The sequence below is a fragment of the Janthinobacterium sp. 13 genome (assembly GCF_002749695.1).
Lineage (GTDB): Bacteria > Pseudomonadota > Gammaproteobacteria > Burkholderiales > Burkholderiaceae_D > Janthinobacterium > Janthinobacterium kumbetense.
Window position 1 is genome coordinate 1,265,684 of record NZ_PEEQ01000001.1, and the last position, 226,608, is coordinate 1,492,291.

Here is a 226,608-nt window from a genome sequence, read left to right on the forward strand (position 1 = left end):
AGGTGAAATTTTTCCGACTGCAGGCGGTCGCGCGTGATCAGCAGCGAACGGGCCAGGCGCGCCTCGAGCACGTGGAAGCGGCTGCACACGGCAATCTGGATGGCTTGCGCCAGCAAGGTGTCCGTGTAGCGGTACAGCAAACGCTGCAGGGATTCGAGCTGGGCGAACTCGGCGCAGAACTCGGCGCGCGCGATGCGGCTGGCCGTACCGGAACGTTGCACCACGGCACGTACTTGCGCCAGGTCATGACCGAGCGCGACGGACGCGCCCAGCACGCCTTCGCGGCCGACGGAGCCCACTTCCAGGGTCATCCGCCCTTCCGCCACGGCCAGCAGCGAGATCAGGCAATCGCCGGGGAAATAGATGTGGCCGATAGGCTGGCCCGGTTCGTACAGCACCTCGCCCACCTCGACCGTGACGGTGTCGAACAGCGCCGTCAGGTGCCGCAAGTCGTGCTCGGGCAGGCTGGCCAGCAAGCGGTTGCCGGCGTCTGGCGCACCCACGGGCGAACCCAGGCCGGATCGGCCTGCATCGCGGGGCAGGGTCATGCTGGCAGTCGTTGGTGGCATTGCTTTTCCTCGGTGTCGTTACAACTCGACATAATTTTTACCTAGCCTACGGTGCAGTACCGGCCCTGTATGTACGGTGACGCACGGAAGCGGAGCAAGCGGCACAGCACACTGGCAACAGACGCACATAACACGCAGAACACGCACTACCCTTTTTACTATTTTAAAAAAACCAAGGAGCCTTCCATGACTACCACCACCAAATCCCTCCATCCGCTGGTGCTTGCCGCCGCCGTCGCCGTCCTGCTGTTTTGCGGCGTGGGCACGGCTGCCCTGATGGGCTGGCTGCCCTCCTCCCAGGGCGACACCCAGCCGCTGGCGGCCAGCACCTCGGCCGAGCAGATGGCCAATCTGCAGGCAAACCAGCCGCCAGCGAACCTGCAGCCTGCCGGCGCCTTGCCGCTGGCCGCCCTGCCACCGCAGCAGCAGCAGCAGCAGCAGCAACCCGTGCGCCAGCCGCAGCCGCAGCCGCAGCCACAATACGCGGCCGCCCCGGCGCCGCAGGTGTGCGCCAATTGCGGTGTGATCGAAGCCATCCATGAAGTCAATACGCGCGCCGAAGGCAGCGGCGTGGGTGCGGCCGGCGGCGCCGTCGTCGGCGGCTTGCTGGGCAACCAAGTGGGCGGCGGCCACGGCAGGCAATTGGCCACCGTGCTGGGCGCCGTCGGCGGCGCCGTGGCCGGCAACCAGATCGAAGGCAGCGTGCGCGCCACGCGCAGCTACAACATCGTCGTGCGCCTCGATACCGGCAAGACGCGCACCGTGCACCAGAGCGCCGCGCCGAACTGGCGCCAGGGCGACCGCGTGCGCGTCGTCAACGGCGGCTTGCGCGCCATGGGCTAAGCGAACCGCGGCGGCGCCGCTGCCGCGATTAGTTGTAAATTAAACACACGCCCGGCTTGTCCGGGCGTTTTCTTTTTAGCAATGTTCGCTGGCGTACAGATGAGCTTGCAGTCCCGCGAGATGATGCATTCAGGAAAGTTCAACGGAATGTCAAAGGAGACGCCATGGAAGACGACAAGACAGGCAGCAACAGGATCTGGCTGGGCTTTATTGGCGGCGGCTTGCTGGCCACCGCGCTGGGCTTTTGCGCGCTGGACCTGGCGCCGCCGGCGGGCAGCCCCGTATTCGGCGTCATGCTGCTGCTCACGGGCGGCATGGTCAGCTGCCTGGCTGGCGCAGTCGGCATGGCCGGCATGCTGGCGTGGGTGCCGGGCATGGCCGATGAACACGCGGACCGCCCCCGATAGTTGAGCCTTGTGTACGACAGCGTACAGAACGCAAGGGAAACAAAGTAGACACTTAGTCATGGCATCAGCGTTCAGCGACCCAGTCGCCGCGCAATGACAAGAATCGATGACGGTGCCACGCGCCAGCGCCTGCAAGGCCACGGCAGTCGCCGTCATCCACACATTACTCTCGGAGGACACATCATGCTGTATACAATCGCCGTCGTACTCATCATTCTTTGGCTGCTGGGCCTGGTAACTTCCTATACCATTGGCGGCTTCATTCACATCCTGCTGGTGGTCGCCGTAATCATGGTGCTGCTGCGCCTGATCAGCGGGCGCGGCTTATAGCCCAGGCCCTTGGCCGGGTCTGACAAGAGCGGCGCGCGTGCAAACGGGCGCCGCCTTTTGCCGTATTTTTCGCACGGTGTGCGCGCACTGGCAAGCGGCGTCGTTTTGCAGTAACGTGTACGGGTAGTCCTGGGTATGTCCCCATAACAAAACAAGGAGAAAATCCATGAAAGAAACATTCAAAAAAGGCCCTGGCGCCAAATCCCTGATCGGCATGCTGGTGATCGCATTGGCCGCCACCGGCTGCGCGGACATGTCCTCGACGCAACGTGGCACGGCCACGGGCGCCGGCATCGGCGCGGGCCTGGGCGCCTTGATCGGCGGCACCACCGGTGGCGGCAGCAGCGGCCGCACGGCCGGCGGCGCCCTGCTGGGTGCGGCAGCTGGCGCCGTGGTCGGCAATATCTGGTCGAACCGCATGGAAAACCAGAAGCGCGCGATGGAACAGGCGACACAGGGTACTGGTGTGCAAGTGTCGCAGACGGCCGATAACCGCCTGAAAATGGAAATTCCAAGCGATATTTCCTTCGACACCAACCGCGCCGACATCAAGGGCAACTTCCGCCCCATCCTCGACCGCTTCGCCGCCACCCTGAATGAAAACCCGAACACGACGGTCAGCATCATCGGCCATACGGACAGCACGGGCAGCGATTCCATCAATGAACCGCTGTCGGTGGAACGCGCGGCCCACACGCGCGACTACCTGTCCATGCGCGGCGTTTCGCCGACCCGCGTCGTCACGGAAGGCCGCGGCGCCCGCGAGCCGATCGCTTCGAATGCGGATGCATCGGGACGCGCACGCAATCGCCGCGTGGAAATCTACGTAGCCGAAATGGCTCCACGGGGGTAACACCGAACCAAACCTACTGCGCGTCGGTATAGGCGGCTTGCGATGCTCACCGTACTTTAGTACGGTTGCGCTTCTCGGCCACCTCTCCCTTCCGCTCGCTACGGTTTTGTTCGGTGTCGGGATGTTGACATCAAAATCAAGATCGTAAAAAAACCCGCTGGCAAGGTCACTTGCCAACGGGTTTTTTCCATTTAAAGCAGCTTATTTTGAAGCAGCTTATTTCGACGTCGTTGCCTTGGCGCCGCTTTCACCCTCTTTCGCCACCTTGGCGAAGTCGCCCGCCGTCACGATCGACACGGCCGAAGGCTTCAGGTAGTCGCGCAAGCCTTGGTTCACCTGCGCCAGGGTCAAGGCGGCCACTTTGGCTTCCAGGTCCTTGTTGTACGCCATGGTACGGTCTTGCGCCAGATAGCCGGCCAGTTCGCGCGCCAGGCCCGCATCCTGCGTGCGCTCCACTTCTTCCGATTGCAGCCAGCCCTTTTTCGCTTCCGTCAATTCATCTTGCGTGAAACCGTCGGCCAGCACCTTGGCGATTTCCTCGCGCAGGGCCGCTTCCACCTTGACCGTGTTTTGCGGCGCACTGATGGCATACGCCATCCAGTAACCGGCCGGTTCGCGCGATGGAATGCTCACTTGCGAGCCGACGCCGTACGACAGGCCTTCCTTCTGGCGGATGCGGTCGGCCAGGCGGCTGCGCAAGGCGCCGCCGCCGAGCATGTGATTGGCGATCAGCAAGGCGGGATAGCTGGCGGCGTCATCCTTGAGGGGAATCGGCTGGATGGCGAACAGCACGCTGTTCGCCTTGTCCGGCGTTTCCAATGTGACTTTCTCGCCGCTGACGGGCTTGACGGTGTCAAGAATGCGCACATACGGCTGCTGCGCCTTCCAGCTGCCGTACAGGCTGGCCACTTGCGCCTTCAGCGCGGCCGGGTCGAAGTCGCCCACGGCAGCGAAAGTCGCGTTCGACGCGCCATAGTAGGCGCCATGGAAGGCTTTCACGTCGGCCACCTGGATGGCTTTCCATTGCGCCAGCTCGGCCGGCAAGGTGGCCACGTGGCGCACATGGCCTTCCGGCGTGGCGTCGAGCAGGCGGCGGAAGGCGTTCACGGCCAGCGGTTGCGGTTCAGGCAATTCCTGCTCCGCGCGGCCGACGCGCTCGCGCTGCAATTCCAGGAATTCCGTCTCGTTCAAGGCCGGCTTTTGCAGCACTTGCGCCAGCAAGTCCATGGCAGCAGGCAAGTTTTCGCGCTTGCCTGTCAGCATGGCGGTGACGCCCTCGGCGCCGCCCGTGATGGCGACCTGCATGCCCAGCTGGTCGAACTTATCCTTCACTTCCTGGCGCGACAGTTTATCCGTGCCGCGCGACAACAGATTCGCCGTGTAGCTGCCCACTTGCCCCTTGCCGCGCAAACTCTCTTCGCTGCCGATCCGCAGTTTCAACACGACGCTGACGGTGCTGCCCTTGGTTTTCTTCGGCAGCAAGGCGCCCTTCAAGCCGTTCGGCAGGGTGAAGCGCGTGGTGCGCGCTTCGATATTGTCGGGGCTTGGGTCGAACGCTTCGCCCTGCGCCACGACGGCGCGGCCCGTGTAGCCGGCCAGTTGCGGCGCCACGTCGGCGTAGGCCGGCACGACGGTGCGGTCCGGCGCATCGGTCGGGATGAAGCGGCCCAGGGTGCGGTTCGAGCTCTTCAGGTATTTCTCGGCCGCCGCCTGCACTTGCGCCGTCGTCAGCTTGTCGAGCTGGTCGCGCTGCAGGAAGAACAGGCGCCAGTCGCCGGCCGCCAGCGATTCCGTCAGGGCGATCGTCAGGCTCGCCGTGTTCGAGGTGGCCAGTTCGATCTGCTTGTTCAGCTGCTGTTTCACGCGCGCCACTTCCGCGTCCGTGACCGGCTGCGATTTCAAGTCTTCCAGCACTTTCAGCATGGCAGCTTGCGCCGCATCAAGGTTGCCATCGACGGGCACCAGCGCGCCAAACAGGTTGTAGCCCGGCTCCAGGTTGCTCACGGAGTTGTATTCGATCTTGCTGGCCAGCTTGGTTTCCACCAGCGCCTTGTGCAGGCGGCCGGCCGGCGCGTCCGTCAGCACGTGGCCCAGCACCTCGATGGCGACGGCGTCCGGGTTGCCGGACGGCGCCACGTGGTAGCCGGCGCCGACGAACTGCGTGCCGCCGCTGCGGCGCACCGTCACGGCGCGCTCGCCATCCTGCACGGGTTCGGCCGTGTAGGTCGGCTCGATCACGCGCGTCGGTTTCGGGATCTTGCCGAACAGCTCATTGATCTGCTTCAAGACCTTGGCTTCGTCGAAGCGGCCTGCCACCATCAGCACGGCGTTATCCGGCTGATAATATTTATGGTAAAACGCGCGCAGGCGGGGAATGTTCACCTGTTCGATGTCGGAACGGGCGCCGATGGTCGACTTGCCATAGTTGTGCCAGTCGTAGGCGACGGCCTGGATGCGTTCGCTCGTCACGCCGATCGGGTCGCTCTCGCCCATCTCGAACTCGTTGCGCACGACGGTCATTTCGCCCTTCTGCGTCTTCGGATTCCACAGGTCGTTCTGGTCGATGGCGGCGTTCACCATGCGGTCCGCTTCCATGGCCAGCATCTGGCGCAGGTTGTCGTCGTTGGCGGGGAAGGTGGCGTAGTAATTGGTGCGGTCGTACCAGGTGGTGCCGTTGAACTGGGCGCCCGTCGAGTTCAGGATCTCGACCGGGGTCTTGCTCCCCTTCTTGACGCCGAAATTGGCGCTGGGCTTGAAGAGCAAGTGCTCGAGCAAGTGGGCCATGCCCGTTTCGCCATAGTTTTCATGGCGCGAACCGACCAGGTAGACGATGTTGGTGGTCAAAGTGGGCTTGCTGGCGTCGGGGAACAGCAGCACGCGCAAGCCGTTGGCCAGGCGGTATTCGGTGATGCCTTCGACGGACGTGACTTTGACGGCGGCGCGGCCGGGCGCAGCCTTGCCGGCTTTCTGGGTCGGCGCCGCTTCCACCGGGGTGGCGGCAAGGATGAACGAAGGCGAGAGGATGCCGGCGGCAAGCAGGAGGGCGGTAATGGGTTTCAAGGCAGAGTCCTGGTAACACTACGTTTTAGACAAGCGCAAAAGCGGCGCCATGGAATGCAAACGCAAGAATTGCCATGGACCCGCGCTGCGTCTTCGCCGCCCAGGGAAATCATTGCTCTCGCAATTTACGGCATACTTATCACTTACGCAAGTCCTGTCATCGAGCTGTTATGTGCCCGTGTTATACTCCATGGTTCCAGAACTATATGCCTGTATATGAGACGAGCTCTCGTCCTGCTCTGCCTTTTTGTTTTCATCGCGTTACCCCAGGCGTTCGCCAGCATGGCCTACGCCAGTCCTTCCCCATTCCAGCATGCAATCGCGGCCGGCGCTGCCGCCACGCCCGCCTTCGGCATCGATTGTGCCGACGCCAGCCTCCATGCGGGCCTGCCTGGCGACAGCTGCGATACTGAAGAATGCGACAACGACCCCATCACGCTGTACCCGACCTCGCGCCAGGGGGCGCCGTTTTGCGCCATCATTTGGCAAGCGGGACCGGGCGCACTTGCCGAAGCGGACGTGCGGCTGGCCACCCGGCCGCCGCGCGTCCGCCCCTGAAGACATGCATGCAGCACCCACGCGCCCGGGGCTTTAGCCACCAGGCACGCTTTACACTGATCGACTTTACAAGGTTATACACATGGAATGGTTATTTGACCCGACAATCTGGGTCGGCCTGCTGACGCTGGTCGTACTGGAAATCGTACTGGGGATCGACAACCTGATTTTCATCGCCATCCTGGCCGAAAAATTGCCGCCGCACCAGCGCGACAAGGCCAGGGTGCTGGGCCTGACCCTGGCCCTCGTCATGCGCCTGGGCCTGCTCTCGCTGATTTCCTGGCTGGTCACCCTGACCACGCCATTGTTTTCCATACTGACATTCTCGTTTTCGGGACGCGACCTGATCCTGCTCGTCGGTGGCCTGTTCCTGCTGTTCAAGGCCACCAGCGAGCTGCACGAGCGCCTCGAAGGGGTCACGCACGCCCAGACAGGCCCGAAAGTCTACGCCGGCTTCGGCCTCGTGGTGGCGCAGATCGTCGTGCTCGACGCCGTCTTTTCGCTCGACGCCGTCATCACGGCCGTCGGCATGGTGGAAAACCTGTACGTGATGATGGCGGCCGTCGTCATTTCCATCGTCGTCATGATGCTGGCGTCGAAAGTGCTGACGCGCTTCGTCAACGCCCACCCCACCGTCGTCGTGCTGTGCCTGAGCTTCCTGCTGATGATCGGCCTGTCGCTGGTGGCCGAAGGCCTGGGCTTCCACATTCCGAAAGGATATTTGTACGCCGCTATCGGTTTCTCGATTGTCATCGAATTCTTCAATCAGCTGGCGCGCCGCAACTTCCTCAAGCTGCAGTCGAACGCCCCGCTGCGCGACCGCACGGCGCAAGCCGTGTTGAGCCTGCTGGGCGGACGCAAGGGCCGCGAAGCCGTGGAAGAGCACGAAGTCAAGGAACTGCCCGACGTTTCCGCCTTCGGCGTGGAAGAGCGCAACATGGTCAGCGGCGTGCTGACCCTGGCCGAACGCTCGATCCGCTCCGTCATGACGCCGCGCGGCGACGTGTCGTGGGTCAACCTGAACGACAGCAGCGAAAAGATGCTGCAATTGCTGCGCGAAACGCCGCACAGCATGATTCCTGTCTGCAATGACGACCTGGATAACGTGGTCGGCATCGCGCGCAGCAAGGACCTGATCGAGGACCTGGTCTCGCGCGCCAAGATCGACCCGGACAGCATGCGCGAAGCCGTCGTCGTGCCGGAAGCAGCCGGCGTGCTGAAAGCCATGGAAACGTTAAAGCGCTCGCGCGGCCAGCTGGTGCTGGTGGTCGACGAGTTCGGCACCGTGCAGGGCGTGCTCACGCCCATCGACATCCTGGAAGCCATCGCCGGCGAATTCCCCGACGAGGACGAGCAGCCGGACGTGGAAGTGCTGGGCCCCGGCCACTGGCGCATCGATGGCGCGACGGACCTGCATTACCTGGAGCAAGTATTCGAGACGGAAACCCTGGTCAGCGAAGATGGCGAATACAACTCGCTGGCCGGCTTCCTGCTGGCGCATTTCGAGAACATGCCGGCCGTGGGCGAAGTGCTGGAACTCGATGATTTGCGTTATGAAATCATCGAGGCCGACGAGCGCCGCATCGCCTGCGTGGACGTGCGCCGCATCGAGCCCGATCACAGTTTGTAACACAATGGCAAGCGTGCCCCGCTTGCCATGCCGTATGCTGGGGTCTGCCCATACCGGAGACCCCACGATGAAAAAATCCCTGCTACGCCTGACCCTGCTGGCTTGCGCCGCCTTAGGCAGCCACGCCAATGCCATGGCCGCCGCGCCATCCGCCAGCATCAAGCCGGGCCTGTGGCAAGTCGACAGCAAGATGGCGTCGCCGGACGCCGCCACCGACAACGCCATGTCCATGGTGCTGCAGCAACTGGGCAACCTTCCTCCCGATCAACGCAAGCAGCTGGAAAGCATGGCGGCCAGCCGCGGCATGGCCATGCCCACCGTGGGCGCCGACGGCGCCGTGCGCGTGACGGCGTGCGTGACGCCGGACATGGCGGCGCGCAAGCAGATTCCCACGGGCCAGCCCGGCGATTGCAAGTCGAAAAACACGGACATCGCGGGCGGCATGCAGGTATCGTTCACTTGCGCCAACCCGAAATCGAGCGGCGAAGGCAAGGTCATGTTCACGGGCGACCAGGCTTTCAGCATGCAGCTGGCCGTGACGACCAGCGCGCGCGGCGCGCCGGAACAGGTGAATGTGACGAGCAGCGGCAAGTGGCTGGGCGCCAGCTGCCCTGCCCCGGCCACGACGGCCGCTCAAAAGCCGTGACGGAAGCCCAGGTTGAAGGCAGCATCGCCGCGGCCGCTGTCGCTGGCATTGCCCACCGTGTAGCGGGCGCCGTTCTTGTTGTGGATCTTCGCGTAGGACGCGTAGAAATCGCTGCGCTTTGACAGGGAATACGTGAGGCCGACGGCCATCTGGCTGGCGTCGCGGTTGGCCAGGTCGCGGTCATCCTTGCGCACCCAGGACGCCAGCAGCTTGAAGCCGCCCACGGGCACGCCCAGCAAGGTGTCGCGGCTGTCCGACGACGACATCGACAGGGCCAGCGCGCTGTAGGCGTTGTTCGGGTCCCACGGCGAGCTGCCATAGCCCTTGTTCACGCCCACGGCGGCAAAGACGGTGGCCACTTTCAGGTCGACATTCGCCGCGATCAGGGTGTTGCGGGCCGACATGTCGATGGCGGGCAAGGTGCCGGATGCGAGAATGAGGTTATTCTTGCGCTGGTGCGACACGCTGACATTCACGGCGCCGGCCGAATAGCCGAGGGTGGCGCCATACGCGCGGTTGCTGGCGTTGCTGTACGGCGACTCGCCAAAGCTGTAGATGGCGCTGGCAGTCACGCCGCGCAAGGCGGGCGTCACGTACTTGACGGTATTGTCGTAGCGTTTCACGCTGTAGCCGGCCAGGTTGCCGGCGCTGCCGGCCATGCCGCCCTTGAACGGGTCGGCCACGTCGGTCAGGGCAAGGTAGTGCGGATTGTACTGGCGCCCCAGGGTCAGCGCGCCCAGGCGGCTGTCGAGGCCCACGTAGGCCTGGCGGCCGAACAAACGGCCCTCTTCCGACTGGCCCGTGTCGTTCTGCACGCCCGCTTCCAGGGTAAATACGGCGGACACGTCATTACCCAGCGCTTCGCGGCCCTGCACGCCCAGCCGCGAGCCGGACGCCACGCCGCCGGACACCTTGGTGTTGGCGCAATTGGCGGCGCAGCCCCGCTCGGCCACGATGCCCGCGTCGAGCACGCCGTACACGGCAACGTTAGTGGATGCGGCACTGCCTGCGCCATCGGCAGCCTGGGCCGGTGCAAAAAGCATCCACGGCCCCATCCCTATCACAGCAAGCGCAAAATACGAGGTCTGCATGATAAATATCTCGGTAACGTGAATTGAAACTTCCCGGTATTGATCAGGACATGCGCTGTGTGTCTGATCTTAGTGTTACCTTATCCTCGCTTTTTGTCCAGCCATCCGTGCGTTGTACAACAGAAACTTCAGCTTAGGCCATGAAACCGCGTCGCGTACTGACAACACGCAAGAGTGAGCATGATTATGGCACTAGCGGCAAAATGGCGTTAAATGCAGGCCCTGCCGTAAAGCAATGTTCGGTGGCGAACGTTGCGAGAATTGACGCAGGCGGTACACTACTGGTTTTACCGACAGCGGCTCGCCCGTTTTTTCTGCATGCTAGCTATCCTCGAACGCATTGACCCCAACTCCAGCAATATCGACTTGCTGGTGGAACTATTCAACTCACTGCGTCCCAAGCGCCCCCACGACAGCGCTACCGCGATTGCCAACGTGCGCACCCTGCGCCAGCTTCTCAAAGGTAACCCCGCGCAAGCGCGCGCCCTGCACGAATACGTGCTGCGCGTGCTGGCCGCGCGCCGCCACGCCAGCCTGTACACGGATATCGGCGTGCTGTCGAACAGCGGCTTTTTCACGGAATTGAAACGCCGCATCGCCTACCGCATGCTGCCGCCTGCCCTCGGCGACGAATACCTGAACGACGCGCTCGACCAGGTGCTGTACCTGAAGACCGATTATTTGTGGATCAGCAACGTGCCCGCCACGGACTGGCTGGAACTGTTCGACGTGCTCACCAGCGACGACATCGAACTGGCCGTCGGCGACGGCAATATCATGTTGCCGGGCATGCTCGACGCCATCCGCACCCTGTCCTACCGCGTCTGCGCCATGGGCCTGGAACCGGAATTGACGCGTTTCCATAGCGAAATTGAAGTGTTCCAGTCGCCGTTCATGGTGCAGAACACGGAAGTGAACGCCTACCTGGACGCCTACACGAATCTGCTGCACGGCGATCTCGAGCACATCGAAGATGCGCGCCATTTGCTGGTGATGCTGGACCAGTGCGACGCCGTCATCGCCAAGATCCGCAAGAAGGCGCTGTACCAGGGCACCAGCATTCCCCTTACGTATTTATTGGTGGCGCTGGCGCAAAGCATCGAGCGCCTGCGCAAGCTGCTGTTCCTCGTCGACACGAGCGGCGAATTGCCGGCCTCGAACAACGTGGACATCGCCGCCATCACGGTGGACGCCACGCAAGACTTGCTGCACCCGCAACCCGTCAGCCGCCGCCGCGCGGGCGCCGTCGGGCTGGCGCTGGAACTGATCCAGGCGCACAACAACAAATACAAGGTCAGCGACCTGTTTTCCGACAATATCAACTTGCTGGCACGCAATGTGACGGAAAACGCCAGCCGCACGGGCGAGCATTACATCGCGGAAAACCGCCGCGAAATGGGCGCCATGTTCCTCTCGTCCGCGGGCGCGGGCGTGATCATAGGCTTCATGGCCCTGTTCAAGATATTGATGTCCTACCTGCGCTCGGCGCCGCTGGTCGAAGCCTTCATGTTCAGCATGAATTACTCGATCGGCTTCATGTTCATCCACTTGCTGCATTTCACGGTGGCCACCAAGCAGCCGGCCATGACGGCGTCGCGCATCGCCGCCGGCCTGCACAGCAAGGATGGGCGGAATATCGACCTCGACAGCATGGCGGAATTGATCAACAAGGTGTTCCGCACGCAAAACATGGCCGTGCTGGGCAACCTGGCCACCGCCATCCCCACGGCGTGGCTGATCGCGCTCGGCTACAAGGCGATTACCGGGCACAACCTGGTGACGCCCGAGAAGGCCATGCATTTGCTGCACGATATCGATCCCATCGGCAGCCCCGCCATCTTTTACGCCATGATCGCCGGCGTGTGCCTGTTCGTGGCCGGCCTGATTTCCGGCTACTACGACAACCAGGCCCTGTACACGCGCTGGGCGCAGCGCATCGCGCAATTGCGCGGCCTGGGCCGCGTCATCGGCCAGGAACGCCTGCAGCGGCTGGGTTTGTACCTGGAAAACAACCTGGGCGGCCTGATGGGTAACTTCTATTTCGGTATCCTGCTCGGTTCCATCGGCACCCTGGGTTTCCTGATCGGCTTGCCGATCGATATCCGCCACATCACCTTCTCGGCCGCCAACTTCGCCACCGCGCTGGTGGGCCTGGACCACAACATGAGCTGGCAACTGGCCATCAAGTCGCTGTCGGGCATCTTCGCCATCGGCACGGCCAACCTGCTGGTGAGCTTCGGCCTGGCCCTGTGGGTGGCCCTGCGTTCGCGCCAGGTGCGCTTCAAGCACGGCATGCAACTGTTGAAGATCCTGGGCAAGCGCTTCCTGCGCTCGCCCATCGTCTTCTTCTTCGGCTCGAAAAACCCGCCACCTTTGGCATTGGCCGATGATACGGCAAACCTGTCACCCACGACCAAGGCTCAAAAATGACCGCCAGGCGCATGCAACCCTGCCTCACCGCCCTACTGCTGTGCTGGACCCTGGCTGCATGCGCCTCGCTGCCCAACGTCAAGAATCTCAACACCACCCTGGAACCGGTGGCCAAGCCCAAGGTGATCACGGGCAAGGGGGCCGTGCTGAACGTCAACAGCCGCGCCGCCCTGCTCAACAAGCGCTGGGCGAAGTCCGGCATGGACTTGAAAGCCCAGGCCGCGCTGGAAGAGGCGGCCACGGGCGTACCTTTAATCAAGGGCAACAAGGTGACCCTGCTGTTTGACGGCCCGCAAACGATGGAAGCCATGTTCCAGGCCATCAGCGAAGCGAAGAACAGCATCAACCTGGAAACGTATATCTTCGACCAGGACCCGCTGGGCCTGAAGTTTGCCGACATGCTCATCGAAAAGCAGCAATCGGGCGTGACGGTCAACGTCATCTACGACAGCGTGGGCACCCTCGGCGTGCCGCAGGCGTTCTTCGAGCGCATGCGCGCGGCCGGCGTGCACCTGGTGGCCTTCAACCCCGTCAATCCCGCCAAGCTCAAGGGCGACGATTGGAAGATCAACAACCGCGACCACCGCAAGGTGCTGATCGTCGACGGCAAGACGGCGTTTACGGGCGGCGTCAACATCAGCGACACCTATGCGAAAAGCTCGCTGTTCCGCTCCAAGAACAAGTCCGCCGACAAGAGCGACGTGGGCTGGCGCGATACCCACGTGAAAGTGGAGGGCCCAGCCGTGGCCGCCTTCCAGTGGCTGTTCATCCGCACCTGGGCCCAGCAAGACCAGGCCGACTTGCCGGACGCGAATTACTTCCCCACCCTGTCGGAAGTGGGCGACAAGCTGGTGCGCGTCGTGGCCAGCGAGCCGGACGGCGGCTTCGAAATCTACAAGGCGTATATCCTGGCCATCCAGGAAGCAAAAAAATCCATCCACATCACGTCCGCCTATTTCGTGCCCGACCAGCAGACGGTCGACGCGCTGGTGGCCGCCGCGAAACGGGGCGTGGACGTGACCGTGGTGCTGCCCGGCGTGTCCGACAGCGGTCTCGTATTCCATGCGGGACACGCGCTGTATGACCAGCTGCTGGCCGGCGGCATCCGCATCTTCCACTTGAAACTGGCCGTGCTGCACGCCAAGACGGCCGTCATCGACGGCGCCTGGTCGACGGTCGGCTCGACCAACATCGACATGCGCAGCTTCCTGCACAACAGCGAACTGAACGTGATCGTGCTGGGCGACAGCTTCGGCCGCGAAATGGAAAACGCCTTCCAGGAAGACTTGCGCGACTCGGAAGAGATCACCAGGGCGAAATGGGAAACGCGGCCGATTGCCGACCGCATGAAGGAGTGGGCGGCCCGCTTCATGAACTACTGGCTGTAGCGGAGTAGCCATCAAAAAGTCCAGGGCGTTGTTGCATTGCCTCGCCGTACTATTCGTACTGTCTTCGGCAACGCGCCTAGCCCTGGCCATTTTGCCGGCCACTCCTGATGCCGGTTGTTGCCTACCCCATTAATTCTGGCTACAGCGGCCGCAAGCTGGCCCACACGCCGCCCTGGCGCGCGAACGCTTCCGTGCTGACTTTTTCAAAGTCGGCGCTGTCTTCATTCCAGCTGTAGCGCTCGACGCGAATGCAACTGTTTTCCACGCGCAGCACGTTGAAGGAATTCGATTCGCCCCTGCCCCGCGTGGACGTGGCCGTGCCCGCCTGCACCATCAGGGCAGCGTAGCCGGCGATCTTGTAGCGCTCGGCCGTGTTGCCCGCCACACTGGCATGCAAGTGCCCGGCCAGCAATAGATCCACGCCGCATTCGGAAAACATTTGCAGCGCCAGCGGCGCGCGGTCGACCAGATCATCGTCGTCGAAGTGCTCGGGCAAGTCAAATGGATGATGCGTAACGATGATGCGCGTCAAACCGGGCGACAAACGGCCCAGGCGTTCGCGCAGGAAATCGATCTGTTCGTGGCTGATGCGGCCATCCTTGAAGGTCAGCGAGCGGGCCGTATTGATGCCCAGCACGGCGATTTCCTCGTCCACATATTCGGGCGACAGATCGTCCGTCACATGGCGCCGGTATTTCACCAGCGGCGTCAGGAAGCGGGAAAAGACGTTATACAGAGGCACGTCATGGTTGCCCGGCACCACGATCTGCGGCCCCGGCAAGCTGTCGAGAAACTGCCGCGCTTGCTGGAACTGGGCGCTGCGGGCCCGTTGCGTCAAATCGCCCGACACCACCACCACGTCCGGTTCCAGGCGTTCGACGAGCGCGCGCAAGGGCGCCAGCAAGTCCGCGTCGACCTTGCCAAAATGCAAGTCGGACAAATGCACGATGGTACGCATGGCCTTACTCCCCGGAAGGTGCCGGCGCAGGCACCAGCACCGTCAGCGCGGCGGGGCGGATGCGGTACTGCAGCGGCGTATTCATGACGGTCACTTCGCCATCCGTGGCCACGCGCAGGCGCCGGTGCTTCGTGGCGATTTCCAGGTCGGTCGCCGTCAGCACGTCGAAATCCTTGGCCTGCGACAACTTGCCGAACAGCGCGTGCAAGGCCAGCTTCAGCAATCCCAGACGGCCCGGACGCTGCGCCACGTACAGGCTCAGCTGGCCGCCATCGAGCCGTTCGCGCTCGCCGATATTCAAGCCTTCCATCAGGTATTCATTGTTACCGATAAAGACAAACGGCGTGCGCCGCGCATGCACGGCGTCCTTGAGTTTCAATTGCACGCTGAGGAAAGGATAGCGGCGCAAGGCGGCCACCAGCGCCCAGCTGAACGCCAGCCACTTGCCCCGTCCCAGCCGGCGCTGCTGCTTTTCGCGGTCGCGCACGATGTCGGGATACAGGCCCAGGCTGGAATTGTTCAGGAAGATGCGGCCATTGACTTCGCCCACGTCGACCTGGTGCGGCACGCCCCGCGCCACGTTGGCGATCGCCGCATCGAGTTCGAGCGGAATGTTCAAATCCTTGGCGAAATGGTTCAGGGTACCCAGCGGCAAGACGCCAAACGGCGTGCCGCTGCCGACAACGACGGACGCGACGGCATTGATGGTGCCGTCGCCGCCACCGGCCACGACGATGGGCGCGCCATCGCGCAGCGCCTGCCCGGCCGTGGCGATCATGTCGGCGCCGCTGGCGGCCAGGGTGATGGCGGCGTCGAGCCCCACGGCGGCGAATTTCGCTTCGAGCTGCTGCGCCCAGTCGGGCGCATAGCCGCAACCGGCGCCCGCATTGATGATGACTGCAATCTTGCTCAGGATGGTTTCCCCTTATCTGGTTTGCCGGATATGCCGGCGGCGGCGCAGGGTCGACACGCCGGCGATGCAGATGGCCAGCCAGCCATAGCTTTCCGCCATGGCCGCCAGCACATCGCTCAGGTAATGCGCGCCCAGGTAAATGCGGCTGAAACCCACGAGTGAGGCCATCAGGAAGGCGCCCAGCGCGATGGCGATGCGCTTGCCCCACGCGCCCGGCGCCGTCTGGCAAATCAGGTAGGCGGCCAGCAAGCCGTACAGGGCCGTCGAGGTGGCCGTATGACCGCTGGGAAAGCTGTACGTGCTCAGGGCCGTCTGCAGGATGGGCTCGTCAAAGCTGGGCCGCGCGCGCACAAAAATGTACTTTAGCAGCAGGTTCAAAAACATGACGCCCGGCATGGTAATGACCAGGGTAAACAGCCAGTAGCTGGCGCCCTTGCGGTGCAGATACCAGCCCAGCAAGACGGCCAGGGTGATGGCGCCGATCACGCCATGCATGTGCGTGACGACCAGCAGGCAACTGGTGATCCACGGCACGGCATGCTGGTTGAACCACTGCGCCACCTGCAAGTCGATCACGGTGATTTGGGCCATGCCCATGACGGCTTCGGCGATCTCGTGGAAGACCACGATGGCGACGAGCATCAGGGCCACGCCCACCGTCATATGCAGGCCCAGTTCGCCTTCGGGCGACAGGCGCGCCTCGACGAAGCGGCGCAGTTTCGTGGTCCAGCCCGTGGTCATGCCCATGTCATTTTTCTCTTGCAAACTCATCTCTCTTTCATGTTCCCGGTACTGATCAAAAAAACCACACCAGTAAAAAAATACTGTTTATTCATACAGTAGCTGTGTATTCATACAGTAGTTATGCTATTCTGATGACTCGTTCAACACATCTCCCTCAAAGGAATTGTCATGGCAACATTGAATAGCGGTTTTGGCTCACGGTTCGGCCTGGAATACGCCCCAAGCTCTTTCCTCGTCCGCATGGGCAAGCGCGAAATCCTCGTCTGCCGCGACTTCCGCAAGCGCTACTACACCGTCAATCCCTTGATCGAGTGCGGTACGGGCATCGAGCCGGGCTATGTTGAAGTGCTGCTGATGCGCCGTTGGTTGCTTATTCTATCCAAGGCACATTAAGAATGACTTGATAACAAGGTGTTCGCACCCTGTTATCAAGTCAGCTCCGTCCGGCCACGCCGGGAACGCCTCAGTACCGGCCAGCAGCACGCTGACCGACCCCTCACTACTGTGTGCGTTCCGGCGCGGCCGGGCTGGCAGGTGTGCTGGAAGGCATGTTGGCCGGCGGTACGCGGTCAGTCGCATTCGCTTCGTACCACAAGGTAACAAATAGCACCATCACGACAGGGCCGATGAACAAGCCCACGAGGCCCAGGGTTTCCACGCCGCCCAGGATGCCGAACAGCACGGCAAGAAAAGGCAAGCGGGTGGCGTTGCCGATCATGCCAGGGCGCACGAAGTGGTCGGCAACAAACAGCACCACGGTGCCCCAGGCGGCCACGCCGATGGCGGCGCCCACATTGCCCTGGAACACCAGCAAGGCAGCTGCGCATCCATACGCGAGCGGCGCGCCAAACGGGATGATGGCCAGGATGCCCGTGGCAAACGCCCACAGGGCCGGTGACGGCAAGCCGGCGATGGCATAGGCGATGCCGATCAGCACGCCTTCGGCCAGGCCCACCAGCACCAGGCCGTTGACGGTGGCGCGGATGGCCGTAGGGATCTTTTGCGCATAGCGGCCCCACCGTTCGGGACGCAAAAAATGGCTGCCGACGGCCGTGATCTGGCGCGTCAGCGCTTCGCCATCCTTGTAAAAGAAAAACAGGCATAAAAACGCCAGGCCGAAGTCGACCAGGCGGTGAAACACGTCCGCGCCCAGCACCTTGAGCATGTCGCGCGCGGAATGAAAGCCGCCCACGGCGCTGCCCGCAAAGAAGTGGCCCAGGCCATGCGGCTGGCTCAGGGTGGCTTGCCACCAGTCGCCGATGGCGCTGCCGGCCAGCGGGACATGCGCCACCCAGTCCGGCACGGGCAAGCCGTCGGCATTCGCATGCACGACGAAATTGGCCAGCACGGGCACTTCACGCGCCGCCTGCGCCACGCCGAACAGCACGGGAATGATGAAGATGCAGGCAAACGCCAGGGTCAGCACGGCTGCCGCGACGATGGTGCGCTGGCCCAGCGCCGCGCGCACGCGCACATACAAAGGCCAGGTGGCCACGCACAGGATGCCGGCCCACACGAGCGGCAAAAAGAAACGCTGCATGACGAAGGCCGTCACGGCGATCAGGGCCAGGGAAAAGCCTGCGCTGACAATGTCGCGCTGGGTATCGTTCATGCTGCTCCATTCGTGCCCGGCGCCATGGGCCGCCAGTATTCGCTATGCGCCACATGCGCAGGCGTAGCGTAACACGGAGATTCGCCGATTTACACGAGGCCCAGTTCCGCCGGTTTCACGCCGGCAAACACGTGGTCGAGTTGCGCCGGCGTCAAGCCGAAGGTGCGGCGCAGCAAACCGCCCAGCACGGCCCGGTATTCATTCAGCACGGGCATGTCGCGGTTCTGGAACAGGTTTGCCTGCGCAATCGCCACTTGCTCGCCCGCCACCTGCTTGCCCTTGATCCCGCCGCCCAGCACCCAGAACACGCTGCCGTGGCCGTGATCCGTGCCGCGGTTGCCGTTTTCGCGGAAGGTGCGGCCAAATTCGCTGACGACGACGACGACGGTATTGCGCCAGGCGCTGCCCATTTCCTGCGAAAACGCGGCCAGTCCCCGTCCCAGTTCATCGAAACGCCCCGCCAGGTAGCCGCTGGCGCCGCCCTGCCCCACGTGCGTATCCCAGCCGCCCACGTCGACGAAGCCGAGGTTGTACTTGTCCTTCATCAAGCGGGCGATGCGCTGCGCTTCCAGTTCAAAGCCCTTGGTACTGATGGCGTTGCGGTTGGCCGCCTGCATTTCCCCCGTCAATTCCTTCGTCACGTCGTCGCGCACGACAAAGCCCGCGCTGACGGGTTGCTGCAGGGGCGTGCCCCGGTACATGGCGGCGATAATCTGGCTTTGACGCGCATCAATGCCGGACTTGCCCACGGAGCGCAGCGCCATGTTCGGCACTTGCACGCCGCCCTGGAAGATCAGCGGCAGCTGGTCGGTGAAAGCGATGGCGGGGCCGGCCTTGCTGCCATTCAAGGTCTGCACGAGGCGGTTCAGGAAACCCGACCGGAAGTCGCGCCGCGTGTTGATCTCTTGTCCCAACTCGATGGTATCCTGCGTCTCGAAATGGCTGCGCGTCAAATCCGTCGTGCCCGCGAACGGGATGAAGGCCGCCTCGCCGCCCGTAAACATGGGATAAATGCTCTCGCGCAAGGCTGGATGCAAGGCCCAGTCGGCGTTCAAGGCCAGCGCGCCGTTTTCCTCGCCCGGTTTCGCGATGGCAATATTCGGCCGCGCCGCGTAGTAAAAATCGCTGCCGACCGGCACCAGCAAGTTATTCGCGTCATAGCCGCCGCGCAGGAAGACGAACAGCAGCTTCGCATCCGTGGCGGGTGCGGCCAGCAGGCTGCCCGCGTGAGTGAACAAGGGTGCGGCGGCCAGGGCTTTCAACAGGTCACGACGATTCATGGCAATCCTCCGATTTCAACTTAACGGTGCATCATTTCCGGCGAGGAAAGAAGAAATGTATTCCACTCCTGCGGCGAAGCGGCCTGATCCAGTGCCTGGCGCGTGGCCGGGCTCAAGCCTGGCTGCAGCGACTGGTAATACAGGGCGCTGGCCAGTTGCGGGAACGCCACTTTTTCCTGCGGCTGCGGGCCATCCGTCTTGAACAGGCCGGCGCTGCCCGAACCGATGGTGCGGGCGATATCGAAGCGCGTCGTCATTTGCCCCGGACTGGCCCAGGAAGCGTCCGTCAGCGGATAGCCATCGGGCGTCTGGCGTCCGTACAGGGGCTGGCCCATGCGCGACAGCCAGTTCAGCATGGGTCCCGCATTCAGGATGGGCTTGTCGTCATAGCTGAGGCGCACGGCCGACACGACATAATGCATGGGGTCCTTGAATTTCTTGCCCAGCGACTGCCTGAATTCGGGGCTGTCGAACATGGTTTGCAGCACGTCGGCGATCAAGCCGTCGCTGCGCTGGAAGGTGACCGCCATGCGCGCCACCAGCGGTGCGGGCGGGTTGTCGCCGACGAAATACTGGGCCAGCTTGCCGCTGATAAAGTGCGCCGTGGCGGGACTGCGGCTCAGGCGGTCCAGCGCTTCATCGAGCTCGGCCAGGCCCCTGCCCTTCACCGTTTGCCCGAGGAATTGCTTGTCGCCGTAATCGTGGCGGTTGGGATTGAACTCGAACAAGCCCCGGCGCACGTATTGCGACTGCAGCGCCGGTTTCACCTTCGGCGTGTCCGCTCCCAGGTTCACGCCCACGCCCGTCAGGATGCGCGCCAGTTCCTGCACGTCCATCTGGCTATAGCCGCCGTTCACGCCCAGCGTATGCAGCTCCATCAGCTCGCGCGCATAGTTTTCATTGATGCGCTTGGCGGCATTGGCTTCATTGTCCAGGTAGCGCAGCATGGCCGGATGGTGGACGGTGGCGCCCAGCAAGTCACGGAATTTCCCCAGTGCATGTGGCGCGATGGCGTTCGCCTCGTAATCGCCCACCATGGCGCGCAAGTTGTGCTTGCCCTGGTGCACGCTGAAATGGTTGAGCCAAAACCAGCTCAGCTGCTGCTGCAACTGGTTCGGCGAATACACGTCCAGCAACAAGGAGCGCGTGGCCGCTTCGCGCGCCAGGCGATTGAGTTCTTGCTGGTAATCCTTTTGCGCCTGCTGCTTCGCCATGTCGTCCATGACGCCGGCCGACTCCTTGCGCTTTTGCTCCATAGAGATCACCAATTGCTCCAGCGGCACCTGGCTGATGGTCATGGCGTCGATTTGCGCGGCGATGGCCGGCGGCAAGGCCGCTTTTCCTGGATGCAACTGCGTCCGCAGCCAGGCGTTCCAGCCTTTGTCCTGCACCTGGCGCACGCTGCCCCCGCTCACGCCCCAGCTGACCCGTTCCAGCATGGCGATGTCTTGTGCGGGACTGCTCTGCGCGCGATGATCGGCCTGGGCGGCCGGTCCTGGTCCGGTCGCGGCGCAGCCGGCCAGCAAGAGCAGGGAAATCAAGGTCGTCGGCAATAGTCGGTGCGGGGTCATGGCGGTCCTTCAAACGGTTTCATGCAGAATGCTTGAGGGTACGCCCAGGTTGACCCGCGCATGATTGCCATTTGCAACGAGTTGTAATCAAGCACGATGGTTTGCCAGCCAAGCTCTCGCCGGCATGGCCACATTATGATGAATCATCTCGGATAAAATGTTATCGGGAGAATTGCGTATTGCAATGGCAGCTGCGTATTTTCTCTCGAACCAGACATTATCCATACAATACGTCCACATTAAAAAGAAATGAAAATATTATTTATCGCTGCATTAGGAACGTTATCGCTCATTCAAGCGCCGTCAGCCTTGGCGGAGAATCTGAATGGGAAAACCCTGTATGTACAGCGCTGTGCCGTGTGCCATGGCGCGGAGATCAAGGGAACGGGGCCATTGGCGAATAAAAGCAATCCGCCCACGCCCGACCTGACCACCGCCGCATTCAAAAAACGCCTGAAGGATTATCCGGGCGTGATCGTATCATCGGTCATCCTTCGTCCGAATGGCGATCTGATTCCCAAGACCTTGAAAGAGAATGGCGTCAAGATTGCGCCATATGCCTGGCGGGTGAAAGACTTTCGCGATTTGAATCAATACATGAGCGATGTGATTTTAAAAAATCGCTGATATCAGATAAGCGATACATACGTCGCGCAGCAACGCTCCCCGGTCAATTCTGCTGTTTTAATAGCTGCGCACATTTGTCGCGCAGGAAATCGCGCAACTGCAGCACCAGCGGCGTCACCTGCGCCCGGTGCGTGCAGACCAGGTGCAAGGGCGTGGCCTCGCCCGCCACGTCGGGCAACAGCGCTTGCAGGCGGCCGGCGTCCAGGTCGCCCGCCACGTCGAGCCGCGACTTATAGGCGATGCCCAGTCCCGCCACGGCCCAGCGGCGCACCAGGTCGGCGTCGTCGGCGCTGCGGTTGCCGCTCACGGACACCGTCACTTGCTCGCGCTGGGGCAGGCGGTAAAAAGTCCAGCGGTCGTGCAAGCCGTCTTCCAGCGCGAAGCGCAGGCAATTGCGCTGCGACAACTCTTCCAGCGCCAGCAAAGGGCCGTATTCGCGCAGGTAGGCGGGCGACGCCACCAGCACCCGGTCGTTGGCGGGCGCGATGGGCATGGCGATCAGGCTCGAATCGTCTTGCTGGCCATAGCGGATGGCCACGTCGACTTGCTGGCGCACCATATCGGCCACCCGGTCGCTGACGCTGAGCTGGTAATGCAGTGTCGGATGGCGCAGCTGGAATTCGTCCAGCCAGCCCAGCATCAGATTGCGGCCCAGGTCGGAGGGCATGGCAATTTTCAAGGTTCCGCCGAAACTGTCCTTGCCGGCCAGCAGGGCATCGTGGCCTGCGCGCAGCAGGCGCAAGGCTTCCCGCGCATGTTCCAGGTATTGCGTGCCTTCCGGCGTCAGGCTCAGCGAGCGCGTCGTGCGGGCCAGCAGGCGCAAGCCCAACACGCCTTCCAGGCGCTTGACGGCGGCGCTGGCCAGCGCGGGCGAGATGCCGATCTCGCGCGCAGCCGCCGACAAACTGCCCCGGTCGGCCGTGCGCACAAATACCTGCAAGTCATCGAGTCGCAGCAATTTTCAATATTCCTTTGAAAGTGTTTCCGTACGCGCCCCCTGTTTCCAGGGCGGCATTGCCACCATCATACGGTATCCACTCAACGAGGAAGCACATGAAAGCCATCGCCTACCACCACAGCCTGCCCATCACGGACGCCGACGCCCTGCTCGACATCGAGCTGCCCGTGCCCGTCGCCACGGGGCGCGACCTGCTCGTCGCCGTCAAGGCCATTTCCGTCAATCCCGTCGACACCAAGGTGCGCAAGAACCGCGCGCCGAAAGAGGGCCAGCCGGAAGTGCTGGGCTGGGATGCGGCCGGCGTCGTCACGGCCGCCGGCCCCGACGCGACCCTGTTCCAGGTGGGCGACAAGGTCTGGTACGCGGGCGCCATCAACCGCCCCGGCAGCAATAGCGAATTCCAGCTGGTCGACGAGCGCATCGTCGGCCACATGCCGGCCAGCCTCGATTTCGCCCCGGCCGCCGCCCTGCCGCTGACGGCCATTACGGCCTGGGAATTGCTGTTCGACCGCTTGCAGCTCAGCCGCGACAAGAGTTTGACGGGCAAATCGCTGCTGGTGATCGGCGCGGCAGGCGGCGTCGGCTCCGTGCTGGTGCAACTGGCGCGGCAATTGACGGGTGTCACCATCATCGGCACGGCCTCGCGCGCGGAAACGGCGGACTGGGTGAAGGAATTGGGCGCGCACCACGTGATCGACCACAGCCTGCCGCTGGCAGGGGAAATCACGCGCCTGGGTTTGCCGCCCGTCGACTATGTGATCAGCCTGAACCAGACCGACCGGCATTTCGAGCAGATCGTGGAATTGATCGCGCCGCAGGGCAAGTTCGCCCTGATCGACGACCCCGAGCACATCGACGTGCGCAAGTTCAAGGGCAAGAGCGTGTCGCTGCACTGGGAACTGATGTTTACCCGTTCGCTGTTCCAGACGCCGGACATGGTCAAACAGCATGCACTGCTGGAAGAGCTGGCGCAGCTGGTGGACGCCGGCGTCATCAGGACGACCCTGGCAGAGCGCTTCGGCACGATCAACGCGCAAAACCTGAAGCGCGCGCATGCCCTGCTGGAAAGCAATACGGCAAAAGGGAAGATCGTGCTGGAAGGGTTCTAAATTCAGGTAATCAGGATGGCCCGGAAATCATTGACATTCGTCAAGGTCGGGCCCGTGACCACGCTGTCTCCCAGCGCCTGGAAGAAGCCGTGGCCATCGTTGTTGTCCAGGCTGTCGCGGGGCTTGATGCCCAGCGCCCAGGCCCGTTGCAGGGTGTCTGGCGCCAGGACCGCGCCGGCGATGTCTTCCTGGCCGTCGACGCCATCCGTGTCGCCGGCCAGCGCGTGGATGCCCGCGTGGCCATCGAGCGCGATGCCCAGCGCCAGCAGGAATTCCACGTTACGCCCGCCGCGCCCGTTGCCGCGCACGGTGACCGTCGTTTCGCCGCCCGACAGCAGCACGCACGGTGCGGGAAACGGCTGGCCCCGCTGCGCCGTTTGCAGCGCGATGCCGGCCATCACCTTGCCCACGTCCCTCGCCTCGCCTTCCAGGCTGTCGCCTAATATATATGGCGTGACGCCGGCCGCGCGCGCCACCTGCGCCGCCGCTTCCAGCGCCATCTGCGGCGTGGCGATCAGGGTCGTGCGCGTGCGCGCCAGGCGGGGATCGTCGGGTTTCACGGATTCGCCGCGCCCGCTTTCCAAGGTGGCGCGTATGCTGTCCGGCAAGTCCATGCCATAGCGGCGCACGATGGCCAGCGCATCCTCGCACGTCGTCGCGTCGCCCACCGTGGGGCCGGACGCGATGTCGCCCAGCTTGTCGCCGGGCACGTCGGAAATGGCCAAAGTGATGACCTGCGCCGGATGGCAGGCGGCCGCCAGGCGCCCGCCCTTGATGGCGGACAAATGGCGGCGCACGCAATTCATTTCGCCGATGGTGGCGCCGGACGCCAGCAGCGCGCGGTTCAAGGCTTGCTTGTCGGCCAAAGTGATGCCATCGAGCGGCAAGGCCAGCAGCGACGAGCCGCCGCCCGAAATCAGGCACAGCACCGTATCGTCCGCCTGCAGGTTGCCGACCAGTTCCAGCATGCGGCGCGCCGCATCCATGCCGGCCTGGTCCGGCACGGGGTGCGACGCTTCGACGATCTCGATGCGTTCGCAGGGCACGGCATAGCCGTAGCGCGTGACGACCAGCCCGGACAGCGGCCCCGGCCAGTGCCGTTCCACGGCGTGCGCCATGGCGGCCGACGCCTTGCCGGCGCCGATGACGATCAAACGGCCCTCGGGCGCCGGCGGCAGATGGGGCGGTATGCAGTGCGATGGCTGGGCCGCTTCGATGGCGGCCTGGAACATGGCTTGCAGCAAGGCGCGCGGCGCCGGGGTGGTCGTCATGGTCAATTCCTCCGGTTCGATGGCAGCTTCGTTCAACGGTTCACGATGCGCGCGGGAACGCGCAGCACCAGTATGGCGCCCAGCAGCATGACTGCGGAAAGAATATACAGGGCCACGTCGGTGCCGCCCGTCGCATCCTTGATCCAGCCGACGAGGAAGGGGCTGACGAAGCCCGCCACCTGGCCCAGCGAATTGATCAGCGCCAAGCCGCCGGCCGCCGCCGCGCTGCCGAGAAACGCCGTCGGCAAGGGCCAGAACATGGGCAGGCCGGACAGCGCGCCCATGGTCGCCAGCGACAGGCCGATGAGGGCGACGACCACGTTGCCGTGCGCCTGGGTGGCCAGCAGCAAGCCGCACAGCGCCATCAGCAGGGGGCCGCTCAAATGCCAGCGGCGTTCCTTGTGCCTGTCGGCCGAACGGCCCACCCAGATCATGAAGATGCTGGCGCACAGGTAGGGAATGGCGCTGACCCAGCCCACGGCCACGGGGCTGGCGAAACCCAGCGACTTGACGATGGTGGGCAGCCAGAAATTGATCGCGTACACGCCCATCTGGATGCAGAAATACACGAGGCCCAGCATCCACACGTGCTTGTTGCGCAGCACGCTGGCGAAGGTGTCGGCCGTATTCGCGCTGTTGCGGCGCTGGCGTTCGTCCTCGTCGAGGTCGGCGCGCAGCAGCTGCTTTTCTTCAGTATTGAGCCACTTTGCCTGGGCGATGCCGTCGTTCAGCAGCACATACACGAGAAAGCCCAGCAGCACGGTGGGAATGCCTTGCAGCAAGAACATCCATTGCCAGCCGGCCAGGCCGCCGTGGCCGGCGAACGATTGCATCATCCAGCCCGACAGGGGGCTGCCCAGCAAGCCGGAAATGGGAATGGCCGACATGAACAGGCCCATGATGCGGCCCCGGCGCGAAGCGGGATACCAGTTCGTAAAGTACAGCACGATGCCGGGGAAGAAACCGGCCTCGAACACGCCCGTGATGAAGCGCAGCGAGTAGAACGCGGCCGGCGTGGTGACGAACATCAGGCAGGCCGAGGCGATGCCCCAGGCGATCATCAGGGTGCCGATGACCTTGCGCGCGCCCAGGCGGTGCAGCAGCAGATTGCTGGGCACGCCGCTGGCCACGTAGCCGATGAAGAAAATGCCGGCGCCCAGGCCGTACACGCTTTCGCTCCACTGCAGCGCATCGAGCATTTGCAGCTTGGCAAAGCCGACATTCACCCGGTCCAGGTAATTGAACAGGTAGCAGATGAAGATGAAGGGGATCAGATGCAAGGTGACCTTGCGGTAGGCGCCTTCGCGCACGCGGTCCTGCGCGGACGCGCCGGCGGACAGGCTGGCGCCTGGATGGGTGGTCATGGGTGTCTCCTGACTATTTTTTTATGGGATGCGACCAGCCCATCGTACAATCGCCCACAGAAACAGTCATCGTGCGGATGCATGAAGAAAATCCGTATTGAATCCGATGATTCCATGCAAATGCACAAAACCAGAAGGTGAACACCATGCCGAGCATCGATCCCCCCCTGGCGCAGGACATCGTCCGGCGCACCATGCACATCATTCCCTTCAGCGTGAACGTGATCGATGCGCGCGGCGTGATCCTGGCCAGCGGCGATCCGCAGCGCGTGGGCGACCTGCATCCGGGCGCGCAACTGGCGCTGGCCCGGCACGCCAGCGTGGAAATCGGCGCGGCCGACATGGCCAGGCTGCCGGGCACGCGGGCCGGCATCAACCTGCCCCTGACGGTGCGCGGCGAGATTTGCGGCGTGCTGGGCCTGACGGGCGAGCCGGACGCCGTGCGCCAGTTCGGCGAACTGGTGCGGGCCATGGCGGAAATGATGCTGGAGCAGGCGCGGCTGGTCAGCGAGTTGCAGCATGAAAAGCGCTACCGCGAGGAATTCGTGTTCCAGCTCGTGTACCGCACGGGCATTTCCGATGCCAGCATGCAAGCGTGGGCGGCGCGCCTGGCGCTGGACTTGCGCGTGCCGCGCGCCATGTTCGTGCTGGAAATACCCGATGCGGGAGACGGTCCGGGCGAGCGGCTGGACCAGGTGCTGACGCAGCTGCAGCAAGTGCAGTCCGACCTGTCGGCGCGCTGGCCCGCCCTGCTGATGGCCGTCGTCTCGCCGGGCGAACTGGTGCTGCTCGACGCCTTTCCCGCCAGCGGCCCGCAGCAGGCGCGCGCGGCGCAGGCAAGGCAGCGCCTGCTCGAACTGCACCAGGTGGCGCAGCAGGCGCTCACCCCGTCCGCCACCCTGTCCATGGGCGTGGCCTTGCCGGGCCTCGATGGCGCGACGGCGTCGTATGAATCGGCGAAGCAGACGGCGCGCGTGGGGCGCGCCCGCGATGGCGCGCAAACCACTTTTTCCTACCTGGAACTGAGCCTGCCCGTGCTGCTGTCCGGCTTGCAAGCCGGTTGGCAGGCGGAGCAATTGCGCCAGACCCTGGCGCGCCTGCAGGCGCACGACCGCAAGTCCGGCACCCTGATGCGCACGCTGGCCGCCTGGTTCCGCCACCACAGCCACCCGATGGCCACGGCCAGGGCACTGCACATCCACCGCAACACGCTCGATTACCGGCTGCAAAAGATCGCCGAACTGACGGGGCTGGACCTGGACGAAACGGATGACCGCCTGCTGCTGTATGTCGCCCTGCAACTGAATTGACACAGGCCCGTCTACAATGGCGGCTGACCGCACAACAGGAATAGCATGAACGACGCCTTCGAATGGACCAGCCTTGCCCGCACTTTCGGGCTGTTTACCGTCACGGCCGTGGCCGAACTGCTGGGTTGCTACCTGCCCATGCTATGGCTGAGCAACAAGGGCAGCGCCTGGCTGCTGTTGCCGGCCGCCGTCAGCCTGCTGATCTTCGTATGGCTGCTGACCCTGCATCCGGCCGCCAGCGGCCGCGTGTACGCCACGTATGGCGCCATCTATATCGCCACGGCGCTGGGATGGCTGTGGCTGGTGGATGGCGTCACGCCCGCCTGGACCGACATCGCCGGCGTGGGCCTGGCCCTGGCCGGCGCCGCCGTCATTGCCATGGGGCACAAGGCGGCTTGATTTACCTCAAGCGGCATGCGCGCGGAAGTTTGTTTCCGCCGACCATGCCGCGCTGGCGCGGGCCAGCAGGACGGCTTCGCCATCGGCCAGCCAGTCGTCCGCATCGGCGATCTTCCACATGGCTTGCAGCAGCTTGCGGCGCAAGTCCGGGTCCGTGATTTCATCGAGCAGGCTGTCGATCACGCCATGGGCCAGCTGCACGGCGCCATGCACGGTCGACGTCAGCATGTCGTCGCACAAGTCTTGCAGCAATTGCTGGAAGGCTGCCGGCTCCAGGTCGATATGCTCGAGGATCTTGCTGCGATGCATGGCTTGCAGCTCGGCGCTGGCCAGGTTGCCGTCAACCACCATCATCAGGGCCAGGATACGTCCCGCTGCCTGGGGACTGTTCGCTTCATAGGTACGCATGATTTTCTACTCTTTCTATTAGTCAATTAAAAGGCACGCCACCGCCAGGCGGGGCGCGCCGTACAGCATTTACTTCTTGTCGCTGCGGGTGATGAACACGCTGGCCACGCAGCTCGACACGATCAGTACCGCCACCACCAGCAAGGACGCTTCCACCGGCACGTGGTACCACGGCATGATCAGCATCTTGGCGCCGATGAACACCAGCACCATCGCCAGGCCATACTTGAGCATGTGGAAGCGGTCAGCCACATCCACCAGCAGGAAATACAGTGCCCGCAAGCCCATGATGGCGAACAGGTTCGACGTGAAGACGATGAACGGGTCCGTCGTGATGGCGAAGATCGCCGGGATCGAATCGACCGCGAACACCAGGTCCGTCACCTCGATCAGGATCAGCACGAGGAACAGCGGCGTGACATAGCGCAAACCGCCCTTTGCCACGAAGAAACGTTCGCCGTGGTCGCCATCGGCCACCCGCAAGTGGCGGCGGGCAAAGCGCAGCACCGGGTTGTTCGCCACGTCCGGCTCCGCATCGGCCGCCACCAGCATGCGCATGCCCGTCACCAGCAGGAAGGCGCCGAACAGGTACAGCACCCAGCTGAACTCGCTCACCACCCATGCACCGGCCATGATCATCACGGCGCGCATGACGATCGCGCCCAGCACGCCATAGATCAACACGCGGCGCTGGTACTGGATCGGCACCTGGAAGGCGCTGAAGATCAGCAGGAAGACGAACACGTTATCGACCGACAGGGCTTTTTCGATCAGGTAGCCGGAGAAAAATTCCAGCGCCTTCTGGTTGGCGATCTCGGGACCGGCCGTGCCGTTCAGATACCACCACAGTCCGCCGTTGAACAGCAGGGCCAGGCTGACCCACACGAGCGACCACGTCGCCGCTTCCTTGACGCCCACCTTGTGCGCCTTGTTGCCGCCGAAGACGAACAAGTCCAGCGCCAGCATCACGAGGACAAAGGCGATGAAACCGGCCCACATGGGTGCCGTTGCAATACTTTCCAGGCCGTTCATCGGCGGCCTCCGCAATGCTCTGTTTGTATTCTGAAGTCCATGGCACTCTCCTTGCATGAATTGAGCAGCCATCATAGCCTTCTTATAAACATCGAACAAATCGAATATAATTTAATAATACATCGAAAAATTCGATGTATTTACTTATCAGGAAACACCATGTCCACACTCAACTTCAAGCACTTGCGCTATTTCTGGATGGTGGCCAAGACGGGCAGCATCGCGCGCGCGGCCGAGCAGTTGCACCTGACGCCGCAATCGATTTCCGGCCAGCTCAGCGAGTTTGCCGACACCCTGGGCGTGGAACTGTTCCGCCGCAGCGGGCGCCAGCTGGAATTGACGGACACGGGCCGGCGCATCCTCAGCCATGCGGAAAGCATCTTCAGCACGGGCGATGAATTGCTGGAAATCGTGCGCGACCAGTCGCGCACGACGACGACGACCTTCCGCGTGGGCTGCGCCGATTCTGTGTCGAAACTGATCGCTTGCCGCCTCGTCGCGCCGGCGCTGGGACTGGCCGAGCCGCTGCGCATCATTTGCCGCGAAGGCCGGCTGGCCAGCCTGCTGGCGGACCTGGCCGTGCACCGGCTGGACCTGATCATGGCGGACCGCCCCATGCCGGCCCACTTGAGCGTGCGCGGCTATAACCACTTGCTGGGCGAAAGCGGCATGACCCTGTTCGGCACGCCAGAACTGGCCGCCACCCTGGCGGGCGGCTTTCCGCAATGCCTCGATGGGGCGCCGCTGCTGCTGCCCGGCGAAGACTTCGCCATCTACGGCCGCCTGCTGCAATGGTTGGGCGACAACAAGCTGCACCCGCGCATCGTCGGCGAGTTCGACGACAGCGCCATGATGAAAGCCTTCGGCCAGTCCGGCGCCGGCCTGTTCTTCGCGCCCACCGTCATCGCGCCCCAGGTCTGCGAGCAATACGCCGTGGTGGCGCTGGGCCGGGTCGACAGCCTCGTCGAGCAAGTGTATGCGATCACCACGGAACGGCGCCTGAGCCACCCGGCCACCATCGCCATCAGCCAGAGCGCGCGGCGCGAGCTGTTCGTGTAAGCCGTGGCCGTCCGGGCCGCACCTGGCGCCAAAAGTGCGGGCGCTCGTCGATTTCCTGGCCGAGGCGCAGCTGTTGTCGTCAATTGCCCACAAATAAGGCAGGGGAAAAACATTCGGACAAATATATCTTTATAATGGCAAGTCTTCCCGACGCCCTGCGCGCCCCTTCCTGGACTTGCCGCAATGAAGCACTTGCACGATATTCCCTCTGCCTTCAAGCATGAATTTGCCAACCCGCGCCTGTGGTGGTCGCGCGCCGTCGTCGTCGGCATGGCTGCCATCGCCGGTCTCGTCGTCGTGGGCTTTACGTGGCTGGCCGAGGAAGCGCTGGACCTGTTTCTCTTTTTCAACGGCAAGGCCTGGTGGTTCGCCCTGCTGTGGACGCCCGTCTGCGCCGCCCTGCTCGTCTGGCTGACGCGCCGCTACGCGATCGGCGCGGCCGGCTCCGGCATCCCGCAAGTGATGGCCACGCTGGACCCGGCCGTGGCGCCCGGACAGCGCTCCTTGTTTGTCTCGTTGAAACTGAGCGCCGCGAAGATCGGCCTGACGGCCGGCGGCTTGCTGGGGGGACTCTCGCTGGGACGCGAAGGCCCGTCCGTGCAGATCGCCGCCGGCGTGATGCTGGCCGCGCGCCGCTGGCTGCCCCGCCACTCGCAGGTGAGCGCCCATTCCCTGCTGGTGGCGGGCGGCGCGGCCGGCATCGCGGCCGCCTTCAATACGCCGCTGGCGGGCGTCATGTTTGCCATCGAGGAACTGTCACGCTCGCCCGAGCAGCGCAACAGCGGCCTCATCGTGGCCGGCATCGTGCTGGCCGGCATGATGGCCGTGTCCATCCACGGCAACGCTACCCACTTCGGCATCATCCATCCCGGCCCCATCGGCCTGGCGCTGGCCTTGCCGGGTTTGCTGGTGACCCTGGTCGCGGGCGTGGCTGGCGGCCTGTTCGCCAGGCTGCTGCTGGCGTCCGCCAGGGGCAATCCGCTGGGCAAGCTGTCCGCATGGAGAAAAGGCCGGCCCGTGCTGTTCGCCGCCGTCTGCGGTGTGCTAGTGGCGGCCATCGGCATCGCCAGCCATGGCGCCACGTTCGGCAGCGGCACCGTGGCCACGCGCGCCATGCTGGAAGGCTCGTCCGACGTGGCGCCCGCCTTCGTTGCCTTCAAATATGTGGCGACGTGGCTGACCGTGTGGTCGGGCGTGCCGGCCGGCATCTTTGCGCCCTCCCTGGCCATCGGCGCCGGCATCGGGCATGACATTGCGCAACTGCTGCACTACCCGCACGCGCCCGCCCTGATCGCGCTGGGCATGGTGGGTTTCCTGGCCGCCGCCACGCAGGCGCCGCTGACGGCTTTCATTATTGTCATGGAAATGGTTGACGGCCACGGCATGGTGCTCAGCCTGATGGCTTGCGCCGTCGTCGCCAGCACCGTGTCGCGCGTGCTCAGCGAACCGCTGTACGGGGCGCTGGCGCAGTTGCAGCTGCAACGGCTGCCCGCGCCACCGCACTAGAAATTGCGGCAGGCGCGCAACAGGCGGCCATCCTGCCACTCGCAGACGGTGCGCGTGCCGTCGCCGGCCCAGGCCCGCTCCAGGCCCTGCTTGCGCCCGCGCGCAAAGTCCACGGCATGGCGGGGCGAGCCGTCCGCATGCCATTCGCGCCACGCGCCATGCGGCTCGCCATCGCGGTAGGAAGCGAGCCGGGCCAGCGTGCCGTTCGCATGCCATTGCCTGTCCTCGCCCTGCGCGCGGCCCTGTTCATCCTGCTGGCGCTGGCGCAGCGGCGTGCCATCGTCGCGCCAGCTTTGCGTGCTCAGCATGACGCCATCCTCGAACAGGTTTTTCTGGTCCAGCTGGCCATTCGCGAAATACAGCAGCGACCAGCCCTGCGGCTTGCCATGCAGGAAATTGAGGCGCGACATTTCTCGGCCGTCCGGCCACCAGGCCTGGTGCAGGCCGTTGCGCTGGCCGTCCAGGTACGGTCCCCGCTCGGCCAGCCGGCCATCCGCATGAAACGCCGTCACTTCACCGGTCAGCACGCCATCGGCGAAATGCGCGCGGTTGCTGACCTGGCCATGCTCGTCAAAGCTCAGGAATTCGCCATCGGCGGGCTGGCCCGCCTGGTACAGCAAGGCATGCCTCAGCTGGCCATTCGCATGAAAGTGGCTGTGCAAGCCGTCGTACTCGCCGTCGCGGTACGCCTTGCGGCTCTTCACCGTCCCGTCTGCATAGTATTCCACGTTCACGCCATTGAAATCGCCCTCCCCGTTGCGCTCTTCCAGCAAGCCCAGCTGGCCATCCGCAAAATACACGCTGCGCCGGCCGGTGTAGCGCGGCGACGCCACGTCGGTGCCCAGCAGCCAGGCATCCATGTGCAGCTTGCCCGGCGGCTGCGCGAAATGCAGCTGCCAATGCCAGGCCTGGCGGGCCGCATCGTGGCGCAGCGGTGCGCGCTGCTCGTACACGGCCGCGGCGGGCGCCACGGGCTGGTAATCCCCGTCAAAATATAGGGACGCCGGCGACGGTTCGGCAGCCACGGCCGGGGTGGCCGGGGCATTGTCCAGGGCGTTGGCCATGGAAACGGGCGGGGAACCGGCCAGGACAGCGGCCAGCAAAACGGAAGTGTATATCTTCAATGCATGCTTTCATCAACGGTGCGACGGCGCCGATGATACGGGCAAGCGGGGCGGTGCGCCACACGCTTGCGCGTGACTACATGGTGAACGGAAACGGCTGCATGCCCGCCTGCCGGTCATCGGGAGCGACGACGGCCAGCAAGGCGTTCAAGCCCTGGTTCAGGTGCGCCAGGCTGTCGGGGTCCAGCTGGGCCAGCGCACTGGGCAGCAAGCCGCGCGCCGGCTGCGGCGCACCGGCGATGACGGCTTGCCCTTCCGCCGTCAGGGTCAGGGTGACCACGCGCTGGTCTGGCTGGTCGCGCGCCTTGCGCACATAGGTTTTTTTGACCAGCGCCTCGACCAGGTTGCTGGCCGTCGTCTGGTGGATCGACATCTTGCTGGCCAGTTCGCCCATGCGCAGGCCTGGCCGTTCCAGCAATTCCTGCATCACCCACAATTGCGCGCCCGACACGCCGCATTGCTTTTCGATTTGCGCCGAGTGGCGCTGCGCCGCGCGCATGACGACGCGCATGTTTTGCAAGGCCATGCCTTGCGCCCTGGCCATCGCCGAAACTTCCGCTTCCACCACCATTGCCTCCAGTTATCCTGCCGGCTTCGCGCCTGCTGGCGGGCCGGAATCCCTGCATGATACCTGCAAAGGCGGACGACTCCTAGCGCATGGAAACTGGCTCTCCGGCTTGCCACGCCTGCTCCAGCACCAGCTTGCCGGCCTGGTCCCAGTGGCGCTCGATGCCGTGCTTCTTGCCGTGTTCGTACGGCACGATCTGGCGCAGGCTGCCGTCGTCGTACCAGGCCTGCAGCAAGCCGTGGCGCTGGCCTTCGACAAACGGGGTCACGCTGGCGCGCGCGCCGTTGGCATGCCAATCCGTCGTGTCGCCGTGGTCACGCCCCTGCGCGTCTTTCTGCCATGCAAAATTGGGCCGGCCATTCGGGGCCCACGTTTGCAAGCTGAGCACGGCACCCTTCTGGTACAGGGTCTTGTTCGACACGACGCCATTGCCATGGCTTTCAAACGACCAGCCGTCGGGTTGGCCGTGCACCCACACGGTCCGGGCCAGCACCTTGCCATCCTGCGCGTACATGACGAACTCGCCCTCGCGCTGGCCATCGACGTAGCGCCCCTTCCGGAACAGCTTGCCATCCGCATAAAACGATTCCTCCACGCCATCCATCTGGCCATGGCGTCGATACGAGCGGCTGCTGACGGCCCCGTTCGCGCCATACGACACATGCTCGCCATCGGCCATCTCGTCGCCGTGATACAGCGTGCGGCTCATCAGCTGGCCATTCTGGTGATACGTTTCCGAAATGCTGTCGCGCCCGTTCGGCAACGCGGTCACCCGCTGCTGGACCTGGCCATTCTCGAAGTACACGCTGCCGCCGAGCAGTTCCTCGCCCTGGGCATCGAAGTAGGTTTCGCGCAGCAGCTGGCCATTTTCATGGTAATACTTGCGAAACTTCACGAACTTGACCTGGCTCAAGTCCAGGTCCGTGGCATAGGTTTCAAAGGCCGGCACGCCCGGCGTGTCGGGAAATTCGAGCCGCACATGCCAGGCGCCCAGCGCCTCGTCGCGCACGGGCGGCGTGCGCAGCGCATACACGGCGCTGCGCTGATTGCTGGGCATGAAATTTTCATCCAAATACATGGTCCGGTCTTCCTCCTGTAGCGTTGACGTCGGCGTTTGCCTTGCGGGCTGTGCCTGTGCCGCCAGCGGCGAGGCCAGGACCATGCCCAGCAACGCGGCCAGGGCCACGCGTGTCTTCTGTCGTGTGTGCATTGTGTTCCGTTGCAATGTTATCGTGCGGCGGCCATCATAATGGAAAGCAACGTTTTTCCCCGTCACGAAAGAAATCCATGCACTTGCCCTCCGCCCCCAGCGACACACAGATACTGGACATCATCGACGCCTGGATCGCCGACCTGGCGCGCGGCGATTACGCGTGCGCCCATGCGCGCACGGCGCACGACGCGTATTACGGCTGGACGCCGGCGCTGCTGCGCGCCGTGATCGAAGGGTATGGTTCGCCGGAGCCGTATGCGGATGGCAGCGTGTATCGCGTCACGCCGGCGGCGCAAGCCAGCGGCGCGCCGCACGAACGCTGCGTCGAGCGCCCGGCAAGCGAGGATGGCGGCGTGGCGATCGCCGAAGCGCGCCACGCGCTGCCACTGAACGGCGCCTGGTCGGACCTGACCGCCACGTTCCGCGTGGAGGGCACGGCGCTGGGCGCCACGCTGGTATTACAGGAAATTCACGTGTTCTAAGGTTCTAGGCCGCACCATCCTTGACGGGCGACAACTGGCTCGCATGCAGGCGCGCATACGCGCCGCCCTGCTGCAGCAAGGTGGCGTGGCTGCCCGATTCCACCAGGCGCCCGCCCTGCATGACGACGATGCGGTCGGCGCTTTCGATGGTCGACAGGCGGTGGGCGATGACGATGGTGGTCCGGTTGCGCATCAGCACTTCCAGCGCCGCCTGCACGGAACGCTCCGACTCCGTGTCCAGCGCGCTGGTCGCTTCGTCCAGCAAGAGAATCGGCGCGTCCTTGTACAGGGCGCGCGCGATGGCCAGGCGCTGGCGTTGCCCGCCCGACAGGCGCGAACCGTTCTGCCCCGCCTGCGTTTCGTAGCCTTGCGGCAACTGCATGATGAAGTCGTGCGCGTAGGCGGCGCGCGCCGACGCTTCGATGCGGGCCTGGTCCGGGGCCGGGTCGCCATACGCGATATTCGCCGCCATCGTGTCGTTGAACAAAATCACATCCTGGCTGACGAGGGCGAACTGGCGCCGCAGGGCCAGCAAGGCGTAATCGCGCAGGTCCACGCCATCGAGCAGGATCTGGCCGCCGCTGACGTCGTAAAAGCGCGGCAGCAAGCCCAGCAAGGTCGTCTTGCCGCCGCCGGAGCCGCCCACCAGGGCCACCGTTTCGCCGGCGCGGATGTCGAGCGTGATATCGCTCAAGGCCGTGGGCGCATCGGGATCGTCGCTGTTGTAGCGGAAGTGGACGTTCTGCAGGGACAAATTGCCTTGCACCGTGACCGGCGCGATGGTGCCCGGGTCCGGTTCCAGCGGCGTGTCGATCAAGCCGAAGACGGACTCGGCCGCCGCCAAGCCCCGCTGCAGCGGCTCATTGATCTTGGTCAAATTCTTGATCGGCGACTGCATCGCCATCAGCGCGCCCATGAAGGCGACGAAGGCGCCCGGCGTGATGGCGCCGCTTTGCGCGCGCAACATGGCGAAATAGATCACGGACGACAGGGTGATGCCGACGAGCATCATGATGAAGCCGGAATTCATGGCCGAGGTAGCGGCATGCTTGACGGCCAGCTGGCGGTTGCGCTTGACGACGTTGACGAAGCGCGCCTGTTCATAATCCTGGCCGCCAAAGATTTTCACCACGCGCTGGCCGCCGATGCTTTCGTCCAGCACGGACGTCAGCTCACCCACGGCTTGCTGCGAACTCTTGCTCAGGTGGCGCATGCGGCGGCCCGCCAGGGTCACGACGATGGCCACGATGGGCATCGACGCCATGCAGAACAGGGCCAGTTTCACGTCGATGCTGAACAATAAAATCAGGTAGCCGACGGTGGCGACGGAATCGCGCACCATCACGTTGAGCACGTTCAAGCCCGCCTGCGACACTTGGCTGGCGTCGAAGGCCACGCGCGACTGCGTCAGGCTGGTGGTGGTGGTGTCGAAAAAGCGGCTGGGCAGGCGCATGATGGTGGCGAACATCTTTTCGCGCAAATCCGCCTGCACCCGGCTCGATAGCCATACGGAACCGTAATCGCCGGCAAAGCTCGACACCATGCGCAGCACGGCCAGGCCCAGGATGGTGGCGGGAATCACCCACAAGTCCACCTGCCCCGCCTGTGCCGGCAAGAAACGGTCGACCCAGCCCTGCAGCATGCCCATCACGCCGGACGCGGGCGCGGCCTGCGTGCTGGCCGTCGCGCGCATGGCGTCGACGACGTTTTGCAATTGCCGTATTAACAACACATCGGTGGCGGACGCCACGCCCACGGCCAGCAAGGTGGCGGCAACGATGGCGCCATAGCGGCGAAACTGGCCGGCCAGGCGGAAGAACAGGAGGCGACTTTGCTGCATGCAGATGGGAAAAAGAAGGTAAAACGTGATTCTAACCGTTGCGGGTGGCTTTCCCCCAAGAAAGTAGAGCAGCATGGCTTGCGCGCCTGGCCATGGTGACAATTGGAGATGGTGATGGTGAAAATACGACCTACACTTGCTGAGCTAGCTTAACGATGCCGAGACATCGGGACTGGCCCTACACGCCGCGGGCCTGGCGGCGCACCCCATCCTTCCTGGAGATACCATGAGCGTTCCCATCTACAAAGTAAAGGCCGTGCACCTCGCCATCGACAAGAGCCTTCCCCCGCATTTGCATGTGAGCGCGATCGGCGAAGTCAGCTCCGGCGGCTGGCAGGCGGTCCCCCTCGCACCGCGCGTCTACCTCAAGCCGCCGCAGGACGGCATCCAGGACCTGGACTTCGAGGCGACGCCGCCCAGGGGCAGCGAGCCCGTGATCCAGGTCATCCTGCCCATCGTGGCGGGCGCCGTCCTTGCCCTGCCGGACTGGCTCAAGGGCGTGCGCGTCCATGCCAGAACCAATGCGGTGGTCACCTTGCTCACCGACGAGGCATGCTTGCACCAGGTGGCAGCCATCAACCACGACTAGGCGCCCACGCGCACGCTGCGGGCAGTCATCGCGACGCCGCCCTTCCGGCAAGGCAGGGCGGCCGCCGGTGCTTATTGTTTTTTCACTTTCCAGGCGGCCGTGCCGGCCTTGCAGACCGTCAGCTTGAGGGTCTGTTCCTGGCCCTTGGCGTTCAAGCCCACCTGTACCTTGCGGCAGGTTTGCTCATCCGTCTTTTGCGTGTCGCTGGCCGTGATGTCGGCGGCGATGCGCACGGAATTGCGCAAGCCTTCATTGCTCCATTGCACGGTTTCGCCATCTTTCTTGTCATTGAGCACGTCGGTGACGGCCTTGACGAAGACGGGCTTGTCGTTCTTGTTCAGGTAAGCCATCGGCGTATCGGCCAGGAAACCCAGGCCGACGGCGGAAGCGGAAGCGCTGAAGACGACGCTGCCGAAGATCAGGGCGGACAGCAGTGTGGCGGGACGTATACGCATGGAAAACTCCTTTAAAGTAAAAATAGGGACCGCCGGGGCGGCCCTCAGCCGGGGTCCGCCGGCGAAATGCCCGCGGCCAGCAAGGCATCGATGCTGGGCACGAAATAGATCGCCGACGACAGCGCCGTGGAAAAATCCAGCAGCCGGTCCGTCTTGGTGACGCCATCATAGCCTACGCCGTACATTTGCCGCAGCATGCCCATGGTCACGGTGATGTCCTTGCAAAAACCGACGAACATGACGCCCGCCTCGGTGGCATTGGCGTAATTGGCGTTGCGGCGCACGATATCGACTTCCTCGCCATCGCGGATGAATTGGTTGCGGCCCACGTGGGAATCGACGGGCAGTGGCGACAATTCATGGCTGCCGGCCTTGGTGCGGCCCCACACCTGCTCCGCCGCGTGCACGGGCAAGGCGCGCAGGCGCTCCACGTCCATGCGCCATTTCTGCAGCAGCACGGTGGAGCCGCCCGCGCCCGCTTCGCCGTCCGGGATGATGGCCACGCCGTTGGCGCGGAACGGATTCGGGTTGGCGACGCCGTCGGCAAAGCCGTCAAACGTCACATTGTTGTGATACGGAAAACACACCTGTTCGCTGGCCAGCTCGGCAAAAGGACTGAGCAAGGTGAGCGTCGTGCGCATGCTGTCGTACAGGGTGGCCGCGTTCGACTGCGTGATCCAGACCCAGAAATCGTGCTGGGTGGCCGGCGCCGTCTTGCCGTTGGCGCCCACCAGGTCGTGCGCGAACGATGCCATATTGTCCGGCACGCAGCCTGGGCACGCGGCGCGCCACAGTTCGGGCTTGAATCCCAGCACCACATTGGCCGTGCCGCCCGTCAACTGATGGTGGCGGTTCAGGGTGGGGTCCAGGATGCCCGTGACTTCGGATTCCCACAGCTTGCCCAGCCGCTGGAACAGCTGCCGCATGTCGACGCCGGCCTTCACCTTGAACTGCAAATGCACTTCGTCGCGCGCGACGACAGACAGCATGCTTTGTGGAATTGCCATGACAGTTGTTCCTCTTTTTCGTTTCTATGTGGATCTTAAACCAGAAGTGCCGGATGGCAGTTTCATTTTGGCAACATGCGATAACTGTAACTATAGGTAGTCATGAATTGGACGATAATGCAATGACGTAGAGCAAGAATAAGAATGGATACCATTGCATGAAATTGTATGAAAAGCTCGTCAGCGACATCGAGCAACTGGTGGCCAAGGGCGTGCTCTTGCCCGGCGAACGCATTCCCTCCGTGCGCCAGACCAGCCAGCAGCACAAGCTGAGCATCACCACGGTGCTGCGCGCCTACGTCAAGCTGGAGGGCATGGGCGTGATCGAAAGCCGGCCCCAGTCCGGCTACTTCGTGCGCCAGCGGGCCGGCGACGCCGCCACGCCGTCCATCTGCATGCAGGCGTCGCACCCCAGCCCCGTGCCGGCGGAAGTGCACGTGAGCCGGCTGGTGCTGTCCACCCTGCGCTCGATCGGCTTGCACGACGCCATCCCGCTGGGCTCGCCCTACCCCGACCCGTCGCTGTTTCCCTGGGAACGCATCAACCAGTATGCGGGCGCGGTGGCGCGCCGCAACCGCGCGTGGAACGTGACGGACGACCTGCCGCCGGGCAACCCGCAGCTGATCCGCGAAATCGCCCGCCGCTACATGGAAAACGGCCTGGCCGTCGATCCCGACGAAATCATCGTCACCGTGGGCGCCACGGAAGCCATCAACCTGTGCCTGCAAGCCGTGGCCAAGCCCGGCGACACCATCGCCGTCGAGTCGCCCACCTTCTACGCCATGCTGATGGCCGTCGAACGGCTGGGCATGAAGGTGGTGGAAGTATCCACCGACCCGTATGAAGGCATCAGCATCGAGGCGCTGGCCGACATCATGGCCCGGCAGCCGATCGCCGCCGTCATGGTGATGCCGAACTTCCAGAATCCGCTGGGATTCCAGATGTCCGACCAGCGCAAGCGGGCCCTGGTCCAGCTGCTGGAGCAGCACGACGTGCCCGCCATCGAAAACGGCGTCTACAACGAGCTGTATTACGGCGACGCCCACCCAACCTCGCTCAAGTCCTACGACCGCAAGGGCCTGGTGCTGCATTGCTCCTCGTTTTCCAAGAGCCTCAGTTCCGCGCAGCGCGTGGGCTGGGCCCTGGCCGGACGCTACCGGGGCAAGGTGGAGGAACTCAAATTCCTCAACACCCTGGCCACGTCCTCGTTTCCCCAGCTGGCCATCGCCGAATACCTGCAAAACGATGGCTACGAACAGCATCTGCGCCGCACCCGCAAGGCGTATGCCCAGCAGGCGCGCATCATGGCGGCAGCCGTGCAGCGTTTCTTTCCTGCTGGCACGAAAATCTCGCACCCGCAGGGCGGCTACGTGCTGTGGGTGGAATTGCCCGGCGACATAGATTCCATGCAGCTGTACCGGCGCGCGCTGGAATGCAAGATCACGGTGGGTCCGGGACGCATGTTTTCCGTCAGCCAGGCTTACAAGCATTGCATCCGCCTCAACTACAGCTATCCGTGGAGCGTGGGCGTCGAGCAAGCCATCATCCTGCTGGGTAAGCTCATCACCGAATTCCTCTAATAACACCTATCAAAACCTACTGCGCGTCGTAATTTGCGGCCTGCGATGCTCACTGTACCTTCGTACAGTTGCGCTTCTTAGCCACAACTTACTTCCGCTCGCTACGGTTTTGCTAGGCGTTGTAAACCAGTTATCCGCCCACCAGCGACATGCGCACGGTGGGATACTGCTTGCGCCCGCCAAGCTGGGCCAGTGCGCCGCGCACTTCCGAATAGCGGTCGCCGCGGCGCTGCCAGTGCTGGCGCAACAGGTTTTCCAGACCTTGCGCGGAATCAAGCCGGGGCCGCAGGTCGAGGCCGTCCTGGGCGAACAAGCACGTAAACAGCTTGCCGTCCGACGACACGCGCACGCGGCTGCAGTCGCCGCAGAACGGCTGCGACACGCTGGAAATGAAGCCCACTTCGCCGCCGCCATCCAGATAACGGTAGCGGCTGGCCGTCTCGTGCGAGACAGGCTTGCCTTCGCCCAGCGACACGAGGGGGAACTCGGCGGCGATCAGCGCGCGCGCCGCCTCGGACGTGACGACATGCGTGCGCGACCAGGCGCCGATGCCGCCCACGTCCATGAATTCGATCAGGCGCAGCACCACGCCCGTGTGGCGGAAATGGCGCGCCAGCGGCACGATCTGGCTGTCGTTGACGCCTTTCTGCACCACCATGTTGACCTTCACGGGAGTCAAGCCCACGGCTTGCGCTACCTCAATGCCGTGCAGCACTTTTTCGACGGGAAAATCGACGCCATTCATGCGCTGGAAAATGCCGTTATCGAGGCTGTCGAGACTGACGGTGACCCGCTCCAGGCCCGCATCCTTGAGCGAGCGCGCCTTGGCCGCCAGCAAGCTGCCATTCGTCGTCAGCGCGATGCTCACGGCGCGCCCGTCCGGCGTGGTCAGTTTCGCCAGCGCCTCGATCAGCTGTTCCAGGTTCTTGCGCAGCAGCGGCTCGCCGCCCGTGATGCGGATTTTATCGACGCCGAGGCGCACGAAGGCGCGCGCCATCGTCTCGATCTGCGCGAAGGACAGGCGCTCGCTCGATGGAAGAAACGGGTAGTCGCTGGGGTACAGCTCGGCCGGCATGCAATAGGTGCAGCGGAAGTTGCACTGGTCGATGACGGAAATGCGCAAATCCGTCAGGGGGCGGCCCAGCATGTCCACGCAGGGTTCGATATGGCTTGGCTGCCGGAGCGCCGGCTGCGGATACAGGATGGTGTTCATGGTGCTTCCCCTCGATAGGCATTCGTCTGGAAGTAGCATAGGACGAATGGGGGCAGGCAAAGAGGTACAGTCCGGCGCCGGCCGATAGAGTACAGACGCGCGGGACTGTACTCCTACTGCGATGGCGGTACGGCAAACACCGTGGCGCACAGTTCCGCGCCCGCCGCGCTGAGCAGCGCGCTGCCGCCGCCGCTCTCCGCCGTCGTCACGTTCACCAGTCCCGCGCTGGACAGCGCATTGAGCTGGCGCAACAAAGTGCTCATCTGTACCCCCGCCCGCTTGGCCAGCTTGGCCAGCGACCACGGTTTCTCCGGCGCCTCCTGCCGCGCCTCCCACAGCAGCGCCAGCAGCGCTATCAGGGCCGCGTCGATGCCGTCTTCCTTGTCTTCCTTGTGCATGTTTTTTCTCCTTGTCCACATCATAGATCACGGCCTGCGCCGGCGCGACCGGCATCGTCACCTTGCCATCTGTACTCTGTTTTTTTGTCCGGAACTGTGCGCCTACGGGGCAAGCCGCCGCCCCTACCATGTGATTGTCCCATCGCATATCACCAGGAGAGTCATCATGAGCAAGCCAAAGTCCGACGCGCGCATCGCGCCCTACACCCATGCCGCGGCCGGTTGGGGTGCCCTCAAGTACGTGGCCATCAACCTGTTCAAGGAGAAAGTCAGCGCGGGCAATTACCGTTCGCTGTTCGAACAAAACCAGCCCGACGGCTTCGACTGTCCCGGCTGCGCCTGGCCCGACCGCGAACATGCGTCGACGTTCGAATTCTGCGAAAACGGCGTCAAGGCCGTGGCCGCCGAATCGACGAGCAAGCGCGTGCGCCCCGAGTTTTTCGAGGAGCACACGGTCACCGCATTGATGGAGCAGTCGGACTATGATCTGGAACAACATGGCCGCCTGACGGACCCCATGGTGTACGACGCGGCCAGCGACAAATACCAGGCCATTTCCTGGGACGACGCCTTCGCCCTCGTGGCGCACCACCTGCACGCGCTGGACGACCCGAACCAGGCCGCCTTCTACACGTCGGGCCGCGCCAGCAACGAAGCGGCCTTCCTGTATCAACTGTTCGTGCGCGCCTACGGCACGAATAACTTCCCCGACTGTTCCAACCTGTGCCACGAGGCGACGAGCCGCGGCTTGCCGGAAACGGTGGGCATCGGCAAGGGCACGGTGCTGCTGGACGACTTCGAGCATGCGGACACCCTGCTGCTGTTCGGCCAGAATCCCGCCACCAACCACCCGCGCATGCTGGGCGAATTGCGCGAAGCGTCGCGCCGCGGCGCCACCATCGTTTCCATCAACCCGCTGCACGAACGGGGCCTGGAGCGCTTCACCAGCCCCCAGCATCCGCTGGAAATGCTGACGGGCGGCAGCACGAACATCTGTTCGCTGTTCATCTGCCCCACGCTGGGCGGCGACTTCGCGCTGATCAAGGCCATGGCCAAGCGCGTCGTCGAACTCGATGACGACGCCGTCGCCCATGGACAGGAGCGCGTGCTCGACTGCGATTTCATCGCCGAACACACGAGCGGCTTCGACGCCTTCGCCGCCGACCTGCGCGCGGAAAGCTGGGACTTGCTGCTGGCCGAATCGGGCGTCGCGCGCGACAAGATCGAAGAATTGACGCAGATCTATGTGAAGGGCAAGGCCGTCATTTCGACCTGGGGCATGGGCGTGACGCAGCACAAGAATTCGCTGGCCACCGTGCAAATCCTGTCGAACTTGATGATGATGCGCGGCAATATCGGCAAGCGGGGCGCGGGCCTGTGCCCCGTGCGCGGCCATTCGAACGTGCAGGGCGACCGCACCATGGGCATAGAAGAACAGCCGACCAAGGAATTCCTCGACCGCCTGGGCCTCGTCTTCAACTTCGAGCCGCCGCGCCACCACGGCTATGACGCCGTCGGCACCATCGAAGCCATGCTGGAGAAGAAGGTGAAAGTGTTCGTCGCCCTGGGCGGCAATTTCTCCATGGCCACGCCGGACACGCCGCGCACCTGGGACGCGCTGCGTTCGTGCGACCTGACCGTGCACATCGCCACCAAGCTCAACCGCAGCCACCTCGTGCACGGCAAGGATGCGCTGATCCTGCCCACCCTGGGACGCACGGAAATCGACGTGCAGTCGGGCGTGGCGCAAGGCGTGACGGTGGAAGACTCGATGAGCATGGTGCATATCTCGTTCGGCATGAACCAGCCCGCCTCGCCCAATCTGCGTTCGGAAATCGCCATCGTGGCCGGCATGGCGCAAGCGACCCTGGGCAGCGAAAAGATCGACTGGCTGCGCTATTCCGGCAACTATGCCTTGCTGCGCGATTCCATCGAGCAAGTGTTCGACGACTTTTTCGACTACAACTTGCGCGTGGCCAAGCCGGGTGGTTTCCATCTGGAAATCGCCTCGCGCGAACGGGTATGGAAGACGGAAAGCGGCAAGGCGCAATTCCTCGTCAACGCCGTGGAACTGGACACGCCGATCCACCGTGCGCGCCAGCAATATGGCGAGCGCCTGATGGTGCTGATGACGACGCGTTCGCACGACCAGTACAACACGACCATCTACGCCATGGACGACCGCTACCGTGGCGTCTTCGGCCAGCGCCGCGTCGTCTTCATCAACAAGGACGACCTGGCCATGCTGGGCTTTGCGGCCGGCGACTGGGTCGACCTGATCGGCGTGTGGCACGACGGCATCGAACGCCGCGCCGACCGCTTCCTGCTGGTCGAGTACGACATTCCCCGCGGCTGCATCGGCGCCTACTACCCGGAAACCAATCCGCTGGTGCCGCTCGACAGCGTCGGCTACGGCTCGCGCACACCGACCTTCAAATCCATCCCCGTGCTGCTGTCGCCTTCGGCCGCAGTCAGCTGAACAGGAGAACGCCATGTTCGGTTTCGATACCCTGGACCTGTCGCGCGCGCAATTTGCGATGACGGCCATCTTCCACATCCTGTGGCCCATATTGACGATCAGCCTGTCGCTGTTCCTGTTTGTTGTCGAGGCGCTGTGGCTGCGCACCAGCGACCCCGTCTACTACCGCCACGCGCGCTTCTGGAGCAAGCTGCTGGTACTGAACTTTGCCGTCGGCGTCGTCAGCGGGATTCCCCTGGAATTCCAGTTCGGCACCAACTGGGCGCCGTTTTCGCACCATTCCGGCCAGTTCATCGGCAACATCCTCGGCTTCGAGGGCGCCATGGCCTTCATGCTGGAAGCGGGCTTCATCGGCATCATGATGTTCGGCTGGGGCCGCGTACCGAAGGGCGTGCACCTGTTTGCCACCGGCATGGTGGCGCTCGGGTCCAGCATCTCCTCGTTCTGGATCATGGTCGCCAATTCCTGGATGCAGACGCCGGCCGGCGTGCGCGTGGCGGACGGCAAGATCATCGTCACCGATTACGTGGCCGCCATCTTCAATCCCGACATGGCCTGGGCCGTGGGCCACATGTGGGTGGCGGCCGTGGAAACGGGCTTGTTCGTCATCGCCGGCATTTCCGCCTGGTATATGTTCAAGCGCCGCGAACCGGCCTTCTTCGCCCGCTCGTTCAAGCTGGCGCTGATGTTGCTGCTGATCATCGCGCCGTTGCAGGTGTGGCTCGGCGATTCCAGCGGCGTCGACGTCTTCAAGACCCAGCCCGCCAAGGGCGCGGCCATCGAAGGCCACTGGCACACGAACCCCGATGGCGAGGGCGCGGCCTGGTCCTTGCTGGCCTGGCCCAACCAGGCGGAGCAAAAGAATGACTGGTCCGTCGAAGTGCCCGGCATGCTCAGCGTGATCGCCACGCATAGCGCCACGGGCAAGATCACGGGCCTGGCCGACATCGCCCGCGCAGACCAGCCGCCCATGCTGCCGCTGCTGTACTACGCGTTCCGCGCCATGGCCGGCATCGGCATGTGGTTCGTGCTGCTGTCGTTCTGGACCTTCGTGGCCTGGCGCAAGGTGGGTGGACGGGTGCAGGAGTTCGTGCGCAACCGCAAGCTGCTGCTGGCCTGGGTGCTGACGATTCCGCTGCCCTACATCGCCGTCGAGTGCGGCTGGATCGTACGCGAAGTGGGACGCCAGCCGTGGGTCGTGTACGGCTTGCTGCGCACGCGCGACGCCGTCTCCGACGTGGCGGCCCACGCCGTGGCCGGCAGCATGCTGATGTTTGCCGTGTTTTACGTCGTGCTGTTCCTCACCTTCTTTGTGTTCGCCAAGAAATGGCTGCAACAAGGCCCGGACGTGGCGCTGCCGCTGCCGGACGCCGCCCATGCCGTGGGGTATTGAAATGCGCCGCCATCTGACTAGGAGTATGTAATGGATATGAATTCGCATGCCATGCTGGGCAATGCCTGGTTCGGCTTGATCGGCCTGATGCTGATCTTCTACGTCGTCACGGACGGCTTCGACCTGGGCGTGGGCATCCTCAGCCTGTTCACCCGCCGCGAGCAGGAACGCAACCTGATCTTCCAATCGATCGCCCACGTGTGGGACGCCAACGAAACCTGGCTGGTGGTGGTGGGCGGCGCCCTGTTCGGCGCCTTTCCCAGCGCCTACGCCACCTTGCTGGAACAGCTGTACATTCCCATCATGCTGCTGATCGCCAGCCTGATCATGCGCGGCGCCTCGATCGAGTTCCGCCATGCTGCCGGCAACAAGCGCCTGTGGGACGTGGTCTTCGGCGTGGGCAGCCTGCTGGCCGCCGTGGCGCAAGGCGTGGTGCTGGGCGAGGTCATCACGGGCTTGCAGCCGGGCTGGCTGAGCGGCATCTTCACGGCCTGCACGGCGCTGGGCGTGGTAGCCGGCTATTGCCTGCTGGGCAGCACGTATCTGATCAAGAAGACGGGCGGCCTGCTGGAAGCGGCGGCGCGCCGCTACGCGACCACCAGCGTGCTGGCGACGGTCGCGGCCGCCATCGTGCTGTCGGCCGGCACCATGGTCTTCAGCGCCATCGGCCACGACCGCTGGGCGCAGCCGGGCGTGTTCGGCGTGCTGCTGGCCCTGGCCGCCATCGCCGCCAGCGCCTTCATCTACATCCTGTGGGCCGTGCACGTGAACGGCGTGCGCGGCCCGTTCCGCGGCGCCATCGTGCTGTTCCTGGCGTCGTTCGCGGGCCTGGCCATCAGCTTCTTCCCGGATCTGGTGCCGGGCAAGCTCAGCATCGCGGCGGCCGCGTCCGATGAACCGACCCTGATCTTCATGCTGATCGGCATGGGCACGATGCTGCCGATCATGATCGGCTACAACCTGTTCCAATATTACGTCTTCGAGGGCAAAGTCGTGCCCCGGAAACATTGATTCACATCACAGCATGCGTATTCCATCATGATCATTCGCCCCACCACCAACTGGTTCCGCATGCTGTTTGTCTGGGATGGCTCGGTGCTGCAAGCCATCATCCCGCAATTGCTGCTGATGCTGGTCGTCAGCTCGCTGGCCTTGCTGACGGATGGCCGTATCTTCGGCGTCAAGATTCCGCTCGATACGGCGCCGTTTCCCATGGTCGGCATCAGCCTGGCGATCTTTCTCGGCTTTCGCAATAACGCCAGCTATGCGCGCTTCGTCGAGGCGCGGCATATCTGGGGGCAATTGCTGATCGCCGCGCGGGCCCTCGCTTCGCAGGCGCTCACGTATCTGCCGCAGGAAACGAGGGGCCTGGACCACCAGTTGCTGCTGCGCCGCCTGGTCGCCTTCGTCTACGCGCTCAAGCACCAGTTGCGCCAGACGGACCCGCAGGAAGACCTGGCGCGCTACCTGCCGGCCGAAGACGTGCAGCGCTTGCAGGGCGTCAACTTCAAGCCCGTCGCCATCCTGCATGCTGTGCGCGCCATGCTGCACGACGCCGTGCAGCGCCAGGGGGGCCAGACGCAGCTGCTGTGGATGCTCGACACCCAGCTCAACGACCTGGCCGCCACCGTTGCCGGCTGCGAGCGCATCAAGAACACGCCGATCCCGTATCCGTACGGCGTGCTGGTGCACCGCACCGTCTACATGTACTGCTTCCTGTTGCCGCTGGGCCTGGTGGACGCCATCGGCGTGGCCACGCCCCTCATTTCCGTCTTCGTCGCCTACACCCTGTTTGCGCTGGAAGCCATCGCGCAACAGATCGCCGAACCGTTCGGCCTGGCGCCCAACTGCCTGGCCCTGAACGCCATGACGCGGGAAACGGAACGCTCGCTGCTGGAATTGCATGGCGACCCGCTGCCGCCGTCGATACGGCCCTGCCCGCGCTATCAGATCGATTAACCGGAGGAAATAATCATGGAATGCGATATCGACATCACCACCATCGAACGCGACGGCTACCTGGACGTTCCCATGGTGCGCCACCAGGGGGGCGTGGCCACGGCGGGCCGCGACATGGTGGCCGAGGAGTATCCCGTGGCCCTCGTCTACAACGGCATCGCCCACGCCGTGATGATGGCCACGCCGCGCGACCTCGAGGAATTCGCCGTCGGCTTTACCTTGACCGAAGGCATCGTCGGCAGCGTGCGCGACATCTACGACCTCGACGTGTGCTGCGGCGAGGATAGCGCCGAAGTGCGGCTGACCATCGCGCAGCCGGATTTGATCAAGCTCAAGGCCCGCCGCCGCGCGCTGACCGGGCGCACGGGCTGCGGCGTGTGCGGCATCGAAAGCCTGGCCCTGCTGGACCTGGTGCCGGAAAAGATCACGCGCCCCCTGCCGCCGCTGGTGGCCAGCAGCGCCATCCTCGGCCGCGCCGCGCGCGAACTGCTGCCCTACCAGGAGCTGATGCACAAGACGGGCGGCGTGCATGCGGCCGCCTGGTGCACGGCCGAGGGCGCCATCGTGAAAGTGTTCGAGGACGTGGGCCGGCATAACGGCCTCGACAAGCTGATCGGCTACCTGGCCCTGCACCGCATCGCCATGCACGACGGCTTCGTCTTCCTGTCCAGCCGCGCCAGCTATGAACTGGTGCGCAAGTCGGCGCGCATGCATATCGGGCTCGTCGCCACCATCTCGGCGCCCACCTCGCTGGCCATCCGCATCGCGCGCCAGGCCGGCATGCAGCTGGCCAGCTTTTGCCGCCGCGACGGCTTTGTCGATTACACGGCGGGCGAAGATAGCGGCCAGCATGCACCTTAGCATGTACCTTGAACGGCAAATGCTGCATTCTTTGCTGTAAAGCAAGTGCACGCTTGACTTGCCATCGCCGCGGGCTTTCAATGGTCATTGTTTCCATTAATTAACTTTGTCCGCGTGCCAGCACACGGCGCGGCAGCGATGAAAGGAAGACGCGATGGCCCTGGCACAGGAGCAGCATCTGATGGATACGTGGCAAACGGGCGGCTTGAAGCCGCGCGCCTGCGACTGCGGCGGCACCGTCTTCACCATCCTGCACCAGCGGGTGATGGCGGACATGCGGCGCCGGCAATTTCTCGGCGGCGCGGCCGCCATGCTGGCGCCCTTCATCGGATTGTCCACCAGCAACGCCATCGCCCAGCAGCCGCAAACGCCCCAGCGCCCCCTGCTGCTGACCAATCTGCGCCTGTTCGACGGCACGGGCAAGGCGCCCCGTTCCGGCATCCACGTGCTGGTGACGGGCCCGACCATTACCGCCCTGTTGCCGGCCGGCGAAAAGGTGGACGGCGCGCAAGTGATCGATTGCCAGGGCAAGCTGGTGATGCCGGGCCTGATCGACGCCCACTGGCACACCATGCTGGCCGCCATCAACCAGGTGACGGCCATGACGTCCGATATCGGCTATCTGTACCTGGTGGCGGCGCAGGAAGCGCAGCGCACCTTGCTGCGGGGCTTTACGTCCGTGCGCGATCCGGGCGGCCCCGCGTTTGCATTGCAGCGCGCCATCGATGAAGGCATCGTCGACGGCCCGCGCATCTTTCCGTCCGGCGCCATGATTTCGCAAACCTCGGGCCATGGCGACTTCCGTTTGCGCTCCGACATCCCCCGCGCGGCGAATGCGCCGCTGGGCATGGCGGAAACGGCGGGCATGGCCATGATCGCCGATGGCGAAGCGGAAGTGCTGCGCCGCGTGCGCGAGCAATTGATGCTGGGCGCGACGCAAATCAAGATGATGGCGGGCGGCGGCGTCGCCTCCATGTACGACCCGCTCGACAGCACGCAGTATTCGGAGCGCGAACTGCGCGCCGGCGTGGAAGCGGCCGCCGACTGGGGCACGTATGTGATGACCCACGTCTACACGCCGAAAGGCATACAGCGGGCCATCCGCGCAGGCGTGCGCAGCATCGAGCACGGCCAGCTGGCGGACGACGACTCCGCGCGCCTGATGCGCGACACGGGCACGTGGTGGAGCCTGCAACCGTTCCTGCAAGACGCGGATGCAAATGTGTATCCCGATGCGGCGCGCAAGGCCAGCCAGAGGATCGTATCAGAAGGCACGGTGAGGGCGTATGCGCTGGCGCAAAAGTACGGCATCAAGACGGGCTGGGGCACGGATATCCTGTTCAACGCAAAAAACACGCCCACGCAAGGCCGCCAGCTGGCCAAGCTCACGCGCTTTTACGATCCCTTGACCTTGCTGGCGCAGGCGACGGGACAGAATGGCGAACTGCTGGCCCTGTCCGGCCAGCGCTCGCCCTACCCTGGCACCTTGGGCAAGCTGGCCACGGGCGCGCTGGCCGACTTGCTGGTGGCCGATGGCGACCCTGCGAAAAACCTCGATTTCCTCGCCCAGCCGGAAGAAAACCTGCTGCTGATTATGAAGAACGGGCGCATCTACAAGGACAAATTGCGCGCGCCATTGGCAAGCTGAAGACTGGCGCGTTGGCAACGGCGTTGGCTTGCCGCATAATGCGCCCATGTTCAAACTGACTTTTCTCGGCACGTCTTCCGGCGTGCCCACGCGCTACCGCAACGTCACGTCGCTGGCCCTGCAAACGACGCACAACCGCGACTGGTGGATGATCGATTGCGGCGAAGCCACGCAGCACCGGCTGCAGCGCCTGCCCCTGTCCGTGCACGACCTGGTGGGCATCTGCATCACCCACGTGCACGGCGACCACAGCTATGGACTGCCGGGCTTGCTGGCCAGCGCTTCGATGACGGGGCGCAAGAAGCCCTTGCTGCTGATCGCCCCGGCCGCCATCAAGGCCTGGCTCGACGCCACCCTGCTGCACACGGAACTGTTCCTGACGTATCCGCTGATCCACATCGACGTGGACAGCGCGCCAGTGGTGTACGAGGAAGCGGGCTTGACCGTCTCGCGCCACGCGCTGTCGCACCGCGCACCGAGCGTCGGCTACCGTTTCGCGCTGGAAACGAGCAGGTGGAAGCTGGACAAGGCGGCCCTGCAGGCGGCCGGCGTGCCGCCCGGTCCCGCCTGGGGACTCTTGCAGGCTGGCCAGGATGCGCTGCTCGACGATGGCACGGTCTTGAGTGCCGCCGCTTTCCGCCAGACGGAAACGCAGCGCACCACGGTGGTGGTCGGCGGCGACAACGACACGCCAGCCTTGCTGGCCGACGCTTGCGCAGATGCGCAATTGCTCGTGCATGAAGCCACCTACACGGAAGCCATGCTGCAAAAGGTGGGGCCCGGCCCCACGCACAGTTCCGTGCAGCGCGTGGCGCAGTTCGCCGAAGCGGTCCGCTTGCCGAACCTGATCCTCACCCACTTCAGCGCCCGCTATCACCATGCGGAAGGCATGGCCGAACTGGAAGCGGAAGCGCGGCTGCATTACTCGGGTGAACTATTCCTCGCGCGCGATTTCGACAGCTATGAACTCGATGCGGCCGGCGTGCTGACCAGGCTGCCGGCAAAATCGTCGCTCAATGGGGATTGACGCCGTACTGCGCCGCATACTCCGCGGCCAGCGCGCGCGCCGCCTGCTGCTGTGACGGCGTGAGAATTTCCAGCAACTGGTCGCGGTTCTTGATCGATTGCGCGCTGCCCGCCTCGGCCGGCATGGCGATCCACGCATACGCCTGCACGTAATCGAGCTCCACGCCCTGCCCTTGCGCGTACAGCAAGCCGTACTCGTTCTGCGCCGACAGGGAGCCGGCTTCGGCCGCCTGCTTGTACCAGAACGCCGCCTCGGCATAGTCTTGCGGTACATCAATCCCCTTGCGGTAAGCCTGCGCCAGGTTGAATTGCGACTGGCCATCGCCCGCCTCGGCCGCCTGGCGGCCATACGCGAGCGATTGCGCCATGTCTTGCGCGACGCCATCGCCGCCCGCATACATCAGGGCAAGATTCGCCAGCGACGGCGGGAAACCCGCTTGCGCGGCTGCCGTGAACAATTCCACCGCTTTCGGCAAATCCTGCGTCACGCCATGGCCCTGGTAATACAGGCTGGCCAATAAATGCTGGCCGGCCGGATCGCCCGTGCGCGCCGCCGCATCGAATTGCTTGAAGGCCTCGGCATAATGACCGTCGTTATAAGCGAGGATGCCCGCTTCATTCAAAGATTCAGGAGAGGAGCTCATAAAGATTCCTTATTCGGGGATTTTTGGGCATTGTACACAGCACTGTTCCGCGCAGAATGCACGATAGGAAATCGTGTGGCGCATTGCCGGATTCATGCAGTATGATGATTCTCCGCCTGATGTAATCCGCGCATTGTGCATTCGTGCCAGCCCAACAATATCGCCATGAAACTGATCGCTCTGCTTTTATCCCTGATTTCCACCTCGGTTTATGCTGGCACCTTGCATCTGGATAAAGCCGCGACAGGCAAAGTGCGGCAAGCCGCCGATATCCGCTATGCGAATCACGATGAAAAACAGACGTATCGGCTGAAAATCGAAAAGCAGTGGATGCATGGCAGTTGCAGCAGCAGCGGCACGGGCAATTTGCACGCGCTGCTGCTGGACATGAATTTCGACGGCCATGCCGACCTGTGGATCACCGGATACACGGATAGCCAGGGACGCATCCGCTGTTCCGATGTATGGTTATGGGATGCGCCAGCGCAGCAATACCGTTTCAATCAACCCTTGTCAGCCATTCCGAATCTGAACATCAACATGGCCGAGCAAAGAATCGAAGGGGGCATTCCCAATTGCGGCTGCGCGGCGCAATGCTTTTATGAAGACAGCTATGCGTGGCGGGACAACACATTGATCGCCGTCGCCCGGCGCGCACAGGATTGCGAGCGTTACCGGGAATACCGCTTGAATGACAAAAACCATTTGATTATCGTCAAGGATGAAATCATCGATAGCGGCAATCCCGGCCAGCAGGCAATCGAGAATCGCAAAATCTTTGACTGGCAGCGCCATGCGCAAACCATGCGCAAACCTTGGGAATGAGGTTTATCCAGCCTCATTTTCGCCACAGACACGACACCAGCGAGTAATGACATGACGACACATCCAGCTTCCATTACCTTCCATCCCGCCAGGGCGGAAGACACCCCGGCCTTTATCGACTTGCGGGGCAGGACGCGGCAAAACGCCGTGCCCGCGGAACGCCTGGCGGAAGTGGGCATCACGGCCGACACCTGGGCGGAAATGATGCTTTCGGGCAGCCTGCCTGGCCACGTCTGCCATCATGACGGCCAGCTGGCCGGCTACTGCTTTGGCGAGCGCGACACGGGCGAAATCATCGTCCTGGCGCTGCTGCCGGAATTCGAAGGCCTCGGCATCGGCAAGACCCTGCTGGAACTGGTGATGACGGAACTGCGCGCGCACGGTCATCAACGGCTGTTCCTCGGCTGCTCCGATGACCCCGCTTCGCGTTCCTACGGCTTTTACCGCTACCTGGGCTGGACCTCGACGGGCGAGACGGACAAGTATGGAGACGACGTGCTGGAGTTTCGCTTTACGGCCTAGCGTCTAGCCTGGCACGCGGTTGGCATCCCACACGCGCAGAATCTGCGTAATGGCGCCGTCCAGCACGGCGTAGCCCACGCCATCGCGGGTCTGGATAGCCACGCCCGACAGAAAGCTATCGAAGACGGACGCCAGCGCCACGGCATCCATATCACCAGGCAATTCACCGCTGGCCATGCCCCGCTCGACGCAGCGTACGAAGCCGGCACGCGTGCGGGCGCGCGATTGCGTGAGGGGCGCGGCCACGGCCGCATGCTCGGCCGTCGGCGCGCTCATGCAGCCGAGCGCCACCATGCAGCCGGGCGGGTGGCCCGGCTCGGACTGCATGCTGGCCGACTGGCGCAAGGCCAGCTCGATGGCCGCGCGCGGCGCCAGGCCATCGTCCCACAGGCATTCCGTCACGCGCGCAAACGTGTCCAGATAGCATTGCGCCGCTTCGCGGAACAACGCTTCCTTCGAGCCGAACGCCGCATAAAAGCTGGGCGCGGAAATGCCGCCGCCCAGGCTCGCCTTGAGCTGACTCAAGGACGTCGATTCATATCCCTGCTGCCAGAATAAAAACATGGCCTGCTCGACCGCCGCTTGCCGGTCGAACGTGCGCGGCCGTCCCATTTGCGCCATCCATCGCTCCTTCTCATCTACCCATATGCCACTTACATACTACTCGATACAGAAGTCGTTGACAACGCGGCGCGCCATCGCCTATATTTATACCGATCGATACATATGTACCGCAACGACGGTCAGGGGCACTCCTGCGCCTGATCACTTGACAAGGATGTTTGCCGTGAATCACGCCACTATCACTACCGGAGCCAGCCCTGCGCTGGCCGACCGCCTCCCCGTCGCCGGCTTGCTGGCCCTGGCCATGACGGGTTTTATTTGCATCGTCACGGAAACCTTGCCCGCCGGCTTGTTGCAGCAGATCAGTACGGGACTCGGCATCAGCGCCGCGCTGGCCGGGCAAATGGTCACGGCCTATGCCCTCGGTTCCCTGCTGGCAGCCATTCCGCTCACCATCGCCACACGCGGCTGGCGCCGCCGCAACGTGCTGTTGCTGACCATCATCGGCTTTCTCGTGTTCAATACCGTCACGGCGCTGTCGTCCCACTACTGGCTGACCCTCGCGGCCCGCTTCTTTGCCGGCATGGCGGCCGGACTGGCGTGGAGCTTGCTGGCAGGCTACGCACGGCGCATGGTGGCGCCGCATCAGCAAGGCCGCGCCCTGGCGCTGGCCATGGTGGGCGCACCGGTCGCCCTGTCCCTGGGCGTGCCGCTGGGCACCTTGCTCGGTTCGCTCGTCGGCTGGCGCGCCGCGTTCTGGATCATTTCCGCGCTAACATTGATCCTGATCGCCTGGGTGCTGGCGAAGGTGCCGGACTACCCGGGCCAGTCCGTCCATGAACGCCTGCCCCTGCGCCGCGTCTTCACGACGCCGGGCGTGCGCCCCGTGCTGGCCGTCGTCATCGCCTGGATGCTGGCGCACAATATCCTCTACACCTACATCGCCCCGTTCGTGGCGCCGGCCGGATTGACGGAACGGGTGGACCTGGTCTTGCTCGTCTTCGGCGCCGCCGCCATGGCCGGCATCTGGATCACGGGCAAGCTGGTCGAGCGCCACCTGCGCGCCACCGTGCTGGCCAGCCTGGGCGCGTTCGCCGCCACGGCCCTCGTGCTGGGCATCGCGTCACAGTTTCCCATTGTCATTTACCTGGGCATGGCCGTCTGGGGCTTGTCTTTTGGCGGCGCGGCAACGCTGTTGCAGACGGCGCTGGCCGACACGGCCGGCAGCGGCGCCGACGTGGCCTTGTCGATGAATGTAGTGGCGTGGAATGGGGCCATCGCGGCAGCGGGCGTGGCAGGCGGCGCCTTGCTGGAAACCTGGGGCGCGGGCGCCTTCCCATGGGCCATGGTCAGCTTGCTGGTGCTGGCCTTTGCCATCGCCTGGTCTACCCGCGCGCATGGTTTCCGGCCGGGACGGCGCAGCGGCGGCGCGCCCGTGGCCGGGCATTGAGCATCAGGGAGCCGCGGGGACACTCATGATGAGGGGCACGTGTCCCGTATGCGCGAGGAAACGGACCAGGGTGGCATGCGACAGCGCCACCGTGGCCGTGTTGCGCAGCGGGTGGGCTTGCACAGAGTCCGCTTCCCACACGGCCTGGTCCAGCACCAGTTCCACCGCCTGCGCACTGTCATACAGCAAGGCAAACAGGCTGACGGAGCCAGGCGTGATGCCCAGGTGCTGCAGCAGGCGTTCGGGCGTAGCCATGCTCAGCTTACTGACTGGTAACAAGCGCCCCAGCGCCGCCAGGTCGATACGCTTGTCGAAAGGCACGATGACGAGGAAATGCCGGCGGCCCTTTGCATCGCGCACGAACAGATTCTTTACCATCAGGCCAGGCATGGCTGGCACGTGAATCAATGCTTCATCGATGGTGTGCACGGCCGGGTGCTCGACGAACTGGACATCGCCGGCGCTGCTTGCCAGCCAGCGGGACAGGGTTTCTTGCATGGAGGCTCCTCAGCGCGGACGCGATGAAGAGATTGTAGCGGCGCGCCGCGTGCTGCGCTTGCCGTCAAGGCGGGTTCTCGTCCTTGTCGGCCTTGTCGGCCGCCGCCAGCCCCCAGTCATTCCAGCCTTCGCCAAACAGCTCGATCGGATGCTGCGTGCGTTCGGAACCATTGCCGCAGCGCATGGCATCCGGCGGACAATACTTGTCGCAACCCCAGCAGATGCGTTCGGGGTTCTTCGGGTTTAAGGGAAAGGGCTTGGCCATGGGAGGCGATCGTGGTCCGTTGAGGGTTCCTTGTCGACTCTAGACCTGGCGCGGGGGGAGGTCAAACCAATTTCAGCTAGAAACTTGTCCAATATCAAGCTTGTGCAGATCGTGGAGCATCGGCATGGCGCCGCCCCCTACTCTTTATCTTTTCTGACGGATATGGCCACTTCCAGCACGATACGCGCCACATTGACGCCGCCGTCGGCGGCCGGCTGTGCCTTCAGTTCATCCAGCGCATAGACCATCGTCACCATGGCGCCAGGCACGAACAGGCTGATGTCTTGCTTGTGGTTTATGTAGATGCTTTCGTCCACTGTCGAGCCATCCGCCAGGCGCAAGGTGACGCTGTTGACCTGATCGCCACGGCGGCTGTCCTGGCCCGCGAAATACGTGCATTCGATGATGCCCGTCACGGTTTGCGTCGGGAGGCGCTTAGCCTCGATGCTTTCCCACCAGGCTACGGAAGCGAACAGGCCATGCCTGCCTTTCAGGCCCATGTGGGGCCTGGCACTGTCGAGGGTGAGGGCCTGGGTTTTGGTGACGCGGCCGGGATCTTTTGCCAGGGCTTCGGCGAGGGTATAGACGGGTTTCATCAGCTGCGGGAATTGTTAAAACGGTCGCTCAATGTTTGCGCCGGATGACGTAGGCATTGCCGGCAGGCTCGAAACCGAGCGTCGGATAGTAGGACATGGCGTCCGGGGCGGAGAGCAGTATCAAGGACACGTCGTCGCCGATGATGGCCTGAGTGCGCTTGACAAGTTCCTTGCCGATACCCAGGCCCTGGTACCGCTGGTCGACGGCCAGGTCCGACAGATAGCAGCAATACGCATAATCGGTCAGCGAGCGGGCCACCCCCACCAGCTCATTATCCACCCAAGCCGACAGCGAGAGGCAAGGTGCGGCGAACATGCGCGCGATTCTCGGGAGATTGTCGGTCGGACGCTTGATGCCGGATTGATCGAAGACACGGACGACATCGAGCGGATCGAGGGGGAAGTTATGGCGATATTCGACGGTGCTGTTTTTCATGGATTTAAAAGTGGAAAGTGATCGCGCATAGGAATAGCTCGTTTCTGCAAACTTTGCTCAGATTCGCATATGCATTGAATAGTATGCCAGTTGCGGGAGAGAAAGGCTGTTCCCGTCCCCACCGCGCATGTGACGCTCATTCCGATGCACGGAACTTCAAAAAGCGTTGGCCTTCATGCTCCACCTCGCGATCAAACAGGAAGCCGATTCTTGCCAGCCCCTTGACCCGAGTGCGGCTGGGTGGCAGCAGGATGCTGACCGGGCCAATGCCCAGTTCCAGCCGGCGGTGCATGAAATGGCGCGCCAACGCTGGCCCATGTCCCCAGAACCCGGGGAGCAATACCAGTGCCAGGTCTGCTTCGCCCCCTTCCTTCTGAAAACCGCCCCAGCCGGCAAACGCGCCATCCACCCGGATAGCCCACGGTCCATAGCCATTCGCTTGCCATTGCGCGTCCTTGCCTTTCGCCCATTCCGCAATAGCGCCATCCGTCCAACGTTCGGTGGCCAGTGGCATATGGCGGATGACATCCGGGTGATTCAACAGAAGGAGCCATTCTTCGTGGGGAATATCGGAAAGCGGGTGAAAAGTAAAAGCCATGTGCGTTCAGTCAGTTGAATGAGTAGCCGATGAACTTGTCATCGTGCCACGAAAAGTACGCACTCGCCAGTGGAGAACAAGAACGGTGGGGCCGGGATTGTTGACTGTAGAATGCAAAACCTTTCATATCTCTATCTGATATCGAACAGACTTGGCAAGGATTGTAAATATGTTGGCACCGTTACGTTTGAATAGACGCATGTACGCTTCCTTGGTCGTCGCCGTTTTTCTTGTTGCTGGCGTCTCATCGGCACTCGCGGCCACGCTTGACGAAGACCGGACACGCGGCGACATCCATGGCTTGTTTGAAATCAGGGAGGCCGCAGTACAGTTCATTGCAGCAGAGAACTCCAAAAATGGCACAAGTTGGCAAGTCCTGGAGCCGAACCGGAAGATTCTGGTGACAAAATGCGCGGCAGCTTTGCGTGTGAAATGGGTTCCGCAAAGCCACGGCCTGTCTGGATTCAATGTTGCCGTGAGTTGCGCCAAAACCGTCAATCCCGCGATACAGCATAAATGGGAAGTGTTTGTGCCGATCACCAAGGGCCAGTCGCGCATAAATGATCAACTCGGGGCATGCTCGAATGAATGCTAAGGGCAGGTACCTATCTGCCCCACGTGCTCAAGGACATTCGACCTGATCAGCATCACTCTGCCTGGCCGCTACCGCGTCCTCATTATCTGACGGAGATGCGGCATGTTCAATATGCGAAGTCTGCCGTTCGGATAGGGACTAAGGTTTTGGACAATGTCGAAGGTTGAACGGGCTACTTGAAAAAATTAGTGAGTCTTGCTACCTTGGTGACAGCTATAATTGAATAACATCCAATTAGAAACATAAAGCAGATTGGACAGTTTCAGCACTGATGTGTAGAGAGGAGGTCGGACTCCGCCTGTACGCTGTGCCTCAATTTTTCTCTTTCAGGCAGTTGGGCCAACATTTTCTTTAGTGAGTAACGCAACATGCGCATTTTTCTGACTAGCTTGGTGGTATTTTTAGTAAATTTTTTAATATTTTTTGTGATTGATGCATGGGCAAACGTAGAACTGGGATTTGGTGAAGCGGTGACAGATACGAATTCATTATTGCGTAACGGCATTGCTGCAATATCTGTTTTTTTCGGGATGTTGTCACAAGTTTTGACGATACAACTACATAATGAGAAAGGAGCTGAAGTAGATATTGTCTTACATCTTGGTAAGGTGTTCAAAAGCCGAGATTTTTGGCTTGCAGCAATTATTAGCCCTATGGTTGTTGCCGTTGCCTTACAGGCAACGGCACAACAATCTAGCCTACTGCTTGTTGGATTAATTGCGTTTCAGAACGGATTTTTCTTTCGATCAATTTTAAAGACCTCGAAGCACTGAAATCGGTTTAGCTGATGATGTTTCGTCTAATATCAGTGCTTCTGGTGCTTGCGCTTGCATTGGGCCCAGCATTCGGAACAGGTTCATTTTCACCAAAACGTGCAGAACACCTGTTTGTAAAAGGACTTGCCTATACTACGCCGGCCGAACCGCTTGCCGATTTTGTTGCTAAAACTGTGACAGACATTGCACGTAGCTCAGGTGATGGACGACAAGTTCAAGTTAATCGATCATTCAATCACCACAATATTAACGTTTTACTACTTGATTTTCGGCGGATTCCCTCGACTCTTATTCCTGCTCCTAGCTCTGGCCTTTACTCGATTCGTCCCAATGTTTTGGTGATCGATGTTAACATGGCTCAATCATTAGTTCTAAACGCGTTCAACGACTCAGTGAGTTTCACGCAAATGCTCATGAGTCTTGATGCGCGTGCAAAGAAAGACATTAAAGAAAGTGATACGTTGCTTGACCCTGCATCGGAAGGAACACTTGCATTTCACCTCAGATTACGAAACCTAAGGTATCAAGATGAGGTAGGAAAACTTGGAGATGCGATTGTTTTACAAAATAATGATTCAAGAATGCAAAGGATATTGGGCCTTGCATTCGTGTTTCCTATCGGACATGAGCTCTTTCATTTGCGCACAACTGCACGATGGCTACCTCGTATCTCATATTTTATTGAACGAGAAGAGGCGCAAGCAGACAACCACGCACGTAAGCTGATCGAACAGCTCGTCTCTAGGAGTTCGAAGCCTGGGTCAGGAGAATTCCTAGATCCCCAGCTAAGCGTACTTTCGATGCGGCATTTTCAAGATATCGTACTTTCTGATTTGTTTCACGGTTTTCGAGGTTTAGACGCCGAAGACTATCTTGCAGTGCTCTTCCACCGTTCATGTAAACTAGCGAAGCGCATTCCTTGGCCGCAAAGGTTTCACAATCCTGATGTCGTCTTTCAAGCTGCAGAACGAGGTTTTCCTATACTAAGTGAAAGGGAATTTGCACAAATTGGCCACCGTCTGAGGCGCTTCAGTAACGAAACTCACGGAGGCTTGCTACAGCGCATACTTCAAATGCGAACTGCCTTCAAGAAAAATGAGAATTGGGTACAGGCCGTTGACTCTGGATTCCAATATGCGGAAATCCTAAACTCAGCTTATTTTTCTCCTGTCGGTCCCAGCGCGTTGACCCAGAAGGATGACGGCGCGGCCATAGCGGGGAATCTTAGCTTGAAAGGTCTTTTGAATCAGCTAGTAGCGCAGCGTGACTGGCAACGTGGCGCTGGTTGTAGCCATGGAGAGTGCGGCTTACTGCTTTGGAGTGATGGCTATATGGAAGCAAACCTTCGTAATGGAATTGTTCTGAACTTGCGTATTGTTGAGCCATTTAACGGAGATGAACTGCCTCGTACCCGCAGCACTGTCGCCTATTTTTTTGGAAATCAAGAAGCCGATCGGCTCCAGCGTGAAATAAGAGGATTGGATGCAACCTGCAAGGTGGGGACCTTTGCACATGAGAATTCTTCTTATATCGTGCTCTCACACGTGCTCAATGAGACGGGTATTATCGAAACTGAAATTCAAATAAAAACATTAAAAACCAATTAAATTATTTAAAATTTCAAAAATAACCAAACAAAGACAGTACATCCTCGTAGTCTTACAGCATTAAAAATTCCTCCTTACATATCAAACAAACCAGTTGCACATTTAACAAAAACATCAAAGACACAAAAAACTCACCCTATCAAAAAAATCCAAATTATTTCACACTATTTTCCAGAATAATTCCCTTTTATATCAGACTCCACTTTCATTCCCATCTCCCAACTCAATAAACCAGAATCGGAATGTTTTTTCATTCTACATTTTATCGAATTTCCAGACCGAAAAATACAAATACTACCGGAAATATTCCTTCAAAAACAATCCGATTAAGTATGCAATATTAGACTCCATTCAATCAAAAAGCCACATAAGAAAAAGCACTGCAACCCCAAATAAAAAAACACAAAATTTTCGGTGATTTTCCCAATAGACATTAACGCTTCCCATCATAGCTGTAGCCTTTAGGCAATCAAGAGTTATCTAGTTTCAAGGTCGATGGCACTCTATTGTCATTAGGAATTATTGCAAATCACCCTCAATTCAACCATGAAATCCATTTCCTTGAAAATCCATCATTTTTTACCTGGGGTAGCAGCTAATTTAATTTCGCCTTTTGTCATCTTTTCTCCTAACGTTAAGTCTCCGACAGATCGTTCCGCCGACTCGTAAAAATAGGCTCATAAATCCAATATTCAAGGGAATGGAATTATTTCATTAATCATATAAATTCATATTTCAAAAATAAATACTTTATAAATACGTTACCAACAAGAGCACGACACGAGATTCAGGTCCACCCTTCATACACAAACTGATGCGTTGGGTGCTGTGAAAACTGGCTCAGTCGAAAAAGCTGATTAGAACCACGAACGCGGCCCCTTCGCGGGCAAGGGTTACGGCAGCGCGCAGCGGCAGCAGGTGAAGGATTTGGGAGGACTGGGCAGATAGACCCAGTCCTTCGAATCTTACACGTCGGGCGCGCAGGCGCCCAACGTGTAATCAGAATAGCTAAGTTTCATGCGGCTCTCACGCCTTTGCAACAACCATACCCACTAAAATACTTGCACGCGAAATCGCTATAAAAAAGCTTTTGAGTATCTGCATCCCGTGCATGCTGACGCCAAGCAGGGACACGCATGAGGAATTGGCGGAACTAGAATGCGAAGGGACTTATGATCGGGTTGCGAAGTTCGGGTCACTCTGAGAGTATCAATCCTGACAGCCAACGAGCATCGACATTCTTTGGAGTGGCAGGAATGCGATAAAAAAGCCAGTCAAATGACTGGCTTTTCTTATTATGTCGGACTTTCTTGAAACTGTTTTGCACTATCACAAATCTCATACCATGCAGGCTTGGAGCCAACATGCACATGGAATTGTATTCTTGCCTCAGGGTCATCATCCAGGCAATTGACTGAGATTGGAAATGAATCATTCTCTGAGCCAATTTCCCCTAAAGAAGTTCCGCATTTTTTGCAAAAAGTTCTTGCATATGTAAACGGAGGCTCCGGCTCATAGCGTTGAATGAATTCCCGTCCCGCCAGCAAGGTAAATGAATTTTTATCAACGAAGGCCAGGGCGCTCGCTCCGGCCTTCCGACAACGGGAACAGTGACACATGCCCATCATGGCCGGGGGAGATGCCAATTCAAACTTTACCGAGCCACAGCAGCAACTGCCTTTGATCATGAGGAGTCCTTTTTGAAAGTTGACACTGTATTTTTACACAGTATTTCCAAAAAGACAAGTCAAGCATGATTCAGAAAGCTCCGTGCGCGCGCGGGACTGCCGCGCAGCGGGGAATTGCTGCCGCATCACCGGATACCGGCAGACTATTCTTGGCCATCAGGGCCAGATCATCTCCAGACCGACCATCTTGACGACGAAGAAGGTGACGAGCCCCAGGCCCAGGAGCGTGAGCACGAAGAGTGCGGCCACCTTGCCGCCCGCCCGCAGCACCGCGCGCGCCTCCTGCTCTTTCCCCTTCTTCCCTTGATCGTAATGCCACTTGATGGCGAAGAACATGCCCGTGCAAAGCACGAGAGCCTTGAACGTAACGAAGACTATAGGGGTCCAATCCATCATTTTGAGTATTTCCAGGTGTTATTACTTGATACTGTCTATCGTGAGGAGCACTTCCCCAAAACGCTGCTTCCGCAACTACGGTTCAAACCATCCCCCAGGGCATCCTGCGCGACTCTTTCATTATAGCCAGCTATGAAATATCAAGAGCACCGAGCGCCGTGATTTGCCGAATGCGGATGAGCGAGGTGAAAACGTCAGCGACGGCCATGCAAGGATGGTGTTGCTGCAGGTTCTGACACATACTACTTTAAAACAATATCCATACATTGAGACAAAATGTCCCAGTTGCAAACCATACAAGATTAAAACCTGACCATCTGCTTGCCGCGCCTGGCCGGAAATGAAGGGCCACGTTTGTTGCGGGTTGCGGAGGCGTTGCAGGCGGCGGTGGCGGAAGGATTGCTGACACCGGGTGACCGCCTGCCTCTGCAGCGCCGGTTGGCGGCACGTGTGCATCCCCCTCGAATTACTCAGGGAAACCATTGCCAACTGCAATAGTCGCCGCCTTCACCGCAATCATTTCGGCCCCCGGGAGGCCCCTGTCAGCATTGGTCAGCACCGCCACATACAGCTGTTTCTCGGGCAGACGCAAAGCGTAGGTGGAAAAGCCGGGAATGCCGCCGCCATGTGACTGCATTGGCATGCCGCGCATCTTGCGCACGCTCCATCCATAGCCATAGGGAACACTTTTGCCGTCGGCCAGGACATGGGCGGTAAACGCTTTCTGCTGGCTGGAAGGCTTAAGCAGTGTGCCGGCGCTGACGGCGGCATCCCAGCGCGCCAGGTCGTCCACCGTGGACACGAGCGCTCCGGCCGCGTACGGCAGCGTCATGCTGACCGCCTTGCCTGGCTCGAAGGCGGAGCCGGTACTGCTGCGCGTATAGCCCCTGGCGCGCATCGCACTGCCACGCTCATGGCCTTCGTACGCGCTGTCGTGCATACCGAGCGGCACGAAGATGCGCTGCTCGACGAATTTGGCATACGACAGGCCTGAGACCTTTTCGATAATTGCACCCAGCAAGAAGTAACCCGAATTACTGTACGCATAGCGCGTGCCTGGCTCGAACTGGAGCGCATCGTTCTTGAAGCTGTCTATCATCTGACTCACCGTCTGATCCGTATTCATTCCCGCCTCAAAGGTCGGCTTGTTGGTAAAGTTTGCGATGCCCGAGGTATGCGTCAGCAGATGTTCGATCGTAATGCGCTTGCCTCCGCTGGGGTAGTCGGGCAGGAACTTCCGGATGTCGTCGTCCAAAGCCAGCTTGCCTTCATCCGCCAGCATCAGGATGCCGGTGGCGGTGAACTGTTTGCTGATTGAAGCGATGCGCATCACGGTGTCCGGGGTCATGGGCAGGCCCTTGGCCACATCGGCCATGCCATACGCCTTGCGAAACACGGTAAGGCCGGCCTGCGTGACGATGACAGTGGCGCCAGGCTCGTTTGCCTTGAACAGGGGCGCGATCTCGCTGTCGATACGTGCGGCCAGCGCCAGTTCTTCGCTGGCCCCAGTGACGCTTGCAGGAGCGGCGGTGGAGGCGGAGTCAGCGTGGCTGGCGGGAGCTTGCAGCACCAAAAGCAATGCCAGCAGCAGCGGTGAGGCGAGGCGACGCGAGTAAAGTTTCAGCATATGGATATCCCGTTGAAAGTGGCTCGGCAGCGCGACCGTTCGCGCCAGCTCAGTAAGGAAGATAAAGAGGATGACGGCAAAGAACCAGCGGCTTGCGACGAACTGCGTTTTCGGCGGACAAGCGGAAGAAAAACGTCGTTTTTTTAGCACGCACCGGGCTGGTCGAACGGATTGCCGTTTTTGCCAGTATTTACTTGAACATACAGGCGCCTTGTTGCACAATCAGCCATTTTCCTGGTAGGAGATGCACGATGAGTGACCAGAAAGGGGCCGGCGCCCTGACGATGGCAGATGTGACGGCCAGCGAGATCGCGGGCGATCAAACGCCGCAGCCGGCCGGTGCCGCGCCCTTGGCGAACTGCGCCAACTGCCAGGCGCCGCTGGGCGGCGCGTTTTGCCAGGCCTGCGGCCAGCCGGCCCACATCCACCATTCGCTGCTGCACCTGGCCGAAGAAGTCGTGCACGGCATCCTGCACTTCGACGCCAAGGCTTGGAAGACGCTCCCGCTGCTGGTGGCCTTTCCGGGCCGCCTGACGCGCCGCTACATCGACGGCCAGCGCAAGAACTATGTTTCGCCGCTGGCGCTGTTCCTGTTCATGGTCTTCCTGACCTTCTTCGTCACCTCGTTCGGCAGCGGCCAGCTTCTCAGCCGCGACGCCAATATCGCCTCGCTGACCAACCACGCCGCGTCCGCCAAGCTCCGGGTCGAGCGCAATGAGCAGGCGCTGGAGGAGGCCCGCAAGGCCAATACCGGGGTCGCTGGTGTCGAAAAGGCGCTGGCCGTTTCGCGCAAGCTGCAACACGAAGCCGAGCAACGCCTGCTGTACGTCGCATCGCCCGAAAAAGTGAACAGTGAGGAGGCAATTGAGCTGAGAGAGCCCGGCTGGTTCGACAAGACTGTCTCCAGGATCGCGTCCAGCCCGCCCAATCCCGACGCCACTTTTCCTGAGCTGGAAAAAAGCTTTCATCACGCCGCAGAGAATCCCGAGTTGGCGTTTTACAAGCTCAAGAACACGATCTACAAGTTCTCGTTCCTGCTGATCCCGATCTCGCTGCCCTTCATGTGGCTGATGTTTTTCTGGAAGCCTGGCGTGACCATGTACGAGCATGCGGTGTTCGTGCTGTACTCGCTGTGCTTCATGTCTTTGCTGTTGACCGTGCTGATACCGCTATCGATACTCAACCAGGGCTGGCTGATCGGATTGCTGGTGTGCCTGGCGCCCCCGCTGCACATGTTTCTGCAGCTACGCGGCACCTATAACCTGGGCAAATGGGGCGCGCTGTGGCGCACCTGCATGCTGCTGGTAGTGGCCAACATCGTGTTTTGCGTGTTCCTCGTGCTGGTGTTGATGAAGAGCGTGCATTAGCAGTACGAGGGGCAGGTCTGCGATTCGGATACGGACTGATGCGTTGGGTGCTGTAGAAGCCGGCTCAGTTGAAGACCTAATTGGAAACACGAACGTGCGCTCTCGGCGCGCGGGGCTGCCGCGCAACGGCATTCGGGGCGGGCTGGACCGGTAGGCCCAGCCCTTCGAATCTCACACGCAGGGCGCGAAGGCGCCCTGCTTGTTTCAGATAGGCAATAAAAACCGCCTTCGGGTGGTTTTTTATTGCCTAGCGGACGCGGTGAGTTGCACACATCAAGAATTGATGCGGCTTGCAAGCTGATTCACAATCTTATGCCTACAAAAATGCCTACAACGCCACGCTACCCGACAGCATCACATCGCTCTTATTAGAGTCCACGACCGAAAGCAATATTGCCAGAAGCATTGTTGACCGGATCAATTTTCTTTCTTGGGTTCATCCGATGCAACGATCAACTTCGCGGCTTCGACAACCTTCACAGCTTCAGCCTTCGCACTCTTTGCTTGCTGAAGGCTTTCGCTGACCATCGCCATTATTTTCGCTGGTAGATCGGGCGCCACTTTTATCGCATCTTTTACCGTGTCCGAATTGAGCAATTCTGACCAAGGAGAACCATGCTGTTCCGCCTCCACCAACCTCAACGGTGCTTCATCCAAGCGCGTCAATGCGGAGCGGAAAAGCGTCGCCTGAAACTCAGGATCTAGAACAGCAGCCTCTTTCCGGTAACCTTCATAGGCTTTGGCAACCGATGCTTTGAAGGCATAGTCCTCCGACAAGCGGAATCGCTGTCCAATCTGTTTGGTGGCTAACCAAGAAAACCATAGGGGGGCGCCTATTCCTAAGAAGGCAAGGAGTATCTGAGCAACTATGGCAGGCCAGTTTGGATTGTCTGCTCGCAGCTCCGCGGCCAATGAAGACAAACGGATGATTCCAATTACAGAGCCGGCGATCAAGGCTGCGACCAAGCCCCCGACCCATAACTGCATAGAACTACCCAGCGAGGCAGCTTTTTGATCGAATGCTCCTGCTAGTCCTTTGGTCGTTGTGATGTGGTAGGCCTCTTCACACTTTGCGATGAGTTTTTCAGCTATGTCTTCATTTTTTTTCATGCTATCCAAAGTAGCCTGGATCTTCTTCTGCATGTCATCCAATGCATTCTCGGTTTTCACCTGAACCTCGCCCCAGACAGTACTGGCTCGACTCTCTATAGAATCAAGTACTACCGCCGCCTTTGTTGCTGACTCGGCGCTTTTGGACGCATTTCTGTCGGTTTCTTGAGCGGTCTGCTCGACTGCCTCCCGCGCCTCCCTCAAAGCTTGCAAATCCAACTCAAGATTTTCTGCAACATGATGCGCGGCATTGATTGCGGTAACTTTGCTGGTAAGGTCCGGAATAGCCGCCTCAATGTCTTCCACGCGGCGTTGTGCGGCAACCGAGCGTCTGGCAAGCTGGGCTGGCAAAGCAGCATTTGGTACGGCCATCCATCCTGTCGAAGGTAGCAATTTATTACGTATAAATTGTAAGGTCTCAAGCATGGCGGGGAACCCCTGCACGTTCCCGGTGTAGGTGTTTGGCAGCGTCTGGGTCTGCATCACAGAAATACGATGTGGCAAATGCAATACCCATGGTTTCATCTCTTCGGGGTATTGTTCGGCGTTCACGGTGCGTAGGTCATCGGAGATACTGCGAGCGATCCAAGAGAAATCTTGCCGGTTTAAAGCTGGAGCTGGCCATCCCCAGTGATCACTGAAAATCTGGTCCGTATTATGGGGAAATGAACTCACTATTTCATCAGCGAACTGGTCGAGTGCGGCACACACTAAGGATAAATCTTGATGCATAGCTTGCTCCTCCCCGGAAAATAAATTATCCAAATGGTAACATGCGAGTGAGACTAACAATCAGAAATTGTCAATGCGACGCGAGGGGAATATCCGCCATCCAGACACGGGCTGACGCGCGGGGGCGTAGAAGCTGGCTCAGTCGGAAAGCAAACTAGGACCAAGACCGCGCGTATGCGGCGCTCGAGGCTGCCGCGTAGCCGCAGTTTAAGGAATCGGGGCGGGCTGGGCCGGTAGGCCCATCCCTTCGAGCGTCACGAACAGTTTAACCCGTCGCCAGTTTTCAAGTCTTCAAAATACTTCATACAGTTCAAATGCTTACGCGTAATTTTGTTCCGCACGCAATGTTTTTCCACCACCTTGCAACGCACTGTTTTCACCGCCCCACACGGACGATGCGGAAACGTTTTTTGTGCAAGTGTGGTCTGTACAGCCAGCGCTTAGTGGTCCGCGAAAGGAGGTAGTAAGTCTTGATCGACCAAACGGATTTCGATGGCGTTGGCTATCTTGACGTGCTCAGGGTTCTCGTCCGAGAACGGCACGTCGGTGACACTGACAATGATGGTGCCGATTTGTTTATCGTTATCCTTCTCGTCCGTGATCATCACAGGCACAAGCGCGCGGGCCTCTGGCACTTGCTGGACCGCCAGCACGCGCGGAAGGTAGAGCATCCAGCCTACGCCAGGCCGATCCTGGAATACCTGCTTCTCAAAATACTGATAGCGTGCGACATTGATGATGCTAGGTTGAAGACTACCGGCAATCATTGAGAGAAGCTCTATCACGCCATCAAGCCCCCCAAGACGTTGAATACCTTCGCCTTGATAATTAATCTCAAGGCTCCAGGCAGGCCAGTCCTCATCGTGAAACTGAAAAGTAATAGTCGCTCCATCGCCTTGCTTAAGTTCTCCATTCCATGCAGCAAAATAACGAATATTGTCGCCTTTAAACTCTGTTTCGAGTACCGCCTCGGCTGCAGGGGTGAGTTCTCCCAGGGCGTCGAAAGCTGGGTATCGAAGCGACTCCTCTTCGGTATCCCCCATCAGGAACCACTGTTTTCCCAGGGGATCAGTTTTTTGCAGAAATCGGACGATAGGCCCAATCTGTTCGACATTGGACCGGAAGGCTAACGATGTGCCGGGTGTCAGTTTTTTGAATGCGGCTTTTATTATGGTCATAATATTATGGAATGTGAAGGACGGATATTCCCAAACTGAGTAACTTTGGCTTCATATATCTGCAAGCCATCGCGGTTTGGAAGTAATACGTTAATGCGGCCGGTTTGTTTCTGCCTACGATTATTGATTGGGCCAGGGCCTGTTTCCCCATGTCAACGAAAATTTTTTCTTGAAAGGGGTATAGAAACTCACCTTCTCTATTAAAAAACTGATCGTATTCTGCTTTTGCCTCTTGCAACAAGCACATGCCAGATTTAAAGCCGTCGAAGTCTTTTCCTTCAAATAACCATTCCATGCCTGTAGGAAATCCCGTTATTCTGGCCTGATACTCCATCGAGTTTTGCGACATGTGGTGATTGACAGGCATAAGAGCACCACGGTCCGGCGGGCACTCTTTGCACTTTTCTTTTTCTTTCGTTGTGGCCTCCGTGCGCGCAATCGCGCCTGATTTAGCCTTATCGGCCTCTTCCTGGCGTTTGCGTGCCTGCTCAAGCGCCGCTTCGCCCGCAGCGCCGGCGGCGAGGCCGACACCGAGTGCAGCCAGTACACGCACTGCAACGGCCTCAACGACAGGAATGACGACAGGAATGAAAATTGCTGGCATCAGTTCATTCCCTGTAATTTGTTGCGCATGATTGCATCGATTTCATCTAGGCGCTGCTCCGGAGTCGCGCCGCGTTTACATAGATAGCCATTGACCAACGGATCATCATGAATGCGTACGGCATCAGCAGACAGGTACATCAATCGCATAATGTGCGGCGTACTGGTGAAACCCACACGGGCAGCATAGTCATGCGCATTCTGCATACGTGCCAGAACGGCCTCCCGGCCGGGCTGTACAAGCATGTCAGGCCGGTTAGCAAGGAACCCATCGCATACCATTGAGACGAACTGGCGGGCTTCGCCTTGCTGCAGGGCCTGCCACTGTTCCTCAGTGAGCGTCAGCATGTTGCCTCCCGACCCAAACACGCTGCCCGTTGTGCAGCAGGTGCCACTCGTAAATATGGCTGAAAAATTCCTCCCGCTGCCCGGCATCGAGCGTCTGAGCAAGGTTGGCCAAGACGCGTGGGTCCCAAAAACGCAGCAAGGCGCTACGGCCATCCGGCAGGCGCACCTCCAGCCTCAGTTGCAACAGTTGCGCGAGTCCATCCAAGTCTTGTGGCGAGATCAGCCAAGACAGAGAAGGAGTATCGCGCTCAAGCGCAGTCAGCTCTTCGACAAAAGACTCCGCCACGCTGGCCACATCGACCAGCCAAGGCCCGGCATGCCTGAGCGCAGCGTCCGGGGTGCCTCTGAATAGGGGAAAAAGTCCGGTGCCGGCCAGTAGCCGCTTGTTGCGTTGGGTTTGGTACTGAGCACCATCCACCAAGGCGTATAAGTGTAGCTCGGGCATCGCGTCGCGTCGCTGTTCCCACCGAATTCTGACGTCAAGCATCGTCATTCGCGGATCACCACGGGACTGCCAACGTGGGCAGCCTTGAGCAGGCAATCAAGACAGATGCCCGACGATGTGACGGCCGCGATCTGAGGCGTGGCCTCCAGAGCTGCGATCTTGTCTTCGGCTGCCGGGTCGCCCATTGACGATTCGTCCGACCAGCTCGTGGTTATTTGGCCGGAAATCAGTTTCGCACCGCAAGCGGTCATATCCATGTGACGCGCATAGCCGTTGCCGCTGCCATCCACCAGGTCGCTCGGACCGGACTTGATGGCGAAAGCCCCCTTACACTTGGGACACACTGTCATGTCACCCACGCGCGCGACATACTTGCCGTTGATATCGACGGTGAGATCGGCGCTGATGACTGTGCCGCCGTGACTGGTCTTGTCGCCCAAGACGATGAGGGGTCTGTTCAAATGATGCTCCTGTATGGGATGCCGCCACGCGATAAGTTGCATTTATAGCATACTTTTTAAATATGCCTGATAAGCACGATTCAAAACTCATAGAACTGGCTCGCGAATCGGAGCTCAATGATTCAGCGCGTTAAAGCCGATATCTACTCGAACGCCGCACCGCACGAAAAACTGCTCAAAGTGCGTCAAAATGCGTCAAATCGCACTCCCCCTCTTCGCCCCGCCACGCCAGTCCTCATGCGCCTTCGGCCATGGCGCACATTTGAGTCAAAAGAGCCCTAACTAGCGGGCAGGTGTGGAGGGGGGGGACAACTGCGCGCGCCGGGCCGAAACGGGCTTTTTTCTTGCTTCTGGCGCAACATCAATCGTCGGGACGTGAAAAAGCCGCCTCATGGGCGGCTTGTGGGGCGGCTGGGGGCGCTGGCACCGCCCCGCCCTACCGGCTATCGCGGCGTGGCGCTCATCCTGCGCGGCCGGCGCGGGCCTTGGCCGCCTGCTCCTTGTCGTAGTCGTCGCGGCAGTCCGCATCGCAGAATAGCAGCGCGGGCGCCAGCGGCTCGTCGCAGTAATGGCAGCAGCCATGTACCACCAGCGCGGGCCGGCGACGCAAGTCAGCCAAGCCCCGCGCCACCTCCGCAAAGATGATCTTGTCGGTGTTGTCGATGTGGTCGCTCATGCCGCGCCCTCCCCGCTCGTGGCCAGGTCATACGGGGCGAAGCGCAACACCTCCACGCCGGCCCACTCGTTGATCGCCATGAACTGTGCCTGCAGCGGCACCAGCTCGTTGCGCGCGAAGACGCGCGCGGCAGGCTCGACGGCGCCGAAGCCGCCGGCATTGTTCGGCAAGATGCCCATGAGCTGCGGCGGCACGCGGTGCGCGGCCAGTAGGTCGTCGGGGCAAGAGGGTCAGGACAACGGACTGATGCATTGGGTGCTGGGGGAGCTGGCTCAGTTGAAGACCTAGTTAGAACCACGAACGCGCGCCCTTGGCGCGCGGAGCTGCCGCGCAGCGGCAGCAGGTGGAGGATTCGGGGCGGGCTGGGCCGGTAGGCCCAGCCCTTCGAATCTCACACGCAGGGCGCGAAGGCGCCCTGCTCGCTTCCGACAGGCAATAAAAAACCGCCCGAAGGCGGTTTCTTTATTTCCTGGCGGAAGCGGTGAGATTCGAACTCACGAACAGTTTAACCCGTCGCCAGTTTTCAAGACTGGTGCCTTCAACCACTCGGCCACGCTTCCAGATGGCAGCATTATACATAAAGGTCCGTGGCTTACCAATGGCGAGTAGTCGGTGGGGCGCATTTAAGCCCCAAAGCGGCCTCTGGGGTCAGTGAGCTGCGCCGGTACGCCAACGGAATTCCTACACGCCCCAGTTTTCCCGCAGCGCCTTCTCGAACTCCGCTGCCGGCAGCGGGCGCGAGAACAGGTAGCCCTGCACCTCGTCACAGCCCGAACTCTTCAGGAAGGCCAGCTGTTCCGTCGTTTCCACGCCTTCCGCGATCACCTTGTGGTGCAGCTGCTGGGCGATGCTGATGATGGTGCTGGCGATGGCGCAGTCGCTGGCGTCGGTGGGGATGCCGGTGGTAAAAGACCGGTCGATCTTCAGGGTGTCGATGGGGAAACGTTTCAAATAGGACAAGCTTGAATAGCCGGTGCCGAAGTCGTCCAGCGACAGGGCCACGCCCAGGGCCGTGATGCGGTCCATGATGCCGATGACGCGCTCGATGTTGTGCATCAGGGTGCTTTCCGTGATTTCCAGCTCCAGCCAGGCCGCTTCCAGGCCGTAGCGGGCCAGGGTCGCCGCCACCCTGGCGGGCAAGGCTGCCGTGAATTCGCGGGCGGAGACGTTCACGGCCAGGCGGATCGGCGGCAGGCCGGCCAGTTTCCATGCCTGCGCCTGGGCGCAGGCCGCTTCCAGCACCCATTCACCCACTTGCACGACCAGGCCCGTCGATTCGGCCAGGGGGATGAATTCGGCCGGCGGGATCATGCCGTGCTGCGGGTGGTGCCAGCGCACCAGGGCTTCGGCGCCGATGATGCGGCCGCTGCCCAGCGCGTATTTCGGCTGGTAGTGCAGCAACAGTTGCTGCTCGGACAAGGCCTGGCGCAAGCCTGTTTCCAGGCGCATGCGCGCCTGCATGCCCAGGTTCATGTCCTGACTGTAGAAAGCCACGCTTTCCCCTTCGCCGCCGCTGTCCTGCTTGGCGCGGTACATGGCGATATCGGCCTGGCGCAGCAGGGTTTCCGCATCCTGCCCGTCCTGCGGATACACGCTGATGCCGATGCTGGCGCCCACGCGCAGGTCGTGGCCTTCGATCAGGAACGGTTCCACCAGCGAGCTCAACAGCTTTTGCGCCACCATGCTGGCCTCGAAATGCTGGCCGATGTCGAACAGGCCGACGGCGAACTCGTCGCCGCCCAGGCGCGCCACCAGGTCCTGGTCGCGCAAGGCATGGCGGAAACGCAGCGAGACTTGCCGCAGCAGTTCGTCGCCGATGCGCCGGCCCAGGGTGTCGTTGATCAGTTTAAAGCGGTTCAGGTCGATGAACAGCACGCAGCCGAGCATCTTGCTGCGCTGCGCCACGGAGAGGGCCTGGTCGACCAGCTTGGCCAGCAAGGTGCGGTTAGGCAGGCTGGTCAGCGGGTCGTAATACGCCAGGTGGTGCAAGCGCTCTTCGGCCAGCTTGCGCTCCGTGATATCCGTCAGGTAGGCGATGAGTCCGATGGGCTTGTCGTCCAGGTCTTGCAGCGGTGACAAGGACAGGCTGGCCCAGAAGATCTCGCCTGACTTCTTTCGGCGGCGCACCTCCATCAGGCGTCCTCCCTGCTCCAGGAAGGCGTCGTGGAAACCCGTGTCTTCATCGTCGTACAGGAACAGGATGTTGCGCCCCACGGCTTCCACCGAGGTGTAGCCGAACAGGCGCTCGGCGCCCTTGTTCCAGCTGGTGATGTAGCCCGTCAAGTCCATCGTCAGCACGGATTCGTGCAACTGGTCGAGGATTTGCGTCTGCTGCGCCAGCAAGGCTTCGACTTGCGCGTAAGCGTGCGTGGAGCGTTGCGCCAGCGAATGCACTTGCAAGACGCCCGCCGTCAAGGATGCCAGGCTGGCCAGGTGGCGGCGGTCGGCGTCGCTGTACAGGCTGCGTCCGGCCACGCTGTAATGGCCGAAACAGTGGCCATCAAAACTGATTTCTTGCAGCAAGGCCGGCGTATCGCGGGGAAACGGCGCGGGCGGCGCAGCGGCGTCCAGGCTGGCCGCGGGCAGGAACTGGCCGTGCGGGCTGGCCATCACGGCGCTGGCGATGCGGCCCAGCTCAGCGACCAGCGCGGGGCCGCGCAAACGCACGACGGCGTCGCACAGGGCGGCGCTGTCACCGAGGAAATCCGACACCGGAAACAGGGTCATGCTAGAGGTTCCGGCTGACCTGGATGGCCCATTGGTAGGCCTGCAGCAGGCTGCGCCAATAGGTTTCTCCATCGATGCCGGCGCGGCGCAAGCCCTCGGGCGGCGGCGCGGCGCTTTCGACCAGCGCCAGCAAGGTGCCCAGCTCGCCATTGCGTTCGAGCAAGGCGACGCTCACTTCCGGCGCCAGGTTCAGGGTGGCGATGATCTCTTCCATCGGCATGCCCAGCAGGACGTCGAGCAGCGAAAACACGCCCGCCATGAAGGCCAGGTCTTGCGCGTCGCGGTCGCCGCCGCGCAGCTGGCACAGCGCTTCCATCTGCGCCGCGCGCACGGCCGCCAGCGGCAGCAGCGCGTGGATCTTGCCATCGTCCTGTTGCCGTGCATACAGCAGCAGTTGCAGCCAGCGCTGCAGCTGGCGCCGGCCCAGCAAAGTGATGGCCTGGCTGAAGCTGGTGATCGGCGCCGTGAAACCGAAGGCGGCTGAATTGACCAGTTTCAACAAATGATAGCTGAGCGATGGATCTTGCTTGAGCGGCACTTCCAGCTCGTGCGCGTCGGCATCGCGGGCCAGCAAGCCAAGCAGCGCCAGCAGGCGGCGCCGCGACGTGGCGTCTTCCGGCTCGCTTTGCTGGCGCGCATGGTGCAGCGCGTAATCGCCGGCAAACCAGCTGACGCCGAGTTCTTGCAAGGCGGCAAACTGCCCCGCGTCGGCGATGTTGTAGGCCAGGTGCGGTCCCGCCAGGGGCAGCAACTGGTGCAGGGCCGGACGGGCACCGGACGCGTCAAAGCTTAGCGCGCGCGCGTCGACTTGCGCCGCCGTCACGGGACCGGCTTCGGCGCCATCGAGAATGAGGCGATAGCCGGCGTCGCGCCATTGCCGGCATTTTTTCTGGATGTGCTTGTCGCCGGCAAGATGGGCCGGCAAACGGAAGATGGTGCGTTGCGGCGCCAGTTGCGCCAGCACGGCCTCGTCCACGTCATGCGGGTCGGCCAGGGGAATGATGCAATCGAGCGGCGCCAGGAAGGCATACGCATCGGCGGCGGCCAGCGCTGCCAGCAGCGGCGCCGTCGAGGCCTGCGGTACATGCAAGGTGACAGCGACCCACTCGTTATGAGCATTGGCAACTGCTTGTAATCCCACCAACGGAAACAGGTTTGATTCAGACGCTGACATCGGTATCTCAGTGTGGGTAGGGCGCCATAGTAAATAAACTGACCAGCATTGGCAACCCTGGCCCGACAGGGATGCCATTTCGACAGCGAGAATCATTCTATCCGAATCTCACCCACGAAACAGTTTAATTTTGGCAATAAATATTCAAAAAAAACATTCCCCCGGGAGACCCGCCTGTCATGCGGGTTTGACAAAACCACGGCACCGCGCACGCCTGCTCAGGCGCTGCCGCCATGCGCGTGCTCGACCGCATATTTGATCAATTCGGCCTGCCCTTCGATACCGAGCTTGCGCTTGATGTTCAGCCGGTGCGTCTCCACCGTGCGCACGCTCAGGTCGAGGTCGCGGGCGATCTGCTTGTTCGACTGGCCCGCCGCGATGTGCTGCAGCACCTGCTGCTCGCGCGTGGTGAGGAAGGAATCATGCACTTGCGGGCGCGACAGCTGCCGCGCCAGCGCGGCGCTGTAATAGATGCCGCCGGACATCACCGTCTCGATGGCGAAGACGATATCTTTCCCTGGGGCATCTTTGAGCACATAGCCGCGCGCGCCGGCGGCGATCGCTTGCGACACGTACTCGAGCTTGTCGTGCATGGACAGGATCAGCACGGCAATCTGCGGAAACGCCTGCTTGAACAGCGCCGTCGCCTCGATGCCATTCGTGCCGCGCATATTGATATCCATCAACACGAGGTCCACCTGGTGCGCGCGCGCCTGGCTCAACGCCTCGTCGGCGCCGCCCGCCTCGGCCACCACGTCGAAATGCGCCACCGCTTCCAGGCGCGCGCGCAAGCCGTCGCGCACGAGGGGGTGGTCGTCCACCAGCAGGATGTTGATCTTCTCGGTCATGGTTGCGTATCTATTTAGTGTGTGGATGGAAGGCCGAGCCGCGCCAGCACCAGGGTGCCGGCCGGGGACGAAGTGATGTGCAAGCTGCCGCCGATGGCTTCCATGCGTTCCGTCATGTTGCGCAGGCCGATGCCGCGTTGCGGATGCAGGGCGATGCCGTCGAAATCGAAACCGCCGCCATTATCCTGGATGCGCAGTTCCACCGCCTTGCCCGCCTCGTGCAGGCTCACTTCCACGCCGCTGGCGTGCGCATGGCGCTCGCAATTGGTCAGCGCTTCCTGGGCGATGCGGAACAGCACGGTATTGACCATGTCGGGCAAGCCCTCGCCCGCCGCCGCCGGGCTGGCCGTGAAACTGGCTTGCGCGCTGCTGCTGTCGTTAAATTCATGCACCAGGTGGTCGAGCGCGGCGGCCAGGCCCAGGTCATCTAAAATGGCCGGGCGCAGGTTGTGCGAAATGCGCCGCACCTCGCCCAGCACCTTGTTCAGCTGCTCGGCGGCCCGCTCGAACGTGGCGGGCGCCTTGTCTTTCTGTTCGGCATTGCCGGCCAGGCGCGCGATGCCCGCCTCGATCTGCAGTTTGATCGACACCAGCCACTGGCTGATGCCGTCATGCAAGTCGCGCGACAGCCGCGCCCGCTCTTCTTCCTGCGATTCGACCACGCGCTGCGCCAGCACTTTCAGCTTGGCGTCGGCCACGCGCAATTCGCGCAAATTCAGCACCAGGCCGCAGGCGGCCACCAGCAGGGAGCCGAGGATGGCGATGGCGGCGATCAATTCCATGGTCGAGCGGATATTGCGCGACTGCTGGGCGTCGACCTTGGCCAGCGCCTGGTCCACGTCATCCATATAAATACCGGTACCCATCATCCAGCCCCATTCCGGCATCAGGATCACATAGCCGAGCTTGGGCGCGGACTTGTTGCTCGACGGCTTGATCCAGTTGTAGCGCTCGAAACCGCCGCCGCCCTTCGCCCGCTGCATCAGGCGCTGGATGGTCAGATTGCCCTCGGCGTCGCGCAACTGCCACAGATTCTGCCCCACCAGTTCGGGCTGGCGCGGATGCATCAGCGACTTGCCCTGCAAATCATAGATGAAGAAATAGCCATCGTCGCCATAGCTGAGGGCGGACAGGATGCGCTTGGCTTCCTCTTGCGTGGCGGCATCCTTGCGCCCCGACTGGTACAGGGAGGCGATGGAATGGCTGGCCAGGGTCACGTAATGCTTGAGTTCGGCTTCCTTGCTGGCCAGGTACGCTTGCTGGATGGTGGCGCGCTGCTGCTCGGCCAGGGTGATGGCCTGGTGCCGCACGGCAAATGCGATGGCGCACAGGGCGAGGATCAGCGGCGTGAGGGCCAGGAAGATGACTTTCTGTCTGAGTTTCATGGCCTGGCGCTCCGGCGGCGTCGATGCTGGTGGGAATGCGTGATTTTACGTCGCGGCGGCGCGATCGGTCTGCGTAGTAATACTGAGCGTTACTGCGTAGTCGTGCGCTTGCGGCAATTATACGATTCCTGAATACTCGCCATAAGCTGCAGATACACCCATTCATACCAAACTGGCAACGACCAGGCTCGGCAGCACACATCATCGCACGGCACAGCGCCCGTCAATCTCTGGAGGAAGCATGAACCGCATTTTCAAACAGCTCGGCTGGGCAGCGCTTGCGCTGGCAGGCGCCGGGTCCCTGGGCGTCGTCGCCCTGCAACGCGGCGAACCGATCAGCGCAATCTGGATCGTCATCGCCGCCGTCTGCGTCTACCTGATCGCCTACCGTTTCTACAGCCTGTTCATCGCCGACAAGGTGCTGGGCCTCGATGCCCGCCGCATGACGCCCGCCTTCAAGCACAACGATGGCCTCGACCATGTGCCGACGAATAAATATGTGCTGTTCGGCCACCATTTCGCGGCGATCGCCGGCGCCGGCCCCCTGGTCGGCCCCGTGCTGGCCGCACAGATGGGCTATCTGCCCGGCATGCTGTGGATCTTGGCCGGCGTCGTGTTTGCGGGCGCCGTGCAGGATTTCATCGTGCTGTTCATTTCCATGCGCCGCGACGGCCGCTCCTTGGGCGACCTGATCAAGGCTGAACTGGGCGAAATTCCCGGCATGATCGCCTTGCTGGGCTGCTTCATGATCATGGTCATCATCCTGGCCGTGCTGGCCTTGATCGTCGTCAAGGCGCTGACGGGCTCCCCATGGGGCAGCTTCACCGTGATGGCGACGATTCCCATCGCCCTGTTCATGGGCGTGTATTCGCGCTTCATCCGCGTGGGCCGCATCGGCGAGATTTCCATCATCGGCTTCGTGCTGCTGATGCTGGCCATCATCGGCGGCCAGTACGTGCAGGAACACGCGGTGCTCGGTCCGATGTTCACGTTCACGGGCACGGAACTGACATGGATGCTGATCGGCTACGGCTTCATCGCTTCCGTGCTGCCCGTGTGGCTGCTGCTGGCGCCGCGCGACTACCTGTCGACTTTCCTGAAAATCGGCACCATCCTGGGCCTGGCCATCGGCATCATCGTCGTCGCGCCTTACCTGAAAATGCCGGCCATGACCAAGTTCATCGACGGCTCCGGCCCCGTCTGGTCGGGCAATCTGTTCCCCTTCCTGTTCATCACCATCGCCTGCGGCGCCGTGTCCGGCTTCCATGCCCTGATTTCCTCGGGCACCACGCCGAAGATGATTGAAAACGAAAGCCACGCCCGCTTCATCGGCTATGGCGCCATGCTGATGGAATCGTTCGTTGCCATCATGGCCCTGGTGGCTGCCTCGACCATCGAGCCAGGCATCTATTTCGCCATGAACAGCCCGGCCGCCCTGATCGGCACCACGGCAGAGTCCGCCGCACAGGCGATCTCGCAGTGGGGCTTCTATGTCACGCCGGACATGCTGACGCAGACGGCCAAGGACGTTGGCGAGCACAGCATCATCTCGCGCGCCGGCGGCGCACCAACCCTGGCCGTCGGCATGGCGCAGATCCTGTCCGGCGCCATCGGCGGCAAGGCCATGATGGCCTTCTGGTACCACTTCGCCATCCTGTTCGAAGCGCTGTTCATCCTGACGGCCGTCGATGCGGGCACGCGTGCCGGCCGCTTCATGCTGCAAGACTTGCTGGGCAGCTTCGTGCCTAGCCTGAAAAAGACGGAAAACGTCATCGCCAACCTGCTGGCCACGGGCCTGTGCGTGGCGGCCTGGGGCTACTTCCTGTACCAGGGCGTGGTCGATCCATTGGGCGGCATCAACACCCTGTGGCCGCTGTTCGGCATCGCCAACCAGATGCTGGCGGCCATCGCGCTGATCCTCGGCACCTGCGTACTGTTCAAGATGAAACGGGGACAATATGCGTGGGTGACGATCACGCCGACCATCTGGCTGCTGCTGTGCACCCTGACGGCGGGCTGGCAAAAGATTTTCGACGCCAACCCGCGCGTCGGCTTCCTCGCGCACGCCAGGAAATACTCGGCGGCCCTGGATGAAGGCACCCTGCTGGCGCCGGCCAAGTCGGTGGCGCAGATGCAACAGATCATCTTCAACGACTACCTGGACGCCGGCCTGGCCGCCTTCTTCGTCACCGTCGTCGTCAGCGTGCTGTTCTTCGGCATCCGCACGATCCTGAAGGCGCGCGCCGACAGCCGCCCGAGCACCAAGGAAACGCCGTTCCAGGCCATGCCCACGGTGCAATGATGATCGACGAAATCATCAAGGCTGGACGGTATCTGGGGCAAAGCATGCGGCTGATGTGCGGCTTGCCCGAGTACGACACCTACGTGGCGCACCGGGAAGTGACCCATCCCGGCGAGCCGATGATGACGTATGAAGAGTTTTTCCGCGAACGGCAGGAAGCGCGTTACGGCGGCGCCGGCAAGCGTGGCGGTTGCTGTTAGCGGACACCTGACCCAGCCTGCTGCGCGTCGGTATAGGCTAGGCGGCTTGCGATGCTCACCGCCTCGGCGGCCCCGTACAAAGTACGGTTGCGCTTCTCGGCCACCTCACCCTTCCGCTCGCTACGGCTGAGTCAGGTGTTGTTGCTCAGCAATAGTTTGAGGGCGGTCTTGTGAGACTGCCCTTTTCATTTCCTCTCTTATAAGTTCCCCTCCCCTTTCTTCCATTAGACCCACATCAATATCAGGGTGTGTCTTCGCGTCTATATTTTTCCAATAGGAATTAAATAACAGTCAACGGGCGACCGGGGAAGCAGCGACGCATGTTCAATTTCCAACGCTCCAGCATCAGCCAGAAGCTGACCATGATCTCGGTACTGTCGTCGGGCTGCGCGCTGCTGCTGGTGTTCGTGGCGTTTGCGCTGACGTCCGTGCTCAGCCACAAAAATGATGAAGGCAAGCAACTGCTGTCGCTGGCGGGCGTGATCGGCGCGGCTGGCGCGGTGCCTTTGCTGGCGGGAAAATCGGCGCAGGGGCAGGCGGAACAGGTGCTGGCGGCCTTGTCCGCGCGCAACGAGGTGGCCCAGGCAGCCCTGTTCGACAAGGGCGGGCGCCTGTTCGCCCTGTACCGCGCGCCGCAGCATGCGGACGGCCTGCCGGCGCCGGAAGACATGGACCCGGCCTTGCTGGCCGACATGGCCGTGCAGCCCGTCACGCAAGGCTCGGGCACGACCCTGGCGCCCGCCATGCGCCTGTACCGCCCCGTCTACCGGCCCGGCGAGCCGCAACAGATCATCGGCGCCGTGCTGATCGAGGCGGACCTGAACCACATGTGGCGCGACATCGGCCGCCACGTGAGCGCCATCGGCGGCGCCACCGTGCTGTCCTTCCTGGTCGCCGTATTCCTCGCGCGGCGCTTCAAGAGCGTGATCGCCGAGCCGATCACCAAGCTGATCGATACGGCGCAGAAGGTGTCGAGCAGCCAGACCTACAGCCACCGCATCGCGCACCAGCGCAGCGACGAGCTGGGCGTGCTGATCGACAGTTTCAACGACATGCTGGCGCAGATCGACAGCCGCGACAGCACCCTGGCCAATTACCGCGACCAGCTGGAGCGCCAGGTGGGCGTGCGCACGGCGCAGCTGGAAAAGGCCAAGGATGCGGCCGAGGCGGCCAGCCAGGCGAAGAGCGCCTTTCTCGCCACCATGAGCCATGAAATCCGCACGCCGATGAATGGCGTGCTGGGCATGACGGAACTGCTGCTGGCCAGCCCTTTGAGCCCGCAGCAGCGCCACTACACGAGCATGGTGCAGCGCTCGGGACAGAATTTGCTGGTAATCATCAACGACATCCTCGACTTTTCCAAGATCGAGGCGGGCAAGCTGAGCGTCGAATACATCCGCTTCAACTTCCGCGAATTGCTCGACGATATAGAACACGTGTTCGCGCCGCAGGCGGAAGCGAAAAACATCAGCCTGGAATTCGACATCGCCTACGACATCCCGATCGCCATCTGCGGCGACCCGAACCGTTTGCGCCAGATCATCGTCAATCTGCTGGGCAACGCCATCAAGTTCACGGAAACGGGCAAGGTCACCGTGAAAGTGACCGTGTGCAGCGAAGACGCGCCCAGCGTGGGCTTGCGCTTCGAGGTGCACGACACGGGCATCGGCGTGTCGAACGAGGCGCAGACGCGCATCTTCGAATCGTTTTCGCAGGCGGACGGCTCGACCACGCGCAAGCACGGCGGCACGGGCCTGGGCCTGACGATCTCGAAACAGCTGGTGGAGCTGATGGGCGGCACTATCGGCGTTGATAATGCTTTAACGCAAGGCTCAATCTTCTGGTTCGAAGTAAATTTCGATAAGCGGCGGGTCGACAGCGACGACCCGTCCTTCAACCTGAAAACCACGCGAGGGTTACGCGCCTTGATCGTCGACCACACACCCGCCACGCGCGCCGTGCTGGAGCGGCAACTGGCCAGCTGGCACATCGTCAGCGACAGCGCCGGCACGGCCAGCGACTGCCTGGGCAAGCTGCGCGCGGCCGCCCAGGCAGGCACGCCGTATGCCGTGGCCCTGCTCGACATGGAATTGCCGCGCACCAGCGGCCTGGCCCTGGCCGCCAACATCAAGAGCGACCCGCTGCTGGCCGACCTCAAGCTTTTGCTGCTGAGCACGGAACAGGCGGCGGCCGACCCCGTGCAGCGGCGCGAGGCGGGCGTGGCCTACCAGTTGATCAAGCCGGCCCGCGAATGCGACCTGTTCGACTGCATCGTCACGCCGCCGCGCGCCAGCGACAGCCTGCGCATCCATCCGCCGCACACGGCGCGCCAGGTGGGCCGGCGCCAGCGCCGCCGCGTGCTGCTGGCCGAGGACAATCCCGTCAACGTGGAAGTGGCGCTGGCCATGCTCGACAGCCTGGGCCTCGATGTCGTCTGCGCGCGCAACGGCGAAGAAGCCTTGCAGGCGGCGCAGGCCGAGGATTTCGATCTGATCCTGATGGATTGCCAGATGCCCGTGATGGATGGCTTTGCCGCCACGGCGGAAATCCGCCGCCATGAACAGCACTGCGGCCACGCGCGCGTGCTGCCCATCGTCGCCATCACGGCCAATGCGCTGCAGGGCGACCGCGAAGCGTGCCTGGCGGCCGGCATGGACGATTACCTGAGTAAACCTTTTACGCAGCAAGACCTGGGCCACACGATCGCCCGCTGGATCACCCTGCCGCGCGCGGCCACCGTGCACCACAGCGAAGCGCCGCAGGAGGCGCCTGCCGAGCCGCCGCCCGTGGCGACGCCGCCGGCGCCTGCATCCCCGGCATCGGCCCCGCCGCTGAACCGGCAGGCGCTGGAAAACATCCGCGCGCTGTCCGGCACGGATGGCGATGCGCTGCTGGAGCGCGTCATCCTCGCGTTTACCGGCGAGACGCCGCGCCAGCTGGGCGCCATGCGCGAAGCCATCGCGAAAACGGATGCGGAAGCGCTGCGCAAGGTGGCGCACAGCCTCAAGTCGGGCAGCGCCAACGTGGGCGCCGACGGCCTGGCGCAGCTGTGCAAGGAAATGGAAAAACTGGGCCGCGCCGGCAGCACCGAGGGCGCGGCTCCCCTGCTGCAGCAGATGCAGCAAGCCTTCCTGGCCGTACGCGAATCGCTGAACGCCATCCTCGTGAAGGAACACTGACATGACAGCGCCCCTCTCCCCTCCCCGCGGCCTGGTGCTGGTGGCCGACGACGATCCCGTGATGCGCCTGCTGATGCGGCAAATGCTCACGCAGGTGGGCCTGGACGTGATCGAGGCCGAGGACGGCGTGCAGGCTCTGGCCAGCTACAAGCACAGCGGGCCGGACCTGGTCATGCTCGACGTCGACATGCCCGCCATGGACGGCTTTGCCGTGTGCCGCGAAATCCGCCACCAGGAAGTGGGCGGCACGGTACCCATCATCATGGTCACGGGCGGCGACGAGCTGGAAGCCGTCACGCGCGCCTACGAGGTGGGCGCCACCGACTTCATTTCCAAGCCCATCAACTGGCCCATCCTCGGCCACCGCGTGCTGTACGTGCTGCGCGCCAGCGACGCCATCGCCCGCCTGCGCATCGCCGACGCGCACAACCGCGCCGTGCTGGCCGCCATCCCCGACACCTTCTTCCGCCTGAACCGCGAAGGCTTTTATCTCGACTACGAACAGGGCCACGACGCCAGCGCGGGATTTTCCCTCAGCGACTGCGTGGGCAGCCATATCCGCGACGTGCTGCCGCCCGAAATCGCCGCGCGCCTGCTCGACAAGGCGCACGCCGTGCTGGCCACGCAGCATATCGGCTCGGTCGACTACACGCTCACGCACGAAGACAGCACGCGCCATTTCGAGGCGCGCCTGGTGGCGACGGGGGCCGACGAGGTGCTGGGCCTGGTGCGCGACATCAGCGAACGCAAGCGCACGGAAGAACAGATCCGCCGCCTCGCGTATTGCGACAGCCTGACGGGCATCCCCAACCGGCAAGCGTTCCTGGAAACCCTGGAGCGCGAACTGCTGCGCTCGAAAGAGCACGACAAGAAATTCGCCGTGCTGTTCATGGACCTGGACGCCTTCAAGCGCATCAACGACACCCTGGGCCACGACGTGGGCGACCATTTGCTCAAGGTGGTGTCCGAGCGCCTGCGCGAAACCATCCGCCCCAGCGACCTGGTGCTGCGCGCCGAACACGAGTTTGAAACCACCTTCGGCGGCAGCAACCTGGCGCGCCTGGGCGGCGACGAATTCACGATATTGATTCCCGACCTGGAGCGGGTGGAAGACGCGCTCAACGTGGCGCACCGCGTCAAGGAAGCCATGCGCCGGCCCTTCATGATCGAGGGACACGAGATTTTCGTCACGGCCAGCATCGGCATCTCGCTGTATCCGGAAGATGGCGAGGATTGCAACTCGCTGCTCAAATATGCGGACACGGCCATGTACCACGCGAAGAACTGCGGCAAGAACAACGCCAAGCTGTACAGCTCTTCGCTGACGATGGAAATCATGAGCCACGTCAAGATGGAAGTGGGGCTGCGCAAGGCCTTGCAAAACAACGAGCTGTACCTGCTGTACCAGCCGCAGATCGACGTGCCCAGCACGCAGATCGTCGGCGTGGAAGCGCTGGTGCGCTGGCGCCATCCCGAACGGGGCATCATCTCGCCCACGGAATTCATCCCGCTGGCCGAAGAGACGGGGTTGATCGTGCCCATCGGCGAATGGGTGCTGCGCACGGCGTGCAACCAGGCCAAGGCGTGGCAAAGCGACGGCGGGCGCGCCATCCGCATGGCCGTCAACCTGTCGGCCAAGCAATTCAAGGATGAAAACCTGATGCAGATCGTGCTGTCGGTCCTGGCCGACACGGGCCTCGATGCGCGCCTGCTGGAGCTGGAATTGACGGAGGGAACGTTGATGGACGATGCGCGCGCCACCATGGTGACCCTGGAGCAATTGCGCGGCATCGGCGTGTACCTGTCCATCGACGACTTCGGCACGGGCTATTCGTCGATGAATTATTTGAAACGCTTCGACGTGCGGGCCTTGAAAATCGACAAGAGTTTTATCGCCGGCTTGCCGCAGGATACGGAAAACGCGGCCATCACGCGCGCCATCATCGCCATGGCGCATGGCTTGAAAATGGTGGTGGTGGCCGAGGGCGTGGAAACGGACGAGCAGCTGCTGATGCTGGAAGAATACGGCTGCGACATGGCGCAGGGCTACTTTTTAGGCCATCCGTCGCCGCACGACACGATCACGGCCATGCTGGCCAGGCAACGGGGCCAGCTGGCCAGCGTGGAAACTAGAGCACTTCGAAGGCAAGGATTTGCGTGACTTGCTGGGCGTTGAAATTATCGTCGGAAATCATCACCAGGCTGCGGCGGCCGTTTTCCAGGCGCGGGCCCCAGCTGATGCCTTCGATATTGTCGACCCGCGACAAACCGATCTTTTCCAGGTCCAGCAGCAATCGCTTGCGCGCCGGCACATAGCTTGCACCCGCCAGAGCCGGGATGGCCTGGATATCGGTGGCGCCCTGCGTATCCATCTCGTAGATGCGCACGTGATTCGTGTAGATGCCGTCGGCGTGTTCCACGCCGGCCCGCTCCACCACCAGCACCTGGTGATCGTTGACGGCGAGGATTTCCGACACGCCATTGTCCGCTTCCTTCCCCGGCGCGGGCCGCGAGGCCACCGGCTCGATCGGATACGCGTACTGGCCCAGCACGGTGCCGGCGCGGTCCAGGCGCGTGATGCGCACCACCGACCCGTGGTCCGGCGTGGCCAGCGGGCCATCCTGGTACAGCGCCGCTTCCATGCCCAGCCACAGGCTCTTGCCATCGCTGGCAAACGACAGCCCCTCAAAGCTCATGTTGTTGCGCGATCCCGTTTCTTCCTTCGCCACCTTGAACATGGCGGGCGTGGGCAAGGTGGCCAGATAGTGGCCGCCGCTATCGGCGTGGCGCACGAACGGGTGCAAACCCACCTTGCGGTTGCCTTCGCTGCCGTACCACAGGCTGCCATCCTGCGGATCGACGCGGATGGTTTCGATGTCGGCCACCTGGTCGCCCTGCTCCAGCCTGGCATGGGCCAGGTTCGGATAGCGGCTGCCGTCGGGCTGCGTGAAGAAATGCACGCTGTTGAAGGTCACGCCGGCAAATGCGCGGCTGTCGTAGTCGAGCGCGGCGCGGTAGAAGCGGGCCGGATTGATTTCCGAGCGGTCATCGCTTTCCATCACCCAGCTGTTGTTGGCCGCATCGTAATCGATGCCGGACAGGCCGCCCACCGTCGTGCCCTCGAACGGGTATTTCAAGGCGATGCGCTGTTCGCCGATCAGGCGCAAGCCCGCGATGGGTGCGTCGTGGGAGAAGCTGGCGCAGGCGGAGAGAAGAACGGCGGCGGACGCCAGGGCAAGCGCGGTGCGGAACAATGGAGGCATGATCGGTATCAAATAAGTCGGGAAGCAAATTCCGGGGTCAGACCCGCCGGGTCTGACCCCAGCTTTAATTCTGTGGGTTAATAGCGAATTACACCACGCCATCGGTCTTGAGCCGCGCGATGGCGGCCGCATCATAGCCGAGCGACGCCAGCACCTCGTCGTTGTGCTGGCCCAGGGTGGGCCCCAGCCACTGCGTCTTGCCCGGCGTGGCGGACAGTTTCGGGCTGATGGCGGGCAATTTGACGGGCGTGCCGTCGGCGAAATGGTGCTGTTCGAACATGTCGCGGGCGAGGAATTGCGGGTCGCTCAGCATGTCGCGCACGGAGTAAATCTTCCCGGCGGGGACGTCGGCCGCCTTCAACACGTCCAGCGCGCTGTCTATCGTGTGCGTGGCGCACCAGGCGCCGATGGCGTCGTCGATTTCCTGTGTGCGCGCCACCCGGCCGTCGTTGCGCGCCAGCTGCGGGTCGCCCGCCATGTCGATGCGGCCCATGGCCAGCATCAGCCGCTTGAAGATGGCGTCGCCGTTGCCCGCGATGACGATGTTTTCACCGTCGCCCGTCGTGTAGGTATTCGAGGGCACGATGCCGGGCAGGGAACCGCCCGTGCGCTCGCGCACCACGCCCGCCTGGTCGTATTCGGGCACCAGCGACTCCATCAGGTTGAACACGGATTCGTACAGGGCCACGTCGACCATCTGCCCTTCGCCGCCGTCCCGGCCCCCCGTCACGTCGCGGTGGCGCAGCGCCATCATGGCGCCGATCACGCCGTGCAGGGCCGCCACGGAGTCGCCGATGGACACGCCCACGCGCACGGGCGGGCGGTCGGCAAAGCCGGACACATAGCGCAAGCCGCCCATCGATTCGCCGATGGCGCCGAAGCCGGGCAAGTCCTTCATCGGTCCCGTCTGGCCAAAGCCGGACAGGCGCACCATGATGAGGGACGGTTTCTCTTTCTTGAGCTGCTCGTAGCCGAGATCCCACTTTTCCAGCACGCCGGGGCGGTAATTCTCGATGATGATGTCCGCTTCCAGGGCCAGCTGGCGCGCAATCGCCCGGCCCTCGGGCGACTTCAGGTTCAGCGTTAAACTTTTCTTGTTGCGTGCCTGCACCGACCACCACAGCGAGGTGCCGTCCTTCAGCACTCTCCAGGTACGGATGGGGTCGCCGCCATCGGGCGACTCGATCTTGATCACGTCGGCGCCGAATTCGGCCAGCATGCGGGCGCAGAACGGCCCCGCGATCAGGGTGCCCAGTTCCAGGACTTTGATGCCCTGGAGGGGGCCGGAAGATGCGCAAGCGTCTGTCATGTTGTAGTCAGGTTGCCCTGCGGTCGAGCATCGCGCGGGCAATCGTGCCCGCGTCGACGTATTCCAGTTCGCCGCCCACGGGCACGCCGCGGGCCAAACGGCTCACGCGCAAGCCCCGCGCCTTCAGCATTTCGCTGATGTAGTGGGCCGTCGCTTCGCCTTCATTCGTGAAATTGGTGGCCAGCACCACTTCGCCGACCACGCCATCGTTGGCGCGGTTCAGCAATTTTTCCAGGTGGATATCTTTCGGGCCGATGCCGTCCAGCGGAGACAATCTCCCCATGAGGACGAAATACAGGCCCTTGTAGGTGAGCGTCTGCTCGATCATCAGCTGGTCGGCGGGCGTTTCCACCACGCACAGCAAGCGCTTGTCGCGCTCTTCGTCGAGACAGGTCTCGCACACTTCGTGTTCGGTAAAGGTGTTGCACAGGCCGCAGTGATGCACGGCATCGACGGCCTGGAACAGGGCGCGCGACAGCATGGCCGCGCCTTCCCTATCGTGCTGCAACAAATGAAATGCCATCCGCTGCGCCGACTTGGGGCCGACGCCGGGCAGGCGCCGCAGCGCCTCGGTCAGGAATTCAAGCGACTTGGACATGGATCAACCTTGCCCCGCGCCATGGATCGAGCGCATGCGGCAGTACATCAGAATGGCATTTTGAAGCCGGCTGGCAAGTTCATGCCGCCAGTCAAGCCTGCCATTTTTTCCGCGGACGTCGCTTCCGCCTTGCGCACGGCGTCGTTGAAGGCAGCGGCCACCAGGTCTTCCAGCATGTCCTTGTCGTCGGCCAGCAGCGACGGGTCGATGGACACGCGCTTGACGTCGTTCTTGCACGTCATGACGATTTTCACGAGGCCCGCGCCGGACTGGCCTTCCACTTCCACCAGCGCCAGTTGTTCCTGGGCCTTTTTCATGTTGTCTTGCATTGCTTGCGCCTGCTTCATCAGGCCAGCCAGTTGATTTTTCATCATGAGAATGCTCCGTTCAATTCAGTTTGTGAGTGTGTTAATCATCAATGCAGGGTCGGCGCGGCGGAGCCGGCCGGTGCAGGGGTAATCGTTCCCGGCACAACAAAAGCGTCGAATACACGCTTCATGTCGAGCACGAAGGGGTCGCTGGCGATGGTCGCTTCCGCTTGCAGCTGGCACGCCTCGCGGTGAGCCTGCGCTTCCGCGCTGGCCGTGTACCAGACGGCGCCCAGTTCCGTGTCGACCGCGACCTTGCGGCCGAAGCGTTCGGTGAGTGCGGCCGCCAGTTTTTCCACGTTGGCGGGACTGCGCCACGTGTCGATGGGCACGCGCAGGCGGAACGTGGTGCTGTGGCCGTCGTGCAGGCATTCGATCAGCTCGGCCTGCACGGCCAGCTGCTGGGCCACGCCGCGCAAGGGCAGCACGGCGGCCACGGCCGGCCAGTTGCCGTCCCAATCCAGGCCCGGCACGGGCGTGATCACATACGGCCCGCTGGGCGCGGCTTGCTTGGCGGCGCGCTGCGGCATGACGACGGCCGGCTGCTCGCTGCTTGGCGCGGCGGGCGCCGACACGGCGGCGGACGCGCTGTCGTCGGAAAATTCGGTGACCCACGGCGGCAAGTCGTCATCCGGCTGCGCTGGCGGCGGCGCGGCAGGACGCGCCTGCTGCACGGGCGCCGCAGCGGCCGCTGGTGCTTCCATCACGGCAACTGGGGGCGCATCGTCCCACGGCGCAGGCGCTTTCGCGGCGGCGGGCGGCGGCGGTGGCGCGGCCTGGACGGGTGCGGCCGGGGCTGGCGCCGCGGCGACCGGCTCCGGCGCGGATGCTGGTGCAGCCGGCTTGGGCGCCGACGATGGCGCCGACGGCGCGCTGCCGGGACGGCCTTTCGAGGCGGCGCGGGCCGCTTCCAGCGCCGCATTGATGGCGGCGCGGGCGGAACTGATCGGGACGCCCGATGCTGCCGGGGCAGCCGCAGCCGCTGGCGGCGTAGCGGGCGGCGGTGCCATTGGTGCCGGCGCCGGTGCAGCGGCTGGCGCTGGTGCAGCCGCGCGCGGCGGCGGCGCTTCGCTGCGCGCCATGCTGGCGGCAGCGGCGGCCACGACGGCGGGCGGGGTCACGGCGGCATGGCTGGCCACGCTGTTCGTGGCGGCGCGGGCTGCCGGGGCGGATGCGCCAGCGGCGGCGCGCGCGGCGGCCACGGCGGCGGGACGGTTGCCTGTGGCCGCGGCCGGTGCCGCCGGCACGCCATCGGCGCCGCCTATGCCGGGCCGAAAGGCCAGCATGCGCAGCAGGGTCATGGTAAAGCCCGCATATTCATCGGGCGCCAGGCCCAGTTCATTGCGGCCATGCACGGCGATCTGGTAAAACAGCTGCACTTCTTCCGCGTCAAACGCGCCAGCCAGGCGCACGATATCCGCGTATTCAGGCAAATCCTGCGGCAAGGCGGCGGGCACGGTTTGCGCCAGCGCAATGCGGTGCAATAAAGTGCCCAAATCCTGCAGGGCGCCGTTATACGACAGGCTGCGCGAGGCCATCTCGTCGGCCACGGCCAGCAAATCGGCGCCATCCTGCTGCGCCAGCGCGTCGAGCAGGCGCACGAGGTACGACTGGTCGAGCGCGCCCAGCATGCCTTGCACGGCGTCCAGCGTGACTTCGCCGGCCGCATAGGCGATGGCCTGGTCCGTCAGCGACAGCGCGTCGCGCATGGAACCGTGGGCGCCCTGGGCCAGCAGGCGCAAGGCCGGCTGTTCGAAGGCGATGCCTTCCTGTCCCAGGATATTGTCCAGGTGGCTGATGATGTGGCCGGGCGGCATCTGCTTGAGGTTGAACTGCAGGCAGCGCGACAGCACGGTCACGGGTATCTTTTGCGGGTCCGTCGTGGCCAGGATGAACTTGACGTGCTCGGGCGGCTCTTCCAGCGTTTTCAGCATGGAATTGAACGCGTGGTTCGTCAGCATGTGCACCTCATCGATCATATAGACCTTGAAGCGGGCATTGCTTGGCGCATACACGGCTTGCTCGAGCAACTGCGCCATTTCATCGACGCCGCGGTTCGACGCCGCATCCATCTCTATATAGTCGACAAAGCGTCCCGCGTCGATCGCCGTGCACGCTTCGCACACGCCGCACGGCTGGGCCGTGATGCCGCCCGTGCCATCGGGGCCGATGCAATTGAGCGACTTGGCCAAGATGCGCGACAGGGTCGTCTTGCCGACGCCGCGCGTGCCCGTGAACAGGTAGGCGTGATGCAATCGGCCGCTGTGCAAGGCATGCGTGAGCGCGCGCACGACGTGCTCCTGGCCGACGAGCGTCTCGAAATTCTTGGGGCGGTATTTACGGGCGAGGACTTGATAGGACATGCTGAGATTTTACCATGCGATTTTGCGGGTGATCCTGCGCGGCGGGCGCAAGCCTCATGGCCGGGCCATTCAAAATGGCAAACGCGGCAAAGCAGCAATTGTATAACATGGCCAGCTGGAAATATGGAAAACACGGCAAGCCCGGCAATGCTGCGGGTCGGCAAGAAAATGGCGCCGTAAAAGCAAAAAAGCTGCCCATGGCAGCTTGCTTGTCGATCCTGATAAAACATTCCCGAAGGAGGCGAGCCTGATCTGCGGCACTCATGGTTAATAGCCGTGGCTGCTTCGTTCCCGACCTGACCAGGTTAGCCATGCCACGATGCGCAGGGGCCCGCCGGGGACAATTATAACCGACCTGCGCCCGATTGGGGAAGCAAGCTGAAATCCGGGGTCAGACCCCCGGTCAAGTTGGCAATGACCTTTGCGTCAGCGGTGTTGAGGGTCTGACCCCAGCCGTTCTACAGCCCCAGCTCTTGCCAGATGCCATCCACCTTCGCCTTCACTTCCGGCGTCATGGCGATCGTCGTGCCCCATTCGCGCGTCGTTTCACCCGGCCATTTATTCGTCGCATCGATGCCCATCTTGCTGCCCAGGCCGCTGACCGGCGAGGCGAAGTCCAGGTAATCGATGGGCGTGTTGTCGACCAGGGTCGTGTCGCGGATGGGGTCGACCCGCGTCGTGATGGCCCAGATGACCTCTTTCCAGTCGCGGATATTCACGTCTTCATCGACCACCACGATGAACTTGGTATACATGAACTGGCGCAGGAAGCTCCACACGCCGAACATCACGCGCTTGGCGTGGCCCGCGTACTGTTTCTTGATCTGCACCACGGCCATGCGGTAGCTGCAGCCTTCGGGCGGCAGATAGAAGTCGGTGATTTCGCTGAACTGCTTTTGCAGCAGCGGCACGAACACTTCATTCAGGGCCAGGCCCAGCACGGCCGGCTCGTCCGGCGGTTTGCCTGTATACGTGGAGTGGTAGATCGGGTCGCGGCGCATGGTGATGCGGTCGATGGTAAACACGGGGAAACTGTCCTGCTCATTATAGTAGCCCGTGTGGTCGCCATACGGCCCTTCCAGCGCGTGCTCGTAGCCGCTCGGATGGTTTTCGTCCGGATAGATATGGCCTTCGAGCACGATTTCGGCGGACGCGGGCACGCGCAGCTCGCTGCCGATGGCTTTCACCAGTTCCGTGCGGCTGCCGCGCAGCAAGCCGGCGAACTGGTATTCGGACAGGCTGTCCGGCACCGGCGTGACGGCCCCTAATATAGTAGCGGGATCGGCGCCCAGCGCGACGGCGATCGGATACGGCTTGCCCTTGCTCTGGATCGCGTGCTCGCGGAAGTCCAGCGCCCCGCCCCGGTGCGCCAGCCAGCGCATGATGACTTTATTACGCCCCAGCACTTGCTGGCGGTAAATGCCCAGGTTTTGCCGCTTCTTGTTCGGGCCCTTGGTAATCACCAGGCCCCAAGTGATCAGGGGAGCGACATCGCCGGGCCAGCAATGCTGGATCGGCAGGCGCGCCAGGTCGACGTCGTTGCCTTCCCAGACGATTTCCTGGCACTTCGCGCCGCGCAACTCCTTCGGCGACATATCCCACACGGATTTCACCAGGGAACCGAGTCCCAGCAAGTCCTTGAAATCCTTCGGCGGCTCCGGCTCCTTCAGCCGCGCCAGCACATGGCCGATCTTGCGCAACTCGCTGACGTCTTCCGCGCCCATGCCCAGCGCCACGCGGCGCGTGGTGCCGAACAGATTGCCCAGCACCGGCATGTCGTATCCCGTCGGATTGTTGAACAGCAAGGCCGGTCCGCCTGCGCGCAAGGTGCGGTCGCAAACTTCCGTCATCTCCAAAATCGGTGAAATGGGGGTCGAAATGGGCTTAAGTTCACCCATTTGTTGCAGTTGAGAAATAAAATCTCGCAAATCTGAATATTTCATGTGTTTTTAATTTTTTTTGACGTCGGACGCCGTTGCTGAAGGATCTATGCCAAGTAATTGATTTTATTGGCTTTTGGCACAATGCAAGTCAAAAAGTAAGACATAAAAGTAATAAAGAAACGATTCGTTAGTATTGACTTGATATAAAACGGCTTCTACAATTCGCCCAACTTGAAAGAGCACGCCGGCCCAGAGCTTGATTTTAGCGTTTCTCTTTCATTCACGGAGTCGGGGCTCCACATGACATTTTAAGGAGTGTTTTCAAAAGGCGTCTGCCTTACCCCCGGTAAAAGTTGTATTGCGACTGATCCAATACCAAAAACGGGACCGATCAGCTCAAGCAAGCAATGACGGCGTTTCTCGCACGCATCCATACGCGGCGGAAACGATGATATTTCTGATGCACGGCATTGGCAGTACCCACAACACCGCGAGACCGCGGAGGGACTGCCTGTTGACGCGACATTTCGGGGAACTCTATGACTCATCGTAGCACTGAAGCAGCATTGCCTGCTTCAACCGTGGCTGGCCAGCCAGCGTTAGCGCGTTTGCGCGCCCGCGCACAGGCCATTTCAGCACGTGGCGTTTTGACCACGGCACAACACACACTGACAGTCTTCGGCATTTCCGCCCTGGCACTGATCGCCCTGCTGATGTTCCGCCCTGACCTGGGCAAGCAACTGACGCACAGCCTGTTCCCGCTGCCGATGGCAGAGGCGCAAGCCGTTGAAGCACCGGCCCTGTCCGCACTGATGGAAGCGCCTGCTTCCGTGCAGACGGCCGCCGCCAGCGATACCCCGCTGACCAAGGAAGAAAAAGCCTTGCTGGGCACGCAAAAGCAGCAGCAATGGGTTACCAACTGGCTCTCCAAGCGCTACCGCGTGGCCAACGACGCGACCAATATGCTCGTCTCGACGGCGTACCTGACGGCCCGCGAAATCAAGCTGGACCCGCTGCTGATCCTGGCCGTGATGGCCATCGAATCGGGCTTGAACCCGTTCGCGGAAAGCCCCGTCGGCGCGCAAGGCTTGATGCAAGTCATGTCGAAAGTGCACCACGAGCGCTTCCAGGAAATGGGCGGCGTGCAAGCGGCGCTGAACCCGGTCGCCAATATCCGCGTCGGTTCGCTGATCCTGAAGGATTACGTCACGCGTGGCGGTTCCGTCGAAGCGGGCCTCAAAACCTACGTGGGCGCCGCCAACTTCGCCACCGACTCGGGCTACGGCTCGCGCGTGCTGGCCGAATACCGCCGCCTGAAACAAGTGTCGGCCGGCCAGCGCGTGCCGACGACGACGCCGGTGATGGCATCGAACACGCCAGCGCCAGCCAAGGCGCCGGCAGCGGAAAGCGGCATCACCATCAAAGTACTGCCCCACAACGAGATCGCCGGCCTGTGACCCTTTAAAAGCCCTCACAGGGGCATCCAAAAAGCAGCACCCAGTAAAAAAGCCACCGCACGCAAGTGCCGGTGGCTTTTTTATTGCCCTGCGGCACTGGCCGCAGGAACTGCTCTCTCTATTACTTGCGCTTGTTGGCGTTGACTTCTTCCTCGCGGAATTTCACTGCCAATTTATCCAGCACGCCGTTCACATACTTGTGGCCATCGATACCGCCAAACGACTTGGCCAGCTCGACCGCTTCGTTGATGACGACGCGGTACGGGATTTCCATGTTGTTCTTCAGCTCGAAAGCGCCGATCAGCAGGATGCCGTGTTCGATGGGCGACAGTTCCGCGATATTGCGGTCGATCAAGGGTGCCATGCTTTCGCGCAACGCCAGCGAATCCTTGATGGCGCCGTACAGCAACACCGTGAAATGATCGCCATCGGCCTTGTCGAAACCATGCGCGGCGCGAATATTGTTCACGACGGTAGTCGCGTCTTCATTGTTCAGCAGCCACTGGTACAAGCCCTGCAGCGCAAACTCGCGCGCGCGGTGACGCGGCGTGCGGTTTTTGCTGGGATTGGCGAGCAAATTTTTCTCAGTCATGATTGTTACCTGTTCTTAAGTACGTGTTCACTACAAATTCCGGCGAGACACCGCGGCGCGCTTTTCAACGCGCCGCAGCCAACCGCGTGTCAGAACGTTCGAGAAAATGCTCAGAGCAAGGCGCGAGCCCGAAGACAGTACGAATGTACGGCGAGGGCTTGCAACGCAGCTATGGGCGTTTTATCGGACGTTCACTACACGGCTAGTCCTCCTCGGATTCTTGCAACTCTTCCAGCGCTTGCGCCAGATTAGCCATTTCCACTGCCACGCGTGCCGCTTCGGCTCCCTTGACCAGCATGCGTACTTCCGCCTGCTCGTCGTTTTCCGTCGTCAACACTGCGTTGGCGATGGGGATGCCGTAATCGAGACCGACGCGCGTGATGCCCGCGCCCGATTCGTTCGATACCAGCTCGAAGTGGTAGGTTTCACCGCGAATCACGGCGCCCAGTGCGATCAGGGCGTCGAATTGCTCGGTTTCCGCCATTTTTTGCAGAATCAGTGGGATTTCCAGGGCGCCCGGCACGGTCACGTGCAGGATATCTTCATCGGCCACGCCCAGCTTGCTCAACTCTTCCAGGCATGCCGACAGCAAGCCACCACCGACGATTTCATTGAATCGTGCCTGGACGATACCGACGCGCAAACCTTCGCCGGCAAAATTAGTTTCGTATGCTCCTACGGTCATCATATGCCTCTTTAATCTGGTGGTTCAGGGCGACATGCACATGTCGCCATCGTTTACTCTACATCGACGCCTGACAAAATCGTAGCGAGCGGCAGCGAGTTGTGGTCGAGAAGCGCAACTGTACGAAGGTACAGTGAGCATCACAGGCCGCAAATCGCGACGCGCAGTAGATTTAGTCAGGTGCCCTGGCCTGGGTGGCACTGAAAACCTGTTACTTCCAGGTCGAAACCGACCATCGACGGCATCTTGCGTGGGCTGGCCAGCAATTGCATCTTGCTCACGCCCAGGTCGCGCAGGATTTGCGCGCCGATGCCGTAGCTGCGCAAGTCCATGCTGGCGGCGCGGCCTTTCGGCTTGGCTTGCGGCGTATCGAGCGCGGCGAACTGGGCAAACAACTCGCCCGACGTCTCGCCGCAATTCAGCAAGACCATCACGCCCCGCTCGGCCTGCTTGATGGCGGCCATCGAGGCGGCCACCGTCCACGAGTGGGTAGTCGCTTCGCTTTCCAGCACGTCCAGCAGGGAAACGGGCTGGTGCACACGCACCAGCGCTTCCAGGCCGGGCGCCAGGTCGCCATGCACGAGGGCCAAATGGGCCGACGCGCTCGGCTTGTCGCGGAAGGCGATCAAACGGAATTCGCCATGCGCCGTATGCAGGGTGCGCTCGGCAACGCGCTCGACCAGGGACTCCGTCTGGCTGCGGTAATGGATCAGGTCGGCAATCGTGCCGATTTTCAAGCCATGTTGCTCGGCAAACAACAGCAAGTCCGGCAAGCGCGCCATGGTGCCGTCGTCCTTCATGATTTCGCAAATCACGGACGCGGGCGTCAAGCCGGCCATGGCCGTCAGGTCGCAACCGGCTTCCGTATGGCCTGCGCGCATCAGCACGCCGCCTTTTTGCGCTTTCAGCGGGAAGATATGGCCAGGCTGGACGATATCGCTAGGCTGCGTGCCCTTGGCAACCGCGACCTGGATGGTCTTGGCGCGGTCGGCGGCGGAAATGCCCGTCGTCACGCCTTCGGCCGCTTCGATGGACACGGTAAAATTGGTGCCGTAGGCGGTGCCGTTGCGCGATGTCATCATCGACAGGTTCAGCTCGTCGCAACGCTCTTCCGTCAGGGTCAGGCAGACCAGGCCACGCGCATGCGTGATCATGAAATTGATGGCTTCAGGCGTCACGAAATCGGCGGCAAGCACCAGATCGCCTTCATTTTCCCGGTCTTCTTCATCGACCAGTATCACCATGCGGCCGGCGCGCAATTCAGCGACGATCTCTTCGGTGCTGGATATTGACATTATTCATCCTCTGAAGACACCTGGCAAAACCTGCTGCGCGTCGGTATAGGCGGCTTGCGATGCTCACCGTACCTTCGTACGGTTGCGCTTCTCAGCCACCTCTTCCTTCCGCTCGCGACGGTTTTGCCTGGCGTTGTTAATGAAACTAAAAACTGAAATATCGAGCGCGAAAATTCCGCGAATTTCCGGGAATTTTCTTATAACCTGCTATTTTAAAGGATTTAGCGCTTGCAGACCTGAAATAAGACAGCTTTGCGGCACGGATGCCACCGCCTGCCCCGCAAAGCGCCAATTCCCTGATCCAGCGCACACGGCGACGGCAAGGCGCGCGCCGCGAGCCTTGCAAAGAGCATAAGATCAACCCGTCACCGCCACGGCGCTGACGCCCCATTCGCAGCGACACCCCACACAGGAGCGGCACTATGAAAACCAACGGATCGGCCATCTGGTCAGGCGGCATCAAGGATGGCAAGGGCGCCATCAGCACGCGCAGCGGCGCCTTGCAGGAATACCCCTATGGCTTTGCCAGCCGCTTCGAAGGCAAGCCGGGCACGAATCCCGAGGAACTGATCGGCGCTGCCCACGCGGGTTGCTTCACCATGGCCCTGTCGCTGATCCTTGGCGAAGCGGGCCTGACGGCGGAAAAGATGGAAACGACGGCCGAAGTGACCCTCGACAAGGTGGACGACGGCTTTGCCATCACGGCCGTCCATTTGATCCTGAAAGCAAAAATCCCCGGCGCCAGCCAGGCTCAATTCGAGGAATTGACGGCCAAGGCCAAGGCCGGCTGCCCCGTGTCGAAGCTGCTCAAAGCCAATATCACGCTGGACGCCACCCTGCTGCCCTAGATTTTCGTCACGGGCTTGACGGGCTCCACGGCAGCGACGGGCGCCACCAGCGGCAGGCGCGAGTCGCTGGCCGGCAGTGGCCGGTTCATCAAGCCGGGGTTCAGGGCTGCATTGTTCAGGTTATACGCGGCGATGGCTGCCGCCACGGACGGGTCTTGCGACGACGGCGGCGGCACGGCCATGCCCGCGGCTTGCGCGGCCAGCTCTTGCGCCTGCGCATTTTGCTGGGCCAGCTGGGCTTGCGCCGTCGCCAGGCCCGCATCGGCTTGCCCCTGCGTTGCGCGCGCCAGCGACTGCGCCCGGTCGGATGCCGCCTGGGCCGCCATCTGCGCGTCGCTGGCGGCCAACTGGGCCCGCGCCGCATCGTCCGCCACCGCTTGCGCCTGCTGTTGCAAGCCCTGCTGCCGTACCTGCCCCTGGCGCAGCTCGTCCACGCGCGCAGCGTCCTGCTGCTGCGCCTGCTGATCGGCATTCATGCGTTCGGCATCCAGGCGCTGGGCATCGACGCGCTGGCTATCTGCCCGCTGCGTCTGCAGCAAGTCCGCTGTATTGTCGGCCTGTTGCGCTGGCGGCTGGGGCCGCAGCTCCTGCAAGTCCAGGTTTAGTTCTTCCGCTTCCAGTTGCTGCTGCAGTTCCAGTTGCCGCTGTGCAATGGCCGCCGTCTGCGGCGGCGCCGCGTCGACGGACTGCTGCGCGGCCTGCGACGCCTGCACGGCGCCGGACGGCAGTGTTTCTCCCGTCAAATCCGCTTCGACATCGGCCGCCAGCGACGCGCCCTGCTGCCGGGCCAACACGGCGCCTACTTGCGCCAGCACCTCCGTTCCCTGTTGCAAGGCGTCCAGGGTGGCATTGCTGTCGGCCGCATACGCGGCTTGCAACGTTGCCGCATCGACATCTTCATTGCGCAAGTCGATGCCGATGCGGGCCAATTGTGCCTGCGTAAGCAAGCTGCCGTCCTGCGCCAGCGCCGTGGCCGCATCCGTCGTGCCGTCGCCCGACAATAAATCGTAGCGCTGCGCCAGGCTGCCCGGCGTGTCGCCGGCCGTCGCCAGCTGGCTGGCGTCGATGCCGCTCGTTTGCAGCTGGGCAAACGATTCCGTCAGTTGCCGCGCCAGCGCCAGCAAGTCGTCATTGACATTCACGGGGGTATTGGCCGCCCTGGCCTCTTCCGTGGCGCCCTGCAAGGCCAGCAGTTGCCGGCGCGACAAGGCCACGCCGGACAGGAACTGGCCCAGCGGGGAGATGTCTACCTGCGTCGAGGAAAGTATTGCAAGGGCAGCCGCCGCGCCGGATGCCGGCACGGGCTGCGCCGGCGCCAGAGGTGCCGTTGCGCCCACGCGGGACGTGGCCGGGATGGTGTTGGGCACGGTTGCGCGCGAAATCGGGTCCATGGCTAGCCTCCACTGCGGAAAGCTTCATAGTATGCGCGTCTGCAAGAAAAGCAACACACGCCTGGCAAGGCGGCTGTGTTGCCCTGTTCAGCTTTTATATCAGGCAGCGGCCTTGTCCAGCGACAGCATGCGCTCGACATAGCGGGCGATCAGGTCGATTTCCAGGTTGACCTTGCCATCCACCGTCAAGTGTTTCAAGGTCGTCATGGCGATCGTGTGCGGGATCAGGTTGATCGAGAAGCGGCAGCCGTTGACGGCGCCCGCGCCCAGGTCTTCCACGCGGTTGACGGTCAACGACACGCCATTGACGACGACGGAACCCTTGAAGGCCAGGTATTTCGCCAGTTCGTGCGGCGCTTCGATCACCAATTCCCACGATTCGCCCACGGCTTCGAACTTGCGCACGATGCCCAGGCCGTCGACGTGGCCGGACACCAGGTGGCCGCCCAGGCGCTCGGCCAGGGTCAGGGCTTTTTCCAGGTTCACTTCCGTGGTGGTATCGAGGCCCACGGTGCAATTGAGGCTTTCACGCGAGACATCGACGGCAAAACCCGTGTCCGACTTTTCCACCACCGTCATGCAGGCGCCATTGATGGCGATCGAATCGCCCAGGGCCACATCGGCCAGCGGCAAACCGCCCGCGTGAATATTCAGGCGCACGCCTGCATCGAGGCCGCCGTCGAGCGGTTGCACGGTTTCAATCTTGCCGATGGCGGCAACAATTCCTGTAAACATGGAGCTAACCTTATAAAAAGTGTAAATCTATTAAGTACGCTGGGCGAATCTTGCAAGGATACGCACATCTTCGCCCACTTGCTGAACCTGGTGAAATTGCAAAGTGCGCTGCTGCTTGATATCCGTCAAGGCGGGCAAGGCAAACATGCCTTGCGCATCGCCCAGCAAGGTGGGCGCCAGGTAGACCAGCAGCTCGTCGACGCAACCTTCGCGGATCAGCGAACCGTTCAGTTTGGCGCCTGCCTCGACGTGGACTTCATTGATTTGCCGGCGTCCCAGTTCCAGCATCAGCGCGGCCAGGTCGACCTTGCCGGCCGCGTTCGGCAACAGGATGACTTCGGCACCCAGCGCCTGCAGTTGCGCCTGTTTCTCCGGGTTGGCGACGGCCGCCACGACCCACGTGCCGCCGCCCTGCAGGATGCGCGCGTCGAGGCTGATGTCGAGCCGGCTGTCGACGACGATGCGGCGCGGCTGACGCGGCGTCTCGACGGCGCGCACGTTCAGTTGCGGGTCGTCCGCCTTGACCGTGCCGATGCCCGTCAGGATGGCGCAGGCGCGCGCGCGCCAGGCGTGGCCGTCGGCGCGCGCTGCCGGCCCCGTGATCCACTGGCTCTGGCCATTGTGCAAGGCCGTCATGCCGTCCAGGCTGGCCGCCGTTTTCAGGCGCACCCACGGCTTGCCGCGCTGCATGCGCGAAAAGAAGCCGATATTCATTTCATGCGCCTCGTCGGCCAGCACATCCGTCGTGACGGCAATGCCGGCCGCTTCCAGCTTGGCCAGCCCCTGCCCCGCCACCAGCGGATTCGGATCCGTCATGGCAGCCACGACGCGGCCCAGCCCCGCGCGCACGAGCGCATCGGAGCATGGCGGCGTGCGGCCATGGTGGTTGCACGGTTCCAGGGTGACATAGGCCGTGGCGCCGCGCACATCGTTGCCGCGCGCCGCCGCATTGGCCAAGGCTTGCACCTCGGCATGATCCTGCCCGGCCGCCTGCGTCACGCCGGCGCCGATCACCTGGCCATCCTTGACGATCACGCAGCCGATGCGGGGATTGGGCGAGGTCGTGTACAAACCGCGCGCCGCCCATTCCAGCGCCAGGCGCATGCCATCGATATCGTTGAGTATTTCCACGGGCTTCTTTGATAGTGAGTGATAAATGAGTCGGATTAAATGAGTCGGATTACGAACTATCGGCCACGCCGCTGCAATTGGCCGCTTGCTGCTGCGGGTCGCACACGCGCACCCTGCCCAGCATATTGATTTTAATATGGCGCACCTGCTTTCCCAAAGCCAGGGACAAGGTCCCCCAGCGCGCCGCTAGGCTATTGGTCGCGCTGCAACTGCGGCCTGCGCCATTGTAGGCGATATAAAACGGCACCGTGGCCGACGAAAACGCGAACTGGGCCGTGATGCCCTCCGGCAGCGGCCCCTGGCGGAACAGCAATTCGTCATCGCCATCGAACGCCAGGTTGGCATTGCGGTCGATGAATGCCAGCCAGCCCGTGCGCCAATCCACGCCACCGGGCCCGGCCGGCATCAGCAGCACGCGCTGCCCCCGCGCCATCGCCTGCGCCCGCGTCAATTCGATGGCCGAGAACAAGTCCGTGGCCGCCGCCCGCACCTGCTGGCGCGCCAGCACCTGCTGCAGACTGGGCATGGCGGCGGCCGCCAGCAGCGCGGCAATCGCCAGCACGGCCAGCAATTCGAGCAAGGTATGCCCCGCCCGGCGTGGCTGCTTGCGCGAACGGACAAACCAGGGCCGGCCGCAGGAAGGCGAAAGGCGGCATGACAGTGAATCCCCCCTGCATCGTGCCCGCGCCAGCGCAACCATGGCCTAGGGCCAGCAATGGCTGGCGGGACCGCTGCTGCCGCGCTGGCCCGTGCTGTTCAAGGACAGGACGCCGCAATCGGCATCCTGGAATTGCGCATCGACCTTGGCCGTGCCCGGCATGGCCCGCAACAGCACGCATTGCCCGATAGTCGCGCCGGGGCAGGCCAGCGCCTCGATTTCATACGCGCTGCCGGTAGCCGGTCCTTCGCCGGACCACCAGGGAAACTGCTGCGCCTGCGGCGCGGGCGACGCCGAGGAAAAGGCCAGATAGTGATTGTTTTGCGAATAATAGCGCTCCTGCTGCTGCATCAGGCGCAGCAGGGCCGCCTGCCCCTGCACCCGCTTGGCGCGCACGACATGGCCGTGATAAGCGGGCGCGGCCAGCGCCAGCAGCAGGCTCACGATCGCCAGCACGGCCAGCAGTTCGATCAGGCTGAAGCCCGGCGGGTTGGCAGCAAAAGCGCCTCCGTTTGCAGTACGCCAGTTCCGCCTTGCCAACATCCCCATGCGATTTCCCCCTTTCCAAACAGCCCCAGCCGATACGCTGCGCCGGCCTGGCCATGCCTATTTTTTCTTGGCCTCCTCGTGCAATTCGCGCCAGTTCACCACTTCACGCCAGCTGAGGCGCCGGGCCGGCAGCGGTGCGCTGACGACCTTGAGCGCCGCCCCGCTGGCTGCGCCGGGCAAGCCCGGTTGCAGCACGGCCAGCTCCTTGCGCCCCTCGGCCCGCCCTGCCGCCATCGGGGCGCCCACAGTGCTGTTCAGTTCGAGCGCTACTGGCGGCGCGCGCGCCAGGCCATCGAACAAGCGCCCTGTCTCTTCGCCCGCCTGCACGACACCGGCGCCATCGGCGGCAAAACCGCTCAGCACATCGAGCACGTACAGGCGCGTGGCCGGCTTGGCGCAAGGGTCGCGCCCCGGCAAGACGGTGTTGAAGATCACCTTGCCGGTAGCCAATACGGGACTGCTGATGCTGCGCTCGCCCGTTTGTCCAGTATTGAGAAAATCGAGGTACCAGCCGCGCATGGCGTCGCTGCCCGTATAGCGCAGCTCGGCGCCGTCGACGCGCACGCCGCCCGCCGCCTCGCCCAGGCTGCGCTGCTCCAGGTCGGCCCGGCTGCGCGTGGAAGACGACTCCCGCACATCGTCGTGCACGGCATAAAACGACTGCGACAGGAAGGCGGAAGGCCAGGTATCGGCCGCTTCGACCAACTTGCCCGTGCCGAACAGCAGCACATAGCCGCCGCCGGGCGCGTAGGCCACGCTCAGTTGCTGCGTCACGGGCTGGCGCCGGCCCTGTGCATCGCGCGCGACAAAGACGAGCTTGCGTCCCTGCCCCTCCTTCCACGGCAGCCCGCCAGCCATGTCGAGGCGCCAGATATTGCCCTGCAAATCGCCCGCATACATATACGCCAGCGCGCCGTCGCTGCCCGGCACCACGGCGGGCGGACCCAGCGCCCGGGGCATGGCGTCCACATCCGCATCAACGTTCGCGTCCACATCAGCGTCATGGCCGCCGCCGCTGGCCACGGGCACCTTAAGGCGGAAGTAATTACTTCCCAACACCCAGGGCGTGCCGGGCGCCTTGTCCAGCGCCAGCAGGAAGATGGCGGCGGCCGACGCGGGCGCCGTCGTGTCCTTGCCATCGCTCACATGGTTGTTGTAGCCGCTGGCGACGATGGCAAAGTCGCGGTAGGCCGGCGCGCCCTCCTTGCCACCCATATTGATGCGGGCGAAGGCGGGCGGCGCGCGCACATTGCCCATCAGCCTGTCGTCGCGGTCCGTAAATTCCCACAGCGCCCCGTCTTGCGCGAAGCGGGCCGGGTCGGTGATGTCGAGCGCAAACACGCCCTGCGCCCCGCCGCCCATGCCCGACACCAGCACCGTCTTCCAATGCCCCAGCGCCAGCACTTCCGCCGTGGCCGCCGCGCCGTCGAGCAGCGGGCCGGAGCTGTAGTGAGTGCTCGCAGCGGCTGGCGCAAGGTGCAGCAGCGCTTGCGGCAGATAGGCAAACAATTCGCTGCCCGTGCGCGCATCGAAGGCATGCAGCAAGCCGTCGCTGGCGCCCAGGTACAGCATTTTGCGCCGCTGCAGCAGCGCCTGGCGGTGCAAGCCATAGCCGGTACCCGGCATGCCCAGCCCGGGCGCGCCCACGTACACGAGATTGCCGTATGGCGCCGCGCCCAGGCTGCCTGACCTGCGCCGCAGGAAACCGCCTGGCTGGCCCACCTCGTGCGTGCGCTGGCCCAGCAGGTACGCCAGGCGCGCCTCGCCCCGGCCATCGCCACTGTCGAATGCGCCGCGCTGCGCTGCGTCGAGGCGGTTCCAGGCCAGCGGCATCAGGCTGCCCTGGGCGTCGAGCGTGTAGACGGGACGCAAGAACGCGGGCGCGCCATCCGGCACGGGCTTGTCCTGTCCGCCGGCAATCCACCATGGCTTGCCGGGAAGCAATGCGCCATCGGCCCCCACGGCAAACGCGGTGCGCGACAAGGTCATGCCGCCATCGGCCAGGCGCAGCTGCGTCTGGAACCAGTATGCCTCTTCCGTGCCGGTGGCCAGCGCCATCAGGGCCGGTCCTGCGAGCGCCGCCGGCAAGGTGCCCTTATCGGCTGCCGCGAAGGCTGCGCGCAGTCCCGCGATCAGGGCGGCCGGATCGCTGCCGGGCAAGTAATGACCGGGCCAGCGGCCATCGAGGCTCCATTCATCCAGCGCGCCGCCCGTCGCGCTCTTGAAGGGGTTGGCGTCGCCATTCGCATCGAGAAAGCCGCCATACTTGGACGCCAGCAGCAAGGGAGTGGCGGCAGATTCGCCGGCCGGATCGCCCTGGCGCAAGTCGCCCGCATAGTGCTCGACCTTTGCGCCGCCGTCGTTCTTGCCGCCGGGACGCAGGGCCTGCACGTGCGACCAGTAGGCCAGGCCCGCCGCATGGTAGCTGGCGCCACTCGCCCCGTCGGCCAGCAATTCCAGCGCCGCCAGCTCCGGCCGTGGCGCGGGATTGCCGGGCATGCCGCCGCTTTCCAGGCTGCCCACCGCATGCGTCCAGGCCATCGCATCGAACGGCGGCGGCGCAAAACTGTCCGGCGCGCGGGCGCGGTCGCCGGATGCGGCAGGAGTGACCGGGACATTGCCGGGCACGTAACGATCGCCCGCCATGCCCGCATCGCCGAGGCTGACGACGATGTGCCGCTGGCAACTGGCCGTTTGCGGGTCGCTCCATTGGGTCACGACCGGCAAGCCGTCGTCGATGGCAGGCGGGGCCGTGGCAGGCGGCACCGGGGCGCTCGCTTGCCGTCCCTGCAGGTAGCGCAGCGATTCGTACAGCAATTCGGCCAGCGGCGCCGCCCTGGCGTACGCGCCAGGATGCCCCGCATTGCCGCGGCCCAGGCCATTGATGTAAGCGGTCACCCCGCCGCCAAGGCCCGCGCCCTGGGCCGCAGCTTCGGCCATAAATACGCCGGTGGCGGGATTCCACTCGGTGCCGGCATTGTCTTGCGGCAAATAGTCGGGCGCCGTCCAGCGCTGCCTGCCCACGTGGGCCAGCGGCGCGCGCAGCACGCCGCCATACACGGGGCCGGCGCTGGCGGGCACGCCGTTCAAATGGCCAAACACGCCCACGCGCACCCTGCCGCCATGGCGCTGCACGGCGCCCACCGGCTTGTAGTTCTTGCCATACGCCAGGCACAAGTCGTCGCGCAGCGGCCCCTCGTCAGCGTCGCACACGCGCACGCGCGCGAGGAACACCCCGTGCGTAGCAGCAAGGCCAGGCGCATCGCAAGTGCCGCCCGCAGACTGGCCAAGGCTGGCGTCGCCGAACAGCAGGCGGTTGCGGCAGGACACGATGGCCAGTTGCGCCAGCGCAAATGGCGTCGCCGCCGCCACGCCGGCCTGCAAGACCTTGCGCGGGAAAAAGACGGGGTGGGCAAAAAAGTCGATGGGGCTGCCGGCATCAGGCAGGTAGGCGCGCTGCAGCACCGTCTTGCGCACTTCGTCGATGACGCGGTCGCCGCCCGTCAGCGCATAGCGGACGAGGTCGAGCATGCTGGTGCTGGCCCAGTTGAGAAAGTTGCCGCTGAAACTATCGCCGCCGCAACCGTGCAGCGCATCGGCCGGTTTCAGCACGGAGAAGTAAGCGGTCGCTACGCGCAAGTCCGGCAACATGACGCCATCCTTGCTGCGATACGGATAGCTGTAGCACATGCGCGCATGAAAATACCCTGCGTACTCGCGCTGCGGCGCATACTCGCCGCCATGCGCGGCAGCGGCTGCCGCATGCGTGAAGGACAGGTTGAGCAACAGATTCGGCGGCACCCTGGCGCCGTGCAAGCCCGCGTCGGCCCGTGCCAGCGTCACCGGCGGGACGGCGGCGGCAAGGGCGCCGCCGCAACAGAGGCTGGCCAGACAGGCCAACAGCATCAGCCAGACGCAGCCGGCATGCCGCCGGGCAGACCGCAAAGCAGGCCACAAAGTGGACGGCAAAGTGGGCGGCAAGATGAACCACGACGCCCTCATGGCCCCGCTCCCGCCGCCTGCTTGCGGTAATAGCTTTGCAGCACGACTTGCGTGCTTTCCTGCGCGCCAAAACCGATGGCCGTGATGCGGTACACATAGCTTTCCGTGGCCAGGCCGCCGGCCGCTGCCGTGGCCTGCGCGCCGGGCGGGTGAAACGGCAGCAGTTCGATAAGGTAGCGGGGCCGGCGCGACGGCAGGAATCCCTGCCCCGTCTGCATGACGGCGCCCGTAAACTGGCCATACGACACGGCGCGGCTGCTTCCTTCTGCGCCATCGAGGTCCATGCTCAACCAGAGGGCCGGCGCCTCCGGGGCCGCGGGCAGGCACAGGCCCAGCGCGCCTCCCTCGCCGCAGCCGTCCGCGAACCCGGCCGCACTGCCTGGTGCGAAGAGGCTGCTGCGTCCCGGCGCGCCGGGCAAGCCTTCGAGATCGTTTTGCGCATCCATCAATGCCTCCTCCGCCGCCTGGAACGCGATCTGCCGGTCGCGCTCGCCGCGTGCCGCCTTTTCCCCCTGCAAGGCCATCTGCGCCGCCGATATGCCCAGCAACAAGATGATCACCAGCAGGCACAGCACATACACGAGGGTGGCGCCGCCGCATCGCGCACGAAGTGGGCGCCAAGGCACGCAACAGCGGACGCCCGCGCCAGCCATCGCGCCGCCCGCCTAGGCCGGCCCGTTGCGCAGCATGATGCTCGTCTGCACCAGTTGCCGCAGCCGCGAACGCGTCGCGGCAGGCAAGGATGCGCGCGCAATGCGCACGCCCGTGTCGCCGGCGCCATGCGCCTCGGCATACGCCTTGCCGAACAGGTCGAACTGCGCCGGCCCCAGTTCCGCCATCTTGTCGGCCTGTCCCGCCTCGCCATGCAGCAACAGCGCCACACGCACGCTGGCCACGCGTTTCCAGTGCGTGCGCCGTTGAAAATCGCGCTGGCGCGCAGCCGCGTCCGCCCCCTCCAGCAGCAGCGCCGCATCGTAGGCGTCGAGCGCGCTGGCATTGACATAGCGGTTCGCCACGCCGTCAGGCGGCGTATCCGTGTCGAGGCCATACAGCACCTGGAAAGCATCGACGCCACGGATGACGGCGTCCGCGCCCCAGCCGTTCGCGCCCCGGTATTTGCAGCGCAGCTCGCCTTCGCCATCGGCGCCCTGCGCCACGTAGAAAATGCTCCAGCCCCGCTGCGCCTCCGTTTGCGCGGCGCCCACGCCGAAGCCGGCGCAATTGAGCACGGAACCGTCGCCGCCCTCTTCCTTGCCGGCGCCGTAATAGCGCAAGGCCAGCACGTCGCTGCCATGCAGGGCGCCGGGCAGCGCGCCGCTGATGCCGTCGCTGTTCTTGCCCAGGCTGCGCGCGTCGAGACCGGCGATATTCGCGCTGTCGTAATCCGCATGGGCGACGGGCGCGGCGCTGCTGTCCCAATTCACATACGCCGTCTGGCGCACGGCGCGGGCGATGGCGTCGAGCGCATAGCGGGCGTTGTCATCCAGGCGAGCGCTGGCGGACTGGTCGCCATAGCTGCCGCTGGCCGCCAGCAGCACGCTACTGGCGGCCAGCATCAACAGCGCACCCAGCGACAGGGCCACCAGCAATTCGACCAGGCTCATGCCACGATGCCCGCCGTTCATGCACCGCCCCCGCCCAGCTGGAATGCCAGCCTGGGCAGCGACTCGCCTGCCGCATTCACGGCGGGCGAGCCATCGGGCAGGCGGCCGCGCCAGCCCAGCTTGATAACGATGGGCGCCCCCTTGCCGCCGCTGCACGCCCACTGCAAGCCCTGGGCGGCGGCATCCCACGCGGCAAGGTCGCGGCAGATGCGCAGGCGCGCGCCGGGCAAGGCCGCATGCAGCCCTTGCTTCCATTCGGCGATGTCGAATTGCGCCAGCTCGGCCGCGCCGCAGGCGGCAGCGCCAAGACAGTCCGGCGCGCCACCGCCAGCTTCGGCGCCGTCCGCCGCCGCGTAGGCCACATTCAGGTAGGGATTGCCCGCATCGGGGCCATTCATGAGCACGTTATTCGCGCGCATGCGCTCGGCCATGCCGGCGGCCAGTTGCACGCCTGCCGACAGCAGCGCCGACTCGTGGCGCGCGCGCAGGGCGTTCAATTGCAGGATGCTGGCGCCCAGCAGGCCCAGCGCCAACAGCAGCAGCGACACCAGCACTTCGACGAGGCTGCTGCCACCCGCAGGAAACATAGTGCGACCGTCCTTGTGCATGCGCTACTCCCTTCCGCAGAAAGAGCCGCAGGAACAGGCGGCCCAGCTACAAGATAGGCGCGCGCAAAAACCCGCGTCTGCGCTAGCGCAAACAGGACGATGATAAGTCGAGAAGAACGGCGGTGGGATTGATCAGACCGCTTGCCAGGCAAGCGCTGGCATGGTGAACACGGGGCGCAGGAGCGGCCCCATTGTCGGCAAAGTGAATGTCCGGGTAAGCGTCAGGGCTTGCGCGCCTGGCCCACTTCGGCGATCGCGTCCTGGAACTCTGCCAAGTCTTCGAAATTCTTGTAGACGGAGGCAAAGCGGATGTAGGCGATCTTGTCCAGGCGCTTGAGTTCCTGCATGACGAGTTCGCCGATATAGCCGGATTCGACTTCGCGCAAGCCGCTGGTAAGCAGCTTTTCCTGGATGGACGCGATGGCCGTATCCACAGAGGCGGCCGCGACGGGACGCTTACGCAAGGCCAGCATCAAACTGCCGCGCAACTTATCCGCAGCGAACTCCGTCCGGCTGCCATTCTTTTTGACGACGGCCGGCATGATAAGTTCAATGCGTTCGTACGTGGTAAAACGCTTGTCGCATTTGCCGCAGCGGCGGCGGCGCCGAATGGCATCCCCTTCCTCCGATACGCGCGTATCGAGAACCTGGGTGTCGCCGTGCTGGCAAAATGGACATTTCATGGGCTGGCTACAACTTTATAGTAATAATTACGGGAAATCGCCGCCCTTGTACAAAGGGCGCCCGAATCACTCCGGGCGCCCTTGGGCACGACTGGAATGTGTCATACAGAATCTTACTCCGTATGACACATTCTGGACAAATAATTATGCTGCGTACACAGGGTGCGCGTCGGCCAGTACTTTCACGGCCGCTTTCACGCGCTCGATGGTGGCGGCGTCATGCGGATTGTCCAGCACGTCGGCGATCAGGTTGCCCACTTCTTCCGCTTGCGCTTCCTTGAAACCGCGCGTCGTCATCGCCGGGCTGCCCAGGCGGATGCCCGAGGTGACGAAGGGTTTTTGCGGGTCGTTCGGGATGCCGTTCTTGTTGCAGGTGATGTGCGCGGAACCGAGGATGGCTTCGGCTTCCTTGCCCGTCAGGTTCTTGGCGCGCAGGTCGACCAGCATGACGTGCGATTCGGTGCCGCCGGACACGATGCGCAGGCCGCGCTTGATCAGGGTTTTCGCCAGCACGTCGGCGTTCTTGATCACTTGCTTCTGGTATTCGACGAATTCAGGGCTCAGCGCTTCCTTGAAGGCGACGGCCTTGCCGGCGATCACGTGCATCAGCGGGCCGCCCTGGATACCAGGGAAGATGGCCGAGTTGATGGCTTTTTCGTGTTCGGCCTTCATCAGGATGATGCCGCCGCGCGGGCCGCGCAACGATTTGTGCGTGGTCGAGGTGACGAAGTCGGCGAACGGCACCGGGTTCGGGTACAGGCCGGCGGCGATCAAGCCGGCGTAGTGGGCCATGTCGACCATGAAGTAGGCGCCCACTTCCTTGGCGATCTTGCTGAAGCGTTCGAAGTCGATCTTTTTCGAGAATGCCGACGCGCCGGCGATGATCAGCTTTGGCTTGCGTTCGCGGGCCAGACGTTCCATTGCCTCGTAGTCGATGTCTTCTTCCGCCGTCAAGCCGTAGGAAACGACGTCAAACCATTTGCCGGACATGTTCAGCGGCATGCCGTGGGTCAGGTGACCGCCTTCGGCCAGCGACATACCCATGATCAGGTCGCCTGGTTTCAACATGGCGAAGAACACGCCCTGATTCGCCTGCGAGCCGGAGTTCGGCTGCACGTTTGCGCATTCGGCGCCAAACAGCTGTTTCACGCGGTCGATGGCCAGTTGCTCGGCCACGTCGACGTATTCGCAGCCGCCGTAGTAACGCTTGCCCGGGTAGCCTTCCGCGTACTTGTTCGTCAGCTGCGAGCCTTGCGCTTCCATTACGGCTGGCGACGTGTAGTTTTCCGACGCGATCAGTTCGATGTGGTCGTGCTGGCGCGTGTTCTCTTTTTGAATGACGGCGAACAATTCAGGATCGACGTTGGCGAGGTTGTGATCTTTTGCAAACATGTAAAAACTCCAAGTATGAGGGTGCTTGTACTGGCAGGTTGGATCGAATGAGGGGAGCCGGCGTTAAGTGAATAACAACATTGGACAGGCAGCCTCTTCGTGCTTTTCCATAGTGGCTACCCAGGCGAACGGCTGATGAAAAATCTCACGTTTCCCGGTGGGTGTCCACCTTTCGCCGGTTTGCCGACCGCCATTCATGGAGATCGCCCGACTTTTCGCCAGTCACGTGAGACGTAATGGAAGTCAAATTGTAAGTTAAGTACCCAAATTGAGCAAGGAATGCAACCGTGTGGCTATAATCGCCGCGCGCCATCGCAGCCCGGGTGCGGCCACAGGCCGCCCCGGGGATGGCCGCGGCTTTTAAGCTGGGCTTAAACCTGGCCATGGCATGTAAGCGTATGTTACGAAGCTTGCCATTGCACACGCCGGATTTACAATGCTGCGGTGCAACTTATATGCAGCTTTTGCATGGCTTTCCAGCAAGCGCCCACAGTCACAAGAAGAAAAATCGCGTAAAATGTTGCTCAATCTCACTACTGGCGCAATAAACATGCCTTCAGTCTTTACCTGGAACGTACGTGTCTACTATGAAGACACCGACGCCGGCGGCATCGTCTATTACGCTAACTACCTGAAATTCTTCGAGCGCGCGCGCACCGAATGGCTGCGCGCCATCGACGTGGGCCAGCAGGAATTGCTGGAACAGCATGACGCGATGTTCGTTGTCAAAAGCGTCAACGCCGACTATCATGCGCCAGCCAGGCTCGATGACACGGTAAGATTAACCTTAAGCATAGAAAAAATGGGGCGTGCCTCCATCGTTTTCCTGCAACAAGCCTGGTGCGGCGACCGCCTGCTCAACACGGCCCGCGTCAAGATCGGCTGCGTCGATTCGGCACTGCGCCCGCGCGCCGTGCCTGATGCAGTAGCGGCCCGCATGCGCGCCGCCTGAGCCCTACCCGCCACCTCCGGACAATTCACCCAACAGACTGCCAGCCAATGAACGTTACACAAGATCTTTCTTTCCTCGCGCTCATCTCCAATGCCCATTTGATCGTGCAACTGATCATGGCCCTGCTGCTGCTGATTTCCCTGACCAGCTGGACCTACATTTTCCGCAAGATGTTTGCCGTGCGCCAGGCGCGCAAGCAAACCATCGAATTCGAACGCAGCTTCTGGGCTGGCGGCAACCTGCATGCGCTGCACCAGAACGCCAGCGGCAACCGCGACCAGAGCGGCGCGCTGGCCCGCATCTTCGACGCCGGCATGGGCGAATTCATCAAGGGCAAGGCTTCCTACGGTTCGCGCGAAGCGCTGGACGTCGGCGCCGTGCTCGACGGCGCACGCCGCGCCATGCGCGCCGCCTTCCAGCGTGAAATGGACGTGCTCGAATCGCACCTGGCCTTCCTCGCGTCCGTCGGCTCCGTCTCGCCGTACATCGGCCTGCTCGGTACCGTCTGGGGCATCATGAACGCCTTCCGCGGCCTGGCCAACGTGCAGCAAGCCACCCTGGCCGCCGTCGCGCCCGGCATTGCCGAAGCGCTGATCGCCACCGCCATCGGCCTGTTCGCGGCCATTCCCGCCGTCGTCGCCTACAACCGTTTTTCGCATGACATCGACCGCCTGGCGATCCGCTTCGAGAGCTTCGTCGAGGAATTCTCCAACATCTTGCAGCGCCAGTCGCGCTAAGAGGGAGCAAGGTCCATGGGTTCCTCCTTTAATAGTGGCGGCATGCGCGGTGGCCGTGGCCGCAAGTTCAAGTCCGAGATCAACGTCGTGCCGTATATCGACGTGATGCTGGTGCTGCTGATCATTTTCATGGTGATGCCGTCGTCGAACAATCCCAGCGTGGTGAACTTGCCCAACGCGGAAAAGTCGGCGAAACCGCCCGATGACTATATTCAGATCGTGCTGAAGCCGAATGGTTCGCTGTCGATCGGCGTCATCGGCAAGGAACAGCTGTCGCCGGAAACGGAACCGAACCGCGACGCCCTGCTGCGCAAGCTGCGCGGTTTGCACGAGAGCAATCCCGACTATCCCGTGATGATCGCGGGCGACAAGGAAAGCAAGTACGACGATGTGATCCAGCTCATTTCGGAAGCGAAAAAGATGGGCATTACCCGCGTCGGCCTGGCCACCAAGTAAGCGCAGCACCCTGTTTCCAGACTTGACCGTTTTTAGATAGACTAGACTTTGCAGACCAAACAAATCGACCATGTACTCGGCAAGCCATACAGCGTGCCGCGCGAACGCAGCCGCTGGCCCTCGCTGGGCCTGGCGCTGGCGATGCACCTTGGCCTGCTGTTTTTCCTGTGGGTGGGCGTACACTGGCAAAATACGGAACCTGTCGCCGTCGAAGCGGAAGTATGGGACCTGAAAGTGCAGACGGCCGCGCCGCCGCCCGAAGTGGCGACGGAACCGGAACCGACACCGGCGCCGCCGGAACCGCAAGTGGAACAGCCGGCCCCGCCGCCGCCACCGCCCGTGGCCGCGCCCGAGCCGAAGGTCGACCTGCGCGAGGCGGAGATCGCCCTCGAGCGCAAGAAGGCCAAGCTGAAGGAAGAAAAAGAGAAAGCGGCAGCGGAAGAACGCCGCAAGCAGGAATTGAAGGAACGCGAGGAAGAAAAGCGCGAACTGGAAAAACAGAAGCAGAAAGAAAAAGACAAGGCTGAAAAGCTGGAAAAAGAAAAGGCCGACAAGCTGGAGAAAGCCAAGCAAGCCAAAGAGAAAGAAAAAGCGGCGGAAGAAAAAGCCGAGAAAGAACTGTCCGATAAAAAAGCGGCGGCCGAAAAAGCGGCCAAGGCGAAAAAAGCGGCGGCTGAAAAAGCGGCCGCCGACAAATTGCGTGCCGATGACATGAAGCGGATGATGGCGCAGGCAGGCAATGGCACAACAGGTACGGCCGCGAAAGCGACCGCGCCACGCAAGGACAGCGGCTATGTCGCTGCCCTGACGAGCAAGATCAAGAGCAATATCGCGTACAGCGGTAGCACGGACGTGCCGGGCAACCCGCGCGCCGTGTTCAAGATCGAGCAACTGCCAACTGGGGAAATTATTTCGGTCCGAAAGATTAAAAGTAGCGGCCTGCCGGCGTATGACAGCTCGGTGGAAAACGCCATTAATAAATCGTCGCCACTGCCGAAGAAAAAAGACGGCACCGTGGAACGCGAGATTGAACTCATATTCGAGATGAAGGATTTGCCTAAATGATGACCATGAAAAAAATGAGCTATGTCGTGCTCTGCGCCGGCCTGATGCTGGGAGCCTCCGGCGCCCAGGCGCAGCTGCGCGTGGAGATTACGGGGATCGGCAGCAACCAGATCCCGGTGGCTGTCGCCAGCTTCGTCAATGAATCGGCGGCGCCGCAGTCGCTGTCGGGCATTATCAAGGCCGACCTGGCGCGCAGCGGCGTGTTCAAGCTGATCGACGCCGATGCGCCCGTGTCGGAAACGGCGCCCGTCAGCTACGAGCAGTGGAAATCGCGCGGCGCCGACGCCCTGGCGGCCGGCACCGTGCAAAGCATGGCCGATGGCCGCCTGGACGTGCGCTACAAGCTGTTCGATACCATCAAGGGCGCCCAGATCTCCAGCATGAACAATGCGGCCGCGCCGCAATTCAACCGCTTGCTGGCGCACAAGATCGCCGACGACATCTATGAAAAGTTGACGGGCGTCAAAGGCGCGTTCGCCACGCGCATCGCCTACGTCACGCAATCGGGCCGCGAATACCGCCTAGAAGTGGCCGACGCCGATGGCGAAGGCATCCAGGTCGCCCTGCGTTCGAACGAGCCGATCATTTCGCCGTCGTGGTCGCCGGACGGCACCAAGGTCGCGTATGTGTCGTTCGAAAAGAAAAAGCCCATCGTCTACGTGCAAAACCTGGTGACGCGCCAGCGCACCATCGTGTCGAATGAAAAAGGCAGCAACTCGGCGCCGAGCTGGAGCCCGGACGGCTCGCGCCTGGCCGTGGCCCTGTCGCGCGACGGCCATACCCAGGTCTACACCGTCAATGCCGACGGCAGCGGCTTGCGCCGCGTCAGCACCAGCAGCGGCATCGATACGGAACCCCAATTCTCGGCCGATGGCCAAAGCATTTATTTCACCAGCGATCGTAGCGGCGGACCACAAATCTACCGCATGTCGACCAGCGGTGGCGAAGCCAAGCGCGTGACGTTTGGCGGCTCCTACAACATCAGCCCGCGGATTTCGTCCGACGGGAAGACACTCGCTTATATTTCCCGTCGCGACGGCAATTTCCAGCTCTACGCGCTCGACCTGGCTAGTGGCCAGGAACTGCGCCTGTCGGACACCGCCAACGACGAATCACCGAGCTTTTCGCCCAACGGGAAATATATCATGTACGCGACCGAATCCGGACGACGCAAGTCGCTGGCAGTGGTATCGGTGGATGGCCGCGTCAAACAGCGTTTGACTACGCAAGCTGGCAATATCAAGGAGCCCACCTGGGGTCCTTTTATGAAGTAAATGCTGTACAGTTTCACCTTTAACCATGACCCGGAGAATAAAAATGAGTAACTTTAAAAGTTTGGCTTTCATCGCCGCTACCGCAGCCCTGCTGTCCGCCTGCAGCACCCCAGTCAAAGTAGCAGAGACCCCAGTGGTTGAGCGCGCTCCTGAAAAAGTCGTCGCTCCAGTTGACACCCGTCAAGTTCAGCCAGTAACGACCGCATCGGTCGATCCACTGGACGATCCAAAAGGCGTGCTGGCTAACCGCAGCATCTACTTCGACTTCGACAAATACGTCGTGCGCGAAGCGGACACCCCAGTCGTGCAAAACCACGCTGGCTACCTGGTGAAAACGCCTAGCCGCAAGATCCTGATCCAAGGTAACACCGATGAACGCGGTGGCGCTGAGTACAACCTGGCCCTGGGCCAGAAACGTGCTGAAGCCGTGCGCAAGTCGATGGCAGCCCTGGGCGTGCCAGAAGGCCAAATGGAAGCCGTGTCGCTGGGCAAAGAAAAGCCTAAAGCTCAAGGCAGCAACGAAGCAGCATGGGCAGAAAACCGCCGCGCTGACATCGTTTATTGATGTTCAGGGGTGAGCGCGGCAGCATTGACGCTTACCTAACTGGCCAGTCATAGGCATAATAATGGGGCGCAGCGCGGTGATTCACCGCCCGGCGCCCCGTTTGCATGTTTGCGTAACTTTTGAAAGCCCGACTCATGATGACATTCTCGAAAGCCGGCGTCGCCGCCGCCTTGATGGCCGCGTTTGCCTACCTGCCCCTGCACGCCAACGCCGCCCTGTTCGATGACGACGAAGCACGCAAGGCCATCCTCGAGCTGCGCGCCAAGGTCGACGCCATGGCGCGCGACCTGAACAGCCGCATCGACGCCAAGGCGGACAAGACCAGCACCTTGAGCCTGCTCAACCAGCACGACCAGACCATGCAAGAGATCGCCCGCCTGCGCGGCCAGATCGAAGTACTGGGCAACGACCTGGCAAACACGCAAAAGCGCCAGAAGGATTTCTACACCGATATCGATGCGCGCCTGCGCAAGCTCGAACCGCGCCAGGTCACCATCGATGGCCAGGAAGCGGCCGTGGGCGTGTCCGAGCAAAGCGCGTACGAATCCGCGTTCGGCCTGTTCAAGTCCGGCGACTACAAGGGCGCCGTGACGGCCCTGGACGGCTTCGTGAAACGCTATCCGGAATCGGCCTACGCGGCCAACGCGCAATACTGGCTGGGCAACGCCTATTACGCCCAGCGCGACTGCAAGAGCGCCATCACGGCCCAGCAGGCCGTGCTGAAACACTACCCGGACAGCCCGAAAGCGCCCGACGCCATGCTCAACATCGCCAGCTGCTACACGGAGCTGAAAGACAAGCCGAACGCGACCAAGACGCTGAACGCCCTGATCTCGCGCTACCCGGACTCCAGCGCGGCCCAGGCCGCCAAGGAACGGGGCGGCAAAAAGTAAAAGCGGGGAAAAAGTTGCCCGTTAGGTTTGACAGAATCCCGGGCACCCCCTATAATCTTTCTTCTTCGGGTCGTTAGCTCAGCTGGTAGAGCAGCGGACTTTTAATCCGTTGGTCGCAGGTTCGAATCCCGCACGGCCTACCACGAATACGCAGTACTGATCTGCTTGCGAGTTGTTATAGCAAGCATTTTTTTACGGCACAGTGTTACCGAAGTTGTTGTAAAAAGTTTTTGGGTCGTTAGCTCAGCTGGTAGAGCAGCGGACTTTTAATCCGTTGGTCGCAGGTTCGAATCCCGCACGGCCTACCAAATACTACAGAGAAGCCAACCGTTCGCGGTTGGCTTTTTTGTTTTCGGCAGCATCACCTGCACGGGATGCGACCGCTGACGCAAATCAAACACCCTGCCACCTGCGATGCGCCTCTGTCGAACTGTCGTATAATCAGGCAATCATGAACGACCCCCTACCCTCGACCACGTCCGCATTTGAGACAGCGGAAGCAGCCGAAACCTATGACCACTGGTTTCGCGCCAAGGTATTGTCATCACTAAATGATGACCGCCCTGTCCATCCACATGCAGCGGTCATGGCGCAACTGAAGAAAATCGTCGCAGCCCAGCCTGATGACCATGCTGCCGATTCGATGGAAGGCTAACAACGCCTAACAAAACCGTAGCGAGCGGAAGTAAGTTGTGGTTGAGAAGCGCAACTGTACGAAGGTACAGTGAGCATCGCAGACCGCAAATTACGACGCGCAGTAGGTTTTGACAGGTGTTCTAAAGCGCAGGAAGATTTGACCGCGATCCTCACTTACATCGCGCAGCGCAACCCGCCAGCAGCACTTCAGCTTTACAACGACATCGACAACGCCATCTCCCAACTTCCAAATCATCCTCATTTATACCGGACCGGAAGAGTTGCCGGCACGCGGGAACTGGTTGCTCACCCAAACTATGTCGTCGTATATCGCGTTGAGGCAAGCGCAATAGAAATTCTTGCCGTCATGCATACACGGCAACTATACCCCTGAACCTCTCCCCTCCCCGCATACCGGAAACCAGTCGTTAACGCGACACCAGCGCCGGCCTCCCGGCCAGATGCGCCACCACGCTGCCCATCGCCCGCCCCAGCGGCACCTCCACCCAGCGGCAAAACGCGGCACCGGCCGCCAGGCTGGCGCCCCAGGCCGTCAGCATGCCCAGCGCCTGCCACTCCGGCTCAAGCGGGACATAGCTGATAAACAGCGCATTGACCAGCAGGCTGACGGGAAAGTGGACGAGAAACACGGCATACGAGATACGTCCCAGGGTGTTGATGACGTTCCAGGCGCCGCCCTGGGACGGCGTGCGGGCGCGGCCGAACAGGAACAGGGCACAGGCGACGATCAGTGCCAGCGCGATGCGGCTGCGGTAGTCGACGGCCAGGGCCAGCAGGACGGGCACGGCGGCCATGGCCATGAGCGCGGTCATGGCGCCGGGTTTGCGGGCCGGATCGCTGGCCCACCAGGCCAGCATGCCGAGACCGTAGCTGCCGAAGAAATACGGCGCCCAATTGTCCCAGCCCGCGTCGAGATTGAAATACAGCAAGGAAAAGGTGATGCCCACGGTGACGGCCAGCGGCATCAGCCAATGCCCGCGCCGCTGGCCCGCCAGGCGGCCGCCCAGCCACAGCAGCGCTACCGTCAGCAAATACAGCTGGAAATCGATGGCCACGTACCAGGCGCCGGCCGACAGCGACTCATAGCCGAGCACGCCGTGCAGCAGCAAGGCATGGGCACTCAGCTGGCCCAGGGTGACGGCGGCCGACATGGAATCGTGCAGCATCCAGATGCCGGCCACGGGCGTGACGATGGCCGCGAGCAAGGTGGCTGCGAGGAAAGGCGGCGCCAGCTTGGCATAGCGGCGCCAGATCGCCTGCAGCGGCGTGGCAATGCCGGGGCGGCCGGCGGGCGACAGGGATTTGGCGACGAGAAAGCCGCCGATGACGAGGAACACTTGCACGGCGATGCGCGCGCTACCGCCCAGCCAGCCTAGCAGCTCGGGCCACAGGGGTTGCACGTAGTCGGACATGGGCCCGTAAAACGCCAGGTGATGCAACACGATCAACTGCGCCGCGCCTGCCTTCAAACCATTGATCCAGCCAAACTGCGGACGATGTGCCAGGTCCGCCTGTGATACCACTGCTGCTGCCGTCATTCCCATCCCTTGCCATGCCAGGTAGTCTCGCCAGCCCATCGCGCAACAGGCGCGCGGCTGAGGATTTACCGAAAGGCCGATATCATAGCCGAGCCTGGAAAATGGCGGGGCACGGCAGGCGGCTAAACTGTCGGCTTTTCCGCCTGCGGCGGCTCGGGCGCCAAGGGCTGCTGCGCCAGGATGGCATCCAGCAAGCCGGGGAAGCGGCTCTCGATATCGGCGCGGCGCAGGGTATTCATGTGCGTCGTGCCCGCGTTTTCCGTGTAGACGAGGCCCGCTTCACGCAAGACCTTGAAATGGTGGGAAACGGTCGATTTCGGCCGTCCGCCATCAAGGTCGCCGCAAGCGGCCGCGTCGACGCGGGCCAGGTGGCGCACGATGTCGAGGCGGATGGAATCGCTCAGGGCGTACAGCACGCGCTCGAGGACGAATTCGCTGGCGGGAGGATGTTTGTGTGGGCGCATGAGCAGAATCATACAGCATGCGCTATACTAATTCCATTCTTCGAATATTTACGAACTACCGAATCAGCATTCCCTGACATTTCCACCAACAAACACAAAGGCCACCATGTCCGCCCTCTTCCAGCCCTACACCCTCAAAGGCATCACCCTGCGCAACCGCATCGCCGTGCCGCCCATGTGCCAGTACATGGCCGTCGATGGCCAGGCCAACGACTGGCATCTGTCGCACTACGCGGGCATGGCGCGCGGCGGCGCCGGCCTGGTGATCGTCGAAGCGACGGCCGTGGCGCCCGAAGGCCGCATCACGCCAGGCTGCACGGGCATCTGGAACGATGATCTGGCGCAAGCCTTCGTGCCGGTGGTAAAGGCCATCAAGGCGGCCGGCTCCGTGCCCGGCATCCAGATCGCCCACGCGGGCCGCAAGGCCAGCGCCAACCGCCCCTGGGAAGGCGACGACCATATCGCGCAAGGCGACGCGCACGGCTGGCAAACCATCGCCCCGTCCGCCATCGCCTTTGGCGGCGGCCTGCCGAAAGTGCCGCGCGCCATGGACCTCGACGATATTGCCCGCGTGAAACAGAACTTCGTCGACGCGGCCATGCGCGCCCGCGAAGTGGGCTTCGAATGGCTGGAACTGCACTTCGCCCACGGCTACCTGGCGCAAAGCTTCTTTTCCGCCCACTCGAACCAGCGCGACGATATCTATGGCGGCAGCCTGGAAAACCGCAGCCGCTTCCTGCTGGAAACATTGAAAGCCGTGCGTGAAGTGTGGCCCGAGCACCTGCCGCTGACTATCCGCTTCGGCGTGCTGGAATTCGACGGCCGCGACGAGCAAACCCTGCTCGAATCGATAGCCCTCGTGCGCCAGTTCAAGGATGCCGGCATGGATATGATCAGTGTCAGCATGGGCTTTACCATTCCCGACGTGGCGATTCCCTGGGGTCCGGCCTTCATGGGCCCGATTGCCGAGAGAGTGCGACGCGAAGCGGGCGTGCCCGTCTCGTCCGCCTGGGGCTTCGGCACGCCGGCGATTGCAGAGCGCGTCGTCAAGGAAGAACAGCTGGACGTGGTGATGGTCGGCAAGGCGCACCTGGCCAACCCGCACTGGGCATATTTTGCCGCCAAGGAACTCGGCGTGGAACGCGCCTCGTGGACCCTGCCGGCGCCCTACGCGCACTGGCTGGAACGCTACTGATCATCCTTGACCGTCGCCGGATGCCCCTCCAGGGGCAGTTCCGGCAGGAACAGCAGGAAGACCAGCCCCACCAGCAGCAGCACGGCGCCGGCGCCGAACACGCTGGCAATCGCATGGCGGTACACCTCCACCGTCTGCACGGCCGCCTGCGCGCCCAGCGCCGAAACGGCTTCCACGCCATGCTGGTGCAGCTGGCGGGCGAGGATGGCGCCGGACGCCGTCACGCCCAGCAAGCCGCCCAGCGAGCGGAAGAAGGCCAGCATGGCCGTACCCACGCCGCGGCGCGCCAGCGGCAAGGCATTTTGCACGGCGATCGTCATGTTCGGCATCACCAGCCCCAGCCCCGTGCCCAGGAAGAAGATGGCCGGCTCGATGATCCAGTAACCGCGCGACGTTTCCATGGCCCAGGCCAGCACGGCAAACGCCACGACCGCCACGGCCAGCCCCGCCACCTGCACCATCTTGTACTTGCCCGAGCGCGACAGCACCCGGCCATTGAACATCGACGACGCCACCAGCCCCACCATCATCGCCACCGTCATGACGCCCGATTCGGCGGGACTGGTGCCCATCACCAGCTGGAAGAACAGGGGAAAGAAGACGCTGGCGCCCATCAGGCCCATGAACGTCATGGCCATCACCAGGCTGGCGATATTGAAGGTGCGGTTCTCGAACAGGTCGGGCGGCAGCACGGGTTCATCCACCCGCCCCACGTGGAACGCCAGCCAGATCCCCAGCAGCACGGCGACGCCGCCGCACACCTTGATCGCCAGCGCATCCCACGGCCACTCGGTGCCGCCCAGCGCCAGCACCAGCAGCGCCGCCGTGACGGCGCCCGTCAGCAAGGCGGAGCCAAGATAGTCGATCCGGTGCGCATGCGCGGGCGCGGGTTTGCGCATGGCGCGCGCGATGATGACAAAGGCGGCCGCACCGACGGGCAGGTTGACAAAGAAAATCCAGTGCCACGACAAGGCGTCCGTGATCACGCCGCCCAGCACGGGGCCCAGCACGCTGGTGACGGCAAACACGATGGGCACCATGCCTTGCCGCTTGCCCCGCTCGGCGGGCGGCACGATGTCGCCGATGATGATTTGCGCCAGCGGCATGAAGCCGCCCGCGCCCAGGCCCTGGATGGCGCGGAAGATGATCAGTTCCGTCATGTTCTGCGCCAGCCCGCACAGCACGGAACCGAGCAGGAAGGTCAGCAGGGCCGTGAAGATCATGGGGCGGCGGCCGTACTGGTCGGCCAGCTTGCCGTACAGGGGCATGGTGGCCGTCGAGGCCAGCACATACGCCGTCACCACCCACGACAGGTGCGCCATGCCGCCCAGGTCATCGACGATGCGCGGCAAGGCCGTCGCGACGATGCTCTGGTCCAGCGCGCCCAGGCCCAGCACGGCCATCAGGCCCAGGTAGGTGGCGCGCACTTCGCGCTCCGTCAATGGCGCCTCTGCGCCTGCGGGTATGCCGAGGCTGCTCATGCCTGGCCTATCTCGAGCAGCGGCTGCATGGCGGCGGCCAGCGCATCGACCTGCTGCGGCGTCAGGCGGGCGATGCGCCGCGCCAGCGCATCGCGGCGCCGCGCGCGCAAGGTGTCGAGGATGGCCAGGCCATGCGCGGACACGTGCAGGCCGGAACGGCGCCGGTCCTGCGGATCGGGCGCGCTGCGCTCGACGAGACCAGCCTCTTCGAGCGACTTGACCTGCGCGCTGACGGTCGGCCCGCGCACGTTCTGCAGGCGCGCCAGCGCCGCCACGCCGATGCCGGGCTGCTCGTGGATCAGCGCCAGCAGCATGTACTGCATCATCGACACGCCGCCTTCCAGCTCGCCCCCTTCGCGCTGCATCGAGCGCAGCAGGCGCTTGAACGCCGTGCGCAATTCATCGGACAACGCCAGCGCGCGTTCGGGGATGGGAAGGTCTTCGGTAGTGGGCATGGGGATATATAAATAGGTAGGCTATCTACCTATATTAGACCCTGCATGAGGGCCATGCAAGGCTTTTTTCCGCCCACACGCCACCCAGCCCTTCCCAAAACCGCCGTTGGCCGTCATAATAGCCGCCCTTGGGTCGTTAGCTCAGCTGGTAGAGCAGCGGACTTTTAATCCGTTGGTCGCAGGTTCGAATCCCGCACGGCCTACCAAGATTCAGTCGTCAGCATGGCCAGCATGTTGATACGGCACAGCGTTACCGCAGTAAGTAGTCAAAGTTTTTGGGTCGTTAGCTCAGCTGGTAGAGCAGCGGACTTTTAATCCGTTGGTCGCAGGTTCGAATCCCGCACGGCCTACCAAATACTTCAGAAAAGCCCACGAATTCCGGTTCGTGGGCTTTTTTGTTTGACAGTTCCCCTCCCCCAATTCGATACCCTCAGGATTGAGTCTACTGAATCAAACCACGATTATCTTTCCCCAGTTCATAAATACAATGGACGGCATGGCGGCACAGGCAATGCCTGCGCCCGCATCACCGCATCGTATTTGACCGAAAGGACTGGCCATGAAAAAACTCTTCACTCCGTATGACCTCGCAGGACTGACCCTACCCAACCGCATCGTCATGGCGCCCATGACGCGCTCGCGGGCCAAGGATGGCGTACCCGACGCGCAGACGGCGCTGTACTACGCCCAGCGCGCGTCGGCTGGCCTGATCATCAGCGAAGGCATCCCCGTCAGCCGCGAAGGCACGGGCTTTCTGTTCGTGCCCGGCCTGTACACGGATGCCCAGGAAGCCGGCTGGCGCCAGGTGTGCGACGCCGTGCACGCACGGGGCGGGCGCATCTTCGCCCAGCTGTGGCATGTGGGCCGCCTGTCGCATACGTCGCTGCAAGCCGGTGGCGCGGCGCCCGTGTCGTCCGTGGCCCGCCGCGCGGACAACTCGTCCGCGTTTGCCTGGGCGTCGCCTGGCGTGGCTGGACAAGTCCCCGCCAGCGCGCCGCGCGCCCTGGATGCCACCGACATCCCCCGCATCGTCAACGATTTCGTGCTGGCCGCACGGCGCGCCATGGCCGCCGGTTTCGATGGCATCGAACTGCACGGCGCGAACGGCTATCTGTTCGAACAATTCATCAACGGCGCCCTCAACACGCGCGACGACGCGTATGGCGGCATGCTTTCCAACCGCCTGCGTTTGATCCTCGACACCATCGACGCCCTGAGTGCGGAAGTGGGCGCGCAGCGCGTCGGCGTGCGCATCTCGCCATTCGGCCGCCTGTACGACATGCAGCCGTTCGACGACGAGGCGGCCACCTGGCTGGCCCTGGCCGAAGCGCTCAACGCGCGCGGCCTCGCCTACGTGCACACGAGCGACCAGCTGACCCTGGGGCAGACGCCGATTCCCGCCGGCTTCGCGGCCGACTTCCGCCGCGCCTACCGCGGCACGCTGATCTCGGCGGGCGGCTTCGACGGCGACAGCGCGGAAGCGGCGCTGCACGATGGCCGCATCGACCTGGCCGCCTTCGGCCGCCCGTTCATCGCCAACCCCGACCTGGTCGAGCGCCTGCGCCACGGCTGGCCGCTGGCGCAGGCCGAGCGCGCCACCTTCTACGGCCCGCACGGCGCGAACGGCTATACGGACTACCCCGCCTTTGCGGCGCAGTAAATAAAAGGACACACGATGAACATGCAAACACTGCTGGACCTGGAAGCCATCAAGAACCTGCGCATCCGCTACAGCCACTTATTGGACAGCAACCGCATCGATGAATTGTCCGAGCTGTTCGCGCCGGACGCCGTCTGCAACGCGGGACTGGGCGCATGGCGGGGGCGCGACGCCATCCGCGCCGGCCTGCAGCGGGCCTTCGACGACTACGACACGGAGCGCCACGGCAGCTATCCTTTCCTGCACGCCGTGACGAACCACTGGGTGGAACTGCTCGACGCCGACACGGCGCAGGGGCGCTGCTACCTGATCGACCTGCACACGCGCCAGCCGGAACAACGCGACCCGTGGATACTGCTCGGTGCATATGCGGACGAATACCGCCGCATCGACGGCCGCTGGCAGATCAACCGCTCGCAGCTCGACATCGTCTGGCCCGCGCGCAATGGCGGTGGCGGCCAGCCCGGCGACGATCTGGAACTGCCCGCACGGGAGGTCACATGACGGCGGCTGGAACGAACATGGACCTGGCGCAGCACGCCCCGTTCCGGCGCGTGTTCAGCCCGGGCAAGCTGACCTTCGGCCTGATCGCGCCGCTGGAAGCGTATCCCGGCACGCCCGTGCCCACGCTGCAAGACCACGAACGCATGGCCAGGCTGGTCGACGATGCGGGCTTTGCCAGCATCTGGCTGCGCGACGTACCCTTCCTCGACCCGGCCTTCGGCGACGCGGGGCAGGTATTCGATCCCTTCGTGTATGCGGGCTTCCTGGCCTCGGTCACCAAACGCATCAGCATCGGCACGGCCGGCATCGTGCTGCCCTTGCGCGATCCCGTCATCGTCGCCAAGCAGGCGGCCTCAGTGGATCAATTGAGCGGCGGACGCTTCCTGCTTGGCCTGTCGACGGGCGACCGCCCGGCCGAATACCCGGCCTTCGGCGCCGATTTCGACAATCGCGACGAACGCTACCGCGAAGCCTTCGCGCTGCTGCGCCAGCTGGGCGGGCAAGACTTCCCCGCCGCCACGACGCAGCATTACGGCACCCTGGACGGCACCCTGGACCTGCTGCCCAAGCCCGTGCGCCGGCGCCTGCCCATGCTGGCGATCGGCCGCTCGCGCCAGCCCATCGACTGGCTGGCGCGCAATGTCGACGCGTGGATCTGGTCCGTCGACGATGGTCAAGCGATCCAGGACATCCTGGCCAGCCTGCGCCACCATGCGGGCGGGCAGCCGCCGCCCGCGTATGGCTACGCCACCTTCTTCGACCTGGACAAGGACCCGGACGCGCCGCCCCGGCGTTTCTACAATGTGGTGCGCATCGGCCGCCATGCCCTGATCGAACGCTGGCAGGAGCAGCGCGAACTGGGCGTGCGCCACGTGGCGCTCAACATGAAGCCGTCGCAACGCCCGGCCGAGGAAGTCATCGCAGAGATGGCCGAGCATGTGCTGCCCCTGTTTAATGCGGACTGAGACCGGTCAAGCGGCCGGATGAAACACGGGATTCGGTGCGGCCGCCAGCGCCACCAGCGCATCGATGGCTGCGCGCAGCCTGGGCTTCACGTAGCGCGTCGCAGGCCACACGGCGTGAATCGGCATTTCGCCGCCCGCATGCTGTTGCAGCACGGGCACCAGCTGGCCCGACGCCAGGTGCGCATCGATCAGCCAGGTGGGCAGTTGGCACAGGCCGGCGCCCGCCAGGGTCGCCGCCAGCATCGCCTCGCCATCGCGCAACGCATGCCGCACGCGGATCGCCTGCTCGGTGGAGCTGCCGTCGGCCTCGCGCAGCAGCCAGACTGCCGGCCCTTGCCGGCGCCAGCCCACGATGCAATCGTGGCGGGCCAGGTCATCGCGCACCTGCGGCGTACCGTGGCGCGCCAGGTAGGACGGGGTGGCGCAGATCAGCAGCCGCTGCGTGCCCAGCTGGCGCGCCACCAGGTCGGCATCGTTGTTCAGCGCGCCGATGCGCACGGCCAGGTCGATGCCCTCCTCGACCAGGTTGACGGTGCGGTCCGTAAAGGTCACGGCCAGCTCGATGCCCGTGTGCTGTTCGGCCAGCGCCAGCAAGGTGGGCAGGATGTGGCGGCGGCCGAACGCGGCCGGCACGTCGACGCGCAGGCGTCCCGTGGGCACTTGCTGGCCGACGATCAGGCCATGCTCCGTCGCCTCCAGGTCTTCCAGCATCTGCACGCACATGTCGTAATACGTGCGCCCTTCCGGCGTCAAGGTCAGGCGGCGCGTGGTACGGTGCAGCAGCTTGGTGCCCAGGCGCGCTTCCAGGCGCGACACGCTCTTGCCCACGCCCGACGCCGTCACGCCTTGTGCGGCGGCAGCGGCGGCAAAACTGCCCAGCTTGACGGTCATGACGAAATCGTTGATGCCATCGAAGCGGTCGTCGTTATGCATATATATCGTGGAATCCAGAGAATGAATTGAGCGATTTTACGCCGATTGCATGCTTGCAGTCTTCAACACGCTGGCGGGCGCTGCAGAGCGCCGCGCCGCCCTTCACCCGGCCATCGCGCCATACCTGCCCGGCGTCACGCCCATCACCCGCTTGAACATGGCGATGAAGGCGCTGACGGTGTCGTAGCCCAGGTCCAGTGCAATCGTCGTGACGGACTGGCCGGCGGCCAGCAACTCCAGGGCGCGCAGGATGCGGGCGCGCTGGCGCCAGGCGGACGGAGTAAAACCGGTCTCGATCGTGAAACGGCGCGCCAACGTGCGCGGCGACACGCCGGCCCAGGCGGCCAGCGCTTCCACGCCCCGTTCGTCGGCCAGGTCATCGAGCACGGCGCGCGCCACGCGCACCAGGCGCGGGTCCATGGGTAGCGACAAACCGAACGGCTCGTGCGGCGCGGCGGCGATCTCGTCGAGGATCACGCCTGCCACCCGCTCCTGCTGAGCGCCCAGCGCGCCGTCGTCCCAGGCGCTGGCGCGGCCCACCGCCTCGCGCAGCAAGCCCGAGACACGCATCACGCACGGTGCGGCCGGCAGACCGCCGCAACTGGCCTCGTCCACATACACGCTCCAGCCCGCAAACGGTCCATGCGAACGCAGCCCATGCACATGATGGGGCGGCATCCACACGCAGTGGCTGGCCGGCACCACCCATTGCCCGCTGTCGGCGGCAACGGAAAGCAAACCCCGCATGGCGCCGAACAGCTGGCCGCTGGCATGGCGGTGCGCCGCCGTCACCCGTTCCTGCGGCTGGGACATGCGCATGGCGCGCAGCGGCGCCAGCAGCGTCGGCGGAAAAGTTGGCAGATTTGACGTATCGATAGTCATAAACAACGCAGGCAAGACAATCCCGCCATCATACAGTGAAGTCTTTCGATATTCAGGAGTGCAGCATGCGAGCAGAAGACGTGTTACCGGATCAACAAAACCAGGGCCAATTCAATGGCGTCACCGTGCGCAAGGGCACGGTGGGCGCCTTCCTCGCGAATGCCAGGCTATGGCTGGACGACACGAGCAGCAGCGCCGAAAAAGCCATCGCCGAGCGCGACATCCTCGACGCGCTGCCCGCCCTGCACGCGCTGGGGCTGTTCGACATCGTGCAAGTGCGCGATGCTGCGCTGCGCGAACTGGTATCGCCATCGGCCGCGTAGGCGACACTGGCTCGTCGCGGGCGCGCATTTCCTCTATCATGCTGCTTTGCCCGCCTTCGCACCCGCCATGCCGTTTACCATTGCCGCCCCCGTCCACAGCGAACTGATCATCAAGAAAAGCCGTTTCATCGGTTGCGTGCAGCCGATGACGGACCGCGCCAGCGCGCAGCAGGTGGTCAACGATTTAAAGGCGCAGCATCCGGGCGCCTGCCATGTGTGCTGGGCGCTGCTGGCGGGCGGGCAATCGGCGGCCGTCGACGATGGCGAGCCGAGCGGCACGGCCGGGCGGCCCATGCTCGACGTGCTGCGCCACCAGGACCTGGAAGGCGTGCTGGCGACCGTCGTGCGCTACTTCGGCGGCATCAAGCTGGGTGCGGGCGGCCTCGTGCGCGCCTACACGGACAGCGTCGCGCAAGCGTTGTTGCAGGCGGAAAAGACGGCCATCGTGCGCCAGCGTACCCTGCGCTGCACGGTGCCGTATGCGATGGAAGGCATGCTGCGCCGCGAACTCGATGGCGCCGGCGCCACCCTGCTGAACGTGGAACACGGCGCAGACGTACTGTTCGACTTCAGCCTGCCTGAAACGGCTGCCACCGCCCTGCTCGCCCACATGCTGGAGGCGGGGAATGGACGGATACAGTGGCTGGACGCGCAGGATGGCGAGGATCAGCCATAATCAACTGCTGCAGTCTGGCGGACATGATGGACGGTGATAAGCGCCCCATGGAAAACATATCCGCTTGTGCAGGAATACGCTGATCCACCACCACGGCGAAATCGCCTTCATTCCCGGGCATATAATTTCAGCAGTCCGGACAGAGGCCCGCAGCGGCATGCCCGCCCGTCCACGCTGCATTGGCGTCCACCGCATCCGTCCCACAACAAGACAGATGCCACCTGTTTTTTCATGACCTTGCCTTAACAGCCAGCAGCATCATGGATAGCGCTGCTCCTGATATCCATTCGCAAACACATGGAAAATATTCTCCATCTGTCCGCCCACATAGCCGAACAGGATCTGATATCCGGTATGGTTTTCCTGGCCATGCTCTCTCTGCCGGACCACGATGGAATGGAGGCGATCATCCTCATACAGGTAATCGTAAGTCCCTTCGCCAAATTTTCCGAAATTAATGTCCTGCGCGATGCGTGCCCCGTCAAGAAAACTGAGCATGACATTCCTCAAGCTCCCTCCCGCATTGAAATGCACGCTTTTCAGTTCGCCGCGCTCATGAAAATAGAAACTCCTGTTGATGACGGCAGCAGATCCGCCATAGCTTTCCACCAGGATGACCCTGCCTTCCCCATCGAAATAGTAGACATGGGTATCTTTCAGCGTCGCGGGCAGCGACTTCAGCTCTTTTCCCGGCTTGAAGCCGGCCCTTTGGGCATCGAATGGCCTGACGTTACATAAGGGCCCTTTGCTGATCTGCGTTCGCGCCACGCGCAGTTTGACGGCATCCACATACGTCGCCATGAAAAAGTCGGATTTCGACGCTATCGCGTGGAATTGCTCGCCCAGTTTTTGGATTGCACTCATGCTATATCGCTCCCGCTACGACACTTCCAGCAATCAAGCCTTGCGCGGGCGCTTGATCTGCAACAAGATGAAATGCGTCCACGCCAGCGCCGGCAGCACCATCAGCAACAACATCAGTCCGGCCGGCATGTCCGGCACGAAACGCACGAAGCAGGCGAGAAAACTGGCGATGGCCAGCCAGAAGCGCCAGTTGAACGCGTATGCCTTGCGCGCCACCGTCGCCAGCGCGATGCGCCAGAATTCCAGCAAGGCCCACAGGCCGCCCGTCAGCAGCAGCGCGGCCAAGGCATTGGCGCCGGGGGCGTCGGCCCAGGTGCGCACCAGGTTGTACAACAGCACGGGATAGCCGGCCGTGATGGCCAGGGTGGCGGGGCCGGCGGCGATGACAGCTTCCAGCAGCTGCCCTTTGGAACGATGATCCACTAACTCTCGCTCCTCAAGCCACGACGCCCGAATGGGCGGCGATCACTTGCAGCGCGCCGGCGCCATCCTGCGCCCAGACGCGCGTAAAACGGAAGTCGCCATGCGTTTCCACGTCGTGATAGCTGCCCGTCAGCTGCATGCGCACGGAGACCACGGCCACGTGGCCAGTGATGCGCACATGGCGCTCGGAGGCGCGCAGCTCGGTGATCGTCAGCAAGCGCTGCTCGTGCGCGGCCAGGTCCGCATGCTTGCTCAGCAGGTGGCCCAGATGGTTGATAAACAGCAAATCGTCAGCCAGCAAGACATTCAGTGCGGCCACGTCGGACGCCATCATGGCCAGGCGCAAGCGCTCTTCCGCATCGAGCACTTGTACTTCCGTTAAAGCATTCATCTTTTTCCTTATTAAAATAACGCGCGCATCTTAGCAAACGGAAAACCATGCTGGCACGAAATAGCCAAATTCACAATCATCCAGAAGGCTTATGCCTGTGGAGCATATTCATATAGCGTAATATTCGCAGCAGCATTGCGCAGAACGCCCCCATAGTACTGTACAGTGCTTGCCCTTTCGCCCCAGGCTGGGGCAGCTGTTACTTGTAGTAAAGTTCTCATGCTCTCTGCAGTCTCGAATAAAACCAAGATAAGGCCCCTACATGGCAATTAACATCATTCTGAACCTGCTCGTTGCGCTGATCGTCTTCGCCTTCATGTTCCACCAGCAGCGCAAGCACGCCACGTTCACCGTGCGCGTCTTCACGGGCCTGGGCCTGGGCGTGCTGCTGGGCGCGGCCGCGCAAGCGCTGTACGGCGCCGGCTCGCCCATCATCGCCGGCACCAATGAATACATCGACATCGTCGGCAGCGGCTACGTCAAATTGCTGCAAATGATCATCATGCCGCTGATCATGGTGTCCATCATCTCCGCCATATTGAAACTCAAGGACGCGAGTTCCCTGGGCAAGATCAGCGCGCTGACCATCGGCACCCTGCTCATCACCACCACGGTCGCCGCCGCGCTGGGCATTTTGATGGCCAAGCTGTTCGGCCTGACGGCTGTCGGCCTGACGTCGAGCGCCGCCGAAGTCGCGCGCGGCGTGCAGCTGCAAGGCTCGCTGGAAACGGCAAAGGCCCTGTCCCTTCCGAAATTGCTGGTCAGCTTCGTGCCGACCAACCCCTTCCTCGACATGACGGGCGCGCGCAAGACGTCGACCATCGCCGTGGTCGTGTTCTCCATCTTCATCGGCATCTCGGCCACGGGCATCGCGGCGAAAAAGCCGGAAATTTTCGCATCCTTCGAAAACTTCATGAAAGTGGCGCACGCCATCGTCATGCGCATGGTCACCCTGGTGCTGCGCCTGACGCCGTACGGCGTGTTCGCGCTGATGTTTGAAGTGGTGGCCTCGTCGAGCTACACGGACATCTTGAAATTGATCAACTTCGTCGTCGCCTCATACAGCGCGCTGATCTTGATGTTCCTCGTGCACCTGGCCATCATCGCCGGCGTGGGCCTGAACCCGCTGCGCTTCGTGAAAAAAGTCTTCCCCGTGCTGGCCTTCGCGTTCACCTCGCGCACCAGCGCCGGTTCGATCCCGATGAGCGTGCAGACGCAAACCCAGCGCCTGGGCACGCCGGAAGGCATCGCCAACTTCGCTGCCTCGTTCGGTTCCACCATCGGCCAAAACGGCTGCGCCGGCATCTATCCCGCCATGCTGGCCGTGATGATCGCCCCCACCGTCGGCGTCGATCCGTTCACGATCAGCTTCCTGCTGCCCTTGCTGGCCATCATCACCATCGGTTCCGTCGGCGTGGCCGGCGTGGGCGGCGGCGCCACGTTTGCCGCCCTGATCGTGCTGTCGGCGATGGACTTGCCCGTCGCGCTGGCCGGCTTGCTGATCTCCGTCGAGCCGCTGATCGACATGGGCCGCACGGCCCTGAACGTGAGCGGTTCGATCACGGCGGGCACCGTCACCAGCCGGGTCATGGGACAAACCGACCTGGCCGTCTACAACAGCGACGACGCGCCCGACCTGGACGAAGCGGAACACGCCGCCTAGGAAGTTATCCAGCGCCGCGCCTTGCCGCCTCCCTCTATATTGATTGACAATAAACATGGAGGAAGGCGCAAGGCGATGAAACAGAAATGGCCGCAGCACATCTGGATCGTGCGTCACGGCCAAAGTGCCGGTGACGTGGCGCGCGATGCCGCTGAAGCGGAAAAACAGTTACTGATCGCCATCGCCGAGCGCGATGTCGATACCCCCCTCTCCCAACTGGGCGCGCGCCAGGCGCAAGCCCTGGGCGACTGATTCGCCCCCCCCTGAACAACAGGCAACTGTCGTGCTGTACTCGCCCTACGTGCGGGTGCAGCGGACAGCACAAGCCGTGCTGGCGCGCATCGGTGCGGACAGCCTCCCCTGCGTGGTAGCCGACGAGCGCCTGCGTGAAAGGGAGTTCGGCATCCTCGACCGCTGGAAGCGGCCGGCACACAAGTCACGGCCCAGCCCGACATGCCGGCCGCGCCGAAATCCTGAGCGCGGGGTCATAACGGCATAAAAACAACAGCATAAGCATATCCAGAAAGAATCGTTAGCGCGGGCGGGCGCCTCCCTTAAGCTCATGGCAACTGTTTCCACACTGACACTAATCGAGCCCAGAGGACACCGCCTTGCATCCGCGCCATTCATCCACCCCTGCCTCCCGTCCCGCCACGCCCCTGCGCGCCATCGTGCTGGCCTGCGCCATGCTGGGCACCGTGCCCGCCTGGGCCCAGGACGCGCAAGCCACCGCCAACACAGGCACCACCGCTGAAACGGCCGGCCCCAGCATCGACCAGGTCACCGTCGTCGGCTCGCGCGCGCGCAACCGCACCGTGTTCGACAGCAGCGTGCCCATCGACCGTTTCGGCGCGCGCGAAGTGAGCAATGCGCTGGCGACGGGCGACGTGGGCGCGGCCCTGCAAAACCTGTCGCCCTCGATCAACTTCCCCCGCATCGAGTCGAGCGGCGCGTCGGACTCCGTGCGCGGCATCCAGTTGCGGGGACTGGCGCCCGACCAGGTGCTGGTATTGATCAACGGCAAGCGCCGCCACACGAGCGCCGTGCTCGACACGGAAAGCAGCTTTGCCGGCACCGTGCCGGTGGACATCAACGCCATTCCGCCGAACGCCATCGACCATATCGAAATCCTGCGCGACGGCGCCGGCGCCCAGTACGGCAGCGATGCCGTGGCGGGCGTGATCAACATCGTGCTGAAGAAGGCCCGCACGGGCGGCGCCGCGTCCATCAGCTATGGCGCCAACCACACGCATTTCGACCCGACCGATCAAACCCTGACGGATGGCCAGACCGTCATCGTCAACGCCGACTATGGCGTACCGCTGGGCGAGGCAGGATTCTTCCGCTTCGGCGCGGAAACGCGGCGCCGCTCGCCCACGGAACGGGCCGGCCCCAGCGACGCGGGCTGGACTTCCTACAACTTCACGCCTGCCGACCAGGCGCTCGACGGCAAGGTGGTGTTCAAGTCGGGCGACTCGCGCCAGCGCAACCACTATCTGTTCTACAACACCCAGCTCACCCTGGATAACGGCCTGGACCTGTACTCGTTTGCCACCCTCAACGAGCGCACATCGGACGGCAGCGCCTACTTCCGCTATCCGGGCGACCCGTCGAATGTGCCGGCCCTGTATCCGAACGGCTACCGTCCCGTCACCAACGGCGACAAGCGCGACCTCAGCATCGTGGCCGGCGTGCGCGGCAGCTGGGGCGAGTGGAACTGGGACGCCAGCGCGCGCCACGGCAGCGACCGCTTTGACTACGGCGTGAGCCACTCCGTCAACGCTTCGCTGGGCGCGGCCAGCCCCACGCGTTTTAATTTGGCCGGCTTCGACTTCCGCCAGAACGCCTTGAATCTCGATGCCACGCGCAGCATCGACATCGGCTTGCCCACCCCCTTGAACCTGGCGGTCGGCGCCGAATGGATGCGCGAAACCTACACCAGCTCGGCTGGCGACCCTGCCTCGTATGCGGCCGGCAGCTTTACCAATGCGCCGCCGGGCGCGCAGGCGGGACCCGGCTTGCGCCCATCGGACGCCTACGACGGCAGCCGGCAAATCCGCTCCGTGTATGCGGACGTGGAAAGCGACCTCACGCCGCGCCTGCTGGTAGGCGCCGCCGCCCGCTATTCCGATTACAGCGACTTCGGCAGCGCCAGCACGGGCAAGCTGTCGACGCGCTATAAAGTGACGGACAACTTCCTCCTGCGCGGTTCGCTGTCGAACAGCTTCCGCGCGCCGGCCCTCGTGCAGACGGGTTTCCGCTTCGCCACCCTGAACTTCAATGCCGATGGCACAGCCCTGCAAACGGCGGCCCTGCTGCCGGCCAGCGACCCGCTGGCGCGCAGCTTCGGCGCGCAACAGCTGAAACCTGAAAAATCGACCAACGTCTCGCTGGGCCTGGCCTGGAAACCGGCCACCGCCACCAGCGTGACGGTGGACGCCTACGTGATCCGCATCCGCGACCGCATCACGCGTTCGAGCGACTTGCAAAGCGACGCCGTCACGGCCTACCTGGCCGCGAATGACCGCAGCGACATCCAGTCCGTTGCCTACCTGGCCAACCTGCTCGACACACGGACCAAAGGCCTGGACGTGGTGCTGAACCACGACCTGGCGTTCACCTCAGGCAAGCTGAACCTGAATGCGGCGCTGAACCTGAACAAGACCAGCCTCGACAAGGTACGCCAGAGTTCCGCTGCGCTGGCCAACATCGATCCCAGTCTGACCCTGCTGACGGAGACGAGTTTGTTCCGCATCAAACATGCGTCACCCTCCAGCAAATTAATCCTCGGCGCCGACTGGCAGGCGGCCGGCTGGGGCGTGCAAGCGCGCGCCACGCGCTTTGGCGAGCTGAAAGACTTTTCGTATGACAGCGATGCGCCCCTGATCGACGGCATCCCCGCACAACGCTTCGGCGCCGTCTGGTCGCTGGACCTGGAAGGCCAATTGAAACTGAGCAAGCAACTGACCTTGAGCGTGGGCGGCAACAACATCCTCGACCGCTATCCGCAGCGCGTGCGGGAAACGAATAACGCCACGTATGGCGGCGCCCTGCCCTACAATTTCATCAACCCCATCGGCGTCAATGGCGCGTACTTTTACGCTAAATTAAGCTACACATTCTGACACTGGATACAAAGGAAATCATGATCATCAAACGCCTCTCCCACCTCGTCGCCGGCACCTGCCTGAGCGCCCTCCTGCTGTCGTCCGCCCAGGCCGGCGCGCCGCTGGTGCTGATGACAGACTTCGGCACGGCCGATGGCGCCGTGTCGGCCATGCATGGCGTGGCCTATGGCGTCGATCCGCAGCTGACCATTTCGGACCTGACGCACCAGATTCCCGACTACGATATCTGGCTGGGCGCCTACCGCTTGTACCAGACGGCCAACTACTGGCCGCAAGGCACGGTATTCGTTTCCGTCATCGATCCAGGCGTGGGCACGGCGCGCAAGTCGGTGGTGCTGAAAACCAAGGGCGGGCGCTACTTCGTGGGGCCGGACAATGGCCTGTTCACCCTGATCGCCGAGCGCGACGGCGTGGCCGAGTTGCGCGAAATCGATGAAAAGGTCAACCGCCTGGCTGGCTCCGCCGAGTCCTACACCTTCCATGGCCGCGACGTGTACGCGTACGTCGGTGCGCGCCTGGCGTCGGGCGCCATCAGCTATGAACAGGTGGGTCCGCAATTGCCGAGCGAATCCGTGGTGAAGATCGCGTATCAAAAGCCTGTGCGCGACGGCAACACGATTCGCGGCATCGTGCCAGTACTCGACGTCAAGTACGGCAATGTGTGGACGAACATTCCGAAATCCTTGCTCGACGAGTTGCAGGTAAAACTGCACGACCCGCTGCAAGTACGCATCTTGCACAAGGGCAAGCAAGTGGCCAAGGTCACGGCGCCGTTCGAGCACACGTTTGGCGGCGTGGCCAAGGGCAAGCCCCTCGTCTACCTGAACAGCCTGCTCGACGTGGCCGTCGCCATCAGCCAGGGCGACTTTGCAGCCAAGCATCACGTCGAGTCGGGCGTGGATTGGGAAGTGGAAGTGAGCAAGGCCCCTGCCGCCAAATAAACCGTCTTGCGCGGCCAGGGCGTCCTGTCCTGGCCCACCCCGTATCCCTTGCGGATTTGCGCTGCGTCAAACGCAGCGCGCTCCCCGTCTCCGCCAGCACCGCGCCTGTGCAAGTCCGGTGAACCTGTACCGGCCCGCCTACTCTAAACCTTGCAAGCGATGCCAGCCTTGTTCCAGATACGCAATCTGGCGAGGCATGCGTTTCCACGACAGTCTTTCACTGAAAAGGAACAATCATGACGGCTCCACTCCTGACCACCAGCAAGCTCGTCCTCGGCAGCGCCATCGTCTGTGCGCTGCTGGGCGGTTGTAACAAGCGCAACGATACCAGCACCACCGCCACGCCCGCCGCCACCGCGCCGGCAACGCCGCCCGCCACCAGCGGCACGTCCGGCACCACGGGCACGACCAATCCGGACGCCACCACGCCAACCACGCCTGGCATGGCACCGGGCACCACCACCAACCCCGATGGCACGACCACCCCGCCCTCCACCACGCCGCCTGGCAACGGCACAGGCACAGGGACCACGCCGCCACCGCGCAACAGCTAGCGCGCCGCGCCCTGGCCAACCGGGCAGGCAAAAAAAAGAGCCTTCCGCGGAAGGCTCTTGAAATACCACGGCGCAGCGCAAGCTGGCCTTGGCCCGGTTTTACTTTTGCAGGCTGACCGACGTCGCCTTCGGCGTGCGGCGTCCCATCAGGAACAGCACGGCCTTTTTCAGCATGCGGTAGGCGAAGCGCACCAGCAGCAGGGTCAGCACGCACTCGATCAAGGTCAATAGCATGGCTACGGCCACGGGCATGCGCGCAGCGCGGCGGTGGAACTTGGCTACGGCGCCATCGCGGGCGATTTCGATGCTGTCATAGAAGGTCGGCACGACCAGCAGGGTCAGAATCGTCGAGGTGATGGTGCCGCCGATGATGGCGATCGCCAATGGACGGTAAAACTCGCCGCCCTCGCCCAGGCCCAGCGCCACGGGGAACATGCCGGCGATCAGCGCGAACGTCGTCATCAGGATGGGGCGTAGACGCATGCGGCCCGCATACATCAGCGCGTCTTCGCGGCCATGGCCCTCTTCCTCGCGCTTGCGCGCCGCGTCCAACAGCAGGATGGCGTTCTTGGCGACCAGCCCCATCAGCATGATGATGCCGATAAAGCTCATCAGGTTGAGGGTGTTATTCGTGATCACCAGCGCCACCACCACACCGATCAAACTGAGCGGCAAGGACATCATCACGGCCACCGGCGCGGTGAAGGAACCAAACTGCATGACCAGGATCAAATACATCAGGCCGATACCCATCACCAGCGCGATCAGCATTTCCGTGAACAGCTCTTGCTGATCCTGGCCGGCGCCACCGAGCGCCAGGCCGTAGCCGGGCGGGAAGTCGATGGAGTTGGCCAGCTTCATGGCGTCGCTCGTCACTTCGCCATTCGAGCGGCCTTGCGCATTGGCCGACACGGTAATCGTGCGCTTGCCATTCTTGTGCTCGATGCCGGACGGACCTTTGCCCATGGTGATGGTGGCGATCTGGTCGAGCGGGACCATTTGCGAAGTCCCCGTCACGCTGATCGGTAGGCGCTCGATGTTTTCCGATGCCACGCGGTCATCGGGATGCAGGCGCACGGCCACGTCGCGCGTTTCGCCCGTCGGATCGACCCAGTCGCCCACTTCCACGCCGGCGAAGGCCACGCGCAACGATTGCGCCGCGTCATTGACGGAAATACCCATCGAGTTGGCCAGGCCACGGTTCAGCTCGATCTGCAGCTCGTTCTTCGGGTCTTGCTCGGACAGGCCCACGTCGACGGCGCCGGGAATGGCACGCAGCTTGTCCATATAGGCATTCGTGATTTCCATCAGTTTGCGCGAATCCGGGCCCGTGAATTCCACCTGGATCGGTTTTTGCGAACCGTTGCTCAAGTCATCCTGCACCACGTATTCGGCGCCCACCAGGCGGGACATCTTTTCGCGCAGCTCGACGGCGATTTCCTTGGCCGAACGCTTGCGGGTATTGCGCTTGCCGATGTCGACATAAACGCGTCCGCCGCCTGCATTGATGGAACTGTTGGTATCCTTGGTTTCAGGCAAGGTACGCGCCAGCACGGCCGCCGCTTCCAGTTTCAAACGCGAATACTCGATGCTGCTCGACGATGGGGTGCGCACATTGATCATCAAGTTGCCCGAATCGGATGCTGGCAGGAAACTCGTGCCGCCATGCGTAGCGTGCAGGACGATGGCGCCCACCAGGCTGCCGAAGGCGATCACGGCCATCCAGCGGCGATGATGCAGGGCCCAGGCGATCACGCGGCCATAGCGGTCGGCCTGGTGGTCGAACCAGTGATTGAATTTTTCCAGTACACGGCCGATGCCTTTTTTCGGTGCCGAGTGTTCCTCGACCGGGTCGCCCCAGTAAGCCGACAACATCGGGTCGAGCGTAAACGAGATGCCCAGGCTGACGAGCACCGAGCACGTCACCGTCAAGGCAAACGGACGGAACCATTCGCCGGAGATGCCGGGCATGAACGCGACGGGAATGAAGACGGCGATGATGGAGAAGGTCGTGGCGGCCACGGCCATGCCGATCTCGGCCGTGCCTTCCAGCGCGGCCGTGCGGCGGTCCTTGCCCATCTGCATGTGGCGTACGATGTTTTCGCGCACGACGATGGCGTCATCGATCAGCACGCCAATGGCCAGCGACAAGCCCAGCAAGGTCATGAAGTTCAGGGTAAAGCCGCACAGCCACACGGCAATGAAGGCGGCAATCACGGACGTAGGCAGGCTCAGCGCCGTGATCAGGGTCGAACGCCACGAGTTCAGGAAGGCGTAGACGACGAAAATCGTCAGCACGGCGCCCAGTACCAGCGATTCGATCACATTGTTCAAGCTATGCTGGGCGTTTTCGCCGCCGTCGCGCGTCACTTGCAGGATCGTGCCTTTCGGCAAGGTCTTGTTGATTTCCGCCACCATGTCGCGGATCTTGTTGGCCACGCTGACGGTGGAGGCGTCGCGCACGCGGGTGATCGAAATGCCCACGTTGGGCTTGCCGCTGCGCATGCTCAGGCTGTTGACTTCGGCAAAGCCATCTTCGATGGTGGCCACTTGCGCCAGGCGCACGATTTCCTCGCCGCGGCGCTTGATCACCACTTTTTCGAAGTCGCTTGGCGACTCGATGCGGCCCACGAGGCGGATGCTTTTTTCGTCCAAGGTGCCGCGCACCTTGCCCACGGGCGCATTCGTGTTCTGGTTGCGCAAGGCGGTGACGACGTCGCTGACGGAAACATTGTATTCACGCAACTTTTCCGCCCGCAGCAGCACGGACAGTTCGCGCTTGAGCGAACCGCCCACGTTGACCAGCGCCACGCCATCGACGGTGCGGAAGCGGTCCGACAGCACGTCCTCGGCCAGGCGCGAAATTTCCGCATGGCTTTGCGTATTCGACGACAGGGCCAGTTGCATGATGGGCTCGGCAGCCGGATCGATGCGCTGCAGGATAGGTTCGCGCATTTCCGTCGGCAACTTGTAGCGCACGGCGGCAATCGCATTGCGGATATTGTCGGACGCTTCGATCAAATTGGTATTGAAGGAAAACTTCAGGAAGATGCTGGCCGAACCTTCATTCGAATCGCTGTTGACTTCGGTCACGCCGGAAATGCTTTGCAAGGACTTTTCCAGGCGGTTCACCACTTCGCGCTCGACCGTGTCGGGCGACGCGCCAGGGTAAGGAATACTGACGACGATGAACGGTACCTCGACGTCCGGGTTCTGGTTGACGCGCAATTTCTTGAGCGCCAGCAAGCCGACGCACATCATGGCCAGGATCAGGACGATGGTGGCGGTGGGCCGCTTGATACTGAAATCGGAAAGGAACATGGCTTAGTTTCCTTTACCGGCAACGGCGGTGCTGCTGCTGGCCACGGCGGCGGCTGGCACGGCCTTGGCGGCCGTCAATTCCACTTTCTGCCCATCCTTGAAGGTCGAGCCCGGCGTGCGCAGCACGGTATCGCCGCTGGCCAGGCCGCTTTGCACTTCCCACTGGCCCGTGCGCACGTCGCGCGCGCCGATACGCAAGTTAACTTTATGCAAAGCCTTGTCCTTGACTTTCCACGTGTACGTGACGTCGCCCGCCTTCACCAGGGCGGAGTCGGGGATCATCAGCGCGCTGACGGTTTCCGTCTCGATGCGGCCTTCCGCATACAGGCCGGCCACGCGCGGTTGTTCCTTGTCATTGAAATCGACGAGCACGGCCACCTGGCGCGTGACGGCGTTGGCGGCCGGATCGACGCGGCGCACCTTGCCCGCGAAATCCTGTCCCGGATAACCATTGATGCGGAACAATACCGGCTGGCCCACCTTGACGACGCCGATCTTGTCGGCCGACACCAGGCCTTCCAGGCGCATGCTGGTTGGATCGATGACCTTGATCAATTCCTTGCCGATTTGCGCCGTATCGCCATTCGATACCTTGCGCTCGCTCACGATGCCGTCGAACGGCGCACGCACGAGGGTGCGCTGCAACTGCTGGCGCGCTTGCACGGCGCGGCTTTTCGCGGCGGACAGATCGCTTTGCGCATTGTTGCGGCGGATTTCCGCGTCTTCCAGCGCCTGCGTCGACGTCATGCCCGAAGCGCGCAGGGTTTTCATGCGCTGGAACATGCGTTCGGACTGCTCCAGCACCTGGCCGGCGGCGCGGCTGGCTTCCTCGGCCGAATTGAGGCCGTCGCGGATCGACGTTTCGTCCAGGCGCACCAGCACGTCGCCCCGCTTGACGATTTCACCATTTTCCTTCATGACCTGGATCACCACGGCCGACACTTCGGCGCGCAAGTCCGCGTTGCGCTCGGGTTGCACGGAACCGGTGATGACCGGCCCCGACGCCAGCGCATTGCTCTGGATGGTCAGCAAGTCTTCCGGGGACACGAGCAAATTGGCGGCAGCGCCCGCCTGTTCCTTGGCATTCTTGCCGCCCTTGCCGGGATCTTTGGACTCTTTGCCGCAGGCGGCCAGGGCAGAAGCGATTGCCAGAACAAACAGGGTTTTGCGCAACATGGGTAATTCTCCGGATAGATAGCACCACTACCGTTCCCGCGGCCCGGATAGGGCTGCAAGCGATAGCAAGCATAATATTTTTATTAAAACCACAAGCGCCAAAGTATCCATGAGCGCATCCGGGCATGTCAATCGGCGGTTTCCTGTAATGCTTTAATCAATGGATGAAACGTAGTTTTTACGCCCTGAAACGCAAAACCCCGCCTTGAAGCGGGGTTTTGCGTTTCAGGGGAAGCGAACTTAGCGGCCGAAAACATAGTTGATCAGGAAACCGATGGCCACGCCCGTGCACAGGCCGCCGGCGATTTCCACCAAGGTATGGCCCATGCGCTCGCGCAACCAGGTATGCGCGGGGCTGGCCGCTTCCTTGGCCAGGCGGTTGATGGCGGCCGCCTGCTTGCCCACGTGCTGGCGCAGGCTGTTGGCGTCGATGATGACGATGAAGGCCAAGGTCACTGCCACGCCGAAGGCGGGATGGCCGATGCCTTCACGCAAGGCGATCAGGGTCGCCATGCTGGACACGACGGCACTATGGTTGCTGGGAAAGCCGCCATTGCCGACCAGGCCGAACGCCCATTGCCGCGTGCGGACACTGTTGATCAGGAATTTGATCGGTCCGACCAGGATCCAGGTGATCAGGGGCGTGACGAGGTAAGCGATATCCACGGGGTATTCCTTCTTATATATGTATAGGGTGTGTCAGGGGAGACAGGCGCGCCGCAATTATCGCAGAACATCCGCGCCAGCAGAACTGTCTGTCGTCAGCCTATAAAACGCCGCCCCCGGCGGCAACTAATATAAAATCATGGCATATACAACAATTGACGTATATCAACACTCAGTGCGGCGCACACAGCGGCGCGGATAATCAAACGTCTTTCATACTTGCAACGGGGTACTCATGCGGCATTTCAGAATTTCCTTTTTAGTCACTTTTATCCTGATGGCTGTGTCAGGCTGGTGGGGTTACAGCCATGGCGGCATGCCGGGCCTGATCCAGGCGCTGTGGATCACGGGCGTGCTGGGCATCATGGAAGTGTCGCTGTCGTTCGACAATGCAGTGGTGAATGCCTCGGTCTTGCGTCACTGGAATGAATTCTGGCAAAAACTGTTCTTGACGGTAGGTATCCTCGTGGCCGTCTTCGGTATGCGGCTGCTGTTTCCATTGGTCATCGTTTCCGTCGCCACGGGCCTGGGCCTCGTCGACGTATGGACCATGGCCACCACGACGCCCGATGTGTACGCCAAGCACCTGACGGACAACCATGCGCAAGTGGCAGCCTTCGGCGGCGCCTTCCTGCTGCTGGTGTTCCTGAACTTCCTGTTCGACGACGAGAAGGAATTGCACTGGCTGGGCTGGGCCGAGGAAAAAGTCAATGCGCTGGGCACCGAAAGCCTGGCCGTGCTGATCACCATGGGCGCCGTGGCCGCCTGCGTGGCCATGGGCCCTGCGGAACAAAAATACAGCGTGCTGGCGTCGGGTATCGTCGGCATCGCCGTCTACATCGGCGTGAACTGGATCAGCGGCTTGCTGGAAGAAGGCGAACCGGACTTGCAGGACGATGAGGAAGAAAACGCGGCGCCAGCTAAAAACGGCAATGGCGACCTGGTCAAGACGGTAGCGCGCGGCAGCATCGGCGGCTTCCTGTACCTGGAAGTGCTCGATGCCTCGTTCAGCTTTGACGGCGTGATCGGCGCGTTCGCCATCACCAACGACGTCGTCATCATCATGCTGGGCCTGGCCATCGGCGCCATGTTCGTGCGGTCGATGACGGTCTTCCTCGTGCACAAGGGCACCCTGGACGAATTCGTCTACCTCGAGCACGGCGCCCATTATGCGATCGGCATCCTGGCCTTGATCATGCTGGCCTCCGTCAAGTACCATATTCCGGAGTGGTTCACGGGCCTGTCGGGCGTGGCCTTCATTCTGGTTTCGCTGTGGTCGTCCTTGCGTTATCGCAAACGGCACGCGGCACAAGCTTGAAATCGGGGAGATCGTCCCCAATTGAGAGAGTGATGGCACGAGCGCCTTACGCGCTCATCCCATGCAGGTATGTTTAAGTAAATTACTGAAAAGGAGCACCACATGGCAATCAGTTTGCAAAAAGGCGGCAACGTCAACCTGAGCAAGGAAGCACCGAACCTGAAGAAGATCATCGTCGGCCTCGGCTGGGATCCTCGTTCGACCGACGGCGCCACCTTCGACCTTGACGGCAGCGCTTTCCTCCTGAAAAGCGACGGCAAAGTCCGTGGCGACTCTGACTTTATCTTCTACAACAACCTGAAGTCGACCGACGGCTCCGTCGTCCACACGGGCGACAACCAGACGGGCGAAGGCGAAGGCGACGATGAGCGCATCGAAATCGACCTGACCCGCGTGCCAAACGACATCGACCGCATCAGCATCACCGTCACCATTCACGACGCCGACGCGCGCCGCCAGAACTTCGGCATGGTCTCGAAAGCCTTCATCCGCTGCCTGAACGCGGAAGGCGAAAAAGAAATCGCCCGCTACGACCTGTCCGAAGACAGCTCGACGGAAACGGCGATGATCTTTGGCGAAATCTACCGCTACAACGGCGAATGGAAGTTCAAGGCCATCGGCCAGGGCTTCAACGGCGGCCTGGGCCCACTGGCCCGCTCTTTCGGCGTCAACGCCTAATTCACACTCGTTAAACCTACTGCGCCGCTCACTTTCGGGCCTGCGTTGCTCGCTGTACCTGCGTACAGCTGCGCGACTTAACCCGAAATCGAGCTTGCTCGCTACGGTTTTTCGAGGTGAATTGCATTTTTGTCATATCATTACTGCCGCCTGCACAGTTCAGGCGGCTTTTTTTTTGGAGATTTATCATGCCAGTATTTAGTGTCACGGGCGACGTCGATCCTTTCCTCCACGTCAGCATGAAACAGGGCGAAACCATCTATTGCGAATCCGATGCGATGGTGATGATGGAAACGGCGCTGGACTTGAAAGGCAAGATGACGGGCGGCCTGGGCAGCGCCATCATGCGCCGCTTCGCCAACGGCGAATCGTTCTTCCAGCAGCACATCGAAGCGGTGCGCGGCAGCGGCGACTGCCTGCTCTCGCCCACCCTGCCGGGCGCCATCGAAGTGGTCGACGTGGGCGCGCGCCAGTACCTGCTCAACGACGGCGCCTTTGTCGCCGCCACCTCGGGCACGGAAATGAAGGTGCGCACGCAAAGCATCGGCAACGCGCTGTTCGCCCAGTCGGGCGGCTTCTTCGTCATGGAGACGGCCGGCACGGGGCAAGTGGTGGTGTCGGGCTTCGGCTCCATGTTCCAGCTCGATGTCGAGCCGGGCAAGGATGTCGTGATCGACAATTCCCACGTCGTGTGCTGGGACAATAGCCTGAAATACGAGATTTCCGTGACCACGGGCGGCGGTTCGGGCGGCGGCGGCATCGGCGGCTTCCTCGGCAATATCGTCAACAGCGTGACCAGCGGCGAAGGCATCGTGCTGCGCTTTTCCGGCTCGGGCAAGGTGTTCATCTGCTCGCGCAACCGCGACGCCTTCCTGAAGTGGACGGCCAGCGGCAAGGCCGGCTGATTCCCCCTCCTCTCTAAGGCCAGGTTAAGTCTGGCCGCTTAGAATCCCCGCGCGCGCACCTGCGCGCGGCTTCCCCCTATTTCCACCCGGTCCCCGTACATGCAAAGAGTCTGGTTCAACAAAACATTTTCCTCGGTCGGCACGGCCATGCGCCTGATCCGCGAGGCCGATATGGCCGCGACAAACGGTGCGCCCCGCTATCACCTCGTGTGCAGCAATACGAACGCGCACGCGGCCGCCTTCCTGGCGGCCCACGAATACGCGGTCGAACCGTCCGGCCTCACGGGTCTCGATTATGTCGCGTGGTGCCTGGAATTTTGCCGCGACCGGGGCATCGCGATTTTCTGGCCCGGCAAGGAAGCTGGCCTGATCGGCAGCGCCAGCGCGCGCTTCGCCGCCATCGGCACGCGCGTGCTCAGCGTGGCCAGCGAAGAGACCTTGACCCTGATGCATGACAAGGCGCGCTTCTGCGACGGCCTCGATCTGCCCATGGCGCGCCCTGCCGACTACCGCGCCGTCACAAACATCGCCGAATACGACGCCGCCTGCGCCGAACTGCGTCCGCTGCATCGCAAGCTGTGCATCAAGCCGTCCGAATCCGTGTATGCCCTGGGCTTTGCCATTCTCGATGAAGAGCGCACCAGCGCCCAGCTGCTGCTGGCCGGCGCCGCCTACCAGATCAATGCGCAAGAGCTGCGCAACGGCCTGGCGCAGATGGAAACGTTCAAGACCCTGCTGCTGATGGAATACCTCGATGGCCACGAATACAGCGCCGACTGCGTCGCCGACCAGGGCAAGCTCATTTGCGCCGTGCCGCGCAAGAAACTGCACGGGGGCGGCAGCGGCCAGCTGATCGAGCTGCGCGCCGACTTGCTGGCGGCCTGCGACAAACTGGCGCGCGACTACCGCCTGAATGGCGTCTTCAACATCCAGTTCCGCGAAGGCGCGAATGGCCTGGCCTTGTTGGAGATCAACCCGCGCATGTCGGGCGGCATCGGCATGGCGTGCGCGGCCGGCCCCAACCTGCCCTACCTGGCGCTGGCCGGTTTCGACCAGGGTTTCGACAAGCTCACCGTGCCCGCCATCCAGGAAGGCATGCGCGTGGGCGAAGCCGCCTACGCCGTGGAGCTGCCATGAACCTCGTCAAGCAGCAGATGCCCACGGGCGAGCTGACCCTGAAAGTGGACGAGGCGCGCTTTCCGCTGGATTGGCTGATCGGCTTTGCCGCGCGCGCCAACGCCAAGCGGGGCTTTTTGTTCCTGTCCAAGGTGCTGGGCAAGCACTGGCCCGTCACGCCGCGCGCCATGGAAGCCATCCACGACGACCTGGCCGCGCAGATTCCCCCCAGCCTGCCCGGTCCCGTCGTCTTCATCGCCATGGCGGAAACGGCCGTCGGCCTGGGCCAGGGCGTGTTCGAGGCGTGGCTGCGCGCGAACCCGAATGGCAAGGCCCTGTTCTTGCACAGCTCGCGCTACCGCGTGGGCAGCGTGCCCTTCTTCGAATTCGAGGAATCGCACAGCCACGCGCCGCGCCAGTTCCTGCACCTGTCGGACGCGGCCAGCGCCCTGTTTTCCACCGCGCGCAGCCTGGTGCTGATCGACGATGAAGCGTCGACCGGCAACACCTTCGCCAACCTGGTGCAAGTGTGCCGCGCGCGCTATCCGCAGCTGGAAAAGCTGCACCTGGGCGTGATCACCAATTTCATGGGCCAGGCAGCCAACGCGGGCTTGAGTGAGCGTTTCGGCCTGCCCACCAGCATAGGCGCAGCCTTGTCCGGCCACTACGCCTTCCAGGCCGGCGCTGCGCCGGCACCCGTGGCGGCCAGCGCGCAGCGCTTCGAGGCGAATGCGGAACGGGGCGCCAGCCCCGCGTTCGGCCGCATCGGCGTGGGACGCGCCTTGAATCCGCCGCAAGGCCTGGCGGTGCAGCTGGCGCAGGAAATCGGCGCCGGCGACTCCGTGCTGGTGCTGGGCACGGGCGAATTCATGCATCCGTCGTTTTTGCTCGCGCGCGAATTGGAAAGCCTGGGCAAGAACGTGGTGGTGCAATCGACCACGCGCTCGCCGATTTTGTCGTGGGGTTCCGTCGGCCACATCGTCCGCTGCGACGACAATTACGGCGAAGGCATCGCCAATTACCTGTACAACGTGGCGCCCGGCCAGTACCAGCACGTTTTCATCTGCCATGAAACCCCGGCCAGCCCGGCCCTCATGCAACTCGCCGGCCAGTTGAATGGCCGCCTGTTCCACTTTCAGTCAGAGACCAAAATTGAAGAAATTCCTGTTTGTTGATCTGGACGACACACTGTTCCAGACCCCGAAAAAATGCCCCGGCGAGACCGACCTGCAGCCTGCCGCCTATCTGAAAAATGGCGACGCCTGCTCGTTTACGACGGCGCGTCAGCGCGCCTTCTTTGACTTTGCGCAAAGCGGCATGACCCTGATTCCCGCCACGGCGAGAAATGGCGACGCCTTCCGCCGCGTCGACCTGCCGTTTACCAGTTACAGCGTGCTCGATTACGGCGGCATCGTGCTGCAGCCGGGCGGCGCGCTCGACGCGGGCTGGCTGTCCCTGATGCAGGACGACATGCAGACGGCCTTGCCGGGCCTTCGGGACGCCATGCGCATCATCGACGATTTCCAGGCCAAAACGGGCATGCCCTCGCGCGCGCGTCTGATCGAAGACTACAACACGCCGTTCTACATCGTCGTCAAGGACCATGAAGCGCGCGGCGAACGCCTGGCCGACATCGAAGAGCAGGTGCTGCAGCAGTGGATCGCCACGGAAGGCAGCGACTACTTCATCCACCGCAACGGCAACAACCTGGCCGTGCTGCCAAAGACCTTGAACAAGGCGCGCGCCGTGGCTTATCTGCGCGCGGAACTGGAAGCCGAACACGGCCCCATCGTCAGCTTCGGCATGGGCGACAGCCGTTCGGACGCCCGCTTCATGGCCGCCTGCGACTACGCCATCATCCCCAATGGCACCCAGCTGGCGGCACTCACGGTGGCGGCGCTATGACCAGGCAGCATTTCAGCGGCAGCTACCGCCAGGAAGACGTGGAGTTTCTGCTCACGCCGATGGCGCTCGAACCCATCCTCGACCTGGCCGAAAAAGAGCGGCTGATCCAGTCCGGCCAGCGCCACTACAGCGAAATGCTGTCGCCGGAATCCCTGCCCTCGCCCGCCTACCTGGCCCTGTTCCAGAGCGCGTTCGCGGCCAACCGCCTGCAGATGGCGCGCGACTGCCTGCGCCTGGCGGCCCTGATCGCGGCGCGCCGCACGGGGCCCGTCACGCTGGTGTCGCTGGCGCGCGCCGGCACGCCCGTGGGCGTCATCCTGGGCCATTTGCTGCGCCAGGTCTTCCAGCGCGAGTGCCGGCATTATTCCGTCTCCATCATCCGCGACCGCGGCATCGACGCGAACGCCTTGCAGCACATCCTGGCGCAGGGCCACAGTGACGCCTCCCTCGTCTTCGTCGACGGCTGGACGGGCAAGGGCGTGATTTCGCGCGAACTGCGCCAGACGGTCAACGATTTCAACGCGGCGCATGGCACGGCCATCGACGGCGGCCTGTTCGTGCTGTCCGACCTGGCCGGCACGGCCGCCTGCGCCGCCTCGGCCAGCGACTACCTGATCCCGTCGAGCATCCTGAACGCCACCGTCTCGGGCCTGGTCAGCCGCTCCGTGTTGAATGAAGCCATCGGCCCGGACGACTTCCACGGCTGCGTGTACTACGCACAGTTCGAACAGCACGACCAGTCGCGCGCCTTCGCCGAGGGCCTCGTGGCCGACGCCATGGCGATTGCCGCCAGCAGCGGCATCCCGCTGGCCGAAGCGAGCGATGCGCCAGCCATGGCGGCCCGCTCGCAAGCCTACATGGCCGCGGCGCAGCAAGAGTACGGCATCAGCGACATCAACCTGATCAAGCCAGGCATCGGCGAAGCGACCCGCGTGCTGCTGCGCCGCGTGCCCGAGCGCCTGATCGTGCGCGACACGAATGCGCCGGACGTGGCACATTTGCTGCTTCTGGCGCAGGAAAAAGCCATACCCGTCACAGTAGAACCGGCGCTGCCTTACCAGGCGGTCGCCCTTATCAGGAGCGCAGTCGATGGATAACAACTCCCTACACCCGCAAAGCGAACACAAGGCGGCGCTGGGCGCCTCCATGTATGTGCCGACCACGCACAAGGACTTGCTGGCGATCGCCAATGGCGACAAATTCAGCCATTTGCGTTCGGTCATACTTTGCACCGAAGACGCCATCGCGGAACGCGACCTCAGTTACGCGCTGTTCAATTTGTCGCTGGCGCTGCAAAACATGGGCGCCGCATCGGATACCTTGCGCTTCGTGCGCGTGCGTAATCTCGAAGTGCTGGCGCGCGTGCTGTCCATGCCCGGCGCCGACAAATTGAGCGGCTTCGTGCTGCCCAAGTCCACGCGCCACAACTTCGCCGCCTACTTCGAGCTGGTGCGCCACACGCACCATTTGCTGATGCCGACCCTGGAAACGGCGGAAGTGTTCGACGACGAGGAAATGAAGCAGTTCCGCCTCCTCCTGTCGGCGCCGGAAGTGCGCCGCCGCATCCTGGCCCTGCGCATCGGCGGCAACGATCTGCTGGCCCTGCTGGGCTTGCGCCGCCCTACCAGCGGCACCATCTATTCAACCCCGCTGGGACAGGTCATCGGCCGCCTCGTCACCATCTTCAAGCCGCACGGCTTCCAGCTGACGGCGCCCGTCTTCGAGCACCTGTCGCAAGGCAGCTGGCTGGACGCGGAAGTGGCGCAGGACATGGCGCACGGCATGATCGCCAAGACGGCCATCCACCCGGACCAGGTGCCGCAGATCGAACGCCACTACCAGGTGGCGCAGTCGGACATCGAACTGGCGCTGCGCATCATCGACCCGGACAGCCCGGCCGTGTTCCGCATGCAGGAATCGATGTGCGAAGTGGCCACCCACAGCAGCTGGGCGCAGCGCATCATCGAGCAGGCGCGCCTGTTCGGCATCCGCCACGCGGCCGACACGGCGCCGGCGCACGCACCGACTACCTCATTGACTCAACTTTCAAGCGACGAAGGGATTGCACGACCATGACCAATTTCACACGCGGACAAAAAGGCAAACTGGCTGACCTGGGCTTGAATGGCCCGTTTGCCGTCACGCTCGATATCGTATCGGGTTCGATGGAAGTGGACGTCAGCTGCTTCGGCGTCGATGCGGCCGGCAAGCTGTCGGACGACCGCTACATGGTGTTCTTCAACCAGAAAAGCGCGCCGGACAACGCCATCACGGTGGACTTGAACGGCCCCCGCTCCACCTTCCAGGTCGACCTCTCCCGCCTGCCCGCCTCCATCGACAAGCTGGTCTTCACGGCGGCGACGGAACAGGGCAGCATGCGCGCGCTGGGCAATTCCAGCATGGCGCTGGGCCAGGCGGCCACGTTTGCCTTCACGGGCAATGACTTCCAGGACGAAAAAGCCGTCATCATCGGCGAACTGTATCGCCGCGACGGCAGCTGGCGCTTCGGCGCCGTGGGCCAGGGTTTCGCGGGCGGCCTGGCGGCGCTGCTGAAGCACTTCGGCGGCAGCGAGGCGGCGCAATCGTCCCCGGCGCCGGTCCCCGTGCCTGCGCCAGCGGCCCCGCCGGCGGCGAATAAAATCTCGCTGTCGAAGATCCGCCTGGAAAAGCGCGGCGACAAGATTTCGCTCGACAAGCGCGACAGCGGCGGCTATGGCCGCATCCGCGTCAACCTGAACTGGAACCAGAACGCGTCGCAAGGCCAGGCGCCCGCCTCGAAGCTGGACACGGGCTTCCTCGGCAAGCTGTTCAACAAGCCGGCCGGCCGTGCGGGCGGCATCGACCTCGACATCGGCTGCCTGTTCGAAATGAGCGGTGGCGCCAAGAGCGCCGTGCAGGCGCTGGGCAACAGCTGGGGCGCATATGACCGTCCGCCGTACATCCACCTGGAAGGCGACGACCGCACGGGCAGCGTCAGCAGCGGCGAAAACATCTTCATCAACGGCACCCATTTCGACCAGATCAAGCGCGTGCTCGTGTACGCGTTCATCTACGAAGGTGTGCCGAACTGGGCCGCCACGGATGGCGTCGTGACGATCGAGATTCCCGGCCAGCCAACCGTGGAAGTGCGCCTCGACAGCGACAGCCAGCACGCCATGTGCGCCATCGCCATGCTGGAAAACCACGGCGGCAACCTGCAGGTGACAAAATTGGTGGAATACTTCGGCGGCCAAGGTAAAATCACGGCGCACCAGGCGATGGACGAGCGCTACAACTTTGGTCTCAACTGGAAAGCCGGACGGAAAGATTAATTCTTTCTCCAATTAAACAATTCACCTCCTAACATGACCCCAACGACCAAAAAAGTCACCTTCGCCTTCGCCATCTTCCTCGTGGCCGGCTTCCTGCTGCTGGCAGCCTACACGTGGATGGCCCTCAGCTTCTCGTACTCGGAAGGCGAACGGGCGGGCTACCTGCAAAAGTTCTCCAAGCGGGGCTGGATCTGCAAGACATGGGAAGGTGAATTGCTGCTGACGGCGCTGCCGGGCACCATCCCGGAAAAATTCCAGTTCAGCGTGCGCGATGAAGAAGTGGCGAAGCAATTGACGGCCGCGGCCGGCAAGCGCATCCTCGTCACCTACAGCCAGCACAAGGGCGTGCCCACGCAATGCTTCGGCGAGACGGAATATTTTGCCGATAAAGTCGTATTGAGCCAGTAATACCGTAATTTCGCAGTCCCGCGCCGGCCAGCCCTTCCAGGCCGGCGCCTCACACATTCTCACTTTCTTGTACACTTGTGACGAGTTCTGGCTGAACAGTTTACAAATGTAGTCAATGTGCAAGATTCTTGTGCCATCGCATGTGGCTCCGCCAGCCGATCGTTAGCGTGTATTCACCCGCCACTGGAAACGTCATGCGCATACCATTCATCGTACTAGCGCTGCTGGCCGCCTCGCACCCCCTGTCCGCCCGGGCACAGGACTTGTCCGGCATGGCCGGCGTCCTGAAAGTCAGCTCGACCAGTGAGCGCACCTTTGTGGCCGCCATCAGCTACACGCAGCCGGTGGGCAACTACAATGCCGTGAGCCTGTCCTACATCAATGAAGGCCATCCGCAAGACCATCACCGCGACGGCATGGCGGGCCAGGCCTGGCTGCGCACGAAAAAAGTGGAGCAAGGCCTGATGCTGGGCGCCGGCGTAGGCCGCTACTTCTTCTTCGACACGGCCAGGACCGACGACGGCCTGCATAACTTCGACAATGACCACGGCTGGGGCTCCATCGTCAGCCTGCAGGCGCGCTGGCAATTCGACAACCGCTGGTATGCGCAAGCGCAGCTCAACCGCATCAAGCCCGACGGCAAGGACAACACCACGCACCTGCTGCTCGGCGCCGGCTACCGCTATGACGGCGTGCCGGGGGCCAAGCTGCACTTGCAGAACTGGGCGTACGACGACACCTTGACCTTGGCCACGGGCCACACCATCGTCAACAGCCTGCGCTCCGAGTCCTCGCGCCCCTTCACCCTGGAATACCGGCGCGCGGCGGGAAAATACGTGGACTGGACCGTCACCGCCCTCGATGAAGGCAACACCGACCTGGCGCACCGGCGCGGCGCGGCCGCCCAGCTGTGGCTGATCCGCTCGCTCAATGAAAAGGTGGAATTCGGCATGGGCGGCGGCCCGTACGTGGCCTGGGACGGGCGCGACAGCCAGGGCCACGGCACGCGCCTGACAGGCTTGCTGTCGGCCGTGGCCCGCTACCACGTCGACCGCCGCTGGGTGGCGCAAGTGGCGTGGAACCGGGTCATCACCGATTATCACCGCGATGCGGATGTGCTGCTGGTGGGGGTGGGACGGAAGTTTTGAGCGAGATGCAGACGTAACCCAAACCTGGGACTGGGGTCGGACCTTAAGGTCCGACCCCGGGTGTTATCGGGTTTTCAGGCCTTCAACGTGAGCGCCAGACGGCGCCTGCGGATTCATTCGGCTGCGTCAGGCGCTCGATCACTTCGCGCGTCAAACTGGCCGAGCTGACTTGTTCGGCTTTCGCGCGGGCGGCGCTCAAGGAGCTGGAAAACGCGCTTTGCGGCTGCTCAAGGCTGGCGCGCAGGGCGGCCAGTTCGCGCTCCTGCTGCTGCGCGCGCGCCGTTTCCATCTCCAGCAATTGCTGCTTGGCCTCGGCCATCGCGCGCGTCGTGTCGGCGGCCTTGCGCTGCAGGGCGGCGTGGGCCTGGGCGCTGGCCAGCAAGGCTTGCTGCGCGGCAAGCTTCTCGCTGGCGGCCTGCTGCGCGGCCAGTTCCAGCTGCTCGCGCTGACGCATGGCGTCCAGCGCCTGCTGTTCCAATACGGCGCGCGCGTCGGCTGCCGCCGTCGCCTGCTTTTCCGCTTCCAGACGGCCGGCAATCGCTTGCGAGGCGCGCTCTTCGGCGCCGCTGGTCTGGCGCTGCTGCACCAGTTTTTGCGCAATCAGCGCCAGCGACTCGCGTTCGGCCGCGACGAAATCGCGCTCGGACGCCAGCAGCGCTTCGGCGGCTTGCGCCTTGTCTTCTTCCACGCGGGCGCGCTCGCTGTGCACCTGCCCCAATTCCACGGCCAGGCGCGCCTGCGCCTGCACGGCTTGCGCGGCGGCGGCTTTCTGCTCGCCTTCGACCAGCGCCTGGTCCATCAGGATGCGGATCGCGTCGGCTTCCTTCTGCGCCGCTTCCTGCAAGGCCAGTTCGGCCGAATGCTGGCCGCGCAGCAGTTCCGCCTGCGCGCCTTCGGCAGCGATGCGTTCCTGCGCCGCGTTGCACGCCAGCGCTTCCGCTTCCAGTTTCTCTTTCAAGGCGGCGATGGCAGCTTGTTCGGCGGCCAGGCGTTCCTGCTCGACCTGCAGCAGCTGCCCGGCCTGCAAGGCTTTTTCCTGCGCCAGTTGCGCTGCCTGTTCCTGCGCGGCCAACGTTGCTTTTCCGGCATCGACTTCGGCCTGCTCGGCGTCGTTCTGGCTGGCGGCCAGTTCCGCCGCCTGGCGCGCCAGTTCGGCCCGCTCATGCGCCAGGCTGGCGGCGCGCTGCTGCTCTTCCAGTTCGCGGGCCGCCGCGACGGCAGCTGCCTGCTCGGCCGCTTCGCGTGCCTTGGTCTGTTCCAGTGCGGCCGTTTCCGCCTCCAGCTTGGCGTGGCCGGCGATTTCCGCATCCTGTTCGGCGGTGACGCGGGCCAGCGCCACGGCGCGCAGCTGGCGGTCCACCTCGATGCGCGCCTCGGTGGCGGCCAGGATGCGCACGTCGGCATCGCGGCGCGCCTGCGCGCTGGCCACGGCGACCATTTCCAGGCGCTCGCGGTGGATGGCCGCGTCGCGCAATTCCTTTTCCGTCTGCAGGCGCAAACGCAGGGATTGCGCCGCGTGGCGTTCCGATTCTGCCTGCGCCAGGGCGATGGCTTCGCGTTCCTGCTCCAGGTGCGCCAGCGCGCGCGCTTCTTCCAGGGCGCGCACTTCGGCGGCGGCGCGGTTGAAGGCCGATTCCAGCGCGATCTGGTCGGCGCGCTCGCGCTGCACCGTCAAGTCCAGCGCTTCGCTTTCCGCCTCGGCCAGCATCTGCGCCGTCTGGCGCGCGCCGTGCGCATGGCGTTCGCGCTCGCGGGCCAGCACGGCGACTCTGGCGTCGGCCGAGGCGATGCCCACCATTTCTTCCTTGGCCGCCTGCACGGCGGCGACGCGCTCGACGGCCTGCAGGCGCGCCTGCTCCGTCTGCACTTGCAATTCCTCGGCGGCGCGGGCGGCCTGTTCGGCCAGTTCCGACTGCACGGCCACTTGCTCGCTGGCGCGCAAGCGGCTTTCCTGTTCGGCGCGCGCACGCTGTTCGGCGGCCAGGCGGATTTCATTGTCCGATTCAACGCGGGCGCGCAGTTCCGCCGTTTCCTGCTTGACGGCTTCCAGGCGGGCCACGCTGGCTTGCGCGGCGGCGCGCATGGTATCGAGACGTTCGCGGTTGGCGGCAATCGCCTCTTCGGCTGCCTGCGCATTTTGCTGTGCGGCGGCAGCGGCGGCGGCGTCGATGGCGGCGCGGTCCTCGGCCAGCGAGCGCACGCGCGCCTCGGCCAGCGCGCGGCTTTCGGCGGCGCAGGTGGCCTTCGCTTCCGCTTCCACGCGGGCAATCGCCTCGTGGATGGCTTTCAATTCCATTTTCTGGCGTTCGGCGGCCGGCGCCTTGGCGTCGGCTTCCGCTGCCGGTTCGGCTGGCGGCTGGGGCGCAGGGAGCTCAGCGGCGACTGGCGCAGCAGGCACGGGCGCCTCGGTCTTGCGCTCCAGGTCCTTGAAATCATGCAGCGAGACCATGCTGTCCTGGTCGAACTCGTCGTCTGCGGAATACGCGACGGTGAGGGAGGCGGCCTGGCGCTGATTTTGCTGTGCTTGCATGATTTCTCGCTTATTCGGGTGAATTCCGTTGCTTATGGGAATTTATTACCACCATTATCGAACAGGCATGCACAAATCAGCACGGCAAGAAGAGCCTGTTTTACCGCTCTTTTCAGGATTTGCCAGGGATTTAAGCGTCCGAGAAAATGCTCAGGGCAAGGCGCATTGCCGAAGGCAGTACGAATAGTACGCCTAGGCAATGCAACGCCGCCATGGGCGTTTTATCGCGCGCTTAAACAGGCCACAATGGCGCCTCATCCATCAAGGCCACCTGTTCGCGCAACTCGAGGATGCGGTCCTGCCAGTAGCGCTGCGTGTTAAACCACGGGAAGGCGACGGGGAAGGCGGGATCGTCCCAGCGGCGCGCCAGCCAGGCCGAATAATGGATCAGGCGCAGGGTGCGCAGCGCTTCGACCAGGTACAACTGGCGCGGGTCGAAATCGCAAAAATCTTCGTAGCCGGCCAGGATGTCGCTCATCTGGCGCAGCATATCGCCCCGCTCGCCCGACAGCATCATCCACAGGTCCTGGATGGCCGGGCCCATGCGGCTGTCGTCGAAATCGACGAAATGGGGGCCCGCATCCGTCCACAGCACGTTGCCGCCATGGCAATCGCCATGCGTGCGCAGCACGGCCACGTCGCCCGCGCGGTCATAGCAGCGCTTGACGCCGTCGAGCGCCTGCTGCGCCACGCTGGAATACGCAGCCAGCAGTTCGGGCGGCAAAAAATTACCTTCCAGCAAGAATTCGCGTGGCTCGACGCCGAACGTCTGGTGGTCGAGCGCCGGCCGCTCCTTGTAGGTGGACAGCGCGCCGACGGCGTGGATGCGGCCGATGAAGCGCCCTATCCATTCCAGGGTCGCCGGGTCGCCCAGCTCGGGTGCGCGGCCGCCGTGGCGGGGGAAGACGGCAAAGCGGAAGCCCTGGTACTGGTGCAGGGTGCTGCCGTTGATTTCCAGCGCCGGCACCACCTGGATTTCGCGCTCGACCAGTTCGGACACGAACGCGTGTTCCTCCAGGATGGCCGTATCGCTCCAGCGCGCGGGGCGGTAAAACTTGGCCACCAGGGGCGCGCTGTCTTCGATGCCCACCTGGTAGACGCGGTTTTCATAGCTGTTCAGGGCCAGCAGGCGGCCATCGCCGCGCAGCCCCACGCTGTCGAGGGCGTCGAGCACGCAATCGGGGCTCAGGGCGGAAAAAGGATGGACGGGCCGGTCGTCCTCGTGCGGCTGGTTTTCATTGTGCATAAGCGACATTGTAAGGCGCGCGCGGGACGCCGGTGCAAACACTTCGGTGATGAAGCGCCGCAAGGCGTATACTGGCGGCTTATATTCAATACAAAGAGCAAGCCATGCAACTCGAACAGCCATTATCAGAAAAAGAATTCGACGAATTAGACCAATTCCTGTTGTCGGAGCGCTGCTCCGAAGACGCGATGACCATGGATATGCTGCACGGCTATCTGACGGCCGTCGCCATCGGCCCGGAACCGATCATGCCGGCCGAATGGTTGCCGCGCGTGTGGGGCGAAGATGCCGAAGATGCGCCGAAATTCAAGAACAGCAAGGAAGAAGAGCGCATCGTCAACCTGATCATGCGCTTCATGAACGAAGTGCTGGTGACGTTTGAAGTGGCGCCGAAGGAGTTCGAAGCCCTGTTCGTCGAACACGACTACGAAGGCCAGACCCTGATCGACGCCGAAGCCTGGTGCTGGGGCTTCTGGGACGGCATGGAACTGCGTCCTGGCTCGTGGAACGAAATCTGGGATTCCGAAGTGGCCGAGCTGATGCAGCCTATCTACCTGCTGGGCGCCGACGAAATCAAGGAAGAAGAGCTGAAACTGGTGGAAGACCCGGTCAAGGCGCACAAGCTGGCGCAGGAACTGGAAGCGAACCTGCCGGCCATCCACCGTTTCTGGGTACCGCGCCGCAAGGCCCCCGTGCAAACCATGAAGCGCGAAGAGCCGAAAGTGGGCCGCAACGACGACTGCCCTTGCGGCAGCGGCAAGAAGTTCAAGAAATGCTGCGGCGCCGAGCCGGCAGCCGAGTAATCCCGCAGCAGCATCCCCTGATGCGCCGGCGTCCTGCCGGCGCAGCGCCGACGTTGGCCCCCGGGCTATAATCGGCGCATGAAACTCCCCGACCTGAACCTGCTCGTCGCCCTCGATATCCTGCTCGAGGAAGGCAGCGCCGTGGCCGCGGCGCGGCGCATGAATTTGAGCGCACCGGCCATGAGCCGCACCCTGGCGCGCATCCGCGACGCCATCGGCGACCCTGTCTTCGTGCGCTCCGGGCGCGGCTTGGCGCCCACCCCGCGCGCGCTGGAATTGCGCGAACAGGTGCGCGGCGTGGTGGAGCAGGCGCATGCCATCTTCACATCCGGCCGCGAAGTGGACTTGCGCACGCTGGAACGCACCTTCAGCCTGTGCGCCAACGACGTGTTTGTCGGCGCCTACGGCGGCAAGCTGCGCGACCTGCTGGCCAGCCATGCGCCGCACACGGTGCTGCGCTTCGTGCCCGAAGGCGATGGCGCCACGGAAAACGACGCCCTGCACGCGGGCCGCGTCGACCTGTACATCAGCGCGCGGCGCGCCTTTGCGCCCGACATCAAGCTGCAGCAGCTGTTTACCACCGGCTTTGTCGGCATCGCCCGCAGCGACCACCCGATCTTCGACGGCCCCGTCAACCTGGACAGCTTTACCGAGTACGAACATATCAGCGTCTCGCGGCGCGGCCTGGCGCGCGGCCCCTTCGACACGGCCCTGGCCGAGCGGGGCTACATGCGCCGGGTGTCGCTGATCAGCCCCAACTTCCAGTCCGCCATCTTCGCCGTGGCCGATTCGCGCCTGCTGCTGCCGCTGATGCCGACGCCCCTGCTGGCCATCGTCGAGCGCCTGGGCTTGAGGCTGCGCACCTTCCAGCTGCCCATCCCCGTCGACAGCGTGGAAGTCTTCCAGGCCTGGCACCCGCGCCTCGACCACGACCATGCGCACCGCTGGCTGCGCCGCATGATCAAGGAGCTGTGCGGCAGCGCGCTCCCTGGCACCTGAATCATTGCGTCAGACGCAATTCAGACTTCATTAATTATCAATTTTCACAAGATTAACGGCTACCTATACTGCGTGGACTGATTCTCATCCACGGAGTTCCCTGTGTCCGCTGTACTGCTACCCGGCGCCGTCCCGACGGCGCCGCCTCCCCCTTCACCGCCCGCGCCCCCCGTTTTTGGCCTGCGCCTGGCCACGGGCCTGGCCGGCGTGCTGCTGGCCGTACTGGTGTCCGGCCTGAATGAAAACATCACCAAGGTCGCGCTGGCCGACATCCGCGGCGCCATGGGCATCGCGCGCGACGACGCCAGTTGGCTCGTCGCCCTGTATGCGGCCGCCTCGGTATCGGCCATGGCGTTCGCGCCGTGGTGCTCCGTCACCTTTTCGCTGCGGCGCCTGACGGCCGCCGCCATCCTCGTCTGCATGGCCGCCGGCGTGCTCTGCCCGTTCGCGCCGAACCTGTCCGTATTGATGTTCCTGCGCGTGGTGCAGGGCGCGGCCGGCGGCGCCCTGCCGCCCATGCTGATGACGGTGGCGCTGCGCTTCCTGCCGCCGAACATCAAGCTGTATGGCCTGGGCGGCTATGCGCTGAGCGCCACCTTCGGTCCCAGCCTGGGTACGCCGCTGGCCGCCTTCTGGACGGAATACCTGGGCTGGCAATGGGCGTTCTGGCAAATCGTCCCGGGCAGCATCGTCGCCCTGCTGATGGTGTCCTGGGGCTTGCCGCAAGACCCGCTGCGCCTGGAACGCTTGCGCCAGTGCGACTGGCGCGGCTTGCTGCTGGGCTTGCCCGCCATCAGCATGCTGGTGGTGGGATTGCTGCAGGGCGAGCGCCTCGCGTGGTTCGCCTCGCCGCTGATCTGCGTGCTGCTGGGCGGCGGCCTGTTGCTGCTCGTCTTGTTCTTCATCAACGAATGGTCGCATCCGCTGCCGTTCTTCAAGCTGCAGCTGCTGTCACGGCGCAACCTCAGCCACGCCCTGCTGACCCTGGGCGGCGTGCTGTTCGTGCTGCTGGCCGTGATCCTGATTCCCTCGTCCTACCTGGCGCAGGTGCACGCCTACCGCCCGCTGCAAACGGCGCCCGTGATGCTGATGGTGGCGCTGCCGCAGTTGATCGCCCTGCCGCTGGTGGCCGCCCTGTGCAATATCCGCGCCGTCGACTGCCGCTGGGTGCTGGCCATCGGCCTGGCCCTGCTGGCCCTGTCCTGCGTGCTCGGCGCGCGCATGTCGCCGGACTGGATCCGCACGCATTTCTACCTGCTGCAGGCGGTGCAGATCTTTGCGCAACCGATGGCCGTGATCCCCTTGCTGCTGCTGGCCACGACGGGCCTGGCGCCGCAGGATGGCCCTTTCGCCTCCGCCTGGTTCAACACCATCAAGGGCATGTCGGCCGTCGTCGCCACCGGCGTGCTCGATGCGCTGATCACGCGCCGCAACCATTTTCATTCGACGGTGCTCAGCGAACGCCTGGGCAACCTGCCGACCGGCGTGGACGTGGCGGGCCTGGGTGCGCGCATGCATGCGCAAGTCGTCACCCTGACCTCGTCCGACCTGTACCTCACCGTGGCCGCCATCGCGCTGGCCATGATTGTGATCATCCCCATCCTGCCGACGCGCGTCTATCCGCCGCGCGCAGCCTGATTTCCATTTTTACGAAAGAGCTTCACCATGCAAACACCCATACTGCGCTCGCGCGCATTTCTTCTCGGCCTGGCCTTGCTGGCCTGCGCCCTCGCCTTTTGCGCCTGGCAACTGCTGTTCGCCCGTGGCGACGAACAAGCCACCGACGACGCCTTCGTCAGCGCCGACTACACCGTGCTCTCCCCCAAGGTGGGCGGCATCGTGCGGGAAGTGCTGGTGGAAGATAACCAGACTGTCAAGGCGGGTCAGCTGCTGGCGCGCATCGACGACCGCGATTACCAGGCCGCCGCCGCCTCGGCCCGCGCCGAAGTCGCCGGCGCCGAGGCGCAGCTGGCCAATGCCCGCGCCACCTTGCAGCGCCAGCAATCGGTGATCGAGCAAGCCACGACCCTGGTCGACGCCAACCAGGCGGAAGACAAACTGGCGCAGCAGGAACTGGCCCGCTCGCAGCACCTGGCAGGCCAGGGCGCAGGCAGCGTGCAGAATGCGCAACAGGCGCAATCGCGCTTCGACGTAAGCCGCGCGCGCCTGGCGCAAAACCGCGCCGCCCTCGTCTCCACCCGCAAGCAGACGGACATTCTGCAGGCGCAGCAAGGCGCGGCCGAAGCGGCCCTGCTGCGCGCACGCGCCAGCCTGCAACGTGCCGAACTTGATCTGTCGCATACGCAGCTGCGCGCCCCCATCGACGGCATCGTCGGACGCCGCGCCGTGCGTGTCGGCGCCCTGGTGGCTCCTGGCGCCAGCCTGATGGCCGTGGTGCCATTGAACCGCAGCTTCGTCGTCGCCAACCTGCAGGAAACCCAGCTGACCCACGTGCGCCAGGGCCAGCGCGCCAGCATCGCCGTCGATGCCTATCCGGGCATGCTCCTGCATGGCACGGTGCACAGCATCGCGCCCGCCACGGGCGTCACGTTCGCCGCCATCGCGCCGGAAAACGCCACCGGCAACTTCACCAAGGTGGTGCAGCGCATTCCCGTCAGGATCGCGCTCGATCCCGGCCAGGATGGTGACGCCCGCCTGCGCGTGGGCATGTCGGCCGAAGTGCGCATCGATACAGCCATGCGCCGTCCACAGCTGCAACAGGTGAGCGCGCGATGAAAGCACTGATACTCTTCACGGCCCTGGGCCTGGCCGGCTGCGGCAGCGTCGGCAGCGACTTCCAGCGCCCGCGCAACGACTTGGGACAGCAATGGCGCCAGGCGGAAGATGCCCGTTTCGCCGCCAGCCTGGATGGCGCCATCGAGCAGCGCTGGTGGGACAGCTTTGGCGACGCCACCCTGTCTTCCCTGCTGCAGCGCGCCGCCGGCGCCAACCTCGACGTGCTGGCGGCAGGCAGCCGCCTGGAACAGAGCCGCGCCGCGCGCGGTGTGGCCGGCGCCGCGCAAGGCCCGTCCCTGGGCGCGAATGGCAGCTATGGCCGCTCGCGCAACAGCGAACAAGGCTTGAGCGACCCGTCGCGCCACAACGGCCAATCCGCCTACAGCCTGTGGCAAGGCAATCTCGATGCGGCCTGGGAGCTGGACTTGTGGGGCCGCGTGCGGCGCGAAGTGGAAGCGGCCGACGCGCGCGTCGACGTGGCCGTGGAAACGCAGCGCGGCGTGCTGCTGGCCGTGCTGGCCGAGACGGCGCGCGACTACATCGAGTTGCGCGGCGCGCAACAGACCCTGGCCATCACGCAGCAACTGCTCGATATCGCCCGCCATACGCTGGACCTGACGCGCATCCGCCTGCGCGAAGGCGCGGCGACGCAACTCGACGAGGCCGAAACCGCGGCCCACGTGGCCACCATCGAAGCGCGCCTGCCGCCGCTGCAGCAGCGCGAAGCGCGCCTGGGCAATGCCCTCGCCCTCTTGCTGGCGCTGCCGCCGCAAGCCTTGCAGGCGGAACTGGCGGCGGGCAAGGACATTCCGGGCGTGGCCCTGCAGGTGCAGCTGGGCGTGCCGAGCAGCCTGGCCGAGCGGCGTCCCGACATCCGCCGCGCCGAGGCGCAGCTGCACGCGGCCACGGCCACCATCGGCGTCGCGCAAGCCGACTTTTATCCGCGCATCACGCTGTCGGGCAGCATCGGCCTGCAGGCGATGCTGCTGTCCGACATCGGCTGGGACGCCAAGCGCTTTGCCTTCGGCCCCGGCTTCAGCGTGCCCCTGTTCGATGGCGGCCGCCTGCGCGGCACCCTGCAATTGCGCGAAGCGCAGCAGCAGGAAGCGGCCATCGCCTACCGCCAGACGGTGCTGGCCGCCTGGCACGAGGTGGAAGACGCGCTCTCGGGCTACCAGGCCAACGCCCGCCGCCAGGCCAGCCTCGATGAAGCCGTCAAGCAGGGGCGCCGGGCGCTGGGCAGCGCGGAACTGCAGTACCGCCAGGGCGGCACGGACCTCATCAACGTGCTGCATGTGCAAAACACGCTGTTGAACAACGAAGCGGCGCTGGTCGACAGCCGCGCCACCGCTTCGCTGTCGCTGGTCCAGGTCTACAAGGCGCTGGGCGGCGGCTGGCAAGCCTTTTCAACCCCATCGCAAGGAAGCACGCCATGAAACCGAATCCCGCACATTTCTCCATCCACGACGTCAGCGACTTTCCCGTCGTGCGCTTTCGCCCTGAAACGGCCGTCACCGGCTATGCCCCGCTGTGGGAAAACGACATGGACGCCCTGCTGCGCCATGGCGTACCGTTCGTCATGCTGTTCGAAGAGGAACGCGGCGATGAAGCGCACATCGACCGCAAGCGGCGCGGCCTGTGGCTCAAGCACAACAAGGCAGCGCTGGCCGCCCTTTGCCGGGGCCTCGTGTCGGTCGAGGCGGACGCGCAACAGCGCGCGCGCCTGCAGGCGATGGCGGCCGGCGCCATGAAGGCCTTCGGCATCCTGCAGGAGGTGGTGGCCACGCGCGAACAGGCCGATGCGCTGATGGTGTGGCTGCTGGGCAGCGGCCAGATGGCGCGGCCGCGCACGGCGGATGTGTGGTGACGAATTGATTCAGTGAGTAAGTCGCTCAGGCGGCCCTGCGCACGGCGCTTCTGGCAGGGATGACGCACACGTCGCCATCGCTGCTGGTCGCCGTCGTCAGGGCGATGCCGTACAGCGCCGCCAGGGCGGGCACGGCGCCGGCATCGCTGGCGATGTCGGCGACCAGCTGCCCCGAACGCACCAGCAGCAGGCGCTCGAAGCCCAGCAAGGCGTGGTTGATGTCGTGCAGGATGGCGACGACGGCGTGGCCGCGCGCGGCGCAAAACTGCTGCAGGCTGTCGAGCAAATCGAACTGCAGGCCGGGATCGAGCGCCGCCAGCGGTTCGTCGACGAGTATCAAGCCATCGTGTACGTCCCACATCTGCGCAAAGATGCGCGCCAGCTGCACCCGCGCCTGCTCGCCGCCGGACAGGGTGTCCAGGCGGCGGCCCAGCAAATGCGCGGCGTGCGCCAGGGTAGCCGCGTCCTGCACGATCTGCCCCAGCTGCGGGTCGACCAGGCGCGCCACCCGTCCCAGGCCGATCACCAGCTCGCACTGCAATCCGAACGCCACGTTCGAACCTTGCGGCAGGACGGCGCGTCGCCGCGCCAGTTCGGCCAGCGGCCACTGCGCCAGCGGCCGGCCCGCGAACGCCACCTGGCCCACCTGCGGAGGCAGTTCGCGCGCCATCAGTTTGAGCAGGGTCGACTTGCCCGCGCCGCTGGGGCCGAGGATGGCGATGCGCTCGCCCGGCGCTACCTGCAGATTGAAGGGGCCGAAATACTGCTGGCCCAGTTGCGTGGTGGCGAAGGAGAGTTCCAGCAGGGGCGTCATGCGCATCCTTTCAGGCGGTGCCATGGCGGAAGCGCCGCAACAGCATCAGGAAAAATGGCCCGCCCAGCAAGGCCGTGAAAATGCCGACGGGGACTTCCGCCGGAATGGCCACCGTGCGCGCCAGGGTGTCGGCCAACAGCAGCAGCAAGCCGCCCATCAGCATCGCCAGCGGCAGTACCTTGCGCTGGTCCGCGCCCAGCCAGGTGCGCACCAGGTGCGGCGCGATCAGGCCGATGAAGCCGATGCCGCCGCACCAGGCGACGGCAAAACCCGTCAGCACGGCCACCAGCACGATCACCTGCGTGCGCAGCCGGCCTACGTCGATGCCCACGTGCAGGGCCTGCGCCTCGCCCAGCGCCAGCGCATTCAATGAGCGCATCAGGAAGCGCGTGGCCCACAGCGCGCCGGCCAGCACCACCAGCAAGGCCGCCACCTGGCGCCAGCTGCCGGCCGACAGCGAGCCCAATGTCCAGAAAGTCAGGGTGCGCAACTGGTCGTCGCTGGCCAGGTAGATGCACAGGCCCATGACGGCCACCGTGATGGCGTTCAGCGCCACGCCCGTCAGCAGCAGGCCGACGATGGAGCCGGGCGTGGCCCAGCGGGCGACCCGGTCGAGCAGCACGCAAATGAGCATGGCGCCGGCGAACGCGGCGGCCGGCAGCAGCCACACGCGCAGCTCGGGCGCCACGTGCAGGCTGGCGGCAAAGACGATGGTGGCCGCGCCCGCGCAGGCGGCGCCGCTGCTCACGCCCAGCAGGCCCGGATCGGCCAGCGGATTGCGGAACAACCCTTGCGTCAAGCCGCCGGCCAGCGCCAGCGCGGCGCCGATCAGGATGGCAAACAGGGCGCGCGGCAGGCGGATATGCCACAGCACATACGCGCCGCCGGACAGCGCCTCGCCGCCAGCCTGCAAAGGCGCGAGCCAGTCGGCCAGCGCCACCGGCACGGCGCCCGCCTGCACGGCGATGAGCAAGCCGCACGCCAGGGCGGCGGCCAGCAGCCCGCCAGCGCCCCAGCGCGGCCAGCGCCAGGGAGCGACGGACGCCAGGGAGGCCACGTTCATGCGGCCATGGCTTTGGCAAACGCGGCATCGAGTTCGGCCAGCGCCTGCGGCATGCGCGGGCCAAAGCCCAGCAGCAGCATGGCTTCCAGCGAGACGATGCGGTGCTTGCGCCCGGCCGGCGTCTGCGCCAGCCCTGGCAGTTTCAAGATGCCGTCCACGCCGCCCGAGGCCTTCAAGCCCTGGTCCGTGACGAGCACCAGGTCCGGCCGCGCGGCGATCACGGCTTCCGGCGTGAGCGGCTTGTAGCCGGCAAATCCGCCCTGCCCGCCCATCACGTTGACGGCGCCCGCATACGCGAGCATGGCGTCGGCGCCCGTCTCGCGCCCGCCCACCATTACCTGGTTCGGCGCATGGGCGAGGATGAACAGCACGCGCACCGCTGATTGTGCCGGTGATTGGCTGCGCTGGCGCACCTTGCCCAGGGCGCCGTCCCACTGCTGTTGCAAGGCTTGCGCCAGGCGCGCGGCGGGGTCGGCGCGTCCCGTGATCTGGCCCACCTGTTTTACCCGTTCGAGCAAGCCTTCGAATCTGTTATTCGCGTTCAGTACCGCCACCGGCACGCCCGCGTCGCGCACTTGGCGCAGCACCGTTTGCGGCCCCGCCTCCTCGGTGGCGATCAGCTGCGTGGGCGCCAGCGACAGCACGCCCTCGGCCGACAAGGTGCGCGCATAACCGACCTGCGGCAGCTGCTGCGCCACGGCCGGATACAGCGAAGTGGTATCGACGCCCACCAGTTCGCCCTGCGCCTCGAGCGCGTAGACGATTTCCGTCAGGGCGCCACCCACGCTGACGATGCGCCGCGCCTTGACAAGCGGCTTGCCGGCGTCGCTGACGGCGGCCAGCACCTGCATCGGCGCGGCCAGGGCCAGGGCTCCCGCTCCCATTTTTTTCAGCGCGATGCGGCGCGCCACGCTGGCGGCGATCATGCGGCGCATAGTTCGCCCTCCTGCAGCACGCGCTCGACGACGTTGCGCCATTCGCACAGTTCATGCACGCCCGGCTTGCGTTCGCCGAAGAACATGACGATGGTGTCGCCCTTGGCGTCGAACAGTTCCACCGACGTCACCAGCCCGTCGACCGTGGGCTTTTTGACCACCCAGGCGCTGGCGATATGGTCTTCGCGCAAATGCAGGTTGAAGCGCGCATCGAGGACATTGATCCACGGCCCCATCACGGCGATCTTGTGCACGGGCCCCGAATGGATCTGGATCATGCCCGCATTGCCGACGAAGGCCATGATGGCGACTTTTTCGAGGGCGGCGCTGTTGAGCAGGTCGAGCACGCAGGATTTGTCGAGCTGCTGCACGAAGCGCGCCTCGGCCAGGCGCAGGCCTTGCAGGCGCGAGACCGAATATTTTTTCAGCAGGGTGAAAAATTCATGCGTGTCGCGCAAATCGGCCCAGGCGGCGCGCAAGCCGGCCACGTCGATCTGCGCGTCGGGCAGTTCGGCCGGCGGCGCAGCCGGCGCCGTCACGGCGATGCCGGCCGCCTGGTCCGCGTCGGCAAAATGCGCGACCAGCGCGTCATAGGCGGCCAGGTCGCTTTGCGGCTTCATGAAAATCTTGTGCACGGCATGGCCGGCAGCATCGAAAAATTGCAGGCTGCGCTGCACTTCCTTCCCGCCCCCTTTTTCGCTCACTTCGCGCACGGCAAAGCCATGCGCCCACTGGCGGTAAAACACGCGCAAGTCGATGTCGCCACCGAGCACCAGGCCCACGTGGTTGTTGTGACTGGCTTTTCGATAGACACCCGTCTTTTCATGCACGCACGAAGCGTTGCGCGTCAGCGCCATGACTTCGCCCAGCGGTTCCAGCGCGGCGATGATGGCGGGCCAGTCGGCCTGCAGGCGCTCGGCGCCCAGCAAGGCGCCATCGGCCAGCGACAAGCCGGCATGCGCGGCGATCAACTCGCCTTCGGAAATGGCCAGTTCCTCGGCGATGTCGCGGTGGCGGGCTTTTTTCTCGCGGCGCAGGCGGGCAAATTCGCTGGCGACCAGCTCGGTGTTGCAAATAGGGGGCATGCTCGTCACGGTGTCTCCTTTCAAGGCGAACACTGGCTGGCATGGGCTGGCTGGTGGTGGGGGAATCTTGAAGTTAATTATAAATGAGAATCATTCGCAATCAAGGCTTATTTATGTGAAAAAATTACGCGCAAAAAAAAGCGCCGCGACAGGAAACCCGTCGCAGCGCAAAGGAGACCGATCGATACGACTGATCAGTGTTGAGAAAATGTCAGCGTTGAACTCAGGCGCTGGCCTGTACCGCCGGCATGGATGCCGGTTTCGCCGCCGGGCGCTGTGCCAGCAATACCACGGCGGCCAGCACCATGGCGCCGCCCAGCAATTGCGTGCCGCTGACGGATTCCTTCAGCAAGGTCACGCCGAACGCCATCGTGATGACGGGTTCGAACGTGGAAATGATGGATGCCTTGGCCGCGCCGATTTGCGCCACGCCGGCAAAGAAGGCGGCAATCGCGATGGCCGTCGAGAACAGGGCGATGGCGCTGACGGCCAGCCAGCCCGTCGCCGTGCCCGGCAAGGACACGCCTTGCCACAAGGCAATCGCGCTGTTCGACAGGCCTGCCGTGCCCAGGATCACCACGCAAGCGGCCAATGGGTGAATATTCTCGCGGCTTTTCGACAGGCTGTTGCCAAACAGAATGTACACGGCGTACACGCCGGCAGCCATCAAGGCCAGGGCGATGCCGATGGGCTGGCCCTGCAGCTTGCCGCCCAGGGTGATGGCCATGCCGGCAATCGCCAGCGCCATCAGCACCAGCATGCGGCGGTCCAGCTTTTCCCAGCCCAGCGCCAGCGCCAGGATCGTCACCAGCACGGGATACACATACAGCAACATGCCGCACAGGCCGCTGCTGGCATACATGAGGGCATTGAAATAACCTTGCGACTGGGCCGTGTACATCAAGCCCATCAGCATGTAGCCGGCCAGCAGGCGGCCGCGCGGCAAGCGCCAGCCACCCAGCCACACGAGCGGCAGCAACAGCATGGCGGCGATAACGAAACGCAAGGCCAGCATGGTCGACGGGTTGACCCCGGACGCATACGCCGCCTTGGCAAACACTGCGGAACTGCCGAAACCGGCGGCCGACAGCAACACCAGCGCAACAGCGCGGCGATCAGACATGACTAAACCTCTTTGAGTACGCCAGGGCAAACCTGCTGCGCGTCGCGCTTTGCGGCCTGCGATGCTCACCGTACTGAAGTACGGTTGCGCTTCTCAGCCACAAATCACTGCCGCTCGCGACGGTTTTCCCAGGCGTTGTAAATATTAATGCCAAGCAAGGCCGGAAGATGTTCATGCGTGAATCCTATTGTGGGTCACTTCACGCAGTGACGGCATCATATTCGCTTGCGCAAAATGAAACAAACCAATATTCTTCACGGATAGGCCGAATATTACTGAGGCTCAATTCACTTGAAGAGTGCCATGTCACGTCCCTTGCCCCCGCTCGCCGCCCTGCACGCCTTCGAGGCGGCCGCCCGCCATGAAGGTTTCCAGCGCGCGGGCGAAGAATTGCACGTCTCGGCCGGCGCCATCGGCCACCACGTAAAACAGCTGGAAGCGTGGCTGGGCATCGTGCTGTTCCAGCGCATGCCGCGCGGCGTGGTGCTCACCAGCGCCGGGCAGCGCTATGCGGCCTCGCTGGGGCCGATCCTCAACCAGCTGGCCGACGTCTCCGAGCAGGCGCGGCGCCAGGGCGACGACAAGGTGGTGACGGTGACGGCCACCAGTTCGCTCGTCTCGCGCTGGCTGATGCCGCGCCTGGGCCGCCTGCGCGACCGCTATCCGCAGATCGAACTGCGCGTGCTGGCCTCGATGCACCCGGTCGACCTGGCGCGCGATGGCGTGGACGTGGCCATCCGCCTGGGTCCGGGCCGCTATCCGGGCCTGAAAGTCGATTTATTGATGGAAGAATGGTTTTCCGCCGTCTGCAGCCCCGATTTCCGCGCCAACGCGGCCAGCCTGCGCCAGCCCGCCGACCTGCTGCGCTACCCGCTGCTGCACGACGAACCGGAAGTGCACCTGCCCGGCGAAATCGACTGGACGCGCTGGCTGCACAGCTGCGGCGTGCATTACAGCGGCAATAGCGGCAACAGCGGCGCGCGCTTTTCGCACACGTATCTATGCCTGGACGCGGCCGCCAGCGGCCAGGGCGTGGCCATCGCCGCCAGCCCCCTGATCGGCGACGATTTGCGCTCGGGCCGCCTGGTGCGCGTGTTCGAACACGCCGTGCGCGGCCCCCACTGCTATTACTTGCTTCGCTCGCCCCAGGCGGAAACGCGGCCCCTCGTGCACGCGTTCTGCGAATGGCTGATCGCCGAGGCGCGCGCCGACCAGGAAACCGTCTGGCCTACCGTGGAGACAGCATGACGAGCACGGAACTGGCGCGCAGCGCCCGATTTATTGTCCAGCATGAATATGAACACGCCAAGGTGACGGCGGCCGATGGCCGGCAAGCCAGCCTGGGCGAGTTCTATGGCGACCCGGCCGTGGCCTTGATCGATATCAATGAGCAATGGTGCGCCGTGGCGGGCGAAGGATTGGTGCTGTGCCGGCTGGAGCAACCGTTCGGCCAGTGCGCGGCATATTTCCGCGAACCTGGCAAGACAGTGTGGATCACGGGCTTGCGGCAAACGGGACCGTTTGCGCTGGAATGGCAAGGCGAGGATGGCGCTTGGTCCGCCCTCGCCTTTGGAACATGCGAAAAGTTATAACTTGATGAAATTTTCGCGGTAGTACTTCAGCTCTTCGATCGACTCGAGGATATCGGCCAGTGCCGTGTGCTTCTGGTGCTTCTTGAAACCGGTGGCGATTTCCGGCTTCCAGCGCTTGCACAGCTCTTTCAATGTCGATACGTCAACATTGCGATAGTGGAAGAACGCTTCCAGCTTCGGCATGCCGCGCACCATGAAGCGGCGGTCCTGGCCGATGGTGTTGCCGCACATGGGCGACTTGCCAGCTGGCACGTATTTTTTCAGGAACGCGATCAATTCCGCTTCCGCCTGCGCTTCCGTCACGGTCGACGCCTTGACCTTGTCGATCAGGCCCGAGCGGCCGTGCGTGCCCTTGTTCCAGGCATCCATCTTGTTCAGGGTTTCATCCGATTGATGAATCACAAACACGGGGCCTTCGGCCAGCAGGTTCAAGTGCATGTCCGTCACCACCACCGCCACCTCGATGATGCGGTCGGTATCGGGCTCCAGGCCCGTCATTTCCATATCGACCCAGACCAGATTCATCTCATTGGGACGTGCCGGAACAATCGGTGCGGGGGTGGATGCAGTTAAGTCGGTCGCTTGTGACATAATTCTCTCTTGGCCTAATCAAACTAAATAATCAGCCATTTTCTCACAGGCACAGAATGTATTCACTCGCGTTTTCGATTTTGTTTGTATCCGTCCTCGTTTTGACCCTGGCCGTGCGCTTCTGGCTCGCTTCGCGGCAGATTCGCCACGTGCTGGCCCACCGCGCCGCCGTGCCCGCCGAATTTGCGGAAAAGATCCCGCTGGCGGCGCACCATAAGGCGGCCGACTACACGGTGGCGAAGACCAAGTTCGGCTTGCTGACCTTGTTGGTCAACTATGCCGTGCTGATCGGTTTTACCTTGCTGGGCGGCCTGCAATGGCTGGCGCTGCACCTGAATGAATGGATGGGCTCTGGCTCGCCCATGCTGTACCAGATCGGCCTGATCGCCGCCTTTGCCGCCATTTCCGGCCTGATCGACCTGCCCTTCGATTACTACCGCCAGTTCGTGCTGGAGCAGCGCTTCGGCTTCAATACCATGGCGCGCAAGCTGTTCTTCACGGACATGCTCAAGGGCGTGGGCCTGGGCGCCGTCATCGGCCTGCCGCTGATCTGGGTCGTGCTGACCCTGATGGCCAAGTCGGGCGGCCTGTGGTGGCTGTACGCGTGGTTCGTCTGGAGCGGCTTCCAGTTGCTGATGATGGTGCTGTTTCCCACCGTCATCGCCCCCCTGTTCAACAAATTCACGCCGCTGGCCGACGAAGCGCTGAAAAGCCGCATCGAAGGCTTGATGCAGCGCGTCGGCTTCGCCTCGAAAGGCTTGTTCGTCATGGATGGCTCGAAGCGCAGCGCCCATGGCAATGCGTATTTCTCGGGCTTTGGCGCCAACAAGCGCATCGTTTTCTTCGACACCTTGCTGTCGCGCCTGGCGCCGCAGGAAATCGAAGCCGTGCTGGCGCATGAACTGGGCCACTTCAAGCTCAAGCACATCGTCAAGCGCATCGCCATGATGTTCGTCATCTCGCTGGGCTTTTTGGCGCTGCTGGGCTTCCTGAAGACGCAGCCATGGTTTTACGCGGGCCTGGGCGTCGACCCGGTCGCCCTGGCGCTGACGGGCCAGCCGACGGATGCGCTGGCGCTGCTGCTGTTCATGCTGGCCTTGCCCGTCTTCACCTTCCTGCTGGGCCCCTTGACCTCGCTCAGCTCGCACAAGCATGAATTCGAAGCGGACGCCTTTGCCGCCACGCACACGCAGGCGGACGACCTGGTCTCGGCGCTCGTCAAAATGTATGAAGACAATGCGTCGACCCTGACGCCCGACCCGCTGCACTCGGCCTTCTACGATAGCCACCCGCCGGCCAGCGTGCGCATCCGCCACCTGAAAGGGGCTACGACATGAATACGCCATCGACTTCGCAAGACCTGTCGCAACTGTCCTGCACGCCGCGCCAGCAGGCGCTGGGCGACACGGACATTGCCACCCTGCACGCCCTGCTGCCGCAATGGAGCTTGCAAAATGGCAAGCTGTGCCGCGACTTCGGCTTCAAGAATTACTACCAGACCCTGGCGTTCGTGAACGCCCTGGCCTATATGACCCATACGCAAGACCACCATCCGGAGCTCATCATTACTTACAAAACCTGCGCCGTGCGCTACGACACGCACTCGGTCAACCATGGCGCCGGCGGCCTGTCCGAAAACGACTTCATCTGCGCCGCCAAGGCCGACCTCATCTACCAGAGCAGCCAGGTGGCCCCATGAGCGAAGGCAAGTTGACGGGCATCATCATCGCCGCCCACGGCCGCCATTACCTGGCCGACGTGGACGGCGCCAAGCTGCAATGCGTAACGCGCGGCAAGAAAACCAATGTGGCCGTGGGCGACATCGTGCACCTGACGCGCACCTCCAACGACCAGGCCGTCATCGACCGCATCGAGGAACGCAAGACCCTGCTGTACCGCTCGGACCAGTACAAATCGAAGTTGCTGGCCGCCAACCTGACGCAGCTGTTCATCGTCGTGGCGACGGAACCGGGCTTTGCCGACGACCTGATCTCGCGCTCGCTGGTGGCGGCCGACGCGGCCGGCATCGAGGCGCGCATCATCCTCAACAAGACGGACGTGACCGCTTCGCTGGAGCGCGCCCGCGAACGCCTGCTGCCGTATTCATCGATGGGCTATCCCGTCGATGAAGTGTCGGCGCGCGCCGAACCGGAGCACGCGGTGGCCACCCTGGCGCCCCTGCTGGCGGGGCAGTCGTCGATCCTCATCGGCCAGTCGGGCATGGGCAAGTCGTCATTGATCAACCTGCTGGTGCCGGATGCCGACATCGCCGTGCGCGAAATCTCGGCCGCGCTCGACACGGGCAAGCACACGACGACCTTTACGCGCCTGTACAAGCTCGACGAACTGGGCGCAAACAGTTCCATCATCGATTCGCCCGGCTTCCAGGAGTTCGGCCTGTACCACTTGTCCGAGGGCATGCTGGAGCGGGCCTTCCGCGAATTCCAGCCTTACCTGGGCGGTTGCAAGTTCTATAACTGCCGCCACCTGATCGAACCGCAATGCGCTATCCTGCAAGCATTGTCTGAAGGCAAGATCGCCAAGATGCGCCATACCCTGTATGGCCAGCTGCTGCACGAATCGGCGCAAACGCTGTATTGATCGCGCCTGGCGCCCGTCGTCGAGACGGGCGCCAAACCGATAAAAAGTTTACCACCACGAATTAAACAGAATTAAATTCTGCCGCAGAGCCTGCTTTCTCCCATTCATTCCAAAACCATCCATCGCCTGATTTCGCGTTTCAGCGCCGGATTCCGGCGTTTCATCGCTTTGCGCTGGCATGGTCCCCCTCCGCTTGCTACCTTGGCATTGTCCCCGCCAGCGAACCTGCTGGAGACAACATTGGTCTAACTCCAACCAGCATCTCGATCACAAGGTGAAATCATGAAAGCATCGTTCTCGCGTACCCTCGCCCTCGGTAGCGCCGCCCTCGTCCTCGGCCTGTCTTGCCTCAGCGCCAGTGCGCTGGAAATCGGCGAACAGGACAAGGTCCAGGTTTCCGGCAAGGTGTATAAACTGGCGCCGCAGGAATTCAGCCAGTACGGCAACAGCTACCAGCTCGACACGGGCGATACCTTGCTGCTGCGCCAGCAAGTCAACCGCTATTTCACGCAAATCAAGGGGCAGCCCGAAGTGGAGCTGTTCGGCCGCGCACCGGGCGTCTTTGAAACGGCCAGCGGCACCCACATGGAATTTCGCAACGATGGCGACGTCATCGCCATTACCGGGCTGAACAATATTCCGGGCGCCGTCGCCAAGGCTGGCGAAACGGCCAGCACCGTGCACTTCGCCGGCCGCTAGCACAGGCGGCACGGCACAGCACGGCAAACGGCCGGCAAGCCGTGCCAGGCTGTCCACGTGCATCAGCCGGCAGGGGCTGGTGCACGCCCCGCCTGCTTTGCGCAGCCTGAAAGGGCGCGCGTAAAAAAATACTGTCGAGTCGACCAAACAACTGCATCCGATGCAGCTTACAATGCGATCCAATAAGGTGTCACTGGCCGCTGGCCAACACCATCGCCTTGCGGGAGATTTCGGATGGAAATGTTCGCACTCGAACATGACATTGCACAGTGGGAAGATACACTGCGGCCATTGCGCGCCCTGGAGCGCCTGCCCTTGCTGATGCTGCTGGCATGGCATTTGCGCCAGCGCAACTGTGCCCAGGCGCTGCACCATGCGGCCGAAGCGGCAGCCTTGCTGCCCCAGGCGCAGTTGCCGCCCCCCGCCCTGGCGCTCGCGCAGGCACGTTTGCAACTGGTGCAGGCGGAAGTGGCTTGGCTGCAAGGTGCGCTCGATGCGGCCGAAAGCCTGGCCATGGCCACGCACGCCATCCTGTGCGCGCACGGCGACGGCGCCGGCTGCGCCGATGCCCACTGGCTGCTGTCCTCGATTGCCGTCGACCGGGGCGACCATGCCCGCTGCGATGCCGAACTGCTGGCCGCTGCCGAGCAGGCGCGCAGCGCCGGCGATACGATGCGCGCCAGCCTGGCCGACGCGGCCGCGGCGCGCTGGGCCGTGCTGCGCGATGCGCCAGCCGCACAGGCGCGCTGGGGCAGCCATTTCCAGGCCGACAGCGCCAGCGGCAAGCTGCCCGCGCCGCTGGCCGCCTGGGTGCATGACTTCCGCGGCTTGCTGGCGCACACCTCGCGCGACCTGGGCACGGCCGCCGGCCACTACATGCAAAGCTACGAGGCGGCGCTGGAAAGCGGCCAGCTGCGCGGCGCCATCACGGCCGCCATCAATATCGGCGACTGTTTCGCCAGCCTCAACGACAACGAATCGGCCCTGGAGTGGATGCAGTGCGCACTGGATCTGGCGCGCCCCACCGGCTGGCCGCGCAGCATCGGCGCTTGCCAGACGCATACGGCCGAAACCATGCGCAAGCTGGGCCGCCTGGCCGCGGCCGAAGACTTGCTGCGCCAGGCGCTGCTCATCCTGGCGCCCGTGGCTGGCGCGCGCACCTATGCCAACGCCCTGTTCCACCTGGGCGAACTGAGCCTGGACAAGGGCGACTACGACACGGCGCTCGACGCCTTCAGCCGGCTGGCGCAGCGCGCCGAAGCGCTGGGCCAGGCCGATTTCCGCAGCATGGCCCAGCGCGGCAGCGCCCACGCGCTATCCTACCTGGACCGCCCGGACGAGGCGCTGCAGGCGGCCGAGCGGGCTTGCCAGCTGGCCACCGCGCAGGGCGACGCCATGCACCAGGTGGCGGCGCTGCGCGTCTTGTCGATGTTGCATGCGCGCCATGAGTTGCCGCCGCCCGCAGACATGCTGGAACGCAATCCCGCCCTGCATTTCCTGCACCAGGCGCTGCAGGTAGCCGCCTCCATCGACGGCTATTCGCCGCCCGGCGAACTGCTCGATGCGCTGGCGCGCGAATACGCGCATGCGGGCGACTATGCGCGCGCCTACGATATCGCCCTCGATGCGGGCATGGCGCGCGAAAAAAGCCATACCCAGCAAGCGAGCAACCGCGCCACCGCCATGCAGGTCTACCACCAGACGGAACATGCGCGCTCGGAAGGCTATCACCACCGCGAACTGGCCGCTTCCGAAGCGCGCCGCGCCGAAGTGCTGCAACAGACCAGCGACACCCTGGAACGGCTGTCGGCCATCGGCCAGGAAATCACCACCCACCTCGACGCCAGCGCCGTGTTCCAGGTGCTCGACCGCCACGTGCATGCCTTGCTGCCAGTCAACACCTTCGCCGTCTACATGCTCGACGCCGCAGGCACGGCGCTGCGCCGCGCGCATGGCATGGAAGCGGGCCGGCCCCTGTCCGACAACGCCATTCCACTGAGCAATCCACGCGCCTACTCCGTGCGCTGCCTGCTGGGCCGACGCGAAGTGTATATCGACCAGGTGCCGCCGCGCCGCCACGCCTACACGGTGCCCGGCACGCTGCATAACCAGAGCGTGCTGTACGTGCCGCTGATGGTGGGCGAGCGCGTGCTGGGCGTGATGACGGTGCAGGCTTGCCACGCCAACGCATATGGCGAACGCGAGCGGCTGATCTTCCGCACCCTGTGCGCGTATGGCGCCATCGCGCTCGACAACGCCAGCGCCTACCGGCAATTGCAAGATGCCCAGGCGCAACTGGTATCGCAGGAAAAACTGGCCGCCCTCGGTTCGCTGATGGCCGGCGTGGCGCATGAACTGAATACCCCGATCGGCAATAGTCTGTTGATCGCCAGCACCATGCAGCAAAAGACGGAAGACGTGGAACGCCTGATGAACGGTCCCGGCCTGCGCCGCTCGGACCTGGCCGCCTTCATCGACGATGCGGGCAAGGCGTCGGCGCTGGTGATGCGCGGCCTGCGCAGCGCGGCCGACCTGGTCAACAGCTTCAAGCAGGTGGCCGTCGACCGCACCACCGAGCAGCGGCGCCGCTTTGACTTGCAACAAGTCAGCAATGAAATCATCGCCACCGTCATGAACCGCATCCGCAGTTCGGGCCACCGCATCGAAATGGAAATAGCCTTCGGCATCGCCATGGACAGCTATCCCGGCCCGTTCGGCCAGGTGATCACCAATCTGATCAACAATGCCCTGCTGCACGCCTTCGCCCCCGCGCCCAACGATGGCGGCGTCGGCACGGGCTGCATGCGCCTGTCCGCCACGGCGGACGCGACGCGCGTGCGGATCGTCTTCGAAGACAATGGCGGCGGCATCGCGGAACAGCATTTGTCGCGCATCTTCGACCCCTTCTTTACTACCAAGCTGGGCCAGGGCGGCAGCGGCCTCGGTTTGTCGATCAGCTACAACATCGTCACGGCCCTGCTGGGCGGCACCATCCAGGTGGCCAGCAGCCCCGCCGGCACGCGCTTCACCCTGGACTTGCCGCTGGTGGCGCCCCAGCTGGACGGCGCCGCGCCCGCCAGCATCTATTAATCCACCGCCCCGTTGCCCGGGCGCAGGCTTGCCTATACAAGTACGCGCCCGGGCAGTCTTTCCAATCTAAAAGCAAAACCCTTATAATTGAACGGCTGAAGTACTTGCCATTGCATTATTTTCAACTTGGCAAACCGCATCGTACCGCGCGACAGGCGTCGCGCTGGCACCGATCAACACAGCAGCGCGCCGGGCGAGGCAGTCATCAGACGAGATGTTGTACGCTGATGCAACCCGGCGGGAAAGGCACGCCGCCGGCGGCCTGCGCATCTTCAAGTGGTCATTATGTCGACAAAAAAACCGATCAAGCACTACCTCCAGTTCTCCGATTTCACGTTGGAAGAGTACGAATATGTGATCGAACGCGCCCATCTGATCAAGCGCAAGTTCAAGAACTACGAAATCTACCATCCACTGATCGACCGCACCCTGGTGATGGTCTTTGAAAAGAACTCGACCCGCACGCGCCTGTCGTTCGAAGCGGGCATGCACCAGCTGGGCGGCGCCGCCATCTACCTGAACACGCGCGATTCCCAGCTGGGCCGCGGCGAGCCGGTGGAAGACGCGGGCCAGGTCATGTCGCGCATGTGCGACATCATCATGGTGCGCACGTTCGGCCAGGAAATCATCGAGCGCTTCGCCGCCAATTCGCGCGTGCCCGTGATCAATGGCCTGACCAATGAACACCACCCGTGCCAGGTCTTTGCCGACATCTTCACCTACATCGAACACCGCGGCTCGATCGCCGGCAAGGTGGTCGCCTGGATCGGCGACGCCAACAACATGCTGTACTCGTGGCTGCAAGCGGCCGAAGTGTTCGGCTTCCATGTGAACGTGTCGACGCCGAAGGGTTACGACATTGACCTGGCGCAAGTCAAGACCGAGCGCTACACCTTCTTCGCCAATCCATCGGATGCCTGCGAAGGCGCGCACCTGGTCAACACGGACGTGTGGACCAGCATGGGTTACGAAGCGGAAAACGCGGCCCGCATCGCCGCCTTCGACGGCTGGATCGTCGATGGCGCGAAGATGGCCCGCGCCGCGCCCGACGCCCTGTTCATGCACTGCCTGCCTGCCCACCGCGGCGAGGAAGTGGCTGCCGAAGTGATCGACGGCCCGCAATCGGTGGTGTGGGACGAGGCGGAAAACCGCTTGCACGTGCAAAAAGCGCTGATCGAATACCTGTTACTCGGTAAAATCAACTAATTCGCCAGGCACTGCATAACTCCTGGCAGCATCGCAATACATACATCGACAACGACAACTGGAAGCAATATGAGCGACATTAAAAAAGTAGTCCTGGCCTATTCCGGCGGACTCGACACCTCCGTCATCCTGAAATGGCTGCAAGATAACTACCAGTGCGAAATCGTCACCTTCACGGCCGACCTGGGCCAGGGCGAAGAACTGGAACCGGCGCGCGCCAAGGCCATCAAATTCGGCATCAAGCCGGAAAACATCCATATCGAAGATGTGCGCGAAGAATTCGTGCGCGATTTCGTCTTCCCGATGTTCCGCGCCAACACCGTGTATGAAGGCGAATACCTGCTGGGCACCTCGATCGCCCGTCCGCTGATCGCCAAGCGCCTGATCGAAATCGCCAACGCCACCGGCGCCGACGCCATCTCGCACGGCGCGACCGGCAAGGGCAACGACCAGGTGCGTTTCGAGCTGGGCGCCTACGCGCTGAAGCCAGGCGTGAAAATCATCGCCCCATGGCGCGAGTGGGATCTGCTGTCGCGCGAAAAACTGCTGAAGTACGCGGAAGACGCCGGCATCGAAATCGACATGAAGCACAAGAACGGCGGCGCGCCGTACTCGATGGATGCCAACTTGCTGCACATCAGCTTTGAAGGCCGCCACCTGGAAAACCCGAGCGCCGAAGCGGAAGAAACCATGTGGCGCTGGACCGTCAGCCCTGAAAAGGCGCCGGACGAAGCGGAATACCTGGACATCGAATACGAAAAAGGCGATATCGTCGCCATCAACGGCGTGCGCATGTCGCCCGCCACCGTGCTGGCCGAACTGAACAAAGTTGGCGGCAAGCATGGCGTGGGACGCCTGGACCTGGTGGAAAACCGCTACGTCGGCATGAAATCGCGCGGCTGCTATGAAACCCCGGGCGGCACTATCATGCTGAAAGCCCACCGCGCCATCGAATCGATCACGCTGGACCGCGAAGTTGCCCATCTGAAAGATGACCTGATGCCGCGCTACGCGTCGATGATCTACAACGGCTACTGGTGGGCGCCCGAGCGCGTTGCCCTGCAAACCCTGATCGACCACACGCAGGAAACCGTGAACGGCTGGGTACGCATCAAGCTGTACAAGGGCAATGTGATCGTCGTGTCGCGCGATTCGAAAACCGATTCGCTGTTCGACATGAACATCGCCACCTTTGACGAAGACGGCGGCGCCTACAACCAGGCCGACGCCGGCGGCTTCATCAAGCTGAACGCCTTGCGCATGCGCATCGCCGCCATCGCCCGCGAAAAGCGCGGCCAGAAGTAATTAATTGCCGGGAGGCACTACCTCCCGCGCCCGCCAAAAGCCGCCTCCGGGCGGCTTTTTTACGTTTGAAACGCACTCGGCAGCGATTTACCGCCCCGCGCGTACCCAGATCGCCCCCCATTTTGCTGTCCTCATGGCAAAATGCTACAGTGCAATTGTGCTGACCTTCCTGCTTCCGGAGCCCTCCCATGTTCAAAGACCTGAGTATCAAGAATAAACTGTACCTGGGCTTCGGCTCCATCGTGGCCATCATCCTGATCTTGCTGGGCGTGGCCTACAACAGCTTTTCGCGGCTGTCGGAAGCCAATGCATGGGACCGGCACACGATGGAAGTGCTGGTCGAGATCGACAAGATTCACAATTCCATCCTGCAAATCCAGGTGGAAGCGCGCGGTTTCATCCTGACCGGCAACGAAGCTTCGCTGACGCCGGAAACCGATGAAACAGGGGTGCTGAGCCAGCACACGCAAAAAGCCATCAGCATGACGGTGGACAACAAGGTGCAATCGGAACGCTTCCGCAAGATCGACCAGCTGAGCAGCACCTGGGTCAAGGAGTGGATCACCCCCCTGATCGAGAAACGCCGCGCGCTGGGCAATGCGCCGGGCGCCACGGAAACGGTGGCGCGCCTGCTTCCGCCGGCCGGCTCGCCCGGCATCGTGCAAGCCAACAAACTGCTCGACGAAGCCGCCGCCGAAGAAAACCGCTTGCTGGCCGAGCGCACGGCCACGTCAAGTCGCCTGCAGGAAACCATGCTGCTGACCTTGGCGCTGGGCGGCGTGCTGTGCGTGGTGCTGGCGCTGGGCATATCCTTCGTCCTGGCCAAGGCCATCCTCGGCCCGTTGAACAGCCTGACGGACGCCGTCGGGCGCATCGCCGGCGGCGAGCAAGGCGCACGCGCCGCCATCATTTCGCGCGACGAGCTGGGCAAGGTGACGGAAGAGTTCAACCGCATGGCGCAAACCATCCAGGACAACCAGGCCAATGAACTGGCCGCCACGAATAGCCTGCGCGCCAAGGTCGATTCCCTGCTGGAAGTGGTGTCGAAGGCGGCCTCGGGCGACCTGACGGGCAAGGTCGGCATCACGGGCAACGACGCCATCGGCCAGCTGGGCAACGGCCTGGCGAAGATGTTTGAAAACCTGCGCAGCCTGCTCAACAATGTGCAAAAGGCCGGCATCCAGGTGACGACCTCCGCCACGGAAATCGCCGCCTCGGCGCGCCAGCAGGAAGCCACGGGTATTGAGCAAGCTCAAACCAGCGTGGAAATTCTCAGCACCACCAAGGAAATCTCGGCCAACACGAGCCAGTTGCTGAAAACCATGGAAGACGCCACCGCCGTGGCCGACTACACGACGAATGCCACGGCCGAAGCGCAAAACAACCTCAAGCGCATGGATTCGACCATGCAGCACATGGTCTCGGCCACCGATTCCATCAACGCCAAGCTGGCGGCCCTGTCGGAAAAAGCCAGCAATATCAATAGCGTACTGATCACCATCACGAAAGTAGCCGACCAGACCAACATCCTGTCGCTGAACGCCGCCATCGAGGCGGAAAAAGCGGGCGAAGCGGGCCGCGGCTTTTCCGTCGTGGCGACGGAAATCCGCCGCCTGGCCGACCAGACGTCCGTCTCCACCTGGGATATCGAGCAAATGCTCAAGGAAATGCAGTCGGCCGTGTCCGCCAGCGTGATGGGCATGGATAAATTCTCGGAAGAAATTCGCCGCAGCGTGGGCGAAGTGCGGCAAGTGGCGGAACAATTGTCGTCCGTGATGGACCAGGTGCAAAAACTCACGCCGCAATTTGATGCCGTGCTGCAAGGCATGCAGTCGCAGGCGATCGGCGCGTCGCAAATTTCCGACACCATGATGCAGCTCAACGACGCCACGCAACAGACGGTGGAATCGCTGAAGGCCACCAGCGAAGCGGTGCACCAGCTGCAATATGCGGCGGGCGACCTGCAGTCGAGCGTGTCGACCTTCGCCGTCACCATCTGATCCCATGAAAGTGCTGCTCTTTCACATCGGACGCGACCGCTATGGCCTGCCCCTGGCCGGCATCGTGCGCGTCCTGCCGCTGCTGGAGCTGAAACAGTTGCCGCTCACGCCAGACTACGTGGCCGGCCTGATGGACTTGCACGGCACGCCCGTGCCCGTGATCGACCTGTCGCGCCTGGCCGGGCTGCCTGCCGCCGCCGCGCAATTCGACACGCGCATCGTCATCGTCGACTACCGCGCGCCTGGCGGCGCCACGCATGCGCTGGGCTTGCTGGCCACGCAAGTGCGCGGCATCGCCGACATCGCGGCGGACAAGCTCGAGGATAGCGGCGTGGCCACGGCGCCCTTCCTGGGCCAGGTGGCCAGCGATGCCGACGGCATCGTGCAGCTGGTGGAACTCGAACACCTGCTGCCGCCGGACGTGCGCGCGCTGCTGTTTCAAGACGCGGGCGCGGCATGACGGCACAAGCCCTGCTGCGCCGCGCGACCGGCCTGTCCGTCTCCAAAGCCGTGGCCGAACGGGCCGTCGGCCAGCGCATGGAGCAAACGGGCTTCAGCGATAGCGAAGCCTACCTGCAAGCGCTCACGCCGGCCGAAATGACGCAATTGATCGAGCTGGTGGTGGTGCCGGAATCGTGGCTGTTCCGCGACCCGCAGGCGTTCTACGCCACCGTCGAACTGGTGCAGGAACGCTGGGCGCGGGGGCGCGCCACGCGCATCCTGTCGATCCCGTGCGCGGGCGGCGAGGAACCGTATTCGATGGCCATGGCGCTGCGCGACGGCGGCGTGCCGAAACAGGCGTTCAGCATTGACGCCTACGACCTGAGCCCCGGCTGCATCGAGCGGGCGCAGGCGGGCGTGTATGGCCGCAACGCCTTCCGCGCGCAGGACGTCGCCTTCCGCGAGCGCTATTTCACGCACGTGGCCGACGACGCCTACCGCATCATCGATTCCTTGCGCGAGCAAGTCACCTTCAGGCAGGGTAATCTGCTGCAATTCGACACCGCCACCTACAGCCGCCATTACGACGTCATCTTTTGCCGCAACCTCTTGATTTACTTCGACAAGCCGACCACGCGCGCGGCCATCCACAACCTGTCCGCCCTGCTGGCCGACGACGGCATGCTGCTGGCCGGCTATGCGGAAGTGCCGTCGTTCTGCCAGAACGGCTTTGCGCCGCTGCAGTTCCGCCAGGCCTTCGCCCTGAAGAAGGAAACGGCGGCGCCGGCCAGCCCCGTGCAAGTGGCGCCGCTGCCGGCAGCGCGCCCCCTGCGCAGCGTGCCGCCCGCGCCAAGGCGCGCCGCCGCAACCGCCCCTGCCGCTGCGACAGCGCCGCGCACGCGCCCCGTGTCCGTGCCGTCGCCGGCGCCGGCCGCGCCAACCGCGCAAGCCGATTTGCTGGCCGAGGCGCGCCTGCTGGCCGACCGTGGCCAGTTGCGCGAAGCGGGAGAAAAATGCCACGCCCACCTGGCGCGCGTGCCCGAGGCGGCGGAAGCGTATTTCATGCTGGGCATCATCAATGAACTGGCCGGCAAGATGGACCTGGCCGACGATTACTGGCGCCGCTGCATCTACCTGCAGCCCGACCATTACGAGGCGCTGTGCCACCTGTCGCTGCTGGCCGAACGCAATGGCAACCACACGGCCGCCGCCACCCTGAAGGCGCGCGCGGCGCGCATCTACCAGCGCCGCCAGGCGTCCAACTAAGGGGCAAGCATGACCAACCTCATCGCCACCGAGTCCCCCGACGCCATCGACGACTGCTGGAACCATATCGGCGTGGTCGGCGACCAGAGCTGCCCCAGGCTGCCCGCCAACGTGCATTGCCGTAACTGCGACGTGTATGCGGGCGCCGCCCAGCGCAACCTGCAGCGGCCCGTGGATGAACACTACCAGCGCGACTGGGCCAGCCACTTCCGCCAGATCGATGCGGGCGGCGAAGTGCGCGACAGCTCGGCGCTGGTATTTCGCATCGGCCGCGAATGGCTGGCGCTGCCCACGCGCGTGTTCGACTCCGTGGCGCCGCAGGCCAAGCCGCACGTGCTGCCGCACCGCGGCGGGCGCGGCTTGGCGGGCATCGTCAATATCGGCGGCAAGCTGTATCCGTGCATGTCGCTGGCACACTTGCTGGGCATCGACGAACAGGGCGCGCCAGCGGCCCGCGGCCGCCACACCTTTGCGCGCCTGCTGCTGATGCGCTGGGAAGAACAGGCTTACGCGCTGCCCGTGGCCGACCTGCACGGCATCGTGCGCTATGCGTCGAGCACCGTGCAAGCGCCGGCGGCCACCATCAACAAGGGCCTGTCGCGCTATCTGTCCGGCGTCATCACCGAGGGCGACATGCGCATCGGCTGCCTCGACACGGCGCTGATCGGCTTTCAACTTGCGAGATTATTACGATGAGCCAGGACCAGCACGGCGACCTGAGTGCCTTTTCCATGCTGGACCTGTTCCGCATGGAGGCAGACAGCCAGACCCAGATCCTCACCGACGGCTTGCTGGCCATGGAGCGCCATGCGGGCGATGCGGCCGCCGTCGAAGCGATGATGCGCGCGGCACATTCGATCAAGGGCGCCGCCGCCATCGTCGGCCTGCAAGTGGTGGTGCAGCTGGCGCACGGCATGGAAGACAGCTTTGTCGCCGCCCAGCACGGCCGCCTGAAACTCACGCCGGAGCGGGTCGACGTGCTGCTGTCGGGCGTCGACCTGATCGTGCAGCTGTCGCGCCTGGACGACGCGGGCGCCGAAGCGTGGCTGGCCGCCAATGCGGCGCAGATCGACCAGACCCTGAACGCCATCGCCGGCATCGCCGACCTGCCCGAATTGCCTGCCCTGCCCCCGGCGCCCGTGCCAGCGCCGGCAGCGGCGGCGCCACAGGCTCCCGTGGCCAGCGGCCTGGCGGGAGAGGACGCGGAAGCGGAGGCGACAGAAGCTGCCGCGCCCGCGCCGCGTACAGGTGCCGCACCGGCCAAGGCCCAGGCGCAGAATTTCGACAAACTGCTGTCGCTGGCCAGCGAATCGCGCATCAATGCGCACCAGATGCATCCGTTCATCGGTGCCTTGCAGCGCTTCAAGCGCAACCAGAGCAGCCTGTTTTCCGCCATCGAGCACCTGCACGAAGCCATTGCCCGCTCGGGCGATGCGGGCCTGATGGAAAAATCCCTGCTGGCGCTGCAAAAGACGCAGCCCCTGAAGCAGTTCATGCTCGAACACATCGCCGACATCGAAACCTATGAGCGGCGCCTGCTGGCCGTCTCGCAAGGCATGGTCGACGAAGTGCTGGCGCTGCGCATGCGCCCTTTCCGCGACGGCATCCACGCCTTCCCGCGCATGGTGCGCGACCTGGCGCGCAGCCTGGGCAAGGAAGTGCAGCTGGAGATCGAAGGCGAAGACACCCTGGTCGACCGCGACATCCTGGCGAAGATCGAAAGCCCGCTGAACCACATGCTGAGGAATGCCATCGACCATGGCATGGAAGGCCCGTACGAGCGCATCGACGCGGGCAAGGAAGCGCTGGGCACGATACGCATGGAAGCGCGCCACCGCGCCGGCATGCTGAGCATCGAAATCAGCGACGACGGGCGCGGCGTCGACCTGGAAAAGATCCGCCAGTCCGTTATCGAGCGCAAGATGGCCAGCCCCGCCATGGCCGCCGCGCTGTCGCCGGGCGAGCTGCTGGAATTCCTGTTCCTGCCCGCCTTCAGCCTGAAGGCGACGGCCAATCAATTGTCCGGACGCGGCGTGGGCCTGGACATCGTGCACGAGACGATACGCCAGCAAAACGGCACCGTGCGCCTGGAATCGGAGCCGGGCCGGGGTTTCCGCGCCCTCATCACCCTGCCGCTGACGCAATCGATCGTGCGCGCGCTGGTGATCGACATCCAGGGCGAAGCCTACGCCATCCCCATCGTCAAGGTGGAAAGCGTGGTGCGCGTGCCGCAGGCGGCCATCCATACCCTGGAAAACAAGCAGTTCTTCGAACTCAAGGGCGAGCATCTGGGCCTGGTCTCGGCGGCGCAGGTGCTGGAGCTGGGCGAAGCGGCGAACCAGGCCGAGGACTTGCCGGTGGTGGTGATCGGGCGCGGCAAGCAAAGCTATGCCCTGGTGGTCGACGCCATCCGCGGCGAGCAAAGCCTGGCGGTGCAGGCCATCGATCCGATCTTCGGCAAGATGCGCGACATTTCCGCCGCGGCCCTGCTCGATGACGGCGAGCCGGTACTGATCCTCGACGTGCCCGACCTGCTGCTGTCGATCGACAAGCTGCTGCACGAGGGCGGCCTGCACCAACTGGCGCAGGCGGGCAATGCACAGCAGCGCCGCGCCAAGCGCATCCTCGTCGTCGACGATTCGCTGACGGTGCGCGAGATGGAGCGCAAGCTGCTGCTGGCGCGCGGCTTCGAAGTCGACGTGGCCATCGACGGCATCGACGGCTGGAACGTCGTGCGCAGCGGCGAATACGACCTGGTGATCACCGACGTCGACATGCCGCGCATGGACGGCATCGAGCTGGTTTCGCTGATCAAAAAGGACCTGCACCTGCACAAGCTGCCGGTGATGATCGTCTCGTACAAGGACCGCCCGGAAGACCGCGCGCGCGGCCTGTCCGCCGGCGCCGACTATTACCTGACCAAAGGCAGCTTCCACGACGAGACCTTGCTCGACGCGGTGGCCGACCTGATAGGAGATGCCCGCTTATGAGTTGTACTTCATGAAAATTGCCATTGCCAACGATGTCGCCATGGCCGCCGAAGCCCTGCGCCGCGTGGTGGCCAGCACGCAGGAACACCAGGTGCTGTGGATTGCCCGCACGGGGCTCGAAGCCGTGCGCATGTGCGAGGGCAACCGTCCCGACCTGATCCTGATGGACCTGAACATGCCGGAGATGGATGGCGTCGAGGCGACGCGCCTGATCATGGAGCAAAGCCCTTGCGCCATCCTGGTGGTCACGGGACGCCCGCAAGACAATGTCAACCAGGTCTTCCGCGCGCTGGGCGCGGGCGCGCTCGACGTCACGGCCACCCCCGTGCTGCAGGGACAAGTGGGCGGCGACAGCGAACTGCTGGCCAAGATCAAGACCATCGGCAAGCTGATACGCCACAGCGCCGAAACGCCGCCGCCACGCCAGGCGAACGGCAATGGCGGCGAACGGGCCGACGGGCAAGTCACCACGCTGGTGGCCATCGGCGCCTCGACGGGCGGCCCTTCGGCCGTGGCCAAGGTGCTGTCCGGCTGGACGGCGCCGCCCGGTTGCGCCATCGTGGTGGTGCAGCATATCGATGAAACCTTCGCCTCGCACTTCGCCAAATGGCTCGATGACCAGCTCAGCATGCCCGCGCGCGTGATCGTCGAAGGCGATGAACTGGTGTCCGGCACGGTGTTGATCGCCAAAACCAATGATCACTTGCTGCTAGATCAAAATTATCGTTTGGGTTACGATGCAGCACCACGCGAGTATGTTTACCGCCCATCCGTCGATGTCTTCTTCAACTGCGTGGCGCAGCACTGGCGCGGCGACGCCATCGGTGTATTGCTCACAGGCATGGGACGTGACGGCGGCGATGGCTTGCTGGCCATGCGCCGCGCCGGCAAGACGACCATCGCACAAGACCAGGCCAGCAGTGCCGTGTACGGCATGCCGCGCGCGGCGGCCGAACTCGATGCGGCGCAGCACATCCTGCCCTTGGATAGAATAGGCGCCAGCCTGCGCAGCCGCCTGGGCGCCAAACTCAACAATGGGTGGGAGCCCTCCCCTAACATCTGAAAAGAATGCAATGCCAGAATTCTCCTCCAGTTTCAGCCAGCATGAGCCCGCATTGACCGAATTCAAGGTCAGCGTGCTGCTGGTGGATGACCAGTTGATCATTGCCGAGGCAGTACGGCGCATGCTCAGCGACCAGCAGGATATCGAATTTCATTACGTGACCGACGCCACGCAGGCGCTGGACACGGCGCTGCGTTTGCAACCGACCGTCATCCTGCAAGACCTCGTGATGCCAGGCATCGACGGCTTCGCCCTGATCCAGCTGTACCGCGAAAACGCGGCGCTCGCGCACGTGCCGGTGATCGTGATGTCGGCCAAGGATGACCCGAAACTGAAGGCGCACAGCTTTTCCGTCGGCGCCAACGACTATGTGGTGAAACTGCCGGACCGCCTGGAGCTGCTGGCGCGCATACGCTACCACTCGGCAGCCCACATCAGCCGCCTGCAGCGCGACCAGGCTTTTCGTTTCCTGCGAGAAAGTCAAAAGAACCTGGCCGACGCGAATATTGAATTACAGAAACTCGCCGCCCTCGATGGCTTGACGGGCATCGCCAACCGCCGCCGCTTCGATGAAACCTTACAATTCGAATGGCAGCGTGGCCAGCGCGACAAGACGCCGTTGAGCTTGCTGTTTTGCGATATCGACCATTTTAAAAGCTATAACGACCACTTCGGCCACCTGGCGGGCGACCTGTGCCTGAAAAAAGTCGCCGCCGTGCTGACGGAACATTTGAAGCGCCCGGCCGACCTGGCCGCCCGCTACGGCGGCGAAGAGTTCGCCCTGATCCTGCCGGAAACGGAGGCTGCAGGAGCCCTGCTGATCGCCGAAGCATGCCGGCGCCACTTGGAAGGCTTGCAGATCGAAAATCCAGCGGCAAGCACGGGCATCGTCACCATCTCGATCGGCGTGGCCACCATCGTGCCCTCGCCAGACTCGACGGTCGAGCAATTGATCAACCGCGCCGACCAGGCCCTGTACGCGGCCAAGCGCGGCGGACGCAACAGCGTGCTGAGCGCCGCTGACGTCCAGGACTGATTTTTAACAGCAAGGAAAGTGAAGCATGAGCACACAACTGGACAATGTCAGCGTCGTCAAGAAGTCGAATATCTACTTTGACGGCAAATGCGTCTCGCACAACGTCATCCTGGCCGATGGCACGAAGAAAAGCGTGGGCGTGATTTTCACGTCATCGTTGCGCTTCAACACGGGCGCGCCGGAAATCATGGAAATCGTCGGCGGCCTGTGCAAGGTACGCCTGGCCGACGCGACGGAATGGAACAGCTATGGCGCGGGCACGCAATTCAAGGTACCGGGCAATAGCTATTTTGATATTGAAACTGTCGAAACCGTAGATTACGTCTGCCACTTCGGCTGATCCATGCAGAAAAAACGTCCATGGCTGTGTTGCACTGCCTTGCCCTGAACATTTTTTCAAGCGCGGATTGACTATTTAGACAAACACAGGCTCGGGCGACAGGCGTACGCCATATTTCGCCTCTACATCATCCTGTATCGCTGCCGCCAGCCGGGTAATGTCCGCGCCACGAGCGCCGCCATTATTCACCAGAACCAGCGCCTGCTTGGGATACACTCCCGCGGGCCCCAGGTTTTTCCCCTTCCAGCCGCACTGATCGATCAGCCACCCTGCCGCCAGCTTTTCCGTGCCATCGGGCTGCGCATGGTGTACCAAGGTGGGGAAACGTTCCAACAAGGCAAGACATTGCTCCCGTGACACCACGGGATTCTTGAAGAAGCTGCCCGCATTGCCTATGACGGCCGGGTCGGGCAATTTTCGCCGGCGGATCGCCATCACCGTGTCGGCCACCTGTTGGGGTGTCGGCTCGGCAAGATTGCGCTCGGCCACGGCCTGCGCCAGTTCCGCATAGCGCAAGTTCGGCTGCCACTCGGCCGGCAAGGCAAACGTGACTTCCAGCACGATCAGTTCGCGGCCGTCCGCCTGTTTGAAGATGCTGTCGCGGTAAGCGAAACGGCAAGCATCGCGGTCCATGTCGAAGACGATGCCGCTGCCACTGTGCATGACGCTCACGCTGTGCAGATAATCCTTGATTTCAACGCCATACGCGCCAATATTCTGGATAGGCGCCGCGCCCACCGTGCCGGGAATCAGGGACAGGTTTTCCAGCCCGCCCACGCCTTGCGCCAGGGTCCACTGCACGAAATCGTGCCAGTTTTCACCGGCCGCGGCAGTGACGAGTATCGTCTCGAAATCCGCCTGCGCCAGGCGCATGCCGCGCGTGGCCATGTGCAGCACGGCGCCGGGAAAGTCGCCCGTCAGCACGATGTTGCTGCCGCCGCCCAGTATCAGGCGCGGCATGGCGGACAAGGCGGGATCTTGCAGCGCGGCGTGCAATTCGGCCTGCGAGGTGATGCGTACGTAGGCGGCCGCATTGGCCGCGATGCCGAAGGTATTCAGGCGCTGGAGGGAGTAATTGTGTTCGATGGTGAGCTCTGCAGACATGGGATCGGGAAATTTTGCTCGATTATAGAGCGAAAGCGACAAAAAACCACCTCAGGACAAGGGCGACTTGCCCGTTGTCCGTTAAAATGTCGCATCTTTAACAGGGCCGTCCCATGGCGCAGAATCAGCCGCCAATGCCCAGCGCGCCGAGCGTGCGCTCGCTTTAACAAGAAAAGGAACAGACCATGCCGTCATTTGATGTAGTCTCCGAAGCCGATATGATCGAAGTCAAGAATGCAGTCGAGCAATCCAACAAGGAAATCACGACCCGCTTCGACTTCAAGGGCAGCGACGCCCGCGTCGAACACAAGGAAAACGAGTTGACCGCGTTCGCGGACTCTGAATTCCAGCTCAGCCAGGTGCGCGACGTGCTGACCAACAAATTGACCAAACGCAAGGTCGATGTGCGCTTCCTCGACGAAGGCGACATCAAGAAGATCGGCGGCGACAAGGTCAAGCAGATCATCAAGATCAAGAATGGCATCGAATCGGATGATGCCAAGAAAATCGTGCGCGTCATCAAGGACAGCAAGATGAAAGTGCAAGCGAGCATCCAGGGCGAAGCCGTGCGCGTCACGGGCGCCAAGCGCGACGACCTGCAGGCGGCCATGGCCATGCTGCGCAAGGATGTACCCGACATGCCGCTGGAATTTAACAATTTCCGCGATTAATTTCGATGATGCGCACGCTGCGGCCTGCGCTTGCACCGGCATGGCGGCAAGCTGCCTCGGAGCGCCTGCGCGCTTGGGGTAGAATTGAAGCTGCGCACAGCTACATGCGCCCGCGCGCCTGACCGGCAGCGGGCTTGACCGTACATCTGGCTCAGTGATAACCACGGTAGTCTAAGGATAGCAATGAAACGTGTTGATGATTTCCGCCTGCGATTTGGCAAAAAAGAATATGTGCCCATCATGATAGGCGGAATGGGTGTGGATATTTCCACGTCGGAGCTGGCCCTGGAAGCGGCCCGGCTGAACGGTATCGGGCATATCTCCGATGCCATGGTGGAAGACGTGTCGGATCGCCGTTTCGACACCACCTTCGTCAAAGACAAGACGAAACTGTACAAGTTCAACATCAATAACAGCGACAAGGCCGTGGTGCAGTTCGACCTGGGCCGCCTGGCGGAAGCGCAGCGCCTGCATATCGGCCGCACCATGGAAGCGAAAAAAGGCGATGGCTTGATCTTCGTCAATTGCATGGAAAAGCTGACAATGAACGGCCCCCGCGAAACCTTGCGCGTGCGACTCAATGCGGCGCTGGACGCGGGCATCGACGGCATCACCCTGTCGGCCGGCTTGCACTTTGGTTCGTTCGCCTTGATGGCCGACCATCCGCGTTTCCGTGATGCCAAGCTGGGCATCATCGTCTCGTCCGTACGCGCATTGCAGATTTTCCTGCGCAAGAACGCCAAGCTGGACCGTTTGCCCGACTTCATCATCGTCGAGGGTCCCCTGGCCGGCGGCCACCTGGGCTTCGGCATGGACTGGGCCAATTACGACCTGCACACGATCACGGCGGAACTGCTGGCCTACCTGAAGGCCGAACAGCTGGACATCCCGCTGATCGCCGCTGGCGGCATCTTCACGGGCAGCGATGCCGTTTCCTTCCTGGAAGCGGGCGCCGCTGGCGTGCAAGTGGCGACGCGCTTTACCGTCACAAAGGAATGCGGCTTGCCAAACAAGGTCAAGCAGGAATACTACAAGGCCTCGGAAGAAGACATCATCGTCAATGGCGTTTCGCCGACCGGTTACCCGATGCGCATGCTGAAGAACACGCCCGCCATCGGCGCCGGCATCCGTCCAGGCTGCGAATCGTATGGCTACCTGCTCGACGCGACGGGCAACTGCGCGTACATCAACTCGTACAACCGCGAAGTCGCTGCCCATCCGGAGCAAAAAACCGTCGTCGTGATGGACAAGACTTGCCTGTGCACCCACATGCGCAACTTCAACTGCTGGACCTGCGGCCACTACACGTACCGCCTGAAGGACACCACGCATAAGCTCGACAACGGCGAGTACCAGATCCTGACGGCCGAACACGTCTTCAAGGATTACCAGTTCAGCGTCGACAACCAGATCGCCCTGCCGGAAAAAGAAATCCTGGTAGCAAGCTGAATCTTGCCAGCCTGAAATGAAAATGGCGCAGCCTGCGAAGGCTGCGCCATTTTTTATGCGGGGAACATGTCCCGCAAGGCCCGTTCAATCACGTCAAAGCTGGGCCGCTGCAATGCGTCTTCCTGCAGGCAATCTTCCATCATGACGTGCAGGGCCGGCAAAGGCGTCGCACAATGCGCGATCAGTTCGCCCAGCAGCACGCCAAAGGCGCGCGCCTCTATGCCCTGCAACACGTCCCCGTGCAACGAGCCCGGCGCAAACATGGACGCCGCGCCAAAGTCGCCCAGCAGGCAGGCGCCGGCATCCGCATGCAGGATATTGTGGGCATACAGGTCGCCGTGCACGATACCGTGTGCATGCAACTGCCGCACGGCCGAGGCGATGCCATGGGCAATGGCCAGCGCTTGCGGAAAATCAAAGCGCGCGCCATCGGCATACACATCGCGCGTACACGACTCCAGGCTCGGCGGCCCGGCCAGGTTGCGGAAGGCCGCGTCAACGAGCGGCATGACGAGTCCCAGCGCTCCTTGTGGATGTGCATCGAGCGTCCCGAGGATGGGAATCAGGCCCGGATGGGCACCGGCGCCGATACAGGCGGCCATTTCACTGCGCGGCAAGCCATCGCTGGTCATGGCCCCCTTGAACACCTTGACGGCAACCTCATCGGCGCCATCCAGGCGGGCACGGTAAATCACGCCCGACGCCCCCTCGCCCAGCTGCTGCGCCAGTTCCAGGCGCTGCCACGCGACGCCCGCTGCGGCTGAACCGGCCAGGGCCGCCAGTTCCCGCGCTTCCGTGAAGGGATTGCCCGCATACGCCAGCCAGCTCAGGCGTGGCAGGGATAGCAGACAGTCGGGCAGCGCCGTGAAACGGTTGGCGGCGATGCGCACCAGTTCCAGCCGGCGGCAGTTCGCCAAGGAAGCGGGCAAGCTGTCCAGGCAATTTCCCGCCAGCATGAGTTTCTGCAATTGTCCGCACTTGCCCAGCTCCTCCGGCAAGGCTTCGATGGCATTATCGGTCAGGGTCAGCCAGCGCAGCCTGGATGGCAAGGCTGCGGCCGGCACGTGGCGTATCCGGTTCGCCTTGAAACCGATCATTTCCAGCGCAGGACAGGAACCGAGCACGGCCGGCAAGCTGGTGAACAGGTTGTCCGAGCAAAAAATGATGCGCAGCTTGTGCAGGCGTGGCAAATCGTCGGGAAGCGTGGAGAGCGCATTGCCGGACAGGTCGAGGATTTCCAGGCTGTCGGCGAGGTCGAAGATTTCGCGAGGGAATGCCGTCAAGCCGCAGGACAGCGTCAGACGGCGCAGGCCGGCCAGTTGGCCAGCGCGTAATTGCTCCAGTGTATGCATAGCAGACAAGATATTCCTTTCAAGGTGGCACGCGATCGATGCCATGCATAAAATCATTGGACGTAAAAAAACCCCAACCGGATCACCGGAAGGGGTTTTTTCGAATAACAAGCCTGACGATAACCTACTTTCACACTGGTTGCAGCACTATCATCGGCGCAAAGTTGTTTCACGGTCCTGTTCGGGATGGGAAGGGGTGGGACCAACTTGCTATGGTCATCAGGCATAACTTGTACTGGCGTTTGTCCTCAATGGAGCGACAAAGCCTGAATCTGGAAGAAGCAAAGATCGGGGTAATGACTGGTTGTATCAACACACACGCAACGTTGTACCGTCTTATCCTCTGTACCTGCTAAGGTTATAGGGACAAGCCGTACGGGCAATTAGTACTGGTTAGCTTAATGCATTACTGCACTTCCACACCCAGCCTATCAACGTCCTGGTCTCGAACGACCCTTCAAAGAGCTCAAGGCTCTGGGAAATCTCATCTCAAGGCAAGTTTCCCGCTTAGATGCTTTCAGCGGTTATCTCTTCCGAACTTAGCTACCCGGCAATGCCACTGGCGTGACAACCGGTACACCAGAGGTTCGTCCACTCCGGTCCTCTCGTACTAGGAGCAGCCCCCTTCAAATTTCCAACGCCCACGGCAGATAGGGACCAAACTGTCTCACGACGTTTTAAACCCAGCTCACGTACCACTTTAAATGGCGAACAGCCATACCCTTGGGACCGGCTACAGCCCCAGGATGTGATGAGCCGACATCGAGGTGCCAAACTCCCCCGTCGATATGAACTCTTGGGAGGAATCAGCCTGTTATCCCCAGAGTACCTTTTATCCGTTGAGCGATGGCCCTTCCATACAGAACCACCGGATCACTATGTCCTACTTTCGTACCTGCTCGACTTGTCAGTCTCGCAGTTAAGCACGCTTATGCCATTGCACTATCAACACGATGTCCGACCGTATCTAGCGTACCTTCGAACTCCTCCGTTACACTTTAGGAGGAGACCGCCCCAGTCAAACTGCCTACCATGCACTGTCCCCGATCCGGATAACGGACCAAGGTTAGAACCTCAAACAAACCAGGGTGGTATTTCAAGGTTGGCTCCACGAGAACTAGCGTCCCCGCTTCAAAGCCTCCCACCTATCCTACACAGATTGGTTCAAAGTCCAATGCAAAGCTACAGTAAAGGTTCATGGGGTCTTTCCGTCTAGCCGCGGGTAGATTGCATCATCACAAACATTTCAACTTCGCTGAGTCTCGGGAGGAGACAGTGTGGCCATCGTTACGCCATTCGTGCAGGTCGGAACTTACCCGACAAGGAATTTCGCTACCTTAGGACCGTTATAGTTACGGCCGCCGTTTACTGGGACTTCAATCAAGAGCTTGCACCCCATCATTTAATCTTCCAGCACCGGGCAGGCGTCACACCCTATACGTCCACTTTCGTGTTTGCAGAGTGCTGTGTTTTTATTAAACAGTCGCAGCCACCAGTTTATTGCAACCCTTTCACCCTCATGGAGTAAACCAATCAAGCTACCGGGGCGTACCTTTTCCCGAAGTTACGGTACCAATTTGCCGAGTTCCTTCTCCCGAGTTCTCTCAAGCGCCTTAGAATACTCATCTCGCCCACCTGTGTCGGTTTGCGGTACGGTCTCGTATGACTGAAGCTTAGAGGCTTTTCTTGGAACCACTTCCGATTGCTTCGTGAACAAGTTCACTCGTCTCAACCCCTTGAATTGCGCACCCGGATTTGCCTAAGTGCCTTCTATGAGTCAAAAACCAACTATTCCAACAGTTGGACAACCTTCCGCGATCCGTCCCCCCATCGCATCATACGACGGTGCAGGAATATTAACCTGCTTCCCATCAGCTACGCATCTCTGCCTCGCCTTAGGGGCCGACTCACCCTGCTCCGATGAACGTTGAACAGGAAACCTTGGGCTTACGGCGTGGAGGCTTTTCACCCCCATTATCGCTACTCATGTCAGCATTCGCACTTCTGATACCTCCAGCATCCTTTACAAGACACCTTCGCAGGCTTACAGAACGCTCTCCTACCATATATATCTGTGATAAATCACAGAACAATATCCGCAGCTTCGGTGACTGGCTTAGCCCCGTTACATCTTCCGCGCAGGACGACTCGATCAGTGAGCTATTACGCTTTCTTTAAATGATGGCTGCTTCTAAGCCAACATCCTGACTGTTTTAGCCTTCCCACTTCGTTTTCCACTTAGCCAATCTTTGGGACCTTAGCTGGCGGTCTGGGTTGTTTCCCTCTTGACGCCGGACGTTAGCACCCGACGTCTGTCTCCCAAGCTCGCACTCATCGGTATTCGGAGTTTGCAATGGTTTGGTAAGTCGCAATGACCCCCTAGCCATAACAGTGCTCTACCCCCGATGGTGATACTTGAGGCACTACCTAAATAGTTTTCGGAGAGAACCAGCTATTTCCAAGTTTGTTTAGCCTTTCACCCCTACCCACAGCTCATCCCCTAATTTTTCAACATTAGTGGGTTCGGACCTCCAGGGCGTGTTACCGCACCTTCATCCTGGCCATGAGTAGATCACTTGGTTTCGGGTCTACACCCAGCGACTGATCGCCCTATTCGGACTCGATTTCTCTACGGCTTCCCTATTCGGTTAACCTTGCCACTGAATGTAAGTCGCTGACCCATTATACAAAAGGTACGCAGTCACGGAACAAGTCCGCTCCTACTGTTTGTATGCACACGGTTTCAGGATCTATTTCACTCCCCTTCCGGGGTTCTTTTCGCCTTTCCCTCACGGTACTGGTTCACTATCGGTCGATTACGAGTATTTAGCCTTGGAGGATGGTCCCCCCATATTCAGACAGGATGTCACGTGTCCCGCCCTACTTGTCGTACGCTTAGTACCACCGGTCCGATTTCACATACGGGGCTATCACCCGCTATGGCTCCTATTTCCAGAGGATTCTGTTATCGGTCCGACTATCACGTACAGGCTCTTCCCATTTCGCTCGCCGCTACTTTGGGAATCTCGGTTGATTTCTTTTCCTGCAGCTACTTAGATGTTTCAGTTCGCCGCGTTCGCCTTGCATACCTATGTATTCAGTATGCAATACCCTAAAAGGGTGGGTTGCCCCATTCGGAAATCTGCGGATCAAAGTGTGTTTGCTCACTCCCCGCAGCTTATCGCAAGCTACTACGTCCTTCATCGCCTGTAATCGCCAAGGCATCCACCATGTGCACTTATTCGCTTGTCCCTATAACGTTAGCCTCTGATAATCGAAATCATCAAAGAGCGCTACAGGGATAAGAAAGTACAACGTTGTTGCTTGTTTGTTGATACATACAATCATTACCCATCGATTTACCTTTTACGGCAAACCGATCAATAAATAATCTTTACTTCTTCCAGATTGTTAAAGAACGAAACAGCTTTGATCGCTAAAAGATCAAACCTAAACCACAGTCTTGTTGACCGGCTTACGTTTGCACTTTCGAGTAAAACGTGGTGGAGGATGACGGGATCGAACCGACGACCCCCTGCTTGCAAAGCAGGTGCTCTCCCAGCTGAGCTAATCCCCCTGAGATACTACTAATTAGCTGGTAGGGCTGGTTGGACTCGAACCAACGACCCCCGCGTTATCAACACGGTGCTCTAACCAGCTGAGCTACAGCCCCAACGCGGAACTACTACGACTACTGTTTCTTCTTAATTAAACAGCCGATAAGTGTGAACATTTGATGCGTGAACCAGTTACCTGATTCGTGCAAACTCTAGAAAGGAGGTGATCCAGCCGCACCTTCCGATACGGCTACCTTGTTACGACTTCACCCCAGTCACGAATCCTACCGTGGTAAGCGCCCTCCTTACGGTTAAGCTACCTACTTCTGGTAAAACCCGCTCCCATGGTGTGACGGGCGGTGTGTACAAGACCCGGGAACGTATTCACCGCGACATGCTGATCCGCGATTACTAGCGATTCCAACTTCATGCAGTCGAGTTGCAGACTACAATCCGGACTACGATACACTTTCTGCGATTAGCTCCCCCTCGCGGGTTGGCGGCGCTCTGTATGTACCATTGTATGACGTGTGAAGCCCTACCCATAAGGGCCATGAGGACTTGACGTCATCCCCACCTTCCTCCGGTTTGTCACCGGCAGTCTCATTAGAGTGCCCTTTCGTAGCAACTAATGACAAGGGTTGCGCTCGTTGCGGGACTTAACCCAACATCTCACGACACGAGCTGACGACAGCCATGCAGCACCTGTGTACTGGTTCTCTTTCGAGCACTCCCCGATCTCTCGGGGATTCCAGCCATGTCAAGGGTAGGTAAGGTTTTTCGCGTTGCATCGAATTAATCCACATCATCCACCGCTTGTGCGGGTCCCCGTCAATTCCTTTGAGTTTTAATCTTGCGACCGTACTCCCCAGGCGGTCTACTTCACGCGTTAGCTGCGTTACCAAGTCAATTAAGACCCGACAACTAGTAGACATCGTTTAGGGCGTGGACTACCAGGGTATCTAATCCTGTTTGCTCCCCACGCTTTCGTGCATGAGCGTCAATCTTGACCCAGGGGGCTGCCTTCGCCATCGGTGTTCCTCCACATATCTACGCATTTCACTGCTACACGTGGAATTCTACCCCCCTCTGCCAGATTCTAGCCTTGCAGTCTCCAATGCAATTCCCAGGTTGAGCCCGGGGATTTCACATCAGACTTACAAAACCGCCTGCGCACGCTTTACGCCCAGTAATTCCGATTAACGCTTGCACCCTACGTATTACCGCGGCTGCTGGCACGTAGTTAGCCGGTGCTTATTCTTCAGGTACCGTCATTAGCAAGAGATATTAGCTCTCACCGTTTCTTCCCTGACAAAAGAGCTTTACAACCCGAAGGCCTTCTTCACTCACGCGGCATTGCTGGATCAGGCTTTCGCCCATTGTCCAAAATTCCCCACTGCTGCCTCCCGTAGGAGTCTGGACCGTGTCTCAGTTCCAGTGTGGCTGGTCGTCCTCTCAGACCAGCTACTGATCGATGCCTTGGTAGGCTTTTACCCTACCAACTAGCTAATCAGATATCGGCCGCTCCACGAGCATGAGGTCTTGCGATCCCCCACTTTCATCCTTAGATCGTATGCGGTATTAGCGTAACTTTCGCTACGTTATCCCCCACTCCAGGGTACGTTCCGATATATTACTCACCCGTTCGCCACTCGCCACCAGAGCAAGCTCCGTGCTGCCGTTCGACTTGCATGTGTAAGGCATGCCGCCAGCGTTCAATCTGAGCCAGGATCAAACTCTTCAGTTTAATCTCTGTTTAATGTCATTTCTGACAGGTCGGACAGTATCGCTACCATCCAAATCTTTTGCATTGCAAAAGATTTGCTCACTCAAAAAACTGACAGGCTACTTCCGAAGAAGTATCCTATTTCATTATTTCTTGTGAACATTTGATATATTTTAAGTATTACGTCAATCCGAAGATTGACGCTGCACTTACATCAAATGCCCACACTTATCGACTGTTAATTGTTAAAGAACTGTATTCGGTACTGCTTTCGCGCTATCGACAAAGCGTTGTGTTTGCCAGCTACGAAGAAGGAAGAGTATGAAGCAATTTGCTACGTCCGTCAACTCCTTCTTTTCTCGTCTCACTCGGCATTTGCATGCGTCGTTCAGCGAGGGGGCGAATTATAGCCGTGCCCTGCACTCTCCGCAAGGGCTATTTCCCCGCTCTCACAGCCCAGCAAGCCTTGTCTTCACTTCAAGCGCCTTTTTGTGCAGCCTGTCGCAATCGGCTGGCGCAGTTCGTGGTCTTTAGGCACAGTGGCAACATCAGACTCTGACGCGGCTCAACAAGAGGTTAAACTTGCCCGCTGCGTCGATTAACTCTTGTACTTGAAAGTGCCCCCATGCTTCCGATTTCCAGCCTGCCCCAATTGTTGAAAACCATCCTCGCTTGGTTGCAACGGGCATTCGACGCGACGACGACCTGGGTCACCCAACTGTCCTGGTGGAAATTCTTCCTGTTCGCTGCGCTGGCCCTGATCGCCGGTTCCATTTTGCAAGATGAACTGTTCTCGTCCAGCCAGAATGAAGAAGTGGTCATCAAGTCGCACAAGCGCAGCAGCAAGGGCTCGGGTGAAACCAATATCCTGATCGACGATACGGGCATCCATTTCAATCCCCGCAACAGCAAGAACCGGCGCAGCAGCACGACAGATGCGGCCAGCGAGCCGGCCGATGCCGCCGAGGCGGACGAGCACGCAAACACCGTGCCGCCGGCGCCGCCGGAACCGCCGGCCGCCCCCGCCAAGCCCAGCTACCCAGTAACGACGAATGCCTCGGGCGAAGAAGTCCATATTGAACTGCCGCCGCAAATCGGTGAAGAATTGTCGAATGCCATCGAAGAAGCCGTCGATGATGCGGCAGAACAAAAGGTGTCGCGCTATCACCAGCAAGCCTCGACCTGGTTCAAGAGCTTTGTGTCCTTGCTGGTATTGGCCCTGTTCGCCATGAAGGCCTTGGTCGGCGGCAAGAAACGCGCGGAAGCGGAAACCGTCACGGCAAACGAGGCCGCCGAGCGCGAATCCATGCAGCGCCAGCTCAGCGAAGCGAAGATGCAGATGATGCAAGCCCAGGTCGAGCCGCATTTCCTGTTCAACACGCTTGCCTCCGTCGAACACCTGATCCAGGTCGACCCGCCGCGCGCGGCCAAGATGCAACGCAGCCTGATCCAGTATCTGCGCGCCGTGCTGCCGCAAATGCGCGACAACGCCCTGATTACCAACCTGGGCCGTGAAGCAGACATGGTGCAAGCGTACTTGAACCTGCTGAAAATGCGCATGGAAGAACGCCTGACCGTCGACTTCCAGATTCCCGACGGCCTGCGCAGCGCAGCCTTCCCGCCCATGATGCTGCAATCGATGGTGGAAAATGCCATCAAGCATGGCCTGGAAGTCAAACCGGAGGGCGGCACCCTGCGCATCGTGGCCGAAGTGGCGCACAGCAAGCTGCGCGTGACGGTGACCGATGACGGCCTGGGCTTTGGCGTGGTGCCCAGCGATGGGACGGGACTGGGTTTGCCCACCATCCGCGAGCGCCTGAAGCTGTTGCATGGCGACCAGGGCAGCCTGACCATTACGCCAAATCAACCGTCCGGCGTGTGCGCCGTGATCGAAGTGCCATATCAATTGTCCAAATAAGACAGAGTAGTTGATAAAAACGCTAAATCATTGAATAATCAATCTTCGCCTGTTCACACTTGAGACCTATGCCTACCGCTATTATTGCCGACGACGAAAGACTGATGCGCGACCAGCTGCGCCTGCGCCTGGGCCAAGCCTGGCCTGAACTGGAAATCATCGGCGAAGCCAAGAATGGCGACGAAGCGATCGAACTGGTGGAACAACTCAAACCGGACTTTGCCTTCCTCGATATCCGCATGCCGGGCAAGACGGGCATGGAAGCGGCGCAAGTGATCGGCAGCAAGACGCATATCGTCTTCGTCACGGCCTACGATAGCCACGCCGTCGAAGCCTTCGAGCGGGGTGCCGTCGACTACGTGCTCAAGCCGCCCGAGCATGAGCGCTTGCTGGTCACTGTGGAGCGCCTGAAAACCCACTTGAACAAGCCGGCCCTGGACGTCAACAGCAGCGTCACGGCCATGCTGTCGCAGCTGGCGGAAAAAATCACAGCCAAGCCCACCTACCTGCAATGGATACAGGCCAGCATCGGCCAGGACTTGCGCATGATCCCCGTGGAAGAGATCCTGTTCTTCCGTTCTGACGAGAAATACACCTGCGTGCAGACCGCCAAGTACGAGGCGCTGATCCGCAAGCCCGTGCGCGACCTGGCCGAAGAGCTCGATCCTTCGTTGTTCTGGCAAATCCACCGCGCCACCCTGGTCAACGTGAATGCCATCGAAGGCGTGACGCGCGACATCCGCGGCCGCCACCTGGTACTCATCAAAGGCAAGTCCGACAAGCTCGAAGTGAGCCGCAGCTTCTTGCACCTGTTCAAGCAAATGTAAGTCTCCCGCCGCCGCCCGGCCCAGGCCGGCGCGGCGCGCGCCCCTCTTCTTTCCCCTTCCTGCGCCACATCAAGCCACGCCGCGCCAACAGGCATAGGCTATATCAAGTCCTGTCCGTCGCTCCTGTCTTGCCTGCCTTCGTTCACGTTCGCAAGGAGAATCCCATGCCTGACCGAGGCAGTTCGACACTGCTGCGCATCCTGCCGCTAGGCATGGCAGCGATGCTTTTGCTGTGCTTGTTTCCTCCACTGAAAGCCCGCCGGCAGCGGCAGGCCCGCGGCCAGGCCATCATCGACAGCGCCAGCGACGCCTTCATCAGCATCGACAGCGGGCAAATCATCCTGCATGCGAACGCGGCGGCAGCCAGATTGTTCGACGACACGCCGGCCGGCATGCGCGGCATGCGCCTGGGCCACTACATCCTGCGCGACTTGCGCACCCTGGGCGGCCTGGGCAAGCACGATGGCGATCCGCCGTTTGGCGACATCAGCCAGGAGCTGCGCCTGACGGGCCGGCGCGCCACCGATTACACGCTGACGGGACGGCGCAGCGATGGCCTCATGTTTCCCCTCGAAGGCTCGCTCTCGGCCATGCAGGAAGACGGCCATAGCGTGTTTACCATCATCGTGCGCGACATCAGCGCGCGCCAGCAGATGCATGAACAGCTGGCCCGCTCCTTTTCGCAACTACGCGAATTGTCGAGTGCGCTGCAATCCATCCGCGAAGAGGAGCGCAAGCATATCGCGCGTGAATTGCATGATGACCTGGGGCAATTGCTGGCCACCTTACGCGTCGACCTGACCCTGGTGCGCCAGCACACGGACACCACCGAGTCCCTGCAAGCCTTGCTGCACAGCATGGATGGCTTGCTGGTGACGGCCATCACCTCGTTGCGACGCATCGCCAGCAACCTGCGTCCGCGCGCGCTCGATGAAGGGGGATTGTATTTTGCGCTGCAAAAACTGCGCCACGACTTCCTGCTGCGCCGCGCCATCCATTTCGACTTGCTGGCCGACGAGGCCGATCTCGTGCTCGACGATGCGCGCAGCACGGCCATCTACCGCATCGTGCAGGAAGCGCTGACGAATATCGCGCGCCATGCCGAGGCCAGCCACATCACCATCGCCCTGCACCGCATCGATTCCTCGCTGGCCATCACCATCCAGGACGACGGCCGCGGGATTGCCGAACACGACCTGGAAAAAGCCACGGCCCTGGGCTTGCTGGGCATGCGCGAACGCGTGTGGGGATTGAACGGCAGCATCCATATCGGTGCCGACAGCGAACTGGGCGGCACGCGCATCGAAATCTCGCTGCCCATGCATGCGGAGGCGGCAGCGGCGGCGATGCAATAAAAAAAGGCGCCCGCAGGCGCCTTTCACTTCGTCACATCGAACGATGCTTAGAATTTGTGTGCCAGGCCGATCTGGTACGAGGTCAGCGACTTCACGCGCTCGCGGCCAGCGTAAGCGTACACGTCGGTGCGCTTCGACAGGTGGTAGTCGTAGCCGACGCCGAATTCCTTGATGGTGTCCTGATCCTTGAACTTGTTGTTGCTTTGCTCTTGCTTGCCATACGACACTTTGGCATCGCCGCCGCCAACCGTGTAGTTCAGGCCGATCAGGTAGGACTTGAATTCACCAGTCGTGGCTACCTTGGTGTCGCCTTTCGAGTAGGCGGCCGTGATCTTGGCCGGGCCGAATTTATAGCCGCCACCGATGGACCACAGGTCAGGCTTGGCGGCCGTTGCCGTTGCTTGCACGGCTTTTTCGTAGCCGGCGTGCAAGCTGATCGGGCCGTTGTCGTAGGTTGCCAGGCCAATCACGCCTGCGTCAGCGCTGTTGACTTCGCTCAACACGTATTGCAGGCTGCCCACGAAACCTTCAAAGCTTGGGCTGTTGTAGGTCACGGCATTGTTGACGCGCGACGAACCGACGCCCGAACGCAGCAAGGTTTCATTGTTCTTGCCGACCACGCCGTAGGTGTTGAACGGATCGACGCGGGCGATGGTGCCATCGACCAGATTCTTGGTGCGGCCCAGGATGGCGGTACCAAACGCGCCTTTCAAGCCCACATACGCTTGACGGTCGAACAACACGCCTTTTTGCGCGCCGGTGTCTGCCAGGAATTCACTTTCCAGGTTGAAAATTGCGGACAGGCCGCCACCCAGATCTTCCGTACCCTTGAAACCGAGGCGCGACGCATTGTTTTCGCGTTGTACCGTCGGCTGGCCAGTGGTCTTGGCAATACCGAGGTCAACCAGGCCGTACACGGTGACGTTCGATTGTGCTTGTGCCGTAGCTGCTGCGAAGGTGCCGATGATCAATGCTGCCAGAGTAATTTTTTTCACTTGAGATTCTCTACATTAGGTTGGACAAGAGTGGTGCTGCTTAGCTGCTGAACCGAATCATGCCCACCAAATACTTCAACAATATGACATCGACAAGATGTTGTTTTTTAGCACAATGTCTTGTTAAATAAAAACAACAGGCGAAAAAAAACCGCCCGAGGGCGGCTTGTATTGCCGTGACTGCCTTACTTCAGGCGGCAGCTCAGCAGCCAGTAGTATTCCAGGCGCTTCATGCGGATTTCGCGGGCCGAGTGGGCAAACTTCTTGCGCAGGTGGCTATCCGACGGGAAATTCTTCAGCACTTCATAGCGTTCACCCCCCTCCGTCGTGCGGAACTGGTGGGTATTGCCTTCCAGATCGGTGCGCGCGATGACCGTGCTGCTGCCGTCGACATAGGAATTGTCGATCAGCACCAGCAGGATGTCCTTGCCCAGCTTGCTGCGCAATTGCTTCAGGTATTTGTCCTGGTCTTCGCGCTTGACGTGCGACCACCAGAAACCGGCGAACACGGCCGTGAACTTGCCCAGCAGATCGTCCGGCAGATTGAATGCGTCGAGCTTGGCGAAGGTCACGTTGTCGGGCAAGCCGCGTGCCTGGGCCAGCGCCAGCATTTCATCGTTGATATCGGTGGCCAGCACGGACTCGGCCGACTCGGCGACCACTTCCGTCCAGTAACCGGTGCCGCAAGCCAGTTCCAGCACGGTGTGGCCTTCCAGCACGTCGGCAACCTTGTCGCGCAACACTTCCAGGTCTTCCTGGCGTTCGGGCTTGTCATAGACGCGCTCGTACTGCTGCGCGATGGTGGCGTAATATTTGGCAAGCTGATCGGTAATCATTGTTTCTTCTCTTCTTAAATAATCTTGGCCAGGCACCTCGCCCGGCCGATTTCATGCATTGTTATAGTTCGTAGTGCTCTTTATCACCGCTCATCGCCTGCTCGATGAGCTTGCGGTTCAGGGTCGGCGTCAGCAACTCGATAAAGGTATAGATATAGCTGCGCAAATACGCGCCTTGCTTGACGGCAACGCGCGACACATTCATGCCGAACAGGTGGCCGACAGGGATGGCGCGCAAACCTTTGTCGCGCTCGGCATCGAAGGCCATACCCGCTATGATACCAATCCCCATGCCCAACTCGACATAAGTCTTGATCACGTCCGCATCGATGGCCTCCAGCAAGATGTCCGGCTTCAGGCCGCGCAGCACGAAAGCATGGTCGATCTTGTTGCGTCCGGCGAACGCGCTGTCATAGGTAATCAGGGGGAAAGCGGCGATTTCTTCCAGGGTCACGGACTTCGACTTGAGCAGCGGATGGTCGACCGGCACCACCACCACATGTTCCCATTGATAGCAGGGCAAGGTGATCAAGCCATCGATGGCGGCGATCGATTCCGTGGCGATGGCCAGGTCGGCCTGGTCGCGCTGCACCATTTCGGCGATCTGGCGCGGATTGCCTTGCAGTAAAGACAATCTGACCTTCGGGAACTTCAGCATGAAGGCTTGCACCACCTTGGGCAAGGTGTAGCGCGCCTGCGTATGCGTGGTGGCAATGGTAAAGCTGCCGCTGTCCTGCGCCGCGAACTCCTTGCCGATGCGCTTCATGCTGTCGATTTCCTGCATGATCAGCTCGACCGATTCCAGCACCAGGCGGCCCGGCTCCGTCAAGCCGCGGATGCGCTTGCCGTGGCGCGTAAAAATATCCACGCCCAGTTCTTCCTCCAGCTCGATGATGGCTTTCGATACGCCCGGTTGCGACGTAAACAATGCCTTGGCGGCGTCCGTCAGGTTGTAATTCTGCCGGACCGCTTCGCGCACGAAGCGCAGTTGATGGAGATTCATTGCTGGTTTGCCCTAGATTGCCGTGATTTGCCGAGTTTCCGCCCCACCCATGATTTTGCGTTCATGCATATACGCATATCGCATATAAGCAAATGCGTACTTAGTAGTTTGGATTAAACGCCAAGTTTATTACTATTGCGGGTACTTTGGGGGTGAAAGCATGACTTTGTCTTATATAGTCTCAGGATTTGCCGTAGGATTACTCGTAGGAATGACCGGCGTGGGCGGCGGTTCGCTGATGACGCCGCTGTTAACCTTGCTGTTTGGCGTGCCGCCTTCCGTGGCCGTGGGTACCGACCTGGCCTTCGCCTCGATCACCAAGAGCGCCGGCACGCTGACGCACCGCCTGCGCGGCACCATCCGCTGGGATATCGTCAAGCGCCTGTGCATCGGCGCCCTGCCCGCTGCCGTCATCTCGACCCTGGCGCTGAAATCGTTCGGCACCCTGTCGCCGGAAATCGGCCAGATCATCCGTTACTCGATCGCCGGCTCCGTGCTGCTGACCGTCGTGGCACTGATCTTCAAGGGCCGCATGCTGGCTTGGATCAATGCCCACCCCGAGAAACAATTACAAGGCAACAAGCTTGCCGCCGCGACCATTATTTCCGGCGCCGTCCTGGGCGTGCTGGTGACGGTGTCGTCGATCGGCGCCGGCGCCATCGGCGCCACCTTGCTGGTGATGCTGTATCCCCGCATGAGCTCGGCCGAAGTGGCCGGCACCGATATCGCCTACGCCGTGCCCCTGACGGCCATCGCCGCCCTCGGCCACTGGTGGCTCGGTTCCATCCACTGGGAATTGCTGGCCTCCTTGCTGGTCGGCTCCTTGCCCGGCATCACGCTCGGTTCCTGGGTCGCCCGCTCCGTGCCAGAACGATTTCTACGCGTGTTGCTGGCGATGACCTTGACCGGCGTGGCAGTGAAGCTAATCTATTAATTGACCGACCATGTGACACGAACAGTATCAAGAACATAATCCCAGGCAATCTTCCAGCACCCCGGCTTTTTTAGGAATTGATATGTACCATTACGATCAGTACGACCACCTCATCATCAAAGAACGCATCGCCCAGTACCGAGACCAGGTTGCGCGCCGTATCGCCAATGAACTGACGGAAGAGGAATTCATTCCGCTGCGCCTGCAAAACGGCCTGTACATGCAGCGCCACGCCTACATGCTGCGCATCGCCGTGCCGTACGGCTTGCTGTCGTCGAAGCAGATGCGCATGTTCGCGCACATCGCGCGCAAGTACGACCGCGGTTACGGCCACTTCACCACGCGCCAGAACATCCAGTTCAACTGGATTGAGCTGGAGCAAACACCCGATATCCTGACCGACCTGGCATCCGTGGAAATGCACGCGATCCAGACCTCGGGCAACTGTATCCGTAATACAACATCCGACCCGTTCGCCGGCGTCGCGGCCGATGAAATCATCGATCCGCGCCCGTACGCGGAAGTCTTGCGCCAGTGGAGCACTTTCCACCCCGAGTTCATCGCCCTGCCGCGCAAGTTCAAGGTCGCCATCAATGGCGCCGAAGAAGACCGCGCCGCCATCGCCGTGCACGATATCGGCTTGACGGCCGTGCGCAATGCGGCCGGCGAAGTGGGCTTCAAGGTCATGGCCGGCGGCGGCATGGGCCGTACGCCCATCCTGGGCAGTGTCGTGCGCGAGTTCCTGCCGTGGCAGCACTTGTTGACGTATATCCAGGCCATCATGCGCGTGTACAACCTGCACGGCCGCCGCGACAACAAATACAAGGCACGCATCAAGATCCTGTTGAAAGCCATCGGCGTGGAAGAATTCACGCGCCAGGTGGAAGCGGAATGGGTCGATCTGAAAGATGGCCCGGAAACCTTGAGCGCCGAGGAAATGCAGCGCGTGGCGGACTTCTTCAATCCGCCCGCCTACCTGACCCTGCCGGAACTCGACTACAAGGCCGAACACGCGGACAACAAGGCGTATGTGAACTGGCTGGCGCGCAACGTCAAGCCGCACCAGCGCCCCGGCTACGTGGCCGTGGTGCTGTCCCTGAAGAAGACCGGCGTGCCGCCGGGCGACGCGACGGCCGAGCAGATCGACTTCGTGGCCGACCTGGCCGACCGCTACAGCTTTGGCGAACTGCGCGTGACGCACGAGCAAAACCTGGTGCTGGCCGACGTGGAGCAATCGAAACTCTTTGCACTGTGGCAAGAAGCCAAGGCGCACGGCCTGGCCACGCCGAACATCGGTTTGCTGACGGACATGATCTGCTGCCCCGGCGGCGACTTCTGCTCGCTGGCCAACGCCAAGTCCTTGCCGATCGCGGCCGCCATCGCGGAACGCTTCGACAGCATCGACTTCCAGCACGACATCGGCGAAATCGAACTGAATATTTCCGGCTGCATCAATGCCTGCGGCCACCACCACGTGGGCAGCATCGGCATCCTGGGCGTCGACAAGGATGGCAGCGAATGGTATCAAGTGTCGATTGGCGGCGCGCAAGGCAATAATGCGGCCATCGGCAAGATCATCGGACCATCGTTCTCTTCCCTGCAGATGCCTGAAGTCATCGGCCGCCTGCTGCACGTCTACGTGCGCGACCGCCACGAAGGCGAGCGCTTCGTCGACACGGCCCAGCGCCTGGGCCTGGCGCCGTTCAAGGAACACGTATATGCAACGCCGATCACCGTCGGCAACCTGGTGGGAGAAGACGAATATGTTTGAAGTACGCGAAGAAATCATCAAGAACGCCGCCGTGGTGCCGAATACCTGGGGCTTGCTGCGCCTCGATGAAAACGACACGCCGGAAACGGTGGTCGTTCCGGCCGGCAAGGTCATCGTGCCCCTGCTCGTTTGGCAAGCCCAGCGCGCAACCCTCGCCGCGCGCCTGCCCGACATCGGCGTATGGCTGGCCAGCGACGAGCGCCCGGAAGAACTGGCGGCCGACGTGGCGCAACTGCCCGTCATCGGCGTGGATTTCCCGAAATTCACGGATGGCCGCGGCTATTCCATCGCCTTCAACCTGCGCGCCCGCCTGGGTTTCCAAGGGGAATTGCGCGCCATCGGCGACGTGTTGCGCGACCAGCTGTTTTCCATGCACAGGGTCGGCTTCGATGCGTATGCAACGCGCCCGGACCGCAGCATCCATGACGCGCTGAAAGGTTTGTCTGTCTTTTCGGAAACCTACCAGGCGTCGTGGGATCAAAAATCGCCGCTGTTCCGCCGCCACCAGCGCGAAGGCCAGAATCCTGACCTCGACAACGCGGCCGGCATCTGAGGGCCCATCATGAGCGATCTGACTTCTTTGATACACGCCACCGAGCAAACGCTGACACGCATCGCCGCGGATTTTTCGCCGGCCGTGTTCGCGTCCAGCCTGGCAGCCGAAGACATGGTGCTGACCGACATGATTCTCAAGGCGAAGCTGCCCATCGGCATCTTTTCCCTGGAAACGGGCCGGCTGCACCAGGAAACCCTGGCCGTGCTCGACAAGGTGAAAACCCGCTACGCGCACGACATCACCCTGTACCGCCCGCAGCCGGAAGCCGTGGCCGCCTACGTGGAACAGAACGGCCTGAACGCGTTCTACAATAGTGTCGAAATGCGCCGCGAATGCTGCCGCATCCGCAAGGTCGAACCGCTGGGCCGCGCCCTGGCCGGCAACAAGGCCTGGGTGACGGGCCAACGCCGCGCCCAGTCCACCACGCGCGCCGAACTGCACGTGCAGGAAGAGGACGCCGCGCATGGCATGACGAAATTCAATCCGCTGGCCGACTGGTCGGAAGAAGACGTGTGGGCCTATATCCGCGCCAACGACGTGCCCTACAACGCGCTGCACGACCAGGGCTACCCGTCGATCGGCTGCGAACCGTGCACGCGGGCAGTGCAGCCGGGCGAAGATGTGCGCGCCGGACGCTGGTGGTGGGAAAACCCGGATTCCAAGGAATGCGGCCTGCACATGGTGGACGGCAAATTGATACGCATCAAATCCGTGGCAGCTTGATCAGACACAACAGATACAGCAGAACAAGAAAGCACCCTATATGAGCAATATTTTGAACCAGCGTCACCTCGACAGCCTTGAATCGGAAGCCATCCACATCATGCGCGAAGTGGCGGCCGAATCGGCCAACCCTGCGCTGCTGTTTTCCGGCGGCAAGGATTCCGTCGTCCTGCTGCGTTTGGCCGAGAAAGCCTTCCGCCCAGGCAAGTTCCCATTTCCCCTCGTGCATATCGACACGGGCCACAACTTCCCGGAAGTCATCACTTTCCGCGACAAGAAGGTGGCGGAACTGGGCGAGCGCCTGATCGTCGGCTCCGTGGAAGACTCGATCAAGCGCGGCACCGTGCGCCTGCGCAACCCGGCCACGGATTCGCGCAATGCAGCGCAAGCCGTGACCTTGCTGGAAACCATCGCCGAACACGGTTTTGACGCCTGCATCGGCGGCGCCCGCCGCGACGAGGAAAAGGCCCGCGCCAAGGAACGCATCTTTTCCTTCCGCGACGAATTCGGCGCCTGGGACCCGAAAGCCCAGCGTCCGGAACTGTGGGACCTGTATAACACCCGCGTGCATCCCGGTGAAAACATGCGCGTCTTCCCCATCTCGAACTGGACCGAACTGGACGTGTGGCAATACATCGCCCGCGAGCAACTGGAATTGCCGCCGATCTACTTCGCGCACGAGCGCCAGGTGATCCCGCGCAACGGTTTATTGGTGCCGCTGACGGATCTGACGCCTCCGCGCGAAGGCGAAACGGTGGAAACGCAGGTTGTGCGCTTCCGCACGGTGGGCGACATTTCGTGCACCTGCCCCGTGTCATCCGATGCGGCGACGGTCGACGCCATCATCGCCGAAACGGCAATCACGCAAATCACGGAACGGGGCGCCACCCGCATGGATGACCAGACGTCCGAAGCCTCGATGGAAAAACGCAAGAAAGCAGGGTATTTCTAATGAACGCAGCAATCCAGAACACCAATCTCACCGACAGCGTCGAACGCGGCATGTTGCGTTTTATCACGGCCGGTTCCGTCGATGACGGCAAGAGCACCCTGATCGGCCGTTTGCTGTTCGACAGCAAGGGCATCTTCGCCGACCAGCTCGACGCCATGTCGCGCTCCAAGCACAAGCGCACGGTGGGCGACACGGTCGACCTGTCGCTGCTGACGGACGGCCTGGAAGCGGAACGCGAGCAAGGCATCACCATCGACGTGGCTTACCGCTACTTTGCCACGCCGAAACGCAAATTCATCATCGCCGACACGCCCGGCCACGAGCAATACACGCGCAACATGGTGACCGGCGCATCGACCGCCGACGCCGTCATCATCCTGATCGACGTGTCGAAAGTCAAACTGGGTGACGATGGCAGCGTGGAACTGTTGATCCAGACCAAACGCCATTCGACGATCGCCCATTTGCTGCAGATCGAGCACGTGGTCGTGGCCGTCAACAAGATGGACCTGGTCGACTACGATGAAACGGTGTACAACCGCATCGTCGCCGCCTACCGCGAATTCGCCCAGTCGCTGGGTTTGAAGGACATCACGCCGATCCCCCTGTCCGCCTTGACGGGCGACAACGTCGTCGAACGCGGCGACAAGCTGGGCTGGTACACGGGCCCGACCCTGATCGAGTTGCTCGAATCGCTGTCCGTCTACGACGAATCGCACGACACGCCGTTCCGCTTCCCGGTGCAGCTGGTGGCGCGCCACAATGGCCACGAAGCGAACGACTTCCGCGGCTACATGGGCCGCATCGAGGCGGGCAAGGTCAGCATCGGCGACACCCTCGTGGTGCAGCCATCGGGCCAGACGGCCACCGTCAAGGATATCGTCACCTTGGACGGCTCGCTGCCGACGGCCGTGGTGGGCCAGTCCGTGACCCTGCTGCTCAATGAATACCTGGATATTTCGCGTGGCGACTTGCTGGCGAGCAGCGAACGCCCTGCCACCCTGCTGAAACAGGTGGTGGCCGACGTGTGCTGGCTGTCGGAAGACGCGCTGGACCTGCGCCGCAAGTACTGGATCAAGCACGGCACGAAACAGACGGCGGCCAAGGTGACGGCGATCGAATCTATCCTCGACATCAACACGCAGCAGCGCCACCCGGCCGAAGGCTTGAAGCTGAACGACATCGCCCGCATCAGCCTGAACGTGCAGCAGGCGCTGGCGGCCGACGCGTATGCCGATATCCGCGCCACGGGCGCGTTTATCCTGATCGATGAAGTGACCCACCAGACGGTCGCGGCCGGCATGGTCCGGCTCTAACCCCGTATCGTCCAGGAAAGGCAGCCATATGAACAGCTCCCCATCTCTCCCCGGCAAGGTCTACCTGGTCGGCGCCGGCCCCGGCGCGCAAGACCTGATGACCTTGCGCGGCGCGCGCCTGCTGGCGCAAGCGGACGTCGTGCTGCACGACGCGCTGGTCACCGAAGAGATGCTGGAGCTGTGCCCGCAGGCGCAAAAAATCCTGGTCGGCAAGCGCTGCGGCCAGCTATCGACGGCACAGGCGTTCATCAACAAGCAACTGGTCGACAACGCGCGCAAGCACGCCGTCGTCGTGCGCCTGAAAGGGGGCGATCCCATGCTGTTCGGCCGCGCCGACGAGGAATTGCGCGCGCTGGAAGAGGCGGGGATCGCCGTGGAAGTGGTGCCCGGCATCACCACGGCCCTGGCGGCAGCGGCCGCGACGCAGCAGCCGCTGACCAAGCGGGGCGTGTCGCGCAGCGTCGCCTTCTTTACGTCTAGCACGGCGCCGGGCGAACCGGACCAGACGCGCATTCCCGACTGCGATACCCTGGTGCAATACATGGGTGGCCGCGAAGCCATCGCCACGGCCCAGCGCCTGCTGGCCCAGGGCCGCCGTGCCGACACCCCGGTGGTGGTGATTGAAAACTGCAGCCGCCCGGACCAGCGCATCGTGCGCCTGCAGCTGAGCACCCTGGCGCATGGCTTGGGCGACACCCACGGCCCCGTGCTGGTGATGCTGGGCGACGCCATGGCCACGCGCGCGCACCAGGTCACGGAAGCAGCGGTCGCCATTCTGGCGCGCCATGCTTGAATAAACACACCGTATTTTACCGACTTTAAAGTCAGTAACTGACGTCTTCCGAGGAAACATGTTACGATGCTCACGCATCTTTTCTCGAGAAGTTGTTGCGTGATAGCAAGAAAATCACGCTTCGCCCCGCCATAGCGCTTGCTGCGCGGCCTCCCGGCTGACGGGAGCCGCCCGGCAATCTCCCCGAAAAAAGCTGCGCCCGCAGGCTGCAATACCGCGCCGCGCAACTTGAGCCGTCACAATCAACAATGAATTTCTCTTCCGTGCGCGAAGCCCTGACTTCGCTCAGCCGCAGCAATGCCGGCGTCGCCGGCGCTGTGCTGCTCAGCATGCTCGCCTCCATCGCCCTGTGGACGGTGTTCCCGAATATCGACGATGAAAACCACTTACTGGAATGGCTGCAGGCGCTGTTCCTGGCCCTGGCCTGCACCGTGCACGGCACGCGCGCCTGGCAAGAGACTGACCGCCAATCCTTGCGTTTCCTCATGCATGCCGGCTTGTCGGCCCTGCTGTTCGGCTTCCTGCTGCGCGAACTCGATATCGACCAGTTCGGCACGGCGCCCGCCTGGGCCCAGCTGGAAAAAGCCCTGCGCGTGGTGGAATTGCTGATATTGATACGCGTGCTGATCTTTTTCGCACCGCGCGCGCGCAAGGTATTTGCCCATGCGCCGCAGATTTTCAGCATGCGCATCACCATCCTGACGGCCATCGGCGGCTTGCTGATGGTTGCCGGCTGGCCCTTCGACAAGAAGGTCTTCCATGGCATGCCGGATGCCTATGCGCTGCTGGGCGAGGAAGTCTTCGAACTGGGCGCCTATTTGCTGCTGTTCCTCGCATCGCTGTCCGACAGCGCGGCCGCCGCCCGCATCAGCCTGGCGCCGAAGACAAAGCTGGCCTAGCCCAGTTCAAACGAGGATGGCAGCGGCAACAGCCGCTGCAAGGTAGCGGCCACGCGCAACAGGCGCGGGTCGTCGTCCTCGGCCTCGTCGCAGGTATCGTTGATACAGAAAAACGGCAAGCTGCCGAAACGCGCCGCCAGCTCCTCGAGCTGCTGCGGCGCCTGCACATCGCCGCTGGCGATATGCAGCGGGTCGAGCATGCGCGAGCACGCCAGCCCCTGATGCACCATCCAGCGCGGCACCAGGTCGGGCAGCAAGGCCGGCACCTGCCACGAGCGGAACACCGTCGCGCGCACGCCGGCAAACATGGCCGGCGCCAGCCCTTCCAGTACCTGCAGCGCGCTTTTCAGCATGGGCCGCGGCGCATGCGCATACAGGCGCGGTTCATGCCGGTAATCGGCGTACTGCGCCGACAGCCATTGCCGCGACAAGGTGGCGCAATTGACGGGCGCCGCCACGTCGGCGCGCAAGCCCTGCAGCTCATCCTGCAGCGCGCTCTCCGTGAAAACGCTCAACCGCCCGTCCCCTTCCCCGCCAAACCAGAATGCGGGTTCGAACGGCGCGCCGAAAAATACGTCGTCGTTCAGATACAGGAAACGCTCGGACAGACCCGGAATATGGTGCAGATACGATTCGATATGGCCGGAATCGAACACCGGCAGGGATGCATCGGGCATCAGGCTGGCATGGTCGATCACCGTCAGGCGCGATGAGGCACGCAGCCAGCGGGGCACTTGCCGGTCCGTCAGCAGGTAGACATGGCCGTGGCCGGGGAAGAAGCGCTCGAGCGCGCGCAGGTTGTAGCGCAGTTCGCCATTGTCGCGGTAGCGCCCCGCCACGTTGCCGTGCAGGGCCAGCTGGCCGGGATGCGCCTGCGCCCAGGCGGCATATGCCTGCTGCCGGCGCGCGCGCCAGGCGGGATCGGCGCCGTCCACCCACAGGTAGACGATGTCGATGCCGTTCAAGGCAGAGGGCTGGAGCCTGGCGCCGCCACGCAGTAATCGGCGATGGCGGCAAGCACGCTGGCGTTCTCGCCCACCGCCTCGACCACCTTCAGGCGCAATGCGGGATGCTGCTGGCGCAATTCTTCCAGCAACAGCGGCAAGTCGCGCAGCACATGTCCGCCCTGCCCCAGGAACACGGGCACCACGGTGGCGTCCAGGATGGCGCCGGCGGGCAGCTGGGCCAGCAGGGTCGCCACCAGTTCGGGCAGGCGCGGCGACATCAGCTCCAGGAAGGCCAGGTGCACGCCGGTGCCCGGCATGCGCGCCTGGGTCAGGTCGCGCAGGCGCTCGAAGGGCGCAGCCCACGATGCGGCGCGCGCGCCATGGGCAAACAGGATCAGCGCCTGCTGCACGTTCGTCTCCATCAGTGCCGCTCCACCCACCACAGGGCGCCCAGCGCCAGCAGCAGGTACAGGGCGCTCGGCGCCACCGCCGTCAGAAAGGCCGGCCAGGTGCTGAGCAGGCCAAGATGCGAGAACAGGGTGTTGACCAGCATGAAGCTCACGCCGATCATGATGCCGATGAAGATCTTCAGGCTGATGCCGCCGCTGCGCGTATGCATGTAGGCAAACGGCAGCGCCAGCGCCATCAGCACGAAAATGGCCAGCGGATCGATCAGTTTTTTCCAGAAGGCGATGCGGAAACGCTCGGTTTCCTGCTTGTTCTCGGCCAGGTGGCGCGTGTACACGGCCAGTTCGCTGGCCGACATGCGCTCGGGATCGGACGCCGACACCGTCAGGATCTTCGGCGTCACTTCCGACGTCATGTCCTTGCTGGCGCTTTGCACCGTGCGCACCAGGCTCGTTTCCTGCCCATAGTAGTTCGCCAGCTTCGGCTCGAAGCCGGGCGAGGCGGCCGCGCTGTTCGAGAACGACGTTTCCGTCACCTCGGTCAGGCGCCAGATATTATTGCCCTGATACGTAGCTCCCTTGGCCACGGTCAAGGTGCGCAAACGCATATCGGTGTCAAATTCATACAGCTTGACGTTTTTCAGCTGGCCGTCCGGACGCGCTTCGCCGACATTGAAAAAGCGCGAACCGGTGACGGCGCCCGTCAAGCCCTCGCTCTTGACCATGTCCTTGGTCCACAGGCCGGAGCGAAACTCGCTCGACACGGCCGCGCCGCGCGAGGTCAGCTTGAGGCGTTCGGCCAGCGGTTCCGTGCGCGGCGTGATCAACTCGCCGAAGATGAAGGTGATGACGACGAAGACGATACCGATGCGGAACAGGAAACCGGCCGCCATCGCCGTCGACATGCTCGATGCGCGCATGATGGTAAATTCGGAGCTGGCGGCAAACTGCGCCATCGTGTAGATGGTGCCGATCAGCGCCGCGATCGGCATCACCTCGTACACGTGTCCCGGCACCAGCACCAGCACGTACAGGAAGGCATACTGGATGGTGTAACCGTTGCGCCCCACCTTGGGCAGTTCGCCCGTCAGGTCGATGAAGGCTTGCAGTGCCAGGAAGGCCAGCAGCACGAACAGCACCGCCTGGAATATCGAGACCGCAAAATAGCGCTGTAAAATCTTCATTTCGATGCCGCTTTACTTGTGTTGCCGGCGCGGCGCGCGCGCTTGAAAGCCGCCAGCAGGACCAGCGGATGATAGCGGTGGTTCACATTCAGGCGCCACGCGAACAGCCCCACCACGGCCAGCGCCGCCAGCAGGTGCAGCGGCCACCAGGCCAGGCCGAAGGTCAGCCGGCCCTGCTTCACGCTCGCTTCGATGACCTTGATCAGGTTGCTGTACGTAAAGAAAATCAGCAGGGCGATGATCAAATTGGTCGAACTGCCGGCACGCGGATTGACAAAGCCCAGCGGAATGGCCAGCAGGATCAGCATCAGGCCGATCAGGGGCGCACTCACCCGCCACAGCAGTTCGGCCATGGTGTAGGGATTCGGCTCGGCGATGAGCGCCATGGTGCTCATCGCGCGCACGCCCAGTTCCGCGCCCAGTTCCTGCTGCTTGCTCTCGATGCGCATGATGTACTGCTCGAATTCCATGGTCTGGAAGTCCGCCTGCGTCGGCACGCCCTGGTAGCGGCGGCCGCTCTTGAGCACCAGGAAGCGTTCGCCCTTGGCGTCGGTGTTGATCACGCCTTCCTTGGCGACGACGACGACGGCGCTGCCTTTTTCATCGACGGTATTGACGAAGACGTTCTGCACCACGGTCTTCTCGCCGCTGACGCCCTCGACGAAGAAGATGCGGTTGCTGCCGGCCGATTCGCGGAACTGGCCAGGCGTGACTTTCTGCAGGTCTTCGCGCTTCTCGAAGCGCGCCACGTATTCATCGCTCTTCTTTTGCGCCCATGGCGTGGCGTACAGGCTCAGGATGCCGGTAGCCAGCACCAGCGGCAGGCCGAAGCTGAGCACGGGCCAGATCCAGCGCGACAGGCTCAGGCCGGAGGCAAACCACACCACCATCTCCGACTCCTTGTAGCTGCGGGTGACGACCATCAGCACCGAGATGAAACCGGTGAGGATGAGGATGGTGGGCAGCTGCATCAGGGCGGAAAAAACCATCAGCGACATGACGTCGGACGACGCGATCTTGCCGCCCGCCGCCTTGCCGAGAATACCGATCAGCATCCAGGTGAGCAGGATGCTGAACAAAACTGTGAAGGTGGCCCCGGCGGCACTAGCCAATTCACGTCGAAGGGCGCGTTGAAAGATCATTCGGAGTTTATAATTCGGGTCAGTTAGTTGAGTAACACGTTACTAGTAAATGAAAACGGAGAACCAAATGGACTTTAGCATAAAAGCATTCGATACCAAGAGCACCCTCGGCACGGCCAAAAGCGGATGCATCGCGGTTGCGGTATTCGAAAACAAAAAACTGTCGCCAGCGGCAAAATCGCTGGACAGCAAGGGTGCGATTTCGGCTGCGCTGAAGTCCGGCGACATCAGCGGCAAGCCTGGCAGCACTTTGCTGCTGCGCGCAGTCGATGGCGTCGTCGCCGAACGTGTTCTGCTGGTAGGCATGGGCAGCGATGACGCTGTCAGCGAAAAAAGCTTCTCGACCGGCGTGCAAGCCGCACTGAAGGCCTTCGGCTCGCTGGGCGCTGCGGACGCCATTATCGCACTACCGCTGACTGAAGTGAAAGAGCGCGACGTAAATTGGGCAATCCGTTGCGTGGTGCAAGCCGCCCACGACAGCGAATACCGCTGCGACTCGCAAAAAAGCAAAAAAGATCCGGCACCGGCAGGCGTGCGCAAGATCGTCCTGGCGGCGCCTGCAACGGCAGCCACGCGCGGCGCGCTGGCGCAAGCCATCGCCATCGCCAACGGTTCCGACCTGACGCGCAACCTGGGCGACCTGCCGGCGAACGTCGCCAATCCGACCTACCTGGCCAACACGGCCAAGCAGCTGGCCAAGGATTACAAGTTCGAAGTCGAAGTGCTGGACCGCAAACAGCTCGAAGCGCTGAAAATGGGCAGCTTCCTGTCCGTCACCAACGGCAGCGAGCAGCCGCCGAAGTTCATCGTCCTGAAACACATGGGCGGCAAGGCCAAGGATGCGCCAGTGGTCCTGGTCGGCAAGGGCATCACCTTCGACACGGGCGGCATTTCGATCAAGGCCGGTCCTGGCATGGATGAAATGAAGTACGACATGTGCGGCGCCGCCTCGGTCCTGGGCACCTTCCGCGCCATCGGCGAAATGAACCTGAAGCTGAACGTCATCGGCGTCATCGCCGCGTGCGAAAACATGCCGTCGGGCCGCGCCACCAAGCCGGGCGACATCGTCACCTCCATGAACGGCCTGACCATCGAAGTGCTGAACACGGACGCCGAAGGCCGTCTGGTGCTGTGCGATGCGCTGACCTACGCCGAACGCTTCAAGCCGGCAGCCGTGGTCGACATCGCCACCCTGACGGGCGCTTGCGTCGTCGCCCTGGGCCACCACAACAGCGGCCTGTTTACGCGCAGCGATGCGGCGCATGACCAGCTGGCCAATGAATTGCTGGCAGCGGGCAAGCAGTCGAGCGACACGGCATGGCGCATGCCGATCGAAGAGGCGTACAACGAGCAGCTGAAGTCGAACTTCGCCGACCTGGCCAACATCGGCACGCCAGGCGGCGGTTCGGTGACGGCAGCGGCCTTCCTGGAAAACTTCACCAAGAAGTACACCTGGGCGCATCTGGACATCGCCGGCACGGCGTGGAAGTCGGGCGGCTCGAAGGGCGCGACCGGCCGTCCCGTCCCCCTGCTGACGACGTTCCTGATCAACCGCGTGTAAGAGAACGCCAGACCAAACCTACTGCGCGGGGCTATTGGCGGCCGGCGATGCTCGCTGTACATAAAGTACAGCTGCGCTTCTCGGCCACCACTAGCTCCCGCTCGCTACGGTTTTGTCAGGCGTCGTTACGCAAGAAGACAGCCGCCATGGTCACTGACCCTGGCGGCTTTTTTATGTGCAGTTGAATCAGTAGACGACGGGATTGGGCAGAGGCGATGGCGCCACTTTCGGCTGCACCACCGTTTCCGGCACGGCGGCCGCTGGCGGCGGCGCTGGAATCGGCGCGGGCGGCGGCGCCAGGCGCGCGGGGTCCTGCATGACGATGGTCAAAATGGACGGGTAGTCGAAGCCGGCGCCCGTGTTGCGGTCGACGAAATAGCCGACGCCCAGGGTCAGGATGACATTGCCCCAGACGCTGCCATTGAGCTTGGGATCGATATGGTCGTCCGTCGCGATGGCGGGCGAACCGTGCTTGCGGCAATCGACCTTCAGCGGTTCCTGGCTCTTGCGGATGGTGATGCGCCCGGGCGTGGTAACGAACCACTTGCCCACGTCGTTGCTGAGGATGCAGCCGGCGCCCGTCAGCTCGCGGTTGTCCTGGATGGTTTGCACCAGCACCATCTGCTCGGTGTTGCCCGTCAGGGTGGCGCAGCCGCCCAGGCCCAACAGCAGCAGCGTCCTGGCGGCAAAGGGGGCAGACAGCGGCACGCGCATGGGAGCTCGCTTAACGGACGGGAATCGGCTGGTCGCCAGGCACGGCGACGGCGGTGACGCTGTTTTTCGGACTGCCTTCGATCACGCGGTCGGAATACACGAGGTAGACCAGCGCATTGCGCTTGCTGTCGACCATGCGCACGACGCGCACGTGCTTGAAGAAGATCGAGGCACGCTCGGTAAACACTTCTTCCTGGCGCGGCAGCTTGCCCTTGAATTGCAGCGGCCCCACCTGGCGGCACGCGACGGCCGCATCGGCCTTGTCTTCGGCCAGGCCGACGGCGCCCTTGATGCCGCCCGTCTTGGCGCGCGACAGATAGCAGCTGACGCCGGCGACGCGCGGATCGTCATACGCTTCGACGACGATCTTGTGGTCAGGACCGATCAGTTTGAACACCGTGTCGACCGAACCGATGGTTTCGGCATGCGCCGCGGCGCAGGCAAAGCCCAGCACCAGAGCGGCAGGCAGCAATTTACGCATGAAGAGTATCCCGGGCACGCACGCAGGCGGCCATCAGTTGATGGGAGCGAAACGCTGGACCATGACGCCTTCGACTTCGATCAGTTGAAAGAACACGTCTTTCGGCCTGGTCCAGATGGAACCGTCGGCGGCGCGATACACGATCATCGGCGTCAGATCCGCTTCCAGCGTGGCTTCGCACACCAGTTCATAAATGCCGCCCTTGTAGTGCCGATAACGCATCGCCGTCCCCTCAAGCCGTGGAATCTTCGCTCTTGTCGTCGGCCAGTGCCTTCTGCTTCTGCTTCAGGCCCTGGATCACTTTCAGTATGCCTTCCATGCCGGCCGCGCCATCGGCGCCGCTGAAGGCGTCGAGCACCTCATTGAGCACCTTGTTGCGCACGGTCGCTTCATCGGAAGACATTTCCAGCGCGCGCTGGGCTTTCGCCGCCTTTTCGGCCGCGCTCACGCGCGGCTTGGCAGCCGTCTTGCCATGCGTCAGAGCAGCCTGCCAGATAACCCAGCGGCGCTGGGTCTCGAAAATCAGGTACTCATCCGGTTTGTCTTCTCTTCGCCGCACAATGTGGCCGTCACGCTGCGCCCACGCTTCAAATGCAGTTCGCATTTTCTTCCTTTGCAAATGCTACGCGCAAGTCTCACTATTAAAACTGCAACATTTCAAAATAGTACCATCTATTGATGTCGCAAAACAGTCTCATAGATATAGTACTGCAATTTATATAACAAGTCTGGCGGCGCCAAGGACGGAATTGACACTCCGTCCCCGGCACAGTGGTCATGTAATCGGAATAGCAATTACAACTAATTACAACTGCTTCCTGTTCGGTTCTTAACTTGGCTGTAACAAAGCCGTATGACACAGTTGTTACACGGTGCCATTTTAGTAGTTTTTATCGCGTTTTAGCGAGAAACTTTACACCTTTGTCGCGTTAAACGGCCAGACGCATCCTGCCGCGCCAGCCACTTATGCCAAATCAAACATAGGGGTTGATCAATGATACACAAAAACATAATATTCATGCGCCACGATTGGTTAAGTATAAATATTTTATTTGCACTCTTATTCCCGGCAAGTAAATAAAGCCCGCACCGGCCAAGCAGCGCAGGACGCCGGCGACACGCATGCGGTAAGATTCGCGCCTATCGATACCAATTCAAGCAAGGATTTTTCCCATGAAACTCGCCACCTGGAACGTCAATTCGCTCAAAGTGCGCCTGCCGCAAGTGCTGCAATGGCTGACGGACAACCCGGTCGACATACTCTGCCTGCAAGAAACCAAGCTCACGGACGACAAGTTTCCCGTCGCCGAAATCGAGGCGGCCGGCTACCAGGTGGTCTTCAGCGGCCAGAAAACCTACAACGGCGTGGCCATCCTGTCGAAGCTGCCGATCACCGACGTGGTGAAGAACAACCCGCGCTATGAAGATGCGCAGCAGCGCATCCTGGCCGCCACCGTCAAAGGCGTGCGCGTCGTCTGCGCCTATGTGCCGAACGGCCAGAGCGTCGACTCTGACAAGTACGAATACAAGCTGGGCTGGCTGGCCGCCCTGCACGACTGGCTGGTCGAAGAAGCGCAGCAGCACCCGCAACTGGCCGTCGTCGGCGACTACAACATCGCGCCCGACGACCGCGACGTGCACGACCCAGTCGCCTGGGCCGGCCAGGTACTGGTGTCGGACAAGGAACGCGCCGCCCTGCAGCGCCTGTTCGACCTCGGCCTGACGGACGCCTTCCGCCTGTTCGAGCAGGCGGACAAATCGTTCAGCTGGTGGGATTACCGCCAGCTGGGCTTCCGCCTGAACAAGGGCCTGCGCATCGACCACATCCTGCTCTCGCCCGCCCTCGCCGCCCGCTGTACGGCCTGCGTCATCGACCGCGTGCCCCGCAAGTGGGAACAGCCGTCCGACCATGCACCCGTCGTGGCGACGATTGATTAACTAAGGGCTATCCGCTCCAGCAAGGCCTGCGCGTTCACGGCAGGCACGGGCGCGGAAAACAGATAACCCTGCGCATAGCGGCAGCCGTTCGCCTGCAGCAGGGCGAACTGCTCTTCCGTCTCCACGCCCTCGGCCACGGCCGACAATTGCAGGCTGTCGGCCAGCGCGATGATGGCCGCCACGATGGCGCGGTCCTCTCCGCTGTGTTCGAGGTCCTTGATGAAGGCGCGGTCGATCTTGACCTTCTTCACGGGGAAGCGCTTCAGGTAGGCCAGGCTGGAATAGCCGGTGCCGAAATCGTCGATCGACAGGCGCAAGCCCATGCCATTGATCTGCCGCAAAATCTCCAAGGTATGTTCGCCGTGCTGCATCAGCGCCGTCTCGGTGATCTCGAATTCCAGCAGCGCCGGATCGATGCCCGTTTCCCGCACCACGGTCCCGATGGCCGCCACCAAGCCCTTGTGCATGAACTGGCGCGGCGACAGATTCACCGCCAAGGGCACGGGCTGCAAGCCCTGGCGCTGCCAGGCCATGCTTTGCTCGCACGCCTGGCGCATCACCCACTCGCCCACCGGCACGATCAAGCCGTTTTCCTCCATGATGGGGATGAAGCGATCCGGCAGCACCAGGCCGTGGCCGGGACGGCGCCAGCGCAGCAGCACTTCCATGCCGTGCAGCCGGCGCGTGGCGATATCGATGACCGGCTGGTAAAACAGCTCGAACTGCTGCAGCGCCAGCGCCGTGCGCAAGCTGCTTTCCAGGTCGAAGTGCAGGGCCGCCGCCTGGTTCATCGTCTGCGTGAAGAACTGGTAATTATTGCGGCCATTGCCCTTGGCGTGGTACATGGCCGCATCCGCATGGCGCATCAGCGCGTCGACATCGCCGCCATCGTCCGGATACAGGCAGATGCCGATTGACGGCGTCACGTGCAGCACGTGGCCGTCGAGCGGAAAGGCGGGCGTCAGCGCCTCGATGACCTTCTCGGCCACGTGCGCCGCTTCGTCGCTGCCGCGGATGCCCGGCACCAGCACGACGAATTCATCGCCGCCCAGGCGCGCCACCGTGTCGCTGGCGCGCACGGCGCCGCACAGCCGTGCGGCCACTTCCTTGAGCAGCAGGTCGCCCGTCATGTGGCCCAGCGAATCGTTGATGGTCTTGAAGCGGTCCAGGTCGATGAACATCACGGCCAGCTTGCGCCCGGAGCGCTGCGCGGCCAGCATGGCCCGCTCCAGCCGGTCCGACAGCAGCGCGCGGTTCGGCAAGCCCGTCAGGTTGTCGTGGTACGCCATGTGATGCACCCGCGCCTCGGCCTGGCGCCGCTCGACGATTTCGCCCTGCAGCAGCAGGTTGGCGCCGGCCAGTTCGGCCGTGCGCTCCTGCACGCGCAATTCCAGCTCGTCGCGCGCGCGGCGCACCGCCTCGGCCGCCTCGCGGCGCGCCGTCACGTCGTCGACCAGCCACACGGAACGGCCATGCGCGTGCGCCAGGTCGAACGGCCGGCCGGACAGGCGCGCCCAGAAGCGGCTGCCATCCTTGCGCACCAGCTGGTATTCCGACATGTGCACCCTGCCCGCATCGAAATCGCGCGCCGTCTCGCCGCGCGCCGCCTTCCACGCGGCCACGTCGGGATACAGGGCCTGCACCGACAGGCCGTTGATCTCGCCCGGCCCATAGCCGAACAGCTCTTCCATCTTGCTGTTGGCGCGCAAATTGTGGCCGCCTTCCACCACCGAAATGCCCAGCACGGCGCTGTCGAGGATGGCCTGGTTTTCCAGCAGCGCGTTGCGCAGGGATTCTTCGGCGCGCTTGGCTTCCGTGCGGTCCTCGATGATCCAGATGGTGCCGGCGGCGGGATCGTCGGGATTGACGACATAGGCGATCAGCTGCGCCCACAAGGTGCTGCCGTCGCGGCGCATCATTTCCACTTCCGTCTGGAAGGGCTTGGCCACGGACAGGAAGGGAAAGGCCGCCGCGCCCAGCAATTCGTAGGATTGCTGCGACACGTACAGCGCGCGCCCGGGCAAGCCCAGCGCCTCGTCGCCGCTGTAGCCGAACATCGCGGCAAAGCCCAGGTTATAGCGCGTGATCTGGCGGTTCTTGGTATACAGGATGCTCACCGAGGCATTCGTCATGATGGCCGCCACTTCCATCTGCGTCTGGCGGCTGGCCGTGACGTCTTCCAGTATCCAGATGGCGCCCTGCTCGCTGTGCGCCTGGTCGACGGCCTTGGCACGGATGCGACACCAGAACAGGCTGCCGTCGCGGCGGCGGAACAGCGATTCATCCTGCTCGTACGGCAAGCCCTGTCCCAGCAGCGGCGTGGCTTGCACGCCAAACGCCTCGTAGGCGGCGGGGGAGGGAAACAGCTCGGCGGCGGGCAAGCCCGTCATCTCCTCCTGCGCGTAGCCGAACATTTCGGCGAAGCGGGGATTGCAGCGCAGGACCAGGCGCGAACGGGAAAACAGGATGCCGACGGAGGCGTTGTCGAGGATAGCCTGCTGCTCCAGCATCAGCTGGCGCGTCGCCTCCTCGGCCGCCTTCTGCGCGCTGCGGTCGTCGAACAGCCAGATCGTGTCGCGCAGACCGCGGTCCGTCTGGCTCTCCGGGTTCAGGACATAGCCATACGCCAGCGCCCAGAAAGTGGAACCGTCGCGGCGGCGCATCTCCATCTCGCCCTGGAACGGCTGGCCGCGCCGCAGCAGGGGCGACGCCTGCCTGACGACATTTTCATACGCCGCGCGCGACGGATACAGGTCGGCGACGGCCATGCCCACGCCGCTGTCGTCATCGAAGCCGAAGCATTCGGCGAAGCGCCGGTTGTAGCGCAGCACGCCCTTGTCGCGCTGAAAACCGATGGCCAGGGGCGCGTTATCCATCACGGCCTGCATTTCCAGCATGGCGCGGCGCAGCTGGTCTTCATCGCGCCGGTGGTCGCTGATATCCTCGATGATCCAGACCGTGCCGTCATGCGTATTGAGGGGATCGACGGCGCGCCCGTGCAGGCGGCTCCAGAACAAGCTGCCGTCCTGGCGCCGCAATTCCAGTTCGGTGCGGTACGGCTTGCCTTTCGACAGCAGCGGCGCCGCTTCCAGCCCCAGGGCGCGGCAATGCTCGGCGGAGCGGTACAGCACCGCGCCCGGCATGCCCGTCAACTGGTGGCGCGCGTAGCCGAGCATCTCGGCGGCGCGGATATTGCACTCTTCGATGAAGCCGCCCTTGGAAAAGACGATGCCAACGGCCGCGCTTTCCAGGATGGCCTGCTGCTCGAGCAGGGTCTTGCGCAAGGCTTGCTGGTCGCGCTGCTGCACGCGGATGTCGGCAAACACGAGGGTCGCGCCGGGCAAGCCATCGTCCACCAGCAGGGGCCGGGACCAGACCTGCACGGCGATGGCGCCCGCCGCCCCTTCCAGGCTGCTGTCCCAGTGCCGCTCGCGCCCGGCCGCACCGAGCGCGCCGCGCAGCATGCTGGTGCTCGACGCGCGGTAGGCGTCCGCAAAGCAGTCGGCCAGCAGCCGGCCCGCGATATCCCGGCCCAGCAGGGCCTGCAAGGCGCCATTCGCCGCCACCACCATGCCGCATGCATCGCAGGCGCAGGCCGGCAAGGCGATCAGTTGCAAGGCATCGGCGATGAAATCGGGACTGGTCGGTACGCGGTTCATGGACACCATGGGACGGTTAAGGACAAGATAAACATGCGCCTGGGAAAAGGATTCCTACAAGCATCATGGTGCTGCTAGATCATAAACCAGTTTCCCACGGTTTTTTCATATTCCTTATTGGCAATATCTGAAACACCACAGACCACCTGCAACACGCCCGTTGCAACGCCGTTGCATGGCTGGAAAATGAAACAAATCGTTTAGAATAAAGCATGCGCCGCCCTCCCCAACCTCCGCTCGACCACCGCGACAAACCCGTCATCTGGACCGTCTCCGTCTCGCGCCTGTTCGACCTGTTCCGCGACATCACGCTCGAATACGACGACCTGGCGACGATCGAACCGATCAACCTGGGTTTCGACGACGCCGTGCGCCACATCCGCGAACGCATGGCCACGGAGCGCTGCGACGCCGTCATCGCGGCCGGCTCGAACGGCGCCTACCTGAAGGGACGGCTGTCGGTACCCGTCATCATCGCCAAGGCCAGCGGCTACGACGTGATGCAGGCGCTGGCGCGCGCGCGGCGCATCTCGCCGCACATCGGCGTCGTCACCTACCAGGATCCGATGCCGGAACTGGCCGAATTTGCCGCCACCTTCGGCTTCCAGATCGCGCAGCGCACCTACGCCACAGAGGAAGACGCGCGCGCGCAGATCAATGAACTGAAGGCGGCCGGCGTCAAGGCCGTCGTCGGCGCGGGCCTCGTCACCGACCTGGCCGAGGAAGCGGGACTGGCCGCCGTCTTCGTGTATTCGGCCACGGCCATCCGGCGCGCCTTCGACGACGCGCTGGAACTGGCGCGCCTGACCCAGATCGAATCGAACCGCGGGCGGCGCGCGGTGGTGGCCGACACCCTGCGCGCGCGCCACGGCCTGCACGATTTGCGCGGCGAATCGGAAGCGATGGAAGCGCTGCGCCAGTCGGTGGTGCTGTATGCCCGCTCGCCGGCGACGGTGCTGATCCAGGGCGAGACGGGCAGCGGCAAGGAACTGGTGGCGCAGGCGATCCACCGTGAAAGCCCGCGCAGCCTGGGAGCGAACCGGCCCTTCATCGCCATCAATTGCGGCGCCATCGCCGAATCCCTGCTGGAATCGGAACTGTTCGGCCACGAGGATGGCGCCTTCACGGGTGCGCGCCGGGGCGGCCATGCTGGCCTGTTCGAAGCGGCCAACCACGGCACCCTGTTCCTCGACGAAATCGGCGAAATGCCGCTGGCACTGCAAACGCGATTGCTGCGCGTGCTGGAAGAGCGCGAAGTGGTGCGCGTGGGCGGCACGCGGCCCATCGCCATCAATGTGCGCATCATCAGCGCCACCCATTGCGACCTGGAACAGCGCATCCGCGAAGGACGCTTCCGCGCCGACCTGTTCTACCGCCTGGCCGTGCTGCGCCTGCATTTGCCCGCCTTGCGCGAACGCGCCAGCGACATTCCCGGCCTGGCAGAATGGTCGCTGAAAAACGCGCTGGCCGCGCTGGGCGCCCGTCCGCACCCCAACCTGCACGCGGAAATCCAGGCTTGCGCTCCGCTGCTGCGCCGCTACGACTGGCCCGGCAACGTGCGCGAACTGCGCAACCTGGCCGAACGCTTGGCGCTGTTCCTGGCCGCCGAACCGCTGCAGGCGCTGACGCCCGCCTTCGTGCTGGGCGTGGCGCCGGAACTGGCCAACGCTGCCGGCACGGCGGCGCTGCCGCCGGCGCCGGCCACCGCCGTCGCGCCGCGCCTGGAAGACGAAAGCGCCAGCGCCGTGCTGGCGCGCTTCGGCGGGCGCCGCGACGCCGCCGCCCAGTACCTCGGCATCAGCCGTACCACCTTGTGGCGCCGCCTGCGC

The 226,608-nt window shown here is 62.7% G+C and carries 208 protein-coding genes, 7 tRNA genes, 3 rRNA genes, 1 other RNA gene, 1 pseudogene and 1 riboswitch (2 of these 221 only partly in view); of the genes and pseudogenes, 114 read left to right on the plus strand and 106 right to left on the minus strand.

Translation table 11 applies throughout. The annotated features are described in order from the left end of the window. Positions 1-569, minus strand: partial view of a Crp/Fnr family transcriptional regulator gene (locus tag CLU94_RS05445; RefSeq protein ID WP_099664892.1) — the 5' portion only. It extends 208 nt beyond the left edge of the window; the window shows 569 of its 777 coding nt (coding positions 1-569); it begins with the start codon at positions 567-569; its stop codon lies beyond the left edge, outside the window. Positions 570-755: 186 nt separating this feature from the next. Between CLU94_RS05445 and CLU94_RS05450 the strand changes: the two genes are divergently transcribed. The 4 genes from CLU94_RS05450 (at position 756) to CLU94_RS05460 (ending at position 3,002) form a co-directional block, all read left to right on the plus strand. Beyond that, on the plus strand, positions 756-1,412 hold the full coding sequence (locus CLU94_RS05450) for a glycine zipper 2TM domain-containing protein (RefSeq protein WP_099664893.1): 657 nt from the start codon (positions 756-758) through the stop codon (positions 1,410-1,412). A gap of 164 nt (positions 1,413-1,576) precedes the next feature. Next, entirely contained in the window at positions 1,577-1,819 is a 243-nt protein-coding gene (locus tag CLU94_RS05455) for a hypothetical protein (protein ID WP_099664894.1), read from the plus strand. Between the two features lie 183 nt (positions 1,820-2,002). Further along, positions 2,003-2,149: a lmo0937 family membrane protein gene (locus tag CLU94_RS27920; RefSeq protein ID WP_010396376.1), complete on the plus strand. Its 147-nt coding sequence runs from the start codon at positions 2,003-2,005 to the stop codon at positions 2,147-2,149. Between the two features lie 214 nt (positions 2,150-2,363). Beyond that, complete coding sequence (locus CLU94_RS05460; protein WP_099668175.1) at positions 2,364-3,002, plus strand: OmpA family protein; 639 nt, start codon at positions 2,364-2,366, stop codon at positions 3,000-3,002. Positions 3,003-3,218: 216 nt separating this feature from the next. Here the strand turns inward: CLU94_RS05460 and CLU94_RS05465 are convergent, their stop codons facing one another. Further along, a complete protein-coding gene (locus CLU94_RS05465; protein WP_099664895.1) occupies positions 3,219-6,062 on the minus strand; it encodes a M16 family metallopeptidase in 2,844 nt (947 codons plus the stop codon). A gap of 282 nt (positions 6,063-6,344) precedes the next feature. Here CLU94_RS05465 and CLU94_RS05470 point away from each other — a divergent pair, with 282 nt between their 5' ends. The 3 genes from CLU94_RS05470 (at position 6,345) to CLU94_RS05480 (ending at position 8,896) form a co-directional block, all read left to right on the plus strand. After that, positions 6,345-6,620, plus strand: coding sequence for a hypothetical protein (locus CLU94_RS05470; RefSeq protein ID WP_099664896.1), 276 nt, complete (start codon positions 6,345-6,347; stop codon positions 6,618-6,620). Between the two features lie 82 nt (positions 6,621-6,702). Further along, entirely contained in the window at positions 6,703-8,250 is a 1,548-nt protein-coding gene (locus tag CLU94_RS05475; protein ID WP_099664897.1) for a TerC family protein, read from the plus strand. Between the two features lie 67 nt (positions 8,251-8,317). Next, positions 8,318-8,896, plus strand: a complete 579-nt coding sequence (locus tag CLU94_RS05480) for a DUF3617 domain-containing protein (protein WP_099664898.1) — start codon at positions 8,318-8,320, stop codon at positions 8,894-8,896. Here CLU94_RS05480 and CLU94_RS05485 read toward each other — a convergent pair. Further along, positions 8,884-9,939, minus strand: coding sequence for a porin (locus tag CLU94_RS05485; protein WP_257218686.1), 1,056 nt, complete (start codon positions 9,937-9,939; stop codon positions 8,884-8,886). The genes CLU94_RS05480 and CLU94_RS05485 overlap by 13 nt on opposite strands. 366 nt (positions 9,940-10,305) lie before the next feature. On the opposite strand from CLU94_RS05485, the gene CLU94_RS05490 reads away from it, so the two are divergent. Both CLU94_RS05490 and cls read left to right on the plus strand, forming a co-directional pair. Beyond that, complete coding sequence (locus CLU94_RS05490; protein WP_099668176.1) at positions 10,306-12,417, plus strand: site-specific recombinase; 2,112 nt, start codon at positions 10,306-10,308, stop codon at positions 12,415-12,417. Positions 12,418-12,428: 11 nt separating this feature from the next. After that, complete coding sequence (cls, locus tag CLU94_RS05495; protein ID WP_373609921.1) at positions 12,429-13,805, plus strand: cardiolipin synthase; 1,377 nt, start codon at positions 12,429-12,431, stop codon at positions 13,803-13,805. Between the two features lie 139 nt (positions 13,806-13,944). Here the strand turns inward: cls and CLU94_RS05500 are convergent, their stop codons facing one another. From CLU94_RS05500 to CLU94_RS05510, 3 genes are read right to left on the minus strand one after another with little or no spacing between them, the layout of a single operon-like run. Further along, on the minus strand, positions 13,945-14,763 hold the full coding sequence (locus tag CLU94_RS05500; RefSeq protein ID WP_099664901.1) for a metallophosphoesterase family protein: 819 nt from the start codon (positions 14,761-14,763) through the stop codon (positions 13,945-13,947). A 4-nt stretch (positions 14,764-14,767) separates the two neighbouring features. Next, positions 14,768-15,676, minus strand: a complete 909-nt coding sequence (locus tag CLU94_RS05505) for a diacylglycerol/lipid kinase family protein (RefSeq protein WP_099664902.1) — start codon at positions 15,674-15,676, stop codon at positions 14,768-14,770. A 12-nt stretch (positions 15,677-15,688) separates the two neighbouring features. Then, positions 15,689-16,447, minus strand: coding sequence for a phosphatase PAP2 family protein (locus CLU94_RS05510; RefSeq protein ID WP_257218687.1), 759 nt, complete (start codon positions 16,445-16,447; stop codon positions 15,689-15,691). Positions 16,448-16,588: 141 nt separating this feature from the next. Here CLU94_RS05510 and CLU94_RS05515 point away from each other — a divergent pair, with 141 nt between their 5' ends. Next, on the plus strand, positions 16,589-16,813 hold the full coding sequence (locus CLU94_RS05515) for a hypothetical protein (protein WP_010396348.1): 225 nt from the start codon (positions 16,589-16,591) through the stop codon (positions 16,811-16,813). 106 nt (positions 16,814-16,919) lie between these two features. Here the strand turns inward: CLU94_RS05515 and CLU94_RS05520 are convergent, their stop codons facing one another. The 3 genes from CLU94_RS05520 to CLU94_RS05530 form a co-directional block, all read right to left on the minus strand. After that, positions 16,920-18,032, minus strand: a complete 1,113-nt coding sequence (locus CLU94_RS05520; protein ID WP_099664903.1) for an AI-2E family transporter — start codon at positions 18,030-18,032, stop codon at positions 16,920-16,922. Positions 18,033-18,121: 89 nt separating this feature from the next. Then, positions 18,122-19,312, minus strand: a complete 1,191-nt coding sequence (locus CLU94_RS05525; RefSeq protein ID WP_099664904.1) for a DUF1501 domain-containing protein — start codon at positions 19,310-19,312, stop codon at positions 18,122-18,124. Positions 19,313-19,332: 20 nt separating this feature from the next. Continuing rightward, positions 19,333-20,883: a DUF1800 domain-containing protein gene (locus CLU94_RS05530; RefSeq protein WP_099664905.1), complete on the minus strand. Its 1,551-nt coding sequence runs from the start codon at positions 20,881-20,883 to the stop codon at positions 19,333-19,335. Positions 20,884-21,132: 249 nt separating this feature from the next. On the opposite strand from CLU94_RS05530, the gene CLU94_RS05535 reads away from it, so the two are divergent. Next, entirely contained in the window at positions 21,133-21,510 is a 378-nt protein-coding gene (locus tag CLU94_RS05535) for a c-type cytochrome (RefSeq protein ID WP_077401501.1), read from the plus strand. A 43-nt stretch (positions 21,511-21,553) separates the two neighbouring features. Here CLU94_RS05535 and CLU94_RS05540 read toward each other — a convergent pair whose 3' ends face one another. Continuing rightward, on the minus strand, positions 21,554-22,468 hold the full coding sequence (locus CLU94_RS05540) for a LysR family transcriptional regulator (RefSeq protein ID WP_099664906.1): 915 nt from the start codon (positions 22,466-22,468) through the stop codon (positions 21,554-21,556). Between the two features lie 95 nt (positions 22,469-22,563). Between CLU94_RS05540 and CLU94_RS05545 the strand changes: the two genes are divergently transcribed. After that, a complete protein-coding gene (locus CLU94_RS05545) occupies positions 22,564-23,577 on the plus strand; it encodes a zinc-binding alcohol dehydrogenase family protein (RefSeq protein ID WP_099664907.1) in 1,014 nt (337 codons plus the stop codon). A gap of 2 nt (positions 23,578-23,579) precedes the next feature. Here the strand turns inward: CLU94_RS05545 and CLU94_RS05550 are convergent, their stop codons facing one another. After that, positions 23,580-24,848: a glycerate kinase type-2 family protein gene (locus CLU94_RS05550; RefSeq protein ID WP_099668178.1), complete on the minus strand. Its 1,269-nt coding sequence runs from the start codon at positions 24,846-24,848 to the stop codon at positions 23,580-23,582. 32 nt (positions 24,849-24,880) lie between these two features. After that, positions 24,881-26,212: an MFS transporter gene (locus tag CLU94_RS05555; RefSeq protein ID WP_099664908.1), complete on the minus strand. Its 1,332-nt coding sequence runs from the start codon at positions 26,210-26,212 to the stop codon at positions 24,881-24,883. A gap of 146 nt (positions 26,213-26,358) precedes the next feature. Between CLU94_RS05555 and CLU94_RS05560 the strand changes: the two genes are divergently transcribed. Both CLU94_RS05560 and CLU94_RS05565 read left to right on the plus strand, forming a co-directional pair. Continuing rightward, positions 26,359-27,522: a sugar diacid recognition domain-containing protein gene (locus tag CLU94_RS05560; RefSeq protein WP_099664909.1), complete on the plus strand. Its 1,164-nt coding sequence runs from the start codon at positions 26,359-26,361 to the stop codon at positions 27,520-27,522. Between the two features lie 45 nt (positions 27,523-27,567). Next, on the plus strand, positions 27,568-27,921 hold the full coding sequence (locus CLU94_RS05565; RefSeq protein WP_099664910.1) for a YnfA family protein: 354 nt from the start codon (positions 27,568-27,570) through the stop codon (positions 27,919-27,921). A gap of 6 nt (positions 27,922-27,927) precedes the next feature. Here the strand turns inward: CLU94_RS05565 and CLU94_RS05570 are convergent, their stop codons facing one another. Next, entirely contained in the window at positions 27,928-28,329 is a 402-nt protein-coding gene (locus CLU94_RS05570; RefSeq protein WP_077401482.1) for a TerB family tellurite resistance protein, read from the minus strand. 69 nt (positions 28,330-28,398) lie between these two features. Further along, positions 28,399-29,361 (minus strand): TerC family protein, encoded by a 963-nt coding sequence (locus tag CLU94_RS05575; RefSeq protein WP_034759011.1) that lies wholly within the window; start codon positions 29,359-29,361, stop codon positions 28,399-28,401. Between the two features lie 159 nt (positions 29,362-29,520). Here CLU94_RS05575 and nhaR point away from each other — a divergent pair, with 159 nt between their 5' ends. Both nhaR and CLU94_RS05585 read left to right on the plus strand, forming a co-directional pair. Next, positions 29,521-30,420 (plus strand): transcriptional activator NhaR, encoded by a 900-nt coding sequence (gene nhaR, locus CLU94_RS05580; protein WP_099664911.1) that lies wholly within the window; start codon positions 29,521-29,523, stop codon positions 30,418-30,420. A gap of 183 nt (positions 30,421-30,603) precedes the next feature. Then, complete coding sequence (locus CLU94_RS05585) at positions 30,604-31,926, plus strand: chloride channel protein (RefSeq protein ID WP_099664912.1); 1,323 nt, start codon at positions 30,604-30,606, stop codon at positions 31,924-31,926. Here CLU94_RS05585 and CLU94_RS05590 read toward each other — a convergent pair. The 3 genes from CLU94_RS05590 to CLU94_RS05600 form a co-directional block, all read right to left on the minus strand. Next, the gene (locus CLU94_RS05590) at positions 31,923-33,050 is read right to left on the minus strand and encodes a toxin-antitoxin system YwqK family antitoxin (RefSeq protein WP_143451350.1); all 1,128 of its coding nucleotides are present in this window, start codon (positions 33,048-33,050) and stop codon (positions 31,923-31,925) included. The two genes, CLU94_RS05585 and CLU94_RS05590, sit on opposite strands and share 4 nt — an antisense overlap. A gap of 76 nt (positions 33,051-33,126) precedes the next feature. Continuing rightward, positions 33,127-33,621 (minus strand): MarR family winged helix-turn-helix transcriptional regulator, encoded by a 495-nt coding sequence (locus CLU94_RS05595; protein ID WP_099664914.1) that lies wholly within the window; start codon positions 33,619-33,621, stop codon positions 33,127-33,129. A 79-nt stretch (positions 33,622-33,700) separates the two neighbouring features. Further along, on the minus strand, positions 33,701-34,675 hold the full coding sequence (locus CLU94_RS05600) for a toxin-antitoxin system YwqK family antitoxin (protein WP_180278600.1): 975 nt from the start codon (positions 34,673-34,675) through the stop codon (positions 33,701-33,703). 230 nt (positions 34,676-34,905) lie between these two features. Between CLU94_RS05600 and CLU94_RS05605 the strand changes: the two genes are divergently transcribed. Next, positions 34,906-35,313 carry a hypothetical protein gene (locus CLU94_RS05605; protein ID WP_099664916.1) on the plus strand — a complete coding sequence of 136 codons (408 nt, stop codon included), beginning with the start codon at positions 34,906-34,908 and terminating at the stop codon, positions 35,311-35,313. Positions 35,314-35,317: 4 nt separating this feature from the next. Here the strand turns inward: CLU94_RS05605 and msbA are convergent, their stop codons facing one another. Further along, a complete protein-coding gene (gene msbA, locus CLU94_RS05610) occupies positions 35,318-37,153 on the minus strand; it encodes a lipid A export permease/ATP-binding protein MsbA (RefSeq protein WP_099664917.1) in 1,836 nt (611 codons plus the stop codon). Between the two features lie 226 nt (positions 37,154-37,379). Between msbA and CLU94_RS05615 the strand changes: the two genes are divergently transcribed. After that, entirely contained in the window at positions 37,380-37,742 is a 363-nt protein-coding gene (locus tag CLU94_RS05615) for a hypothetical protein (RefSeq protein ID WP_099664918.1), read from the plus strand. A gap of 71 nt (positions 37,743-37,813) precedes the next feature. Here CLU94_RS05615 and CLU94_RS05620 read toward each other — a convergent pair whose 3' ends face one another. Both CLU94_RS05620 and CLU94_RS05625 read right to left on the minus strand, forming a co-directional pair. After that, positions 37,814-38,197, minus strand: a complete 384-nt coding sequence (locus CLU94_RS05620; protein ID WP_099664919.1) for a hypothetical protein — start codon at positions 38,195-38,197, stop codon at positions 37,814-37,816. 44 nt (positions 38,198-38,241) lie between these two features. Next, positions 38,242-39,204 (minus strand): Dyp-type peroxidase, encoded by a 963-nt coding sequence (locus CLU94_RS05625; protein WP_099664920.1) that lies wholly within the window; start codon positions 39,202-39,204, stop codon positions 38,242-38,244. 158 nt (positions 39,205-39,362) lie between these two features. On the opposite strand from CLU94_RS05625, the gene CLU94_RS05630 reads away from it, so the two are divergent. Beyond that, positions 39,363-40,784 (plus strand): aminotransferase-like domain-containing protein, encoded by a 1,422-nt coding sequence (locus tag CLU94_RS05630; protein ID WP_099664921.1) that lies wholly within the window; start codon positions 39,363-39,365, stop codon positions 40,782-40,784. A gap of 130 nt (positions 40,785-40,914) precedes the next feature. On the opposite strand, the gene moaA is transcribed toward CLU94_RS05630, so the two are convergent. Further along, on the minus strand, positions 40,915-41,997 hold the full coding sequence (gene moaA, locus CLU94_RS05635; protein WP_099664922.1) for a GTP 3',8-cyclase MoaA: 1,083 nt from the start codon (positions 41,995-41,997) through the stop codon (positions 40,915-40,917). Between the two features lie 113 nt (positions 41,998-42,110). Continuing rightward, positions 42,111-42,395, minus strand: coding sequence for a helix-turn-helix domain-containing protein (locus tag CLU94_RS05640; protein WP_099664923.1), 285 nt, complete (start codon positions 42,393-42,395; stop codon positions 42,111-42,113). 166 nt (positions 42,396-42,561) lie between these two features. Between CLU94_RS05640 and CLU94_RS05645 the strand changes: the two genes are divergently transcribed. The 7 genes from CLU94_RS05645 to CLU94_RS05675 all read left to right on the plus strand — a co-directional run bounded on the left by CLU94_RS05645 (position 42,562) and on the right by CLU94_RS05675 (position 51,762). Then, positions 42,562-44,874: an FdhF/YdeP family oxidoreductase gene (locus tag CLU94_RS05645; RefSeq protein ID WP_099664924.1), complete on the plus strand. Its 2,313-nt coding sequence runs from the start codon at positions 42,562-42,564 to the stop codon at positions 44,872-44,874. A 13-nt stretch (positions 44,875-44,887) separates the two neighbouring features. Continuing rightward, positions 44,888-46,267, plus strand: coding sequence for a cytochrome ubiquinol oxidase subunit I (locus tag CLU94_RS05650; protein ID WP_099664925.1), 1,380 nt, complete (start codon positions 44,888-44,890; stop codon positions 46,265-46,267). 30 nt (positions 46,268-46,297) lie between these two features. Continuing rightward, entirely contained in the window at positions 46,298-47,278 is a 981-nt protein-coding gene (locus CLU94_RS05655) for a cytochrome d ubiquinol oxidase subunit II (protein ID WP_099664926.1), read from the plus strand. 27 nt (positions 47,279-47,305) lie between these two features. Further along, positions 47,306-48,226, plus strand: a complete 921-nt coding sequence (locus CLU94_RS05660) for a bestrophin family protein (protein ID WP_099664927.1) — start codon at positions 47,306-47,308, stop codon at positions 48,224-48,226. Between the two features lie 15 nt (positions 48,227-48,241). Then, the gene (fdhD, locus tag CLU94_RS05665; protein ID WP_099664928.1) at positions 48,242-49,087 is read left to right on the plus strand and encodes a formate dehydrogenase accessory sulfurtransferase FdhD; all 846 of its coding nucleotides are present in this window, start codon (positions 48,242-48,244) and stop codon (positions 49,085-49,087) included. Between the two features lie 154 nt (positions 49,088-49,241). Beyond that, positions 49,242-50,735, plus strand: a complete 1,494-nt coding sequence (locus tag CLU94_RS05670) for a metal-dependent hydrolase family protein (protein ID WP_257218688.1) — start codon at positions 49,242-49,244, stop codon at positions 50,733-50,735. Between the two features lie 46 nt (positions 50,736-50,781). Next, positions 50,782-51,762 (plus strand): ribonuclease Z, encoded by a 981-nt coding sequence (locus CLU94_RS05675; protein WP_099664929.1) that lies wholly within the window; start codon positions 50,782-50,784, stop codon positions 51,760-51,762. Here the strand turns inward: CLU94_RS05675 and CLU94_RS05680 are convergent. Continuing rightward, positions 51,749-52,405, minus strand: coding sequence for a tetratricopeptide repeat protein (locus CLU94_RS05680; protein WP_099664930.1), 657 nt, complete (start codon positions 52,403-52,405; stop codon positions 51,749-51,751). The two genes, CLU94_RS05675 and CLU94_RS05680, sit on opposite strands and share 14 nt — an antisense overlap. A gap of 165 nt (positions 52,406-52,570) precedes the next feature. On the opposite strand from CLU94_RS05680, the gene CLU94_RS05685 reads away from it, so the two are divergent. Both CLU94_RS05685 and CLU94_RS05690 read left to right on the plus strand, forming a co-directional pair. Further along, complete coding sequence (locus CLU94_RS05685) at positions 52,571-53,230, plus strand: XAC2610-related protein (RefSeq protein ID WP_143451352.1); 660 nt, start codon at positions 52,571-52,573, stop codon at positions 53,228-53,230. A gap of 51 nt (positions 53,231-53,281) precedes the next feature. After that, positions 53,282-53,752, plus strand: coding sequence for a GNAT family N-acetyltransferase (locus CLU94_RS05690; protein ID WP_099664932.1), 471 nt, complete (start codon positions 53,282-53,284; stop codon positions 53,750-53,752). A 3-nt stretch (positions 53,753-53,755) separates the two neighbouring features. Here CLU94_RS05690 and CLU94_RS05695 read toward each other — a convergent pair whose 3' ends face one another. Next, positions 53,756-54,373, minus strand: a complete 618-nt coding sequence (locus tag CLU94_RS05695; protein ID WP_099664933.1) for a TetR/AcrR family transcriptional regulator — start codon at positions 54,371-54,373, stop codon at positions 53,756-53,758. A gap of 247 nt (positions 54,374-54,620) precedes the next feature. Here CLU94_RS05695 and CLU94_RS05700 point away from each other — a divergent pair, with 247 nt between their 5' ends. Next, on the plus strand, positions 54,621-55,766 hold the full coding sequence (locus tag CLU94_RS05700; protein ID WP_218965343.1) for an MFS transporter: 1,146 nt from the start codon (positions 54,621-54,623) through the stop codon (positions 55,764-55,766). A gap of 3 nt (positions 55,767-55,769) precedes the next feature. Here the strand turns inward: CLU94_RS05700 and CLU94_RS05705 are convergent, their stop codons facing one another. The 5 genes from CLU94_RS05705 to CLU94_RS05725 all read right to left on the minus strand — a co-directional run bounded on the left by CLU94_RS05705 (position 55,770) and on the right by CLU94_RS05725 (position 58,159). Further along, positions 55,770-56,264, minus strand: a complete 495-nt coding sequence (locus CLU94_RS05705; RefSeq protein ID WP_099664935.1) for a prolyl-tRNA synthetase associated domain-containing protein — start codon at positions 56,262-56,264, stop codon at positions 55,770-55,772. A 64-nt stretch (positions 56,265-56,328) separates the two neighbouring features. Beyond that, the gene (locus tag CLU94_RS05710) at positions 56,329-56,529 is read right to left on the minus strand and encodes a DUF3079 domain-containing protein (protein ID WP_070255230.1); all 201 of its coding nucleotides are present in this window, start codon (positions 56,527-56,529) and stop codon (positions 56,329-56,331) included. Between the two features lie 137 nt (positions 56,530-56,666). After that, positions 56,667-57,125, minus strand: a complete 459-nt coding sequence (locus CLU94_RS05715; RefSeq protein ID WP_099664936.1) for a hypothetical protein — start codon at positions 57,123-57,125, stop codon at positions 56,667-56,669. A gap of 28 nt (positions 57,126-57,153) precedes the next feature. After that, a complete protein-coding gene (locus tag CLU94_RS05720) occupies positions 57,154-57,561 on the minus strand; it encodes a GNAT family N-acetyltransferase (protein WP_099664937.1) in 408 nt (135 codons plus the stop codon). A 136-nt stretch (positions 57,562-57,697) separates the two neighbouring features. Continuing rightward, positions 57,698-58,159: a GNAT family N-acetyltransferase gene (locus CLU94_RS05725; protein ID WP_099664938.1), complete on the minus strand. Its 462-nt coding sequence runs from the start codon at positions 58,157-58,159 to the stop codon at positions 57,698-57,700. Positions 58,160-58,358: 199 nt separating this feature from the next. On the opposite strand from CLU94_RS05725, the gene CLU94_RS05730 reads away from it, so the two are divergent. The 3 genes from CLU94_RS05730 (at position 58,359) to CLU94_RS27930 (ending at position 61,137) form a co-directional block, all read left to right on the plus strand. Continuing rightward, on the plus strand, positions 58,359-58,754 hold the full coding sequence (locus CLU94_RS05730) for a hypothetical protein (protein ID WP_099664939.1): 396 nt from the start codon (positions 58,359-58,361) through the stop codon (positions 58,752-58,754). A gap of 368 nt (positions 58,755-59,122) precedes the next feature. After that, positions 59,123-59,527: a hypothetical protein gene (locus tag CLU94_RS27925; protein WP_143451353.1), complete on the plus strand. Its 405-nt coding sequence runs from the start codon at positions 59,123-59,125 to the stop codon at positions 59,525-59,527. Between the two features lie 14 nt (positions 59,528-59,541). Next, positions 59,542-61,137: a hypothetical protein gene (locus CLU94_RS27930; RefSeq protein ID WP_143451354.1), complete on the plus strand. Its 1,596-nt coding sequence runs from the start codon at positions 59,542-59,544 to the stop codon at positions 61,135-61,137. Positions 61,138-62,432: 1,295 nt separating this feature from the next. On the opposite strand, the gene CLU94_RS05740 is transcribed toward CLU94_RS27930, so the two are convergent. From CLU94_RS05740 to CLU94_RS05750, 3 genes are all read right to left on the minus strand, one after another. Beyond that, entirely contained in the window at positions 62,433-62,825 is a 393-nt protein-coding gene (locus CLU94_RS05740; RefSeq protein WP_099664941.1) for a GFA family protein, read from the minus strand. 156 nt (positions 62,826-62,981) lie between these two features. Continuing rightward, positions 62,982-63,221 carry a hypothetical protein gene (locus CLU94_RS05745; RefSeq protein ID WP_077401383.1) on the minus strand — a complete coding sequence of 80 codons (240 nt, stop codon included), beginning with the start codon at positions 63,219-63,221 and terminating at the stop codon, positions 62,982-62,984. A 466-nt stretch (positions 63,222-63,687) separates the two neighbouring features. Continuing rightward, positions 63,688-64,998 (minus strand): serine hydrolase domain-containing protein, encoded by a 1,311-nt coding sequence (locus CLU94_RS05750; RefSeq protein WP_257218689.1) that lies wholly within the window; start codon positions 64,996-64,998, stop codon positions 63,688-63,690. 101 nt (positions 64,999-65,099) lie between these two features. Between CLU94_RS05750 and CLU94_RS05755 the strand changes: the two genes are divergently transcribed. Next, positions 65,100-66,215, plus strand: a complete 1,116-nt coding sequence (locus CLU94_RS05755; RefSeq protein WP_099664943.1) for a DUF3667 domain-containing protein — start codon at positions 65,100-65,102, stop codon at positions 66,213-66,215. A 417-nt stretch (positions 66,216-66,632) separates the two neighbouring features. Here CLU94_RS05755 and CLU94_RS05760 read toward each other — a convergent pair whose 3' ends face one another. From CLU94_RS05760 to CLU94_RS05820, 13 genes and pseudogenes are all read right to left on the minus strand, one after another. Next, entirely contained in the window at positions 66,633-68,057 is a 1,425-nt protein-coding gene (locus CLU94_RS05760; RefSeq protein ID WP_143451355.1) for a hypothetical protein, read from the minus strand. Between the two features lie 440 nt (positions 68,058-68,497). Further along, on the minus strand, positions 68,498-69,235 hold the full coding sequence (locus CLU94_RS05765; RefSeq protein WP_099664945.1) for an immunity 52 family protein: 738 nt from the start codon (positions 69,233-69,235) through the stop codon (positions 68,498-68,500). A 4-nt stretch (positions 69,236-69,239) separates the two neighbouring features. Continuing rightward, positions 69,240-69,839: a Tox-REase-5 domain-containing protein gene (locus tag CLU94_RS05770; RefSeq protein ID WP_099664946.1), complete on the minus strand. Its 600-nt coding sequence runs from the start codon at positions 69,837-69,839 to the stop codon at positions 69,240-69,242. Beyond that, positions 69,839-70,186, minus strand: coding sequence for a hypothetical protein (locus tag CLU94_RS05775; protein ID WP_099664947.1), 348 nt, complete (start codon positions 70,184-70,186; stop codon positions 69,839-69,841). Before CLU94_RS05775 ends, CLU94_RS05770 begins: the two co-directional genes overlap by 1 nt. Continuing rightward, complete coding sequence (locus CLU94_RS05780) at positions 70,170-70,679, minus strand: DUF4123 domain-containing protein (RefSeq protein WP_099664948.1); 510 nt, start codon at positions 70,677-70,679, stop codon at positions 70,170-70,172. The genes CLU94_RS05775 and CLU94_RS05780 overlap by 17 nt, the downstream gene beginning before the upstream one ends. Continuing rightward, the gene (locus CLU94_RS05785) at positions 70,676-71,092 is read right to left on the minus strand and encodes a PAAR domain-containing protein (RefSeq protein ID WP_099668180.1); all 417 of its coding nucleotides are present in this window, start codon (positions 71,090-71,092) and stop codon (positions 70,676-70,678) included. The genes CLU94_RS05780 and CLU94_RS05785 overlap by 4 nt, the downstream gene beginning before the upstream one ends. A gap of 460 nt (positions 71,093-71,552) precedes the next feature. Next, positions 71,553-71,768, minus strand: a complete 216-nt coding sequence (locus tag CLU94_RS05790) for a hypothetical protein (protein ID WP_099664949.1) — start codon at positions 71,766-71,768, stop codon at positions 71,553-71,555. Continuing rightward, positions 71,765-71,986: pseudogene (locus CLU94_RS05795) on the minus strand (phage portal protein); the annotation flags it as partial. The gene CLU94_RS05790 and the pseudogene CLU94_RS05795, both read right to left, overlap by 4 nt. 252 nt (positions 71,987-72,238) lie before the next feature. After that, positions 72,239-72,328 (minus strand) — tRNA-Ser (locus tag CLU94_RS05800). Between the two features lie 121 nt (positions 72,329-72,449). Further along, positions 72,450-74,495, minus strand: coding sequence for a putative bifunctional diguanylate cyclase/phosphodiesterase (locus CLU94_RS05805; RefSeq protein ID WP_099664950.1), 2,046 nt, complete (start codon positions 74,493-74,495; stop codon positions 72,450-72,452). Position 74,496: 1 nt separating this feature from the next. Then, the gene (locus tag CLU94_RS05810; protein ID WP_306558294.1) at positions 74,497-75,585 is read right to left on the minus strand and encodes an EAL and HDOD domain-containing protein; all 1,089 of its coding nucleotides are present in this window, start codon (positions 75,583-75,585) and stop codon (positions 74,497-74,499) included. 302 nt (positions 75,586-75,887) lie between these two features. Continuing rightward, on the minus strand, positions 75,888-76,517 hold the full coding sequence (locus CLU94_RS05815; protein WP_099664952.1) for a response regulator transcription factor: 630 nt from the start codon (positions 76,515-76,517) through the stop codon (positions 75,888-75,890). 14 nt (positions 76,518-76,531) lie between these two features. Next, positions 76,532-77,902, minus strand: a complete 1,371-nt coding sequence (locus CLU94_RS05820) for a cache domain-containing protein (protein ID WP_099664953.1) — start codon at positions 77,900-77,902, stop codon at positions 76,532-76,534. A 241-nt stretch (positions 77,903-78,143) separates the two neighbouring features. On the opposite strand from CLU94_RS05820, the gene CLU94_RS05825 reads away from it, so the two are divergent. The 4 genes from CLU94_RS05825 to CLU94_RS05840 all read left to right on the plus strand — a co-directional run bounded on the left by CLU94_RS05825 (position 78,144) and on the right by CLU94_RS05840 (position 85,744). Next, positions 78,144-80,204 carry a carbon starvation CstA family protein gene (locus tag CLU94_RS05825; protein WP_099664954.1) on the plus strand — a complete coding sequence of 687 codons (2,061 nt, stop codon included), beginning with the start codon at positions 78,144-78,146 and terminating at the stop codon, positions 80,202-80,204. After that, complete coding sequence (locus CLU94_RS05830; RefSeq protein WP_010396213.1) at positions 80,204-80,404, plus strand: YbdD/YjiX family protein; 201 nt, start codon at positions 80,204-80,206, stop codon at positions 80,402-80,404. The genes CLU94_RS05825 and CLU94_RS05830 overlap by 1 nt, the downstream gene beginning before the upstream one ends. Positions 80,405-80,724: 320 nt before the next feature. Next, a complete protein-coding gene (locus tag CLU94_RS05835) occupies positions 80,725-83,583 on the plus strand; it encodes a hybrid sensor histidine kinase/response regulator (RefSeq protein WP_099664955.1) in 2,859 nt (952 codons plus the stop codon). 1 nt (position 83,584) lies between these two features. Continuing rightward, a complete protein-coding gene (locus CLU94_RS05840; RefSeq protein ID WP_099664956.1) occupies positions 83,585-85,744 on the plus strand; it encodes a putative bifunctional diguanylate cyclase/phosphodiesterase in 2,160 nt (719 codons plus the stop codon). Here CLU94_RS05840 and CLU94_RS05845 read toward each other — a convergent pair. From CLU94_RS05845 to ubiD, 7 genes are all read right to left on the minus strand, one after another. Then, on the minus strand, positions 85,713-86,846 hold the full coding sequence (locus CLU94_RS05845; RefSeq protein WP_099664957.1) for an esterase-like activity of phytase family protein: 1,134 nt from the start codon (positions 86,844-86,846) through the stop codon (positions 85,713-85,715). The two genes, CLU94_RS05840 and CLU94_RS05845, sit on opposite strands and share 32 nt — an antisense overlap. An 88-nt stretch (positions 86,847-86,934) precedes the next feature. After that, complete coding sequence (locus CLU94_RS05850; RefSeq protein WP_099664958.1) at positions 86,935-88,155, minus strand: CaiB/BaiF CoA transferase family protein; 1,221 nt, start codon at positions 88,153-88,155, stop codon at positions 86,935-86,937. Between the two features lie 7 nt (positions 88,156-88,162). Further along, positions 88,163-88,753 (minus strand): recombination mediator RecR, encoded by a 591-nt coding sequence (recR, locus tag CLU94_RS05855; protein WP_034786598.1) that lies wholly within the window; start codon positions 88,751-88,753, stop codon positions 88,163-88,165. Between the two features lie 47 nt (positions 88,754-88,800). Next, positions 88,801-89,127, minus strand: coding sequence for a YbaB/EbfC family nucleoid-associated protein (locus CLU94_RS05860; protein ID WP_034759121.1), 327 nt, complete (start codon positions 89,125-89,127; stop codon positions 88,801-88,803). A gap of 41 nt (positions 89,128-89,168) precedes the next feature. Beyond that, positions 89,169-91,484, minus strand: coding sequence for a DNA polymerase III subunit gamma/tau (gene dnaX / locus CLU94_RS05865; protein ID WP_099664959.1), 2,316 nt, complete (start codon positions 91,482-91,484; stop codon positions 89,169-89,171). Between the two features lie 237 nt (positions 91,485-91,721). After that, an RNA gene (gene ffs / locus CLU94_RS05870) (signal recognition particle sRNA small type) lies at positions 91,722-91,820 on the minus strand. Between the two features lie 122 nt (positions 91,821-91,942). Continuing rightward, positions 91,943-93,427, minus strand: coding sequence for a 4-hydroxy-3-polyprenylbenzoate decarboxylase (gene ubiD, locus CLU94_RS05875; protein ID WP_071650179.1), 1,485 nt, complete (start codon positions 93,425-93,427; stop codon positions 91,943-91,945). Positions 93,428-93,906: 479 nt separating this feature from the next. On the opposite strand from ubiD, the gene CLU94_RS05880 reads away from it, so the two are divergent. Beyond that, the gene (locus CLU94_RS05880; RefSeq protein WP_180278601.1) at positions 93,907-94,824 is read left to right on the plus strand and encodes a transglycosylase SLT domain-containing protein; all 918 of its coding nucleotides are present in this window, start codon (positions 93,907-93,909) and stop codon (positions 94,822-94,824) included. A gap of 121 nt (positions 94,825-94,945) precedes the next feature. Here the strand turns inward: CLU94_RS05880 and nusB are convergent, their stop codons facing one another. From nusB to ribBA, 3 genes are all read right to left on the minus strand, one after another. Continuing rightward, positions 94,946-95,416 (minus strand): transcription antitermination factor NusB, encoded by a 471-nt coding sequence (nusB, locus tag CLU94_RS05885; protein WP_034759129.1) that lies wholly within the window; start codon positions 95,414-95,416, stop codon positions 94,946-94,948. Between the two features lie 202 nt (positions 95,417-95,618). Beyond that, complete coding sequence (gene ribH, locus CLU94_RS05890) at positions 95,619-96,101, minus strand: 6,7-dimethyl-8-ribityllumazine synthase (RefSeq protein ID WP_099664961.1); 483 nt, start codon at positions 96,099-96,101, stop codon at positions 95,619-95,621. A gap of 176 nt (positions 96,102-96,277) precedes the next feature. Further along, positions 96,278-97,396: a bifunctional 3,4-dihydroxy-2-butanone-4-phosphate synthase/GTP cyclohydrolase II gene (gene ribBA, locus CLU94_RS05895; RefSeq protein WP_099664962.1), complete on the minus strand. Its 1,119-nt coding sequence runs from the start codon at positions 97,394-97,396 to the stop codon at positions 96,278-96,280. Positions 97,397-97,818: 422 nt separating this feature from the next. Here ribBA and CLU94_RS05900 point away from each other — a divergent pair, with 422 nt between their 5' ends. Next, entirely contained in the window at positions 97,819-98,244 is a 426-nt protein-coding gene (locus CLU94_RS05900; protein ID WP_099664963.1) for an OsmC family protein, read from the plus strand. Here the strand turns inward: CLU94_RS05900 and CLU94_RS05905 are convergent. The 11 genes from CLU94_RS05905 to glyA form a co-directional block, all read right to left on the minus strand. After that, positions 98,241-99,635, minus strand: a complete 1,395-nt coding sequence (locus CLU94_RS05905) for a hypothetical protein (protein WP_099664964.1) — start codon at positions 99,633-99,635, stop codon at positions 98,241-98,243. The two genes, CLU94_RS05900 and CLU94_RS05905, sit on opposite strands and share 4 nt — an antisense overlap. Positions 99,636-99,734: 99 nt before the next feature. Next, the gene (locus CLU94_RS05910; RefSeq protein WP_034786589.1) at positions 99,735-100,370 is read right to left on the minus strand and encodes a riboflavin synthase; all 636 of its coding nucleotides are present in this window, start codon (positions 100,368-100,370) and stop codon (positions 99,735-99,737) included. 30 nt (positions 100,371-100,400) lie between these two features. Further along, entirely contained in the window at positions 100,401-101,474 is a 1,074-nt protein-coding gene (ribD, locus tag CLU94_RS05915) for a bifunctional diaminohydroxyphosphoribosylaminopyrimidine deaminase/5-amino-6-(5-phosphoribosylamino)uracil reductase RibD (RefSeq protein WP_180278811.1), read from the minus strand. A 76-nt stretch (positions 101,475-101,550) separates the two neighbouring features. Beyond that, the gene (locus tag CLU94_RS05920; RefSeq protein WP_373610648.1) at positions 101,551-102,162 is read right to left on the minus strand and encodes a GspH/FimT family protein; all 612 of its coding nucleotides are present in this window, start codon (positions 102,160-102,162) and stop codon (positions 101,551-101,553) included. A gap of 42 nt (positions 102,163-102,204) precedes the next feature. Then, positions 102,205-102,708 (minus strand): type IV pilin protein, encoded by a 504-nt coding sequence (locus CLU94_RS05925; RefSeq protein WP_306558295.1) that lies wholly within the window; start codon positions 102,706-102,708, stop codon positions 102,205-102,207. Between the two features lie 57 nt (positions 102,709-102,765). Then, positions 102,766-106,614, minus strand: a complete 3,849-nt coding sequence (locus CLU94_RS05930; RefSeq protein WP_180278602.1) for a pilus assembly protein — start codon at positions 106,612-106,614, stop codon at positions 102,766-102,768. A gap of 92 nt (positions 106,615-106,706) precedes the next feature. Beyond that, complete coding sequence (locus tag CLU94_RS05935) at positions 106,707-107,336, minus strand: pilus assembly PilX family protein (protein WP_257218691.1); 630 nt, start codon at positions 107,334-107,336, stop codon at positions 106,707-106,709. A gap of 39 nt (positions 107,337-107,375) precedes the next feature. Beyond that, positions 107,376-108,335, minus strand: coding sequence for a PilW family protein (locus CLU94_RS05940; RefSeq protein ID WP_099664970.1), 960 nt, complete (start codon positions 108,333-108,335; stop codon positions 107,376-107,378). Then, positions 108,332-108,922, minus strand: a complete 591-nt coding sequence (gene pilV, locus CLU94_RS05945) for a type IV pilus modification protein PilV (RefSeq protein ID WP_257218692.1) — start codon at positions 108,920-108,922, stop codon at positions 108,332-108,334. Before pilV ends, CLU94_RS05940 begins: the two co-directional genes overlap by 4 nt. 221 nt (positions 108,923-109,143) lie before the next feature. Next, on the minus strand, positions 109,144-109,605 hold the full coding sequence (nrdR, locus tag CLU94_RS05950; protein WP_077401309.1) for a transcriptional regulator NrdR: 462 nt from the start codon (positions 109,603-109,605) through the stop codon (positions 109,144-109,146). Between the two features lie 144 nt (positions 109,606-109,749). Further along, a complete protein-coding gene (glyA, locus tag CLU94_RS05955) occupies positions 109,750-110,997 on the minus strand; it encodes a serine hydroxymethyltransferase (RefSeq protein WP_034786580.1) in 1,248 nt (415 codons plus the stop codon). 111 nt (positions 110,998-111,108) lie between these two features. After that, a riboswitch (ZMP/ZTP riboswitch) is annotated at positions 111,109-111,233 on the minus strand. A gap of 314 nt (positions 111,234-111,547) precedes the next feature. Here glyA and ybgC point away from each other — a divergent pair. The 11 genes from ybgC (at position 111,548) to CLU94_RS06005 (ending at position 117,969) form a co-directional block, all read left to right on the plus strand. Beyond that, positions 111,548-111,949 (plus strand): tol-pal system-associated acyl-CoA thioesterase, encoded by a 402-nt coding sequence (ybgC, locus tag CLU94_RS05960; RefSeq protein WP_046682324.1) that lies wholly within the window; start codon positions 111,548-111,550, stop codon positions 111,947-111,949. 47 nt (positions 111,950-111,996) lie between these two features. Continuing rightward, positions 111,997-112,686 carry a protein TolQ gene (gene tolQ, locus CLU94_RS05965; protein WP_034759183.1) on the plus strand — a complete coding sequence of 230 codons (690 nt, stop codon included), beginning with the start codon at positions 111,997-111,999 and terminating at the stop codon, positions 112,684-112,686. Positions 112,687-112,701: 15 nt separating this feature from the next. After that, on the plus strand, positions 112,702-113,142 hold the full coding sequence (locus CLU94_RS05970; RefSeq protein WP_223278896.1) for an ExbD/TolR family protein: 441 nt from the start codon (positions 112,702-112,704) through the stop codon (positions 113,140-113,142). 48 nt (positions 113,143-113,190) lie between these two features. Then, on the plus strand, positions 113,191-114,207 hold the full coding sequence (tolA, locus tag CLU94_RS05975; protein ID WP_099664972.1) for a cell envelope integrity protein TolA: 1,017 nt from the start codon (positions 113,191-113,193) through the stop codon (positions 114,205-114,207). A gap of 5 nt (positions 114,208-114,212) precedes the next feature. Next, entirely contained in the window at positions 114,213-115,481 is a 1,269-nt protein-coding gene (gene tolB / locus CLU94_RS05980) for a Tol-Pal system beta propeller repeat protein TolB (protein ID WP_369811619.1), read from the plus strand. 43 nt (positions 115,482-115,524) lie between these two features. Beyond that, positions 115,525-116,046 carry a peptidoglycan-associated lipoprotein Pal gene (gene pal / locus CLU94_RS05985; RefSeq protein WP_034786578.1) on the plus strand — a complete coding sequence of 174 codons (522 nt, stop codon included), beginning with the start codon at positions 115,525-115,527 and terminating at the stop codon, positions 116,044-116,046. Between the two features lie 134 nt (positions 116,047-116,180). Further along, a complete protein-coding gene (gene ybgF / locus CLU94_RS05990; protein WP_099664974.1) occupies positions 116,181-116,939 on the plus strand; it encodes a tol-pal system protein YbgF in 759 nt (252 codons plus the stop codon). A gap of 67 nt (positions 116,940-117,006) precedes the next feature. After that, positions 117,007-117,082, plus strand: a tRNA-Lys gene (locus tag CLU94_RS05995). An 89-nt stretch (positions 117,083-117,171) separates the two neighbouring features. Continuing rightward, positions 117,172-117,247: transfer RNA gene (locus tag CLU94_RS06000), tRNA-Lys, on the plus strand. 143 nt (positions 117,248-117,390) lie between these two features. Continuing rightward, positions 117,391-117,594: a type II toxin-antitoxin system RelB family antitoxin gene (gene relB, locus CLU94_RS27940; RefSeq protein WP_143451356.1), complete on the plus strand. Its 204-nt coding sequence runs from the start codon at positions 117,391-117,393 to the stop codon at positions 117,592-117,594. Between the two features lie 69 nt (positions 117,595-117,663). After that, a complete protein-coding gene (locus CLU94_RS06005) occupies positions 117,664-117,969 on the plus strand; it encodes a type II toxin-antitoxin system RelE/ParE family toxin (protein WP_257218693.1) in 306 nt (101 codons plus the stop codon). A gap of 34 nt (positions 117,970-118,003) precedes the next feature. Here CLU94_RS06005 and CLU94_RS06010 read toward each other — a convergent pair whose 3' ends face one another. Further along, on the minus strand, positions 118,004-119,134 hold the full coding sequence (locus tag CLU94_RS06010) for an acyltransferase family protein (protein ID WP_099664975.1): 1,131 nt from the start codon (positions 119,132-119,134) through the stop codon (positions 118,004-118,006). 122 nt (positions 119,135-119,256) lie between these two features. Then, entirely contained in the window at positions 119,257-119,598 is a 342-nt protein-coding gene (locus tag CLU94_RS06015) for an ArsR/SmtB family transcription factor (protein WP_099668182.1), read from the minus strand. 106 nt (positions 119,599-119,704) lie between these two features. Between CLU94_RS06015 and CLU94_RS06020 the strand changes: the two genes are divergently transcribed. Next, the gene (locus CLU94_RS06020; RefSeq protein ID WP_099664976.1) at positions 119,705-120,793 is read left to right on the plus strand and encodes an NADH:flavin oxidoreductase/NADH oxidase; all 1,089 of its coding nucleotides are present in this window, start codon (positions 119,705-119,707) and stop codon (positions 120,791-120,793) included. On the opposite strand, the gene CLU94_RS06025 is transcribed toward CLU94_RS06020, so the two are convergent. Then, the gene (locus CLU94_RS06025) at positions 120,787-122,274 is read right to left on the minus strand and encodes an MDR family MFS transporter (RefSeq protein WP_257218694.1); all 1,488 of its coding nucleotides are present in this window, start codon (positions 122,272-122,274) and stop codon (positions 120,787-120,789) included. The genes CLU94_RS06020 and CLU94_RS06025 overlap by 7 nt on opposite strands. Beyond that, on the minus strand, positions 122,271-122,729 hold the full coding sequence (locus CLU94_RS06030; protein WP_099664977.1) for a MarR family winged helix-turn-helix transcriptional regulator: 459 nt from the start codon (positions 122,727-122,729) through the stop codon (positions 122,271-122,273). Before CLU94_RS06030 ends, CLU94_RS06025 begins: the two co-directional genes overlap by 4 nt. Before the next feature lie 130 nt (positions 122,730-122,859). On the opposite strand from CLU94_RS06030, the gene CLU94_RS06035 reads away from it, so the two are divergent. The 5 genes from CLU94_RS06035 (at position 122,860) to CLU94_RS06055 (ending at position 125,858) form a co-directional block, all read left to right on the plus strand. After that, positions 122,860-122,935, plus strand: a tRNA-Lys gene (locus CLU94_RS06035). 71 nt (positions 122,936-123,006) lie between these two features. Further along, positions 123,007-123,082: transfer RNA gene (locus tag CLU94_RS06040), tRNA-Lys, on the plus strand. 206 nt (positions 123,083-123,288) lie between these two features. Beyond that, positions 123,289-124,389 (plus strand): alkene reductase, encoded by a 1,101-nt coding sequence (locus CLU94_RS06045; RefSeq protein WP_099664978.1) that lies wholly within the window; start codon positions 123,289-123,291, stop codon positions 124,387-124,389. Positions 124,390-124,404: 15 nt separating this feature from the next. Continuing rightward, a complete protein-coding gene (locus tag CLU94_RS06050; protein WP_099664979.1) occupies positions 124,405-124,893 on the plus strand; it encodes a nuclear transport factor 2 family protein in 489 nt (162 codons plus the stop codon). Further along, entirely contained in the window at positions 124,890-125,858 is a 969-nt protein-coding gene (locus CLU94_RS06055; RefSeq protein WP_099664980.1) for an LLM class oxidoreductase, read from the plus strand. The genes CLU94_RS06050 and CLU94_RS06055 overlap by 4 nt, the downstream gene beginning before the upstream one ends. Before the next feature lie 6 nt (positions 125,859-125,864). Here the strand turns inward: CLU94_RS06055 and CLU94_RS06060 are convergent, their stop codons facing one another. Beyond that, the gene (locus CLU94_RS06060) at positions 125,865-126,791 is read right to left on the minus strand and encodes a LysR family transcriptional regulator (protein ID WP_099664981.1); all 927 of its coding nucleotides are present in this window, start codon (positions 126,789-126,791) and stop codon (positions 125,865-125,867) included. A gap of 102 nt (positions 126,792-126,893) precedes the next feature. Beyond that, the gene (locus CLU94_RS06065; RefSeq protein WP_099664982.1) at positions 126,894-127,673 is read right to left on the minus strand and encodes an AraC family transcriptional regulator; all 780 of its coding nucleotides are present in this window, start codon (positions 127,671-127,673) and stop codon (positions 126,894-126,896) included. 65 nt (positions 127,674-127,738) lie between these two features. Here CLU94_RS06065 and CLU94_RS06070 point away from each other — a divergent pair, with 65 nt between their 5' ends. Then, positions 127,739-127,996, plus strand: a complete 258-nt coding sequence (locus CLU94_RS06070) for a hypothetical protein (RefSeq protein WP_099664983.1) — start codon at positions 127,739-127,741, stop codon at positions 127,994-127,996. Positions 127,997-128,063: 67 nt separating this feature from the next. Then, positions 128,064-128,672: an IMPACT family protein gene (locus CLU94_RS06075; protein ID WP_099664984.1), complete on the plus strand. Its 609-nt coding sequence runs from the start codon at positions 128,064-128,066 to the stop codon at positions 128,670-128,672. A gap of 258 nt (positions 128,673-128,930) precedes the next feature. On the opposite strand, the gene CLU94_RS06080 is transcribed toward CLU94_RS06075, so the two are convergent. The 3 genes from CLU94_RS06080 to CLU94_RS06090 are packed head-to-tail and all read right to left on the minus strand — an operon-like array spanning position 128,931 to position 130,350. Beyond that, entirely contained in the window at positions 128,931-129,536 is a 606-nt protein-coding gene (locus tag CLU94_RS06080) for a hypothetical protein (protein ID WP_099664985.1), read from the minus strand. A gap of 33 nt (positions 129,537-129,569) precedes the next feature. Beyond that, positions 129,570-129,959, minus strand: a complete 390-nt coding sequence (locus CLU94_RS06085) for a hypothetical protein (RefSeq protein ID WP_099664986.1) — start codon at positions 129,957-129,959, stop codon at positions 129,570-129,572. 13 nt (positions 129,960-129,972) lie between these two features. Beyond that, positions 129,973-130,350 carry a nuclear transport factor 2 family protein gene (locus tag CLU94_RS06090; protein ID WP_099664987.1) on the minus strand — a complete coding sequence of 126 codons (378 nt, stop codon included), beginning with the start codon at positions 130,348-130,350 and terminating at the stop codon, positions 129,973-129,975. A gap of 262 nt (positions 130,351-130,612) precedes the next feature. Between CLU94_RS06090 and CLU94_RS06095 the strand changes: the two genes are divergently transcribed. From CLU94_RS06095 to CLU94_RS06110, 6 genes are all read left to right on the plus strand, one after another. Continuing rightward, the gene (locus CLU94_RS06095; protein WP_099664988.1) at positions 130,613-132,013 is read left to right on the plus strand and encodes an L-cystine transporter; all 1,401 of its coding nucleotides are present in this window, start codon (positions 130,613-130,615) and stop codon (positions 132,011-132,013) included. Positions 132,014-132,088: 75 nt separating this feature from the next. Beyond that, a complete protein-coding gene (locus CLU94_RS28640) occupies positions 132,089-132,265 on the plus strand; it encodes a histidine phosphatase family protein (RefSeq protein ID WP_257218695.1) in 177 nt (58 codons plus the stop codon). After that, positions 132,207-132,512 (plus strand): histidine phosphatase family protein, encoded by a 306-nt coding sequence (locus CLU94_RS27945; protein ID WP_257218696.1) that lies wholly within the window; start codon positions 132,207-132,209, stop codon positions 132,510-132,512. The genes CLU94_RS28640 and CLU94_RS27945 overlap by 59 nt, the downstream gene beginning before the upstream one ends. Positions 132,513-132,624: 112 nt before the next feature. After that, positions 132,625-135,138, plus strand: a complete 2,514-nt coding sequence (locus CLU94_RS06100) for a TonB-dependent receptor plug domain-containing protein (protein ID WP_257218697.1) — start codon at positions 132,625-132,627, stop codon at positions 135,136-135,138. A 20-nt stretch (positions 135,139-135,158) separates the two neighbouring features. Continuing rightward, positions 135,159-136,082, plus strand: a complete 924-nt coding sequence (locus tag CLU94_RS06105; RefSeq protein WP_099664989.1) for an SAM hydrolase/SAM-dependent halogenase family protein — start codon at positions 135,159-135,161, stop codon at positions 136,080-136,082. 236 nt (positions 136,083-136,318) lie between these two features. Beyond that, positions 136,319-136,636, plus strand: coding sequence for a hypothetical protein (locus CLU94_RS06110; protein ID WP_099664990.1), 318 nt, complete (start codon positions 136,319-136,321; stop codon positions 136,634-136,636). A 99-nt stretch (positions 136,637-136,735) separates the two neighbouring features. On the opposite strand, the gene CLU94_RS06115 is transcribed toward CLU94_RS06110, so the two are convergent. From CLU94_RS06115 to CLU94_RS06125, 3 genes are all read right to left on the minus strand, one after another. Beyond that, positions 136,736-139,957 carry an efflux RND transporter permease subunit gene (locus CLU94_RS06115; protein ID WP_099664991.1) on the minus strand — a complete coding sequence of 1,074 codons (3,222 nt, stop codon included), beginning with the start codon at positions 139,955-139,957 and terminating at the stop codon, positions 136,736-136,738. 3 nt (positions 139,958-139,960) lie between these two features. Next, the gene (locus tag CLU94_RS06120) at positions 139,961-141,133 is read right to left on the minus strand and encodes an efflux RND transporter periplasmic adaptor subunit (RefSeq protein WP_077401247.1); all 1,173 of its coding nucleotides are present in this window, start codon (positions 141,131-141,133) and stop codon (positions 139,961-139,963) included. 240 nt (positions 141,134-141,373) lie between these two features. Next, the gene (locus tag CLU94_RS06125) at positions 141,374-141,799 is read right to left on the minus strand and encodes a divergent PAP2 family protein (protein ID WP_099664992.1); all 426 of its coding nucleotides are present in this window, start codon (positions 141,797-141,799) and stop codon (positions 141,374-141,376) included. A gap of 235 nt (positions 141,800-142,034) precedes the next feature. Here CLU94_RS06125 and CLU94_RS06130 point away from each other — a divergent pair, with 235 nt between their 5' ends. From CLU94_RS06130 to CLU94_RS06180, 11 genes are all read left to right on the plus strand, one after another. Next, positions 142,035-143,117 carry a DUF475 domain-containing protein gene (locus tag CLU94_RS06130; RefSeq protein WP_099664993.1) on the plus strand — a complete coding sequence of 361 codons (1,083 nt, stop codon included), beginning with the start codon at positions 142,035-142,037 and terminating at the stop codon, positions 143,115-143,117. A gap of 102 nt (positions 143,118-143,219) precedes the next feature. Continuing rightward, positions 143,220-143,795 carry a TerD family protein gene (locus tag CLU94_RS06135; protein ID WP_099664994.1) on the plus strand — a complete coding sequence of 192 codons (576 nt, stop codon included), beginning with the start codon at positions 143,220-143,222 and terminating at the stop codon, positions 143,793-143,795. A gap of 188 nt (positions 143,796-143,983) precedes the next feature. After that, positions 143,984-144,700: a TIGR00266 family protein gene (locus tag CLU94_RS06140; protein WP_070224704.1), complete on the plus strand. Its 717-nt coding sequence runs from the start codon at positions 143,984-143,986 to the stop codon at positions 144,698-144,700. A 99-nt stretch (positions 144,701-144,799) separates the two neighbouring features. Continuing rightward, positions 144,800-145,837 (plus strand): ATP-grasp domain-containing protein, encoded by a 1,038-nt coding sequence (locus CLU94_RS06145; RefSeq protein WP_099664995.1) that lies wholly within the window; start codon positions 144,800-144,802, stop codon positions 145,835-145,837. After that, on the plus strand, positions 145,834-146,991 hold the full coding sequence (locus tag CLU94_RS06150; protein ID WP_099664996.1) for a phosphoribosyltransferase domain-containing protein: 1,158 nt from the start codon (positions 145,834-145,836) through the stop codon (positions 146,989-146,991). Before CLU94_RS06145 ends, CLU94_RS06150 begins: the two co-directional genes overlap by 4 nt. Beyond that, a complete protein-coding gene (locus CLU94_RS06155; protein ID WP_099664997.1) occupies positions 146,969-147,721 on the plus strand; it encodes an HAD family hydrolase in 753 nt (250 codons plus the stop codon). The genes CLU94_RS06150 and CLU94_RS06155 overlap by 23 nt, the downstream gene beginning before the upstream one ends. Beyond that, complete coding sequence (locus CLU94_RS06160) at positions 147,718-148,818, plus strand: cysteine protease StiP family protein (RefSeq protein WP_099664998.1); 1,101 nt, start codon at positions 147,718-147,720, stop codon at positions 148,816-148,818. The genes CLU94_RS06155 and CLU94_RS06160 overlap by 4 nt, the downstream gene beginning before the upstream one ends. Next, complete coding sequence (locus tag CLU94_RS06165; protein WP_099664999.1) at positions 148,811-149,797, plus strand: HpcH/HpaI aldolase/citrate lyase family protein; 987 nt, start codon at positions 148,811-148,813, stop codon at positions 149,795-149,797. Before CLU94_RS06160 ends, CLU94_RS06165 begins: the two co-directional genes overlap by 8 nt. Beyond that, positions 149,794-151,032, plus strand: a complete 1,239-nt coding sequence (locus CLU94_RS06170) for a TerD family protein (RefSeq protein ID WP_099665000.1) — start codon at positions 149,794-149,796, stop codon at positions 151,030-151,032. The genes CLU94_RS06165 and CLU94_RS06170 overlap by 4 nt, the downstream gene beginning before the upstream one ends. Positions 151,033-151,065: 33 nt before the next feature. After that, the gene (locus tag CLU94_RS06175; protein WP_046682297.1) at positions 151,066-151,440 is read left to right on the plus strand and encodes a hypothetical protein; all 375 of its coding nucleotides are present in this window, start codon (positions 151,066-151,068) and stop codon (positions 151,438-151,440) included. Positions 151,441-151,634: 194 nt separating this feature from the next. After that, the gene (locus CLU94_RS06180) at positions 151,635-152,588 is read left to right on the plus strand and encodes a hypothetical protein (RefSeq protein ID WP_099665001.1); all 954 of its coding nucleotides are present in this window, start codon (positions 151,635-151,637) and stop codon (positions 152,586-152,588) included. Positions 152,589-152,670: 82 nt separating this feature from the next. Here the strand turns inward: CLU94_RS06180 and CLU94_RS06185 are convergent, their stop codons facing one another. Then, positions 152,671-155,118 carry a hypothetical protein gene (locus tag CLU94_RS06185; protein WP_099665002.1) on the minus strand — a complete coding sequence of 816 codons (2,448 nt, stop codon included), beginning with the start codon at positions 155,116-155,118 and terminating at the stop codon, positions 152,671-152,673. 232 nt (positions 155,119-155,350) lie between these two features. Continuing rightward, positions 155,351-156,364, minus strand: coding sequence for a serine/threonine protein kinase (locus CLU94_RS06190; protein WP_099665003.1), 1,014 nt, complete (start codon positions 156,362-156,364; stop codon positions 155,351-155,353). Positions 156,365-156,468: 104 nt separating this feature from the next. Here CLU94_RS06190 and CLU94_RS06195 point away from each other — a divergent pair, with 104 nt between their 5' ends. The 6 genes from CLU94_RS06195 (at position 156,469) to CLU94_RS06220 (ending at position 162,769) form a co-directional block, all read left to right on the plus strand. Next, positions 156,469-157,167, plus strand: a complete 699-nt coding sequence (locus CLU94_RS06195) for a UPF0149 family protein (protein ID WP_034785080.1) — start codon at positions 156,469-156,471, stop codon at positions 157,165-157,167. 78 nt (positions 157,168-157,245) lie between these two features. Further along, entirely contained in the window at positions 157,246-158,166 is a 921-nt protein-coding gene (locus CLU94_RS06200) for a LysR family transcriptional regulator (RefSeq protein WP_099665004.1), read from the plus strand. Between the two features lie 102 nt (positions 158,167-158,268). Further along, entirely contained in the window at positions 158,269-159,804 is a 1,536-nt protein-coding gene (locus CLU94_RS06205; RefSeq protein WP_099665005.1) for an MFS transporter, read from the plus strand. Between the two features lie 27 nt (positions 159,805-159,831). Further along, positions 159,832-160,902 carry an HlyD family secretion protein gene (locus tag CLU94_RS06210; RefSeq protein ID WP_099665006.1) on the plus strand — a complete coding sequence of 357 codons (1,071 nt, stop codon included), beginning with the start codon at positions 159,832-159,834 and terminating at the stop codon, positions 160,900-160,902. Then, positions 160,899-162,338: an efflux transporter outer membrane subunit gene (locus CLU94_RS06215; protein WP_099665007.1), complete on the plus strand. Its 1,440-nt coding sequence runs from the start codon at positions 160,899-160,901 to the stop codon at positions 162,336-162,338. Before CLU94_RS06210 ends, CLU94_RS06215 begins: the two co-directional genes overlap by 4 nt. Then, positions 162,335-162,769 (plus strand): hypothetical protein, encoded by a 435-nt coding sequence (locus CLU94_RS06220; protein ID WP_180278603.1) that lies wholly within the window; start codon positions 162,335-162,337, stop codon positions 162,767-162,769. The genes CLU94_RS06215 and CLU94_RS06220 overlap by 4 nt, the downstream gene beginning before the upstream one ends. Positions 162,770-162,794: 25 nt before the next feature. Here CLU94_RS06220 and CLU94_RS06225 read toward each other — a convergent pair whose 3' ends face one another. The 5 genes from CLU94_RS06225 to CLU94_RS06245 form a co-directional block, all read right to left on the minus strand. Then, positions 162,795-163,583, minus strand: coding sequence for an ATP-binding cassette domain-containing protein (locus CLU94_RS06225; RefSeq protein ID WP_099668185.1), 789 nt, complete (start codon positions 163,581-163,583; stop codon positions 162,795-162,797). Between the two features lie 10 nt (positions 163,584-163,593). Next, entirely contained in the window at positions 163,594-164,646 is a 1,053-nt protein-coding gene (locus CLU94_RS06230; RefSeq protein WP_099665008.1) for a FecCD family ABC transporter permease, read from the minus strand. Then, positions 164,643-165,581, minus strand: coding sequence for a heme/hemin ABC transporter substrate-binding protein (locus CLU94_RS06235; protein WP_099665009.1), 939 nt, complete (start codon positions 165,579-165,581; stop codon positions 164,643-164,645). Before CLU94_RS06235 ends, CLU94_RS06230 begins: the two co-directional genes overlap by 4 nt. Continuing rightward, positions 165,569-166,666, minus strand: a complete 1,098-nt coding sequence (locus CLU94_RS06240; protein WP_099665010.1) for a hemin-degrading factor — start codon at positions 166,664-166,666, stop codon at positions 165,569-165,571. The genes CLU94_RS06235 and CLU94_RS06240 overlap by 13 nt, the downstream gene beginning before the upstream one ends. A gap of 223 nt (positions 166,667-166,889) precedes the next feature. Next, positions 166,890-167,789: a DMT family transporter gene (locus CLU94_RS06245; protein WP_099665011.1), complete on the minus strand. Its 900-nt coding sequence runs from the start codon at positions 167,787-167,789 to the stop codon at positions 166,890-166,892. A 303-nt stretch (positions 167,790-168,092) separates the two neighbouring features. Between CLU94_RS06245 and gcvA the strand changes: the two genes are divergently transcribed. Continuing rightward, positions 168,093-169,037 carry a transcriptional regulator GcvA gene (gcvA, locus tag CLU94_RS06250; protein ID WP_099665012.1) on the plus strand — a complete coding sequence of 315 codons (945 nt, stop codon included), beginning with the start codon at positions 168,093-168,095 and terminating at the stop codon, positions 169,035-169,037. Further along, on the plus strand, positions 169,034-169,381 hold the full coding sequence (locus CLU94_RS06255; protein WP_099665013.1) for a hypothetical protein: 348 nt from the start codon (positions 169,034-169,036) through the stop codon (positions 169,379-169,381). Before gcvA ends, CLU94_RS06255 begins: the two co-directional genes overlap by 4 nt. On the opposite strand, the gene orn is transcribed toward CLU94_RS06255, so the two are convergent. Beyond that, complete coding sequence (gene orn / locus CLU94_RS06260) at positions 169,376-169,972, minus strand: oligoribonuclease (RefSeq protein WP_180278604.1); 597 nt, start codon at positions 169,970-169,972, stop codon at positions 169,376-169,378. The genes CLU94_RS06255 and orn overlap by 6 nt on opposite strands. 56 nt (positions 169,973-170,028) lie before the next feature. Between orn and CLU94_RS06265 the strand changes: the two genes are divergently transcribed. From CLU94_RS06265 to rsgA, 3 genes are read left to right on the plus strand one after another with little or no spacing between them, the layout of a single operon-like run. Next, a complete protein-coding gene (locus CLU94_RS06265) occupies positions 170,029-171,309 on the plus strand; it encodes a M48 family metallopeptidase (RefSeq protein WP_099665014.1) in 1,281 nt (426 codons plus the stop codon). Next, positions 171,306-171,671 (plus strand): 4a-hydroxytetrahydrobiopterin dehydratase, encoded by a 366-nt coding sequence (locus CLU94_RS06270; protein WP_099665015.1) that lies wholly within the window; start codon positions 171,306-171,308, stop codon positions 171,669-171,671. The genes CLU94_RS06265 and CLU94_RS06270 overlap by 4 nt, the downstream gene beginning before the upstream one ends. Then, a complete protein-coding gene (rsgA, locus tag CLU94_RS06275) occupies positions 171,668-172,573 on the plus strand; it encodes a ribosome small subunit-dependent GTPase A (protein WP_099665016.1) in 906 nt (301 codons plus the stop codon). Before CLU94_RS06270 ends, rsgA begins: the two co-directional genes overlap by 4 nt. Before the next feature lie 48 nt (positions 172,574-172,621). On the opposite strand, the gene CLU94_RS28645 is transcribed toward rsgA, so the two are convergent. Next, positions 172,622-172,753: a hypothetical protein gene (locus CLU94_RS28645; protein WP_257218698.1), complete on the minus strand. Its 132-nt coding sequence runs from the start codon at positions 172,751-172,753 to the stop codon at positions 172,622-172,624. 102 nt (positions 172,754-172,855) lie between these two features. Here CLU94_RS28645 and CLU94_RS06280 point away from each other — a divergent pair, with 102 nt between their 5' ends. From CLU94_RS06280 to ppnP, 12 genes are all read left to right on the plus strand, one after another. Next, positions 172,856-173,272, plus strand: a complete 417-nt coding sequence (locus CLU94_RS06280; protein WP_099665017.1) for a hypothetical protein — start codon at positions 172,856-172,858, stop codon at positions 173,270-173,272. Between the two features lie 240 nt (positions 173,273-173,512). Continuing rightward, a complete protein-coding gene (locus tag CLU94_RS06285; protein WP_257218699.1) occupies positions 173,513-176,362 on the plus strand; it encodes an ATP-binding protein in 2,850 nt (949 codons plus the stop codon). Positions 176,363-176,647: 285 nt separating this feature from the next. Continuing rightward, positions 176,648-177,568, plus strand: coding sequence for an ornithine carbamoyltransferase (argF, locus tag CLU94_RS06290; RefSeq protein ID WP_077401165.1), 921 nt, complete (start codon positions 176,648-176,650; stop codon positions 177,566-177,568). 69 nt (positions 177,569-177,637) lie between these two features. Continuing rightward, complete coding sequence (locus CLU94_RS06295) at positions 177,638-178,873, plus strand: argininosuccinate synthase (protein WP_034759383.1); 1,236 nt, start codon at positions 177,638-177,640, stop codon at positions 178,871-178,873. A gap of 188 nt (positions 178,874-179,061) precedes the next feature. Then, positions 179,062-180,873: a methyl-accepting chemotaxis protein gene (locus CLU94_RS06300; protein ID WP_099665019.1), complete on the plus strand. Its 1,812-nt coding sequence runs from the start codon at positions 179,062-179,064 to the stop codon at positions 180,871-180,873. A 4-nt stretch (positions 180,874-180,877) separates the two neighbouring features. Further along, positions 180,878-181,333 carry a chemotaxis protein CheW gene (locus tag CLU94_RS06305; RefSeq protein WP_099665020.1) on the plus strand — a complete coding sequence of 152 codons (456 nt, stop codon included), beginning with the start codon at positions 180,878-180,880 and terminating at the stop codon, positions 181,331-181,333. Beyond that, positions 181,330-182,580 (plus strand): CheR family methyltransferase, encoded by a 1,251-nt coding sequence (locus CLU94_RS06310; RefSeq protein ID WP_099665021.1) that lies wholly within the window; start codon positions 181,330-181,332, stop codon positions 182,578-182,580. Before CLU94_RS06305 ends, CLU94_RS06310 begins: the two co-directional genes overlap by 4 nt. Positions 182,581-182,589: 9 nt before the next feature. Further along, complete coding sequence (locus CLU94_RS06315) at positions 182,590-183,276, plus strand: chemotaxis protein CheW (RefSeq protein ID WP_099665022.1); 687 nt, start codon at positions 182,590-182,592, stop codon at positions 183,274-183,276. Continuing rightward, positions 183,273-185,570, plus strand: coding sequence for a hybrid sensor histidine kinase/response regulator (locus CLU94_RS06320; RefSeq protein ID WP_099665023.1), 2,298 nt, complete (start codon positions 183,273-183,275; stop codon positions 185,568-185,570). The genes CLU94_RS06315 and CLU94_RS06320 overlap by 4 nt, the downstream gene beginning before the upstream one ends. Before the next feature lie 10 nt (positions 185,571-185,580). Then, entirely contained in the window at positions 185,581-186,633 is a 1,053-nt protein-coding gene (cheB, locus tag CLU94_RS06325) for a chemotaxis-specific protein-glutamate methyltransferase CheB (protein WP_099668186.1), read from the plus strand. A 10-nt stretch (positions 186,634-186,643) separates the two neighbouring features. Then, positions 186,644-187,669, plus strand: coding sequence for a diguanylate cyclase (locus CLU94_RS06330; protein WP_099665024.1), 1,026 nt, complete (start codon positions 186,644-186,646; stop codon positions 187,667-187,669). 25 nt (positions 187,670-187,694) lie between these two features. Beyond that, the gene (ppnP, locus tag CLU94_RS06335) at positions 187,695-188,009 is read left to right on the plus strand and encodes a pyrimidine/purine nucleoside phosphorylase (protein ID WP_099665025.1); all 315 of its coding nucleotides are present in this window, start codon (positions 187,695-187,697) and stop codon (positions 188,007-188,009) included. Positions 188,010-188,084: 75 nt separating this feature from the next. Here ppnP and murB read toward each other — a convergent pair whose 3' ends face one another. Next, a complete protein-coding gene (murB, locus tag CLU94_RS06340; RefSeq protein WP_099665026.1) occupies positions 188,085-189,113 on the minus strand; it encodes a UDP-N-acetylmuramate dehydrogenase in 1,029 nt (342 codons plus the stop codon). Positions 189,114-189,298: 185 nt separating this feature from the next. On the opposite strand from murB, the gene CLU94_RS06345 reads away from it, so the two are divergent. Together CLU94_RS06345 and CLU94_RS06350 are read left to right on the plus strand one after the other, a co-directional pair. Then, positions 189,299-189,784, plus strand: a complete 486-nt coding sequence (locus tag CLU94_RS06345; protein ID WP_034759416.1) for a YajQ family cyclic di-GMP-binding protein — start codon at positions 189,299-189,301, stop codon at positions 189,782-189,784. A 183-nt stretch (positions 189,785-189,967) separates the two neighbouring features. Then, complete coding sequence (locus tag CLU94_RS06350; protein ID WP_070277935.1) at positions 189,968-191,233, plus strand: nitronate monooxygenase; 1,266 nt, start codon at positions 189,968-189,970, stop codon at positions 191,231-191,233. 53 nt (positions 191,234-191,286) lie between these two features. On the opposite strand, the gene CLU94_RS06355 is transcribed toward CLU94_RS06350, so the two are convergent. From CLU94_RS06355 to CLU94_RS06380, 6 genes are all read right to left on the minus strand, one after another. Further along, positions 191,287-192,585 (minus strand): leucine-rich repeat-containing protein kinase family protein, encoded by a 1,299-nt coding sequence (locus tag CLU94_RS06355; protein ID WP_099665027.1) that lies wholly within the window; start codon positions 192,583-192,585, stop codon positions 191,287-191,289. A gap of 111 nt (positions 192,586-192,696) precedes the next feature. After that, positions 192,697-192,809 (minus strand): 5S ribosomal RNA (gene rrf / locus CLU94_RS06360). 138 nt (positions 192,810-192,947) lie between these two features. Continuing rightward, positions 192,948-195,837: ribosomal RNA gene (locus CLU94_RS06365) — 23S ribosomal RNA — on the minus strand. A 249-nt stretch (positions 195,838-196,086) separates the two neighbouring features. Continuing rightward, positions 196,087-196,162, minus strand: a tRNA-Ala gene (locus CLU94_RS06370). Positions 196,163-196,181: 19 nt separating this feature from the next. After that, positions 196,182-196,258, minus strand: a tRNA-Ile gene (locus tag CLU94_RS06375). 100 nt (positions 196,259-196,358) lie between these two features. Continuing rightward, positions 196,359-197,889 (minus strand): 16S ribosomal RNA (locus tag CLU94_RS06380). Together the 16S, 23S and 5S rRNA genes with 2 tRNA genes alongside form the textbook arrangement of a ribosomal RNA operon. A gap of 604 nt (positions 197,890-198,493) precedes the next feature. Between CLU94_RS06380 and CLU94_RS06385 the strand changes: the two genes are divergently transcribed. The 3 genes from CLU94_RS06385 (at position 198,494) to CLU94_RS06395 (ending at position 201,968) form a co-directional block, all read left to right on the plus strand. Beyond that, positions 198,494-199,786, plus strand: a complete 1,293-nt coding sequence (locus tag CLU94_RS06385; RefSeq protein WP_099665028.1) for a sensor histidine kinase — start codon at positions 198,494-198,496, stop codon at positions 199,784-199,786. Positions 199,787-199,854: 68 nt separating this feature from the next. Beyond that, positions 199,855-200,613, plus strand: a complete 759-nt coding sequence (locus CLU94_RS06390; protein ID WP_034751497.1) for a LytR/AlgR family response regulator transcription factor — start codon at positions 199,855-199,857, stop codon at positions 200,611-200,613. 164 nt (positions 200,614-200,777) lie between these two features. After that, the gene (locus tag CLU94_RS06395; protein ID WP_099665029.1) at positions 200,778-201,968 is read left to right on the plus strand and encodes a PAS domain-containing sensor histidine kinase; all 1,191 of its coding nucleotides are present in this window, start codon (positions 200,778-200,780) and stop codon (positions 201,966-201,968) included. A gap of 47 nt (positions 201,969-202,015) precedes the next feature. Here the strand turns inward: CLU94_RS06395 and CLU94_RS06400 are convergent, their stop codons facing one another. The 3 genes from CLU94_RS06400 to CLU94_RS06410 all read right to left on the minus strand — a co-directional run bounded on the left by CLU94_RS06400 (position 202,016) and on the right by CLU94_RS06410 (position 204,802). Next, positions 202,016-202,963: a porin gene (locus CLU94_RS06400; RefSeq protein ID WP_046682561.1), complete on the minus strand. Its 948-nt coding sequence runs from the start codon at positions 202,961-202,963 to the stop codon at positions 202,016-202,018. Positions 202,964-203,148: 185 nt separating this feature from the next. Then, the gene (locus tag CLU94_RS06405; RefSeq protein ID WP_099665030.1) at positions 203,149-203,799 is read right to left on the minus strand and encodes a class I SAM-dependent methyltransferase; all 651 of its coding nucleotides are present in this window, start codon (positions 203,797-203,799) and stop codon (positions 203,149-203,151) included. Positions 203,800-203,860: 61 nt separating this feature from the next. Then, entirely contained in the window at positions 203,861-204,802 is a 942-nt protein-coding gene (locus tag CLU94_RS06410) for a CysB family HTH-type transcriptional regulator (protein ID WP_034751505.1), read from the minus strand. Between the two features lie 160 nt (positions 204,803-204,962). On the opposite strand from CLU94_RS06410, the gene CLU94_RS06415 reads away from it, so the two are divergent. The 8 genes from CLU94_RS06415 (at position 204,963) to CLU94_RS06450 (ending at position 212,746) form a co-directional block, all read left to right on the plus strand. Beyond that, positions 204,963-205,736 (plus strand): sulfite exporter TauE/SafE family protein, encoded by a 774-nt coding sequence (locus CLU94_RS06415; RefSeq protein WP_099665031.1) that lies wholly within the window; start codon positions 204,963-204,965, stop codon positions 205,734-205,736. 82 nt (positions 205,737-205,818) lie between these two features. Next, positions 205,819-207,507: a nitrite/sulfite reductase gene (locus CLU94_RS06420; RefSeq protein ID WP_099665032.1), complete on the plus strand. Its 1,689-nt coding sequence runs from the start codon at positions 205,819-205,821 to the stop codon at positions 207,505-207,507. Continuing rightward, positions 207,500-208,060: a DUF934 domain-containing protein gene (locus CLU94_RS06425; RefSeq protein WP_099665033.1), complete on the plus strand. Its 561-nt coding sequence runs from the start codon at positions 207,500-207,502 to the stop codon at positions 208,058-208,060. The genes CLU94_RS06420 and CLU94_RS06425 overlap by 8 nt, the downstream gene beginning before the upstream one ends. A 9-nt stretch (positions 208,061-208,069) precedes the next feature. Further along, entirely contained in the window at positions 208,070-208,786 is a 717-nt protein-coding gene (locus CLU94_RS06430; RefSeq protein ID WP_099665034.1) for a phosphoadenylyl-sulfate reductase, read from the plus strand. A gap of 40 nt (positions 208,787-208,826) precedes the next feature. After that, positions 208,827-209,738, plus strand: coding sequence for a sulfate adenylyltransferase subunit CysD (gene cysD, locus CLU94_RS06435; protein WP_034782216.1), 912 nt, complete (start codon positions 208,827-208,829; stop codon positions 209,736-209,738). Then, on the plus strand, positions 209,738-211,054 hold the full coding sequence (locus CLU94_RS06440; protein ID WP_099665035.1) for a sulfate adenylyltransferase subunit 1: 1,317 nt from the start codon (positions 209,738-209,740) through the stop codon (positions 211,052-211,054). The genes cysD and CLU94_RS06440 overlap by 1 nt, the downstream gene beginning before the upstream one ends. Positions 211,055-211,082: 28 nt before the next feature. Then, the gene (gene cobA / locus CLU94_RS06445; RefSeq protein ID WP_099665036.1) at positions 211,083-211,847 is read left to right on the plus strand and encodes a uroporphyrinogen-III C-methyltransferase; all 765 of its coding nucleotides are present in this window, start codon (positions 211,083-211,085) and stop codon (positions 211,845-211,847) included. A 248-nt stretch (positions 211,848-212,095) separates the two neighbouring features. After that, positions 212,096-212,746: a hypothetical protein gene (locus tag CLU94_RS06450; protein WP_099665037.1), complete on the plus strand. Its 651-nt coding sequence runs from the start codon at positions 212,096-212,098 to the stop codon at positions 212,744-212,746. On the opposite strand, the gene CLU94_RS06455 is transcribed toward CLU94_RS06450, so the two are convergent. The 4 genes from CLU94_RS06455 to lptF are packed head-to-tail and all read right to left on the minus strand — an operon-like array spanning position 212,743 to position 216,426. Beyond that, entirely contained in the window at positions 212,743-213,711 is a 969-nt protein-coding gene (locus CLU94_RS06455; protein ID WP_099665038.1) for a Stealth CR1 domain-containing protein, read from the minus strand. The genes CLU94_RS06450 and CLU94_RS06455 overlap by 4 nt on opposite strands. Then, on the minus strand, positions 213,708-214,115 hold the full coding sequence (locus tag CLU94_RS06460) for a sirohydrochlorin chelatase (protein ID WP_099665039.1): 408 nt from the start codon (positions 214,113-214,115) through the stop codon (positions 213,708-213,710). The genes CLU94_RS06455 and CLU94_RS06460 overlap by 4 nt, the downstream gene beginning before the upstream one ends. Next, positions 214,115-215,284 (minus strand): LPS export ABC transporter permease LptG, encoded by a 1,170-nt coding sequence (gene lptG, locus CLU94_RS06465; protein WP_099665040.1) that lies wholly within the window; start codon positions 215,282-215,284, stop codon positions 214,115-214,117. The genes CLU94_RS06460 and lptG overlap by 1 nt, the downstream gene beginning before the upstream one ends. Continuing rightward, positions 215,281-216,426: an LPS export ABC transporter permease LptF gene (gene lptF, locus CLU94_RS06470; RefSeq protein WP_077401100.1), complete on the minus strand. Its 1,146-nt coding sequence runs from the start codon at positions 216,424-216,426 to the stop codon at positions 215,281-215,283. Before lptF ends, lptG begins: the two co-directional genes overlap by 4 nt. A gap of 67 nt (positions 216,427-216,493) precedes the next feature. Here lptF and CLU94_RS06475 point away from each other — a divergent pair, with 67 nt between their 5' ends. Next, positions 216,494-217,987: a leucyl aminopeptidase gene (locus CLU94_RS06475; RefSeq protein ID WP_099665041.1), complete on the plus strand. Its 1,494-nt coding sequence runs from the start codon at positions 216,494-216,496 to the stop codon at positions 217,985-217,987. A gap of 186 nt (positions 217,988-218,173) precedes the next feature. On the opposite strand, the gene CLU94_RS06480 is transcribed toward CLU94_RS06475, so the two are convergent. Genes CLU94_RS06480 through CLU94_RS06495 form a run of 4 tightly spaced genes read right to left on the minus strand, consistent with a single transcriptional unit; the run spans position 218,174 to position 219,786 of the window. Then, complete coding sequence (locus CLU94_RS06480; RefSeq protein WP_257218700.1) at positions 218,174-218,701, minus strand: hypothetical protein; 528 nt, start codon at positions 218,699-218,701, stop codon at positions 218,174-218,176. A gap of 10 nt (positions 218,702-218,711) precedes the next feature. Beyond that, positions 218,712-219,182, minus strand: coding sequence for a CreA family protein (locus CLU94_RS06485; RefSeq protein ID WP_099665042.1), 471 nt, complete (start codon positions 219,180-219,182; stop codon positions 218,712-218,714). 33 nt (positions 219,183-219,215) lie between these two features. After that, positions 219,216-219,404 (minus strand): DUF1653 domain-containing protein, encoded by a 189-nt coding sequence (locus CLU94_RS06490; RefSeq protein WP_034782199.1) that lies wholly within the window; start codon positions 219,402-219,404, stop codon positions 219,216-219,218. Positions 219,405-219,414: 10 nt separating this feature from the next. Further along, positions 219,415-219,786, minus strand: coding sequence for a hypothetical protein (locus CLU94_RS06495; protein WP_034751548.1), 372 nt, complete (start codon positions 219,784-219,786; stop codon positions 219,415-219,417). Positions 219,787-220,355: 569 nt separating this feature from the next. Here CLU94_RS06495 and xth point away from each other — a divergent pair. Further along, the gene (gene xth / locus CLU94_RS06500; RefSeq protein ID WP_099665043.1) at positions 220,356-221,120 is read left to right on the plus strand and encodes an exodeoxyribonuclease III; all 765 of its coding nucleotides are present in this window, start codon (positions 220,356-220,358) and stop codon (positions 221,118-221,120) included. Here xth and CLU94_RS06505 read toward each other — a convergent pair. Further along, on the minus strand, positions 221,117-224,779 hold the full coding sequence (locus tag CLU94_RS06505) for a sensor domain-containing protein (RefSeq protein ID WP_099668187.1): 3,663 nt from the start codon (positions 224,777-224,779) through the stop codon (positions 221,117-221,119). The two genes, xth and CLU94_RS06505, sit on opposite strands and share 4 nt — an antisense overlap. 212 nt (positions 224,780-224,991) lie before the next feature. On the opposite strand from CLU94_RS06505, the gene prpR reads away from it, so the two are divergent. After that, on the plus strand, positions 224,992-226,608 hold the 5' portion of the coding sequence (gene prpR, locus CLU94_RS06510) for a propionate catabolism operon regulatory protein PrpR (RefSeq protein ID WP_099665044.1). The gene runs 9 nt beyond the window's last position; 1,617 of the gene's 1,626 nt are visible here — the first part of the coding sequence; the start codon lies at positions 224,992-224,994; its stop codon lies beyond the right edge, outside the window.

Excerpts from the sequence above, each read along its gene's own strand:
- CLU94_RS05900 (WP_099664963.1), top strand. The coding sequence starts at position 97,819 with ATGAAAACCAACGGATCGGCCATCTGGTCAGGCGGCATCAAGGATGGC.
- CLU94_RS06310 (WP_099665021.1), top strand. The coding sequence starts at position 181,330 with ATGACGGCACAAGCCCTGCTGCGCCGCGCGACCGGCCTGTCCGTCTCC.
- CLU94_RS05660 (WP_099664927.1), top strand. The coding sequence starts at position 47,306 with ATGATCATTCGCCCCACCACCAACTGGTTCCGCATGCTGTTTGTCTGG.
- CLU94_RS28640 (WP_257218695.1), top strand. The coding sequence starts at position 132,089 with ATGAAACAGAAATGGCCGCAGCACATCTGGATCGTGCGTCACGGCCAA.
- xth (WP_099665043.1), top strand. The coding sequence starts at position 220,356 with ATGAAACTCGCCACCTGGAACGTCAATTCGCTCAAAGTGCGCCTGCCG.
- CLU94_RS06265 (WP_099665014.1), top strand. The coding sequence starts at position 170,029 with ATGTATTCACTCGCGTTTTCGATTTTGTTTGTATCCGTCCTCGTTTTG.
- CLU94_RS06285 (WP_257218699.1), top strand. The coding sequence starts at position 173,513 with ATGTTCGCACTCGAACATGACATTGCACAGTGGGAAGATACACTGCGG.
- argF (WP_077401165.1), top strand. The coding sequence starts at position 176,648 with ATGTCGACAAAAAAACCGATCAAGCACTACCTCCAGTTCTCCGATTTC.
- CLU94_RS05910 (WP_034786589.1), bottom strand. The coding sequence starts at position 100,370 with ATGTTTACAGGAATTGTTGCCGCCATCGGCAAGATTGAAACCGTGCAA.
- CLU94_RS06065 (WP_099664982.1), bottom strand. The coding sequence starts at position 127,673 with ATGACTATCGATACGTCAAATCTGCCAACTTTTCCGCCGACGCTGCTG.
- CLU94_RS06460 (WP_099665039.1), bottom strand. The coding sequence starts at position 214,115 with ATGGAGACGAACGTGCAGCAGGCGCTGATCCTGTTTGCCCATGGCGCG.
- CLU94_RS06055 (WP_099664980.1), top strand. The coding sequence starts at position 124,890 with ATGACGGCGGCTGGAACGAACATGGACCTGGCGCAGCACGCCCCGTTC.
- tolQ (WP_034759183.1), top strand. The coding sequence starts at position 111,997 with ATGAACGTTACACAAGATCTTTCTTTCCTCGCGCTCATCTCCAATGCC.
- CLU94_RS05715 (WP_099664936.1), bottom strand. The coding sequence starts at position 57,125 with ATGAAACCCGTCTATACCCTCGCCGAAGCCCTGGCAAAAGATCCCGGC.
- CLU94_RS05925 (WP_306558295.1), bottom strand. The coding sequence starts at position 102,708 with ATGGGGATGTTGGCAAGGCGGAACTGGCGTACTGCAAACGGAGGCGCT.
- CLU94_RS05695 (WP_099664933.1), bottom strand. The coding sequence starts at position 54,373 with ATGGCGCAAATGGGACGGCCGCGCACGTTCGACCGGCAAGCGGCGGTC.
- CLU94_RS05485 (WP_257218686.1), bottom strand. The coding sequence starts at position 9,939 with ATGCTTTTTGCACCGGCCCAGGCTGCCGATGGCGCAGGCAGTGCCGCA.
- ribBA (WP_099664962.1), bottom strand. The coding sequence starts at position 97,396 with ATGTCAATATCCAGCACCGAAGAGATCGTCGCTGAATTGCGCGCCGGC.
- CLU94_RS05510 (WP_257218687.1), bottom strand. The coding sequence starts at position 16,447 with ATGAGTTTGCAAGAGAAAAATGACATGGGCATGACCACGGGCTGGACC.
- CLU94_RS05525 (WP_099664904.1), bottom strand. The coding sequence starts at position 19,312 with ATGAATCGTCGTGACCTGTTGAAAGCCCTGGCCGCCGCACCCTTGTTC.
- CLU94_RS05815 (WP_099664952.1), bottom strand. The coding sequence starts at position 76,517 with ATGACCGAGAAGATCAACATCCTGCTGGTGGACGACCACCCCCTCGTG.
- recR (WP_034786598.1), bottom strand. The coding sequence starts at position 88,753 with ATGTCCAAGTCGCTTGAATTCCTGACCGAGGCGCTGCGGCGCCTGCCC.
- CLU94_RS06200 (WP_099665004.1), top strand. The coding sequence starts at position 157,246 with ATGAAACTCCCCGACCTGAACCTGCTCGTCGCCCTCGATATCCTGCTC.
- fdhD (WP_099664928.1), top strand. The coding sequence starts at position 48,242 with ATGGAATGCGATATCGACATCACCACCATCGAACGCGACGGCTACCTG.
- CLU94_RS05730 (WP_099664939.1), top strand. The coding sequence starts at position 58,359 with ATGTACGCTTCCTTGGTCGTCGCCGTTTTTCTTGTTGCTGGCGTCTCA.
- dnaX (WP_099664959.1), bottom strand. The coding sequence starts at position 91,484 with ATGTCCTATCAAGTCCTCGCCCGTAAATACCGCCCCAAGAATTTCGAG.
- CLU94_RS05790 (WP_099664949.1), bottom strand. The coding sequence starts at position 71,768 with ATGAGCGACCACATCGACAACACCGACAAGATCATCTTTGCGGAGGTG.
- lptF (WP_077401100.1), bottom strand. The coding sequence starts at position 216,426 with ATGATCTTTCAACGCGCCCTTCGACGTGAATTGGCTAGTGCCGCCGGG.
- CLU94_RS05940 (WP_099664970.1), bottom strand. The coding sequence starts at position 108,335 with ATGAACGGCGGGCATCGTGGCATGAGCCTGGTCGAATTGCTGGTGGCC.
- CLU94_RS06330 (WP_099665024.1), top strand. The coding sequence starts at position 186,644 with ATGCCAGAATTCTCCTCCAGTTTCAGCCAGCATGAGCCCGCATTGACC.
- CLU94_RS06385 (WP_099665028.1), top strand. The coding sequence starts at position 198,494 with ATGCTTCCGATTTCCAGCCTGCCCCAATTGTTGAAAACCATCCTCGCT.
- CLU94_RS27925 (WP_143451353.1), top strand. The coding sequence starts at position 59,123 with ATGCGCATTTTTCTGACTAGCTTGGTGGTATTTTTAGTAAATTTTTTA.
- CLU94_RS06115 (WP_099664991.1), bottom strand. The coding sequence starts at position 139,957 with ATGTTCCTTTCCGATTTCAGTATCAAGCGGCCCACCGCCACCATCGTC.
- CLU94_RS05560 (WP_099664909.1), top strand. The coding sequence starts at position 26,359 with ATGCCGAGCATCGATCCCCCCCTGGCGCAGGACATCGTCCGGCGCACC.
- CLU94_RS06220 (WP_180278603.1), top strand. The coding sequence starts at position 162,335 with ATGAAACCGAATCCCGCACATTTCTCCATCCACGACGTCAGCGACTTT.
- CLU94_RS05755 (WP_099664943.1), top strand. The coding sequence starts at position 65,100 with ATGAGTGACCAGAAAGGGGCCGGCGCCCTGACGATGGCAGATGTGACG.
- CLU94_RS06140 (WP_070224704.1), top strand. The coding sequence starts at position 143,984 with ATGCCAGTATTTAGTGTCACGGGCGACGTCGATCCTTTCCTCCACGTC.
- CLU94_RS06305 (WP_099665020.1), top strand. The coding sequence starts at position 180,878 with ATGAAAGTGCTGCTCTTTCACATCGGACGCGACCGCTATGGCCTGCCC.
- CLU94_RS06110 (WP_099664990.1), top strand. The coding sequence starts at position 136,319 with ATGACGGCTCCACTCCTGACCACCAGCAAGCTCGTCCTCGGCAGCGCC.
- CLU94_RS05530 (WP_099664905.1), bottom strand. The coding sequence starts at position 20,883 with ATGACCCCGCACCGACTATTGCCGACGACCTTGATTTCCCTGCTCTTG.
- CLU94_RS06450 (WP_099665037.1), top strand. The coding sequence starts at position 212,096 with ATGAATTTCTCTTCCGTGCGCGAAGCCCTGACTTCGCTCAGCCGCAGC.
- CLU94_RS06320 (WP_099665023.1), top strand. The coding sequence starts at position 183,273 with ATGAGCCAGGACCAGCACGGCGACCTGAGTGCCTTTTCCATGCTGGAC.
- CLU94_RS05535 (WP_077401501.1), top strand. The coding sequence starts at position 21,133 with ATGAAAATATTATTTATCGCTGCATTAGGAACGTTATCGCTCATTCAA.
- CLU94_RS05685 (WP_143451352.1), top strand. The coding sequence starts at position 52,571 with ATGAAACTGATCGCTCTGCTTTTATCCCTGATTTCCACCTCGGTTTAT.
- CLU94_RS06150 (WP_099664996.1), top strand. The coding sequence starts at position 145,834 with ATGAACCTCGTCAAGCAGCAGATGCCCACGGGCGAGCTGACCCTGAAA.
- CLU94_RS06495 (WP_034751548.1), bottom strand. The coding sequence starts at position 219,786 with ATGCGAACTGCATTTGAAGCGTGGGCGCAGCGTGACGGCCACATTGTG.
- CLU94_RS05675 (WP_099664929.1), top strand. The coding sequence starts at position 50,782 with ATGTTCAAACTGACTTTTCTCGGCACGTCTTCCGGCGTGCCCACGCGC.
- CLU94_RS05835 (WP_099664955.1), top strand. The coding sequence starts at position 80,725 with ATGTTCAATTTCCAACGCTCCAGCATCAGCCAGAAGCTGACCATGATC.
- CLU94_RS28645 (WP_257218698.1), bottom strand. The coding sequence starts at position 172,753 with ATGCCAGCGCAAAGCGATGAAACGCCGGAATCCGGCGCTGAAACGCGA.
- CLU94_RS06490 (WP_034782199.1), bottom strand. The coding sequence starts at position 219,404 with ATGCGTTATCGGCACTACAAGGGCGGCATTTATGAACTGGTGTGCGAA.
- CLU94_RS05605 (WP_099664916.1), top strand. The coding sequence starts at position 34,906 with ATGCACTTGCCCTCCGCCCCCAGCGACACACAGATACTGGACATCATC.
- CLU94_RS06350 (WP_070277935.1), top strand. The coding sequence starts at position 189,968 with ATGAAACGTGTTGATGATTTCCGCCTGCGATTTGGCAAAAAAGAATAT.
- ybgC (WP_046682324.1), top strand. The coding sequence starts at position 111,548 with ATGCCTTCAGTCTTTACCTGGAACGTACGTGTCTACTATGAAGACACC.
- CLU94_RS06430 (WP_099665034.1), top strand. The coding sequence starts at position 208,070 with ATGAGCGATCTGACTTCTTTGATACACGCCACCGAGCAAACGCTGACA.
- CLU94_RS06160 (WP_099664998.1), top strand. The coding sequence starts at position 147,718 with ATGACCAGGCAGCATTTCAGCGGCAGCTACCGCCAGGAAGACGTGGAG.
- CLU94_RS05620 (WP_099664919.1), bottom strand. The coding sequence starts at position 38,197 with ATGCGTATACGTCCCGCCACACTGCTGTCCGCCCTGATCTTCGGCAGC.
- relB (WP_143451356.1), top strand. The coding sequence starts at position 117,391 with ATGAACGACCCCCTACCCTCGACCACGTCCGCATTTGAGACAGCGGAA.
- CLU94_RS06180 (WP_099665001.1), top strand. The coding sequence starts at position 151,635 with ATGCGCATACCATTCATCGTACTAGCGCTGCTGGCCGCCTCGCACCCC.
- CLU94_RS06120 (WP_077401247.1), bottom strand. The coding sequence starts at position 141,133 with ATGTTGCGCAAAACCCTGTTTGTTCTGGCAATCGCTTCTGCCCTGGCC.
- cheB (WP_099668186.1), top strand. The coding sequence starts at position 185,581 with ATGAAAATTGCCATTGCCAACGATGTCGCCATGGCCGCCGAAGCCCTG.
- CLU94_RS06245 (WP_099665011.1), bottom strand. The coding sequence starts at position 167,789 with ATGTCTGATCGCCGCGCTGTTGCGCTGGTGTTGCTGTCGGCCGCCGGT.
- CLU94_RS05860 (WP_034759121.1), bottom strand. The coding sequence starts at position 89,127 with ATGATGAAAAATCAACTGGCTGGCCTGATGAAGCAGGCGCAAGCAATG.
- CLU94_RS06270 (WP_099665015.1), top strand. The coding sequence starts at position 171,306 with ATGAATACGCCATCGACTTCGCAAGACCTGTCGCAACTGTCCTGCACG.
- CLU94_RS05565 (WP_099664910.1), top strand. The coding sequence starts at position 27,568 with ATGAACGACGCCTTCGAATGGACCAGCCTTGCCCGCACTTTCGGGCTG.
- CLU94_RS05720 (WP_099664937.1), bottom strand. The coding sequence starts at position 57,561 with ATGAAAAACAGCACCGTCGAATATCGCCATAACTTCCCCCTCGATCCG.
- CLU94_RS05745 (WP_077401383.1), bottom strand. The coding sequence starts at position 63,221 with ATGATGGATTGGACCCCTATAGTCTTCGTTACGTTCAAGGCTCTCGTG.
- CLU94_RS06145 (WP_099664995.1), top strand. The coding sequence starts at position 144,800 with ATGCAAAGAGTCTGGTTCAACAAAACATTTTCCTCGGTCGGCACGGCC.
- CLU94_RS06255 (WP_099665013.1), top strand. The coding sequence starts at position 169,034 with ATGACGAGCACGGAACTGGCGCGCAGCGCCCGATTTATTGTCCAGCAT.
- CLU94_RS06015 (WP_099668182.1), bottom strand. The coding sequence starts at position 119,598 with ATGCGCCCACACAAACATCCTCCCGCCAGCGAATTCGTCCTCGAGCGC.
- CLU94_RS06075 (WP_099664984.1), top strand. The coding sequence starts at position 128,064 with ATGCCGTTTACCATTGCCGCCCCCGTCCACAGCGAACTGATCATCAAG.
- CLU94_RS05630 (WP_099664921.1), top strand. The coding sequence starts at position 39,363 with ATGAAATTGTATGAAAAGCTCGTCAGCGACATCGAGCAACTGGTGGCC.
- pal (WP_034786578.1), top strand. The coding sequence starts at position 115,525 with ATGAGTAACTTTAAAAGTTTGGCTTTCATCGCCGCTACCGCAGCCCTG.
- CLU94_RS06410 (WP_034751505.1), bottom strand. The coding sequence starts at position 204,802 with ATGAATCTCCATCAACTGCGCTTCGTGCGCGAAGCGGTCCGGCAGAAT.
- ribD (WP_180278811.1), bottom strand. The coding sequence starts at position 101,474 with ATGCGCCTGGCGCTGGAATGGGCGGCGCGCGGTTTGTACACGACCTCG.
- CLU94_RS06300 (WP_099665019.1), top strand. The coding sequence starts at position 179,062 with ATGTTCAAAGACCTGAGTATCAAGAATAAACTGTACCTGGGCTTCGGC.
- CLU94_RS06130 (WP_099664993.1), top strand. The coding sequence starts at position 142,035 with ATGCGGCATTTCAGAATTTCCTTTTTAGTCACTTTTATCCTGATGGCT.
- CLU94_RS06235 (WP_099665009.1), bottom strand. The coding sequence starts at position 165,581 with ATGCGCCGCATGATCGCCGCCAGCGTGGCGCGCCGCATCGCGCTGAAA.
- ybgF (WP_099664974.1), top strand. The coding sequence starts at position 116,181 with ATGATGACATTCTCGAAAGCCGGCGTCGCCGCCGCCTTGATGGCCGCG.
- CLU94_RS05500 (WP_099664901.1), bottom strand. The coding sequence starts at position 14,763 with ATGCGTACCATCGTGCATTTGTCCGACTTGCATTTTGGCAAGGTCGAC.
- CLU94_RS05520 (WP_099664903.1), bottom strand. The coding sequence starts at position 18,032 with ATGAACGATACCCAGCGCGACATTGTCAGCGCAGGCTTTTCCCTGGCC.
- CLU94_RS05760 (WP_143451355.1), bottom strand. The coding sequence starts at position 68,057 with ATGCATCAAGATTTATCCTTAGTGTGTGCCGCACTCGACCAGTTCGCT.
- CLU94_RS05645 (WP_099664924.1), top strand. The coding sequence starts at position 42,562 with ATGAGCAAGCCAAAGTCCGACGCGCGCATCGCGCCCTACACCCATGCC.
- CLU94_RS05480 (WP_099664898.1), top strand. The coding sequence starts at position 8,318 with ATGAAAAAATCCCTGCTACGCCTGACCCTGCTGGCTTGCGCCGCCTTA.
- CLU94_RS06295 (WP_034759383.1), top strand. The coding sequence starts at position 177,638 with ATGAGCGACATTAAAAAAGTAGTCCTGGCCTATTCCGGCGGACTCGAC.
- CLU94_RS06045 (WP_099664978.1), top strand. The coding sequence starts at position 123,289 with ATGAAAAAACTCTTCACTCCGTATGACCTCGCAGGACTGACCCTACCC.
- CLU94_RS05805 (WP_099664950.1), bottom strand. The coding sequence starts at position 74,495 with ATGACCCTGTTTCCGGTGTCGGATTTCCTCGGTGACAGCGCCGCCCTG.
- nhaR (WP_099664911.1), top strand. The coding sequence starts at position 29,521 with ATGTCCACACTCAACTTCAAGCACTTGCGCTATTTCTGGATGGTGGCC.
- nusB (WP_034759129.1), bottom strand. The coding sequence starts at position 95,416 with ATGACTGAGAAAAATTTGCTCGCCAATCCCAGCAAAAACCGCACGCCG.
- CLU94_RS05670 (WP_257218688.1), top strand. The coding sequence starts at position 49,242 with ATGGCCCTGGCACAGGAGCAGCATCTGATGGATACGTGGCAAACGGGC.
- CLU94_RS06505 (WP_099668187.1), bottom strand. The coding sequence starts at position 224,779 with ATGAACCGCGTACCGACCAGTCCCGATTTCATCGCCGATGCCTTGCAA.
- CLU94_RS05650 (WP_099664925.1), top strand. The coding sequence starts at position 44,888 with ATGTTCGGTTTCGATACCCTGGACCTGTCGCGCGCGCAATTTGCGATG.
- CLU94_RS05570 (WP_077401482.1), bottom strand. The coding sequence starts at position 28,329 with ATGCGTACCTATGAAGCGAACAGTCCCCAGGCAGCGGGACGTATCCTG.
- CLU94_RS05765 (WP_099664945.1), bottom strand. The coding sequence starts at position 69,235 with ATGACCATAATAAAAGCCGCATTCAAAAAACTGACACCCGGCACATCG.
- CLU94_RS06230 (WP_099665008.1), bottom strand. The coding sequence starts at position 164,646 with ATGAACGTGGCCTCCCTGGCGTCCGTCGCTCCCTGGCGCTGGCCGCGC.
- murB (WP_099665026.1), bottom strand. The coding sequence starts at position 189,113 with ATGTCTGCAGAGCTCACCATCGAACACAATTACTCCCTCCAGCGCCTG.
- orn (WP_180278604.1), bottom strand. The coding sequence starts at position 169,972 with ATGTCACAAGCGACCGACTTAACTGCATCCACCCCCGCACCGATTGTT.
- CLU94_RS05595 (WP_099664914.1), bottom strand. The coding sequence starts at position 33,621 with ATGGTGGTGGAAGCGGAAGTTTCGGCGATGGCCAGGGCGCAAGGCATG.
- CLU94_RS06395 (WP_099665029.1), top strand. The coding sequence starts at position 200,778 with ATGCCTGACCGAGGCAGTTCGACACTGCTGCGCATCCTGCCGCTAGGC.
- CLU94_RS06020 (WP_099664976.1), top strand. The coding sequence starts at position 119,705 with ATGTCCGCCCTCTTCCAGCCCTACACCCTCAAAGGCATCACCCTGCGC.
- cls (WP_373609921.1), top strand. The coding sequence starts at position 12,429 with ATGCAACCCTGCCTCACCGCCCTACTGCTGTGCTGGACCCTGGCTGCA.
- tolB (WP_369811619.1), top strand. The coding sequence starts at position 114,213 with ATGAAAAAAATGAGCTATGTCGTGCTCTGCGCCGGCCTGATGCTGGGA.
- CLU94_RS05905 (WP_099664964.1), bottom strand. The coding sequence starts at position 99,635 with ATGGACCCGATTTCGCGCGCAACCGTGCCCAACACCATCCCGGCCACG.
- CLU94_RS05625 (WP_099664920.1), bottom strand. The coding sequence starts at position 39,204 with ATGGCAATTCCACAAAGCATGCTGTCTGTCGTCGCGCGCGACGAAGTG.
- CLU94_RS06170 (WP_099665000.1), top strand. The coding sequence starts at position 149,794 with ATGACCAATTTCACACGCGGACAAAAAGGCAAACTGGCTGACCTGGGC.
- CLU94_RS06420 (WP_099665032.1), top strand. The coding sequence starts at position 205,819 with ATGTACCATTACGATCAGTACGACCACCTCATCATCAAAGAACGCATC.
- CLU94_RS06030 (WP_099664977.1), bottom strand. The coding sequence starts at position 122,729 with ATGCCCACTACCGAAGACCTTCCCATCCCCGAACGCGCGCTGGCGTTG.
- glyA (WP_034786580.1), bottom strand. The coding sequence starts at position 110,997 with ATGTTTGCAAAAGATCACAACCTCGCCAACGTCGATCCTGAATTGTTC.
- CLU94_RS06480 (WP_257218700.1), bottom strand. The coding sequence starts at position 218,701 with ATGCGCGTGCCGCTGTCTGCCCCCTTTGCCGCCAGGACGCTGCTGCTG.
- rsgA (WP_099665016.1), top strand. The coding sequence starts at position 171,668 with ATGAGCGAAGGCAAGTTGACGGGCATCATCATCGCCGCCCACGGCCGC.
- CLU94_RS05880 (WP_180278601.1), top strand. The coding sequence starts at position 93,907 with ATGACTCATCGTAGCACTGAAGCAGCATTGCCTGCTTCAACCGTGGCT.
- CLU94_RS05710 (WP_070255230.1), bottom strand. The coding sequence starts at position 56,529 with ATGGCCAAGCCCTTTCCCTTAAACCCGAAGAACCCCGAACGCATCTGC.
- CLU94_RS06425 (WP_099665033.1), top strand. The coding sequence starts at position 207,500 with ATGTTTGAAGTACGCGAAGAAATCATCAAGAACGCCGCCGTGGTGCCG.
- nrdR (WP_077401309.1), bottom strand. The coding sequence starts at position 109,605 with ATGAAATGTCCATTTTGCCAGCACGGCGACACCCAGGTTCTCGATACG.
- CLU94_RS05545 (WP_099664907.1), top strand. The coding sequence starts at position 22,564 with ATGAAAGCCATCGCCTACCACCACAGCCTGCCCATCACGGACGCCGAC.
- CLU94_RS06175 (WP_046682297.1), top strand. The coding sequence starts at position 151,066 with ATGACCCCAACGACCAAAAAAGTCACCTTCGCCTTCGCCATCTTCCTC.
- CLU94_RS05770 (WP_099664946.1), bottom strand. The coding sequence starts at position 69,839 with ATGCCAGCAATTTTCATTCCTGTCGTCATTCCTGTCGTTGAGGCCGTT.
- CLU94_RS05705 (WP_099664935.1), bottom strand. The coding sequence starts at position 56,264 with ATGCAAGAAACCCTGTCCCGCTGGCTGGCAAGCAGCGCCGGCGATGTC.
- CLU94_RS05655 (WP_099664926.1), top strand. The coding sequence starts at position 46,298 with ATGGATATGAATTCGCATGCCATGCTGGGCAATGCCTGGTTCGGCTTG.
- CLU94_RS06165 (WP_099664999.1), top strand. The coding sequence starts at position 148,811 with ATGGATAACAACTCCCTACACCCGCAAAGCGAACACAAGGCGGCGCTG.
- CLU94_RS05820 (WP_099664953.1), bottom strand. The coding sequence starts at position 77,902 with ATGAAACTCAGACAGAAAGTCATCTTCCTGGCCCTCACGCCGCTGATC.
- CLU94_RS05515 (WP_010396348.1), top strand. The coding sequence starts at position 16,589 with ATGGCAACATTGAATAGCGGTTTTGGCTCACGGTTCGGCCTGGAATAC.
- CLU94_RS06095 (WP_099664988.1), top strand. The coding sequence starts at position 130,613 with ATGGCAATTAACATCATTCTGAACCTGCTCGTTGCGCTGATCGTCTTC.
- msbA (WP_099664917.1), bottom strand. The coding sequence starts at position 37,153 with ATGCAGCAAAGTCGCCTCCTGTTCTTCCGCCTGGCCGGCCAGTTTCGC.
- CLU94_RS06210 (WP_099665006.1), top strand. The coding sequence starts at position 159,832 with ATGCAAACACCCATACTGCGCTCGCGCGCATTTCTTCTCGGCCTGGCC.
- CLU94_RS06475 (WP_099665041.1), top strand. The coding sequence starts at position 216,494 with ATGGACTTTAGCATAAAAGCATTCGATACCAAGAGCACCCTCGGCACG.
- CLU94_RS06280 (WP_099665017.1), top strand. The coding sequence starts at position 172,856 with ATGAAAGCATCGTTCTCGCGTACCCTCGCCCTCGGTAGCGCCGCCCTC.
- CLU94_RS06215 (WP_099665007.1), top strand. The coding sequence starts at position 160,899 with ATGAAAGCACTGATACTCTTCACGGCCCTGGGCCTGGCCGGCTGCGGC.
- CLU94_RS05740 (WP_099664941.1), bottom strand. The coding sequence starts at position 62,825 with ATGATCAAAGGCAGTTGCTGCTGTGGCTCGGTAAAGTTTGAATTGGCA.
- lptG (WP_099665040.1), bottom strand. The coding sequence starts at position 215,284 with ATGAAGATTTTACAGCGCTATTTTGCGGTCTCGATATTCCAGGCGGTG.
- cysD (WP_034782216.1), top strand. The coding sequence starts at position 208,827 with ATGAGCAATATTTTGAACCAGCGTCACCTCGACAGCCTTGAATCGGAA.
- CLU94_RS05640 (WP_099664923.1), bottom strand. The coding sequence starts at position 42,395 with ATGCACAAGGAAGACAAGGAAGACGGCATCGACGCGGCCCTGATAGCG.
- CLU94_RS06440 (WP_099665035.1), top strand. The coding sequence starts at position 209,738 with ATGAACGCAGCAATCCAGAACACCAATCTCACCGACAGCGTCGAACGC.
- CLU94_RS05970 (WP_223278896.1), top strand. The coding sequence starts at position 112,702 with ATGGGTTCCTCCTTTAATAGTGGCGGCATGCGCGGTGGCCGTGGCCGC.
- CLU94_RS06405 (WP_099665030.1), bottom strand. The coding sequence starts at position 203,799 with ATGATTACCGATCAGCTTGCCAAATATTACGCCACCATCGCGCAGCAG.
- ubiD (WP_071650179.1), bottom strand. The coding sequence starts at position 93,427 with ATGAAATATTCAGATTTGCGAGATTTTATTTCTCAACTGCAACAAATG.
- CLU94_RS06080 (WP_099664985.1), bottom strand. The coding sequence starts at position 129,536 with ATGAGTGCAATCCAAAAACTGGGCGAGCAATTCCACGCGATAGCGTCG.
- CLU94_RS06415 (WP_099665031.1), top strand. The coding sequence starts at position 204,963 with ATGACTTTGTCTTATATAGTCTCAGGATTTGCCGTAGGATTACTCGTA.
- CLU94_RS05550 (WP_099668178.1), bottom strand. The coding sequence starts at position 24,848 with ATGACGACCACCCCGGCGCCGCGCGCCTTGCTGCAAGCCATGTTCCAG.
- CLU94_RS06070 (WP_099664983.1), top strand. The coding sequence starts at position 127,739 with ATGCGAGCAGAAGACGTGTTACCGGATCAACAAAACCAGGGCCAATTC.
- CLU94_RS06190 (WP_099665003.1), bottom strand. The coding sequence starts at position 156,364 with ATGCACAATGAAAACCAGCCGCACGAGGACGACCGGCCCGTCCATCCT.
- CLU94_RS05845 (WP_099664957.1), bottom strand. The coding sequence starts at position 86,846 with ATGCCTCCATTGTTCCGCACCGCGCTTGCCCTGGCGTCCGCCGCCGTT.
- CLU94_RS05450 (WP_099664893.1), top strand. The coding sequence starts at position 756 with ATGACTACCACCACCAAATCCCTCCATCCGCTGGTGCTTGCCGCCGCC.
- ppnP (WP_099665025.1), top strand. The coding sequence starts at position 187,695 with ATGAGCACACAACTGGACAATGTCAGCGTCGTCAAGAAGTCGAATATC.
- CLU94_RS27945 (WP_257218696.1), top strand. The coding sequence starts at position 132,207 with ATGTCGATACCCCCCTCTCCCAACTGGGCGCGCGCCAGGCGCAAGCCC.
- CLU94_RS05830 (WP_010396213.1), top strand. The coding sequence starts at position 80,204 with ATGATCGACGAAATCATCAAGGCTGGACGGTATCTGGGGCAAAGCATG.
- CLU94_RS06185 (WP_099665002.1), bottom strand. The coding sequence starts at position 155,118 with ATGCAAGCACAGCAAAATCAGCGCCAGGCCGCCTCCCTCACCGTCGCG.
- CLU94_RS06355 (WP_099665027.1), bottom strand. The coding sequence starts at position 192,585 with ATGCATACACTGGAGCAATTACGCGCTGGCCAACTGGCCGGCCTGCGC.
- CLU94_RS27920 (WP_010396376.1), top strand. The coding sequence starts at position 2,003 with ATGCTGTATACAATCGCCGTCGTACTCATCATTCTTTGGCTGCTGGGC.
- CLU94_RS05680 (WP_099664930.1), bottom strand. The coding sequence starts at position 52,405 with ATGAGCTCCTCTCCTGAATCTTTGAATGAAGCGGGCATCCTCGCTTAT.
- CLU94_RS05700 (WP_218965343.1), top strand. The coding sequence starts at position 54,621 with ATGACGGGTTTTATTTGCATCGTCACGGAAACCTTGCCCGCCGGCTTG.
- CLU94_RS06315 (WP_099665022.1), top strand. The coding sequence starts at position 182,590 with ATGACCAACCTCATCGCCACCGAGTCCCCCGACGCCATCGACGACTGC.
- CLU94_RS05725 (WP_099664938.1), bottom strand. The coding sequence starts at position 58,159 with ATGGCTTTTACTTTTCACCCGCTTTCCGATATTCCCCACGAAGAATGG.
- CLU94_RS06485 (WP_099665042.1), bottom strand. The coding sequence starts at position 219,182 with ATGCGTAAATTGCTGCCTGCCGCTCTGGTGCTGGGCTTTGCCTGCGCC.
- CLU94_RS05470 (WP_099664896.1), top strand. The coding sequence starts at position 6,345 with ATGGCCTACGCCAGTCCTTCCCCATTCCAGCATGCAATCGCGGCCGGC.
- CLU94_RS05575 (WP_034759011.1), bottom strand. The coding sequence starts at position 29,361 with ATGAACGGCCTGGAAAGTATTGCAACGGCACCCATGTGGGCCGGTTTC.
- CLU94_RS06090 (WP_099664987.1), bottom strand. The coding sequence starts at position 130,350 with ATGAATGCTTTAACGGAAGTACAAGTGCTCGATGCGGAAGAGCGCTTG.
- gcvA (WP_099665012.1), top strand. The coding sequence starts at position 168,093 with ATGTCACGTCCCTTGCCCCCGCTCGCCGCCCTGCACGCCTTCGAGGCG.
- CLU94_RS05585 (WP_099664912.1), top strand. The coding sequence starts at position 30,604 with ATGAAGCACTTGCACGATATTCCCTCTGCCTTCAAGCATGAATTTGCC.
- CLU94_RS05555 (WP_099664908.1), bottom strand. The coding sequence starts at position 26,212 with ATGACCACCCATCCAGGCGCCAGCCTGTCCGCCGGCGCGTCCGCGCAG.
- cobA (WP_099665036.1), top strand. The coding sequence starts at position 211,083 with ATGAACAGCTCCCCATCTCTCCCCGGCAAGGTCTACCTGGTCGGCGCC.
- CLU94_RS05690 (WP_099664932.1), top strand. The coding sequence starts at position 53,282 with ATGACGACACATCCAGCTTCCATTACCTTCCATCCCGCCAGGGCGGAA.
- CLU94_RS05455 (WP_099664894.1), top strand. The coding sequence starts at position 1,577 with ATGGAAGACGACAAGACAGGCAGCAACAGGATCTGGCTGGGCTTTATT.
- moaA (WP_099664922.1), bottom strand. The coding sequence starts at position 41,997 with ATGAACACCATCCTGTATCCGCAGCCGGCGCTCCGGCAGCCAAGCCAT.
- CLU94_RS06050 (WP_099664979.1), top strand. The coding sequence starts at position 124,405 with ATGAACATGCAAACACTGCTGGACCTGGAAGCCATCAAGAACCTGCGC.
- CLU94_RS06225 (WP_099668185.1), bottom strand. The coding sequence starts at position 163,583 with ATGACGCCCCTGCTGGAACTCTCCTTCGCCACCACGCAACTGGGCCAG.
- CLU94_RS06010 (WP_099664975.1), bottom strand. The coding sequence starts at position 119,134 with ATGACGGCAGCAGCAGTGGTATCACAGGCGGACCTGGCACATCGTCCG.
- CLU94_RS06135 (WP_099664994.1), top strand. The coding sequence starts at position 143,220 with ATGGCAATCAGTTTGCAAAAAGGCGGCAACGTCAACCTGAGCAAGGAA.
- CLU94_RS06060 (WP_099664981.1), bottom strand. The coding sequence starts at position 126,791 with ATGCATAACGACGACCGCTTCGATGGCATCAACGATTTCGTCATGACC.
- CLU94_RS05840 (WP_099664956.1), top strand. The coding sequence starts at position 83,585 with ATGACAGCGCCCCTCTCCCCTCCCCGCGGCCTGGTGCTGGTGGCCGAC.
- CLU94_RS05780 (WP_099664948.1), bottom strand. The coding sequence starts at position 70,679 with ATGACGATGCTTGACGTCAGAATTCGGTGGGAACAGCGACGCGACGCG.
- CLU94_RS06240 (WP_099665010.1), bottom strand. The coding sequence starts at position 166,666 with ATGCCCCCTATTTGCAACACCGAGCTGGTCGCCAGCGAATTTGCCCGC.
- CLU94_RS05850 (WP_099664958.1), bottom strand. The coding sequence starts at position 88,155 with ATGACAGACGCTTGCGCATCTTCCGGCCCCCTCCAGGGCATCAAAGTC.
- CLU94_RS05825 (WP_099664954.1), top strand. The coding sequence starts at position 78,144 with ATGAACCGCATTTTCAAACAGCTCGGCTGGGCAGCGCTTGCGCTGGCA.
- CLU94_RS05775 (WP_099664947.1), bottom strand. The coding sequence starts at position 70,186 with ATGCTGACGCTCACTGAGGAACAGTGGCAGGCCCTGCAGCAAGGCGAA.
- pilV (WP_257218692.1), bottom strand. The coding sequence starts at position 108,922 with ATGCACAAGGACGGTCGCACTATGTTTCCTGCGGGTGGCAGCAGCCTC.
- CLU94_RS05615 (WP_099664918.1), top strand. The coding sequence starts at position 37,380 with ATGAGCGTTCCCATCTACAAAGTAAAGGCCGTGCACCTCGCCATCGAC.
- CLU94_RS06345 (WP_034759416.1), top strand. The coding sequence starts at position 189,299 with ATGCCGTCATTTGATGTAGTCTCCGAAGCCGATATGATCGAAGTCAAG.
- CLU94_RS06025 (WP_257218694.1), bottom strand. The coding sequence starts at position 122,274 with ATGAGCAGCCTCGGCATACCCGCAGGCGCAGAGGCGCCATTGACGGAG.
- CLU94_RS05600 (WP_180278600.1), bottom strand. The coding sequence starts at position 34,675 with ATGCCCAGCAATCAGCGCAGCGCCGTGTATGCGCTGCGCACGCCGCCC.
- CLU94_RS27930 (WP_143451354.1), top strand. The coding sequence starts at position 59,542 with ATGATGTTTCGTCTAATATCAGTGCTTCTGGTGCTTGCGCTTGCATTG.
- CLU94_RS05930 (WP_180278602.1), bottom strand. The coding sequence starts at position 106,614 with ATGCTGTTGGCCTGTCTGGCCAGCCTCTGTTGCGGCGGCGCCCTTGCC.
- CLU94_RS06195 (WP_034785080.1), top strand. The coding sequence starts at position 156,469 with ATGCAACTCGAACAGCCATTATCAGAAAAAGAATTCGACGAATTAGAC.
- CLU94_RS06390 (WP_034751497.1), top strand. The coding sequence starts at position 199,855 with ATGCCTACCGCTATTATTGCCGACGACGAAAGACTGATGCGCGACCAG.
- CLU94_RS05460 (WP_099668175.1), top strand. The coding sequence starts at position 2,364 with ATGCTGGTGATCGCATTGGCCGCCACCGGCTGCGCGGACATGTCCTCG.
- ribH (WP_099664961.1), bottom strand. The coding sequence starts at position 96,101 with ATGACCGTAGGAGCATACGAAACTAATTTTGCCGGCGAAGGTTTGCGC.
- CLU94_RS05490 (WP_099668176.1), top strand. The coding sequence starts at position 10,306 with ATGCTAGCTATCCTCGAACGCATTGACCCCAACTCCAGCAATATCGAC.
- CLU94_RS05475 (WP_099664897.1), top strand. The coding sequence starts at position 6,703 with ATGGAATGGTTATTTGACCCGACAATCTGGGTCGGCCTGCTGACGCTG.
- CLU94_RS06105 (WP_099664989.1), top strand. The coding sequence starts at position 135,159 with ATGATCATCAAACGCCTCTCCCACCTCGTCGCCGGCACCTGCCTGAGC.